The 230,686-nt window shown below is 61.8% G+C and carries 204 protein-coding genes, 1 tRNA gene and 4 pseudogenes (2 of these 209 cut by a window edge); 100 read left to right on the plus strand and 109 right to left on the minus strand.

Annotation, left to right across the window (positions count from 1 at the left end; genetic code table 11):
• Window positions 1–386: the beginning of an ornithine/lysine decarboxylase gene (gene odc2, locus EJ076_RS30285; RefSeq protein WP_126070329.1), read on the minus strand. 748 nt of this gene lie to the left of the window's left edge; 386 of the gene's 1,134 nt are visible here — the first part of the coding sequence; the start codon lies at window positions 384–386; the stop codon falls past the left edge of the window.
• Window positions 387–926: 540 nt separating this feature from the next.
• Between odc2 and EJ076_RS30290 the strand changes: the two genes are divergently transcribed.
• The 4 genes from EJ076_RS30290 (at window position 927) to EJ076_RS30305 (ending at window position 5,057) form a co-directional block, all read left to right on the plus strand.
• Window positions 927–2,123, plus strand: coding sequence for an amidase (locus EJ076_RS30290; RefSeq protein ID WP_126070330.1), 1,197 nt, complete (start codon window positions 927–929; stop codon window positions 2,121–2,123).
• Window positions 2,124–2,125: 2 nt separating this feature from the next.
• Window positions 2,126–3,025 carry a LysR family transcriptional regulator gene (locus tag EJ076_RS30295; protein ID WP_109659329.1) on the plus strand — a complete coding sequence of 300 codons (900 nt, stop codon included), beginning with the start codon at window positions 2,126–2,128 and terminating at the stop codon, window positions 3,023–3,025.
• Between the two features lie 176 nt (window positions 3,026–3,201).
• On the plus strand, window positions 3,202–3,870 hold the full coding sequence (locus tag EJ076_RS30300) for a DUF1007 family protein (protein WP_109659327.1): 669 nt from the start codon (window positions 3,202–3,204) through the stop codon (window positions 3,868–3,870).
• Entirely contained in the window at window positions 3,867–5,057 is a 1,191-nt protein-coding gene (locus tag EJ076_RS30305) for a nickel/cobalt transporter (protein WP_109659325.1), read from the plus strand. The genes EJ076_RS30300 and EJ076_RS30305 overlap by 4 nt, the downstream gene beginning before the upstream one ends.
• Window positions 5,058–5,082: 25 nt before the next feature.
• Here EJ076_RS30305 and denD read toward each other — a convergent pair whose 3' ends face one another.
• The 4 genes from denD to EJ076_RS30325 all read right to left on the minus strand — a co-directional run bounded on the left by denD (window position 5,083) and on the right by EJ076_RS30325 (window position 8,072).
• Window positions 5,083–6,060, minus strand: a complete 978-nt coding sequence (gene denD / locus EJ076_RS30310; protein WP_126070331.1) for a D-erythronate dehydrogenase — start codon at window positions 6,058–6,060, stop codon at window positions 5,083–5,085.
• 16 nt (window positions 6,061–6,076) lie between these two features.
• Window positions 6,077–6,289: a hypothetical protein gene (locus EJ076_RS30315; RefSeq protein ID WP_126071175.1), complete on the minus strand. Its 213-nt coding sequence runs from the start codon at window positions 6,287–6,289 to the stop codon at window positions 6,077–6,079.
• Between the two features lie 89 nt (window positions 6,290–6,378).
• Window positions 6,379–7,359, minus strand: coding sequence for a cation diffusion facilitator family transporter (locus EJ076_RS30320; protein ID WP_126070332.1), 981 nt, complete (start codon window positions 7,357–7,359; stop codon window positions 6,379–6,381).
• 26 nt (window positions 7,360–7,385) lie between these two features.
• Entirely contained in the window at window positions 7,386–8,072 is a 687-nt protein-coding gene (locus EJ076_RS30325; protein WP_126070333.1) for a GNAT family protein, read from the minus strand.
• Between the two features lie 83 nt (window positions 8,073–8,155).
• On the opposite strand from EJ076_RS30325, the gene EJ076_RS30330 reads away from it, so the two are divergent.
• Together EJ076_RS30330 and EJ076_RS30335 are read left to right on the plus strand one after the other, a co-directional pair.
• Entirely contained in the window at window positions 8,156–9,340 is a 1,185-nt protein-coding gene (locus tag EJ076_RS30330) for a pyridoxal phosphate-dependent aminotransferase (protein WP_126070334.1), read from the plus strand.
• A 152-nt stretch (window positions 9,341–9,492) separates the two neighbouring features.
• Window positions 9,493–9,867: a YciI family protein gene (locus tag EJ076_RS30335; RefSeq protein ID WP_126070335.1), complete on the plus strand. Its 375-nt coding sequence runs from the start codon at window positions 9,493–9,495 to the stop codon at window positions 9,865–9,867.
• 101 nt (window positions 9,868–9,968) lie between these two features.
• On the opposite strand, the gene EJ076_RS30340 is transcribed toward EJ076_RS30335, so the two are convergent.
• The 3 genes from EJ076_RS30340 to EJ076_RS30350 form a co-directional block, all read right to left on the minus strand.
• Window positions 9,969–10,724, minus strand: a complete 756-nt coding sequence (locus EJ076_RS30340; protein WP_109659315.1) for an SDR family oxidoreductase — start codon at window positions 10,722–10,724, stop codon at window positions 9,969–9,971.
• 254 nt (window positions 10,725–10,978) lie between these two features.
• Window positions 10,979–11,716: a tellurite resistance TerB family protein gene (locus EJ076_RS30345; RefSeq protein ID WP_126070336.1), complete on the minus strand. Its 738-nt coding sequence runs from the start codon at window positions 11,714–11,716 to the stop codon at window positions 10,979–10,981.
• Window positions 11,717–11,829: 113 nt separating this feature from the next.
• Window positions 11,830–12,759, minus strand: a complete 930-nt coding sequence (locus EJ076_RS30350) for a rhodanese-related sulfurtransferase (protein WP_126070337.1) — start codon at window positions 12,757–12,759, stop codon at window positions 11,830–11,832.
• A 188-nt stretch (window positions 12,760–12,947) separates the two neighbouring features.
• On the opposite strand from EJ076_RS30350, the gene EJ076_RS30355 reads away from it, so the two are divergent.
• Complete coding sequence (locus EJ076_RS30355) at window positions 12,948–13,586, plus strand: 2-dehydro-3-deoxy-phosphogluconate aldolase (protein WP_126070338.1); 639 nt, start codon at window positions 12,948–12,950, stop codon at window positions 13,584–13,586.
• A gap of 86 nt (window positions 13,587–13,672) precedes the next feature.
• On the opposite strand, the gene EJ076_RS30360 is transcribed toward EJ076_RS30355, so the two are convergent.
• From EJ076_RS30360 to EJ076_RS30370, 3 genes are all read right to left on the minus strand, one after another.
• Entirely contained in the window at window positions 13,673–13,864 is a 192-nt protein-coding gene (locus tag EJ076_RS30360; protein WP_126070339.1) for a hypothetical protein, read from the minus strand.
• Window positions 13,865–14,031: 167 nt separating this feature from the next.
• Entirely contained in the window at window positions 14,032–15,876 is a 1,845-nt protein-coding gene (locus EJ076_RS30365) for a DUF882 domain-containing protein (RefSeq protein ID WP_126070340.1), read from the minus strand.
• Between the two features lie 584 nt (window positions 15,877–16,460).
• The gene (locus tag EJ076_RS30370) at window positions 16,461–17,993 is read right to left on the minus strand and encodes a sigma-54 dependent transcriptional regulator (protein ID WP_109659304.1); all 1,533 of its coding nucleotides are present in this window, start codon (window positions 17,991–17,993) and stop codon (window positions 16,461–16,463) included.
• A gap of 175 nt (window positions 17,994–18,168) precedes the next feature.
• On the opposite strand from EJ076_RS30370, the gene EJ076_RS30375 reads away from it, so the two are divergent.
• From EJ076_RS30375 to EJ076_RS30435, 13 genes are all read left to right on the plus strand, one after another.
• Window positions 18,169–20,001, plus strand: a complete 1,833-nt coding sequence (locus EJ076_RS30375) for a M3 family oligoendopeptidase (RefSeq protein WP_109659302.1) — start codon at window positions 18,169–18,171, stop codon at window positions 19,999–20,001.
• Window positions 20,002–20,372: 371 nt separating this feature from the next.
• Window positions 20,373–21,107 (plus strand): proton-conducting membrane transporter, encoded by a 735-nt coding sequence (locus EJ076_RS30380; RefSeq protein WP_126070341.1) that lies wholly within the window; start codon window positions 20,373–20,375, stop codon window positions 21,105–21,107.
• 204 nt (window positions 21,108–21,311) lie between these two features.
• The gene (locus tag EJ076_RS30385; protein WP_126070342.1) at window positions 21,312–22,457 is read left to right on the plus strand and encodes an aminodeoxychorismate synthase component I; all 1,146 of its coding nucleotides are present in this window, start codon (window positions 21,312–21,314) and stop codon (window positions 22,455–22,457) included.
• The gene (locus EJ076_RS30390; RefSeq protein ID WP_126070343.1) at window positions 22,406–23,068 is read left to right on the plus strand and encodes an aminotransferase class IV family protein; all 663 of its coding nucleotides are present in this window, start codon (window positions 22,406–22,408) and stop codon (window positions 23,066–23,068) included. The genes EJ076_RS30385 and EJ076_RS30390 overlap by 52 nt, the downstream gene beginning before the upstream one ends.
• Window positions 23,069–23,082: 14 nt before the next feature.
• Window positions 23,083–23,370: a YciI family protein gene (locus EJ076_RS30395; RefSeq protein WP_126070344.1), complete on the plus strand. Its 288-nt coding sequence runs from the start codon at window positions 23,083–23,085 to the stop codon at window positions 23,368–23,370.
• On the plus strand, window positions 23,367–24,302 hold the full coding sequence (locus tag EJ076_RS30400; protein WP_126070345.1) for a DUF3445 domain-containing protein: 936 nt from the start codon (window positions 23,367–23,369) through the stop codon (window positions 24,300–24,302). The genes EJ076_RS30395 and EJ076_RS30400 overlap by 4 nt, the downstream gene beginning before the upstream one ends.
• Before the next feature lie 128 nt (window positions 24,303–24,430).
• The gene (locus tag EJ076_RS30405) at window positions 24,431–25,876 is read left to right on the plus strand and encodes a homospermidine synthase (RefSeq protein ID WP_126070346.1); all 1,446 of its coding nucleotides are present in this window, start codon (window positions 24,431–24,433) and stop codon (window positions 25,874–25,876) included.
• Between the two features lie 85 nt (window positions 25,877–25,961).
• Window positions 25,962–26,342, plus strand: a complete 381-nt coding sequence (locus tag EJ076_RS30410; RefSeq protein ID WP_126070347.1) for a hypothetical protein — start codon at window positions 25,962–25,964, stop codon at window positions 26,340–26,342.
• A 188-nt stretch (window positions 26,343–26,530) separates the two neighbouring features.
• Window positions 26,531–28,585 carry a bifunctional UDP-sugar hydrolase/5'-nucleotidase gene (locus EJ076_RS30415; protein WP_126070348.1) on the plus strand — a complete coding sequence of 685 codons (2,055 nt, stop codon included), beginning with the start codon at window positions 26,531–26,533 and terminating at the stop codon, window positions 28,583–28,585.
• A gap of 136 nt (window positions 28,586–28,721) precedes the next feature.
• Entirely contained in the window at window positions 28,722–29,786 is a 1,065-nt protein-coding gene (hemH, locus tag EJ076_RS30420) for a ferrochelatase (RefSeq protein WP_126070349.1), read from the plus strand.
• Between the two features lie 152 nt (window positions 29,787–29,938).
• Window positions 29,939–31,150, plus strand: a complete 1,212-nt coding sequence (locus EJ076_RS30425; RefSeq protein ID WP_126070350.1) for an FAD-binding oxidoreductase — start codon at window positions 29,939–29,941, stop codon at window positions 31,148–31,150.
• A 121-nt stretch (window positions 31,151–31,271) separates the two neighbouring features.
• Complete coding sequence (locus tag EJ076_RS30430; RefSeq protein ID WP_126070351.1) at window positions 31,272–32,222, plus strand: SPFH domain-containing protein; 951 nt, start codon at window positions 31,272–31,274, stop codon at window positions 32,220–32,222.
• 11 nt (window positions 32,223–32,233) lie between these two features.
• Window positions 32,234–32,698, plus strand: a complete 465-nt coding sequence (locus tag EJ076_RS30435) for an NfeD family protein (RefSeq protein ID WP_109659278.1) — start codon at window positions 32,234–32,236, stop codon at window positions 32,696–32,698.
• A gap of 64 nt (window positions 32,699–32,762) precedes the next feature.
• On the opposite strand, the gene EJ076_RS30440 is transcribed toward EJ076_RS30435, so the two are convergent.
• Complete coding sequence (locus EJ076_RS30440; RefSeq protein WP_109661233.1) at window positions 32,763–33,764, minus strand: KpsF/GutQ family sugar-phosphate isomerase; 1,002 nt, start codon at window positions 33,762–33,764, stop codon at window positions 32,763–32,765.
• 248 nt (window positions 33,765–34,012) lie between these two features.
• On the opposite strand from EJ076_RS30440, the gene EJ076_RS30445 reads away from it, so the two are divergent.
• Window positions 34,013–35,803 (plus strand): outer membrane beta-barrel protein, encoded by a 1,791-nt coding sequence (locus EJ076_RS30445; protein ID WP_164548771.1) that lies wholly within the window; start codon window positions 34,013–34,015, stop codon window positions 35,801–35,803.
• Window positions 35,804–35,851: 48 nt separating this feature from the next.
• On the opposite strand, the gene galU is transcribed toward EJ076_RS30445, so the two are convergent.
• The gene (gene galU, locus EJ076_RS30450; protein ID WP_109659274.1) at window positions 35,852–36,754 is read right to left on the minus strand and encodes a UTP--glucose-1-phosphate uridylyltransferase GalU; all 903 of its coding nucleotides are present in this window, start codon (window positions 36,752–36,754) and stop codon (window positions 35,852–35,854) included.
• A 209-nt stretch (window positions 36,755–36,963) separates the two neighbouring features.
• Here galU and EJ076_RS30455 point away from each other — a divergent pair, with 209 nt between their 5' ends.
• The gene (locus EJ076_RS30455; protein ID WP_126070352.1) at window positions 36,964–38,184 is read left to right on the plus strand and encodes a lytic murein transglycosylase; all 1,221 of its coding nucleotides are present in this window, start codon (window positions 36,964–36,966) and stop codon (window positions 38,182–38,184) included.
• Window positions 38,185–38,315: 131 nt separating this feature from the next.
• Window positions 38,316–39,533, plus strand: coding sequence for a DUF459 domain-containing protein (locus tag EJ076_RS30460; protein ID WP_126070353.1), 1,218 nt, complete (start codon window positions 38,316–38,318; stop codon window positions 39,531–39,533).
• A 6-nt stretch (window positions 39,534–39,539) separates the two neighbouring features.
• On the opposite strand, the gene EJ076_RS30465 is transcribed toward EJ076_RS30460, so the two are convergent.
• Window positions 39,540–40,994 carry a glutamate synthase subunit beta gene (locus EJ076_RS30465; RefSeq protein ID WP_126070354.1) on the minus strand — a complete coding sequence of 485 codons (1,455 nt, stop codon included), beginning with the start codon at window positions 40,992–40,994 and terminating at the stop codon, window positions 39,540–39,542.
• Between the two features lie 142 nt (window positions 40,995–41,136).
• Window positions 41,137–45,873, minus strand: coding sequence for a glutamate synthase large subunit (gene gltB, locus EJ076_RS30470; RefSeq protein ID WP_126071177.1), 4,737 nt, complete (start codon window positions 45,871–45,873; stop codon window positions 41,137–41,139).
• Window positions 45,874–46,378: 505 nt separating this feature from the next.
• On the opposite strand from gltB, the gene EJ076_RS30475 reads away from it, so the two are divergent.
• Together EJ076_RS30475 and EJ076_RS30480 are read left to right on the plus strand one after the other, a co-directional pair.
• Entirely contained in the window at window positions 46,379–47,428 is a 1,050-nt protein-coding gene (locus EJ076_RS30475; RefSeq protein ID WP_126070355.1) for a low specificity L-threonine aldolase, read from the plus strand.
• Window positions 47,429–47,440: 12 nt separating this feature from the next.
• Window positions 47,441–48,457, plus strand: a complete 1,017-nt coding sequence (locus EJ076_RS30480; RefSeq protein ID WP_109659266.1) for a spore coat protein U domain-containing protein — start codon at window positions 47,441–47,443, stop codon at window positions 48,455–48,457.
• A gap of 25 nt (window positions 48,458–48,482) precedes the next feature.
• On the opposite strand, the gene EJ076_RS30485 is transcribed toward EJ076_RS30480, so the two are convergent.
• From EJ076_RS30485 to EJ076_RS30500, 4 genes are all read right to left on the minus strand, one after another.
• The gene (locus tag EJ076_RS30485; protein WP_126070356.1) at window positions 48,483–50,846 is read right to left on the minus strand and encodes a fimbria/pilus outer membrane usher protein; all 2,364 of its coding nucleotides are present in this window, start codon (window positions 50,844–50,846) and stop codon (window positions 48,483–48,485) included.
• A 20-nt stretch (window positions 50,847–50,866) separates the two neighbouring features.
• Window positions 50,867–51,598: a molecular chaperone gene (locus EJ076_RS30490; RefSeq protein WP_206438748.1), complete on the minus strand. Its 732-nt coding sequence runs from the start codon at window positions 51,596–51,598 to the stop codon at window positions 50,867–50,869.
• Window positions 51,599–51,641: 43 nt separating this feature from the next.
• The gene (locus EJ076_RS30495; RefSeq protein ID WP_109659262.1) at window positions 51,642–52,127 is read right to left on the minus strand and encodes a spore coat U domain-containing protein; all 486 of its coding nucleotides are present in this window, start codon (window positions 52,125–52,127) and stop codon (window positions 51,642–51,644) included.
• Between the two features lie 326 nt (window positions 52,128–52,453).
• A complete protein-coding gene (locus EJ076_RS30500; protein ID WP_126070357.1) occupies window positions 52,454–52,921 on the minus strand; it encodes an Hsp20 family protein in 468 nt (155 codons plus the stop codon).
• A gap of 479 nt (window positions 52,922–53,400) precedes the next feature.
• On the opposite strand from EJ076_RS30500, the gene EJ076_RS30505 reads away from it, so the two are divergent.
• Window positions 53,401–54,378 carry an alpha/beta hydrolase gene (locus tag EJ076_RS30505; RefSeq protein WP_109661225.1) on the plus strand — a complete coding sequence of 326 codons (978 nt, stop codon included), beginning with the start codon at window positions 53,401–53,403 and terminating at the stop codon, window positions 54,376–54,378.
• Window positions 54,379–54,396: 18 nt separating this feature from the next.
• Here EJ076_RS30505 and EJ076_RS30510 read toward each other — a convergent pair whose 3' ends face one another.
• Window positions 54,397–54,909 carry a DUF1579 domain-containing protein gene (locus EJ076_RS30510; protein WP_126070358.1) on the minus strand — a complete coding sequence of 171 codons (513 nt, stop codon included), beginning with the start codon at window positions 54,907–54,909 and terminating at the stop codon, window positions 54,397–54,399.
• A 177-nt stretch (window positions 54,910–55,086) separates the two neighbouring features.
• Here EJ076_RS30510 and EJ076_RS35355 point away from each other — a divergent pair, with 177 nt between their 5' ends.
• The 3 genes from EJ076_RS35355 to EJ076_RS30520 all read left to right on the plus strand — a co-directional run bounded on the left by EJ076_RS35355 (window position 55,087) and on the right by EJ076_RS30520 (window position 56,442).
• Entirely contained in the window at window positions 55,087–55,242 is a 156-nt protein-coding gene (locus EJ076_RS35355; RefSeq protein ID WP_164548773.1) for a hypothetical protein, read from the plus strand.
• A gap of 3 nt (window positions 55,243–55,245) precedes the next feature.
• Window positions 55,246–55,500 (plus strand): DUF1127 domain-containing protein, encoded by a 255-nt coding sequence (locus EJ076_RS30515; RefSeq protein WP_126070359.1) that lies wholly within the window; start codon window positions 55,246–55,248, stop codon window positions 55,498–55,500.
• Between the two features lie 108 nt (window positions 55,501–55,608).
• The gene (locus EJ076_RS30520) at window positions 55,609–56,442 is read left to right on the plus strand and encodes an AraC family transcriptional regulator (RefSeq protein WP_126070360.1); all 834 of its coding nucleotides are present in this window, start codon (window positions 55,609–55,611) and stop codon (window positions 56,440–56,442) included.
• A gap of 12 nt (window positions 56,443–56,454) precedes the next feature.
• Here EJ076_RS30520 and hisN read toward each other — a convergent pair whose 3' ends face one another.
• Both hisN and EJ076_RS30530 read right to left on the minus strand, forming a co-directional pair.
• Complete coding sequence (gene hisN / locus EJ076_RS30525) at window positions 56,455–57,228, minus strand: histidinol-phosphatase (RefSeq protein ID WP_126070361.1); 774 nt, start codon at window positions 57,226–57,228, stop codon at window positions 56,455–56,457.
• Window positions 57,229–57,535: 307 nt separating this feature from the next.
• On the minus strand, window positions 57,536–58,477 hold the full coding sequence (locus tag EJ076_RS30530) for an N-formylglutamate amidohydrolase (protein ID WP_126070362.1): 942 nt from the start codon (window positions 58,475–58,477) through the stop codon (window positions 57,536–57,538).
• A gap of 162 nt (window positions 58,478–58,639) precedes the next feature.
• Here EJ076_RS30530 and EJ076_RS30535 point away from each other — a divergent pair, with 162 nt between their 5' ends.
• From EJ076_RS30535 to EJ076_RS30550, 4 genes are all read left to right on the plus strand, one after another.
• Complete coding sequence (locus EJ076_RS30535) at window positions 58,640–59,002, plus strand: response regulator (protein ID WP_006199474.1); 363 nt, start codon at window positions 58,640–58,642, stop codon at window positions 59,000–59,002.
• Window positions 59,003–59,122: 120 nt separating this feature from the next.
• Window positions 59,123–59,473 (plus strand): transposase, encoded by a 351-nt coding sequence (locus tag EJ076_RS30540; RefSeq protein WP_126068667.1) that lies wholly within the window; start codon window positions 59,123–59,125, stop codon window positions 59,471–59,473.
• A complete protein-coding gene (locus EJ076_RS30545; protein WP_245463093.1) occupies window positions 59,452–60,270 on the plus strand; it encodes an IS3 family transposase in 819 nt (272 codons plus the stop codon). Before EJ076_RS30540 ends, EJ076_RS30545 begins: the two co-directional genes overlap by 22 nt.
• A gap of 183 nt (window positions 60,271–60,453) precedes the next feature.
• A tRNA-Val gene (locus tag EJ076_RS30550) sits at window positions 60,454–60,528 on the plus strand.
• Between the two features lie 153 nt (window positions 60,529–60,681).
• Here the strand turns inward: EJ076_RS30550 and EJ076_RS30555 are convergent.
• Window positions 60,682–60,891, minus strand: a complete 210-nt coding sequence (locus EJ076_RS30555; protein WP_109661218.1) for a hypothetical protein — start codon at window positions 60,889–60,891, stop codon at window positions 60,682–60,684.
• Between the two features lie 15 nt (window positions 60,892–60,906).
• Here EJ076_RS30555 and EJ076_RS35360 point away from each other — a divergent pair, with 15 nt between their 5' ends.
• Both EJ076_RS35360 and EJ076_RS30560 read left to right on the plus strand, forming a co-directional pair.
• A complete protein-coding gene (locus EJ076_RS35360; protein WP_164548774.1) occupies window positions 60,907–61,065 on the plus strand; it encodes a hypothetical protein in 159 nt (52 codons plus the stop codon).
• Between the two features lie 123 nt (window positions 61,066–61,188).
• A complete protein-coding gene (locus EJ076_RS30560) occupies window positions 61,189–63,582 on the plus strand; it encodes an alginate lyase family protein (protein ID WP_245462918.1) in 2,394 nt (797 codons plus the stop codon).
• A gap of 38 nt (window positions 63,583–63,620) precedes the next feature.
• Here EJ076_RS30560 and EJ076_RS30565 read toward each other — a convergent pair whose 3' ends face one another.
• A complete protein-coding gene (locus EJ076_RS30565; protein ID WP_126070363.1) occupies window positions 63,621–64,775 on the minus strand; it encodes a dihydrodipicolinate synthase family protein in 1,155 nt (384 codons plus the stop codon).
• A 241-nt stretch (window positions 64,776–65,016) separates the two neighbouring features.
• Here EJ076_RS30565 and EJ076_RS30570 point away from each other — a divergent pair, with 241 nt between their 5' ends.
• The 14 genes from EJ076_RS30570 to EJ076_RS30635 all read left to right on the plus strand — a co-directional run bounded on the left by EJ076_RS30570 (window position 65,017) and on the right by EJ076_RS30635 (window position 80,971).
• On the plus strand, window positions 65,017–66,075 hold the full coding sequence (locus tag EJ076_RS30570; RefSeq protein ID WP_126070364.1) for a LacI family DNA-binding transcriptional regulator: 1,059 nt from the start codon (window positions 65,017–65,019) through the stop codon (window positions 66,073–66,075).
• Window positions 66,072–67,088, plus strand: coding sequence for a Gfo/Idh/MocA family oxidoreductase (locus EJ076_RS30575; RefSeq protein ID WP_126070365.1), 1,017 nt, complete (start codon window positions 66,072–66,074; stop codon window positions 67,086–67,088). Before EJ076_RS30570 ends, EJ076_RS30575 begins: the two co-directional genes overlap by 4 nt.
• Complete coding sequence (locus EJ076_RS30580) at window positions 67,085–68,689, plus strand: acyl CoA:acetate/3-ketoacid CoA transferase (RefSeq protein ID WP_126070366.1); 1,605 nt, start codon at window positions 67,085–67,087, stop codon at window positions 68,687–68,689. Before EJ076_RS30575 ends, EJ076_RS30580 begins: the two co-directional genes overlap by 4 nt.
• The gene (locus EJ076_RS30585; RefSeq protein WP_126070367.1) at window positions 68,682–69,458 is read left to right on the plus strand and encodes an enoyl-CoA hydratase/isomerase family protein; all 777 of its coding nucleotides are present in this window, start codon (window positions 68,682–68,684) and stop codon (window positions 69,456–69,458) included. The genes EJ076_RS30580 and EJ076_RS30585 overlap by 8 nt, the downstream gene beginning before the upstream one ends.
• A 9-nt stretch (window positions 69,459–69,467) precedes the next feature.
• Window positions 69,468–70,979: an aldehyde dehydrogenase family protein gene (locus EJ076_RS30590; protein WP_126070368.1), complete on the plus strand. Its 1,512-nt coding sequence runs from the start codon at window positions 69,468–69,470 to the stop codon at window positions 70,977–70,979.
• 59 nt (window positions 70,980–71,038) lie between these two features.
• The gene (locus EJ076_RS30595) at window positions 71,039–72,292 is read left to right on the plus strand and encodes an ABC transporter substrate-binding protein (RefSeq protein WP_032938068.1); all 1,254 of its coding nucleotides are present in this window, start codon (window positions 71,039–71,041) and stop codon (window positions 72,290–72,292) included.
• 104 nt (window positions 72,293–72,396) lie between these two features.
• Window positions 72,397–73,347, plus strand: coding sequence for a sugar ABC transporter permease (locus EJ076_RS30600; protein ID WP_109659236.1), 951 nt, complete (start codon window positions 72,397–72,399; stop codon window positions 73,345–73,347).
• Entirely contained in the window at window positions 73,344–74,288 is a 945-nt protein-coding gene (locus EJ076_RS30605; protein WP_109659234.1) for a carbohydrate ABC transporter permease, read from the plus strand. Before EJ076_RS30600 ends, EJ076_RS30605 begins: the two co-directional genes overlap by 4 nt.
• 4 nt (window positions 74,289–74,292) lie before the next feature.
• Entirely contained in the window at window positions 74,293–75,408 is a 1,116-nt protein-coding gene (locus EJ076_RS30610; RefSeq protein ID WP_126070369.1) for an ABC transporter ATP-binding protein, read from the plus strand.
• Between the two features lie 5 nt (window positions 75,409–75,413).
• Entirely contained in the window at window positions 75,414–76,931 is a 1,518-nt protein-coding gene (locus EJ076_RS30615; RefSeq protein ID WP_126070370.1) for a GMC family oxidoreductase, read from the plus strand.
• Window positions 76,928–77,686, plus strand: coding sequence for a 3-ketoacyl-ACP reductase (locus EJ076_RS30620; RefSeq protein ID WP_126070371.1), 759 nt, complete (start codon window positions 76,928–76,930; stop codon window positions 77,684–77,686). Before EJ076_RS30615 ends, EJ076_RS30620 begins: the two co-directional genes overlap by 4 nt.
• Before the next feature lie 9 nt (window positions 77,687–77,695).
• A complete protein-coding gene (locus tag EJ076_RS30625) occupies window positions 77,696–79,327 on the plus strand; it encodes a choline dehydrogenase (RefSeq protein ID WP_206438834.1) in 1,632 nt (543 codons plus the stop codon).
• Between the two features lie 17 nt (window positions 79,328–79,344).
• Window positions 79,345–79,662, plus strand: a complete 318-nt coding sequence (locus tag EJ076_RS30630) for a Dabb family protein (protein ID WP_126070373.1) — start codon at window positions 79,345–79,347, stop codon at window positions 79,660–79,662.
• Window positions 79,663–79,753: 91 nt separating this feature from the next.
• Window positions 79,754–80,971, plus strand: a complete 1,218-nt coding sequence (locus EJ076_RS30635; protein WP_126070374.1) for an MFS transporter — start codon at window positions 79,754–79,756, stop codon at window positions 80,969–80,971.
• A gap of 6 nt (window positions 80,972–80,977) precedes the next feature.
• Here EJ076_RS30635 and EJ076_RS30640 read toward each other — a convergent pair whose 3' ends face one another.
• The 3 genes from EJ076_RS30640 to EJ076_RS30650 all read right to left on the minus strand — a co-directional run bounded on the left by EJ076_RS30640 (window position 80,978) and on the right by EJ076_RS30650 (window position 84,375).
• Window positions 80,978–81,823 carry an EamA family transporter gene (locus tag EJ076_RS30640; RefSeq protein ID WP_126070375.1) on the minus strand — a complete coding sequence of 282 codons (846 nt, stop codon included), beginning with the start codon at window positions 81,821–81,823 and terminating at the stop codon, window positions 80,978–80,980.
• Window positions 81,824–81,830: 7 nt separating this feature from the next.
• Window positions 81,831–82,733 carry an endonuclease/exonuclease/phosphatase family protein gene (locus EJ076_RS30645; RefSeq protein ID WP_126070376.1) on the minus strand — a complete coding sequence of 301 codons (903 nt, stop codon included), beginning with the start codon at window positions 82,731–82,733 and terminating at the stop codon, window positions 81,831–81,833.
• Between the two features lie 88 nt (window positions 82,734–82,821).
• Window positions 82,822–84,375 (minus strand): sodium:proton antiporter, encoded by a 1,554-nt coding sequence (locus tag EJ076_RS30650; RefSeq protein WP_126070377.1) that lies wholly within the window; start codon window positions 84,373–84,375, stop codon window positions 82,822–82,824.
• A 125-nt stretch (window positions 84,376–84,500) separates the two neighbouring features.
• Between EJ076_RS30650 and EJ076_RS30655 the strand changes: the two genes are divergently transcribed.
• Window positions 84,501–85,127 carry a glutathione S-transferase family protein gene (locus EJ076_RS30655; protein WP_126070378.1) on the plus strand — a complete coding sequence of 209 codons (627 nt, stop codon included), beginning with the start codon at window positions 84,501–84,503 and terminating at the stop codon, window positions 85,125–85,127.
• A gap of 17 nt (window positions 85,128–85,144) precedes the next feature.
• Here EJ076_RS30655 and EJ076_RS30660 read toward each other — a convergent pair whose 3' ends face one another.
• The 9 genes from EJ076_RS30660 to EJ076_RS30700 form a co-directional block, all read right to left on the minus strand.
• Window positions 85,145–86,209: an ABC transporter ATP-binding protein gene (locus EJ076_RS30660; RefSeq protein ID WP_023810097.1), complete on the minus strand. Its 1,065-nt coding sequence runs from the start codon at window positions 86,207–86,209 to the stop codon at window positions 85,145–85,147.
• 30 nt (window positions 86,210–86,239) lie between these two features.
• Window positions 86,240–87,031, minus strand: coding sequence for an ABC transporter permease (locus EJ076_RS30665; protein WP_126070379.1), 792 nt, complete (start codon window positions 87,029–87,031; stop codon window positions 86,240–86,242).
• Window positions 87,028–87,927 carry an ABC transporter permease subunit gene (locus EJ076_RS30670; protein ID WP_181956539.1) on the minus strand — a complete coding sequence of 300 codons (900 nt, stop codon included), beginning with the start codon at window positions 87,925–87,927 and terminating at the stop codon, window positions 87,028–87,030. Before EJ076_RS30670 ends, EJ076_RS30665 begins: the two co-directional genes overlap by 4 nt.
• A 78-nt stretch (window positions 87,928–88,005) precedes the next feature.
• Entirely contained in the window at window positions 88,006–89,112 is a 1,107-nt protein-coding gene (locus tag EJ076_RS30675) for an ABC transporter substrate-binding protein (protein WP_126070381.1), read from the minus strand.
• A 242-nt stretch (window positions 89,113–89,354) separates the two neighbouring features.
• The gene (locus EJ076_RS30680; protein ID WP_056595147.1) at window positions 89,355–90,527 is read right to left on the minus strand and encodes an iron-containing alcohol dehydrogenase; all 1,173 of its coding nucleotides are present in this window, start codon (window positions 90,525–90,527) and stop codon (window positions 89,355–89,357) included.
• An 18-nt stretch (window positions 90,528–90,545) separates the two neighbouring features.
• Entirely contained in the window at window positions 90,546–91,934 is a 1,389-nt protein-coding gene (locus EJ076_RS30685) for an aldehyde dehydrogenase family protein (RefSeq protein WP_126070382.1), read from the minus strand.
• A gap of 136 nt (window positions 91,935–92,070) precedes the next feature.
• On the minus strand, window positions 92,071–93,441 hold the full coding sequence (locus tag EJ076_RS30690) for a glutamine synthetase family protein (RefSeq protein WP_126070383.1): 1,371 nt from the start codon (window positions 93,439–93,441) through the stop codon (window positions 92,071–92,073).
• 97 nt (window positions 93,442–93,538) lie between these two features.
• Window positions 93,539–95,152, minus strand: a complete 1,614-nt coding sequence (locus EJ076_RS30695) for an amino acid permease (protein WP_126070384.1) — start codon at window positions 95,150–95,152, stop codon at window positions 93,539–93,541.
• A 19-nt stretch (window positions 95,153–95,171) separates the two neighbouring features.
• Window positions 95,172–95,996: an N-formylglutamate amidohydrolase gene (locus tag EJ076_RS30700; protein WP_126070385.1), complete on the minus strand. Its 825-nt coding sequence runs from the start codon at window positions 95,994–95,996 to the stop codon at window positions 95,172–95,174.
• Between the two features lie 144 nt (window positions 95,997–96,140).
• Between EJ076_RS30700 and EJ076_RS30705 the strand changes: the two genes are divergently transcribed.
• The 3 genes from EJ076_RS30705 to EJ076_RS30715 all read left to right on the plus strand — a co-directional run bounded on the left by EJ076_RS30705 (window position 96,141) and on the right by EJ076_RS30715 (window position 101,418).
• Window positions 96,141–96,968, plus strand: a complete 828-nt coding sequence (locus EJ076_RS30705; protein WP_109661214.1) for a MurR/RpiR family transcriptional regulator — start codon at window positions 96,141–96,143, stop codon at window positions 96,966–96,968.
• A gap of 158 nt (window positions 96,969–97,126) precedes the next feature.
• Entirely contained in the window at window positions 97,127–98,290 is a 1,164-nt protein-coding gene (locus EJ076_RS30710) for an efflux RND transporter periplasmic adaptor subunit (RefSeq protein ID WP_126070386.1), read from the plus strand.
• A complete protein-coding gene (locus EJ076_RS30715) occupies window positions 98,287–101,418 on the plus strand; it encodes an efflux RND transporter permease subunit (protein WP_126070387.1) in 3,132 nt (1,043 codons plus the stop codon). Before EJ076_RS30710 ends, EJ076_RS30715 begins: the two co-directional genes overlap by 4 nt.
• Before the next feature lie 36 nt (window positions 101,419–101,454).
• Here the strand turns inward: EJ076_RS30715 and EJ076_RS30720 are convergent, their stop codons facing one another.
• From EJ076_RS30720 to EJ076_RS30750, 7 genes are all read right to left on the minus strand, one after another.
• Complete coding sequence (locus EJ076_RS30720) at window positions 101,455–101,865, minus strand: GtrA family protein (RefSeq protein ID WP_109659191.1); 411 nt, start codon at window positions 101,863–101,865, stop codon at window positions 101,455–101,457.
• The gene (locus EJ076_RS30725) at window positions 101,862–102,683 is read right to left on the minus strand and encodes a ChbG/HpnK family deacetylase (RefSeq protein ID WP_126070388.1); all 822 of its coding nucleotides are present in this window, start codon (window positions 102,681–102,683) and stop codon (window positions 101,862–101,864) included. Before EJ076_RS30725 ends, EJ076_RS30720 begins: the two co-directional genes overlap by 4 nt.
• Window positions 102,680–103,669 carry a glycosyltransferase family 2 protein gene (locus EJ076_RS30730; RefSeq protein ID WP_126070389.1) on the minus strand — a complete coding sequence of 330 codons (990 nt, stop codon included), beginning with the start codon at window positions 103,667–103,669 and terminating at the stop codon, window positions 102,680–102,682. The genes EJ076_RS30725 and EJ076_RS30730 overlap by 4 nt, the downstream gene beginning before the upstream one ends.
• On the minus strand, window positions 103,662–104,825 hold the full coding sequence (locus EJ076_RS30735) for a glycosyltransferase family 87 protein (RefSeq protein ID WP_126070390.1): 1,164 nt from the start codon (window positions 104,823–104,825) through the stop codon (window positions 103,662–103,664). The genes EJ076_RS30730 and EJ076_RS30735 overlap by 8 nt, the downstream gene beginning before the upstream one ends.
• 185 nt (window positions 104,826–105,010) lie before the next feature.
• Window positions 105,011–105,565: a hypothetical protein gene (locus tag EJ076_RS30740; RefSeq protein ID WP_164548775.1), complete on the minus strand. Its 555-nt coding sequence runs from the start codon at window positions 105,563–105,565 to the stop codon at window positions 105,011–105,013.
• Window positions 105,562–106,599, minus strand: coding sequence for a zinc-binding dehydrogenase (locus tag EJ076_RS30745; RefSeq protein ID WP_126070391.1), 1,038 nt, complete (start codon window positions 106,597–106,599; stop codon window positions 105,562–105,564). Before EJ076_RS30745 ends, EJ076_RS30740 begins: the two co-directional genes overlap by 4 nt.
• Window positions 106,600–106,652: 53 nt before the next feature.
• Window positions 106,653–107,894: an acyl-CoA dehydrogenase family protein gene (locus tag EJ076_RS30750; RefSeq protein WP_126070392.1), complete on the minus strand. Its 1,242-nt coding sequence runs from the start codon at window positions 107,892–107,894 to the stop codon at window positions 106,653–106,655.
• Window positions 107,895–108,010: 116 nt separating this feature from the next.
• On the opposite strand from EJ076_RS30750, the gene EJ076_RS30755 reads away from it, so the two are divergent.
• From EJ076_RS30755 to EJ076_RS30780, 6 genes are all read left to right on the plus strand, one after another.
• The gene (locus EJ076_RS30755) at window positions 108,011–108,826 is read left to right on the plus strand and encodes an SDR family oxidoreductase (RefSeq protein WP_126070393.1); all 816 of its coding nucleotides are present in this window, start codon (window positions 108,011–108,013) and stop codon (window positions 108,824–108,826) included.
• Window positions 108,827–108,865: 39 nt separating this feature from the next.
• Window positions 108,866–109,351, plus strand: a complete 486-nt coding sequence (locus EJ076_RS30760) for a MaoC family dehydratase (protein ID WP_281036730.1) — start codon at window positions 108,866–108,868, stop codon at window positions 109,349–109,351.
• Entirely contained in the window at window positions 109,348–110,382 is a 1,035-nt protein-coding gene (locus EJ076_RS30765; RefSeq protein WP_126070395.1) for a phosphotransferase, read from the plus strand. Before EJ076_RS30760 ends, EJ076_RS30765 begins: the two co-directional genes overlap by 4 nt.
• Window positions 110,382–111,158 carry an SDR family oxidoreductase gene (locus tag EJ076_RS30770; RefSeq protein WP_126070396.1) on the plus strand — a complete coding sequence of 259 codons (777 nt, stop codon included), beginning with the start codon at window positions 110,382–110,384 and terminating at the stop codon, window positions 111,156–111,158. Before EJ076_RS30765 ends, EJ076_RS30770 begins: the two co-directional genes overlap by 1 nt.
• Window positions 111,159–111,250: 92 nt before the next feature.
• Window positions 111,251–111,895: a TetR/AcrR family transcriptional regulator gene (locus tag EJ076_RS30775; RefSeq protein ID WP_126070397.1), complete on the plus strand. Its 645-nt coding sequence runs from the start codon at window positions 111,251–111,253 to the stop codon at window positions 111,893–111,895.
• Window positions 111,896–112,080: 185 nt separating this feature from the next.
• Window positions 112,081–112,329: a DUF680 domain-containing protein gene (locus EJ076_RS30780; protein WP_126070398.1), complete on the plus strand. Its 249-nt coding sequence runs from the start codon at window positions 112,081–112,083 to the stop codon at window positions 112,327–112,329.
• On the opposite strand, the gene EJ076_RS30785 is transcribed toward EJ076_RS30780, so the two are convergent.
• Window positions 112,298–113,293: an AraC family transcriptional regulator gene (locus EJ076_RS30785; protein ID WP_245462919.1), complete on the minus strand. Its 996-nt coding sequence runs from the start codon at window positions 113,291–113,293 to the stop codon at window positions 112,298–112,300. The genes EJ076_RS30780 and EJ076_RS30785 overlap by 32 nt on opposite strands.
• 94 nt (window positions 113,294–113,387) lie before the next feature.
• Here EJ076_RS30785 and EJ076_RS30790 point away from each other — a divergent pair, with 94 nt between their 5' ends.
• Window positions 113,388–114,236, plus strand: a complete 849-nt coding sequence (locus EJ076_RS30790) for an SDR family oxidoreductase (RefSeq protein WP_126070399.1) — start codon at window positions 113,388–113,390, stop codon at window positions 114,234–114,236.
• A 43-nt stretch (window positions 114,237–114,279) separates the two neighbouring features.
• Here the strand turns inward: EJ076_RS30790 and EJ076_RS30795 are convergent, their stop codons facing one another.
• The 8 genes from EJ076_RS30795 to EJ076_RS30830 all read right to left on the minus strand — a co-directional run bounded on the left by EJ076_RS30795 (window position 114,280) and on the right by EJ076_RS30830 (window position 122,230).
• On the minus strand, window positions 114,280–115,329 hold the full coding sequence (locus EJ076_RS30795) for a Gfo/Idh/MocA family oxidoreductase (protein ID WP_126070400.1): 1,050 nt from the start codon (window positions 115,327–115,329) through the stop codon (window positions 114,280–114,282).
• A 49-nt stretch (window positions 115,330–115,378) separates the two neighbouring features.
• Window positions 115,379–116,164, minus strand: a complete 786-nt coding sequence (locus tag EJ076_RS30800) for a ThuA domain-containing protein (RefSeq protein ID WP_109661207.1) — start codon at window positions 116,162–116,164, stop codon at window positions 115,379–115,381.
• Window positions 116,165–116,369: 205 nt separating this feature from the next.
• A complete protein-coding gene (locus tag EJ076_RS30805; RefSeq protein ID WP_109661205.1) occupies window positions 116,370–116,600 on the minus strand; it encodes a hypothetical protein in 231 nt (76 codons plus the stop codon).
• A gap of 60 nt (window positions 116,601–116,660) precedes the next feature.
• Window positions 116,661–117,245, minus strand: a complete 585-nt coding sequence (locus tag EJ076_RS30810; RefSeq protein WP_109659164.1) for a sarcosine oxidase subunit gamma — start codon at window positions 117,243–117,245, stop codon at window positions 116,661–116,663.
• Complete coding sequence (locus tag EJ076_RS30815) at window positions 117,238–120,231, minus strand: sarcosine oxidase subunit alpha (RefSeq protein ID WP_109659162.1); 2,994 nt, start codon at window positions 120,229–120,231, stop codon at window positions 117,238–117,240. Before EJ076_RS30815 ends, EJ076_RS30810 begins: the two co-directional genes overlap by 8 nt.
• Window positions 120,228–120,524 (minus strand): sarcosine oxidase subunit delta, encoded by a 297-nt coding sequence (locus EJ076_RS30820; RefSeq protein WP_109659161.1) that lies wholly within the window; start codon window positions 120,522–120,524, stop codon window positions 120,228–120,230. Before EJ076_RS30820 ends, EJ076_RS30815 begins: the two co-directional genes overlap by 4 nt.
• Before the next feature lie 12 nt (window positions 120,525–120,536).
• Window positions 120,537–120,977: a hypothetical protein gene (locus EJ076_RS30825; RefSeq protein ID WP_126070401.1), complete on the minus strand. Its 441-nt coding sequence runs from the start codon at window positions 120,975–120,977 to the stop codon at window positions 120,537–120,539.
• Complete coding sequence (locus EJ076_RS30830; RefSeq protein WP_109659157.1) at window positions 120,977–122,230, minus strand: sarcosine oxidase subunit beta; 1,254 nt, start codon at window positions 122,228–122,230, stop codon at window positions 120,977–120,979. The genes EJ076_RS30825 and EJ076_RS30830 overlap by 1 nt, the downstream gene beginning before the upstream one ends.
• A gap of 201 nt (window positions 122,231–122,431) precedes the next feature.
• Between EJ076_RS30830 and EJ076_RS30835 the strand changes: the two genes are divergently transcribed.
• The 8 genes from EJ076_RS30835 (at window position 122,432) to EJ076_RS30870 (ending at window position 128,539) form a co-directional block, all read left to right on the plus strand.
• Window positions 122,432–122,800, plus strand: a complete 369-nt coding sequence (locus tag EJ076_RS30835) for a DUF2568 domain-containing protein (protein ID WP_109659155.1) — start codon at window positions 122,432–122,434, stop codon at window positions 122,798–122,800.
• A 106-nt stretch (window positions 122,801–122,906) separates the two neighbouring features.
• Entirely contained in the window at window positions 122,907–123,665 is a 759-nt protein-coding gene (locus EJ076_RS30840) for an SDR family oxidoreductase (protein ID WP_126070402.1), read from the plus strand.
• 128 nt (window positions 123,666–123,793) lie between these two features.
• Window positions 123,794–124,180: an SET domain-containing protein-lysine N-methyltransferase gene (locus EJ076_RS30845; RefSeq protein ID WP_109661202.1), complete on the plus strand. Its 387-nt coding sequence runs from the start codon at window positions 123,794–123,796 to the stop codon at window positions 124,178–124,180.
• A gap of 177 nt (window positions 124,181–124,357) precedes the next feature.
• Window positions 124,358–124,636 carry a 30S ribosomal protein S21 gene (gene rpsU, locus EJ076_RS30850; protein ID WP_023671138.1) on the plus strand — a complete coding sequence of 93 codons (279 nt, stop codon included), beginning with the start codon at window positions 124,358–124,360 and terminating at the stop codon, window positions 124,634–124,636.
• 141 nt (window positions 124,637–124,777) lie between these two features.
• Entirely contained in the window at window positions 124,778–125,620 is an 843-nt protein-coding gene (locus tag EJ076_RS30855; RefSeq protein ID WP_109659153.1) for a tetratricopeptide repeat protein, read from the plus strand.
• A 204-nt stretch (window positions 125,621–125,824) separates the two neighbouring features.
• The gene (locus EJ076_RS30860) at window positions 125,825–126,301 is read left to right on the plus strand and encodes a DUF992 domain-containing protein (RefSeq protein WP_109659151.1); all 477 of its coding nucleotides are present in this window, start codon (window positions 125,825–125,827) and stop codon (window positions 126,299–126,301) included.
• Between the two features lie 95 nt (window positions 126,302–126,396).
• The gene (locus tag EJ076_RS30865) at window positions 126,397–126,879 is read left to right on the plus strand and encodes a DUF992 domain-containing protein (protein ID WP_109659149.1); all 483 of its coding nucleotides are present in this window, start codon (window positions 126,397–126,399) and stop codon (window positions 126,877–126,879) included.
• Window positions 126,880–127,102: 223 nt separating this feature from the next.
• Window positions 127,103–128,539, plus strand: coding sequence for an MFS transporter (locus EJ076_RS30870; RefSeq protein ID WP_126070403.1), 1,437 nt, complete (start codon window positions 127,103–127,105; stop codon window positions 128,537–128,539).
• Between the two features lie 12 nt (window positions 128,540–128,551).
• On the opposite strand, the gene EJ076_RS30875 is transcribed toward EJ076_RS30870, so the two are convergent.
• The 7 genes from EJ076_RS30875 to EJ076_RS30905 are packed head-to-tail and all read right to left on the minus strand — an operon-like array spanning window position 128,552 to window position 136,737.
• Window positions 128,552–129,244 (minus strand): response regulator transcription factor, encoded by a 693-nt coding sequence (locus EJ076_RS30875; RefSeq protein ID WP_126070404.1) that lies wholly within the window; start codon window positions 129,242–129,244, stop codon window positions 128,552–128,554.
• Window positions 129,241–131,970, minus strand: coding sequence for a sensor histidine kinase KdpD (locus tag EJ076_RS30880; RefSeq protein ID WP_126070405.1), 2,730 nt, complete (start codon window positions 131,968–131,970; stop codon window positions 129,241–129,243). The genes EJ076_RS30875 and EJ076_RS30880 overlap by 4 nt, the downstream gene beginning before the upstream one ends.
• Before the next feature lie 57 nt (window positions 131,971–132,027).
• Window positions 132,028–132,591 carry a potassium-transporting ATPase subunit KdpC gene (kdpC, locus tag EJ076_RS30885; RefSeq protein WP_109659141.1) on the minus strand — a complete coding sequence of 188 codons (564 nt, stop codon included), beginning with the start codon at window positions 132,589–132,591 and terminating at the stop codon, window positions 132,028–132,030.
• Window positions 132,592–132,602: 11 nt separating this feature from the next.
• Window positions 132,603–134,696 carry a potassium-transporting ATPase subunit KdpB gene (gene kdpB, locus EJ076_RS30890; RefSeq protein WP_126070406.1) on the minus strand — a complete coding sequence of 698 codons (2,094 nt, stop codon included), beginning with the start codon at window positions 134,694–134,696 and terminating at the stop codon, window positions 132,603–132,605.
• The gene (locus EJ076_RS30895) at window positions 134,693–134,902 is read right to left on the minus strand and encodes a hypothetical protein (protein ID WP_126070407.1); all 210 of its coding nucleotides are present in this window, start codon (window positions 134,900–134,902) and stop codon (window positions 134,693–134,695) included. The genes kdpB and EJ076_RS30895 overlap by 4 nt, the downstream gene beginning before the upstream one ends.
• 7 nt (window positions 134,903–134,909) lie before the next feature.
• The gene (kdpA, locus tag EJ076_RS30900) at window positions 134,910–136,613 is read right to left on the minus strand and encodes a potassium-transporting ATPase subunit KdpA (RefSeq protein WP_126070408.1); all 1,704 of its coding nucleotides are present in this window, start codon (window positions 136,611–136,613) and stop codon (window positions 134,910–134,912) included.
• A 34-nt stretch (window positions 136,614–136,647) separates the two neighbouring features.
• Window positions 136,648–136,737, minus strand: coding sequence for a K(+)-transporting ATPase subunit F (locus EJ076_RS30905; RefSeq protein ID WP_023669708.1), 90 nt, complete (start codon window positions 136,735–136,737; stop codon window positions 136,648–136,650).
• A gap of 361 nt (window positions 136,738–137,098) precedes the next feature.
• Between EJ076_RS30905 and EJ076_RS30910 the strand changes: the two genes are divergently transcribed.
• Window positions 137,099–137,596: a ferritin-like domain-containing protein gene (locus EJ076_RS30910; RefSeq protein ID WP_164548776.1), complete on the plus strand. Its 498-nt coding sequence runs from the start codon at window positions 137,099–137,101 to the stop codon at window positions 137,594–137,596.
• A 268-nt stretch (window positions 137,597–137,864) separates the two neighbouring features.
• Here the strand turns inward: EJ076_RS30910 and EJ076_RS30915 are convergent, their stop codons facing one another.
• Both EJ076_RS30915 and EJ076_RS30920 read right to left on the minus strand, forming a co-directional pair.
• Complete coding sequence (locus EJ076_RS30915) at window positions 137,865–138,167, minus strand: DUF982 domain-containing protein (protein ID WP_109659131.1); 303 nt, start codon at window positions 138,165–138,167, stop codon at window positions 137,865–137,867.
• A 262-nt stretch (window positions 138,168–138,429) separates the two neighbouring features.
• Entirely contained in the window at window positions 138,430–138,726 is a 297-nt protein-coding gene (locus EJ076_RS30920; protein ID WP_109659129.1) for a hypothetical protein, read from the minus strand.
• A gap of 451 nt (window positions 138,727–139,177) precedes the next feature.
• Between EJ076_RS30920 and EJ076_RS30925 the strand changes: the two genes are divergently transcribed.
• A complete protein-coding gene (locus EJ076_RS30925; protein WP_126070410.1) occupies window positions 139,178–140,470 on the plus strand; it encodes a site-specific integrase in 1,293 nt (430 codons plus the stop codon).
• A gap of 140 nt (window positions 140,471–140,610) precedes the next feature.
• On the opposite strand, the gene EJ076_RS30930 is transcribed toward EJ076_RS30925, so the two are convergent.
• A complete protein-coding gene (locus EJ076_RS30930; protein ID WP_224689369.1) occupies window positions 140,611–140,907 on the minus strand; it encodes a helix-turn-helix transcriptional regulator in 297 nt (98 codons plus the stop codon).
• 107 nt (window positions 140,908–141,014) lie between these two features.
• Between EJ076_RS30930 and EJ076_RS30935 the strand changes: the two genes are divergently transcribed.
• Complete coding sequence (locus EJ076_RS30935; protein WP_109659124.1) at window positions 141,015–141,683, plus strand: hypothetical protein; 669 nt, start codon at window positions 141,015–141,017, stop codon at window positions 141,681–141,683.
• Window positions 141,684–141,938: 255 nt separating this feature from the next.
• On the opposite strand, the gene EJ076_RS30940 is transcribed toward EJ076_RS30935, so the two are convergent.
• Window positions 141,939–142,154: an AlpA family phage regulatory protein gene (locus EJ076_RS30940; protein ID WP_109659122.1), complete on the minus strand. Its 216-nt coding sequence runs from the start codon at window positions 142,152–142,154 to the stop codon at window positions 141,939–141,941.
• Window positions 142,155–142,282: 128 nt separating this feature from the next.
• Window positions 142,283–145,279 carry a Ti-type conjugative transfer relaxase TraA gene (gene traA, locus EJ076_RS30945; protein ID WP_126070411.1) on the minus strand — a complete coding sequence of 999 codons (2,997 nt, stop codon included), beginning with the start codon at window positions 145,277–145,279 and terminating at the stop codon, window positions 142,283–142,285.
• Between the two features lie 172 nt (window positions 145,280–145,451).
• Between traA and EJ076_RS30950 the strand changes: the two genes are divergently transcribed.
• The 4 genes and pseudogenes from EJ076_RS30950 to EJ076_RS30965 all read left to right on the plus strand — a co-directional run.
• Window positions 145,452–145,778 (plus strand): conjugal transfer protein TraD, encoded by a 327-nt coding sequence (locus tag EJ076_RS30950; RefSeq protein ID WP_109659117.1) that lies wholly within the window; start codon window positions 145,452–145,454, stop codon window positions 145,776–145,778.
• Complete coding sequence (locus tag EJ076_RS30955) at window positions 145,765–146,028, plus strand: conjugal transfer protein TraD (protein ID WP_245462920.1); 264 nt, start codon at window positions 145,765–145,767, stop codon at window positions 146,026–146,028. The genes EJ076_RS30950 and EJ076_RS30955 overlap by 14 nt, the downstream gene beginning before the upstream one ends.
• Before the next feature lie 209 nt (window positions 146,029–146,237).
• Window positions 146,238–146,570 (plus strand): hypothetical protein, encoded by a 333-nt coding sequence (locus EJ076_RS30960; RefSeq protein WP_126070412.1) that lies wholly within the window; start codon window positions 146,238–146,240, stop codon window positions 146,568–146,570.
• Window positions 146,567–146,968 (plus strand): annotated as a pseudogene (locus EJ076_RS30965) (MucR family transcriptional regulator); the annotation flags it as partial. The gene EJ076_RS30960 and the pseudogene EJ076_RS30965, both read left to right, overlap by 4 nt.
• Window positions 146,969–147,181: 213 nt before the next feature.
• On the opposite strand, the gene EJ076_RS30970 reads toward EJ076_RS30965, so the two are convergent.
• The 5 genes and pseudogenes from EJ076_RS30970 to hpaR form a co-directional block, all read right to left on the minus strand.
• On the minus strand, window positions 147,182–147,493 hold the full coding sequence (locus EJ076_RS30970) for a DUF736 family protein (RefSeq protein WP_109659107.1): 312 nt from the start codon (window positions 147,491–147,493) through the stop codon (window positions 147,182–147,184).
• 271 nt (window positions 147,494–147,764) lie between these two features.
• A pseudogene (locus EJ076_RS30975) lies at window positions 147,765–148,264 on the minus strand (ArdC-like ssDNA-binding domain-containing protein); the annotation flags it as partial.
• A 162-nt stretch (window positions 148,265–148,426) separates the two neighbouring features.
• The gene (gene ligD / locus EJ076_RS30980) at window positions 148,427–150,505 is read right to left on the minus strand and encodes a DNA ligase D (RefSeq protein WP_245462921.1); all 2,079 of its coding nucleotides are present in this window, start codon (window positions 150,503–150,505) and stop codon (window positions 148,427–148,429) included.
• Between the two features lie 289 nt (window positions 150,506–150,794).
• Window positions 150,795–151,256: a hypothetical protein gene (locus EJ076_RS30985; protein WP_126070413.1), complete on the minus strand. Its 462-nt coding sequence runs from the start codon at window positions 151,254–151,256 to the stop codon at window positions 150,795–150,797.
• A 218-nt stretch (window positions 151,257–151,474) separates the two neighbouring features.
• Window positions 151,475–151,930 carry a homoprotocatechuate degradation operon regulator HpaR gene (gene hpaR, locus EJ076_RS30990; protein WP_126070414.1) on the minus strand — a complete coding sequence of 152 codons (456 nt, stop codon included), beginning with the start codon at window positions 151,928–151,930 and terminating at the stop codon, window positions 151,475–151,477.
• A 159-nt stretch (window positions 151,931–152,089) separates the two neighbouring features.
• Between hpaR and EJ076_RS30995 the strand changes: the two genes are divergently transcribed.
• From EJ076_RS30995 to hpaH, 5 genes are read left to right on the plus strand one after another with little or no spacing between them, the layout of a single operon-like run.
• On the plus strand, window positions 152,090–152,476 hold the full coding sequence (locus tag EJ076_RS30995) for a 5-carboxymethyl-2-hydroxymuconate Delta-isomerase (protein ID WP_126071183.1): 387 nt from the start codon (window positions 152,090–152,092) through the stop codon (window positions 152,474–152,476).
• 30 nt (window positions 152,477–152,506) lie between these two features.
• The gene (gene hpaE / locus EJ076_RS31000) at window positions 152,507–154,021 is read left to right on the plus strand and encodes a 5-carboxymethyl-2-hydroxymuconate semialdehyde dehydrogenase (RefSeq protein WP_126070415.1); all 1,515 of its coding nucleotides are present in this window, start codon (window positions 152,507–152,509) and stop codon (window positions 154,019–154,021) included.
• Window positions 154,022–154,035: 14 nt separating this feature from the next.
• On the plus strand, window positions 154,036–155,016 hold the full coding sequence (gene hpaD / locus EJ076_RS31005) for a 3,4-dihydroxyphenylacetate 2,3-dioxygenase (protein WP_126070416.1): 981 nt from the start codon (window positions 154,036–154,038) through the stop codon (window positions 155,014–155,016).
• 34 nt (window positions 155,017–155,050) lie between these two features.
• Window positions 155,051–155,929, plus strand: coding sequence for a fumarylacetoacetate hydrolase family protein (locus tag EJ076_RS31010; protein ID WP_126070417.1), 879 nt, complete (start codon window positions 155,051–155,053; stop codon window positions 155,927–155,929).
• Window positions 155,926–156,729 carry a 2-oxo-hept-4-ene-1,7-dioate hydratase gene (gene hpaH / locus EJ076_RS31015; protein WP_126070418.1) on the plus strand — a complete coding sequence of 268 codons (804 nt, stop codon included), beginning with the start codon at window positions 155,926–155,928 and terminating at the stop codon, window positions 156,727–156,729. The genes EJ076_RS31010 and hpaH overlap by 4 nt, the downstream gene beginning before the upstream one ends.
• 530 nt (window positions 156,730–157,259) lie before the next feature.
• Here the strand turns inward: hpaH and EJ076_RS31020 are convergent.
• The 9 genes from EJ076_RS31020 to EJ076_RS31060 are packed head-to-tail and all read right to left on the minus strand — an operon-like array spanning window position 157,260 to window position 169,326.
• Entirely contained in the window at window positions 157,260–158,381 is a 1,122-nt protein-coding gene (locus EJ076_RS31020) for an ABC transporter ATP-binding protein (protein WP_348639803.1), read from the minus strand.
• Window positions 158,378–159,844: an NAD-dependent succinate-semialdehyde dehydrogenase gene (locus tag EJ076_RS31025; protein WP_126070419.1), complete on the minus strand. Its 1,467-nt coding sequence runs from the start codon at window positions 159,842–159,844 to the stop codon at window positions 158,378–158,380. The genes EJ076_RS31020 and EJ076_RS31025 overlap by 4 nt, the downstream gene beginning before the upstream one ends.
• Complete coding sequence (locus EJ076_RS31030; RefSeq protein ID WP_126070420.1) at window positions 159,841–161,505, minus strand: FAD-dependent oxidoreductase; 1,665 nt, start codon at window positions 161,503–161,505, stop codon at window positions 159,841–159,843. Before EJ076_RS31030 ends, EJ076_RS31025 begins: the two co-directional genes overlap by 4 nt.
• Before the next feature lie 30 nt (window positions 161,506–161,535).
• Window positions 161,536–162,471, minus strand: coding sequence for an ABC transporter permease (locus EJ076_RS31035; protein ID WP_348630910.1), 936 nt, complete (start codon window positions 162,469–162,471; stop codon window positions 161,536–161,538).
• Complete coding sequence (locus EJ076_RS31040; RefSeq protein ID WP_126070421.1) at window positions 162,366–163,577, minus strand: ABC transporter permease; 1,212 nt, start codon at window positions 163,575–163,577, stop codon at window positions 162,366–162,368. Before EJ076_RS31040 ends, EJ076_RS31035 begins: the two co-directional genes overlap by 106 nt.
• Window positions 163,578–163,637: 60 nt before the next feature.
• Window positions 163,638–164,687, minus strand: coding sequence for an ABC transporter substrate-binding protein (locus EJ076_RS31045; protein WP_126070422.1), 1,050 nt, complete (start codon window positions 164,685–164,687; stop codon window positions 163,638–163,640).
• 42 nt (window positions 164,688–164,729) lie between these two features.
• Entirely contained in the window at window positions 164,730–166,415 is a 1,686-nt protein-coding gene (locus EJ076_RS31050) for a thiamine pyrophosphate-requiring protein (RefSeq protein ID WP_126070423.1), read from the minus strand.
• Entirely contained in the window at window positions 166,412–167,941 is a 1,530-nt protein-coding gene (locus tag EJ076_RS31055) for an aldehyde dehydrogenase family protein (protein WP_126070424.1), read from the minus strand. Before EJ076_RS31055 ends, EJ076_RS31050 begins: the two co-directional genes overlap by 4 nt.
• Complete coding sequence (locus EJ076_RS31060; protein WP_126070425.1) at window positions 167,941–169,326, minus strand: aminotransferase class III-fold pyridoxal phosphate-dependent enzyme; 1,386 nt, start codon at window positions 169,324–169,326, stop codon at window positions 167,941–167,943. Before EJ076_RS31060 ends, EJ076_RS31055 begins: the two co-directional genes overlap by 1 nt.
• Window positions 169,327–169,750: 424 nt before the next feature.
• Here EJ076_RS31060 and EJ076_RS31065 point away from each other — a divergent pair, with 424 nt between their 5' ends.
• Entirely contained in the window at window positions 169,751–170,542 is a 792-nt protein-coding gene (locus EJ076_RS31065; protein WP_126070426.1) for an SDR family oxidoreductase, read from the plus strand.
• A 10-nt stretch (window positions 170,543–170,552) separates the two neighbouring features.
• Here EJ076_RS31065 and EJ076_RS31070 read toward each other — a convergent pair whose 3' ends face one another.
• The 5 genes from EJ076_RS31070 to EJ076_RS31090 all read right to left on the minus strand — a co-directional run bounded on the left by EJ076_RS31070 (window position 170,553) and on the right by EJ076_RS31090 (window position 177,326).
• On the minus strand, window positions 170,553–171,332 hold the full coding sequence (locus EJ076_RS31070) for an IclR family transcriptional regulator (protein ID WP_126070427.1): 780 nt from the start codon (window positions 171,330–171,332) through the stop codon (window positions 170,553–170,555).
• A 178-nt stretch (window positions 171,333–171,510) separates the two neighbouring features.
• Window positions 171,511–172,530: a phosphotransferase gene (locus EJ076_RS31075; RefSeq protein WP_126070428.1), complete on the minus strand. Its 1,020-nt coding sequence runs from the start codon at window positions 172,528–172,530 to the stop codon at window positions 171,511–171,513.
• Window positions 172,530–173,816, minus strand: a complete 1,287-nt coding sequence (locus EJ076_RS31080) for an aminotransferase class III-fold pyridoxal phosphate-dependent enzyme (RefSeq protein WP_126070429.1) — start codon at window positions 173,814–173,816, stop codon at window positions 172,530–172,532. Before EJ076_RS31080 ends, EJ076_RS31075 begins: the two co-directional genes overlap by 1 nt.
• Window positions 173,817–173,820: 4 nt before the next feature.
• Window positions 173,821–174,882, minus strand: a complete 1,062-nt coding sequence (locus EJ076_RS31085) for an NAD(P)-dependent oxidoreductase (RefSeq protein WP_126070430.1) — start codon at window positions 174,880–174,882, stop codon at window positions 173,821–173,823.
• A complete protein-coding gene (locus EJ076_RS31090; RefSeq protein ID WP_126070431.1) occupies window positions 174,879–177,326 on the minus strand; it encodes an FAD-dependent oxidoreductase in 2,448 nt (815 codons plus the stop codon). Before EJ076_RS31090 ends, EJ076_RS31085 begins: the two co-directional genes overlap by 4 nt.
• Between EJ076_RS31090 and EJ076_RS31095 the strand changes: the two genes are divergently transcribed.
• The gene (locus tag EJ076_RS31095; RefSeq protein ID WP_126070432.1) at window positions 177,319–177,591 is read left to right on the plus strand and encodes a hypothetical protein; all 273 of its coding nucleotides are present in this window, start codon (window positions 177,319–177,321) and stop codon (window positions 177,589–177,591) included. The genes EJ076_RS31090 and EJ076_RS31095 overlap by 8 nt on opposite strands.
• A gap of 349 nt (window positions 177,592–177,940) precedes the next feature.
• Here EJ076_RS31095 and maiA read toward each other — a convergent pair whose 3' ends face one another.
• The 7 genes from maiA to EJ076_RS31130 all read right to left on the minus strand — a co-directional run bounded on the left by maiA (window position 177,941) and on the right by EJ076_RS31130 (window position 185,458).
• Complete coding sequence (gene maiA, locus EJ076_RS31100) at window positions 177,941–178,576, minus strand: maleylacetoacetate isomerase (RefSeq protein ID WP_126070433.1); 636 nt, start codon at window positions 178,574–178,576, stop codon at window positions 177,941–177,943.
• Window positions 178,573–178,776: a DUF2783 domain-containing protein gene (locus EJ076_RS31105; RefSeq protein ID WP_126070434.1), complete on the minus strand. Its 204-nt coding sequence runs from the start codon at window positions 178,774–178,776 to the stop codon at window positions 178,573–178,575. Before EJ076_RS31105 ends, maiA begins: the two co-directional genes overlap by 4 nt.
• A complete protein-coding gene (locus EJ076_RS31110; RefSeq protein WP_126071186.1) occupies window positions 178,773–180,392 on the minus strand; it encodes an FAD-dependent oxidoreductase in 1,620 nt (539 codons plus the stop codon). The genes EJ076_RS31105 and EJ076_RS31110 overlap by 4 nt, the downstream gene beginning before the upstream one ends.
• Before the next feature lie 32 nt (window positions 180,393–180,424).
• The gene (locus EJ076_RS31115; protein ID WP_126070435.1) at window positions 180,425–181,375 is read right to left on the minus strand and encodes an MBL fold metallo-hydrolase; all 951 of its coding nucleotides are present in this window, start codon (window positions 181,373–181,375) and stop codon (window positions 180,425–180,427) included.
• 59 nt (window positions 181,376–181,434) lie between these two features.
• Window positions 181,435–182,451: a fumarylacetoacetate hydrolase family protein gene (locus tag EJ076_RS31120; protein WP_126070436.1), complete on the minus strand. Its 1,017-nt coding sequence runs from the start codon at window positions 182,449–182,451 to the stop codon at window positions 181,435–181,437.
• Window positions 182,452–182,516: 65 nt separating this feature from the next.
• Entirely contained in the window at window positions 182,517–183,857 is a 1,341-nt protein-coding gene (gene hmgA / locus EJ076_RS31125) for a homogentisate 1,2-dioxygenase (RefSeq protein WP_126070437.1), read from the minus strand.
• 161 nt (window positions 183,858–184,018) lie between these two features.
• Complete coding sequence (locus EJ076_RS31130) at window positions 184,019–185,458, minus strand: APC family permease (protein WP_126070438.1); 1,440 nt, start codon at window positions 185,456–185,458, stop codon at window positions 184,019–184,021.
• 212 nt (window positions 185,459–185,670) lie between these two features.
• Between EJ076_RS31130 and EJ076_RS31135 the strand changes: the two genes are divergently transcribed.
• Genes EJ076_RS31135 through EJ076_RS31145 form a run of 3 tightly spaced genes read left to right on the plus strand, consistent with a single transcriptional unit; the run spans window position 185,671 to window position 188,818 of the window.
• The gene (locus tag EJ076_RS31135) at window positions 185,671–186,954 is read left to right on the plus strand and encodes an aspartate aminotransferase family protein (RefSeq protein ID WP_126071187.1); all 1,284 of its coding nucleotides are present in this window, start codon (window positions 185,671–185,673) and stop codon (window positions 186,952–186,954) included.
• Between the two features lie 11 nt (window positions 186,955–186,965).
• Window positions 186,966–187,973, plus strand: coding sequence for a phosphotransferase (locus EJ076_RS31140; protein ID WP_126070439.1), 1,008 nt, complete (start codon window positions 186,966–186,968; stop codon window positions 187,971–187,973).
• Between the two features lie 53 nt (window positions 187,974–188,026).
• Window positions 188,027–188,818 carry an SDR family oxidoreductase gene (locus EJ076_RS31145; protein WP_126070440.1) on the plus strand — a complete coding sequence of 264 codons (792 nt, stop codon included), beginning with the start codon at window positions 188,027–188,029 and terminating at the stop codon, window positions 188,816–188,818.
• A gap of 30 nt (window positions 188,819–188,848) precedes the next feature.
• Here EJ076_RS31145 and folD read toward each other — a convergent pair whose 3' ends face one another.
• The 7 genes from folD to EJ076_RS31180 form a co-directional block, all read right to left on the minus strand.
• Entirely contained in the window at window positions 188,849–189,730 is an 882-nt protein-coding gene (gene folD / locus EJ076_RS31150) for a bifunctional methylenetetrahydrofolate dehydrogenase/methenyltetrahydrofolate cyclohydrolase FolD (protein WP_126070441.1), read from the minus strand.
• A 10-nt stretch (window positions 189,731–189,740) separates the two neighbouring features.
• Window positions 189,741–190,592, minus strand: a complete 852-nt coding sequence (gene purU / locus EJ076_RS31155) for a formyltetrahydrofolate deformylase (protein WP_126070442.1) — start codon at window positions 190,590–190,592, stop codon at window positions 189,741–189,743.
• An 18-nt stretch (window positions 190,593–190,610) separates the two neighbouring features.
• Window positions 190,611–191,537, minus strand: coding sequence for an FAD-binding protein (locus tag EJ076_RS31160; RefSeq protein WP_126070443.1), 927 nt, complete (start codon window positions 191,535–191,537; stop codon window positions 190,611–190,613).
• A 24-nt stretch (window positions 191,538–191,561) separates the two neighbouring features.
• Window positions 191,562–192,311 carry an electron transfer flavoprotein subunit beta/FixA family protein gene (locus EJ076_RS31165; protein ID WP_126070444.1) on the minus strand — a complete coding sequence of 250 codons (750 nt, stop codon included), beginning with the start codon at window positions 192,309–192,311 and terminating at the stop codon, window positions 191,562–191,564.
• A 78-nt stretch (window positions 192,312–192,389) separates the two neighbouring features.
• Window positions 192,390–193,745: an aspartate aminotransferase family protein gene (locus EJ076_RS31170; protein ID WP_126070445.1), complete on the minus strand. Its 1,356-nt coding sequence runs from the start codon at window positions 193,743–193,745 to the stop codon at window positions 192,390–192,392.
• 12 nt (window positions 193,746–193,757) lie between these two features.
• Window positions 193,758–194,411, minus strand: coding sequence for an HAD-IA family hydrolase (locus EJ076_RS31175; protein WP_126070446.1), 654 nt, complete (start codon window positions 194,409–194,411; stop codon window positions 193,758–193,760).
• On the minus strand, window positions 194,404–195,198 hold the full coding sequence (locus tag EJ076_RS31180; protein ID WP_224673600.1) for an IclR family transcriptional regulator: 795 nt from the start codon (window positions 195,196–195,198) through the stop codon (window positions 194,404–194,406). Before EJ076_RS31180 ends, EJ076_RS31175 begins: the two co-directional genes overlap by 8 nt.
• A gap of 275 nt (window positions 195,199–195,473) precedes the next feature.
• On the opposite strand from EJ076_RS31180, the gene EJ076_RS31185 reads away from it, so the two are divergent.
• The 7 genes and pseudogenes from EJ076_RS31185 to EJ076_RS31220 all read left to right on the plus strand — a co-directional run bounded on the left by EJ076_RS31185 (window position 195,474) and on the right by EJ076_RS31220 (window position 207,564).
• Window positions 195,474–196,958, plus strand: a complete 1,485-nt coding sequence (locus tag EJ076_RS31185; RefSeq protein ID WP_126070447.1) for an aldehyde dehydrogenase — start codon at window positions 195,474–195,476, stop codon at window positions 196,956–196,958.
• Window positions 196,958–199,432, plus strand: a complete 2,475-nt coding sequence (locus tag EJ076_RS31190; RefSeq protein ID WP_126070448.1) for an FAD-dependent oxidoreductase — start codon at window positions 196,958–196,960, stop codon at window positions 199,430–199,432. Before EJ076_RS31185 ends, EJ076_RS31190 begins: the two co-directional genes overlap by 1 nt.
• A 37-nt stretch (window positions 199,433–199,469) precedes the next feature.
• On the plus strand, window positions 199,470–200,720 hold the full coding sequence (locus EJ076_RS31195; RefSeq protein WP_126070449.1) for a Tm-1-like ATP-binding domain-containing protein: 1,251 nt from the start codon (window positions 199,470–199,472) through the stop codon (window positions 200,718–200,720).
• Complete coding sequence (locus tag EJ076_RS31200) at window positions 200,717–202,774, plus strand: FAD-dependent oxidoreductase (RefSeq protein ID WP_126070450.1); 2,058 nt, start codon at window positions 200,717–200,719, stop codon at window positions 202,772–202,774. Before EJ076_RS31195 ends, EJ076_RS31200 begins: the two co-directional genes overlap by 4 nt.
• 165 nt (window positions 202,775–202,939) lie before the next feature.
• Window positions 202,940–204,895 carry an acetoacetate--CoA ligase gene (locus tag EJ076_RS31205; RefSeq protein ID WP_126070451.1) on the plus strand — a complete coding sequence of 652 codons (1,956 nt, stop codon included), beginning with the start codon at window positions 202,940–202,942 and terminating at the stop codon, window positions 204,893–204,895.
• Window positions 204,896–205,516: 621 nt separating this feature from the next.
• A pseudogene (locus tag EJ076_RS31215) lies at window positions 205,517–206,415 on the plus strand (tyrosine-type recombinase/integrase).
• A 3-nt stretch (window positions 206,416–206,418) separates the two neighbouring features.
• A pseudogene (locus tag EJ076_RS31220) lies at window positions 206,419–207,564 on the plus strand (IS91 family transposase).
• A 524-nt stretch (window positions 207,565–208,088) separates the two neighbouring features.
• Here EJ076_RS31220 and EJ076_RS31230 read toward each other — a convergent pair.
• Genes EJ076_RS31230 through EJ076_RS31240 form a run of 3 tightly spaced genes read right to left on the minus strand, consistent with a single transcriptional unit; the run spans window position 208,089 to window position 210,359 of the window.
• Entirely contained in the window at window positions 208,089–208,829 is a 741-nt protein-coding gene (locus EJ076_RS31230; RefSeq protein WP_126070453.1) for an MBL fold metallo-hydrolase, read from the minus strand.
• Window positions 208,829–209,506 (minus strand): amino acid ABC transporter permease, encoded by a 678-nt coding sequence (locus tag EJ076_RS31235; RefSeq protein WP_126070454.1) that lies wholly within the window; start codon window positions 209,504–209,506, stop codon window positions 208,829–208,831. The genes EJ076_RS31230 and EJ076_RS31235 overlap by 1 nt, the downstream gene beginning before the upstream one ends.
• 13 nt (window positions 209,507–209,519) lie before the next feature.
• On the minus strand, window positions 209,520–210,359 hold the full coding sequence (locus tag EJ076_RS31240; protein WP_126070455.1) for an ABC transporter substrate-binding protein: 840 nt from the start codon (window positions 210,357–210,359) through the stop codon (window positions 209,520–209,522).
• 128 nt (window positions 210,360–210,487) lie between these two features.
• Between EJ076_RS31240 and EJ076_RS31245 the strand changes: the two genes are divergently transcribed.
• Entirely contained in the window at window positions 210,488–211,384 is an 897-nt protein-coding gene (locus EJ076_RS31245) for a LysR substrate-binding domain-containing protein (RefSeq protein ID WP_126070456.1), read from the plus strand.
• 315 nt (window positions 211,385–211,699) lie between these two features.
• Here EJ076_RS31245 and EJ076_RS31250 read toward each other — a convergent pair whose 3' ends face one another.
• The 4 genes from EJ076_RS31250 to EJ076_RS31265 form a co-directional block, all read right to left on the minus strand.
• Window positions 211,700–213,130: an aldehyde dehydrogenase family protein gene (locus EJ076_RS31250; protein ID WP_126070457.1), complete on the minus strand. Its 1,431-nt coding sequence runs from the start codon at window positions 213,128–213,130 to the stop codon at window positions 211,700–211,702.
• A gap of 42 nt (window positions 213,131–213,172) precedes the next feature.
• Window positions 213,173–214,213: an agmatinase gene (gene speB, locus EJ076_RS31255; protein WP_126071189.1), complete on the minus strand. Its 1,041-nt coding sequence runs from the start codon at window positions 214,211–214,213 to the stop codon at window positions 213,173–213,175.
• Window positions 214,214–214,369: 156 nt separating this feature from the next.
• Window positions 214,370–216,400 carry an ABC transporter permease subunit gene (locus EJ076_RS31260; protein ID WP_126070458.1) on the minus strand — a complete coding sequence of 677 codons (2,031 nt, stop codon included), beginning with the start codon at window positions 216,398–216,400 and terminating at the stop codon, window positions 214,370–214,372.
• The gene (locus tag EJ076_RS31265) at window positions 216,379–217,338 is read right to left on the minus strand and encodes an ABC transporter substrate-binding protein (RefSeq protein ID WP_126070459.1); all 960 of its coding nucleotides are present in this window, start codon (window positions 217,336–217,338) and stop codon (window positions 216,379–216,381) included. The genes EJ076_RS31260 and EJ076_RS31265 overlap by 22 nt, the downstream gene beginning before the upstream one ends.
• Before the next feature lie 155 nt (window positions 217,339–217,493).
• On the opposite strand from EJ076_RS31265, the gene EJ076_RS31270 reads away from it, so the two are divergent.
• The 7 genes from EJ076_RS31270 to EJ076_RS31300 all read left to right on the plus strand — a co-directional run bounded on the left by EJ076_RS31270 (window position 217,494) and on the right by EJ076_RS31300 (window position 224,619).
• Window positions 217,494–218,216 (plus strand): GntR family transcriptional regulator, encoded by a 723-nt coding sequence (locus EJ076_RS31270; protein ID WP_164548777.1) that lies wholly within the window; start codon window positions 217,494–217,496, stop codon window positions 218,214–218,216.
• Window positions 218,200–218,964 carry an SDR family oxidoreductase gene (locus EJ076_RS31275; RefSeq protein WP_126070461.1) on the plus strand — a complete coding sequence of 255 codons (765 nt, stop codon included), beginning with the start codon at window positions 218,200–218,202 and terminating at the stop codon, window positions 218,962–218,964. The genes EJ076_RS31270 and EJ076_RS31275 overlap by 17 nt, the downstream gene beginning before the upstream one ends.
• 18 nt (window positions 218,965–218,982) lie before the next feature.
• Window positions 218,983–219,996: an ATP-binding cassette domain-containing protein gene (locus EJ076_RS31280; RefSeq protein ID WP_126070462.1), complete on the plus strand. Its 1,014-nt coding sequence runs from the start codon at window positions 218,983–218,985 to the stop codon at window positions 219,994–219,996.
• A 36-nt stretch (window positions 219,997–220,032) separates the two neighbouring features.
• Window positions 220,033–222,453: an aminotransferase class III-fold pyridoxal phosphate-dependent enzyme gene (locus EJ076_RS31285; RefSeq protein ID WP_126070463.1), complete on the plus strand. Its 2,421-nt coding sequence runs from the start codon at window positions 220,033–220,035 to the stop codon at window positions 222,451–222,453.
• A 19-nt stretch (window positions 222,454–222,472) separates the two neighbouring features.
• The gene (locus EJ076_RS31290) at window positions 222,473–223,495 is read left to right on the plus strand and encodes a histone deacetylase family protein (RefSeq protein WP_164548778.1); all 1,023 of its coding nucleotides are present in this window, start codon (window positions 222,473–222,475) and stop codon (window positions 223,493–223,495) included.
• Between the two features lie 177 nt (window positions 223,496–223,672).
• Window positions 223,673–224,167: a VOC family protein gene (locus EJ076_RS31295; RefSeq protein WP_126070465.1), complete on the plus strand. Its 495-nt coding sequence runs from the start codon at window positions 223,673–223,675 to the stop codon at window positions 224,165–224,167.
• An 86-nt stretch (window positions 224,168–224,253) separates the two neighbouring features.
• Window positions 224,254–224,619 (plus strand): hypothetical protein, encoded by a 366-nt coding sequence (locus EJ076_RS31300; RefSeq protein ID WP_126070466.1) that lies wholly within the window; start codon window positions 224,254–224,256, stop codon window positions 224,617–224,619.
• Window positions 224,620–224,737: 118 nt separating this feature from the next.
• On the opposite strand, the gene EJ076_RS31305 is transcribed toward EJ076_RS31300, so the two are convergent.
• From EJ076_RS31305 to EJ076_RS31325, 5 genes are all read right to left on the minus strand, one after another.
• Complete coding sequence (locus EJ076_RS31305; RefSeq protein ID WP_126070467.1) at window positions 224,738–225,715, minus strand: 2-dehydropantoate 2-reductase; 978 nt, start codon at window positions 225,713–225,715, stop codon at window positions 224,738–224,740.
• A gap of 114 nt (window positions 225,716–225,829) precedes the next feature.
• Window positions 225,830–227,413, minus strand: coding sequence for a gamma-glutamyltransferase (gene ggt / locus EJ076_RS31310; RefSeq protein ID WP_126070468.1), 1,584 nt, complete (start codon window positions 227,411–227,413; stop codon window positions 225,830–225,832).
• A gap of 195 nt (window positions 227,414–227,608) precedes the next feature.
• A complete protein-coding gene (locus EJ076_RS31315; protein ID WP_126070469.1) occupies window positions 227,609–229,117 on the minus strand; it encodes an acyl--CoA ligase in 1,509 nt (502 codons plus the stop codon).
• 11 nt (window positions 229,118–229,128) lie between these two features.
• Window positions 229,129–229,923 carry an amino acid ABC transporter ATP-binding protein gene (locus EJ076_RS31320; RefSeq protein ID WP_126070470.1) on the minus strand — a complete coding sequence of 265 codons (795 nt, stop codon included), beginning with the start codon at window positions 229,921–229,923 and terminating at the stop codon, window positions 229,129–229,131.
• Window positions 229,920–230,686: the 3' portion of an amino acid ABC transporter permease gene (locus EJ076_RS31325; protein ID WP_126070471.1), read on the minus strand. Its footprint extends 13 nt past the window's final position; only the last 767 of its 780 coding nucleotides appear in the window; the start codon falls outside the window, past its right edge; it ends in the stop codon at window positions 229,920–229,922. The genes EJ076_RS31320 and EJ076_RS31325 overlap by 4 nt, the downstream gene beginning before the upstream one ends.

Here is a 230,686-nt window from a genome sequence, read left to right on the forward strand (position 1 = left end):
CGCGCGCCTGGAGCGACGCGGGCGATCTTCTCGACCTCTTCGACGCAATCGACAGCGAACAGGCGGATGCCGAGCTGGTAGGCGCGTGCGATGTCACGCTCCTTCTTGATGGTGTTGCCGAAGGAGATGCGGTCCGCCGGCGCACCGGCGTCCATCGCCATCTCGACTTCGGCAACGGAAGCGGTGTCGAAGGACGAGCCCATCGCAGCAAGCAGGCGCAGGATTTCCGGCGCCGGGTTTGCTTTCACCGCATAGTAGATCTTCGAATCGGGTAGCGCCTTCTCGAAGGCGCGGAAATTGCCGCGCACGACGTCGAGGTCGACGACGAGGCAGGGGCCGGTCGGACGTCGGGTGGCGAGAAAGTCAAGGATGCGCTGGGTAGCCATCGGGGTCTCTCCATCAGCGCCTTTCGGCGCGCAATAAGGCTGCGGAACGCGGGCTGTCAGCCTCGCGAACACGCGGTGGACAAAGGCGGGACGGAAATCCATGGAACCAGCCGGTGGAGACCCCGGAACCATGAAGCGCCGTCTCGCGGCGGTGAACCTTGGCCTTGCCCGGCCTCGGTTCGCTTTGTCTGCCTTGGCTTGGATGGGAGACCCGTCCGCACTGCCGGCAATGAAGGTGTGCCTCTTCAGTAACCCCGGTTTTTGGACAACCGGCAGAACACCAGAAAGGCCCGCACCGTCGTTGCTTCAAGGTGTCCTCGGGCTGGCGGTTGGCCGCTAGACCGACTGGAGGGGTTGGCTCCAGTTACCTTACCGATTTCCCTCACCATTCGAGGATCGGCGGACACCCACAGGCACGTGCGACTTTGGGCAAGCGCGATATATGGCTGGTTGCCGTCACAATCAATAAAAATCGTATCCCAGGTTGTAAAATTTCTGGCATCGAACGATGTTGCGGCAACCGTATCCGGATATCGAACGATGACAGGCACGCACGGCCCTCTCAACGCCTTTCTCGATCTTCGCCAGATGCCGGTGGCACATGCCGAACTCGGGCCCCTGGCCGGCCTGCGGCTGGCCGTCAAGGACATCTACGACGTCGCCGGCTACCGCACCGGCTGCGGCAATTCCAGGAAATTCGCCGAAAGCCCCGCCGCTTCGCGCACGGCACCCGCCGTGCAGATGATTCTCGATGCCGGCGCACGCTTCGTCGGCAAGACGCAGACCGACGAGCTTGCCTTCGCGCTGTTCGGCCAGAATGCGCATTTCTCGTTTCCGGTGAACCCGGCAGCGCCCGACCGCGTCACCGGCGGCTCGTCATCGGGATCGGCGGCGGCAGTGGCGGGCAGGCTGGCCGATATCGCCACCGGCTCCGACACCGGCGGCTCGATCCGCGCGCCGGCGAGCTTCTGCGGATTGATCGGGCTGCGCACCACACATGGCCGCATTTCGCTCGATGGCACGATGAAGCTGGCCCCGAGCTTCGACACGTTCGGCTGGTTCGCCGACGATATCGAGACCTATGAGACCGTCGGCAAGCTGCTGCTCGGCCGCGACCCGCACCAGCACACGCTCGACCGGCCGCTGGCGCTGGAATGGCTGGATGGGATGGTCGCCCGCCCAGCGATAGCCGAATATGCAGGAATGAAGGCGCTGGCGAGCGCAGTCTTCGGCCCGCCTGTGACGCAGGCAATCCGCTTCACCTCATCCGCGGATGAACTCTACTGGTGCTTTCGCCGGCTGCAGGCCAGGGAGGCCTGGGCGGTGCATGGCGAATGGATCACAAGCGGTGAGCGCGACCTCGGCCCCGGCGTTGAAGAGCGCTTCGGCTTTGGCCGTGCCGTCGACGACAAGACAGCCCAGGCTGAAAAGGTGCGCCGGCTGACCTTTCGCGGCGAACTGAGCGCCCTGCTCGGCAAGGACGGCTTCCTTGTCCTGCCGACGGTGCCGGGCCCAGCGCCCTACGTCGACAGCACGCCGGAGCAGTTCCAGGCCTATCGCGAACGGGCGCTCCAGCTTCTGTGCCTGGCCGGCCTGTCCGGCTTCCCGCAAATCACCCTGCCCATCGGCTCGGTCGCCGGCGCCCCGTTCGGCCTATCGCTGCTTGGGCCTTCCGGCAGCGACATTGCCCTGATACGGCTCGGCCGGAAACTCCTCGACGCGGCACGAAAGGCCTGACCATGGACACACTGACCCGCATGCGTGCCTTCATCGACGTGGTCGAAGCCGAGGGCTTTTCGGCGGCGGCGCGCAAGATCGGCCGTTCCAAGGCCCTTTTGTCGAAATATGTGCGCGAGCTGGAGGACGAACTCGGCGCGCTGCTCCTCAACCGCACCACGCGCCAGTTCTCGATGACCGAGGCCGGCCACACCTATTACCGGCGCGCCTCGGAAATCGTGCGCGAGGTCGACAGCCTGGCCGACGCCGTGCGCGAATCCTCCGGCGACGTGCGCGGCCGGATCAAGCTGTCGGCGCCGCGCACCTTCGCCGACGCGCCGATCGGCCAGTCGCTGATCGATTTCGCCAAGCAGCATCCCGACATTGTGCTCGACATCCAGCTCGACGACCGCTTCGTCGATTTGGTCGAGGAAGGCTTCGATCTTGCGGTGCGCATCTCGCGGCTGGAGAACTCGTCGCTGATCGCCAGGCGCCTGGCGCCATTTTCGATAAAGCTCTGCGCCTCTCCCGAACTGATCGCCAAGCATGGCACGCCGACACGGCCGCAGGATCTCAGCCGAATGCCCTGCATCGTCGACACCAATGGCCGCGGGCTGAACAACTGGCCGTTCAAGGGCGACAATGGCGATCCGGTGAGCGTTTCGGTGTCGGGCCCGATCGAGGTCAACAGCCCGATGACGGCGAGAGCCGCGGCCGTGGCGGGGCTCGGATTTTCCGTCCTGCCGGATTTCATTGCCGCTCCCGACCTCGCGAGCGGCCAACTGGTGTCGGTGATGGATGACCGCATCCTGTCGGGCGGCGGCATCTTCGCCGTCTACCCGCATCGCCGCTATTTGCCGGCCAAGGTCCGCGTTTTCGTCGACTTCCTGGTGCAGTGGTTCAGGACGCGCGAAGCCGCTTGACTGGTTTCAGCCGTCAAAGCGCGTTGCGCCACGAACGCGCCTTGAGTTTTTGTTGTGCGTGTCGTCGTCCTAAAACCGCTGCGCACTTTTGGGCGACACGCAGCAGCGGTCCCAATTTCGCCCCCTTTCTGGTAACTCTCGACATCTCTCCGAGGCCGATGGAATCGCGACCGAGAATGCACCTGAAACGGCACGCTATCATGCTGGCTTCGGCCTTGGCGGCGACCTTCGCCGCCACTGGACCAGCTGAGGTGCACCCGCACGTCTTCGCCGAGGCCCGCCTTGACGTGATCCTCTCCCCGGATCACCAAAGTGTGAAAGCGCTGCGTCACCTCTGGCGCTTCGACGATCTGTTTTCCTCGACGGTGATGATGGAGTTCGACAAGAACTCCGACCTGAAGCTCGACGACAAGGAGCTGAAGGAGGTCGCCGACACCGTCCATGCCTCGCTGGCCGAGTTCAATTACTTCCAGCTCGTCACCGTTGACGGCAAGGACGTGGCGATGACGCCGCCGCCGCATCTGATGGCCAATTTCGACAACGACCAGTTGATCATCCTGTTCGAATCCGAGCCGAAGGTGCCGATCAAGCTCAACGGCAAGATCGACATCGGTGTCTACGACCCGACATTCTACACCGCGATCGACTTCACCGAGGATTCCAACATCACGGTTGAAGGCCTGCCGTCGAATTGCACCAGCAAGGTGATCCGTCCGGACCCGGACGAGGCGATCAAGGAAAACCAGAAGACCCTCACCGATGCCTTCTTCAACGATCCGACCGGCACCGACATGAGCAAGATCTTCGCCACCAAGCTCGAACTGACCTGTCAGCCAGAAGGATGAAGCCGGTGACGAAACCGTCCCTGCGTTTGGCATTCGGCCTGTTGGCCGTCACCGTTGTCATGATGCATTTTGCCAACGGCGCCCATGCCCAGAGTTCGCTCGGCATCGGCGTCAATGACGGTATGGCGCCCACCACCGGCCCGTTTGCCCACATCCTGATGTGGATCAATCTCAGGCAGCAGGAATTCTATCGAGCGCTGGCAACGGCGATGAAGGCGATGCGCCAGGACGGCAGCAAGATCTGGATACTCGTCGGGCTGTCCTTCGCCTACGGCATTTTCCATGCCGCCGGCCCCGGCCACGGCAAGGCGGTGATCTCGTCCTACATGGTGGCCAACGAAGTGGCCCTGCGCCGCGGTATCCTGCTGTCCTTCGTCTCGGCACTGCTGCAGGGCCTGACCGCGATCGCGGTGATGGGGGTGGCCTATTTCGTCCTGCGCGGCACCTCCGTCTCGATGACCGACGCGGCCTGGTTCATGGAGATCATGAGCTTTGTCTTCGTCACCCTGTTCGGCGCCTGGCTGCTGTGGCGCAAGCTCGGCCCCGCCGTCCTGCGTCTGTTCGGAAGAGGCCCGGCCTACAGCCTGTCGGCGGCTCATGCCGGTCATTCTCATGGTGGCCATTCGCATGGTCACTCGCATGCAGGTCATTCGCATGCCGCTCACAGCCATTCGGCGCATGCCCATTCGCATGCGCTGCAGGTGCATGACGATCACGACCACGCGCATAGCCATTCCCACGATCATCACGACCATGATCACGCCACACACGATCATGCTCATCACGATCACGCGGTGGGTGAGGTCTGCGACACCTGCGGTCATTCGCACGCACCCGACCCGGCACTGCTGTCTGGCGACCGCTTCGACTGGCGCACGGCCTGGTCGGCGGTGGCGGCGGTCGGCATCCGCCCCTGCTCCGGTGCGCTGATCGTGCTCAGCTTCGCCTTGCTCAACGGACTTTGGCTGGGTGGCCTGCTGTCAGTGCTGGCAATGTCGCTGGGAACCGCGATCACCGTTTCAGCCCTGGCCACACTTGCGGTGACCGCCAAGAACTGGGCGGTGTATTTCGCCGGCGACGGCCGCATGGGCAACCGCATCCACTCGATCGTCGAGATCGGCGGCGCGGCCTTCGTGTTCCTGTTCGGACTGTTGCTGCTGTCGGCAAGCCTGGCGACCGGCGGATGATGCCCAGCGCCGCGAGGCTCGGAGTTTAACCCGCGACCTTGCCGCCGAGCTCATCCTCGATATGCGCGCGGATGATCTCGTCAAAACTCTTTTCGGCGCTGAACCCAAGTTCCCTCGAGCGCCGCGCCTCGAACCGCGTCGGCCAGCCCTTGACGATCGCCCAGATCGTCGCGTCCGGCTCCTCGCGGATCAGTTTCACCACCTTTGGGCCGGCGATGCGTTCCAGCGCCTCGATCTGCTCGCCAACACTAACGGCGACGCCAGGCATCGTCAGGTTGCGGCGCGGCCCGACGGCGCTGCCGTCGATTCCTGCCGCATGGATCAGGAAATTGACCGCCGAACGCGGACTGGCATGGGTGTGCACGACCGAGCGCGGCACCGGCAGGATCGCCTCGTGGCCGCTCAAGGGCTCGCGGATGATGCCGGAGAAGAAGCCCGAGGCCGCCTTGTTCGGCTTGCCGGGTCGCACGCAGATGGTCGGCAGCCTGATGCCGATGCCGTCGAAGAAGCCGCGCCGCGTGTAATCAGCCAAGAGCGCTTCGCTCATCTGCTTCTGCGTGCCGTAGGAGGTCAGCGGCGTCGGATGGAATTCGTCCGGTATGACATCCGGGAACGGCGCGCCGAACACCGCGATCGACGAGGTGAAAACGACACGCGGCGCAAAGCCGGCCAGCCGGATGGCGTCGAACAGCGCTCGCGTGCCGTCGAGATTGACGCGGTAGCCTAGATTGAAATTGGCTTCCGCCTCGCCCGACACGATGCCGGCGAGATGGAAGACAACATCGGGACGCGACGCGACCAGGCGCTCGGCAGCACCCGCCTCGGCGAGGTCCCCGGTGTGGAGGGTGACGCTGACGCCGTCCATGCCAGGTGCCTGCGGCGGCACGATGTCATGTAGGTCGAGCGCGATGATCTTGCCGTCGCGCAGCGTGCCGTCCTTGGCCAGCCGGGCGATGAGCTTGCGGCCGACCATGCCCGCGGCGCCAGTGATCAGAATGCGCATGTCGAAAATCCCTTGCCTACTTACCCTGGTTTTTGCGCTGGTTGCGGGCCCGCAGCCAGAACACCGAGAAGAACGCCAGCACGAAGACGATGCCAAACGCGCCGGCCAGCACGGTCGAAAGGCTGCCGAGCGCCAACATTACGGTCGGCAGATAGTAGGCGCCGATGCCGAACAGAAGCATGATCCACACCGCGGCGATAAGAGCATTCCTGGTGTCGCGGTCCATCACGCCGCACCAGGGCAGCGGGTGTTCATCAAGCTGGTTTTCAAGGTCTTGCAACTCCTGAGGCAGGACCAATCGACATCAATCGATCGGTCCTAGTGATGGTGGTCGTGGTGCGCGGCCTCGTCATGCTCGCGCCCGTGGTCGTGGTCGTGCTCGTGGTCATCGCCATCGTCGGCGCACTGTCCGAATTCCGGTTCCACGGTGGCATGGCTGATGCCGTGCTCGCTGGCAAGCCGCTTCTTGACGGCGCTGACCGCCTGATGCGCATCGACACCCTCGTTGAGGCAGGCATGCAGCGTCGCCATGTTGCTGGTCCCGTCGAGCGACCAGACATGCATATGGTGCACTTCGCGCACGCCTTGGACCGTCGCCTCGATGTCCCTGGCGATCAGATCGCGGTCGAGGGTCGGCGGCACGCCCTCGAGCAGGACATGGGCTGCTTCACGCATCAGCGACCACGCCGTGTACAGGATCAGCAGCGAGACCAGAACCGACAGGATCGGGTCGATCGGCGTCCAGCCGGTCGCCAGGATGACCAGCGCCGCAACGATGGCCGCGGCCGAGCCGAGCAGGTCGCCAAGCACATGCAGGATGGCGCCGCGCATGTTCAGGCTCTCGCGGTCGCCGCCATGCAGCACGAAGAACGAGCCGATATTGATCAGCAGGCCGAGGATCGCCACCGCCAGCATCGGCCCGCCAAGCACCGGCGTCGGCGCCTGCAGGCGCCCCCACGCTTCATAGACGATCCACAGCGCGATGACGAAGATGGCAATGCCGTTGGTATAGGCCACCAGCGTCTTGACCCGACCGAAGCCGTAGGTGAGGCGGCCGGTCGCCGGACGCCCCGCAAGATGAAACGCATACCAGGCAAGGCCGAGCGCGATCGAATCGGCGAGCATGTGGCCGGCATCGGCCAGCAGCGCCAGCGACCCGGTGAGGATGCCGCCGAGCGCTTCGGCAACCATGAAGCCGCCGGTCAGGCAGGCTGCGATCAGAACGCGTTTCTTGTCGGTCGAGCCATGCACATGGCCAGCACCGTGATCATGCCCGCCGTGATCGTGGGTATGTGCCAATGGCAACTCCCGTTACCCGCCTGATCTCACGCCCCGAACTGCGCGCGAAAATCCTCGAGCCGTCGCTTCTGCTGGCCGTCGCCATCGAAATTGGTCGGATCGAGCCACGCCTCATAGGCACTGCGCAGCGCCGGCCACTCCTTGTCGATGATCGAATACCATGCCGTATCACGGTTTTCACCCTTGACGATGAGATGCTGGCGGAAAATGCCTTCGAATTTGAAGCCGAACCGTTCGGCCGCCCGCTTCGATGGCTCGTTGCGGTTGTTGCACTTCCATTCGTAGCGGCGATAGCCAAGCTCGTCGAAGATGTATTTCATGAACAGGAACTGCGCTTCGGTCGCTCCCGGCTTGCGCGAGATGAGTGGCCCCCAATAGATGTTGCCGATCTCGATGACGCCGTAGGCTGGATCGATGCGCATCAGCGTCTGGCGTCCGGCGACCTTGCCGCTGGCCTTGTCGATGACGGTGAAGAACAGCGGATCCTCGCTGGCCTCGACCTTGTCCAGCCATGGCTGGAAGGCGGCGCGGGTCTCCGGCGGATAGTCGGGCAGCCAGGCGAAGCGCCCATCCACATCGGATACGGAGGACGCTTCGTAGAGGCCGTCGCCGTGTTTTGCGGCATTCAGCGGCTCGAGCCGGACATAGCTTCCGTCGATGGCCTTGCGCTCCGGCCGCGGACGCGGTTGCCAATCCTTGAGATTTTCCGACACCGAAAGCTCCAATCCGTTTGACTTTTGCGGCCCGAGGCTCACAAAAACGCGACCCAACAGCAAGAACCACACGGACGGGAAAAATGCTCCACACGATTTCGGCCTTCGACCGTCTCGGCGAGGAAAACGCCTTTGCCGTGCTCGCGAGGGCCACGGCGCTGGCCCAACAAGGCCGCGACATCGTCAATCTCGGCATCGGCCAGCCCGACTTCAAGACGCCGCAGCACATCGTCGAGGCGGCGATCAAGGCGCTGCGCGACGGTCACCACGGCTACACGCCGGCCAATGGCCTGCTGGCGACGCGCGAGGCGGTGGTGCGCCGCACGCTGACCACCACCGGTGTCGAAATATCGCCTGAAACGGTGATGATCCTGCCCGGCGGCAAGCCGACCATGTTCGCCGCGATCCTGATGTTCGGCGAGCCTGGCGCCGAGATCCTCTATCCCGATCCGGGCTTCCCCATCTACCGCTCGATGATCGAGTTCACTGGCGCCGCGCCTATTCCCGTGCCGATGCGAGAGGAGAACGGCTTTGCCTTCTCCGCCGAGGAGACGCTGGCGCTGATCACCTCGAAGACCAGGCTGTTGATCCTCAACTCGCCCGCCAATCCGACCGGCGGCGTCACGCCCCGTGCCGAGATCGAGAAACTGGTCAAGGGGCTGGAGGCGCATCCGCAGGTCGCCATCCTTTCCGACGAGATCTACGACGTCATGACCTATGACGGCGAAACGCATTGCTCGCTGCTTGGCTTTCCCGAGATCCGCGACCGGCTGATCGTGCTCAATGGCTGGTCGAAGACCTGGGCGATGACCGGCTGGCGCATGGGCTGGTCGATCTGGCCGAATGGCGACAAGGGCGCCCATCTCTACGACAAGGTGCGCAAGCTGGCGGTCAATTGCTGGTCTTGCGTCAACGCGCCGAGCCAGTTTGCCGGCATCGCGGCCATCGACGGCCCGCAGGACGACGTCGACAAGATGATGCGTGCCTTCGACCGCCGCCGGAAGATCGTTGTCGAGGGATTGAACGCCCTGCCTGACATTTCCTGCATCACGCCCAAGGGCGCGTTCTACGCCTTCCCCAACGTCTCGAAGACCGGCTGGAAGGCGAAGAAGCTTGCTTCGGCGCTGCTCGACGAGGCCGGCGTGGCGCTGATCGGCGGCCCCGATTTCGGCATTCTCGGCGAAGGCTATATCAGGCTCTCCTACGCCAACTCCGAGGAGAACATCTTGCGCGCGCTGGACAGGATCGGAACGTTCCTGGCGAAGTGAGCTTCAAAGCGGGCCGCTGGCCTCTTTCCGGGCGGTTGCGACTGGCGACAATGATGGTGTCATGATCCGTCCGGAGACGCACGGCCAGGGGCTGGGCGTGTGTGTTGGGAACAGCTACGCTCCCTGGATCAGGATCGAAGCAGGTGCCTCAGATGTTCTATGCAATCCTTGCCTATCACGTGGAAGATGCGATCAAGGCGCTGACGCCGCAGGAAGACGCGGCGCTGATGGCCGACCTGCTGAAGATCAACACCCGGCTTCATGAGGCAGGCACGCTTGGACCGTCCGCGCGTCTGGGGGCGACAAACGATGCTTGCACGCTGCGCGGCGCGGGCGACGGCATAATCATCGACGGCCCTTTCGCAGAAACCAAGGAACAGTTGCTCGGCCTCTATGTGGTCGACTGCACCACGAGAGACGACGCCATCGCGATCGCCCGCGACCTTCGCCGCGTCAATCCTACCGCCGTTTACGAGATCAGGCCCATTCTGCTCTTCAAGCCCGGCGTGCCGCTGGCAGGGAAATAAAACCATCCGGCTGGGTCCCCGCTGCTTCGCAGCGTCCCAGCGTTCGCCGGCCTTTCATCGTGCCACTGGCACGATGAATTCGCTTACGCGAACCGGGCTGCTCACCCACGCCCGACAAACGGCATCTTGGTCGCCATCACCGTCATGAACAGCACATTGGCGTCGAGCGGCAGGCTGGCCATGTGGACGACGGCGTCGGCCACGCGCTGAACATCCATAACCGCTTCGGCTGATATCGAGCCGTTGGCCTGCGGAACGCCGACCGTCATTGGCTGCGCCATGTCGGTCAGCGCATTGCCGATGTCGATCTGGCCGCAGGCAATGTCATAGGGCCGGCCATCGAGCGCCAGCGTCTTGGTCAGTCCGGTGATGGCATGCTTGGTCGCTGTGTAGGGGACCGAACCCGGACGTGGCGCATAGGCCGACACCGAACCGTTGTTGATGATGCGGCCACCCATCGGCCTCTGCTTGCGCATGGCGCCGAAGGCGGCGCGGGCGCACAGGAACGAACCGGTGAGGTTGACCCCGACGATATCGTTCCACACCTCGACAGGGATCTCGTCGATCGGCGTCGATTTGTAGCCCATGCCGGCATTGTTGAAGAGCAGGTCGACACGACCAAAGGCCTCAGCCACCGTCTCGAACAGATCGTCGACCTGTTCAGCCTTGGAGATGTCGCAGGCAACCGCCAATGCCTTGGCATCGGTGCGGCCGGCCTCGGCCACCGCTGCATCCAGCACGGATTTGCGGCGTCCGCAGAACACCGTGTTCCAGCCGGCCTTGAGCAGTGCCGTGGCGACGCTCTTGCCGATGCCCGTGCCGGCGCCGGTGACGATGGCGGTTCTTTGCTCGGTCATGGCTGTTGTCCTCCGGCAGCGCTGCGCTTGCTCGACTGATTTTCGGGGTTTGGCTCGAGAAAAGAAGGCATCGCAAATGACGGCGGCGATGGCAAGCGAGTCCACCTAGGTCTCGACAAAAAGGGCGGTCATTGGCGACCGCCCTGATCTGAACCGGGCTTGGGAGGAGGAAAGCCGATCCGACTGTGTAGAATGATGCGCTTGCTGAGTTAACGAAAGGTTAACTCGACAAAGGCGGCCTGTGCCGTTTTGGCCTACCAGCGCGGATTGGGTGAGGTCCCCGCCTTGGCTGGCACCTTGGCCGCCGAAACCGTCGCCTCGACATGGTCGACCAGCGCGTCCGGCAGGCCAAGCCGGCCGGCAAGGAGGTCGAGATAGCCGCGCTCGGCGCGTGTGTCCGGATCAATGGTCAGGCGCGACGCTGTATAGAGTTCGAGCTTCTGTGCATCGGTCTTGGCGCCGGCCACCAGCGTGTCGAGGTCGAGCGGGCTTGCCAGCTCCGCCATCAGGAACTTTTCGGCATCGGGGCCTATGCCGGCCACGCTGAGCTTGCCGGCGATCTTCTGGCGCTCGTCATCGTCGATATGGCCGTCGGCCTTCGCCGCCGAGATCATCGCCCGCACCAGGGTCAGGGTGAATTCGTCCTCGCCCTGTGGTGCCTGCGACGGGTGGAAGGCGGTGTCCTTGGGCGGCGGCAGCAATTCCGGTTCGCCGGCCGCCGGCGCCTCGGCCGGTGCATTGCCGGCCTTGTAGTTCTGGTAGGCCTTGTAGGCGAGGCCGCCGATAGCGGCCAATCCACCAAGCTTCACCGCAGCGCCCGTCACCCCACGACCGGCACCGGTTCCGAGCAGCACCGCGGCCAGTGCACCGGCGGCCAGCGGATTGTCCTTGGCCATCTGTACGGCCTGTCCGGCCTTGTCGCGGACGGTGCCGCTGGTGCCGGGGATTTGCGAGCCGAGCAGATCGTCGAGAAGCTTCTTGGGATCGAACATTCAATGCCTCCAGGATTTGCCCGGCCGAACGGGCAGGTTTCGAACGTCGCAGAGGTAAGTCCCGTACCCCGGCATTACAATGACAAACCGTCGCTTTGCCTCGACCCTCGGGCCTAAGATCCGATATGCCGGCCCTTGCCCCGTGCTGCGGCGAGTTCGACCTGCCGCTGGCGTTCGGCATAACGCTGGCGATCGTCGTCCGAACGCGCATCGAAGCAATGCGGGCACGAAACACCGGCGGCAAATTTCGGCGACGATCGCTCGCTTTCGGTCAGCGGATGGCGGCAGGCGCGGCACAGTTCCGCCTCGCCCTCGGCGAGGCCGTGCGACACCGAAACCCGCTCGTCGAAGACGAAGCACTCGCCTTGCCAGAGGCTCTGTTCGGCCGGAACCTCTTCCAAATATTTGAGGATGCCGCCCTTGAGATGAAACACATCCTCGAAGCCGAGCGATCTGACATAGGCGGTCGCCTTTTCGCATCGAATACCGCCGGTGCAGAACATCGCGACCTTGCGGCCTTCGAGCTCCGCCCGGTGCGCCTCCACCCAGGCCGGAAACTCGCGAAAGCTTGCGGTGGCGGGGTCGATCGCCCCCCTGAAAGTGCCGATCGACACCTCGTAGGCGTTGCGCGTGTCGATGATAACAGTATCGGGCTCGGAAATCAGCGCGTTCCAATCGGCCGGCGCGACATAGGTGCCGGCGCTTTTCGAAGGGTCGATATCATCGACACCCATGGTGACGATCTCGCGCTTCAGCCGCACCTTCATACGGTGGAACGGCATTTCCGCAGCCACGCTGTACTTGACCTCCAAGCCCGCGAGCCCTTCGATGGCTTCGAGATACAAGATCAGTTCGGCAATCGCCGTTTCGCCGCCGGCAACTGTGCCGTTTATGCCTTCATGCGCCAGAAGCAGCGTGCCCTTGATGCCGCGCCCGCAACAGAAGGCAGCGAGCGGCGCGCGCAGCTCTTCGAAGGCGTCGAGCCGGGCAAATCGGTAGAGTGCGGCGACGCGAAGGGGCTGGGATGGATTGGACGGTGTCATTGCCAGAGCAACTAGACGCTCGTAAAAGCCGATTCAAGGCAAAACGGCTCCGGATCCTGTCATGGCCCTGTCGGGGAAGAGCCCGTAAGCTGTCCGACGGCGCGTGACATCGCGACGCGATCGGTTTCATGGACAGGCAAACACCTGTCTGCTAATCGGTTGAAATTCCCAAGGATACGGAGAGACAGATGCCCAGCAAGACCGAAAAACTCCTGTCGCTCCTCAAGGGCCAGCCGGTCATCCCGGTGCTGAAGATCTCTGATGTCGCCAATGCCGTGCCGCTGGCCCGTGCTCTGGCACGCGGCGGCCTGCCGGCGATCGAGATTACGCTGAGGACCGCCGACGCGCTTGAAGCGATCCGGCGGGTAGCTGGTGAAGTCGAGGAAGCCATCGTCGGCGCCGGCACCATTCTCGATAGCAGACAGTTCGAAGAGGCAGCCAGCGCCGGCTCGCGCTTCATCGTCAGCCCCGGCATAACCCGCGAGCTTCTGGCGGCAGCCGCCGACAGCGATGTTCCGCTGTTGCCGGGTGCCATCACGCCTGGCGAGATCATGGCGGCGCGGGAAGCCGGCTTGCGCTTTCTCAAATTCTTCCCGGCCGAGCAGTCGGGCGGCATCGCTTCGCTGAAGGCCTTCGCCTCACCGCTCGCCGATGTGAAATTCTGCCCGACCGGCGGCATCTCGGCCAAGAACGCGGCCGACTATCTCAGCCTGCCCAACGTCGTCTGCGTCGGCGGCTCCTGGGTTGCGCCGGACGATTTGGTCAAGGCCGGCAAATGGGACGAGATCGAAGCCTTGGCGCGCGCGGCGAGCAAGCTCGCAAAATAAGGCTTTCATCACGGCATGAAAAAACCCGGACGACTTGCGCCGACCGGGTTTTTGCCAGATGTTTTTAGGTCTACTTTGGGCTGGGATCAGTTGCAGACCCTGACTTCCCTGACCACCTTGTGGTGGTGCTTCCAGGTCGTGACCAGCTTGGTCCTGCAGTGCTTCTTCATATGCATATGGTCGTTGGTCTTGACGACAACGGTCGCGGCCTGCGTGGGAGCGATGGCCGCTGAAGCGGTTGCCAACGCGATGACCGATGCCAATAGAATGCTCTTCATGGATATCCCCGGGTTTGAACGAACACCGGAGAAACCCTTGAAGAACCAGGCAGTTCCACGATCACGGCAATGTCAGACCGGCGTGATTGGACCAGCGGCTAGCAGTGCGGCCGCGCAACAGAAAGCCGCGCAGGTTGCCCGGCGCGGCTTTGTCGATCGATTGGTCGTCACTTGGTCTGGAAGCGGGCGACCGACATGAACTTGACGGCGTTGCCGGTGAAGCGGTTGGCATCGGCCACCTGGTTGCTCGGCTGGAAGCCGGCAGTATAGACCTCGCTCGGCGGCGTGTGCACGATGCTGTACGCGTAGCCCGGCGCCGTCGTCGAGCTTGAAACGGCGGCGACATGCTCGCCGCTGGTCAGCGCCCAGCGGGCGGCCTGCGGCGCGGCGGCGACCACCATGGCCTTGGGACCTGGCTTCAGGTCGCGGGCCGTGGCTCTCGATTCCTTGCGGGTCGTCTTGACGCCGGCGCCGATCGCGGCGGCCGGATCGGAGCCGGCCGGGCGGGCAGCGACAGCCTCGCGCGGCGTTGCGGCGTCAGTGCCCGACGGATCGTTGAAGGCCGAACGCGGCTCGGATTGGGACAAGGAGGCGACCTGGTATGCGTCGGCCGCGCCGACCTGGGCATTGGCCTCGTCGAGCACGGCCTTGACCGCATCCGGCCTGACCATCTCGGGGCGCGCCGTCGGCAGCACCGAGAACGCATCGGTCGCGGTCTTGCCGTGATCAGCCGTCTCGGCCAGCGCCATCAGCACATCCTTGCTGGGCGGCGGAGCCAGAGCGGCCGGCAGCGAAGTGTCGGGACGCCATGTCGGCAACGGAATGTTGTTGACTGCGACCTGGGCCGGATCAGCCGAAGCCGATGCATCGGCAGCCGTTGCATCGGCCATGCCGAAAGGAACGTTCGCCGGCGCGTGTGCGGTCGCCACGGCTTGCTCTGTGGTGGCTGTCGCATCGGCCATGGCAAAAGGAACATTCTCAGGCGGCTGGGCGCCGACGTCGGCCTTTGGCCGCGGTGCGAAATCAGGCAGCGGAATGCTGCGTGCCGGCAGCGCCGCGATGATCGTCTCCGGCGTATCCTGTTCCGGCTCCGGAGCTTGCTCCTCCGCAATTTGCGGAATTTCAGCGCGCTGCGCATTCTCCGGCGCCACGATGGCGATGCCCGGGAGGTTGCTGGTCTTGGCTGCCGCAGCCGGCTTCACGTTTCTGGCCTTGGGTGGGGGCGCAGCCGAAGCGGTCTCGACATCGGCGCTGTCGTCGGCCTCGTCGTCGCCACCGCCAAAGAAAGCCGACAGGAACCCACCTGATTTCTTGCTGCTGCCACCGGCGCTGGCCAACTCGATGGCCGGAGCGCCCGAACCCTTGCGCGCCTTGTAGGAGGCGAGCGCCTGCTCAAAGCCGGGCAGCGGCCTGCCGTCGCTCGGCACATGCAGCGTCTTGCCATTGGGGAACAGGCTGACCAGTTCCTGGCGGCTGATACCGGGCCAATGACGCACATTGCCGACATCCATATGGACGAACGGCGAACCGGATGACGGATAGTAACCGACGCCACCGCCCTGCATCTTGAGACCGATGTTGCGCAGCTTCTTCAGCGGTACGCCGGGAATGTAGAAATCCATCGCCTTGCCGAGCATGTGCTGGCTCTTCTCGGCGACGCCCCTGCTGCGGCTGCGCAGCATCGAGTTCGTCGACGGCGAGCGATAGCCGCAGACGACCTGGATGTAGTCAGTGGCGCCGCTTTCCCGATACGCCTCCCAGACCAGATCCAGCAGACGCGGATCCATCTTGGTCGGCTCGTTGCGGCGCCAGTCGCGCAGAATGATGTTGATCTTCCTGAGACCCTCGGGAACGTAGCGGCCGTTGCGCTTGTAGACGATCTCGGCCTTCTCGTGGGTGTGGAGGTGATAGAGCTTCAGCGAACGTGTTTCGGCGCTGGCTCCGGTCGCAGCCGCGGCAACAAAACCAAAAGCGACAATCAACACCGCCAGCCATTTCGGCCAGACGCTCAAATGATGGTGCCGCCCGTTTGTGTGTCGTTCGATTCTGTTCAAATCAAAAGGCCCTGCAGGCTGCCGTTTGTCCCCGGATTTGTCCAAACGGATGTGTCGTCCTCACATCCGAATATCGATCCTAATGGTTAATCATCGCTTATTGAAGCCGAAATGCGGTAACACCGTGGCGATATCCCGTCAAAAATCGTTCACAGGATTTCTTGGTAAACCGCTGGTTTAGATCAGATTTCCGCCTTCGCCCCAAACACGATCTGTTACCGTTAGCCTTAATGCGTGAACAGAGCTGTCCATAGGACTGCCACAATCCCGCCGAAAGGCCGATACAGGGCCTGTTGTGGCATTGCAAGCTGGCGCCGGCCTTGTGGCCGAAGCCTGATCCGGAGCGAAGGCAGCGCAGCAGAGAGCGGGAACGCGGTTTTCGGAAAGATCCTGCGCTTCAAGGCGTGTTGAGATTCAGGTCAGGCCGAGTCGAGAACGATGGGTTCCGAGAACCGGAGCGGAGCGTACATTTGGGTACGTGAGCACCGGAAGCGCAGGAAACTATCGTTCGCAGGCCGGCATCACCTGAATATCGGCACACCTTAGGAAGCGAGCCGGTCGACACGGCCGGTCTCCGGGTCGATGCCGTATTCCTTGAGCTTGCGGTAGAGCGTAGAGCGACCTATCCCGAGTCGGCGGGCGACTTCGCTCATCTGGCCGTTGTAATGATCGATGGCGAGCTTGATCATTTCGAGTTCGACATCGGCCAGCGCACGCACATTGCCGCGTTCGTCGAGCGCCCGCAACGTGCCGAAGCGAGGCTGCAGCCTGGCCGGCGGATCGGACGCGGTCGCCGGGCCACCCTCACCGGGCAAGGCTTCCTCGTCGCGCTCCTCCAGAGGCAGGGACGACGGCGCATCGCCGTGCGCATCGAGGTTGACGGTGCCTTCCACCTGCGCCCGAATCTGCGGGAAGTCGCCCGTGGTCAGCACATCGCCTTCGCAAAGCACCGAGGCCCGGAAGACGGCATTTTCGAGCTGCCGGATGTTTCCGGGCCAGTCATAGGCCTGCAGCACGGCAAGTGCTGCCGCCGAAATGCCTTGCAGGCGATGACGCGGATCGGCCGGCGCCACCTTGTCCATGAAATGGGTGACCAGATAGGGGATGTCGTCGCGGCGGTCGCGCAGCGGCGGCACGAAGATCGGGTAGACGTTCAGCCGGTAGAACAGATCCTCGCGGAACTTGCCGTCCTTGACCTGCTGCAGGAGGTTGCGGTGCGTCGCCGAAATCAACCTGATGTCGACCCTGACGGTTGAGCGTCCGCCGACCGGATCGACCTCACCGTCCTGCACGGCGCGCAACAGCTTGACCTGGACGTCGAGCGGCAAGTCGCCGATCTCGTCGAGAAACAGCGTGCCCGAATGCGCTTCGACGAATTTTCCAGTGTGCTTGTCGGTGGCGCCGGTGAACGAGCCCTTCTCGTGGCCGAACAGGATCGATTCGACCAGATTGTCTGGAATGGCGCCGCAATTGACGGTCACGAAGGGTTTCGAGCGGCGGTCGCCGCTGCCCTGGATGGCGCGCGCCACCAGCTCCTTGCCGACGCCGGACTCGCCCTCGATCAGGATCGGGATGTTGGATACCGCAGCCTTCTGGCCAAGGCGGATCACCCTGTCCATGGCGGGGCTGTGCGTGATCATGTCCTTGAAGGTCAGAAGGCCGCCACGCCGGCGCGACGTGCGCTTGACCTCGCCCTCGACGGCCTCGACCTTGAGCGCATTGCCGATCGACGCTTGCAGCCTGTCGGGAGACGCCGGCTTGACGACGAAATCGAAGGCGCCATGGCGCATCGCCGAAACCACGGTCTCGATGCCGCCCTGCGAAGTCTGCACGATGGCCGGGATATTTATGTCGCGCTCACGCATCGCCTTCAGCACGCCGATACCGTCGAGACCGGGCATGACCAGATCGAGGATCACCACCGAAACCTCGCGGGCGCTAGGCCCGTCGAGAATATCGAGAGCGGCCGCGCCGCCATCCACGACAATTGCCGTGTAGCCGAACCGCGTCACCGCCGCCTCGAGCAGCCGGCGCTGCACGGGATCGTCATCGACTATGAGTATGGAACCTGTCATGACTGGTGTGACTGCCCGCCCGAGGAATTCTGCCCTGTGGACCATCTTGGCACAGGGTTCTAAATAAGGTTTCAAAAAACCCGGTGAATGAATTCCTTAGGATTTGACCGGCTTCTCGTTTCCCCTTGAACCTCGGCCACGGAAGGTGTCGGCAATGCACATGGTCTCTGGGCACATGGTTTCTGCTCGGCAGCTTGCGGCGCCAGCGTCCGGTCAGGGCTCGGCCGAGCTTGGCGACCTGCCGGAATGGAACCTTGCCGATCTCTATGCCGGCATGGACGCGCCGGAGCTGAAGCGCGACATCGCCAAGGCCGCCATTGATGCAATCAGCTTCGAGGGCCGCTGGAAAGGCACGCTGGCCGCCGAGGCCGCTCGCGGCAGCGCCGGCAGGCTGGGCGAGGCGCTGGTCGCCTACGAGGCGCTGGAGGAACTGATCGGCCGCATCGTCTCCTATGCGGGTCTGGTCTATGCCGGCAACACCGCCGACCCGCAGCGCGCCAAACTCTATGGCGACATCCAGGAGAAGATGACCGACGCCAGCGCGCACCTTCTGTTCTTCGCGCTCGAACTCAACCTGATCGACGATGCCGCCATCGAAGGCGCGCTCGCCGGCGATCCCGCGTTCGGCCACTACCGGCCATGGGTGCTCGATCTGCGCAAGGACAAACCCTACCAGCTCGAGGATCGCGTCGAGCAGCTCTTCCACGAAAAATCGATCACCGGGCGCGGCGCCTGGAACCGCTTGTTCGACGAGACGATGACAGACCTTCGCTTCGACATCGACGGCGAGGAACTGACGCTGGAGCCGGCGTTGAACCGCTTGCAGGACGCCGATGGCGAGGTGCGCCGCCGGGCGTCCGAGGCGCTGGCCACGACCTTCCGCAAAAATTTGCGCACCTTCACGTTGATCACCAACACGCTGGCCAAGGACAAGGAAATATCCGACCGCTGGCGCGGCTTCGAGGACATCGCCGATTCACGCCATCTCGCCAACCGCGTCGAGCGCAGCGTGGTGGATGCCCTGGCCTCCGCCGTGCGCGATGCCTATCCACGCCTGTCGCACCGCTACTACGCGATGAAGGCGCGCTGGCTTGGCATGGAAGTGATGAACCACTGGGACCGCAACGCCCCGTTGCCGGATACGCCCCAGGCGATCATCGGCTGGGACGAGGCCAGGAACACCGTGCTGTCGGCCTATCAGCGCTTTTCGCCCGATATGGCGGAGATCGCGCGAACCTTCTTCGACCGCAACTGGATCGACGCGCCGGTGCGGCCTGGCAAGTCACCCGGCGCCTTCGCGCATCCGACCGTGCCGTCGGCGCATCCCTATGTCCTGCTCAACTACATGGGCAAGCCGCGCGATGTGATGACGCTGGCGCATGAGCTTGGCCATGGCGTGCATCAGGTGCTGGCCAGCGGCCAGGGTGCGCTGATGGCTTCGACGCCGCTGACGCTGGCTGAGACGGCGTCGGTCTTCGGCGAGATGCTGACCTTCCGCTCGCTGCTCGACCAGACCACCGACAGGCGCGAGCGCAAGGCCATGCTCGCCCAGAAGGTGGAGGACATGATCAACACGGTCGTGCGCCAGATCGCCTTCTACGAATTCGAGCGCAAGGTGCATGCCGAGCGCAAGAACGGCGAACTGACCTCCGACAGGCTCGGACAGTTCTGGCTCGAAGTGCAGGCCGAAAGCCTCGGGCCGGCGATCAAGTTGCGCGAAGGCTACGAGGTATTCTGGACCTACATTCCGCACTTCATCCATTCGCCCTTCTACGTCTATGCCTATGCTTTCGGCGACTGCCTGGTGAACTCGCTCTACGCGGTCTACCAGAACGCCGAGCGCGGCTTCCAGGACAAGTATTTCGAGATGCTGCGCGCCGGCGGCACCAAGCATCACTCCGAGCTTCTGGCGCCCTTCGGCCTCGACGCCACCGATCCCGCCTTCTGGCAGATAGGGCTTGGCGTCATCAGTGGCCTGATCGACGAGCTGGAAGCGCTCGACGTTTGAAACACGTCCTGCAAGCGTCGCCCGCTCGCAGAACAGTTTAGCCGGAATGCATGTTGGGATGGCTTTATTATTGGCCTAAATATCTGTTCTTGAAGTACTCTCCACCGAAGTTTTCCGATAGCTTTCCACAAGCTCTATGATAGCCTTCGCTCCAAGCTCAGCCGGAGCGCATGCGGATCGGCGAGGAAAAATCTCAGCCGGCCGTGACGCTCAGGCGAACGCGACAACGGCCGTTGGCCATGGGCAAGCAAAGCCGATCGCCGACAGCTCGAACCGAAGCCGGCTGTTCTGCGAACCGCGGAATCACCATCGAGTAGTCCTTCGCCGAAGGTCATGACCCCACGGCAGACGGATCTGACTGGAGAGAGACAATGGGCACTTTTTTCTACATGCTCCTGGCGTTCCTGGTAGGCGTGTTGGTGGGCTGGTTCCTCTGGGGCCGTCTGCGCGGTGAACTCGACAGCTTGCGCGGCGACCTCGACCGTACGCGCAGCGAGCGCGACAGGTTGCGCGCCGACAGCGACCGGCTGACCAGTGAACTCGATGCATGTGGCAAGACCCGCGCCGACCTCGAGCGCCGGCTGCGCGAGGCGCAGGCCGCACCTGCCGCCGGGAGCAGCGCGGCAAAGCCGGCAGGCCAGGCGTCTGCAGCCCTGATGTCGACTCCCGCGGCGGCCAAATCTGCCGCCACAAAACCCGCGCCGGCTAAACCGGCTGCTGCGAAAGCGGTTCCTGCCAAGCCGGCGGCGAAACCGGCCGCCGCCAAAGCCTCGGCTCCAGCCAAATCCGCGACGAGTAAGCCCGCACCAGCCAAGAAATCTGCACCGCCACCGGCGAAGCCCGTATCCGGCAAGCCCGACAATCTGCGCCGGCTGATCGGCATTGGTCCGGTCAACGAGAAGCTGCTCAAGGCGCAAGGTGTCACCAGCTTCGCCCAGATCGCCGGCTGGACAGCCGCCGATATCAAGCGGATCGAGGACGTGATGAATTTCGACGGCCGCATCGCGCGCGAGCGCTGGATCGAGCAGGCGAAGCTGCTCGCCGCCGGCAACGAGAAGGAATTCGCCAAGCAGTTTCCGACGGCGGGAACCACCAGCAACACCTGATCGCCAGGCAAGAGCTGAAGACTGCAAACGGCGGCGCCAATATGGCGCCGCCGTTTGCCTTTGGCCCCTGGGTTGGCCCGGAGTCGACCTAAAGGTCGGCCCAAGGTCGGCTTTGAGTGGCAGCATGCCGTTCCCTCGATTGCGCGCGAGCGGCCCCCCATATAGAGCGGTCAACGGCTTCATTGACCGCAGCATCCGGTGCCCATGTCCCTGCCCGCCGCCATTTTCCGCAACGACGAAAGCGCGCGCCAGCTCGTTTTCGACCAGCCGGCCGATGTCATCGTGGCGCATGAGGCAAAGGATTTCCTGCCGGCGCTGGAGGCGGCGCAAGCCGCGCACGATGCAGGCAAATGGCTTGCCGGCTATTTCTCCTATGAGGCGGGTTATCTGCTCGAACCGAAGCTCGTCCCCTTGCTGCCGGACGGGCGCCGCGCCCCGCTCGTCTGCCTTGGGGTTTTCGATGCGCCGGCCGAAGAGGCGGTGCCGCCGCGCAATATAGCGGCGACCAATGGTCCGATCTTCGACGCCCGCGCGGCGTGGTCGCCCAAGGACTATGAGAAGCGGTTCTCGCGGCTGCATCAGCACATCAGGCAGGGCGATTGTTACCAGGGCAATTTGACCTTTCCGGTGCATGCGCAATGGTCGGGAGACCCGCTGGCCGCCTTCGATGCGCTGACCGAACGCCAGCCGGTGAAATATGGCGCGTTGGTCGCGCTCGGCGAACCCATCGTGCTGTCGCGCTCGCCCGAACTCTTCTTCGAGATCGACGCCGGGGGCATGATCGAGACGCATCCGATGAAGGGCACGGCGCCGCGCGGCGCGACCAAGGCCGAAGACGAGCGGCAGAAGATCTTCCTGCGCAACGACGAGAAGAACCAGGCCGAAAACCGCATGATCGTCGACCTCCTGCGCAACGACATCTCGCTGATCAGCGAGGTCGGCACGCTGGACGTGCCCGCGCTGTTCCGCATCGAGACCTATCCGACGGTCCACCAGATGGTGAGCGACGTCAGGGCAAAACTGCTGCCGGGGCTTTCGATCCGCCAGATCTTCGCGGCGCTGTTTCCGTGCGGCTCGATCACCGGTGCGCCAAAAATCCGCGCCATGGAAATCCTGCGCGATCTGGAAGGCACGCCGCGCGACGCCTATTGCGGGGCCATCGGCTGGATCGCGCCCGGCGGCACGATGCGCTTTTCCGTGGCGATCCGCACCATCTCGCTCTTTTCCGGCGGCGAGGCCGTCTACAATGTCGGTGGCGGCGTCGTCTTCGATTCGACGGCGCAGGAGGAGTATCAGGAGTGTCTGCTGAAAGCGCGCTTCGCGACGGGAACACCGCCGATTTCCAGCTGATCGAGACCATGCGCTGGGAACCTGGCTCGGGCTTCCTGCGCTTCGATCGCCATCTCGCGCGCCTCTATGGCTCGGCGGCGGAGCTCGGCTTCCGCTGTGATCCGGGCAAGGTCGGCGAGGTCCTGAGCAGCGCGGTCAGCGGTTCCGGCATTGCCATGCGCGCGCGCCTCGTTTTGTCGCATGACGGCGAGGTGACCGCCGCGGCGCAACCCTATGAACCGCTCGCCGTCGACAAGGTCTGGCTGCTGCGGCTGGCACGGACGAGGCTCGATTCTCGCAACACGCTGCTGCGCCACAAGACCAGCCGGCGACAGGTCTATACGCATGCCCGTGCCGAATATCTCATCACCCAGGCCGACGAGGTGATCCTGGCCAATGAGCGCGGCGAGGTCTGTGAAGGCACGATCACCAACATCTTCGCCGATCTCGGCGACGGCATGCTGGCGACGCCCCGGCTCGACTGCGGCCTGCTGCCTGGCGTATTGCGCGCCGAGCTTCTGGATGAAGGCCGCGCCCGTGAAGCAATCTACAGCTTGGACGATTTGAAATCCGCCAGGGCCCTGTTCCTCGGCAATTCGCTGCGCGGACTGATCCCGGCCAAACTGACCTGAGAGAAGCCAAGACAATGTTCGTCGTTCCACTGAACTACAAAGTACCGCTGATCGAGATTGACCAACTACAGGCGGCGCACGTCGAGTGGCTGAAGAGCTGCTATGCGGACGGCATCTTCGTCGCCTCCGGGCCGAAGAAACCGCGAATCGGCGGCATCATCATCGCGCAATGCCCGCGCGACGTGCTCGACGCCAGGCTGGCCTCCGACCCTTTCGCCAAGGCAGGCGCGGCCGACTATGATGTCACCGAATTCCTGGCGCGGATGACCGCCGCCGGACTCGATACGTTTAGGGAAGCATGAGCTTGGCCGAGGCGCTGCCCACCCACACGCCCTATGACGGCTCGTCGAAACTCTTCAGCATCGGCCTGAAGCCGCTCGATCCGGCGGACTGGATCGAGGTCGACGATCATCTGCTGCCGTATCTCGCCGAGAAGCACCGGCTCTATGACGAAATCCCCGAGCGGGTTTTCGTCGAGGAGGACGGCACGCGGGACGCGCAGCAGGAAGTGCTCGACTTGCTCGGCGCGCATCTGCTGGAGAGGTTCCCCAAGACCTATCGGCGCACCGGATCAGGTGTCAAGGTGGTGGGCGCGGCGGGCCGCCTGCCTGCTTCCCTCGCTGATGCGCCGCTGGCCAAGGCCTCACAGCTCATCCAGGAAGACCTGATCCTGATGCGCCGTGGCGACAGCGGCGGCTGGCGGCTGGTCGCCGGCTCGCTTTGCTTTCCCTCGTCCTGGTCGCTTCTGGAAAAATTCGGCAGGCCGCTGCAGGACATCCACGCGCCGGTGCCGGGTTTCGGTCCGGGCACGCGTCCGGCCGAACTGATCAACCGGATGTTCGATGGCCTCCAGGGGCAGGCCGTCGAGCGTTACAACTGGTCTATCCAGTCCGACAGCGCGCTCTACCATCCGCTCTCCGACCTGCAGCGCATCGATCGCGCCACCAACCGGCCGTCGCGCTTTCCCGATGGCGACATCGACGCCCATGCCTTCATCCGCGTCGAGCGGCAAACTATGCGGAAACTGCCTGTTACATGCGATATCCTGTTCACCATCCGCATCCATCTCGACCCGCTCGCGGTACTCGCCCGGCACCCGGATCGGGCAACGCTGGCGGTGTCTTTCGCCGCCCAGCTCGAAGCGCTCGATCTCGCCCAGCTCGACTACAAGGGCCTGACCGCAGACCGCGACCGGCTGATGTCGGTCCTTAACCACATGGCCAATGACGGCTGACCGCTGGTTGGCGCTTTTCGCTGGTTTGTGACAATGATCTGTGATGTAGCGCATGGCCGCCGGGCAAGAATCCCCGGTTTTGCGCGTGTTTTCCCAGTTTCCTGGGTTTTGAAGGAGTGCTCGATAAAATGGTGACTGAAAACTGGCCCGTTTACGGTGAAATCACCGGCCCTGTCGTGATGATCGGCTTCGGTTCGATCGGTCGGGGAACGCTGCCGCTGATCGAGCGCCATTTCAAGTTCGACAAGTCGCGCATGACGGTCATCGACCCGCGCGACACCGACCGCAAGCTGCTCGACGAGCGCGGCATCGCCTTCGTCCAGGAAGCGGTGACCGAGAAGAACTACAAGAAGCTCTTGACGCCGCTTCTGACCAATGGCGGCGGCCAGGGCTTTTGCATCAACCTGTCGGTCGATACCGGTTCGGTGGACCTGATGCGGCTCTGCCGCAAGCTCGGCGTGCTCTACATCGACACCGTGGTCGAGCCGTGGCTCGGCTTCTATTTCGACGCCAAGGCCGACAACGCCAGCCGCACCAACTACGCGCTGCGCGAGTCGCTGCTCAAGGAAAAGCACGACAAGCCCGGCGGTGCGACGGCAATCTCCACCTGCGGCGCTAACCCCGGCATGGTCTCGTGGTTCGTCAAGCAGGCGCTGGTCAATCTCGCCACCGACCTTGGCCTCGAGTTTTCAGAGCCCGCGCAGGGCGACCGCGAGGGCTGGGCCAAGCTGATGAAGAAGGCCGGCGTCAGGGGCATCCATATCGCCGAGCGCGACACCCAGCGCGCCAAGAAGCCGAAGCCGATGGACGTGTTCTGGAACACCTGGTCGGTCGAGGGCTTCATCTCCGAGGGTCTGCAGCCAGCCGAGCTCGGCTGGGGCACACATGAGACGTGGATGCCGAAGAACGCCAAGAAGCACAAGCACGGCTCGAAGGCCGCCATCTATCTGGAGCAGCCCGGCGCCAACACGCGCGTGCGCTCATGGTGCCCGACGCCCGGCGCCCAGTACGGCTTTCTGGTGACGCACAACGAGGCGATCTCGATCGCCGATTTCTTTACCGTACGCTCCAAGAAGGGCAAGGTGCACTACCGCCCGACCTGCCACTATGCCTATCATCCCTGCAACGACGCGCTGCTGTCGCTGGACGAGATGTTCGGCGCTGCCGGCAAGCCTCAGCCGGAGCACCACGTGCTCGACGAGAACGAGCTGGTCGACGGCGTCGACGAACTCGGCGTGCTGCTCTACGGCCATGACAAGAATGCCTACTGGTACGGCTCGCAGCTGTCGCTCGCCGAGGCGCGCAAGCTGGCGCCCTACCAGAACGCCACCGGCATGCAGGTCACCTCGGCGGTGCTCTCGGGCATGGTCTGGGCGCTGGAGAATCCCGAGGCCGGTATCGTCGAAGCCGACGAGATGGATTACAGGCGCTGCCTGGAAGTGCAGTCCCAGTATCTCGGACCGGTCAAGGGCTACTACACCGACTGGACGCCGCTCGATAACCGCCCCGGCCTGTTCCCGGAAGACCTCGACCGCAACGACCCGTGGCAGTTCCGCAACATCCTCGTTCGATAGCGGCCTGCCCGGGATATTCCATTGCCTTGCAATCGCCCGGAAATCGGGCGATTGAAGGGATGCGGACTGAGGAGAGGATTTTCATATGAACAACATTGCGCGCAAAGTTCTTTCGATGAGCGTAGCGGCGGCAGCCTTGGCCGGGCTTGCTGCTTGTACGACCAGTGGCCCCAATGAGCCGCCGATGGCAGCGGCGCCGAAAGGCGTCGAGGGCTCCTGGATCGACGCCAAGGGAACCGGCCTGTCGACCTTCGCCGGCGGCACCTTCACGACCGTCGCCACCGACACCGGTCAGAAGCTTGCCGATGGCAGCTACACGATGACCGGCGCCACGTCGGTGCAGATCAACGGCACGTCGCTGATCCGCCAGACCGCAGTCAGCTTCAACTGCCTGATGGTTTCGACAAGCCAGCTCAACTGCACCAGCTCCAGCGGCCAGAATTTCGTGCTGACACGGCGCGCCTGAACCAGCGAGCATTCGCTCCCCAAGGACGGCGGCCGATTGGCCGTCGTCCTTTTTTATGCCGGCAAAGGTTCCCGGATTTCCGCTTGCGTCATCCGGAACGCGATGGGAACATGGCCAAAGCGCCGACTGTTATGTTCCAGTCAAGCAAGAGCGTTAAAGGCCTCTGATCAGCTTTCCGGGAGACGAAGATGAAGAAGCTTGCTGCCATTGCCGCCCTGTCCGCCTCAGCGCTCGGCCTGTCGGCCGGCGCATCCTTTGCCGACTACACGCTGAACATCCTGCACATCAACGACTGGCACAGCCGCATCGAAGGCAACAACAAATATGAATCGACCTGCTCGGCTGATGAGGAGACCAAGGGCGAATGCATCGGCGGCGCGGGCCGGCTGATCACCGCGATCGCCCAGGAGCGCAAGAAGCTGGAAGGCCAGAACGTGCTGCTGCTCAGCGCCGGAGACAATTTCCAGGGATCGCTGTTCTACACGACCTACAAGGGCAAGGTCGAAGGCGAATTCCTCAACGAGATGAAGTTCGACGCCATGGCGCTCGGTAACCATGAATTCGACGACGGCGAAGTGGCCTTGGCGCCGTTCCTCGACATGATCAAGTTCCCGGTGCTGGGCGCCAATGTGAAGGCCAACGCGCAATCCAAGCTCGGCGACCGCGTCAAGCCGTCGATCGTCGTCGAGGTCGGCGGCCAGAAGATCGGCATCATCGGCGCGATCACCAACGACACGCCGGAACTCGCCTCCCCCGGCCCCAACGTCACTATCGAGGACGACGTCAAGTCGATCACCGCCGAGGTCGAGAAGCTGAAGGGAGAGGGCGTCAACAAGATCATCGCCGTGACCCATATCGGCTACAAGCGCGAGCGCGACGTCATTGCCAAGATCCCGGGCATCGACGTCGTCGTCGGCGGCCACAGCCATTCGCTGCTGTCGAACACCGACCCCAAGGCGGAAGGCCCCTATCCGACGATGGTCGACAACCCGGACGGTTACAAGGTGCCGGTCGTGCAGGCGGCGTCCTATTCGAAATATCTCGGCGAGTTCAAGGTGGTGTTCGACGACAATGGCGTCGTCAAATCGGCCAGCGGCGACCCGATCTATCTCGACAAGTCGATCGCGCCCGACCCGGCCGTGCTCGCCCGCATCAAGGAGCTTGGCGCGCCGATCGAGGCGCTGAAGAACAAGGAAGTGGCGGAGACCTCCGACGTGATCGACGGCAGCCGCGAGAGCTGCCGCACCCGCGAATGCGCGATGGGCAACCTAGTCTCCGACGCCATCCTCGACCGCGTCAAGGGACAGGGCGTCGAGATCGTCATCTCCAATGGCGGCGGCCTGCGCGCCTCGATCGACAAGGGCACCGTGACCATGGGCGAGGTGCTGACCGTGCTGCCGTTCCAGAACACGCTGGCAACCTTCCAGATTTCCGGCAAGGACCTGGTGGCCGGCCTCGAGAATGGCCTCAGCCAGATCGAGGACGGCGCCGGACGTTTCCCGCAGGTCGCTGGCCTGAAATATTCCTTCGACAAATCCGTCGCGCCCAATGCCGGCCGCGTCAAGTCGGTGGAGGTCATGGAAGGCGGCGCCTGGACGCCGCTCAACCCGGACAAGGACTATCTGGTCGCCACCAACAATTATGTCCGCCAGGGCGGCGACGGCTACAAGGTCTTCGCCGACAAGGCCAAGAATGCCTACGATTACGGTCCGGGTCTTGAACAGGTGGTTGCCGACTATCTCGGCGCCCATCGGCCCTACACGCCGAAGCTCGACGGTCGTATCACTGAAATCGCAGCGACCGTCGCGGCGGCGCCTGCTGCCAAGCCGGCCGAAGCAGCTCCGGCGACCCCGGCGCCCGCACCCGCTGAAGCCGCCAAGCCAGCTGGTGCGGCGCCGGCAATGCCTGAACTGCCTGCCAACTCGGGTGATATCGCCAACACACCGCCGGCCATATCGACAGAGACAGCGCCAGCCCCGCCGGCCGCACCGGCACCGGCTGAACCTGCAAAACCAGCCGAAGCAGCCCCGGCTCCGGCGCCAGCACCTGCCGAACCGGCAAAGCCTGCCGAGGCCGCCCCAGCCGAAGCCAGCCATGTCATCGTTGCCGGCGATACCTATTGGGATCTGGCCAAGAAGGCTTATGGGGACGCGACGAAGTGGAAACTAATCTATGAGGCCAACAAGCGTCAAAGGCCCCACCAGCTTAAGCTTGGCGCCACGCTGACCATCCCGGCGAAGTAAGGTCGCTTCACCTTTTCAAGAATGACACCCGCCCGGGAAACCGGGCGGGTTTCCTGTTTTCGAGCTAAGGTGCGGCCAGACGCTGCATTGAAAGCGCGCGCAAGAAGTTTAGGTTCGCGTCTCCCGGAGAACCCTTATGACGCTTTCCACCCCTGTCGATGCCAAAACCGCAAAGGCGCTCGGCCCTCTGCCGGCGGGACATCCGCCGGTCAAGGCGGGCAAGATCGGCGTCATGCTGGTCAACCTCGGCACGCCGGATGGTACCGACTTCAAGCCGATGTGGCGCTATCTGCGTGAATTCCTGTCCGATCCACGCGTCATCGAGCTCAACAGGGCGATCTGGTATCCGATCCTCTACGGCCTAGTGCTCACCACACGGCCGAGGAAGTCGGGCGCCAACTACGCCCGCATCTGGAACCGGGAGAGGAACGAGTCGCCTTTGCGCACCTACACCCGCGCCCAGGGCGAAAAGCTGGCCGAGGCGCTGCGCGACCTGCCCAATGTCGTCGTCGACTGGGCGATGCGCTATGGCAACCCTTCGACCGAAAGCATCGCCAAAAGCCTGGTCGAACAGGGTTGCGATCGCATTCTTTCGTTCCCGCTCTATCCGCAATATTCGGCGACCACCACCGCCACCGCCAACGATCAGCTTTTTCGCGCCTTGATGAAGATGCGCCGCGCACCGGCTATCCGCAGCGTGCCGCCCTACTATGACGAACCCGTCTACATCGAAGCGCTGGCCCGCTCGATCGAGCAGAATCTCGCGACGCTGGATTTCGAACCGGAAGTGGTCATCACCTCCTATCACGGCGTTCCAAAGCCCTATTTCGAGAAGGGCGATCCCTATCATTGCCACTGCCAGAAGACGACGCGGCTGTTGCGCGAACGGCTCGGCTGGGATGACAAGAAACTGATCATCACCTTCCAGTCGCGCTTCGGCGCGCAGGAATGGCTGCAGCCCTATACCGACAAGACGGTCGAGAAACTCGCGCAGGACGGCGTGAAATCGATCGCCATCGTTAATCCAGGTTTTTCCGTAGACTGCATCGAGACGCTGGACGAGATCGGCCGCGAGGCGGCCGAAACCTTCCATCATGCCGGCGGCAAGAACTTCGCCCACATCCCTTGCCTCAACGACAGCGCCGAGGGCATGGCGGTGATCGAGGCGATGGTGCGGCGCGAACTGTCCGGCTGGGTCTAGAGCAATTCCAGGAAAAGTGTGAAACGGTTTTCCGTCCGGAATTGCTTCAAACAAGAGTCAGAGCGGCTCGCCGCTTCCGTGAAGCGATGAGCCGCTCTGAACCGGAACAACGCCCGCTCCGGGGCGTTGAGGCGCGCCCTCCGGAGAATTCGATGCCCCGCAAACTCGACCTCAGAACTGGCCGGCCCGTCTGGTCCGCCTATCGCGCGCCCGCGGTGCCGACGGACAATCTGACGAGGAACGTCAAGACGGATGTGCTCATCATCGGCATGGGCATCAGCGGCGCCATGATGGCCGAGGCGCTGACGGCGAACGGCCATGCGGTGATCTGCATCGACCGCCGCGGCCCGCTGGAAGGATCCACGTCGGCCACCACCGCGCTGGTGCAATTCGAAATCGACCAGCCGCTTTCGACGCTCTCGAAGATGATTGGCAAAGTGGCGGCGGAACAGGCCTGGCGGCGCTCGCGGCTCGCCGTCTCCAACCTCGCCGCCCGCATTGCCGAACTCGGCATAAAATGTGGCTCGAGCCGCACCCCGTCGCTCTATCTGGCCGGCACGATGCTCGGTCCGTCGGAACTGCGCGACGAGGCCGAGGCGCGTCGGCTAGCCGGCATCGGCGCGACCTATCTCACACCAGCGCCGCTGGCGGAGACATTCGGCATCGACCGCGACGGCGGCATTCTCAGCCATGGCAACATCGCACTCGACCCACGCAAGCTGACGGCCGGCCTGTTGCTCAAGACCCTTGACCGCAAGGCACGCTTCTACGCCCCCCTCGAAGCCACAGCGATCGAGGACAGCGCCGACGAGGTTGTCGTCGCGACCAGGGATGGACCGACCATAACCGCGCAACACGTTGTTCTGGCCACCGGCTACGAGTTGGTCGACATCGTGCCGGCCGCGGCCCACCGGATCATCTCGACATGGGCGATTGCGACACGCCCGCAATCGCGAAATATCTGGCCACAGGCGGCCTTCATCTGGGAGGCGTCGGACCCCTATCTCTATATGCGCGCGACAGCCGACGGCAGGGTCGTCTGCGGCGGCGAGGACGAGGATTTTGTCGACGAGGCGCAGCGCGACGCGCTGATCGGCGACAAGAGCGCGCGCATCGCCGAGAAGCTCGGCCAGCTATTTCCGCATCTCGACACCTGGCCTGAATTCGCCTGGACCGGTTCGTTCGGCACCACGACCACCGGGCTGCCCTATATCGGCGCCATTCCCCGCCACCCGCGCATCCATGCGGTGATGGGCTATGGCGGCAACGGAATCACCTTCTCGCAGATCGCTTCCGAGATTGTCTCGGCCTCGATCGACGAGCGAGACGACACGGATGCAAGGCTGTTTGCCTTCAACCGCTGAGTGCAAAACCACAAACAATCCATCATCACCTGATTGTAACGCATCTGAAACACACTTAAGTCTTTGGTGAAGTCGGCCGCGCGAGAATGGCTTGTGCGGCCTTCGTCTGAGGGAGAGCCAAATGGATTTCAGTGGTTTCGATATTGCGGTTGGTGCACTTGCCCTTCTGGTATTGGTGCTTCTGATCAAAGGCATCAGGACAATCCCGCAAGGCTACAACTATACGGTGGAGCGCTTTGGCCGTTACACCAAGACACTGAGCCCAGGCCTCAATTTCATTTTCCCGTTCGTCGACCGCATCGGCGCCAAGATGAACATGATGGAGCAAGTGCTCGACGTTCCGAGCCAGGAAATCATCACCCGCGACAACGCCATTGTCGGTGTCGACGGCATCGCCTTTTTCCAGATCCTCAACGCGGCGCAGGCTGCCTACCAGGTCGCCGGCCTGCAGAACGCCATCCTCAACCTGACGATGACCAACATCCGTACCGTCATGGGTTCGATGGACCTCGACGAGCTGTTGTCGAACCGCGACGCCATCAACGAGCGCCTGCTGCGCGTCGTCGATGAAGCGGCGCATCCGTGGGGCATCAAGATCACCCGCGTCGAGATCAAGGACATCAACCCGCCGGCCAACCTCATCGAATCGATGGGCCGGCAGATGACGGCAGAGCGCAACAAGCGCGCGCAGATCCTCGCCGCCGAAGGCCTCAAGCAGTCGCAGATCCTCGAGGCCGAGGGCCGCAAGGAAGCCGCCTTCCGCGACGCCGAGGCGCGCGAACGTTCGGCCGAGGCGGAAGCCCGCGCCACCCAGGTGGTGTCGGAAGCAATCTCCAAGGGCGACGTGCAGGCGCTGAACTACTTCGTGGCGCTGAAATACACCGAAGCGCTTGGCAGGATCGGCACGGCCACCAACAGCAAGATCGTGCTGATGCCCTTCGAGGCATCGTCGCTGATCGGCTCGCTCGGCGGCATTGGCGAGATCGCCAAGGAAGTCTTCCGCAGCGAAGGCACCACCGGCTCGCAGAGGCAGGTCGCACGCCCGCCGGTCGTGCGCCCGAGCGACAACTGAGATCATAAGCCATGATCGACCGCATCATTTCCGAACTCGGACCGTGGAACTGGATGGTTCTCGGCTTCGTCCTGCTGGTGATGGAAATCATCGCGCCGGGTATCTTCATGCTGTGGATCGGCATCGCCGCCCTGATCATCGGCGCGGTGTCACTGCTGATCTGGGACGCCGGCTTCTGGACCTGGCAGGTTCAGGTCCTCGCCTTCCTGGCGCTATCGCTGGTCTCGGCCTATGTCGGCAAGAAACTGGTCGGCAGTCGCAACGACCCAACCGACCAGCCGCTGCTCAACCGGCGCGGCGCGCAGATGGTCGGCCGCATGGCGACACTTGCCGAACCGATCCGGGACGGCCGTGGCCGCATCAAGCTGGGCGACACGCTGTGGCGTGTCTCCGGCCCGGACCTGCCGGCCGGCACGCAGGTGCGCGTGACGGGTGCGGCCGACACGGATCTGGAACTGACCGTCGAGGCGGTCTGAGCGTACGCCGTTGAGGATGTGTGAGATTCAGGTCAGGCCGGCATCAGCCTAATATCAGCCCACCTCAGGCGGCGCCGATACGCAAGAGATCATGCAGATGGATGAGGCCGACTGGTTTCCGGCCCTCCACCACCATCAGACTGGTGATGGCTGAATTGTTGATCGTCTGCAGGGCCGTTGCCACCAGCGTGTCCGGTGTCGCCGTCTTCGGTCCTCTTGTCATCACCTGATCCACCGTCATCGCTAGCAGATTGCTGCCGATGTGACGGCGGATGTCACCATCGGTGATGATGCCGACTAGCGCACCGTCGGCGTCGGTGATCGCCACGCAGCCAAATCCCTTGCGCGACAGTTCCAGGATCGCGTCCTGCATGCCGGTGCCCGTGACCACCAGCGGCAGCCTGTCACCGACATGCATGATCTCGCGGATCTGCGTCAGGTTGGCGCCGAGCTGGCCGCCCGGGTGAAAGGTGCGGAAATGGTCCGGCGTGAAACCGCGCGCTTCGAGCAGCGCAATCGCCAGCGCGTCACCCATCACCAGTTGCAGCAGCGTCGATGTCGTCGGCGCCAGGCCGTGCGGACAGGCCTCCGGCGCGCGCGGCAGCAGCAGCACGACGTCGGCGGCCCGCGCCAGTGCCGATGTCTCTCCGGCGGTTATGGCGATCAGCGGAATGGAGAAGCGCCTGGAATAGGCAACGATGCCCATCAGTTCCTTGCTCTCGCCCGACCACGACATGGCGATGATGGCGTCGTCCCTGGCGATCATGCCGAGATCGCCGTGATTGGCTTCGGCGGGATGGACAAAGAAAGCCGGCGTGCCGGTCGAGGCCAGCGTCGCCGCGATCTTCGAACCGATATGGCCGCTTTTACCGACGCCGGTGACGATGAGCCGCCCTTCAATCCTCGAGATCATGTCGACGGCCTGGGCAAAAGGCCCGGCCAATCCATTCTCGAGGGCCTCGGCAAGGGCCGCAACCCCCGCCTGTTCGGTTGCCACCGTCCTCAGCGCCGAAGCGATAGAGGCTTGCCTGTCCAAAGGCTTCTTATCCAGGGATCCCGCATGCATGGCTGATGCGATTAGCGCTTTGCCGGCGCGCTGTCCAACAGAAATGGCCTCAGGCATGTCGTCCGAACGTGTGCGGTGGTTTGCGACAACGACAGGCGTGAAAACAAAAGCTTAACGCGCGCGGCATGAATCCCTTTGGAAATCAGCGCTTCAAGCGGCTGACGGGCCCCGCCTCAACCCTCCGTTAACCATCCCCATTTACGGTTCGGTAAGTATGGCGCGCGTGCGCCGCGCAAGCAGTGGTGGCGATGTCCGGGGTCCAGCCAGAAAAATCGAGTGGACGAAAGGGCAAGGCGGTCTGCGCCTTGCTGCTGGCGACCAGCATGTTTGCCCTGCTGCGCCCAACGGCGCTCCATGCGCAGGAAACGGAACTGCGCGGCGAAGTTTCGGAATCGGCGATCCTGTCCGACCAGCAGCGCAAGGCGAGACAACTCGCTTTGGCAGCGCAAGGTCAGGCGCCGACCAATGCGGCGCAAGACAATGCGCCGGCCCGTACCTATCTGCCGGCCAGCGCCGGCGCCGTGCCTGACGACACGGACACCGGTGACGCAACTGCCGCCGGCAGCGTTTTCGACCCGCCGGCAGCCACCGACGACACCTCCGCCGACACTCCGGCACCGCCCAAGCCTCGCCGCCGCTCATCGACCGCCGGGCAGAACGCGGCTGACCAGGCCAAGGACAAGGCTGCGGACAAGTCGAAAAAGAAGAAGAAGCCGACGGCGGCAGACACCGACACCACTGCTTCAACGACCGCCTCCACGACGGACGCCACCGATGGTGCAGATACCGATCAGGAGACGGCCAACCGCCGCGCCCTCACCATCGACAGCGCCGACAAGCAGAAGCTCGACCCAGGCGCAGAGCGCACGGACGCCATCGAAGGCCAGAAAAAGAAGCCGGAGGATGATCCGTTCGCCGCCACCGGCGTCAAATGGGGCTCCTTCGTCATCCGGCCGACGATCGAACAGGGCCTGACCGCCACGTCGAACGGCGATTCGAGCAGTGCCGGCAAGTCGGCACTGTTGTCCGAGACGGCGCTGCGTTTTTCCGCCGCCTCCGACTGGCGCGAGAACTCCGCCACGATCGACGGCTATGGCCTGTTTCGCGAGACCGTCTCCGGTTACCCGGTTCACAACGAGCAAGGGCGCATCGAAGGCCAGCTCAATGTCGACCTCGATAATGAATTGCGCGCCATCGCCAAGCTCGGCTACGAGGCGGTGCCGGAATCGGCGTCGGCGCCGGACGCCATTGCAGGTGTCAGCAAGCAGCCGCTGCGGCAGACCGTCGACGGCAGCCTGGCCGTCGAAAAACACGTCGGCAAGATGCAGTACACGTTGACCGGCGCGGTCTCGCACGACTTCTATGGCGACGCCAAGCTTTCAAACGGCACCTCGCTGTCGCAGAAGGATCAAGACTCCACGCTCTACACCGCGACCTTGCGGACCGGCTACGAGATCTCCCCCGCCATAACCCCCTTCACCGAAATCGAGGTCGGCCGCCGGGCCTATGACCAACGCATCGACAACGAAGGCTTCGAGCGCTCGTCGACGCTGCTCGGCGCCCGCGCCGGTCTTGCGCTCGACATGGGTGAGAAGCTGTCGGGTGAATTCTCGGCTGGCTGGCTCAGGGAAGCGATCGACGACAAAAACCTGGAGGCGATTTCGGGTGCGACCGTCAATGCCGACCTCAAATGGTCGCCGGAGCGCGGCACGACGATCGGCCTGACCGGCAAGACCACAGTCGAGCCCACGACCACCGCTAACGAAAGCGGCGACATCCTCTATTCCGGCCGCCTGACGGGCGAACGCCAGATTCGTGCCAACCTCACCGGCAATGCTGCGTTGGGCCTCGACTGGCGTGACTATATTGGCATCGACGGCCACGACATGACCTTGAGCGCCGAGGCCGGACTGACATGGTGGCTGAACCGCTATGCCGGCCTGACCACAAGGGTGAGGACCGAAAAGCTGACCAGCAATTTGCCGGGTCGCGACTACACCGCCAACAGCATCTTCCTGCGCGTGAAAGTCCAGAGGTAGGAATCTAGCCAAGCAGACATGTCAGGCCGTGTCTCCAGCGTGCCTGCCTTAGGCCGCGCCGCGCCGCGCCGATGGTTTTATCTCATCGAGAAGCGTGCGGATCACGCTGGCCATGTTCTCGTTCATGTCACTGCGCCACAGCGCGAAGGCGACATTGGCCTCGACAAAGCCTTCCGGCGATCCGCAATCGAAGGTGCGGCCCTGATAATGGTAGCCATAGAAGGGCTGCTGCTTCTCCAGCTTCAGCATGGCGTCGGTGAGCTGGATCTCGTTGCCGGCGCCCTTCTCCTGGCCTTCGAGGATCTTGAAGATCTCGGGCTGCAGGATGTAGCGGCCGTTGATGTAGAGATTGGATGGCGCGGTGCCGGTCTTCGGCTTTTCCACCATCTCGGTGATGCGGAAGCCGTGATGCGTGTCCTCGCCGCGGCCGACGATGCCATATTTGTGAGCTTCGGCGGGATCGCATTCCTGCACGGCGATGATGTTGTTGCCGGTCTCTTCGTAGAGCTCGACCATTGCCTTCATGCAGCTCTTCTCCGACTGCATGATCATGTCGGGCAGCAAAAGCGCGAAGGGCTCGTCGCCGACGAGCTCGCGCGCGCACCAGACGGCATGGCCGAGCCCCATCGGCACCTGCTGGCGTGTGAAGCTGGTCTGCCCCGGCGCCGGCTGCAGCCGTTGCAAGCGAGCGAGCTGGTCGTCCTTGCCGCGCTGGGCCAGCGTGTCGTAGAGCTCGAACTGGATGTCGAAATGATCCTCGATGACGGCCTTGTTGCGGCCGGTGACGAAGATGAAATGCTCGATGCCGGCCTCGCGCGCTTCATCCACGACATACTGGATCACTGGCCGGTCGACGACGGTCAGCATTTCCTTGGGGACGGCCTTGGTGGCCGGGAGAAACCGTGTGCCGAGACCGGCGACCGGGAAGACTGCCTTGCGAACTCTCTTCATGCTGTCAATTATCCGTTTGATGGCCAGCTCCGCAATCCCCGTTTCAAGACATTTTCACGCCGGAATTGAGGACTATTGGGCGACTGAGGGGAACGTTCACCGGTAAAGCTTCGAGGCGTCTTTTCGTTCCCGGTGGCACCTATGGTAAACTAATTCCTAACCTGGTTCGGCGATGAATGGTCTTTCCTGAGACAGAGAAGGAGGAAAAGATGTCCGTTCGCAATGCCGCAAAACGTTTTACCAGCATTGTAGCGGCAGCCAGCCTCTCGCTCGCTCTGCTGATGCCTGGCCCCGCTTTCGCCGATGCCGGTTTCCGGCAATGGGTCGCCGGCTTCCGCGCCACCGCCGTGCAGAGCGGTGTTTCCGGCGCCCTCTACGACCAGGCCTTCAGGGACATCAGGGATATTGACCCGGTGGTGCTGGAAAAGGCGCGCACGCAGCCTGAATTCACGGCTCCTGCCTGGGACTATTTCGACAACCGCGTCCATGACCAGTCGGTCTCCGTCGGCCAGCAGATGGCCAGGAAATGGAAGCCGTGGCTGGACCGGATCGAGGCCAGGTTCGGCGTCGACCGCTACATCCTGCTGGCCATCTGGTCGATGGAATCGAACTATGGCGAGATCCTCAAGCGCGACGACATCATGCGCAATGTCGTGCGCTCGCTGGCGACCTTGGCCTATGCCGATCCGAAGCGCGCGAAATTCGCCCGCACCCAGCTGATCGCCGCGCTGAAGATCCTGCAGACCGGCGATATCGACGAAAGCCATCTGAGCGGATCCTGGGCCGGCGCCATGGGCCACACCCAGTTCATCCCGACCAGCTATCTGCATTATGCCGTCGACATGGACGGCAACGGCAAGCGCGACATCTGGAATTCGATCCCCGATGCGTTGGCGACCTCCGCCAACCTGTTGAAGAAGAATGGCTGGCAGGCCGGCAAGACCTGGGGCTATGAGGTCGCCTTGCCTGCCGGCAAGCTTCCCGGCGGTTCCAAGACGCTGTCGCAATGGCAGGCGCTCGGCGTCGTCAGGGCCAACGGCAAGCCGTTCAAGAACGGCTCCGACAAGGCGACGTTGAAGGTGCCGGACGGCCGCGGCGGGCCGGCCTTCCTGATGATCAAGAACTTCACGGTCATCAAAGCCTACAACAACGCCGACAAATATGCGCTTGCCGTCGGTCTTCTTGCCGACGAAATCGCAGGCTCCAGCGGTCTCGTGCAGGACTGGAAGCGGCCTTTCACCAAGCTCACTTTCGAGGAAAGGCAGGAACTGCAGAAGCGGCTTTCCCAGCATGGCCTTTACGACGGCAAGTTCGACGGCAAGATCGGCGACGGCTCGAAGACTGCCATCATGGCCTTCCAGGCCAAGGCCGGCTTGACCCAGGATGGCTATCCGAGCATGGAAGTGCTGAAGTGGCTCCGGCAGAAATAGAGCCACCTGCGGTGTCACGCAGCCTTCCGGGCGCGCAAAGGACACTGTAGTAATCAGGTTTGGCGCAAGGTTCTTCGCGAAAAAATCGCTGCGATTTTTCGCGGGAGCGCGCCAAGGGATGGAGGAAACGGTTGGCTTCGGCTGCGCGCATCGCAAGGCTTGTTCGTCGCGTGCCGGTGCTTGTCCTGGCCATCGTCGTGCTCGCCGTCTGTGTGGCTGGCGCCTTCCACGCGCCGGCCATGGCGCAGGAGCAGCAGCAAAATCGTGGCTGGTCGTTGCGCGACCTTCTGTTTCCGCGCCGCAGCGAGCGGATCGAGCCACCGCTTGACATCCAGCAGGCGAAACCGAGACCCAAGGCCAAGAAACCCCGCGCCCCTCGCCCGCCAGCCGAGCCGGAAACCCCGGTGGTAGACAAGGCGCCGGACGCCCGCGTCGTCCTGGTGGTCGGCGACTTCATGGCGGCGGGCCTCGCCGAAGGCCTGGACACCGCCTTTGCCGAGAATCCCGGCGTCAGGATCGTTGCTCGCTCCAATGGTTCGTCCGGCTTCGTGCGTGATGATTTCTACAACTGGCCCGAACAGATCAAATCGCTGATCGAGACCGAAAACCCGACCGCCGTGGTCGTCATGCTGGGTTCCAACGACCGTCAGCAGATGAAGGTGGGGGATGTGCGCGAGCAGCCTCGGTCCGAGAATTGGACCAAGGAATATGAGCGTCGCACCGATGCACTCGGCAAGGTCATCGCCACTGCCAAAGTGCCTTTCCTGTGGGTCGGCATGCCAGCGTTCCGGGTGCCGAAGATGACCTCCGACATGCTGGCCTTCAACGACATCTACCATAAGGCGGCCGAAAGCCATGGCGGCGAATTCGTCGACGTCTGGGACGGGTTCGTCGACGAGAACGGCGCCTTCATCACCAGCGGCCCCGACATGAACGGCCAACCGGTGCGGCTGCGCGCCGATGACGGCATCAATGTCTCGAAGGCAGGCAAGCGCAAGCTCGCCTTCTATACCGAAAAACCACTGTTGAAGATCCTCGGCCTGTCCGCGCCGGGAAGCGTGGTTACGGCTTCCGCGCCAGCGGGCGCTCCGGTGGAGACGCCGGCGCCGGCCGCAGCCCCCATCGTCATCGACCGCACCGCGCCAATGCTGCTCAGCGATCCGGCGCTCGACGGCGGCTCCGAGTTGCTTGGCGCGGCACCACTGGCGAAGGCCAATCCGGACCTGCCCGGCGAAAGGCTGGTGGTGGAGGGCAAGGCACCCGAGGCTTCGCCCGGCCGCGCCGACGATTTCTCCTGGCCACCCAGGGCTGCAGCCGCGACCGACACCACGACGGCAATCAATCGCTAAAAACACTCAGCGCGGGAGAACGCTCGCCCCCATCAACGCCTCGTCGATCGAGCGTGCCGCCTGGCGGCCCTCGCGGATCGCCCAGACGACCAGCGACTGGCCACGACGCACGTCGCCGGCCGCATAGAGCCTGTCGACGCTGGTCCTGTAGTCGCGGTCATTTGCCTCGACATTCCTGGAGCGGCGGCTGTCGGTGGCGATCTTCATCTCACCCTCCAATTCCCCAGCCACTCCGGCCGCAGCCGGCCCGGCAAAGCCGATGGCGATGAAGGCGAGATCGGCGCGGATGACGAATTCGGTGCCGGCGATCGGCTTGCGCTTGTCGTCGACCTCGCAGCATTTGACGCCGGTCAACTGGCCTTCCTCGCCGATGAATTCGAGTGTCGCCACCTGGAATTCACGCTCCGCGCCTTCGGCCTGCGAGGACGAAGTGCGCATCTTGGTCGCCCAGTAGGGCCAGACCGAAAGCTTGTCTTCCTTCTCCGGCGGCTGTGGGCGGATGTCGAGCTGGGTGACGCGCACCGCACCTTGGCGAAAGGCGGTGCCGACACAATCGGACGCGGTATCACCGCCACCGACGACGACGACATGCTGGCCGCCGGCGATAATTGGATGCGACGGCCACGCCACCGACTGGATAGGTTCGCCGCCGACCCGGCGGTTCTGCTGCACCAGATAGGGCATCGCGTCATGCACGCCGCCGAGATCATCGCCGGGGATACCGGCCGCGCGCGGTGTTTCCGAACCGCCACAATAAAGCACGGCATCATGTTCGGCGAGCAGCTCGGCAACCGGCTTGTCGACGCCGACATTGACGCCGCAATGGAAGGTCACGCCCTCGCCCTGCATCTGCTCGATGCGCCGGTCGATATAGTGCTTCTCGATCTTGAAGTCGGGAATGCCGTAACGCATCAGCCCGCCAGGCCGGCTCTCGCGCTCGTAGACATGGACGTCGTGGCCAGCGCGGCCAAGCTGCTGGGCAGCCGCCATGCCGGCCGGGCCGGAGCCGATGACGGCGACCCGCTTGCCGGTCTTCTTCTCCGGCGGATAGGGCCTGATGTGGCCGGTTTCATAGGCCTTGTCGGCAATCGCCTGCTCGACCGTCTTGATGGCGACGGGAATGTCCTCGAGGTTCAGCGTGCAGGCTTCCTCGCAGGGTGCGGGGCAGATGCGGCCGGTGAACTCCGGGAAATTGTTGGTCGAATGCAAGTTGCGGATCGCGTTGTCCCAGTCGCCATTGTAGACGAGGTCGTTCCAGTCCGGAATCTGGTTGTGGATCGGGCAGCCCGTCGGCCCGTGGCAGAACGGAATGCCGCAATCCATGCAGCGCGCGGCCTGTTTCTCAACCTCCTTGTCCGACATCGGCAGCGTGAATTCACGGAAATGCCGGATGCGATCGGAGGCCGGCTGGTACTTATGCACCTGCCGGTCGATTTCGAGAAAGCCTGTTACCTTGCCCATAGTCCAGTTCCTGCTGTCCAGATGGTGCGGTTTTCGCCGCACCCGTTAACCTCTTGAGGCAGCCATGGCAACCTTGCGCCCGAGGTCAAACTGTCGATGAAGATAGGCCGGGAAGCCTGGGCACCCCGGCAATTGCAAAAGCCTATTCCGCCGCGACGCCCATGCGCATGCGTTCCATCTCGATCAAAGCGCGGCGGTATTCGACCGGCATGATCTTGCGGAACTTCGGCCGGAACGTCGTCCAGTCGTCGAGAATCTCGCGACCACGTACCGATCCGGTGTAATGCACATGGTTCGAGATCAGCTGGTAGAGCCGCTCCTCGTCATGGCTGGTCATGTCGCCGGAGACGTCGACGCGGCCCTTGTGGTCGAGGTCGCCGCCATGGTGCAACAATCTCTCCATCAAATCGTCTTCTTCCGGAACCGGTTCCAGCTCGACCATCGCCATGTTGCAGCGCTCGGCGAAATCGCCCGCCTCGTCGAGTACATAGGCCACGCCGCCCGACATGCCGGCGGCGAAGTTACGGCCGGTCTTGCCGATGACGACGACGATGCCGCCGGTCATGTACTCGCAGCCATGATCGCCAACGCCTTCGACGACGGCGGCCACGCCCGAGTTGCGCACGGCGAAACGTTCGCCGGCGACGCCGGCGAAGTAGGCCTCACCCTCGGTCGCGCCATAGAGCACCGTATTGCCGACGATGATGGACTCCGCCGCGACGATCTTGGCCTCTTCCGGCGGCCGGATGACGATGCGCCCGCCCGACAGGCCCTTGCCTACATAGTCGTTGCCAGCGCCGACAAGCTCGAACGAGATGCCGCGCGCCAGGAACGCACCAAAGGACTGGCCGGCGGTGCCGGTCAACTTCACCGAGATCGTATCCTCGCGCAGGCCCTTGTGCTTGAAGCGCTTGGCCACTTCGCCCGACAGCATGGCGCCGGTGGAGCGGTCGACATTGCGGATGTCGACCTCGATCTTGACCGGTTGCTTGCTTTCGAGCGCCGGCTTTGCCAGTTCGATCAGCTTGCGGTCGAGCACGTCGTCGATCGGGTGCTTCTGCCGCTCGGTCCAGTGCACCGCTTCATGCGGCGCATCCGGCTTGAAGAACATCTTGGAGAAATCGAGCCCGCGCGCCTTCCAGTGCACGATCAGGTCGCGCTTTTCCAAGAGATCGGTGTCGCCGATGATCTGGTCGATATGGGTGTAACCCATCTCGGCAAGCAGACCGCGAACCTCTTCCGCCACGTAGAAGAAGAAGTTGATGACATGCTCGGGCGTACCCTTGAAGCGCTTGCGCAGCACCGGATCCTGCGTCGCAACGCCGACCGGGCAGGTGTTGAGATGGCACTTGCGCATCATGATGCAGCCGGCCGCGATCAGCGGCGCGGTCGAGAAGCCGAACTCGTCGGCGCCGAGCAGCGCACCTATGATGACGTCGCGGCCGGTGCGCAAGCCGCCATCGACCTGCAGCGCAACGCGCGACCGCAAGCCGTTCAGCACCAGCGTCTGGTGCGTCTCGGCAAGTCCCATTTCCCACGGGCTGCCGGCATGCTTGAGCGAGGTCAGCGGCGAGGCACCGGTGCCGCCATCATAGCCCGAGATGGTGATGTGGTCGGCGCGTGCCTTGGCGACGCCCGCCGCAACCGTGCCGACACCGACTTCCGACACCAGCTTGACCGACACGTCGGCCGCCGGATTGACGTTCTTCAAATCGTAGATCAGCTGTGCCAGATCCTCGATCGAATAGATGTCGTGATGCGGCGGCGGCGAGATCAGGCCGACGCCCGGCGTCGAATGCCGGACCTTGGCGATGGTCGCGTCGACCTTGTGGCCGGGCAGCTGTCCGCCCTCGCCGGGCTTGGCACCCTGCGCCACCTTGATCTGCATCATGTCGGAATTGACGAGGTATTCGGCCGTGACGCCAAACCGCCCCGAGGCGATCTGCTTGATCGCCGAGCGTTCCGGGTTCTTGCCGCCGCCGGGCAGAGGCAGATAGCGGTCGGCCTCTTCGCCGCCCTCGCCGGTGTTCGACTTGCCGCCAATCTGGTTCATCGCGCGCGCCAGTGTGGTGTGCGCTTCGCGTGAGATCGAGCCGAACGACATCGCCCCGGTCGAGAACCGCTTGACGATGTCGGCCGCCGACATGACGTCGTCGAGCGCGACCTTCTCGCGGCCGGTTTCCTCGGCCAGCTTGAGCCTGAACAGGCCACGAATGGTCTGGGCGCGGGCCGTCTCGCTGTCGATCTGGGCGGAATAGTCCTTGAACGTTTCCCACGATCCCTGGCGCACGGCGTGCTGCAAGGTGGCGACCGCATCGGGCGACCAGATATGCGCCTCGCCGCGCATGCGGAACATGTATTCGCCGCCGACCTCCAGGCTGTTGCGCAGCACGGGGTCGTTGCCGAAACCGTCATTGTGGCGGCTGAGCGTCTCGGCCGCGATCTCGTCCAGCCCGACGCCTTCGATCAGCGTCGCGGTGCCGGTGAAATATTGCTGCACGAAATCGGTCTTCAGCCCGATGGCATCGAAAATCTGCGCACCGCAATAGGACTGGTAGGTCGAGATGCCCATCTTGGACATCACCTTGAGAATGCCCTTGCCGATCGACTTGATGTAGCGTGAGACGACTTCGTAGGCGTCCACTTCCTTCGGCAGTTCGCCGCGCTTGTGCATGTCGAGCAGCGTGTCGAAGGCGAGGTAAGGGTTGATCGCCTCGGCGCCATAGCCGGCAAGGCAGCAGAAATGATGCACTTCACGCGGCTCGCCGGATTCGACGACGAGGCCGACCGAGGTGCGCAGCCCCTTGCGGATCAGGTGATGATGCACCGCCGCCGTCGCGAGCAGCGCCGGGATGGCGATGCGGTCCGGCCCAACCTGGCGGTCGGACAGGATGATGATGTTGTAACCGCCGGCGACCGCCGCCTCCGCCCGCTCGCACAGGCGGTCGATGGCGCCCTGCATGCCTGCGGCCCCTTCGGCGGAGCCATAGGTGATGTCGATCGTCTTGGTGTCGAAACGGTCCTCGGTGTGGCCGATGGAACGTATCTTTTCGAGATCGCCATTGGTCAGGATCGGCTGGCGGACCTCGAGCCGCTTGCGGCGCGAATTGCCGACCAGGTCGAAGATATTCGGCCGCGGTCCGATGAAGGACACCAGGCTCATCACCAGCTCCTCGCGGATCGGATCGATCGGCGGGTTGGTGACCTGGGCGAAGTTCTGCTTGAAATAGGTGTAGAGCAGCTTCGACTTGTCCGACATCGCCGAGATCGGCGTGTCGGTGCCCATCGAGCCCACCGCTTCCTGGCCCGTCGTCGCCATCGGCGACATCAGGAGCTTGGTGTCTTCCTGGCTGTAGCCGAACGCCTGCTGGCGATCGAGCAGGCTGACATCCTTGCGCAGCGCGCGTGGTTCGACCGGCTTCAGATCTTCTAGGATGAGCTGCGTGTTGGCGAGCCAGGTCTTGTAGGGATGCTTGGTCGCGATCTCCGACTTGAGCTCCTCGTCGGAGACGATGCGCCCCTTCTCCAGGTCGATCAGAAGCATCCGGCCGGGCTGCAGCCGCCACTTCTTGACGATCTTCTCCTCCGGCACCGGCAGCACGCCGGCCTCCGAGGCCATGATGACGCGGTCGTCGTCGGTGACGATATAGCGCGCCGGGCGCAGTCCGTTGCGGTCCAGCGTGGCGCCGATCTGGCGGCCATCAGTGAAGACCACCGCCGCCGGTCCATCCCACGGCTCCATAAGTGCTGCATGGTATTCGTAGAAGGCCTTGCGATCGGCATCCATGAGCTTGTTGCCGGCCCAGGCTTCCGGGATCAGCATCATCATGGCGTGGCTGAGGCTGTACCCGCCCTGGAACAGGAACTCGAGCGCATTGTCGAAGCAGGCGGTGTCGGACTGACCGTCGTAGGAAATTGGCCAAAGCTTCGAGATGTTGTTGCCGAACAATTCGGAATCGACCGAAGCCTGCCGCGCCGCCATCCAGTTGTTGTTGCCGCGCACGGTGTTGATCTCGCCATTGTGCGCGACCATGCGGTAGGGATGCGCCAGCTTCCACGATGGGAAAGTGTTGGTCGAGAAGCGCTGGTGGACGAGGATCAGCGCCGTCTCGAAGCGCGGATCGGTCAGGTCCTTGTAATAGGCACCGACCTGGTAGGCCAGGAACATGCCCTTGTAGACGATGGTGCGCGCCGACAGCGACACGCAATAGGCGCCGATGTCCTTGTTGTCGTTCTCGGCATAGATGCGACCCGATATGACCTTGCGGAGCAGATAGAGCCTGGCCTCGTACTCCTCGTCATCGGTAATGTCTGGCGTGCGGCCGATGAATATCTGCCGATGGGACGGCTCGGATGCCACGATGTCAGGCGCCTTCGACAGCGACGAATTGTCGACGGGCACGTCACGGAAACCGATGAGCGGAAGCCCCTCGGATTGCGCCGATTCAGCAATGATATCCTCGATATGGGCGCGGAGCGCCGCGTCCTGCGGCATGAACCAGTGTCCGACGCCGTACTGACCCACCGGCGGCAGGTCGATGCCCTGGGCTGCCATCTCTTCGCGGAAGAAACGGTCGGGAAGCTGCACCAGCACGCCGGCGCCATCGCCGACCAGCGGGTCGGCGCCGACGGCGCCGCGATGCGTCAGGTTTTCGAGCACGGCCAGCCCGTCCTTGACGATCTGATGCGACTTCACGCCCTTCATGTTGACGATGAAGCCGACGCCGCAGGCGTCATGCTCGTTGCGCGGATCGTAAAGGCCCTGGGCGGAAAAGCCGTTGGCGGTTCGGCCGATATTGGATCGCAAGGTGTTTTTGACGGTTGCCGCTTTCGTCTGCGCGGCCTGGCCGTTCGTCGCAGAGTGCGTCATGTCCGTCATCTCCTGTCCTCCATTCCAGCCCTTCGGGCGCTGGTTTGCCTCGGCAAGCACTTGGCTCACCCTGATCCTTGCGGCACGTCTTGCGAAATCCTTGCCGAACCAGGCGACTTTCCGCATGGTTCGTATTCGTACAGGCCAGAGTTACTCCTACTGGCAACAGTCTGGCCGTCCACCTGTCGCTCGCGGCAACAGCCGGAGAGGCCCAAATGATACGCCAATCCAGCTTGTTTTGTGCGACAAAATAAGACAGCACTACTGTCCTAAATTTTTATGACAGAAATCCCGGACGCACACAAGACCGATTCACAAAAAACTTAGGCCTTTCGCGACAGAAAATGTCGTGAAGTTGAGGAAGAACGTAAGCTTCAGTCGCAGGCCTCTTCCCTGCCGGCTGGCTGGCTTTACCGATTTTCCTGCGCCTGCCCCTTGCGATCAGCACGTGAAACCGGTCAACTTCCGGCTGATTTCCCCAGAACCCCGATTTCCCAAGACATAGGCAGAATGCATGTTCTTCGCTTCCGACAACTGGGCAGGCGCCCATCCCGATATCGTTGCCGGCCTGTCGGCCGCGGCCGGCGGCTTTTCCACTGCCTATGGCGACGGTGCGCTCGACCAGGCCGTCTATCAGCGCTTCAGCGAGATTTTCGAACGCGAGGTCGCGGTGTTCTTCGTCGCCACCGGCACGGCCGCCAACTCGCTGGCGCTGACCACTTACAACAAGCCGGGCGGCATTTCCTTCGCCCACCGCGAATCGCATGTCATCGAGGATGAATGCGGCGCGCCAGTGTACTTTTCCGGCGGCTCGCGCCTGCATGACATCGATGGCCCGCTGGGCAAGATCGACCCGCACAATCTGGAAAGGACCATTGGCCGTTTCGCGCCCGAAATCGTCCATTGGGGACGGCCGATGGCTGTTTCGATAACCCAGTCGACCGAGGTCGGCACCATCTACGGGCTGAATGAGATCGAGACGATCTCGGCGATTGCCAAGAAGTATTCGGTGCCCCTGCACATGGACGGCGCCCGCTTTGCCAACGCGCTGGTCGCGCTTGAGACCACACCGGCCGAAATGACCTGGAAACGCGGCGTCGACATCCTCTCCTTCGGCGGCACCAAGAACGGCTGCTGGTGCGCCGAAGCGATCGTGCTGTTCGATCTCGACCGCGCCAAGGAGCTGGCCTTTCTGCGCAAGCGCGCCGCCCAGCTGTTTTCGAAATCGCGTTTCGTCGCGGCGCAGTTCGAGGCCTATTTCAAGGACGGATTGTGGCTGGATACCGCCCGCCACGCCAACGCCATGGCCGCGCGCCTTGCCGCGGCGATCGAGGATTCGGCCACGGCAAAGCTGGCCTGGCTGCCGCAAGCAAACGAGGTGTTCGCGGTGATCAAGAAGGCCGAAGCCGAAAAGCTGCAGGCAGCCGGTGCCGCCTTCTACGACTGGCACAAGCCGCATGGCTTTGACGGTCATATCGGCGAGGACGAGTTGCTCTATCGCTTCGTCACCAGCTTTGCGACGACGGCCGAAGATGTCGACCGCTTTGGCCAGCTGATTGCCTGATAGACCGGGACAATGGAACACAGCGGATCAGGTTTGAGGACACATCGGCGGTTTTGCCGTTCGCTTCACTGGACGGCTCAGTTGCGGGCGGTGCTGGTCACGATACTGCTCGCTTCCAGCCTGCAAGGCGCTTGGTCCCAGACCTGTTCGATGACGGCCGCCAACGGATCGTATGGCGTGGTGGACATCCTGAGCGGTGCGGCTGACGATACGACGACAACCTTCTCGATCAATTGCACCGGGACGGCCAACCAGACGGTGCGCCTGTGCGTCGAACTGTCACCCGGTCAGACGAACGCCGCCGGCAATCGCCGGCTGGCGTCCGGCTCGGAGCGGCTGGTGCATGAACTCTACAGCAATGCGACGCGAACGACGATATGGGGATCGTGGGGCCTGGCGACGACAGCCTACGGCCTCTATCCCATCGGGACGACCTACGATCTCGGCCTCGGTTCCTCTGGCAGCGCCAATGCTACGCTGACGGTTTACGGCAGGGTATTCTCCAACCAGACCACCTCGGGACCTGGATCATATACCTGGACCATGACCACCGCGCCCGCCGCCGCCTATGACTACAGGACTGCCGCGGCGTGCCCGACAGGCAGCCGGCAAGCCACCTCCAGCGGCTCCACCTGGACCGCGACAATCAACGCGAACTGCAACGTTTCGGCCACCAACGTGAATTTTGGCTCGGTCGGCGTGCTGGCATCGAATGCCGATTCGACGGGTTCGGTCACGGTTCAATGCACGGACGCGACCCCCTACAACATCGGGCTCGGCGCCGGAACCGGATCCGGCGCCACGGTCGCCAGCAGGAAGATGACGAGCGGCATCAGGACTGTGACCTATTCGCTCTACAGCGACACCGGTAGGACCACCGTCTGGGGAAACACGATCGGCACCAACACCGCTAGCGGCACCGGCACCGGGCTGGACCAGGCATACACCGTATACGCCCGCGCCCCTGCGCAGACCACGCCTGCGCCTGGAACGTACACCGATACAATCGTCGTCACGGTCACCTACTGACAGGTCACAGGCGGCGGCCCCTATGTCAGCGGCAGGCGACCGGAATGACCAATTGCCCGTTTGCTTTCGGCGTGTAGCCGAACGCTGCCTGGCACGACCCCTTGGCGGTTTCGGCGGCGACGATGTTCTCGCGTGCCAGTCCCTTCACATAGGCGCGCCCGTCATAGCCGATGACGAAGTCCTGATTGCCATTGATCGTGCCATGCGACCCGGCCTCGAGCGGCTGTCCATCAGGCCCCGACAGGATGAGGACGGCCGCGTCCACATTCGTGCGAACCCGGAAATCGACCCGAACTCCAGCCCGGTCGGCTGGCGCGATGACGTCCTGCGTTGTCGCGACGTCGGCGTCGACGGGCAGGTTGGTCGTGTCGATGGCGATCTTGTTTCTCTGATAGGAGCGCAGGCGCGGCAGCAGCAGCCGGCCCTTTGCATCGGTGACGCCCGACGGTCGGTTTTCGTAGAGCACGCCGACATTCGGCAAGCCTGTTTCGATGACGGCGAAACTGTCGTCGATCCGGTCTGTCAGGAAGATGCCGGATCCCATCGTTGCGATCGCCCCGTCGAACTGGGCTGTCGCCGTGGTGCCGGAGTTCGAACGGGCGACGTCGGCGTCGGCACGCCCGTGGGAAGAACGATAAGAGACCGCCGCGGAGCCCTCCGCGGATCGGCCTTGGGTGACGCTGGCCCGCCAGCCAAGGCTTCCCGGTTCCTCGCCGAGCGGCTTGCTCACGTCGGCGATCACGTCGAACCTGCCCCTGGCGGCGGAAATGGCCGTCGATGCCATTGTATCGCCGCCGATCGGGATCGACAGCCCGGCGAAGAGGCCGGCGTTGCGTCGCCCGCCAAGTTCGGCGAACGCGGTGGCATTGAGATAGCCGAAAGGCAGCGTTCGCGAATAGGAGGCGGTGAGTATCCTGGAGCTTTCGCCGCAGGCCGGTGTCAGATCGATGTAGCTTGCGCTGATGCTGCCGCGGTCGAAAGACAACGGGGTTCCGGCGGAAATGCTGTTGACCATCTTCGGCGGCCTGGATCGGGACGAAGCATCAGCGGCGCCTGGATCGAATGACAGCAGATTGAGGAAGGCGTGACCGGCCGTTCCGCCGTCCTGAAGCCGATCGGTCACCGAGGCGAGATCGTCATAAGAACCGAAGGTCATCTGCGAACTGGCATTGATGCTGAGGGTCCGGACCCTGATCTCGAATGAGGCATAGGACTGCAGGCCATTGCCCGCTTCGCTGCGGCTGCCAGCCAGCGCGAACGAGGCGATGCCTAGCGAGCCGGTGCGCACCGCCATGCCGAGCCCGCCATTGACCAGATCCTTGCCGGCCTCCGCGTGGCTTTCCAGCGTCAGCCAGTCGTAGATACCCTTTCTCAGGCTTGCCGATATGACAGGCTGATTGGCGGCATAGGCATCCGACGTCGTCGCATAGCCGTGCCTGGGCAGGCCGGCCTCCAGCGAGAAGTCGAAGAGGCCTGGCTTTAGCAGGCTGGGCGAGGCGTAGAACGGTACGCTCGTGCGCGTCTCATGGCCGGCCGCATCGCGCAGCACGACAAGTGCCTCGCCGCCAGCCGTGGTGACTGGAATGTCGGTGATCTGGAACGGACCCGTATCAACCGTGTGCGAATAGGTCTTCAGGTCGTTGACATAGACGTCGACCGTCGACGGCACTGCCGCGCTGCCACTCACCGAGGCAAGCGGCTGCGTGATGAGGTCCGCTCGAAGCCCGAAATTGCGGCGCGCCTGAAGCCCGCCAATGCGTATCGGCCGGGTCCAGGCAAAGCCACCGGAAATCGCATCGCCAGCCTGATATGTCGTCAGCGTCGCCGGGTCCGAATAGGTATAGGCGGTGTCGAGCCTCAATGCATCGGTGCGTCCATTGTCCGCCAGCCGCAGGATCGCCGACTGGCCGAACGTGCCAACCGGCGAAAAGGCCCTCGCGTCGAGGGTTGTGGAAACACCGCTGAAGGAGAAGCCGCTTGCGCCGGGCTCCTGCCGCGACGCCGCGAACAGATTGTAGTTGAGGACACCGCCGAACCCTGCCTGAATATCCGGCGATGCCTCGTGATCCGGCGCCGCGTCATATGACATTGTCCCGCGCAAGCCATTGCCGATGGTCAGGAAAATGCGCTGCTCCGCCACCTCGTAGCGGTAAGCCAACCCCTTGATATTGTCGAGCATGATGGTTGCGGCGTTGGATCGGCCCTTGCCCGGATCCAGTCCCAAGTCCCGCAACTCATCCGGCTTTGCGCCCAGATGCCGCCCGTCGGTAGATACGAATGCCGCGATCTGATTGGTTGGAGCGCCGTTGATGAAGACTTCGAGCTGAAGCTGCTGGACCGCCCCCGAAGCCTGATTGGATAGTGTCAGCGCGGCGGCCAGTGTCGACATTGCCAGCAGGCAAGCCGCATTCACGGTGCAGCGACAACCGGCGCAACGGCGTTGATCGTGCCATCATTGCCTTGGCCGGAGATCGAGACCGATCCCTTGGCGGCAAATTTGCGCCCGCCGGCTGGTGCCGTCCAATGCATTGCCGACTGGCCGAGCGCATATCCGACGAGCCCGCCCCCGAATGAGATCTTGTGTCCACCTGCGTCACGCAGCGAAAGTGCGGAGATGCGCAGGCGCATACCGCCCTTGTTTCGGGCCGAAACGATCAGCCGCCCGGCCTGCCTCGAGACAGTCCAGTCGACGGCCGGCGGCGTTTTTTGTGGAGAGCTGAAAAAGACCGGAATAGAGTGGCGAATCAGCAGTCTCACGGTGCCGGTCCTTGTGCGGTTGGCATCAGGAAGTTCGTCCACCAGAAGACGATAGGCTTCCTCGGCCGCTATGGGCCGCTTCGTCACGCGCACGATGCGTACGACATAGCCGGCGCCAGGCACGAGCGTGACGGCGGGAGGCGAGGCAACGACATCCTCCGTCGGCGTCAGGGATTCGTTGCCATTCACTTGCGTCCAGCGAAAAACACGAATCTGCACATTGGTCGGCGTCGGTCCTTCGTTGCGAAGCGTGATGGTCGACGATGCACCGGGAGCCACGACGTCGACGAGGGCGGGTTGCACCTGGAGGGACTCCGCCCATACCGGCGCACCGCTGAAAAGCAGTGCTCCCGCCAAAATCCAAGCCAGCTTTGTCCAGCTCATTTCCCGCTCCCCCAAATGCCGACCGCCAAGTGACAGCCTAATCCTAATAGGTCACTGTGACCGTTACCGTGTCTGTATAGGCTGCTGGCGCAGGCGTGGACTGCGTCGGCACGCGTCCATATACGGTAAAGCTCTGGGCAGAACCGGTGCCCGTCGCCGAAACCGTGTTGGTTCCGATTGTGCTGCCCCAAACGGTCGTTCTGCCGCTGTCGCTGTAGAGTGAATAGGTGATCGTCGAGGCGCCATTGGTCATCTTGCGCGCCGCAACCGTCGCGCCCGAACCGGTGCCGGCGTCCAGACCAATGTTGTACGGGGTGGTGTTCGTGCACTGAACCTGGACCGTCGACGTCTGGTCGACATTGGCCGCAATGACGCCCGATGAACCGAAGTTCAGCGTCGAAGCGCTGCTGATCGTGCAGGATGCGGTGATGGTCATCTGCACGGTCATGTTTGTTGTCGTCGTCGTAGCGCTTGCCTCACCGCTGAAAAGCGCTGAGATGGCCAGGCACGCTGCTGTTTTGCGCCACATTCGAAGAGGGTCCTTTTCCAGTGTTTCAGTGAGAAGGCGAGGCGGGGTTGGACGCTGCGAAGCCGTGAATGAGCCGAACTGGAATATGTTCGAGCATGGTTAATAAGTAATTGATTATTTAGAACAAGCTAAAGAAAGATAGAGGAGCCGCTGATGGGCAGCAGAGGCAGAGCGGACCTTGCGTATCGACGGCATTCACGCAACGCCGGGTTCGGATGGCAAACCGGAATCAAAAACCCCTCGTTTTCGACCGCAGCCAAAATCGAGGGGTTGGAACCAGTCAGGCGGCGCCTTTCGGCGCCGCCTTGCGTTGGGAGGCTATTGGTTTAGTTGGCGGTCTTGGCCTCGATCTGCTTGGCTTTGGCCGAAGACGCCGTAATGGCGATCTTGCGCGGCTTCAGTTCCTCAGGGATGTTGCGCTTGAGATCGACGAAGAGCAGGCCGTTCTTCAGCGAAGCACCGACGACTTCGACGTGGTCGGCAAGCTGGAAGCGACGTTCAAAAGCCCTCGAGGCAATGCCGCGATAGAGCAGTTCGGACCCTTCGCCGGTACCCTCGTCCTTGCGCTCACCTTTCACGGTCAGCACGTTGGGATGGGCTTCGATCGAGATCTCCTCGTCCGAGAAGCCGGCAACCGCCATCGAGATGCGGTAGGAATCCTCGCCGGTGCGCTCGATGTTGTAGGGCGGATAGGTCTGCGCGCCATCCGGCTGCGCAAGCGAATCCAGCATCGTGAAGAGACGGTCGAAGCCGACGGTCGAGCGATAAAGCGGGGAAAAATCAACGTGACGCATGAGGTGTTCTCCTGTTGAGCAACATGGTTTGCGTATGGCCGGTGCGAAACCCTTGAGCGGCGTTTCGGCTGGACCAGCGGCCCCGACATTGGCGACCGCATGAGACATTTGGGGAGCGCTCGAAAGCATTTCAAGATTTCACCTTGCGGTAAAAGGCGTGGGGCCGGTCCCTTGATGAACGGCAGATGAACCGGTGCTTCGGCGCGCGTTCAGACAGCCGGCGCTAGAGTGCATTCCAGGATCAAGGATTGGCGGCGCCGATTGCACAACAAGCGCCGCAACGAGGCCGAACCGGGTGTAACGTCCCTTCCTCCCGGATCGACAGAGGCCGGAAGCACGCTTTCAAGCGGCTTCCGGCCTTCCCCGTTGCAGCCTCCCGTCACCGGGAATTCCTTGGCTTTTGGCGCATGGGCGTCTATCACCTTAGCGGAGCCGGCCAGCGCAGGCGGGCATGCGAGACGCCGAGCACGAAGCGCCGAATGACGGATCTTTTCACCGAGAACTCCCTTTTTCACGAAATTGAGGGCAATCCGCGGCCGGAAAACGCCACCGGCGGCTTCTTCACGACGCGTGACCGCAAGAATATCCGCTACGGCCTGTTCGGCGCGGTCGCTCGCCCGATGAAGGGCACCGTGGTGCTCCTGTCGGGCCGCAACGAGTGCATCGAGAAATATTTCGAAACCATCCGCAACCTTGCCGATCGCGGCTTCGGCGTCGCCACCCTCGACTGGCGCGGCCAGGGCGATTCCGACCGGCTGATCCGCGATCGCCAGCGCGGCTATGTCAGGAGCTTCCGCGACTATACGGCAGACCTCGAACAATTTTTCGAGGAGATTGTGCTGCCCGATTGCCGCGGCCCGTACTACATCCTCGCCCACTCTGCCGGCGCCACGATCACGCTGCTTGCCGCGCCGTCCATGGTGAACCGCGTGCGGCGCATGGTGCTGATCGCGCCATTCCTGACGCTGCCCGATCTGCCGGTCTCGATATCGACGGTTCGCCGCGTCTGCTCGTTGTTCTGCGCTCTCGGCCTCGGCCGGCTCTATGCCGCCTGGGGTCCGCGGCCGAAGGTGACGGCCCCCTTCGAGACCAACAAGCTGACGTCTGACCCGGTACGCTATCGGCGCAACACGCGGCTCTACGAAGAACATCCGCAACTAGCGCTTGGCGGTCCGACGATCCGCTGGCTGCGGGAAGCCGCGAAAGCCTCCGAAGCCGTCAGCGATCCCGACTTCATGGCAAGAATTCAGGTTCCCATGCTGATCATCGCCGCCGGCGCCGATCAGGTCGTCTCGACCAAGGCCGTGGAGGCCTACGCCAGGCGTCTGCGGCTGGGCTCGCTGCTGATGATCGACGGCGCACGTCATGAAATCCTGCAGGAAGCCGACATCTACCGCGAGCAGTTGCTCGCCGCCTTCGACGCCTTCATTCCCGGCAGCGACGACCCGACTGCCTGATAGGCGCCGGTCGCCGGTTCATGGCCGGCGGGCAAACTCCATGATCCAGTTGGTCTCCCAGGTCGCGCCGCCATCCTGCGAAAAGGCCTGCTCCCAGCGCGCCGTGTTTTGCGCGATCTCCGACCAGAGGAAACGAACCTGGATCGGCCGGCCGTCGAAGACGTCCTCACACAGGAACGTGCCGACGCCGTCGACGAACGCGCCGCGCACCGGCACGTCGATGGTCAGGGGGATGCGGCCATCGATCCACCAGATCGACCATTGCCGTGTCGCCGGATCGAAGGTCCGCACCGTTGCGGCACGATAGGCGCCATCCGGCAGCTCGATCACATTGTCGTCGACATTGCCGAGGCCGCCGAGCAGCGGGCGCACCTCGCATGTGCCGCCGAATACGTCCCAGTTGATGTCGCCCGCCAGGCGTCTTTGCAGCCTTCGATGGCTGACATCCCAATTGCCGAAGAAGAAGTCGAAATCGCTGCGGCCGTCCGCCGGAATGTCATGGGCGCGGCTGGCTGTTGAGTGCGTCGGCATGTCTGGTTCTCCCTCTGGCAATGACCCTTCCATAGCCGGTGCCTACTGACACCCTGTTGTCAGTTGCGTGAGCCAGCCAGCGCCCGCGGCGCGCAAAGTGCTAAAGATTCTGACAGCCCGCATCGCCCCGAACTGCTCATCTGCCCGCGTCGAACTGAACGCCATGGAGATGAGATCATGACCGAGAACACCTGCGCTGCCTGCGATTGCCAGCTGGACGCCAACCCGATCCGCGTCAAGGTCGGCGGCAAGACCGTCGAAGTCTGTTGCGAGGAATGCGCGCAAGCGCTGAACGAAGCCGGCGCCTCGGCAGCCGGCACCAGGGAGGACTGAGCGATGCGCCCCGATCAGATCACTGCGACGCAATACCTGGCCGGCCCTGCCCCGGCACGGGCACCGACAATCCGCACCGCGACCATGCGGCAGTCCCTGGGTGCACACTTCGTTGCGGCGGCCAGCTGGATCGGCCGCCAGATGGAAAGGCGCCGAAGCCGCCGCGCTCTGCTCGAAATGACCGACGACCAGCTCAAGGACATCGGCCTGTCGCGCGGCGAAGCCTATTCTGAATCCGTCCGCCGGTTGTGGGATTGAGGAGCGGCCTGTCGGCAAGTCTCCTGACAGGAATGGGCGGACCGATTGCGTAGAATGCCCTGCAATGCCGGAACCATGTTCCGGCGCAAGGGAAAGAGCGCAACGGCCATGTCGCAATTCACGGTGCAGCCGCTTCTCGACACCGGCACCGTCAGGGTGCGCGACGTTGTCTGCAGCGGCGAATGCCGGCACCGGAGCGAAGAAGAGTGCACGTCGGCCACGCACCTGGTGTTTCCCTACCGCGGCGTTTTCGTGCGCCATGTCGGTCGCAATGAGGCCGTCGCGGAGGCCAACCAGCTGCTGTTCTTCAACGAGGCCGAAGGTTACCAGATCAGCCATCCTGTCGAGGGCGGCGATTCCTGCCTCGATCTTGTCATCGAGGAGGCTCAGCTGCTTGAACTGACGCCGAAGGAACAGTTGCGCACCGGCGGTGCCGCTCCAGCCTTTCGCCGCCAGCGCCGGCGCATCGACCCGCGGGCACAGGCTTTGGTGGCTTTGCTGCGCCACAGCCTGAGCCGCAAAATCGCCGAAAAGCTTGAGGCCGAAACCCTGGCGCTGACGCTGGTGCGGCGCTCTCTTGGCGAGCGGACCTCGCATGTCGCCGGCGCCAGCCCGGGACGGCAGAAGCTGGTCGACCGCGCCAAGCTTGTGCTGTCTTCGGATCTGTCACGACGCTGGACGCTGGCCGAAATCGCCACCGAGGTTGGCGTCTCGCCGGTCTATCTCACGCAGGTGTTCCAGCAGGTCGAGGCCATGCCGCTCTATCGCTACCATCTGCGGCTGCGGCTGGCGCGCGCGCTCGACCTGCTGGGCAGCTACGACAATCTGACCACGCTTGGCATGGACCTGGGCTTCTCCAGCCACAGCCATTTCAGTTCCGCCTTCAGACAGGTTTACGGCCGCACGCCAGCGGAATTCCAGCGTTCGATCAAGCCGCGCTGAAATATGATGATCTCAGCCCCGCAAGGCAACCATGGCTGCTGCGTGAAGCTCCGGGGTTGCTGCGGCGAGTACGTCGCCGCCCTTCTCCGCCGGCCCGCCATCGAATGTGGTGACGATACCACCGGCCTTCTCGATGATCGGGATCAGCGCCACGATGTCGTAGGGCTTCAATCCGGGATCGGCGACGATGTCGACACTTCCTGAGGCGATCATGGCGAAGGCATAACAATCGGCGCCGTAACGGGCGAGCTGGACCTGCTTCTCAAACTGGTCGTAACGCTCGCGCGCCGCCCCCTTGAACAGCGCCGGCGTGGTGGTAAACAGCGTGGCTTCAGCGAGATTGGTCGTCTTGCGCGTCGAAAGCTTGCGTGGCCCGCCCGGCCCTTCATAGTGGGAACCCGAGGCGTTGGCGTAGAACAGCTCACCGGTGAAGGGCTGCGCCATCATGCCGGCAACAGCGTCGCCATCGACCGTCAGCCCGACCAGAGTTCCCCACACCGGCAGTCCGGAAATGAAGGCGCGCGTGCCGTCGATCGGGTCGATCACCCAGACATGCCGGCTCGAAATGTTCTCGCTGCCATGCTCCTCGCCCAGAATGCCATGGTCGGGATACTCGGCCGATATCAGCGCGCGGATAGCGCGCTCGGCCTCGCGATCGGCCTCGGTGACCGGGTCGAAACTGCCCTTCTCCTTGTTGGCAACCGCACCCTGGCTGCGAAAGCGCGGCAAGGTCTCCGCCGCCGCCGCCTGCGCGATGCGACGCATGAAATCGATGCTGACGTCCAACTGATTCTCCTGCATTGCAGCATGCCCGAGCCGGGCTTTGCCGCCACTTCCGTCCCAAAACAAGGGTGTTTATCGATTTATCCGCTGCGTTAGATGTTGCCAAAATGACACGACAGCATCATCGAAACGCAATTTCCACATCAGAGTGAATTAAAAAAGCCTGAAGGTCGCTTGACATTTGTGCAGCGCACAATACCCTCGACCTCGGACAGGTTCTCCTGTCCATGCCCTCCTTGGGCGTTTCCTCCCTAGACTTCGACCGTATCGTGCAAACGATGCGGTCTTTTTTTACGCCGCGATTCCGAGCTCACTCCGCTGCCAGCGGCAGATCGACGAAATGATGGTCGGGCATCGACATCAGGTCGGCTGAAAATCGCGTCAGATCGTCGGCCAGCGCGTCGAAGCCGGTGGCCTTCTCGAATGTGCGCTCGTTCATGTAGAGCCCGCGATTGACCTCGATCTGCAGCGCATGCAGATGGCGCGCCGGGCGACCATAGTGTTCGGTGATGAAGCCGCCGGCATAGGGTTTGTTGTGGGCAACCGTATAGCCCATGGCGGTGAGCAGGCCGATCGCGGTGTCGGTCAGGGCGGCGGTGGCCGAGATGCCGAAACGGTCGCCGATGATGAAGTCGGGCCGCAGGCCGCTGTCGCCGACACGGATGCTCGCCGGCATCGAATGACAGTCGATCAGCACGGCAAAGCCGAAACGCGCATGGGTTCTGGTCAAAAGCCGTTTCAGCGTCTCGTGATAGGGTTTGTAGACGGCCTCGATGCGGGCGACCGCTTCGGCCAGCGGCAGGCGGCCGGAATAGATGTCGAGCCCCTCGCCGACCAGCTTCGGCACCGTGCCAAGCCCGCCCGCCACCCGCGCCGAGCGAATGTTGCAGAAGGACGGCACCGGCTCGGCGAACATGCGCGGATCGAGTTCCCACGGCTCGCGGTTGACGTCGAGATAGGCCCTCGGGAAATTCGCCGCCAGCAGCGGCGCGCCGAGCGCCACGGCGCCGCCGAACAGTTCATCTACATAACAGTCCTCAGACCGGCGGATGGCGTTGCGGTCCAGCCTTGCCATGGCAAGGAAGCGTTCGGGATAGTAGCGGCCGCTATGCGGTGAGTTGAAGAGGAAGGGGACGCGTTGCTCGGCGCCCGACCGGATTTCGAAGGGTGGAAAGACCGAAAAATCCTCGGCTGCCGTCTTCAATTTGAGCGAACCCGAAAACACCAGTGCATCATGATGTGAAAGTGCCACCTTGCTGGCCGCGTGTCCAGCATTTCAGCGGCCACGCCGCCGGGCAAATATGGATCATCGCCGTCCGCGTTCACTTGATGTTTACCCTCACCTCCTCATATACAGGATGGTTAACGGGCTTGCCCAACGGCAATCTCGGGCGGGTGATTCGGACGGGATATCATGGCACGCATTCTTCTGGCGGAAGACGACGACGATATGCGTCGGTTCCTCGTCAAGGCGCTGGAGCGCGCCGGTTACCAGGTCAGCGATTTCGACAATGGCGCCAGCGCCTATGAGCGGCTGCGCGAGGAGCCGTTCTCGCTGCTGTTGACCGACATCGTCATGCCGGAGATGGACGGCATCGAACTGGCGCGGCGCGCCACCGAGATCGATCCTGATTTGAAAGTCATGTTCATCACCGGTTTCGCCGCCGTTGCGCTGAACCCGGATTCCAAGGCGCCGAAAGACGCCAAGGTGCTGTCGAAGCCGTTCCATCTGCGCGACCTCGTCAACGAGGTCGAGAAGATGCTGCAGGCGGCCTGAGCCGCTTTCCAAGCCAATACATGTCGCCCAAAAGTGGTCCCGGTTTGGAGTGCGCCCCTAGGGGTGGACAGATCGTCCTGAGGAATTGACCATGGCTGTCGGGTTTTCGGAGAGAGAACCATGGCAAGACATCGTAGTTACAGCATCACGTTCAAGCGTCAGGTGGTGCAGGAATATCTGTCGGGCGAGACGCTGCACAGTTTGGCGAAACGGCATGACGTCACCCGCACCCTGATCCGTGTCTGGATTGGCAAGTATGAGGCAGGCGGCTTCGATGAAGATACGGCTTCTGCCACTCTGATCACGGAATATGAGGCGCGGATCGCCGCGCTTGAGCGGCTGGTCGGCAAGCAGGCTCTGGAGCTGGAGTTTCTAAAGGGGGCTCTGAAGAATGCTCCGCGGCCGAAAAGCGGGATTACATCCGCCATCATCGGCCCCCCGGCCTCTCTATCGCCGAAGGATGCCGGCTGATGGATCTGGCGCGTTCGACCTTTTATGACCGTCCGCAATGGCCGGCCGATGACACCGCTATCGTCGAGACGATGTTCGCGATCTGCGACGAATTCGAGTTTTATGGCTATCGCCGCGTGGGCGCGGCCTTGCGCCAGCAAGGCTTTGTGGTGAACCACAAGAAGATCCGCCGCCTGATGCGCGATCACGGCCTGCAACCGAAGGTCAGACGCCGGTTCGTCGCCACGACCGACAGCAATCACAACAGTCCGATCTTCCCCAATCTGGCAAAGGACATCGTCCCGACCGGTCCGAACCAACTCTGGGTCGGCGACATCACCTATGTCGCGCTGCCGGTCCGCTTCGTCTACGTCGCCATCATTCTCGATGTCTGGTCGCGCATGATCGTCGGCTACGCCATCAGCCGCGCCATCGATGCCCGCCTGACGGGCGCCGCCTTGCGCGCCGCAATCGAGCGCAGAAAGCCACCGCCAGGCTGCGTTCACCATTCCGATCGCGGCTCCCAATATGCCGCCGAGACTTACCGGCAGCTTCTCACCGGCCACGGTCTGGCCGGCTCGATGGGCCGCAAGGGCAATCCTTATGACAATGCCAAAGCGGAGAGCTTCATGAAGACCCTGAAGCTCGAGGCGGTTTATCCGATGGCGCTTGAAACCTTCGAGGAGGTTGCCGAGCACCTTCCCCACTTCATCGACCAAGTCTACAACAAACGCAGGCTCCATTCGGCGCTGGGATATCTCAGCCCGCAACAGTTCGAGGATCAACACATCCGGCAGACGGGCAAAACTGCAGCCTGATCAGTGTCCATCCCAAGGGGCGCACTCCAGTTTTGGGAAAACGACATGCATGAAACAAAGACCTGAAGCGCGGCGCGCTTTAGGCATCGGCGCCCGTCCGCCGCTGCGGCGAGACGACGCCTTCTTTCCTTTTTCCTGCTATTGACGCGCTGGATCAAAAATGGTGTATGCGCGGCTTCGGATGGGCGTGTAGCTCAGCGGGAGAGCACTGCATTGACATTGCAGGGGTCACAGGTTCAATCCCTGTCACGCCCACCATCCAATCCCAGACGACCAGATTTCAATCGGCATTCTGGCTGGCTCACCAGAATTGGACGATTTCGTTCGTTCCCTAGGAAAACTGGCATTGTCAGTTTTCGGAGCTCAACGCGCCCGTCCCGGCACTGACCGGAACGGGCCACGGTCAACAGATCATTGCGGCTCTGGATCGGGTGTATTTCCCGGCCTGTCCGGCGTGCCGCCCTTGCCTTCGCGACAAGGCTCGCCGATACCGCAGCATTTGCCGTTGTAGGTCACTCCAGGCTTCAGCTTGTCGCATTCCCTGGGAGCGGTTGTCTTGCAGCCGGCCAGCACCGAAACGGCGATGGCGGCCAAAAGGACGTTTCTTGAAACAGTAAACATGAGACGTTCTCCTGGATGGACCATGTTTGGACACACCGCTTGGTCGCGCCTCGGGAGAAATTGGTTCAAAAGAAAATTGCGATCAGCCGTGAAAATCTTTGCGAGCTTGCCTTCGCCATAAGGCACATCGCCGATGCTGCGGCATTTGCCATGCTATGTGGTTTTCGGATTTGATTTATCGCATTGTCTTGTCGGCGTTGCCTGGCAAACCTGCCGTCATCGATGCCGTGAAACCGTAAGCAGGACATTCGCAACGTTGCATGCGAGAGAATTTTCCATGATTGATCGCGTTGGACTATGCAGGGCTCGGTCACCTCACCATCAGAAATGGTCCAGCACCGAAATCGGAATGGTTGGCGAAATTGCGCGCGTCCCCAAGGCGGCGATCGGGACCTGGGCTCCCGACATGCTGCCATGACTTCACGGCCTGGAAAGGCAAAGCTGTCGCCCTGGCCGAAGATCTATCGCGAACTGAAACGCGTGCGCACCCAATTGCAATCACCGTGGTCGACATTGAGCAGCGCGCTCATTTCGGCAAAGCAGAACGTTGAATACCGACGCGGCCTCGGCAAGCGGATCGAGGCAGCCCGCGAGGCTTACACGGCTTTGCCGATCTCGCAGACTGCCGACACCTTCATGCTCGTCCGGATCATCGGCAACGATCTGGAACCGCGACACCGCAAGGGCCAGTCATTCGACAACGTGCTGTTCATTCTGGACAACGAACCGGCCTTCGCCGCGTGCGAGAAATTCTGGATCATCAACCGGATAGTCGACACCGACGAGGAAGCCCGGATCATCAGCCTGCTCGAAAGCCGCCGCCAGAATTTTCACACAATCCCCTTCGAACTCGATGCGTACCGGAAGATATCCTGGGACGTCGATCAGCTTGCTGCCGGCGACCTCAGATTCTCGGAGAAAGGCAGGGCGAGCGGACCACAGTCCGCGCGTTATGAAACGCACATCCGTCGCAGCAAGAACCTCTATGTGATGAACAACAATGGGGCTCGCAACGCCGCGCTCGCGATTGCCCGCGACAGGGCAAAATGGCTGATGCCCTGGGACGGGAACTGCTACCTGACAGGGTCTGCGTTCCAGCAGATACGGTCCGCGATCGAGAAAAACCCGCACCTTCCATACGCTGTGGTGCCCATGGCGCGCATTGTCGACAACGCGCTTCTGCTGGACCAGGGTTTCCAGCCGCCGGCCGAGGAAGAGCCGCAGATCATATTTCGAGCCGATACCACGCAGCTGTTCGACGAAAACTATGGCTACGGAAGGCGCCCGAAAATCGAGACGCTATGGAGGTTGGGAGTTCCCGGCTCCTGGGATCGCTACCGCGACGACGCCTGGGATTTTCCGCGCCCGGCCCGGGCAGCGGATGCCGGGCTGTTCCAGAAAGCGGGCTGGGTGGCGCGTCTGGATTCAGGGCGCTCGCATCTGGAGATCGGCAAGGCCGGCTTCGTCGCGCGCCTGGTCAGCCGCGACCAGGCTATCGTCGACATGGTCGATCAATGCAACGCCAGGGCGATCGCCGCGCGGCTTGATGCTTCCCGCCTGGCTTTTTATGACGAAGATGCCCTGGATGCTGCCCACGCGGTGAAGGATGCGGCCATCCTTGGGTATCTCGAAGCCGCGGCCGGCCAGGCGCTCACCCGCGGTCCGTTCAGCGTGCTCGACAAGACTGGCCTGGCCCCGAGCGGAGACCCCCAGGACTATTTTCACCCAGCGCCCTATTGGTGGCCCGACCCCGACAGACCTGATGGCCTGCCCTATATCCAGCGCGATGGCGAACGCGTGCCCGGCACGGCATTGTATAAAGCAGGAAGCGAGGCCTACGATCGCACGCGCTTGCAGCGCGTGTTCGACGACACAACCGTGCTTGCGCTGGCCGCAACCGTGCTTGGTGGACATCACTATGCCGTCCACGCGGCAGAGCTGATCCGCACCTGGTTTGTCGATCCCAGGACAAGAATGAATCCGCATTTGCGCTATGCGCAGGTACGGTCGGGCCACGACAACAATGAAGGGTCTGGTTACGGCATCATCGAACTGAAGGATTTCTATTTCTTCCTGGATGCTGTGCGCCTGATCGAGCGAACAGGAGTGCTGGGCGACGAGGATCGCAGGGCGTTCAGAGCCTGGCTCGGTTCCTACTGCGAATGGCTGGACATCGCGCCGACAGCCGCAACCGCCTTCTACAGCAGCAGCAATCAAGGGACGTTCTACGATTTGCAGCGGGCATCGATCGCCACATTTCTTGGCGACAGCGCCATGCTGGCCAAGATCGGCCTTTATGCTCGGGAGAGACTCGCGGCCCAGGTCGCGGCCGACGGTTCATTGCCCAGGGAACTGTCCCGAACGCGCCCCAGGCACTACGCCATGTTTACCCTGCAAGGCTGGACGTCATTGGCCCGTATCCTGTCTTCGGTCGGCGACAATCTCTGGCAGCACCAGACCGCCGAGGGGCTGGGGCTGGTTCAGGCGCTGCGCTGGCTTGTTGCCCACGAGAACAAGCCACACACCATGTCGGCCGAAACTGTCGATCCGGATCGGCTTGGGCCGCTGCTTCTCGACCTGGCGAACCATGATCCTGTGGGGATGCCACCTGCCGACCTGGGAAGGTCGACCAAGCCCATTTTTCATCCAGATGAGGCGATCGCGCCTTTTTGGCTGTGGCGACGGCGTTAGAAGCCAGGACGTCATATCCGCGAGGGAATCCTCCCGGCTCAAACGCCCGCCACGGCGCAAAGGCTCTTCATTCTGGCAACCGCCAGCTCCGGATCGGCCAGCAATCCTGCCTGGTCAGCAAGGCGGAAAACATCGGCATAATGAACAATGCCGCGCGCCGACTGCATGCCGCCGACCATCGCAAAATGGTCCTGATGGCCATTCAGCCAGGCCATGAAGACGATGCCGGCCTTGTAGTACTCGGTCGGCGCCTCGAAGATTTTTCGCGATAGCGGCACGGTCGGCGCCATCAATGCGTCATAGCCGGCTCGGTCCCTCTCCGCCAGCTTCGCCAGTGCTGCGTTGGCGACTGGCGCGATGGCGTCGAAAATGCCGAGCAGCGCATGCGAATGTCTTTTCTCGTCGCCGGCGATCAGTTCGGGATAGTTGAAGTCGTCGCCGGTGAACATGACGACGCCGTCCGGCAGCCGGTTCCTGAGCGCAACCTCCTTGCCGGCATCGAGCAGCGAGATTTTTATCCCTTCGACCTTGCCGGCGTGGCGTTCGATAATGGCAACCACCGTATCGAGCGCGGTCTCGAAATCGCTGCTGCCCCAATAGCCCCTGAGCGCCGGATCGAACATGTCGCCCAGCCAATGCAGGATGACCTTGCCGGAGGCCTGGGACAGGACGCGGTCATAGACGCTGATATAGTCGTCCGGACCTTTGGCCACCGCTGCCAACGCCCGGCTGGCCATCATGATTGCCTTGCCACCGAGCCCTTCGATGAAGGCAAACTGCTCTTCATAGGCCTTGATGACGTCGTCGATTGTTTTGGCGGCGCTCGGCGCCAGATGGTCGGTCCCGGCGCCCGAAGCGAGATCGGCGCCGGCAACGGTGCGCGCCTCGGCGATCGAGCGGCGGATCAGTTGCTGTGCATTTGCCCAGTCGAAACCCATGCCGCGCTGCGACGTGTCCATCGCCTCGGCGATGCGGAAGCCGAGCCGCCACAGATGGCGCCGGAACGCCATCGTCCTGTCCCAGTCGACCACCGGCCTGGACCACGGATCGGTCATCGCAAGCGGATCGGCAACGACGTGTGCTGCGGCATAGGCGATGCGCGAAAACCGCGCCCCGATCACCGGCTGCACGGGTTTGCCGACCAGCGTGTAGCGGTCGCTGCCGCCACCCTCACCAGGCAAGGAAATGTCCATCGATCTCTCCCTTTGCCGCGCCTATAAATGGAACGTTCCAATAAATCAAGAACCTTTAAGATTCAGAGCTCATTCACAGGCAAATGCTGCATCGCAACAGGGAAAGCCTTGCAGGCTATGTCATTTTAGTACGTACCATCGATCTTCCAGGCTGAGAGAAAATCCTGATTGACTCAGGATCGAACCGATGATTAGAACGTTCCAATAGATTTTGATCATGAAGCTGGGAGGATGCATCTGGATGGCCAGCCGAGCCAAGGCGACGATATTCGACATCGCCCGTGAAGCAGGCGTGTCCAAATCGACGGTATCGCTTGTGCTCCAGGGCAGCGGGCTGATCCGGCCTGAGACGACAAGCAAGGTTCGCAAGGCGATCGAGGATGTCGGGTACGTCTACAATCGCGGCGCCGCCAATCTGCGCAAGGCTCATTCGAACGTCATCGGCATGGTCATCAACGATCTCACCAATCCTTTTTTCGCGGAACTGGCGGTCGGCATGGAACGCGTCTTCCAGTCGGCCGGCATCGTGCCGTTCATCGCCAACACGGCGGAAAATCCGGTGCGCCAGGAAGAAGTGCTGAAATCGCTGATGGAGCAAGGCGTCGCCGGCCTCATCGTGTCACCGGCACGCGGCACGACGCCGGGCGCCTTCCGGCGGATCGAGACGGCGGGCGTGCCGGTCGTCTTCGCCATGCGCCGGCTGCCGGAAAGCCGCATCCCGGTGATCGCGCCCGACAATCATCGCGGCGCCTATCTTGCCGCCGCCCATCTCATCGGCAAGGGGCATCGCCGGCTGGCCTTCTTCGGCGGCTCGTCCGACCTCGTGGTCTATCACGAACGGCTGGGTGGCTTTCGTGAGGCCTGCGAGACGCTTGGCATCGCCGCCCGCGACATACTGATCTTCGAGGGCGAGACCAGCCGCAAAGGTGGCATTGCGTGCCTGGAAACCGCTCTCGCAATGGCTGAACCGCCGACCGCGGCCCTGTGCTTCAACGACGCGGTTGCCTTTGGCGCCATGCTGGCGCTGCGCAAGCGCGGGCTTGAGCCGGGAGCTGATTTCGCCGTCGTCGGCTTCGACGATGTGGTCGAGGCCGAGCACTACATGCCGGCTCTGACCAGCGTCGCGGTGGACTCGGCGGGCCTTGGCGAACGCGCTGCGCATGTCATGCTGAAAATGATCCAGTCGCGCACCACGCGGGCCGAGGATCATATCGGCGCGGTCAATCTCGTGGTCAGGGAAAGCTGTGGCCCGGATCGCCGCACCCGAAACAGGCCTGCAGGTTCGGGGGGCGCGGCATGAGCGTCAGATGGGGGTTGATCGGCGCCAGCACGATCGCCAGACAGTTCATGATCGACGCCATCCGCGCGCAAGGCAATGGCGAGATCGCCGCGGTGATGAGCTCCAGCCCGGAGCGCGCCACCGCCTATGCCGGGGAAAACAACATTCCGCTTGCCGTCTCGACGCTTGATGCCCTGCTCGGCGCCGACATCGACGCCGTCTACATCTCGACCACCAACGAATTGCACCTCGAGCAGGCGCTCGCTGCCATCAAGACTGGAAAGCACGTGCTGTGCGAAAAGCCGCTGGCGCTGACCAGTGCCGATGCCCGAAAGATGGTTGCCGCCGCCAGGGCTGCCGGCATCGTGCTCGGCACCAACCATCATCTGCGCAACGCCGGCGCGCACCGCGCCATGCGCGACGCCATCGCCGCCGGCCGCATCGGCAAGCCGATCGCCGCGCGCGTCTTCCATTCCGTCTATCTGCCTGAAAACCTGCAGGGTTGGCGCATCACCAGGCCCGAGGCGGGCGGCGGCGTGGTGCTCGACATCACCGTGCATGACGCCGACACGCTGCGCTTCGTGCTCGGCGACGACCCGGTCGAGGTGTCCTGCTTCACGCAGTCGGCCGGCATGGCCGGCAGCGGCCTGGAGGATGGCGCCATGTGCATCTGGCGCTTCAAATCGGGCGTCATCGCCCAGTCGCATGAGGGCTTCACCACCAAATTCGCCGGCACCGGCTTCGAGGTGCACGGTTCGGAAGGCTCGCTGATCGCCAGCAATGTGATGACCCAGAAGCCGGTCGGTTCGGTGATGCTGCGCACTGCCAGGGGCGAGGAGCAACTGAGCTTCGACCACGATGATCTCTACACAAGATCCATGCACCAGTTCCATGCCGCGATCCGTGGCGAAGGCCAGCCCTCCGCCACCGGAGACGACGGCATCTGGTCGCTGGCATCAGCCGAGGCAGCACTTCAATCGGCCAGCTCCGGCAAGGCCGTCAAGATCGACCCGAAACTCGGGAGCATGAATTGAGCAAGGTCGTTTCGGCAGCGCAGGCAGCGGGCCTGATCAAGGACGACATGGTCGTATCCGTGTCGTCGTCGAGCGGCCTCGGCTGCCCTGACGCCGTGCTGGCCGCGATCGGCGAGCGCTTCGACGCGGAAGGCCATCCGAAGAACATCACCACGCTGCATCCGATCGCCGCCGGCGACATGTATGGCATCAGGGGCATCGACCATCTGGCCAAGCCCGGCCTGCTGAAGCGCACTTTGTGCGGCTCCTATCCGTCCGGCCCCTCCTCTTCCGAACCGCCGCAAATCTGGAAGATGATCGGCGACAATTCGGTCGCCGCCTACAACGTGCCGTCTGGCATCCTGTTCGACATGCATCGCGAGGCCGCCGCCAAGCGGCCGGGCGTGCTGACCAAGGTCGGCCTCGACACCTTCGCCGACCCGCGCCACCAGGGCTGCGCCATGAACGCCGCCGCCAGCGAACCGATCGTCTCGGTGCAGCAGTTCGACGGCGAGGAATGGCTCTATTTCCGTTCCATCGTCCCGCAGGTCTCGATCATCCGCGCCACGTCGGCTGACGAGCGCGGCAACCTCACCTATGAGCATGAGGGCGCCTATCTCGGCGGCCTCGAACAGGCGCTCGCCGCCCGCAACAATGGCGGTGTCGTCATCGCGCAGGTCAAGCGCGTCGTCGAGAACGGCACGCTGAAACCGCATGACGTGCGCGTGCCCGGCGTCCTGGTCGACCACATCGTCGTCGCGCCCGACCAATTGCAGACGACGCTGACATCCTACGACCCGGCGATCTCCGGAGAAATCTTCCGGCCGCTGTCGAGCTTCCGCAACGCCGAGATGAACGTCCAGAAGGTGATCGCGCGCCGCGTCGCCATGGAGTTGCGCGACGGCATGGCCGTCAACATCGGCTTCGGCATCTCGGCCAATGTGCCGCGCATCCTTCTCGAGGAAGGCCAGCACGGCAAGGTCACCTGGGTGATCGAACAGGGCGCGGTCGGCGGCGTGCCGCTGCTCGACTTCAAATTCGGCTGTTCGTCGAACGCCGACGCCTTCATGCCCTCGCCGCACCAGTTCATCTATTTCCAGGCCGGCGGTTTCGATGCTTCGCTGCTGTCCTTCCTGCAGATCGACCGCCATGGCTCGGTCAACGTCTCGAAACTTTCGGCGCGGCCGCATGTCACGGCCGGCGCCGGCGGCTTTGTCGACATCACCGCACGAGCGAAGAAGATCGTCTTCTCCGGCTTCTTCAACGCCGGGGCAAAACTCTCATTGGCCGATGGCGGCATCCGCATCGACCAGGAGGGCAAGATCAAGAAGGTGGTCGCCGAGGTCGAGCACATCTCGTTTTCGGGCAAGCGGGCGGTCGCGCAGGGACAGGACATCACCTATGTCACCGAGCGCTGCGTGATGAAGCTGACACCGGAGGGCCTGGTCGTCACAGAACTCGCACCCGGCATTGACCTGCAGCGCGACGTGCTGGCGCAATCGGAAATTCCGTTGGGCGTCGCCAAGGATCTCAAGACAACGCCAGAGGCGCTTTATCGCGATCAACCGATAGGCCTGTCGCTGAATGGCGGCGCCTCGCTCGGAGGCGCGCATTATGGTTGAGCCTCTCGTCACCTTCGAGCAGGATGGCGTCATCGGCATCGTCACGCTGCGCCGGCCGGAGAAATTCAACGCGCTCGACATCCCGATGCTGCGCGCGCTGGAGACAGCGCTCGACGCGGCCGAGGGCGCGGACGGCGTGCGTGTCGTGCTGCTGCGCGGCGAAGGAAAGGGCTTTTGCGCCGGCGGCGATGTCGAGGCGTGGGCGCAGATGAGTGCCGCCGATTTCCAGGTGCAATGGGTGCGCTACGGCCACCGCGTCTTCGACCGGCTGGCGCGGCTCAGGCAACCGACCATCGCCGTTCTGTCCGGTCATGCATTGGGCGGCGGCCTGGAACTCGCTGTGGCTTGTGATTTCCGCGTGGCGGAGACACAGGTGAAATTGGGCTCCCCCGAAACCTCGATCGGCGTCGTTCCGGGCTGGTCCGGCACGCAGCGCGCCGTGCGCCGCTTCGGCGCGCAGACGGTGCGGCGCATGGCGCTGGGCGGCGAGATCTTACTCGCGCCCGAAGCGCTGGCCCTGGGCGTGGTCGATCGAGTCGTCGAGACCGGCAAGGGACTCGCCGAGGCCAAGGCCTGGGCCGAAAAGATCGCCGAGCGCGGACCGCTGGCGACGGAAGCCGCCAAATTGATGATCGCGGTCGCCGAAGGCGAGGAAAGTGCCGCCGCCACGGAAGCGCTGGCCAGCGGCTTCATCGCCATGACCGGCGACCTCAAGGCCGGCGTCGGTGCCTTCAAGGCCAAGCAGAAGCCGGCCTTTTCGAGATCCTAGAGGAAACACATGAACGCACCCCTCAAGATTTCCATGCCGGCCGAAGCGTCCGCGGCGCCGAAGGCGTACAGGCTGCTGATCGACGGCAAGCATGTCGATGCCCGTGACGGCCGCACGCTTGCGCGCCAGAGCCCCGGCCACGGCTTCACCGTTTCGCACTATGCGCAGGCCGGCGAGGCCGAAGTGGTAGCGGCAGTGCAGGCCGCGCACAGGGCTTTCGAGACCGGTCCATGGCCGCGCATGAAGGCCGCCGAACGTGCCGCGATCCTGCTCAAGGCGGCCGACCTGATCGAGGCGCGGCAGGAGGAGATCGCCCGGCTCGACGCGCTGGAATCCGGCAAGCCGATCGCCCAGGCGCGCGGCGAGATCGGCGGCGCCGTAGACATCTGGCGCTATGCCGCCTCGCTGGCCCGCACGCTGCATGGCGAATCTTACGCCAATCTCGGCGACACCATGCTGGGCGTCGTGCTGCGCGAGCCGATCGGCGTCGTCTCGATCATCACGCCGTGGAATTTCCCGTTCCTGATCGTCAGCCAGAAGCTGCCCTTCGCGCTCGCCGCCGGCTGCACGGCGGTGGTCAAGCCGAGCGAAATGACCTCGGCCTCGACCTTCGTGCTCGGCGACATCCTGATGCAGGCCGGCTTGCCCGCCGGCGTCGTCAACATCCTCGCCGGTCTGGGCGCCGATGTCGGTGCGCCGATGGTCAGCCATCCCCTGGTCGAGATGGTGTCATTCACCGGCTCCACCCGGGTCGGCAAGATGACCATGGCCTCGGCTGCGCAATCGCTGAAGAAAGTCTCGATGGAGCTCGGCGGCAAGAACGGCCAGATCGTCTTCCCCGACGCCGACCTCGAAGCGGCCGCCGACGCGGCGGTGTTCGGCGGCTTCTTCAACGCCGGCGAATGCTGCAATGCCGGCAGCAGGCTGATCGTGCATGAGGCGATCGCCGATGATTTTCTCAGCGCCGTCAAGGCGCTCACCGCCAGGGTCACGGTCGGCGATCCGCTCGATGACCAAACCAAGGTTGGCGCGATGATCTCATCCGACCACCTGGCCAAGGTGGCAGATTACGTGGCGTCAGCCGCGACCGAGGGAAGCAGCGTCTACAGCGGCGGCAAGCAGCTGGCCTCCAATGCCGGCCAATACCTCGATCCCACCATCATCCGCGGCGTCACCGAGGATATGGCCATAGCGCGCGAGGAAGTATTCGGCCCGGTGCTCTCGGTGTTGACTTTTGAATCGATTGAAAAGGCGTTGCACATCGCCAACAACACGCCCTATGGTTTGTCGGCGGGCGTGTGGAGCGCCAGCATCGACACTTGCATGTCGGTGGCGCGTGGGGTGCGTTCGGGGACCGTCTGGGTGAACACATTCATGGAAGGTTATCCCGAGCTGCCTTTCGGAGGCTACAAGCAGTCCGGTCTCGGACGCGAACTCGGCAAGCGTGCCGTCGAGGATTATACCGAGGAAAAGACAATCCAGTTTCATCGCGGCCAGCGCACCGGATGGTGGGTCGGCTGAGTTGAGAAGAACCCGGCGGGCATCCGCCGGTCGTGTAGATGCAACAAGGGAGGAAGTACATGTTGCGCAAACTGCTTATCGGAACGGCGCTCGCATCGGGTCTGGCTTTCGCGGCCCATGCCGAGGACGTCAAGGAAGTCCAGATGCTGCATTGGTGGACGTCGGGCGGCGAAGCGGCTGCTCTCAACGTCCTCAAGGGTGATCTGGCCAAGGAAGGCTACGCCTGGAAAGACGTGCCGGTGGCCGGCGGTGGCGGCGACGCTGCCATGACCGCGCTGAAGGCGATGGTTGCCGCTGGCAACTATCCGACCGCCTCGCAGATGCTCGGCTACACCGTGCTCGACTATGCCGCCGCCGGCGTCATGGGCGACCTGACCGAGACGGCGAAGAAGGAAGGCTGGGACAAGTCCGTTCCGGCAGCCCTGCAGAAGTTCTCTGTCTATGAAGGCAAGTGGGTCGCGGCTCCGGTCAACGTCCACTCGGTCAACTGGCTGTGGATCAACAAGGCCGTCATGGACAAGATCGGCGGCACCGAGCCGAAGACCTTCGACGACTTCGTTGCCCTGCTCGACAAGGCCAAGGCGGCAGGCGTGATCCCGCTCGCTCTCGGTGGCCAGAACTGGCAGGAAGCCACCATGTTCGACTCGGTCGTGCTGTCGACTGGCGGACCTGAGTTCTACAAGAAGGCCTTCAACGACCTCGACGACGCTTCGCTCAAATCCGACACGATGAAGAAGTCGTTCGACAACCTCGCCAAGCTCGTCACCTATGTCGACCCGAACTTCTCGGGCCGTGACTGGAACCTTGCCACAGCCATGGTCATCAAGGGCGATGCCCTAGTGCAGGTCATGGGCGACTGGGCCAAGGGTGAGTTCCACGCCGCCAAGAAGACCCCGGGCACGGACTTCCTGTGCTATCGCTTCCCGGGCACCGACGGCTCGGTGATCTACAACTCCGACATGTTTGGCATGTTCAATGTTCCGGATGACCGCAAGGCCGCCCAGATCGCATTGGCCACCGCCACCTTGTCGAAGAGCTTCCAGTCGGCCTTCAACGTCGTCAAGGGTTCGGTTCCGGCCCGTACCGACGTTCCGGACACCGACTTCGACGCTTGCGGCAAGAAGGGCATCGCCGACCTGAAGGCAGCCAATGACGGCGGCACGCTGTTCGGCTCGCTGGCCCAGGGTTATGGCGCGCCTCCGGCGGTCGCCAATGCCTACAAGGATGTCGTCTCCAAGTTCGTCCATGGTCAGATCAAGACCTCGGACGAGGCCGTGACCGAGCTGGTCAAGGCGATCGACGACGCCAAGTAAGCGCCACACACCCAAAACGCCTTCCCCGCTCCGGCGGGGAAGGCCCAAATCCGCGAACTAATATCCGCGAACCTGGTTGGCCTCGCGTCGACGGGAGGAGCCCCATGAGCACGGTAGCAACAAGCCAGATCAAGCTGACGCCGGAGCGGCACCGCGCCTCGGTGCGCTCGCGCTTGCAGGACGCCCTGCCGAAGATCGTTCTGGCGCCGAGCTTCGCCATCACCATCGTCTTCGTCTACGGCTTCATCCTGTGGACGATCTATCTATCCTTCACCAATTCCAAGACCTTCCCGTCCTATGTCATCACCGGCTCGCGCGCCTATCAGCGGCTGTGGGGCTGGACCTTCGACACCGACCCGCCGTCAAGCTGGTACACGTCGATCACCAATATGGGCATTTTCGGTTTCCTCTACATCTTCATCTGCCTGGCGCTCGGCCTGTTCCTGGCCATCCTGCTCGACCAGAAGATCCGCGGCGAAGGCGTATTGAGGCCGATCTATCTGTACCCGATGGCGCTATCCTTCATCGTCACCGGCGTCGCCTGGAAATGGTTTCTCGATCCCGGCCTCGGCCTCGAGCAGACCTTGCATCAATGGGGCTGGACGAGCTTCCATTTCGACTGGATCAAGAACAAGGATTTCGTCATCTACACGGTGGTCATCGCCGGCGTCTGGCAGGCTTCCGGCTTCATCATGGCGATGTTCCTGGCCGGCCTGCGCGGCATCGATGGCGAGATCATGAAGGCGGCGCAGATCGACGGCGCCACCACCTTCCAGCTCTACCGCCGCATCGTCATCCCGCTGCTTCGGCCGATCTTCCTGTCGGCCTTCATCGTGCTCGCGCACCTCGCCATCAAATCCTACGATCTGGTCGTGGCGCTAACCAGCGGCGGGCCGGGCGGCTCGGCCTGGCTGCCCTCCAACTTCATGTATGAATACACGTTCAAGCGCAACGAGATGGCCGTCGGCTCGGCAAGTGCGGTGATCATGCTGATGACCATCGTCGCCATCATCGTGCCATATCTCTATTCGGAACTGCGGGAGAAGCCGCGATGAGCGCTGTCACCACTCCCGCCCGCCAGGCCTCTGGCGGCGTCAACGTCAAGATCATCAACCGCATCGTTATCTATGGGCTGCTGGCGCTGTTTGCGCTGTTCTACCTGATGCCGCTGTTCGTCATGCTGGTGACCTCGTTCAAGACCATGGACGAGATCCAGAACGGCAACATGCTGGCATTGCCCAAGGCGCCGACCTTCGACCCATGGCTGAAGGCCTGGGGCGAGACCTGCGTCGGTCTCACCTGCGCCGGCATCAAGGGTTATTTCTGGAACTCCATCAAGATGGTGGTTCCAGCCGTGCTGATCTCGACGATGCTCGGGGCGCTGAACGGCTACGTGTTGACCAAATGGCGCTTCCGCGGCGCAACGCTGGTGTTCGGGCTGATGCTGTTCGCCTGCTTCATCCCGTTCCAGTCGGTGCTGCTGCCGATGGCGACCATCCTCGGCAGCTTGGGCCGCTTCGGCGTCACGCTGCAGAACTCGGTTGGAACGAGCTTTGGCCTCGGCAACCCGACGGTCAACCTCGTCTTCGTCCACGTCGTCTACGGCATCGGCTTCACCACGCTGTTCTTCCGCAATTACTACGAGGCGTTCCCGACCGAACTGGTCAAGGCGGCGCAGGTCGATGGCGCCTCCTTCTTCCAGATCTTCCGCCGCATCATGCTACCGAATTCGATGCCGATCTTCGTCGTCACCGTCATCTACCAGTTCACCAACATCTGGAACGACTTCCTGTTCGCCTCGGCTTACGCCGGCACCGGCGACGCGATGCCGATGACGGTGGCGCTCAATAACGTCGTCAACACCTCGACCGGCGTCGTCGAGTACAACGTCAACATGGCCGCCGCGATGATCGCGGCACTGCCCACCCTTCTCGTCTATGTGCTCGCCGGCCGCTACTTCGTGCGCGGTCTCATGGCTGGCGCCGTCAAAGGATAATCTGATGGCTTTTCTGGAAATTGATGGTCTGAGAAAGCGCTTCGGCCAGGTCGAGATCCTGAAAGGGATCGATGTCGAACTCGAGAAAGGCGGCTTCCTGGTGCTGGTCGGCCCATCCGGCTGCGGCAAGTCGACCTTGCTCAACACCATCGCCGGACTGGAGACGATCACCTCGGGCGAAATCCGCGTCGACGGCCGCGCCATCAACGATCTGCATCCCTCCAAGCGAGACATCGCCATGGTGTTCCAGAGCTATGCGCTCTACCCGAACATGACGGTGGCCGGAAACATCTCCTTCGGCATGGAGATGCGTGGCGTGCCGGCGGCGGAGCGCCAGAAGGCGATCGACAAGGTGGCCAAGGTGCTGCAGATCGGTCACCTGCTGCAGCGCAAGCCGAGCCAGTTGTCCGGCGGCCAGCGCCAGCGCGTCGCCATGGGCCGGGCGCTGGTGCGCGACCCCAAATTGTTCCTGTTCGACGAGCCGCTCTCCAACCTAGACGCCAAGTTGCGCGTCGACATGCGCATCGAGATCAAGCGCCTGCATGCCACCACCGGCACAACAATCGTCTACGTCACCCACGACCAGATCGAGGCGATGACGCTGGCGACCAAGATCGCCGTCATGCGCGACGGCGAGGTCCAGCAGTTCGGCACCCCGGCCGAGATCTACAACAACCCGACAAATCTCTTCGTCGCCGATTTCATGGGCTCGCCGGCGATGAACCTAATCCCGGCGACGATTGGCACCAACGGCAACGCGCTGTCCGTCGTGCTGCAGCGCGAGACGCGCGAGCCGATCAACCTGCCGATGGCCAATGCACCGGCAGGCCTGTCGGCATTCCAGGGCAAGCCGATCATCTTCGGCGTCCGCCCTGAAGCGCTGACCGATCCGGAAGGTGCCGAGCGCAACGCGTCGAACATCGCCACCGCCGACTGCCATATCGAGGTCGTCGAACCGGCAGGCTCGGACACCTTCGCCGTCACCAATCTCGGCGGCAAGGGCGTGGTGGCGCGGCTGCGCGCCGACGCCAACATCCAGCCGGGCACCAGCACGCCACTCGCCTTCAATCTGACCAAGGCGGTGTTCTTCGATCCGGCGACCGAAAACCGCATTCGCTGACGGCTATGACAAATCCGGACATCGTCATCATCGGCTCCGGCATTGGCGGTGCAACGATCGCCTCCGGCCTTGCCGGCAGCGGCGCCTCGATCCTTATGCTGGAACGAGGCGAGCCGCTGCCGACGACGCCGCACGCACGCGACACGCGCTCGATCTTCGTCGACAGCCACTACCGGCCTAAGGAGATGTGGCGCGAAGCCGGCGGGGCCGCCTTCAACCCCGGCAATTACTACTATGTCGGCGGCAATTCGAAATTCTATGGCGCGGTGCTGATCCGCTACCGTAAGGAAGACTTTGCCGCCATGGAGCATTTCGGCGGCGTCTCGCCGGCCTGGCCGTTTTCCTATGACGAATTCGAGCCCTGGTATTCGCAAGCTGAGCAGCTGTTTCGCGTGCGCGGCACGCTGGGCGAAGACCCGACCGAGCCGTTCCATTCGGTCCCCTATGCCTACAAGCCGGTGCCCGACGAAGCCCCCATCGCTCGCGCCCGCGCCGAGCTGAAAAACCTCGGCCTGCATCCGGCCTCGCTTCCGCTCGGCGTCGATATCGACACCTGGCTGAAAGAGGGCAAGACCGGCTGGGATGCCTTCCCGAACACCGGCCAAGGCAAGGTCGACGCGCAGACGGGACCGCTGACGGCTGCCCTGACCGACCAGAACATCAAGCTTGAGACTGGAGCCTATGTCGAATATCTCGAAGTATCGCCCGACGGCAAAACCATATCAGCCATTCACTACCGGCAGAATGGCGCGCTGAAGAAGGTATCGCCGAAGCTGGTCATCCTCTCGGCCGGCGCGGTCAATTCCGCCGTCATCCTGCTGCGCTCGCCCTCACCCAGCAACGGCAAGGGAGGTGGCAAGGGCCTCGCCAACCGCTCCGACCAGGTCGGTCGCAATTTCATGAACCACAATTCCAGCGCCATGCTGGCGATCGATCCGCGCCGCCGCAACGATTCCGTCTACCAGAAGACGCTGATGCTGAACGACTATTATCTGTCCGACGGCAAGGGCGGCAAGCCGCTCGGCAATGTCCAGTTGCTCGGCAAGATCGACGGCAACATGCTGAAGGCCAATGTGAAGTACACGCCGAAATTCGCGCTCGATTTCATGGCCGGCCATGCCGTCGACTGGTACCTGATGTGCGAGGACCTGCCCGATCCGGAAAGCCGCATCATGGTCGACGGCAAGGACATCGTCATGCGGTGGCGGCGCTCCAACATGCAGTCGCTCGATGGGCTGACCAAGGTGATGCGCGAAAACTTCCGCGCCTGCGGTTATCCCCTCGTGCTGTCGCGCCCCTTCGACAAGCGCACGCCCTCGCATCAGTGCGGCACGGTCAAGATGGGCGACGATCCGGCCACCGCGCCGCTCGATCCCTTCTGCCGCTCGTTCGACCACCGAAACCTGTTCGTCGTCGACGGCGGCTTCCTGCCCAATTCGGCCGCCGTCAACCCGGCCCTGTCGATCGCCGCACAGGCGCTGCGGGTTGCTGATCATATCCGCAAGACGGACCTCGCCGCATGACCCGTCCGGCGGCCATCGTCACCGGCGGTGCACGCGGCATTGGCCTTGCCTGCGCCCAGGCACTCGCCGATGCCGGCTTCGATATTCTGGTCGCCGACCTTGCCGAAACAGCCGCTGACGGACTTGCCAGCGACATCGCCGGGCGCGGCGCGAAATTCGCTTATGTCCCTTGCGACATTGCCGATCTCGCCAGCCACACCGCACTTGTCGATGCGGCGATGCGCGCCTTCGGCCGCATCGATTGCCTGGTCAACAATGCCGGCGTCGGCGCCGTGGTGCGCGGTGATCTGCTGGACCTCCAGCCGGAGAATTTCGACCGTACGCTCAGCATCAATCTGCGCGGCACCGTCTTCCTCAGCCAGGCCGTGGCCAAGGCGATGCTGGCCACATCGGGCGATCAGAGATCAATCATAACCATCACCTCGGTCAGCGCCGAAATGGCGTCGCCGGAGCGGCCGGACTACTGCATCTCGAAAACCGGGCTTTCGATGTGGGTGAAGAACCTGGCGCTGCGGTTGGCGCCTGAAAACATCGGTGTGTTCGAGGTGCGGCCCGGCATCATCCGCACCGACATGACGGCAGGCGTCACCGCCAAATACGACGCCCTCATCGACGGTGGACTGGTGCCGGCAAAGCGCTGGGGCGAAGCGTCAGATATCGGAGCGGTGGTGGCGACCCTCGCCGGCGGCAAGCTCGGCTTTTCGACCGGCTCGATCATCAATGTCGACGGCGCGCTCTCCGTGCCGCGACTGTAAGTGGACAGTATCATGACCGACTACATCATCGTGGGCGCCGGTCCTGCCGGCTGCGTTCTGGCCAACCGGCTGAGCGAGGATCCGGCCAATTCGGTTCTGCTGCTAGAAGCCGGCGGCAAGGACTGGCATCCCTATATCCACATGCCGGCGGGCTTCGCCAAGATGACCAAAGGCATCGCCTCCTGGGGCTGGTCGACGGTGCCGCAGAAGCACATGAAGGACCGCGTTTTCTGGTACACTCAGGCCAAGGTGGTCGGCGGCGGCTCGTCCATCAACGCCCAGATCTACACGCGCGGCAATGCCCGCGACTATGATGCCTGGGAGAAGGAAGAGGGTCTCACCGGCTGGGGCTATCGCGACGTGCTGCCTTACTTCAAACGCGCCGAAAACAACCAGCGCTACGCCAACGACTTTCATGGCGACCAGGGCCCGCTCGGCGTGTCCAACCCGATTTCGCCACTGCCGATCTGCGAGGCCTATTTCCGTGCCGGCCAGGAGATGGGCATCCCCTTCAATCCGGACTTCAACGGCGCCAGCCAGGAAGGCGTCGGCTATTACCAGCTGACTCAGAAAGACGCCCGGCGCTCCTCCGCTTCGGTCGCCTACCTCAGACCGATCCGCGCCCGCAAGAACCTGACCGTCAGGATCGATGTGCTGGTGACGCGCATCGTCGTCGAAAAGGGCCGTGCCATCGGCGTCGAGGTGGTCGACAGGCCAGGCGGCGAGAAGAAAATCCTGCGCGCCGAGCGCGAGGTGATCGTCTCGTCCGGCGCCATCGGCTCGCCGAAACTCTTGATGCAGTCGGGCATCGGCCCGGCCGACCATCTGAAAGCGGTCGGCGTCACACCGGTGCACGACCTGCCCGGCGTCGGCTCCAACATGCAGGACCATCTAGACCTATTCGTCATCGCCGAATGCACCGGCGACCACACCTACGACAACTACGCCAAGCTGCACCGCACGGCCTGGGCCGGTCTGCAATATCTGCTTTTAAAGAAGGGGCCAGTGGCCTCCAGCCTGTTCGAGACCGGCGGCTTCTGGTACGCCGACCCGACCGCCGCCTCGCCCGACATCCAGTTCCATCTCGGCCTAGGCTCCGGCATCGAGGCCGGCGTCGAGAAGCTGAAAAACCCCGGCGTCACGCTGAACTCGGCCTTCCTGCGGCCGCGCTCGCGCGGCACGGTGAGGCTGAAGAGTGCCGATCCCGCCGACCACCCGCTGATCGATCCGAACTACTGGTCCGATCCCTATGATCGCGCCATGTCGATCAAGGGGCTGAGACTGGCGCGCGAGATCATGCGGCAGAAGGCGCTTGCCCCTTACGTGCTGCGCGAAGTCCTGCCCGGCCCGTCGCTCGCCAGCGACGACGAGTTGTTCGACTATGCCTGCCGCAGTTCCAAGACCGACCATCATCCCGTCGGCACCTGCCGCATGGGCCATGACGATATGGCCGTCGTGACGCCGGATCTGCGGCTGCGCGGCATCGAGGGCCTGCGCGTCTGCGACGCCTCGGTGATGCCGCGCGTGCCCTCCTCCAACACCAATGCGCCGACCATCATGGTCGGAGAAAAGGGCGCCGACCTGGTCCTCGGCCGCGAGCCACTGCCGCCGGCGGTGTTTTCCGGAAACCGGGCGGCTTAGCCACTCAGGAGCAAAATATGATCAGGCACTGTGTTTTCGCTAGATTCCGCAATGATGTTGGCGACGGCGAGCGCAAGGCGATCCATGCCGACCTCGAGGCGCTACGACAGGTGATCGATGGCATGGACACGGTCCAGTTCAGCGCCAATGTCAGCCCGGAGCCATTTGCCCGCGGCTTCAGCCATGGCTTCACCATCGATTTCCGCGATGCCGCCGCGCGCGACGCCTATCTGGTGCATGAGGCGCATCAGCGCGCCGGCGCGCGGCTGGTCGCGGCTCTCGAAGGCGGCACGGACGGACTGATGGTCTTCGATCTCGATCTTACGAAAAAGTGACCGCCGGCTTTTCGAAAGCCAGCTGATCGCTGTTCTCTTTTGCCAATCGGGCGACATATCGTTGCTCAGGGGGTGGCAAAGGAGGAAGGTCTTGACCCTCAATTCGCAGCAGAAAAAGACTGTTCTGGCCTCATTCCTGGGCTGGACGCTGGACGCATTTGATTTCTTCCTTCTGACATTCCTGCTCACCGATATTGCGACCGAATTCCACGCTGACGTCCCGGCGGTCTCCAAGGCGCTGTTCCTGACGCTGGCAACGCGCTTCATCGGCGCGTTCTTCTTCGGCATGCTTGCCGACAAATACGGGCGCAAGCCCATCCTCATGCTCAACATCGTCAGCTACTCGGTGATTGGCGCGCTGGCCGCCTTCTCGCCCAATCTCGGTATCTTCCTGGCGCTGCGCGCTCTGTTCGGCATCGCCATGGGTGGCGAATGGGGGCTTGGCAGTTCGCTGGCCATGGAATCCATCCCGCCCAGTGCCCGCGGCATGGTTTCGGGCATCCTGCAGTGCGGCTATCCGGCCGGTTATCTCCTGGCGGCGGTGGTCTATGGCCTGCTCTATCAGCAGACAATCGGCGGCTACACGATCGGCTGGCGTGCCATGTTCCTGCTCAGCTTCGTGCCTGCCCTGATTGTCCTGTTCATCCGCTCGCATGTGCCGGAATCGCCGGCCTTCGTCGAAGCGCAGAAGACCGCGAGACCAGGCCTTCTGGAAACGCTACAGAAACACTGGGGCGTCGCGCTCTATGCCGTCGTGCTGATGATGTTCTTCAATTTCTTCAGCCATGGCACGCAGGATCTCTACCCGACCTTCCTGAAGAAGCAGCACGGCTTCGATCCGCATACGGTGAGTTGGATCACCATCGTCGCCAACATCGGCGCCATCGTCGGTGGCCTGGCATTCGGCGCGCTGTCGGAGAAGATCGGCCGCGTCAACGCCATCACGCTGGCCTGCCTGATCGCCTTGCCGTCGATCCCGCTGTGGGCCTACTCGACCACGCCCTTCATGCTCGCCATCGGCGCCTTCATCATGCAGGTCGCGGTGCAGGGCGCCTGGGGCGTCATCCCGGTGCACCTCAATGAGCTTTCGCCCGGCGCGGTGCGGGCGACCCTGCCGGGCTTCATCTATCAGGCGGGTAATCTCGCGGCATCCTATGGCGGCCCCTATCAGGCTGGAATCGCTGAAAGCGCCGGGGGCAGCTATGGCTATGCGCTGGCGCTGTTCGCGGGCGTGGTCGCCGTTTGCATCATCGTCGTCATCCGTTTCAGTCCGGAACGACGTGGCCAGGTGATGACCGTGCTGAGTTGACAGCAGTCAACCAAGCCTAAGTGCGACGACACCGGCGACGATGCTGAGCGCGGCGGCACCGCGCCAGCCCGTCATCTTTTCGCCGAGCGCGAAGACCGAGATCATCATGGCAAACAGGATCGAGCTTTCGCGCAGCGATGCCACCGAGGCGATCGGCGCCTTGGTCATCGCCCACATCACGATCCAGTAGGCCGCACCACTGAGCACGCCGGTGAACAGCCCCGTCTTCCAGTCGCGCGCCAGCACCGGCAGCGCCTTCGGCCCACGGAAGATGAGGCAAAGCACCAAGGCGCCAAAAGCATCGCAGATGAACAGCCAGGCGGCATAGCTCTGCGCCGTGGCGGCCAGCCGCGCGCCGCTGCCGTCGGACAGCGTGTAGCTGGCGATGAAGATCGAGGTGCCGAGCGCAAAGCCTACCGCGCGCAGGTTGAGTTTCTCCAGATGCGCGCCGCCGCGAAACGACATCACCAGCGTGCCGGCCGACAACAAAAAGATGCCGAGAATGGCGAACGGGCCGGGAATCTCGGCAACGACGAACATGCCGCCAAAGGCCGCCAGCAGTGGTGCGGTGCCGCGCGCCAGCGGATAGGTCTGGGCGAAATCGCCGGCCTTGTAGGCGCCGATCAGGAAGGTCCGGTAGCCCATGTGGAAAACGACGGAGGCGATGATGTAGGGCCACACTTCCGCCTTCGGCACTTCGACGAAGGGCAGCACGACGAGTGCTGCGGCGCCCATGCCGAGCGTCATCAGCGTGATCGACAGGAAGCGGTCGAGATGGACCTTGACCAGCGCGTTCCAGATCGCGTGCATGACGGCGGCGGCAAGCACTGCGAAGAAGACGAAAAGTGTCATGCGCGGCTCATGGGGCGATGCCGGGCGTTTCCAGGTCGATGTCGACCCGCAGCGGGAAATGATCCGATGCAACCTCGCCGATGTCGGCGCTGACCGAGCGCACGCGCCCGGCGAACATGCCGCCGACGAAGCAATGATCGAGCCGGCGCTTTGCCACTTTGCCGTCGATGGTCTTCACATGGGTGTGGAAGTCCTGAGCCGGCTCGCTGGCGACAGCGGCGGCGTCGACAAAGCCGTCGAGATAAGCAGCCCCGCGATGGTAGGGTGTGCTGCCGACGATACGGCTATATTCGGCGCTGCCCGGCTCCATGTTGAAATCGCCCATCCAGATCGCCGCCAGCGGGTTTTCCGGCTCCGCTTCACCACTGGTCCAATTGCGCGTGGGCTCATCGTCGACGCCGCTCCACGGCCCGCCATCGGACGGTGCCCGGCGATGCTCGGCCATGAGATAGTCGATCTGCTCCAACCGCTCCTCGACCGCGATATGAGCGAGATGCAGCGACAACAGGCGCACCGGGCCGGCCGGCGTGCGGATCATGCATTCGAGCGCCGCATTGCGCGTGTTGAGCGGCAGCAAGGTGCGGCGCATCGGCAGCGCATGCAGCCGCGACCAGACGATCGGCAACTTAGACAGCACCATGGTGCCGAATTGCCGGCGCCGGTTGACAAGGCGACCGTCGCGCTGCTCGCTGGCATCCATGTCGAAGGCCGGGCCATAGACCCAGTGATAGTCCGGCAGCAGGCGAGAAAGCAGTTCCGGCTGGTCGTCGTGATCGCTGCGCTGCCAGTGCCGCTCGACCTCCTGCAAGGCGATGATATCGGCGCCGGCAACGATGCGCGCGGCGCGCGAAAGATCATAGCGGCCGTCGCTGCCGAACCCGTACTGGATGTTGTAGCTGACCAGCTTCATTGCTTATCCGGCTCAATTTTGTGATGGCAGTAGCCGTTCGGCGCTAGCGTTGCAATGTGCCGAGCGAGCGACGGGGCTGGGCCAGCGGTCAGGTCGTCGTCAGTGGCTGGAAACTTCCAGCCGGCGATGCCGCCAGTTCCGACCAGTCGATTTCCTCTTCAAGCCGATGGTAGGCCTCGTCACCGATCGTACCGTTACGGCGCAATTCCTCCAGCGTGTCGCGCTGGCGGTTGATGGCATAAAGGCGTAGCCGATCGTATTCGGTCGCGGCCTGTGCGTCCTCCGGATTTTCCGCAATCAGGCGCTGAGCCTCATACTGCTCGCGCACAACGGCGGCCGCGGCCGATGTCTTGCGGCTCAACACGTCGAGTGCGGCCTGCATGATGGCAACGCGCGCCTGCGCCACTTCGTTGTCGACGGTTCTGTCCGGGTCGAAGTTGAGTATCCGCAGCAAAGGCTTCAGGCTCATGCCTTGCAGCACCAGGGTGCCCAGAACCACTGCGAAGGCGGCAAGCACAATCGGATCACGGCCGGGAAAATTGGCCGGCAGGGCAATCGCCACCACCAGCGTCACCAGCCCCCGCATGCCGCACCAACCAACGAGCACCGCGCCGCCAAACGTCGGCACATCTCGCCTTGTTTCTTCGCTGCGGAAGCGGGCAAACCATCGTATGATCGCAACATAACTCGCCACCCAGACGAGGCGCGCCACGATGACGACGGCCAGCACCGTTGCGGCGAAGAGAAATGCTTCGCCCTGTCCTTCGCCGGAGAGCCGGCCGACGATCGACCGCGCCTGCAGGCCCATCAGCACGAAAGCCAGAACATTGAGCACAAACACCGCCGACTCCCAGACAGAATAGGTGCTGACGCGGCGTCTCGCCGACATGCGGCGCGGCGCCCTGCGCGCGATGGTCATGGCGTAGACGACGATGGTGATGATGGCCGAAAGACCGAGCCTGTCAGCGAGGATCCAGACCCCGAAAGTTCCGGCGAATTGCACCACCGTGCTGCTCGCCGCATCCTCGATCCGGGTGAGCGTCATGAGCGAGAAGCGGCCAAGCAGATAACCCGCGACGAGGCTGCCTATCGTTGATAGCAAGATCGTCGGAATGGCGTTGCTCAGCATAATCGAGCCGAGCGCTGCCGAAACCGCCAGCCGGTAGATCAGCAGTGCCGTGGCATCGTTGAGCAGGCTCTCGCCCTGCAGGATTGCGGTGATGCGGTGCGGCACCTTGAATTGTCCGAGCACGGCAGATGCCGCCACCGCATCCGGTGGTGCGACGATGGCGCCGAGCGCGATCGCCGCGGCGATCGGCAGCCCGGCCATCTTCCAGCCGACGAAGGCAACGACCGCGGTGGTGAAGACGACAGCGCCAAGCGCCAGCAGAGCCAGCGATAGCCGGTAGCGCTTCAGGTCGCGCAATGAGGTGTCATAGGCGGCGTCGAGAAGCACCGGAGCGATGAACAGGGCAAGCGCCAGTTCCGGATCGATCTCGATCATTGGCGCACCCGGCACGAAGGCAATCCCGACCCCGGCCAAAGCCAGTAGGGACGGATAGGGAATCTCCAACCGTCGCGATAACGCCGTCAATGCAACGGCAGTCAAAAGCAGGACAAGGGTGAGTTCGAAAAGAGCCATGGGCTGTTACTTCAGTGAGACGGGACTGCCGGCGCAGATATACCAGCAGGATGCGGTCGATTGGCCATCAAACTCAAGCCCTCTGGCTGTAGGCCTCTAACCGCCTCCTGCCGTACAAGACCGATATGATCCTCATCGGCCAATATGACTCCCCCTTCGTTCGCCGCGTCGGCATCGCGCTGACGCTCTACGGGATATCCTACGAGCATCATCCCTGGTCGGCCTTCGGCGATGCCGACAAGATCCGGTCTTACAATCCATTGACGCGGGTGCCGACGCTGGTGCTCGACAATGGCGAAGTGCTGATCGAAAGCCATTTGATGCTCGACTATCTCGACAGCCTCGTCCCAGCCGACCGACGGATGTTTCCGACGACCGAACCGGCCCGCCATCAGGCGTTGAAGGTCTCGGCCCTGGCCACCGGGCTCGGCGACAAGGCGGTCAGCCTGTTCTACGAGATGCGATTGCACGAGAAGGTCTCCGACCTCTGGGCTGGGCGCTGCCGCACACAGATAGAGACTGTCCTTGCCGTGCTGGAAGCCGATCTCAAGGAAAGGTCGACGCTCTACTGGTTCGGCGACCGCATCGGTCACGCCGATATCGCAGTTGCCGCGGTGTTTCGCTTCATCGGCGAGGCGCATCCAGGGCTGGTTTCGCCGGCTGACTTCCCAGCGCTCGGCGCACATGCCGAGCGAATGGAAGCACTGCCTGTCTTTCAAACGGTCTCACAACCGTTCATCGCGCCCGCCTAGGCAAGCGCTGGCGCAGCCTAGTGCAGCACCAGCATATCGCTCGACGAGAACGAGATCTCGGCCTTCTCACCGACCGCAGGCGGCGGCGTTGCCGGGCTGTTGAAGGTGTCGAGCGAGACCGTGTTGCCACCGATACCGACACGAACCCGGATCACCGAGCCGAGGAAATGCACTTCGGAGATTTCTCCCGACAGGCTGGAGTCGCGACCGGGCTGGCGGCCGAGCGAAATCGCTTCCGGACGCAACGCCAGCGACAGCGTGTCGCCCGACTTGGAGCCATTGAGCTTGCCCTTGAGCGAAACCTGTTCGGAATTGACCCGCACCGTGCCTGCCGCAGCGTCGGTGACAGTGCCTTCGAGCACGTTCAGCGTGCCGACGAAATTGGCGACGAACTTGGTTGCCGGGCGGTTGTATATCTCGAACGGCGTGCCGACCTGCTCGGCCTTGCCGCCATACATGACGGCGATGCGGTCGGAGATCGACAGCGCCTCCTCCTGGTCGTGCGTGACAAAGATGGTGGTGATGCCGAGCTTCTTCTGGATCGAGCGGATTTCCTCGCGCAGCGACACGCGCACCTTGGCGTCGAGCGCCGACAGCGGTTCGTCGAGCAGCAGCAGCTTCGGCTTCGGCGCGATGGCGCGCGCCAGCGCGATGCGCTGCTGTTGACCACCAGAAAGCTGGTAGGGATACCGATCCGCCATCTGCGGCAGCTTGATGATGCCGAGCATCTCCGCGACACGGGCGTCGATATCGGCCCTGGGCATGCCGGCGACCTTCAAGCCGAAGCCGATATTCTGCGCCACGGTCAGATTTGGAAACAGCGCATAGGCCTGGAACACCATGCCGACATTGCGCTGGTTGGGCTTCAGCCTCGTAATGTCCTTGCCGCCGACGACGATGGTTCCTGCGCTCGGCTCCTCGAAGCCCGCCACCATGCGCAGCACGGTGGTCTTGCCGCAGCCGGACGGGCCGAGGAACGAGACGAATTCGCCGCGCTCGACGTCGAGATTGAAATCCTCGACCACCGTGGTGGCGCCGAAGGATTTTCGAACGTGCTGGATGGAGAGGAACGGATCGGCCATGGTGTTGTTCTTTCGATCAGTACTTTTCGATCAATTGGGGCGGTTCGCCGATCTCGGCGCGAAGCGGGACAGGATCTGGATCAGCGACATGCAGCCCCAGGTGATGGCGAAGGCGATGATGGCAAGCGCCGCCGGCTCATAGGCACGGTTGGCGCCGATATTCTGCAGATACGGGCCGAAGGCCGGCCGGTTGAGCAGGCTGGCCATGGTGAATTCTCCGATGACGATAGCGAAGGTGAGGAAGGCACCCGAGAGCACCGCGATCAGCACGTTGGGCAGGATGACACGGGTGATGATCGTCCCCCAACCAGCGCCAAGGATCTGTGCTGCTTCCGTCAAGGTACGCACGTCGATTGTGCGTAGCCCGGTGTCGACGGCGCGATACATATAGGGCAGCGCCAGTGTCGCATAGCCGATGACCAGCAAGGCATTGGTGCCTGTATCGGTCGCCAGGAACGGCAGCGGCGAATTCGACCCGTACATTCTGATGTAGCCGAAGACGATGACGATGGCAGGGATGACCAGCGGCAGCAGCGTAATAAACTCGACGATCGGCCTCAACTGTGGCAGCCGGAGCCGGATCCAGTAGGCAGCCGGCACCACGATCAGCACACCGAGAATGATGGTGAAGACGGCGGCAAGCACCGAATAGCCGAACGTCGCCTGGAAACGTGCATCGCCGAGCACGACCTTGTAGGCGTCGAAGGAGTACTCGCCACGCCGCATGCGCATGGAAAACTCCACGGTCGCAATCAGCGGAATGAAGAAATAGGCCGCGCCAAGCGCGAACACGACCCAAGCCCAGAACCTTCCCGACTTCATTTCAGCCACCTCTCGGAACGGGTCCGGAACCAGATGTAGAAGACATTGGCTAGGCCGGTGATGAAGATCATGCCGAAGGCTATGGCATAGCCGAGATGGGCATTGTGCAGCACGTCACCGCGGATCTGCGCATAGAGCAGGATCGGCACGATGTTGAGCGACGAACCGGTCAACGCATAGGCAGTGGCAATGGCGCCGAAGGCATTGGCGAACAAGAGGATGACGGTGCCGAGGAAGCTCGGCCAGATCACCGGGATGACCACCATGCGCCAGTATTGCGCCATGGTTGCACCAAGCGTTGCGGCGGCCTCGCCCCATTCCTTCTTCAGACCATCGATTGCCGGCACGATGATCACCACCATCAACGGAATCTGGAAGTAGACATAGGTCAGCGTCAGCCCCCAGAACGACAGGATGTTGAAGCCGTGTGCGTAGATGTTGAGGCCAAACAAGGTGTTCAGGATCACCGTGGCAAGGCCCAGCCTGCCGAGCGTGGCGATGAAGGCGAAGGCAAGCGGGACACCGGCAAAATTGGAAGCAACGCCGGAGAAGGTCAGCGTCGCCGAGCGTATCCACTCCGGCAGGCCACCGCGCACAATGGCGATGGCGATGGCGAGGCCCGCGAAGGCGCCGATCAGCGATGACGCGAGGCTGACCTTGATCGAAATCCAGTAGGCGGCAACGATCGACGGCTGCGCCAGTGCGGCGATATTTTCGAAGGTGAATTCACCCGCATCATTCTGGAATGCGCCCAGCATCAGATAGAGCGTGGGCAGGATCAGGAACATGATGGCGAAGATGAAGAAAGGCGCGACACCAAGCCATTGCGTCGGCAGCCGCATGCTGCGTGCCTCGGCGGGAGGCGCGGTCTTCCCGGTAACAGCGTGGTCGGACATTGAGAGATCGGTCATGCGCCGGCTACCGTCTTCGAGAGAAGGACCGGGCGGCCTCGAGGCCGCCCGGTATGGTGTGAGTTACTTGACGTTGGCGCCGACGACGGCATCCCAGTTCTTGGTGATGGCTTCCTTGGACTTACCCTGCTCGTCGAGTGTCGGGAACACGGCGGACGCATAGGCTTCGGCCGGCGGCAGCTTGGCCAGCACGTCGGCCGGGATCTTGCCGTTCTTGGCGAGATCGTTGAAGCGGATCGGGTGGCAATAGCCTTTCAGCCAGCCGATCTGGCCTTCGTCCGAGTAGAGGTATTCGAGCCAGAGCTTGGCTGCATTCGGATGCGGCGCGTAAGCGCTGATCGCCTGCACGTAGACACCGGCGACAACACCGGTCTTCGGCACGACGACGTCAACGGGCGGGTTGCCCTTCAGCGTGTCGCGGCCAGCAAGCGCATTGTAGTCCCAGGTGATCAGGATCGGGGTCTGGCCCTGGGCGAGCGTGGCTGCCTTGCCGATGACCGGCACGAAATTGCCGGCGGCATTGAGCTTCTTGAAGAAGTCGAGGCCAGCGGTGCCGGCAGCCTCACCAGCGGCGGCGCCCGTCGACAGGCCGGCGGCATAGACACCCTGGATGGCCTGGTTCGAAGCGCGCGGGTCACCGGCGAGTGCGACCGTGTTGGCGAATTCCGGCTTCAGAAGATCGGCCCAGTCGGCCGGAGCTTCCTTGACGATGTCCTTGTTAACCTGGAAGGACAACACGCCGTAATAGTCACCGGTCCAGTAGCCTTCCGCGTCCTTGGCGCTGTCGGGGATCGTGTCCCAGGTCGACACCTTGTAGGGCTGGATCAGGCCATCCTTCTTGGCGGTCGGGCCGAAGGACAGTCCGACGTCGATGACGTCAGGCGCCTGCGGGCCCTTGTTGTCCTTGTTGGCCTTGATCGCCTCGACCTCGTCGCCGGAGCCGGCATCGGGGTTGAGTTCGTTGACGGTGATTTCCGGATATTTCGCCTTGAAGCCGGCGATAACGTCGCCGTAGCCGCACCAGTCATGCGGCAATGCGATGGTCGTGAGCTGGCCTTCCGCCTTGGCGGCCTTGACGAGATCGTCCAGCGACGCCGCGGACGAAATCACCGACGACACCATCAGTGTCGCGGCCGAAAGGGAAAGCACTTTCCCCGTGAATTTGAACATGTGTTCTCTCCGTTGAACTGACGCCGTTGGACGCCTGCGATGCGGTATCGTTTTCATGTGACAGCCAGATGAAAGCTTTGTGAAACCGACTGCTCGCAGTGTGAAAAAGTAAACTCTTTTTAACCGGTTGTAGCAATCGCTTCGCGATTCTTTTTCCGGCTAACTAGTTTGTGCCTTGCCCGTCACCCCTCCCCTTGTTCCTGTAGCCCCTTTTCAGATCAATTCCCTGCGCGGAAAACGCCTCAGATCGTGCCGGCGATGGCGTTTTCGAGCAAGGTCAGCGCCGCCTTCTTGGTCAGCTTGACGGGGTTGCCGCCAGCGGTCGGATCGACCACCGCCATGTCGGCGATCAGCGCCTTGCGCTTCTTGTCCATGTCGAGCCCCTTGATCAGGCCCGGCAGCGCGTGCGGCACCTTCAATTCCTTGCGCAGCTTGATAATTGCCTTGGCGAACCCGTCGAAGCCGCCCTTGATGCCGCAATAAGCGGCGAGCCGGGCAATACGCTCCTCGATGGAGTCACGGTTGAAGGCAAGCACATAAGGCATGAACACCGCATTGGTCATGCCGTGATGGGTGTCGTAGAGCGCACCGACCGGATGCGACAGCGAATGGATGGCGCCGAGCCCCTTCTGGAAGGCGGTGGCGCCCATCGCGGCGGCGCTCATCATATGGGCGCGCGCGACGAGATCCTTGCCGTTGGCATAGGCCTTCGGCAGGTTCTCGAAGACCAGCCTCACGCCTTCGACAGCGATGCCGTCGGCCATCGGATGATAGCCCGGCGCGCAATAGGCTTCGAGACAGTGGGCGAGCGCATCCATGCCGGTGCCGGCGGTGATGAAACCGGGCATGCCGACCGACAGTTCCGGATCGGCGATGACGATGGCCGGCAACAATTTGGGATGGAAGATGACCTTCTTGGTGTGCGTCGCCTCATTGGTGATGACGCCGGCGCGGCCAACCTCCGATCCGGTTCCGGCGGTGGTCGGCACGGCGATGATCGGCGCGATGGCATCCGAATTGGCGCGCGTCCACCAGTCGTCGACATCCTCGAAGTCCCACACCGGCCGCGTCTGCCCGGCCTGGAAGGCGATCAGCTTGCCGAGATCGAGCGCCGAGCCGCCGCCGAAGGCGATGACGCCGTCATGCTTGCCCTTCTTGAACACGGCGATGCCGGCGGTCAGGTTGGACTCGACCGGGTTCGGCCTGACCTCGGAGAAGACGCCGTAGGGGACCTTGGCATCGTCGAGGATCTTCAGTGTCGAGGCGACGACCGGCAGTTTCGCCAAGCCCGGATCGGTGACGAACAGCGGCCGCTTGATACCGGTGGCCGCCAACACCTCAGGCAATTCCTTGATGCGCCCGGCGCCGAAGCGGACGGTGGTGGGGTAGTTCCATTTGGAGATCAGCTTGGACATTTGTGTCTTTCAATAAAATCAGATGGCTTCGCGCAGATGGAATGATTTCGGCCTGGTCAGATTGTCATAGCCGATGGCCGACAAGCCCGCACCCTTGCCGGTGTCCTTGACGCCGGTCCAGACCAGGGCCGGATCGAGATAGTCGCAGCGGTTCATGAACACCGTGCCGGTCTCGACGCGGTTGCCGATCGCCACGGCATGCTCGGTATCGCGCGTCCAGATCGAAGCGGTCAGTCCGTAGGGGCTGTCATTCATCAGCGCGATTGCCTCTTCGTCGTTGCGCACCTTCATGATGCCGACGATCGGGCCAAAGCTTTCCTCGCGCATGACGCTCATCTGATGATCGACATCCGTCAGCACTTCCGGTGCCAGATAGGGCGAACCGGCCTTGTCGTTAGCCACCTTCATGTTGATGTGCGCCTTGGCACCCTTGCGCAGTGCCTCGGCCTTCTGTTCGCGGATCAGGTCGGCGAAACGAGCCTGCGCCATCGGTCCCATCGTCGTCGCCTGATCGAGCGGATTGCCGACGACATAGTTTTTCGTCTCGGCGATGAAGCCCTCGACGAATTCGTCATAGACCTTTTCGTGCACATAGACGCGTTCGATGCCGCAGCAGCACTGGCCGGAATTGTAGAAGGCGCCGTCGACCAGATTGGCGACGGCATGGTCCATCTTGGCGTCAGGCAGCACATATGCCGGATCCTTGCCGCCAAGCTCGAGCCCGAGCGTCATGAAGGTGCCGGCCGCCGCCTTTTCGATTGCGCGGCCGCCGCGGACCGAGCCGGTAAAATTGACATGGTCAATCTTGCCCGAGCCGAGCAGCCTTTCGGTCTGCGCATGGTTGAGCACGACATTCTGGAACACGCCCTTGGGCAGGCCGACCTTGTCGAAAGCCTGCTGGAAGCGCTCGCCGACCAGCAGCGTCTGCGCCGCATGCTTGAGGATGACAGTGTTGCCGGCCATCAGCGCCGGCACGATGGTGTTGACGGCGGTGAGGTAAGGATAATTCCACGGTGCGATCACCATGACCACGCCAAGCGGATCCTTCTTCACATAGCGGCGGAAGCCGTCCTTCGGGTTGGAGGCCGGCACCGACTTGAGCGCCTGCTCGGCGATCTCGACCATGTAGTTGGTGCGTTCCTTGACCCCGCCGAACTCGCCGCCATAGCGCACCGGACGCCCCATCTGCCAGGCGATCTCCGGCACGATCTCGTCGGTCATCGCCACCAGCGCTTCCAGCATGGCGAGCATGTACTTGCCGCGCTCGACGATCGATGTCTCAGCCCATTTTGCTTGCGCCGCCTTGGCGCGTTCCACCGCGGCATTGATCGCCTGATCTGTCGCGATCGGCCGCTCGGCGTAGATCGAGCCATCGACGGGGGTAATGAGTTTGACCGTCTCGGTCATTTTGTAAGTCCTCGTATTCTACAACAAAAATCGTATGGCCTGGCGCTGCCCCTCATCCACCTGCCGACACCCTCTCCCCATTCTTCACGGGGGAAAGGGCAAGGGTGAGGGAGCGGCGCCGACGAACGGTCGATACCTAGTACCGCTCGAACCCTCTATGCAGTTCCCAATCCGTGATGCGGCGGTCGTATTCGAACTGCTCCCATTTTGCGGTGTGGACATAGTGTTCGAGCACATCCTCGCCGAGCGCCTGCTTGAGCATCTTCGACTTCGCCAGCGTCTCGGTGGCATCGCGCAGCGTCTTCGGGATCTCCGGCAGGCGCGACGCCTGATAGGCATCGCCGACAAACGGCTTCTGCAATTCCAACTTCTCGTCGATGCCGGCAAGGCCGGCGGCGATCAGCGCTGCGAAAGCAAGATACGGGTTCAAGTCGGCGCCGCCGATGCGGCATTCCATGCGGATGCCCTTGGTGCCCTCGCCACACAGGCGGAAGCCGGCGGTGCGGTTGTCCTCGCTCCACATGATCTTGGTCGGCGCGAAGGTGCCGGCCTGGAAGCGCTTGTAGGAGTTGATGTAGGGCGCCAGGAACCAGGTGAATTCCTTGGCGTATTTGAGCTGGCCGGCGGCCCATTGCTGGCCAAGCGCCGACAGCGTCCAGTCGGCTCTTTTGTCAAAGAAAAGCGGCGTCTTACCGTCGGCGCTCCACAGCGAATTGTGGATGTGGCTGGAATTGCCGGCGAGCCCGTAATTGTACTTGGACATGAAGGAAATCGCCTTGCCCTCGGACTCGGCGATTTCCTTGGCGCCGTTCTTCAAGATGACGTGGCGGTCGGCCATGTCGAGCGCCTCGGCATAGCGCACATTGATCTCTTCCTGGCCCGGACCCCACTCGCCCTTGGAGTTCTCGATCGGAATGCCGGCCGCTTCCATCTCGTTGCGAAGCCGGCGCATGACGCCTTCTTCCTTGGTGGTAATGCCGATCTGGTAGTCGCCGATGTAAGGCGATGCGGTGTCGAGACCCTGCCAGTGCTTCTTGCGCGCGGAATCATAGGTCTCGTTGAACAGATAGAATTCAAGCTCGGAAGCGAAATAGCCGATATAGCCGCGCTCCGTCAGCCGCTTGACCTGCTTCTTGAGGATGGCGCGCGGTGAGTGCGGCAGGTCGTCATGGGTGTGGTGGTCGAGCACGTCGCAGATCACGAGTGCGGTCTTTTCCAGCCAGGGAATGCGCCGCAGGGTGGCGAGATCCGGCTTCATGACGAAATCGCCATAGCCCTTCGACCAGCTCGCCGCCTTGTAGCCGGGCACCGGCTCCATATCGATGTCGGCGGCCAGCAGATAGTTGCAGCCATGTGTTTCGTCATGCGCGGAATCGACGAAGTACTGCGCCAGGAACCGTTTTCCCGCCAGCCGGCCCTGCATGTCGACGATGCAGGCCAGCACGGTGTCGATCTCGCCGCTGGAGACCGCTTTCTTCAACTGATCGAACGAGAAATTTCCGGCCATTCCTTTGGCACTCCAGCGCTTGTCGTTTCGGGCTTGTCACATTGAACGGGAACAAAAAACCGTGGCGAGCGAACCCGCCACGGCTTTGATTTTTTGCCTATGCAGCTTCGCCGACAGCCTTTTCAGCCGCAGCGATGATCGCCTTGCGTTTGGCAATTGCCGCCTCGCCGATGGGCGGGCCCTGAAAGCGGCGGTTTTCAATGGCGAACCAAAGAATTGCCAGGATGATCGCAAAGCCAACCGAATAGTACCAAAGACCCGGCACAAAGTCGGTGGCAGCGACAGGCGGATTGGCGGCAGCGTCGCCCGGCGTGCTGGGAATGGACACGACGAAGGCATGGCCGCCAATCGTTACCAGTACCGTGCCGATCATGACTATGACCGCGAAGACTTTCGACAGGCCGCCAAGGCGGAAACTGCCAAAGGTTGTCCAGGTTTTTCCTTCGGCGAAGAAACCTGCGATGATCGGCATGGCGTAGGAAATGTAGAGATACATGGCGCAGCCGGTGGAGAGGGCGGCGAAGGCGTTGAGCGGCGTTGTCACCGCAGTCAGCACGACTGCCATAATGGCTGAGAACCAGATGGCAGCCACCGGAGTGCGGTATTTGGGGCTGACCGAGCTCAGCAGGCCTGAGAATGGCAAGCCGCCATCGCGCGCAAAAGCATAGATCATTCGCGACGTGGACGTCACGGCCGCCAATGCACAAAGGAAGTTGGAGATGATCACGCCGATCAGCATCAACTTGCCGATGAACGACGTCATGATGGCTGCGATGAAGAGATTGTTGAAGGAACTCCAGCCCGAGGCGGCGGCGGCATTCAGATCCGGGATTGCCATGATCATGACAACGATCAGCACGAAACCGAATACGCCGGACCAGAAGACCGAATGCAACATGCCTTTGTGCACGGTGTCACGGGCATTGACCGTTTCTTCCGCTGTGTGCGCGGAAGCGTCAAAGCCGGTGATGGTGAACAGCGGATAGAGAAGGCCGATGATGATCGCCATCAACGGACCCGTTTGCGGCGAAACGCCGCCTCCGGGCGCGCCCGTGTTGTTCACAAAGGTAAATGCCTTGCTGATATCGAAGCTCGGCGCCGCCATCAGAAACATGACGATGAGGATCACAGTGACGGCGAGGATCAGGTAACCGGAAAAATCCGTCAATATGGTCGTCAGCCTGATGCCGAAATGGTTAAGCAAGGCTTGCGCCGCGGTGATAACAGCGACCGAAACAATTTGCGTGCCCATCCCCCAGCCGGAAACGTCCCAGCCGAGCACCGAACCGAAGAACAAATCCCGTGTGATTAGATAGAGAAACACGTTCACCGCCGGGATGACGAAAAGCAGCCCGAGCAGATTGACATAGGCCGTTGCCCAACCCCAGAATCGGCCGCCGAGGATTGACGACCAATGATACAGGCTGCCTGCCGTCGGGTAGGCGGATGCAATCTGGCCAAGACTGGCGGCAACGATAAGTGCATACACGCTGCCAATGATCCAGCCAATGGTCAATGAGAATGGGCCGCCCGTCGAAAGCGCGATCGGAAATGATCCGAATCCGCCGGACAAAATACAGATGATCGAGAACGAGATGGCAAAGCTCTGGAACGCCCCCATGCGCCGGGATAGTTCCTGGGCGTAGCCCATGCTGTGAAGTATCTTTACGTCCTCCGACTTGTCGACGTCTATTTGACCTGGTGCTGCCATTTGAAGTCCCCTGTTGTTTTTAGCTGGCCGATTGTGCTGACTTTCCGACTGCGCTTGGTCGAGAGCCTTTGGCCTCCTCTGGCTCCAGATCCGAAAAAATGCCCGTGAGCATATCCGCCCATTTCCGCTGCCCGGTCTCGCCGGCGATTTCGTCGTTGCGGATTTCGATCATAGCGCAGGGCAACCCGCGCGAACGTGCGTGGCGTTCCAACGTGAAATAGACGCGGTCGGCCGGCGAATAGGGCTCGTTGACGCCAACGGTGACGCCGGCAAGCCGCTTCAGCGCTGATATCAGCGGCGCCGCCAGCCGGCGATCCTCGTCATGGATGATGCCGATATGCCAGGGCCGGTTCTTCCCCTTGAAGACCGGGGTGAAGGAGTGAATCGAGACCAGTCGTGTCTCCAGCCCCGCCGCCAACCGATCCTCGATGGTCTTCTCGATCGTGTCATGGAACGGGCGCCATGCAAGCGCGATACGCGCCTCCCGCTCGTCGACAGAGAGTCCCTGGTTCGCCGGGACAACGGTTCTCTCACTGACGCTGACACTCAATATGAGGTCAGGCGCATCGAGCGGACGGTTGCAGTCGATCACCAGCCGCGAAACGCAGGTCTCGACCAGCGTCGCGTCGAGCGCCTGCGCCATGCGGCGGGCAACCGGCAGCGCGCCTGGATCCCAGGCGATGTGACGGGACAGGTCCTCGGCGGCAAGGCCGAGCGTACCGAATTCGGCGGGCAGGAAGTTCGAGGCGTGATCGCAGGTCAGCATGAAAGGGCTTGACCCGCCGGGGTTCGTCACCCTCACGGTATCAGACGATGCAAGGCTGGCGGGCCGTGCTTTCTCCATAGTCTGCCGTCCCCGGGGAGCGCTGTATCTTATGTTACGTATTTTGCCTCATTGCGTCCCTGTGGATGATTTCATACAGTTTGTCCGGCTTTGTCAAATGCGATTTCGGAAAAGACCATCGACCGAGCCAGGGGTGGGGAAAAGATGATTTCCAACATTGCCGAACTGATCGCCGACCGCATCGGCACGATGCCGGCCAGCGAACGGCGCGCGGCCCAGACGCTGATCGCTTCCTATCCAATGATCGGCCTGAAGACGGTGGCCGAATTCTCGGCCGCGTCCGGCGTTTCCTCGCCGACGATCCTGCGTTTCGTTGCCCGGCTGGGCTTCCAGAACTATCCGGAATTCCAGTCGAGCCTGCAGGACGAACTGGCGGCGCAACTGCAATCGCCGGCGACAAGGACGCTCAATCCGCCCTCGCCCGGCGGCGGCACGGTGTCGCCGATGCTGGAAGCAACGCTCGACAATATGCGCGAGACGTTCAGGCACCTGTCCGATAAGCAGCTTGCCGACATCGCCGCCCGGCTCGCCGACCGGCGCGGCAAGACCTTCCTGATCGGCGGCCGCTTCACCGATCCGCTGGCGCGTTACATGGCCGCCCACCTCGCCATCATTCAGCCTGATGTCTTTCACCTCGCCGGCCAGGAAAGCATGTGGCGCGACCGGCTGATCGACATGGGCAAACGCGATGTGCTGGTGATCTTCGACATCAGGCGCTACCAGGACAGCCTCGTCCGCTTCGCCGAGAAGGCGCATCAGCGCGGCGTTCAGATCGTGCTGTTCACCGACCAGTGGCTGTCGCCAATCGCGCGTTTCGCTCGCCATGTCATCGCCGGACGAACCGCGGTGCCGTCGGCATGGGACTCTTCGGCCGCCCTGTTCGTCGTTGCGGAAACGCTGATCGGCGCCGTTACTCGCCAGCTGGAAGCAGAGGGCGCCAAACGCATCCGCGAGATGGAAAGTCTGCGTTAGGCTTCAAACGTTACGTATATTTAATGTGCGCAGTTACTGGAGAGTTGTCATAAGGACGCGATATCGGGGTGGCTTCTTGCCTTATAATAGCCTCGCTGCGTCTGCTTCTTTTCGGGAAACCGGTAGACGGAGGGATTGTTTTACCAACCGGAGTGCCGATGGCCGCCTGGAAACAGATACTTGTCGCGCTGGTGGTGCTGGTTGTGGCGGCAGCCGCCTGGCTGCGCTTTTATCCAGGCGCGCCGGATGTGCTGGTACACTGGGGAATAGACTGGGTTTATGCGGCAGCGCCCCCGGCTGAGACCGGCGCCGCCAATGCCAAGCAGGCAAACGGCCGCAATGGCGGCAACCAGCGGGTGAACGTGGTCGCCCTGGCGGCCACTTCGGCTGTTATCAACGACCGCCTGCAGGCGATCGGCACCGGCCGTGCCAACGCCTCGGTGACCGTCAATCCCTACAGTTCCGGCCGCCTCGCCGAACTGCTGGTCGAATCCGGCAGCCATGTCGACAAGGGGCAGATCCTCGCCACCCTCGATTCCGAGACCGAAGTGATCTCTCAGGATCGGGCCAAGCTCGCCTTGCAGGATGCGCAATCCAAGCTCGACCGCGTCAAGTCGCTGCGTGCCTCCAACGCCGCGACACCGGTCGCGGTTGCCGACGCCGAAGTGGTGTTGGCGGGCGCCAAGCTGGCGCTTCAGGATGCCGAACTTGCACTGCAGCGCCGGTCAATTCTGGCGCCGATCGCCGGCACCGTCGGCATCCTGCCGATCTCCGCCGGCAACTATGTCACCAACCAGTCGGCGATCGCCACGCTTGACGATCGCTCTAGCATTCTGGTCGATTTCCTGGTGCCGGAGCGTTTCGCCGCCGCCGTCAAGGTTGGCGCGCAATTGACGGCGACGCCGATCGCCAACCCCAGCAATGCCTATACCGGCACGGTTTCGGCCATCGACAACCACATCGATGAAAAGAGCCGCACCCTTCTGGTCAAGGCCAAGATCGCCAATCCGGCCGATTCGCTGCGCGCCGGCATGTCGTTCGGCATCACGATGAAATTCCCGGGACAAACCTATCCGGCCGTCAGCCCGCTGGCGATCCTGTGGGGTTCGGACGGCGCCTATGTCTGGCAGATCGAGAATGGCAAGGCGAGGCGAGTCCCGGTGCGCATCATCCAGCGCAACACCGAGACGGTGCTGATCGACGCCGAGATCGACAGCGGCGACATGGTGGTCACCGAAGGCACCCAGAGCGTCAGCGAGGGCGGCGCGGTCCGCCTCGCAGGCGAAGAGCAGAGCGCCGCGGGCGCGGCCAAAGGCTCATGACCGGAACCATCAACGCCGCCAGCGATACCGGCTTCACCGCGCTGTTCATCCGCAGGCCGGTGATGGCCTTCGTGCTGAACACCCTCATTGCCGTTGCCGGCCTCGCCGCCTTCTACGGCGTCGAAATCCGCGAACTGCCTGACGTCGATCGTGCGGTCGTCACTGTTTCCACCGCCTTCGAAGGAGCGGCTGCCGAAACCGTCGACCGCGAACTGACCGACACGATCGAGGGCGCCGTCGCCCGGGTCTCCGGCGTCAAGTCGATTTCGTCTTCTTCTTCATTCGGCTCGAGCCGAGTCACCATCGAGTTCAACGATGGTGTCGACCTCAATGTCGCCGCCTCGGACGTGCGTGATGCCGTCGGCCGCGTCGCCAACCAGATGCCGGACACCGCCGATCCGCCGCGCATCGTCAAGGCCGATGCCAATTCCGACGCAGTGATGCGATTGGCAGTGACCGCCGACAACATGTCGATCCAGGACATGACCGTGGTGGTACAGGACCAGATCGAGGACGAGCTGGCCGCCGTGCCTGGCGTTGCCGACGTCCAGGTCTACGGCGACCGCGACAAGATCTTCCGCATCGATGTCGACCAGAACAAGCTGGCCAGCCTTGGTTTTACGGTTGCCGATCTCAGGGCGGCGCTTGCCTCTGTTGCCTTCGATTCACCGGCCGGTTCGATCACCACGACCAATCAGGATCTGATCGTTCGCACGACCGCCGACGTGACCACACCGGAAGAATTCGAAAACATCATCGTCGGCGGCACGACGCGGATCCGCGACGTCGCCACCGTCACGCTCGGCCCCGATGTCGGCCAGACCACGCTGCGTTCGGATGGCAAGACCGGCATTGGCATCGGCATCATCCGCCAGGCGGAATCGAACACGCTGGACATCTCGACCGGTGTCCAGGCCGCCGTCGCCAAGTTGCAGGAAAACCTGCCCAAGGGCATGTCGATCAAGATCACCAGCGACGACGCCGTCTTCGTCAAGGGTGCGGTGCACGAGGTCGAGATCGCGCTTGGCCTGTCCGTGACCATGGTGCTGATCGTCATCTATGTGTTTCTGCTCGACTGGCGCGCGACGCTGATCCCCGGCCTGTCGATGCCGGTCGCCATGATCGGCACCATCGCCGCCATCTATCTGGCCGGCTTCTCGGTCAACATCCTGACCCTGCTCGCTCTGGTGCTGGCGACGGGACTGGTTGTCGACGATGCCATCGTTGTGCTCGAAAACATCGTGCGACGACGCAACGAAGGCATGGGACCACGCGCGGCCGCCGTGCTCGGCGCCCAGGAGGTATTCTTCGCCGTCATTGCCACCACGCTCACGCTGGTCGCCGTCTTCGTGCCGATCTCGTTCCTGCCCGGCCAGACCGGCGGGCTGTTCCGCGAATTCGGCTTCGTGCTTGCCATGTCGGTGCTTTTGTCCTGCGTGGTGGCACTCACACTTTGTCCGATGCTCGCTTCGCGCATGCTGACCAGCGCATCGCTCCACCACGAAGGCGGCCACGGCATCGGCGCCCGCATCGGCGGCGCGCTGAATGCAGCCTACAGACGCGGCCTGCACGCTTGCCTCGATGCGCCGTGGATCGTGCTCCTAGTCGCGGTGCTGTTTGCCGGCACCGCCTTCACGCTGTTCGGCACCATCCGCCAGGAACTGACGCCGACCGAGGACCGCGCCGCCGTGCTGTTGCGCATCAGCGCCCCGCAAGGCGTCAGCCTCGACTACACCACCCAGCAGATGCAGAAGATCGAGAAGCTGATCCAGCCGATGCGCGATTCCGGCGAAATCCGCAGCACCTTCGAGAACGCCGGCCAGAACGGTTCCTACAACTCCGGCTTCATGGTGATGACGCTGGCGCCGTGGAACGAGCGCAGCCGCAGCCAGCAGGAGATCATGGCCGAGATCAGCCGGCTGACCAGGCAGGTGCCGAGCGTGCGCATCTTCCCGGTGCAGCCCAACAGCCTCGGTATCCGCGGTGCCGGCAACGGCCTGCAATTCGCGCTGGTCGGCAACGACCGCAAGGCGCTCGGCGACGCGGCGGTGAAGATCATCGCCGAGATGCAGAAGGACCCGCGCTTCCAGACCCCGCGCCTGTCCATCGACCCGACGCAGCCGCAGCTGGCGGTGGCCATCGACCGCGAGCGCGCCTCCGACCTCGGCATCGACATCACCGGGCTGGCCAACACCTTGCAGGCCATGCTCGACGGCAACGACGTCGTCGACGTCTACATCGCCGACCGCAGCTATGGCGTGAAGCTTGTCTCGACCACCAATCCGATCAACGACCCGACCGATCTGGAAAACATCTTCTTGAAAACGGCCGATGGCCGCTTCGTGCCGATGTCGACCATCGCCACGCTGACCGAACGTGCCGTGCCGCCATCGCTGTCGCGCGAACAGCAACAACCGTCGGTGGCCATCACATCCAACCTCAACGGCGACTTCGCGCTCGGCGATGCGCTGACCCGTGCCGAAGAAATCGCCACACCGCTGCTGCCTGCGGGCAGCCGCATCCTGCCATTGGCCGAGGCAGCGACGCTGGGCGAGACCAACAGCGCCATGATCACCATCTTCGGCTTCGCGCTGGTCATCATTCTATTGGTGCTGGCCGCCCAGTTCGAAAGCTTCGTCAGCGCAGTCATCATCATGGCGACGGTGCCGCTTGGCCTCGCCTGCGCGATCTTTGCGCTGCTCCTCAGCGGCACCAGTCTCAACGCCTACAGCCAGATCGGCCTGGTGCTGCTGGTCGGCGTCATGGCCAAGAACGGCATCCTCATCGTCGAATTCGCCAACCAGCTGCGCGATCGCGGGCTTGGCGTGCGCGAAGCGATCGAGCAGGCCTCGATCATCCGCGTGCGGCCGGTAATGATGACGATGATCTGCACCGTGCTCGGCGGCTTGCCACTGGTTCTGGCGAGCGGCGCCGGTGCCGAGGCGCGCGTCGCACTTGGCTGGGTCATCGTTGGCGGATTGGGGCTGGCCACCGTCTCGACGCTGTTCCTGACGCCGGTCGCCTATCTCCTGCTTGGCCGCTTCGTCACGCCGAAAACCCATGAGGAAGCGCGGCTGAAGCGCGAGCTCGAGGAAGCCGCCTACACCAATGTAGAGCCCGCGGAATAGAGACATTCCAGGAAAGTGTGTGGCGGTTTTCCGCCGCTACTTCAGCAATCGGCCTTCGATCGACCAGCGCGCGGCGAGGAAATTCAGCACCGCCGCCACCACGACACCGCCGATCTTTGCCGGCCACACCCCGGCGATGCCGGCGAACAGCGCGATCGAAAGGCTGGAGACGCCGAGCGAAATCAGCCCCCCAAGCGAGGCGAAGCGAAGGAACGCGTCATGCAGCCGGATGGCTCGATTGCGCTCGAACGACCAGAAGCCATTCGCCGCGAACGAGAAGGTGACGGCGATGAACCAGGCAGCGATGTTGGCGGGCAGCGGCGAAACCCCGAGCTTGAGCAGTAGGAAGAAGCTGGCAAGGTCGATGGCTGTGTTGGCAAGCCCGACAATGGCAAAGCGGACGATCTTGTTGCCGGTCGAACGCGGGGGCCGCTCGGCGTCGCTCATCCCTTGCCATCCATGATTGTGACATCGGCGCGGGCCAGGCTGGCGCCGAACGCGTCCGATGCCAGAACCGCGAATTCGACCTCGCGCACGCTTTGCATCGTGTCGCGCGCGCGCAGCGTCTCGTCGACATGGCCGGGGTGGCACATGAACAGCCCGCGTTCCGGCAATGCCTCGACTGCGGCCTGCAGCACGGAAGCGAAATTTTCGGGTTGCCGCCAGTCATAGATGCCGGTGAGCGGCTCGAAAAGGGTGAAGCCGGCGCGCCGCATCGACCGGTTGAAGCCGGCGGCGAGCGCAGCAATAGCAGCTACTTTCGGCACCGAGGCGAATTGGCCCGCCAGTGCCGGGGCGCCGCGCAGCGCCGGCCTGTCGCTTCCTTCGCCAAGGCGCGCGCGCAGCCATGTGCGCACGACGGGAAGGAAATGCACATGCTGATGCCCGTCGACGAAATCGGGGCGGCGCCCGAGCGCCTCGACGAAGCGGCTGTACTGGGCTTCGAGCTCGGCATGGACATCGCGATCGTCGATGCGGCCGCGCAGAACAGGCAAGGCCAGCGCGCGGAGCGGCGGCAGCCGACCTTCCGGCGCCAGGCTCGACCGGCCGGTGACCGCCGGCTGGTCGGTCAACGTGAGATGCAGCCCGACCGCGACACGGCCGCACAGAGGTTTGATGCGCGCCGCCTCTCCCGCCCACTCCGGAAAGCCGGTCATGCAGCTGGTGCCGGTCAGGCGGCCGCGATCGAGCAGGTCGAGAATCCCGGCGGAAACGCCGGACGCCAGGCCATAGTCGTCGGCGATCAGGCGGATACGCCGCGTCATCTGTCGGAAGCGCCCGGCTCCGGCCTGTCGGCGGAGACCTCGCTGCGCACGACATCGCGCACGAGATAGACCGGTCGATCCTTGCTCTCGCTGAGCGTGACCCAGACATATTCGCCGATCAGGCCAAGCAGGGTTAGGTTGAGGCCGCCGAGCAGGACGACGGCGACCAGCAGGCTGGGGTAGCCCGGAACGGCAATTCCGTAGAAGATCACCTCGAAGAACACCTTGGCGCCGTAGATCCCGCCGGCCAACGCCGCGAGCAGCCCGCTAAGGCTGATCAGGCGCAGCGGAATGACGGAAAACGAGGTGAAACCCTCCAGCGAGAAGGCGATCAGGTTAAGCCGGCTCCACTTCGACGTGCCGCTGGCACGGCCTTCCGGTGAATAGGGCAACGCCTTCTGGCGAAAGCCCGCCCAGGCGAACAGGCCCTTGTTGAAGCGCCGCTTGTCACGCAGGCTGGTCAGCGCGCGCGCGACAGCGCCGCGCATGACGCGAAAGTCGCCGGCATTTTCGGGAATGTCGAAACGCTGGCTCGAGTTGATGAGGCTGTAGAAAAGCCGGGCCAGTTGGCTGCGCCGCCAGCTCGCCTCGCGACGGTCGTTCTGCGCATAGACGACGTCGATGTCCGGATGGCCCACCAGCTCGGCGATAAGCTTCAGGCTGATGTCCAGGGAATGCTGGAGGTCGGCGTCCATGATCAGCACCATGTCGCCGCGCGACTGGTCGAGGCCGGCGAGTACAGCGACTTCCTTGCCGAAATTACGGCTGAGGCGCACGATCTCCCACGACCCAGTCAGTGCCTGCGAGAACCGTCCGGCGCCGTCGTCACGGCTGCCGTCGTCGACCAGTATCTTGTGCACCGTCATGCCGAAGCGCGGTGTCACGGCCGCTTCGAGCTCGCCGAGCAGGCGCGCGAAGGCCGATGCCGATGGCGCCTCGTTGAAGAACGGCGCGACGATGTCGAGTGTCGGCCGCAAATCAGCCATTAGCGATCCCCGCATTCACCACCTTGTCCCTTGCCTTGGCCCAGAACCACCAGATCAGCGAACCGGCAATGAGAGTGACCGCGATAGGCCGGAACCAGGGGAAGAGGAAATCGTGCACATGGCGCTCGACGCCGCTCAGCCCGGTCAGGAACAACACCGTGGACAGCACTGAGGCGAGAGCGCCCCCTCGTTCTTCGCGCCACAACAGCGCGATGGCGAGACCGGCGGGTACGGCGATCATCGCATAGGTGTTGGGCTCGACGCGCGGGTTGAAGACGCACATGTAGAAAGTGGCCGTCAGGAAGATCGCCAGCCCCGCCGGTCCGCGTTCGAGCTTGCGGTCGAACCAGATGACCGCCGAGAGCGTAAATAGGGCCATGATGATGCGCACGATCGTGGCACCGAATTCCGGAATCGGCAGCCCCATTCTGGTGAATGGCGCCGTGAAATCGGTGGGCACGAAATGGCTGGTGTTGTCGACGGCCATAGAGGTCAGCATCTGGGCGAAGACACGATACTGATCGTTGAGATAGGCGGCGGGAGCGAAAGCGTAAGGCAGCGCCAGCACGAACAGCACCGCCAGCACCAGCACCGGTATCAACCGGAGCCGAAGGGCTCCTACCAACAACACCATTATGATCGCGGTCGGCTTGGCGATGATGGCAAGCGAGGCCCAGAAGAACGTCTCCGCCCGCCGCCCTTCCAGCGCCGACAATGTGAGAAGCCAACAGGCGCCGGTCAAAAGGATCGTTGCCTGCCCGTTGCGGATCGCCCCCGCCGCCATCGGCAAAGCGAGGAAAAGGCCGAAAGAAAGCAGCCACATCAATTCGCCGCCGCCAAGCTTGCGCACCTGCCGCATCGCGGCGTAGGTCAGCACCGCGAAGCCAAGGGTGTGCCACACCACGCCGCCCAGATGCGGACCGAGTTTGACGATTGGAATATAGAGCGCTGCAAAGGCCGGCGCGTACAGATACCCCATCTCGGATTGGGTGTCGTAGAGGGGCAGACCGGCCAGAAGCGCCTCGCTGCCGCCTATATAGGCCTTCCATACCGTCCGTGTGTGGGGCGACCACAGAACCAAGACAAGAACGACTAGAAACGCTCCGATCCACAGGCCAAAACCCAAACGGTCAAAAACCGGCTTGGAAATCGTCATCAAGGCACCCCACACCACCCCGGAACAAGTTCAGTCCAACCCTGTCCCGGCAATCGATGGCGGCGGCATATCACGGACAAAGCGGCGTGGCATAGGGGGCTTGATGAACGCAAAAGGCCACACCTCATTCGCCGCGAACGCCAGATTCCACCTTCGCGATCGCCGCCGCGAGGCAGACGACCCGATCAATCGCCGGTGAATTCAGGCAGACGAAAATAGGGGTTGCGTGGATCATAGGGATATTTTGGCTCGCCTTCGCCCACTGAAACAGCGCCGGCGATCAGCACCCCTTTCGGACCAAATTGATAGTCGATGCCGGCACAAAGGTAGGCGAGATCCTGATAGTTGAACCTGCGCAGCGCACTACCACCCTCGAATGCGGCCGCTTTGAGTTGCTCAGGCGTCAGCGGGCCGATCATCCTGTCGCGATAGGCTTTGATCTTGGCCTTGTTGAGTCTAGAGGACTGACATGCGGCGCCGGTGACCCGCGCCAGCATGATGTTCCTGACCGCGGTCCCGGCAGGATCATCCAGAGGGGTGGAATATTTCTTGAGAAAGTAATTCGTATTCGGATCGTTCGTCATCGCCTTGCGCCAAAACGGCGGGAACTTTTCGGCGGCTTGTGCACCAATGGTACAGGCCATCGACATCAGCACGATCGGGACAAACCACCATTTTCTCACAAGCAGCCCCTTTTTTGCAGATACCGGACTTCCTCTCGCCCAGCCATTCTCGTTCAAGGCCGGATGAACACCTTGCCGTTGGGCTTGGCCAGTTCGGCCGGCAGCCGCGCCATGGCTTCGGCAAGCGGCACCACCGCTGTCACGTCGGTCGACCAGCGCCCGTCGGAGAACCGCTTTTGCGCTTCCAGGATCGCCGGGCCACGGCGATCGCGGAACTGGCGCATCCACTCGCTCAGCCAAAAACCTTCGATATGCTTGTGCTGGAAGATCAGTTGGCCGGGCTCGCGGATAACAGTGGCTTCGGGATCGAGCCGCCCGTAGATGATCCAGCGCGAACGCTTGGGCATGGCGTCGAAGATGGCGGAGGCCAACGGCCCGGTCACCGCGTCAAGGAAGATGCGCGGCTGTTCGGTCTTCATCACCTCGCGCAAAGCCGTCTTGAAATCCGGCGCCTTTTCGTTGAGGACGTGCGCCGCGCCAAGCGCTTTCAACGTCGCGATCTGATCGTCGCGGCGCACGGTGACGATTGGCTGGAACCCCTCTTCCCTGGCCAGGCCGATGATCAGCTTGCAGAGCTGGCTGGCGCCCGCGGTCATGACGAAAGCCTTTTCGCCTTCCTGTTTGACGATGTCGAACATCGCGAGCGCGGTGAGCGGGTTGACGATCATCGCCGCGCCATCCTCGTCGCGGACCGTGTCGAGCAACGGGATGCAGGCAGCAGCCTCGGCGACGGCATAGTCGGCCCATGAGCCCCAGTTGCTGACGCCGGTGGCAAAAGCAACGCGCTTGCCGATCAGGCTTTTGGGATAGGGCTCGTCACCGCTGGCGACGACGGTGCCGACACCCTCGAAACCGGCCGGCTGGCCCTTGGCGCGCGGCTGGCCGTACTGGCCCTTGATGAAGGCGATATCGGACGGGTTGATCGAGGCGAGGCTGACCTTGATCAGCACCTGCGTCGGCCCGGGTGTCGGCACCGCGATGTTGCCCGGCTCGAGATAGGGCTCCATCGCCTCCAGCACACTGCCGCTCGGCGTCCTGGTGTAGCCATCGCCGACCAGCAACAGCGCCTTCATTTCGGAGGGGACGGTCATTGGAACACTCCTTGCTTGGACCTGTCGGCATCGCCTGATGACGATGCCGGCGCTCAGACCTTTTCCTGCGTATATTTTTTCAGCTCGGTGCGCGCCACCTGCCGGCGATGCACGGCGTCAGGCCCGTCGGCAAGGCGCAATGTGCGCAGATGCGTCCACGACCGCGCCAGCGGCGTGTCCTGGCTGATGCCTTGCGCGCCGAACATCTGCACTGCCTCGTCGGTGACCTTGAGCGCAACGCGGGGTGCGATCACCTTGATCTGGCTGATCCAGGGAGCCGCGGCGCGCGCATCGCCCTGGTCGATCATCCACGCCGCCTTGAGGCAGAGCAGGCGGGCCATCTCGATCTCCATGCGGCATTCGGCGATGATGTCGAAATTGGCGCCGAGCTTTGCCAGGGGCTGACTGAAGGCCTCGCGGCGCACGGAACGCTGGCACAGCATCTCCAGCGCCATCTCGGCCTGGCCAATGGCTCGCATGCAGTGATGGATGCGGCCGGGACCGAGCCGCCCTTGCGCGATCTCGAACCCCCTGCCCTCGCCGAGAATCAGGTTCGACGCCGGTATCCGCACATTGTCGAAGCGAAGGTGCATATGGCCATGCGGCGCATCGTCATCGCCATAGACCTGCATCGCTCGCACCTTGGTCACGCCTTTGGTGTCTGATGGCACCAGGATCATCGAATGACGACGGTGCTGCGGCTCTTCATCGCCGCCGGTCCGGACCATGACGATGTAGATGGCGCAGCGTGGATCGCCGGCCCCTGAGGCCCACCATTTCTCGCCGTTGAGCACATAGTCGTCGCCCTGGCGTTCGCAGCGCATGGCGATGTTCGTGGCGTCGGACGAGGCGACGTCCGGCTCGGTCATCAGATAGGCCGAGCGTATCTTGCCGTCGAGCAGCGGCTCCAGCCATTCTTTCTTGTGGTCGGCCGAGCCGTACCGCTCCAGCACCTCCATATTGCCGGTGTCGGGCGCCGAGCAGTTGAAGGTCTCGGCGCCGAGATGCGCCTTGCCCATCTCCTCGGCCAGATAGGCATATTCGACGGTGGAAAGGCCGTAGCCGCGTTCAGAACCGGTCAGCCAGAAATTCCATAGGCCGCGCTCTCTTGCGGTCTTCTTCAGCCCTTCGAGGATCTCGCTCTGGCGCGCACTATAGACCCAGCGGTCGCCTTCCTTGCCCACTTCGCCCAGAAACTCCTTGTCGAGCGGCATGATTTCGTCGCGCACCATGGCGGCGACGCGCGCGTGGATCGGCTTCAGCCGCTCGGTCATGCCGAGATTCATCTCCGTCATCGGTCGCTAACCCTTCATACACGCCAGGCATTTTGTCAGTGGCAAGGATGACCGTACTTCGGATAGCCTTGTCAACGCGAACTGTTTTGCCCGCATGCCGAGCACTGAGGATTGTGATGAGCTATCTGGACGAGCTGTTTTCGGTGGCCGGCAAAACCGCGCTGGTGACGGGTGCCGCGACCGGTATCGGCCGCATGGCGGCGACCGCGTTGGTGCAGGCCGGCGCCAGTGTGATGATCGCGTCGCGCAAGGGCGATGACTGCATCAAGGTCGCTGCCGAGTTGAACGAACTTGGTGCACCGGGCCGGGCGGAAGGCTTTGCCGGCGATGTCTCCAGCGAAGCCGGCATTGCCGCACTCGTCGCCGAGGTCAAGGCGCGGACCGGGAAACTCAATATTCTCGTCAACAACGCCGGCGTCTCCTGGGGCGCGCCATTGGAGAGCTTTCCCTATTCAGCATGGGCCAAGGTGCTCGGTGTCAACGTCACCGCGGTCTTCCATCTGACGCGCGAATTGCTGCCGCTGCTCGATGCCGCCGCCAGCGACGCCGATCCGGCCAGGGTGATCAACCTCGGTTCGGTGATGGGCACACAGCCGCTGGCCGACGACGCCTACTCCTACACCGCCTCGAAGGCCGCGGTTCATCATCTGACGCGCACACTGGCGCTCGAGTTCGCCGCCCGCCGCATCACCGTCAACGCTTTCGCCCCCGGCCCCTTCCAGAGCCGCATGACGGCGTTTGCCACCGGCACGCAAGAACAGGCCAGACATGTCGGCAGCCATGTTCCGATCGGCCGTATCGGGGCGCCGGATGACATTGCCGGCGCAACGCTCTATTTGTGCAGCCGTGCAGGCAGCTATGTCACCGGAGCCATCCTGCCGATCGACGGCGGACAGTCGGTGCAGCATGGGCTGACGCTGTTCAAGGAATGACATTTTCCGGCCACAGAAGCCGGAGGTGAACTGGAGGACATGAGCGTGGAACCGATCAGTCTCGATGTGCTTCTGGCCAATGTTGGCAAGGAGGTTGGCGTGTCGCCGTGGCGGGTGGTCACGCAACGCATGATCGACCAGTTCGCCGACGCCACCGACGACCACCAGTTCATCCACTGCGACCCGGAGCGGGCGATGCGCGAGACGCCGTTCGGCGGCACCATCGCGCACGGCTTCCTGTCGCTGTCGCTGTTGTCCGCCATGACCTTCGAGACGATGCCGCCACTGGAAAACAGCAAGATGGGCGTCAACCATGGCTTCGATTCGCTGCGCTTCCTGGCGCCGGTGAAGACCGGCGCGCGCATCCGCACCCGTTTCGTGCTGGCCGACGTCAAGGTCAGGCCGTCGGGCTGGGTGCAGACGTCGCATGATGTGACGATCGAGATCGAGGGTTCGAAGAAACCGGCGCTGACCGCGCGCTGGCTGACGCTGACCCTGATCGAACGCCAGCCCGAGACGGCATGAGCGATCCGAACGTTCTCGACCAGGCAGCGCTTGCGCCTTACCTCGAGGCGAACATACCGGGCTTTTCCGGGCTTGCTGCAATCGAAAAATTCAAATCCGGCCAATCGAACCCGACCTATCTCATGACGGCGGCAAGCGGCCGCTACGTGCTGCGCGCCAAGCCGCCGGGGCAGTTGTTGAAATCGGCGCATCAGGTCGACCGCGAATTCAGAGTGATGGGCGCACTTGCCGGCACCGCCGTACCTGTGCCGCAGATGCTGCATCTTTCCGACGAAGCTTCGCCGATCGGCCGCATGTTCTACGTGATGGATTTCCTCGACGGCCGCATTTTCTGGGATCCGGCGCTGCCGGAGGCAGGCGGCAACGAAGAACGCGCCGCCATCTACGATGCCATGAACGACACTCTCGCCGCGCTGCACGATGTCGATGTCGAGGCCGTGGGGCTCGGCGATTTCGGCCGGCCGGGCAATTATTTCGAGCGCCAGCTGGCGCGCTGGACCAGCCAGTACCGCGCCTCGGAAACCGGCACTGTCGCCGACATGGACCGGCTGATCGCCTGGCTGGAAACGCATATGCCCGCAGATGACGGCCGTGTCTCGTTGGTGCATGGCGACTACCGGCTGGACAATCTGATCTTCGCTTCCGATCGGCCCCAGGTTCTGGCGGTGCTCGACTGGGAACTGTCGACGCTTGGCCACCCCTTCGCAGATATCGCCTATCAGTGCATGCAATGGCGGCTGCCGCACGCGTCGGATTTTCGCGGCCTGGGCGGTGTCGACCGTTCCGCACTCGGCCTGCCTTCCGAGGAGGACTACGTCGCCAGCTACTGCCGGCGGCGCGGGCTCACCGGGATCGGCAACTGGACGTTCTTCCTCGCCTTTTCCTTCTTCCGGCTGGCTGCGATCTGCCAGGGCGTCTTCAAGCGGGCGCTGGACGGTAACGCCTCCAATCCGGAAAAAGCCAGGACCTATGGCGAGGCAGTAAAGCTGCTTTCGCATCTTGCCGCCAAACTGATCGACAAGGAGGCGTGATGGGCCGCTTCGACGGAGCAACGGTGCTGATCACGGGTGCTGCCGGCGGGCTCGGCCGAGGTGCGGCGAAAGGCTTTGCCGCTGAAGGCGCAAAGCTGGTGCTATCGGACATCGACGAAAAGGCACTCGCCGATCTTGCAGGCACGCTGCAGGTCGAGACGGCGATCCTCGCCGGCAACATAGCGGACGAAGGCTTGTCGGAGGATCTGGTCAGGCTGGCGGTCGAAAAATTCGGCCGGCTGGACATCGCCGTCAACAATGCCGGCATCGTCCAGAGCTTCGTGCGTCTGCCGCAGGTCGAATCGGACGAGGCCCGCCGCGTCCTGGAGATCGACCTGCTCGGCGTGTTCTATGCCATGAAGCACCAGATTCCGCAGATGGAACGGCAGTTCAAGGCGAACGGCAAGGGCGGCGCCATCGTCAACATCGCCTCGGTCGCCGGGCTGGTCGGCGCGCCAAAACTTTCGGTCTATGCGGCCGCCAAGCATGGCGTCGTCGGGCTGACAAAATCGGCGGCGGCCGAATACGCAACCAAGGGTGTGCGGATCAACGCGATCTGCCCCGCCCACACCAGGACGGCGATGGTGGACGGCTTCGTGCGCGTCTCCGGCGTGCCGGAAGAAGAGGCGTTGGCCGAGCTGACGCGCGGCGTGCCGATGAAGCGGGTGGCCGAAGTCGACGAAATCACCACCGCCATCCTGTTCGCCGCCGACCCCGCAAACTCCTTCATGACCGGCCATGCACTGGCCGTCGACGGCGGCGTCGGCGCGATCTGACACCTGCCGTTTGGGAACTTCCCGCGCCCTTGTTCGTTTTCGTACAGCGTATATAATTTAGCCACGCACCATCCCAACGAAGGCACGAGATCTTGCCGCCGAGCGTCCAGACCCGCCGCGAGAAACAAAAGGCAGAACAGCGCTCCGAGCTGGTCGCAGCCGCCCATAAGCTCGTCCAGGAAGAAGGCTATGAAGGGCTGACCATCCGCAAACTGGCCAAGCGGGTCGGCTATGCCCCGATGTCGGTCTATTCCTATTTCGCCGACAAGCAGGACATCCTGTTCGCGCTCGCCGAGGATGCGTTCGAGACGCTTGCCCGACGCATCGAGGAGCATTCGTCCGACGATCCGATCGAGGCCTTGCAGGCAGTGATGACGGAATATGCCGCCTTCGGGCTTGGCAATCCCAACGAATACCGGACTGTCTTCATGACCGAAAAGACCAAGCTGCCGGAAGGCAGAAGCTACGAGGACATGGAAGAGGGCAACCCGGCGATGAAAGCGCTGATCAGCCGGGTCGAGGCCTGCGTCGCCGCCGGCAAGTTGCAAGGCGATCCGCGCGCCATCGCCACCATGCTTTGGGCGGTCGGCCACGGCACGATCTCGCTGCTCATCACCTTTCCGTTCTACCCCTTCGGCGATCCGCAGGCTTTCGTGAAGCGGATGTGCGATTTCACGCTTGCCACGCTCAGCACGCAAGACGTGCCACCGCTGACTGAGACACCGGTCAACTGCTGAACGCCAGTTCCTTTCGTTTCCATGTTTTCTCTCTACCCCAGCCAAATTGGGGCGAATTTCTTGGTTAACAAAGAATTTACCGTACGCGTACGGTTTCGACTTGAACTTCGCGGCCGGCGGACGTATCTGTACGAAGTATCGTACATGTACGAGAAAAATTCACCCGTTGAAAACGGAGACTGACAATGAAAAAGACCCTTCTCACCCTCGCCGCCGTGCTGGCACTGTCCGGTTCGGCCTTTGCCGCCAACACCACCCACCCTGTCAAGCATGCGCCGACTGCAACCTGCATCGACACCAAGACCAACGTGAAGCTCGATTGCGCTTCGACCGGCTCGGTCGAGAAGAAGGGCGCCACGGAAAACACCGCCGAAGGCAAGGGCCCGCGCCTCGGCATCAGCGTCAACCCGTGGATTGTGCCGAGCGCATTCTGAGGTTTGATTGCATACCCGCCCGGGTTTCCCCGGGCATGGTCTCGCCCCGGCTTCGAGCGGCATACTGGGTTGGTGCGCAACCGACCTTGCCGCTGAAGGCGGTGCTGAAAGCACTTGGCGATTGATAGCCGACATCGGCAGCGATCTGGCTGAGCGGCTTCTGACTGTGCAGCAGTGCGTCTTTGGCCAGCGCCATGCGCCATGACAGCAAATATTCGACCGGTGCCGCCCCGACGACATCGACGAAGCGTCGGGCAAATCGCGAGCGCGACATTCCGGCGGTTTTCGCCAACTCGGCAATCGTCCACGCCCTGCCGACATTCGAATGGATGTGGGTCAGTGCCTTGGCCAATTGCGGATCGGCGAGGCCGCCAAGCAGGCCCTGAGGCTGGGATGCGCGTTGCGCGCCATCGCGACGCAGCGTTTCGATCAGCATCACCTCGATCAACCGTGACAGCACCATGTCCCTGGCCGGCCTGGCAGCATGCGTTTCATCGACGATGATACGCATCAGGCCTGCGAGCCGTTCACCGACATCTTCCGCCGCACGGATATGAGTGAAGCGCGGCAGCAGGCCGAACAGCAGGTCGGCATTGGCCGGATCGCAGATGATCAGGCCGCCAAGTATGCGCGTCGTCGGGCCCTCTGTCCTGCTGCCGACCCGGACTTCGTTGTCGATCGTATTGCGTTCCTTGAACTCGGCGTCGGAGAGAACGAGCTTCGCGCCGATATGGCTGACGAAACACGCGGAACACGGCTGCGCCGCCAGCAGGTAATCCCCCGCGCACAGCCGCACGGCATCGGCATTCTCGGCCTGGAACCAGCATTCACCTTCGGTCACCAGATAGAAGGTGGGATCGGTCTGGTAGGGCGAGCGGATGCCCCACTCACCGGTTGCCGCAAGATTGCCGAGCAGCAGCGTCTTTGGGCGCAACAGGGCGATAATATCGGTCAAAGGGTCCAAATGAGACGATCCGTAATGTAATTGGCACTCCTCGTTATAGATCAGCCAGAGCGCTTTACATAGATCAGCCGCATAACCTCAAGGAGTTATGTGAATGACCAATACCGTCCTCATCACCGGCTGTTCGTCCGGGCTCGGCAAGACCACGGCGAGGCACTTCGCCACCCAAGGCTGGAACGTTATCGCGACAATGCGAAAGCCGGACCAGAGTCTCGCCGCCGACCATGCCGATCAAATGCTTGTGCTGCCGCTCGATGTCACCGATCCCGCAAGCATCGAGGCCGCGATTGCCGCTGGCATCGAGCGCTTCGGACATATCAACGCCGTCGTCAACAATGCCGGCATCAGTGTCGTCTCGATCTTCGAGGCCACCGCGAAGGAGACGATCCGCGGCATCTTCGAGACCAACGTCTTTGGAATGATGAATGTCATGCAGGCGGCGATCCCGCATTTGCGTGACCAGGGCGGCGGCACCATCATCAACATCACCTCGGGCGTCGGGTTGGCCGCCGTACCGCTGCTGGCGCTATACACCGCGACCAAGCATGCCGTGGAAGGCCTGTCGGAATCGCTGTCCTACGAGCTTGAATCGCAGAACATCCTCGTCAAGCTCGTCGAACCCGGAGCCATGCGCACCACCAGCTTCACCTCCAACACCATGACGGCGTCAGAGGCCGTTTCGGTCCCGGCAACGTACAAGCCCTACTTCGACCACATGATGCAGTCGATGATGAACTACCCGTTCCCGGATGCGGACGAACAGCAGGTGGTTGCGACGATCTTTGCGGCAGCGACCGATCCGTCGCACCGACTGCGCTATCTCGCCGGTCCGGATACCGAGGAAATGGCAAGGCTGCGCTGGTCGACCTCGGAAGACGAGTACCTTTCCGCCATGAACCGGCTGATGGGCCAGACCGCCTGGCGCGATGGCAATGCCAGCTGACCGCTTCACAGCAGACCGCCCGGGTTAAGGCCACGACAGGATATCAGGCAATCGAGATCGGCAGCTTCGCCGCTGAACTCTCGAAGGCCGCGTCGATCAGCTTCTGCATGTCTGCGGCGCGCCGGAACGATGGTTCGCCGTTCCGGCCTGAATCCAGCGCGTCGGCAAAGCGCCGGGCATTGCGCTTGACACTGGGCAGCGCCAGCATCTGCCAGCGCTGAAGATCGACATCCCCATCCAGGCAGGCGGACAGGTTCGATACCTTGCCGTCGGTCTCGACCTTGATGGCGCCCCTGGTGCCGTGCAGGGCCAGCGACAGATCGTTGGCGTGGCCGGTCATGTAGCGGCTCGCCACGATCGTGGCGAGCGCGCCGGAATTGAGCCGCGCTGTCATCGCCACGCTGTCATTGGCATCCAGCACATAGTCGCCGATGCGATCGCCCTCGGCCTTCGGAAACGTCACCAGATCGGCATGCAGACTGACGATATCCTGGTCGGCCCCATAGGTGGCGAAGTCCAGGATATGAATGCCGACATCGCCGAGCACGCCGGTCGAGCCGTGCCGGCTCGACAAGCGCCACAACCATTTGTCCTCGACCCGCCAGTCGCCCCACGATTGGCTGACCAGCCAGCTTTGCCGGTAGCTCGCCTCGACATGGCGCAGCTCGCCGATCTCGCCGGCCTGAACCATGCGCCGTGCCTCCTGGATCGCCGGTGAGTTGCGGTAGGTGAGGTTGACCATGTTGACTACCCCGGCTGCCTCGGCCGCTTCGGTCATCGCAAGCGCGTCGGCGTGGTTCGGCGCCAGCGGCTTTTCGCAAAACACATGCTTTCCCTGAGCAAGCAGCGCCAGCGTCGTCGCCATGTGCGCCCCATCCGGCGTCGCGTTGATGGCGGCATCGAACTGACCCCAGGCGATCGCCGCTTCCAGGCTCTCGAAGAAATCGTCGATCTTGCTGACGGCGGCGAACGCCGCCGCACGGCCGGGCACCTGGTCGACGCAAGCGACGATGCTGCAGCCCGGAATTCCGGCAAACTCCTCGACATGATGCCCGGCGATGCCGCCGGTGCCGAGCAGAAGAATTCGATGCATCAACCCAAGCCCCCGCTTAACTCAAGCCCCCAATCAGCTCAGGCCCCAATCAGCTCAGGCCCTTGTCGCCATCGGCATGCAGGCGCAGCCCCTTCTGGACGATCTTCTCCTTGGCCGCATCCGTCGGCACGTTCGGCGCATTGGTGATGCCGGACCATGCCGGCGCCGGGTTGTGCGCCCAGTGCACCGCGTTGCGCAGCACCTGCTGCACGCCCTCATTGTGATAGATCGGATAGGTCTCGTGGCCGGGCGAGAAGTAGAAGATCCTGCCTGCGCCGCGCTGGTAGGTCAGCCCTGACCGGAACACCTCGCCGCCCTCGTACCAGGAGACGAACACCGTCTCGAGCGGCTCCGGCACGGCGAAGGGTTCGCCATACATTTCGGTCTCGCCGATCTCCAGGCACTCGCCGATGCCTTGCGCGATCGGGTGGCCGCGGTTGATCGCCCAGACGCGCTCGCGCTCGCCCGCCTCGCGCCATTTCAGCGAACAGGGCGTGCCCATCAGCCGCTTGAAAATCTTCGAGTAGTGGCCGGAATGGAGCACGATCAGGCCCATGCCTTCCCACACCCGCTTCTGCACCCGCTCGACGATCTCGTCCTTGACGTCGCCATGCGCCGCATGGCCCCACCACAAAAGCACGTCGGTGGCCGCCAGGCGCTTCTCGCTCAGGCCATGTTCGGGCTCCTGCAAGGTGGCGGTGGTCGCCTCGATGCCCTTGTCCTGGTTGAGTGCCGCGGCAATGGTGCCATGCATCCCCAAGGGATAGAGGTCGCGCACCGCGGCATTGGTCTGCTCGTGGACATTCTCGCCCCAAACGATCGCTTTTGTCGGCATTTTCATCTCCCAAAGCGCTTTAAATAGCATGTCCAATGGGATTGAGAAGGTCCGATGCAGCCTGGCCCGATGGAAAAATTGAGCAATTCCAGGAAAAGTGTGAAGCGGTTTTCCCGGGAAAAGCGCCATTGCGCTTCCCCTTGGGAATTGCGCCAAAACAGACGAGATAGAGCGGTTCGGCGTTTCCGCGAAACGATGAACCGCTCTACGTCTTGCGCTTCTTGCGCCCGGGCACGGTCTTGGCCTTGCCGGGTTTCGCGGGCGCGCCGGGAATGGACGTGCTGGTGATCGATATCGGATCGCTGGCCGGGAACGTGTCTTCGAGACCTTCCTCGAGTTCCTCTTCGGCGCTCGGCGCTTCGTGCCGCTCATGTTCGAGCGAGCGGACGGCCGATGTCTTCTTGACCGGCGACTTCGGCGCGGAATTCGACGGCATCGGCATTCTCCCTCGGCGTGCGGATGCAGAAACGAGCGTGCCCTGCAAAACGTTCCGAGTTCAGACCGCTGCGTCGCGCGATCCCTCGGACAGGAAAGTAAAAACATAGTCCGAGAAGGAACGCCAGCATTCAACCCGGAAGGTGTCGGCGGCTGTGCGCAGCAGCACGATCTCCGTCTTGCCCAGGATGGTGCGCGACGCTGCTCCCACCGGGAAGACGTCGAGCGATAGATCCTGCGGACAACCCGCATTGATCGTCGCTGCTGCCCCGGCGCCCGTCACGGCGATAGCAATGTTGCGATGCGAGATGCCGACCGCCGAGTGCAGCACGGAAACCTTGGCGCAATCGGCGAGCGGATCGCTACCGGCCTCGTCGATAACAAGCCATTCGTCGGGGCCGAGCCACAAGGCGGTTCGCCCACCCTTCGAGGCAGACGTCTTCGGCTTGTTCGGCAAGGTCACGCCGAGCGCTTTCGAAAGCGCTGCAACCGAAGCCTCCGGCGCACGCAATGACATGCGCTCAGCCGGCGGCAGCACCTCGACCTTGACGCTGGTCGCCGAAGTGCTGCGTCCAGCCAGCGCCGGACGGCGTTCTACCGAAGGCGATGCAGCCGGAGCCGTCTTTCTTGCAGCGGCCTTAGCCATTGAGGCGCCCTCCCGTCTCGTCGAAGAACACCATGCCGGCAACCTCCACTTCGATCACCCCGTTCGGCATCGGCACATAGAGCGTGTCGCCCATGCGGTCGCGGCCGCCGGCGACCAGCGCCAACGCGATCGAACGGCCGCAATTTTCAGACCAGTAGCTCGAAGTGACATGGCCGATCATCTTCATCGGGATCGGCTGCTTCGGATCCTCGACGATCTGCGCGCCTTCTTCCAGCACCACCTTGGGGTCCTTGGTCTTGAGGCCGACCAGCTGCTTGCGGCCCTTGGCGACCAGATCCGGCCGCGCCATGCCGCGGATGCCGACGAAATCGGCCTTCTTCTTGCCGACCGCCCAGTCGAGGCCGGCATCGTTCGGCGTCACCGTGCCGTCGGTGTCCTGCCCGACGATGATGTAGCCCTTTTCGGCGCGCAGCACATGCATGGCCTCGGTGCCATAGGCGGCCGCACCGTGCTTCTGCCCTTCAGCCCACAGCGCTTCCCATACGGCTTGGCCATAGTCGGCAGGCACGTTGACCTCGAAGCCGCGCTCACCGGTGAACGACATGCGGAACAGCCTGGTCGGCACGCCGCAGATCTTGCCTTCGCGCACCGACATATGCGGCAGCGCCTCATCCGACATGTCGATGCCTTCAACCAGCGGCGCGATGATGTCACGCGACTTGGGGCCTTGCACGGCAATGACGGCCCATTGCTCGGTGATCGAGGTCAGCCAGACATTGAGATGCGGGAACTCGGTCTGGAGATAGTCCTCCATGTGGTTCATGACGCGCGGCGCCCCGCCGGTCGTCGTCGTCACATGGAAACGGTCCGGCGCCAGCCTGCCGACGACACCGTCATCATAGATGAAACCGTCCTCGCGCAGCATGATGCCATAGCGGCAGCGGCCCGGCTCCAGCTTCTCCCACGGATTGGTGTAGAGCAGTTCCATGAATTTCGCCGCGTCAGGACCGACCACTTCGATCTTGCCCAGCGTCGAGGCGTCGAACAGGCCGGCCGTCTTGCGCACCGCGACGCATTCGCGGTCGACGGCAGCGTGCATGTCTTCCCCCGCATTGGGGAAATACCAGGCGCGCTTCCACTGACCGACATCCTCAAACACCGCCCCTTGCGCCTCGGCCCAGGGATGGATCGCCGTCTTGCGTGTCGGGTCGAACAATGGACCGCGCGCATGGCTGACGATCGCGCCAAAGGTCACCGGCGTATAGGGCGCCCGGAACGTGGTCAGGCCGACTTCCGGGATCGGCTTGCCCAGCGTCTCGGCGGCGATCGCCAGGCCATGCATGTTGGAGGTCTTGCCCTGGTCGGTCGCCATGCCGTTGGTGGTGAAGCGCTTGACGTGTTCGATCGAGCGCATGCCCTCGTGCACTGCCTGGCGGATATCCTTGGCAGTGACGTCGTTCTGGAAATCGACGAAAGCTTTCACCGTCGTGTCCGGCCCGGCGCCGGGAGCCGCACCCAGCATGCCGCGCGACCAGCTCTCCGAGGCATCGACCTTCGGCTTGGTACCCTTGGCGGTTTTCGCGCCCGCATCCTTGGCCGCCTTGGCGCCAGCCGCATAGGCCTCGTCCACCGTCGCAGACAGCCCGTCTGTGCCATTGCAGGCGCCAACCGAGACGCAGTCCTGCGCATAAGTGCCCGGCACGAAGCGCTTGGTCTCGTCGTTGAAGGCAACCTTGCCGCGCGACTGCGAGAACAGATGCACTGACGGCGTCCAGCCGGCCGACATCAGGATCGCGTCGACCGGGATGGTGCGCTCGCCACCACCATTCTTCGGCTGCACCGTCATCGAGGAAACGCGCAACTTGCCGCCGGCGCGGATCACCGCGCGGCCGAAATTGACCTCGATGCCGAGCGCCCTCGCCTCGTCGATCACCGGACCGGTCGGATTGTCACGCAAATCGACGATCGCCGCCACGTTGACGCCGGCCTTCTTCAGGTCGATCGCCGCCGCGTAAGCGGAATCATTGGCGGTGTAGATGCCGACATTTTTGCCGACCGCGACGCCATAGTGGTTCAGATAGGTGCGCGCGGCACCCGCCAGCATGATGCCCGGCCGGTCGTTGTCGGCGAACACCATGTGGCGCTCGATCGCCCCGGAGGCCAGCACCACGCGCTTGGCGCGAACTTGCCACAGCCGCTCGCGCGCCAGATCGTGGCCGGGAGCCGAGAGATGATCGCTGACACGCTCGACCAGCCCGACGAAATTCTGCGCGTAGTAGCCGAACGCCGTCGTGCGCGAGAGCACGCGGACATTGTCCATCGCGCTCAGTCGGGCGATTGCCGCCTGTGCCCAGGCAAAACCGTCCTGGCCGTCGATCTTCGCACCGGTCTCGAAACGCAGGCTGCCGCCGAACTCGGCCTGCTCGTCGGCGAGGATGACCCGCACGCCCGTTTCAGCCGCTGCCAATGCTGCCGCAATGCCGGCGGCACCGCCACCCAGCACCAGCACGTCGCAATGCGCATAGCGCGATGAATAATGGTCGGAATCCGGCTGGTCCGGGGAAACGCCAAGGCCGGCCGCGGCGCGGATCTTGGGTTCGTAGAGGCTCTTCCACGCCGCCTTCGGCCACATGAAGGTCTTGTAGTAGAAGCCGGCCGAAAACAGCGGCGAGGCGATGTCGTTGACCGCACCGACGTCGAAGGACAGCGACGGCCAGCGGTTCTGCGACTGCGCATCGAGCCCGTCATAAAGCTCCTGCACGGTCGCCCGCACATTTGGCGTCTTGCGCGCCGCATCGCGCTTGATCTCGACCAGCGCGTTGGGCTCCTCGGCGCCCGCCGACAAGATGCCGCGCGGACGGTGATACTTGAACGAGCGGCCGACGAGATGGACGCCATTGGCAAGCAGCGCCGAGGCTAGCGTGTCGCCCTCGATACCGGCATAGGACTGGCCGTCGAAGCTGAAGCGCGCGGTCTTGGCTTGGCTGAAGCGGCCGGCGCCGGGAATGCGGAACGCGCCGCTCATTTGGCAACTCCCGGGAGCTTGGACGGTTTCGGCTCGCCGGCCTTGTAGGTCATGACGAACTTGTCGGTGACGGTGTCGCGCACGGCATTGAAGAAGCGCGCGCAGCCGTGCATGTGCCGCCAGCGCTCATAAATGATGCCCTTGGGATTCGAGCGGATGAAGAAGAATTTTTCGAAATCGTCGTCGGTCTCGCCAGCAATGTTGGCCGAGCGTGCGATATGCGCCTCGCCGGCGTTGCGGAACTCGAGTTCCGGGCGCTCTTCCTCGCAATAGGGGCAGCGGATGAGAAGCATTTTGGTTCGTTCCTACAATTCGCCGTGGCCGACGCGGGCGCCCGCCGGTTGATCGCAAAGCTTCTGTCCCAGCGTCGCGAACGGCGCGACGAGCCGGATGCGCTCCTCCACGCTTGCGGCTGGGCGAAAAAGGTCGCGATACGCCATATTGCCGAGGGTAAGCTGCATCGGATCGGTGGTGACGATCACCTGACGTGGCTGGAATGTCTCGTCCACGCCTAAATCGGAAGGTCTGTTCTCGAAGAAGACAACCACCCTCTGGCCGCCGCTCCAGACGCAGGCCAGCATGCCCTCGTCGACCGAAAACGGCCAGTTGGCTTCGTTCCCGGCACGGCTGATCGGCTGCGTACGGACTTCGTCCGCCGACGGAAAATGGAACATGCCCCGTTCCCCCGCCAGCACTTGTTCCCCCGCCAGCATCAGCGGCATCGCCACAGCCATCTGCGCCATCATCAGTGCGCCACCGCCGCCGCCGCCGCCTCGTCGATGAGGCGGCCGGTGCGGAAGCGCTCGATGGTGAAAGGCGCGTTGATCGGGTGCGGATCGTCTTTGGCAATCGTATGGGCAAAGACATGGCCGGAGCCCGGCGTCGCCTTGAAGCCGCCCGTGCCCCAGCCGCAATTGACATAGAGGCCGGGCACCGGCGTCTTGGCCAGGATCGGCGATCGATCCGGCGTGACGTCGACGATGCCCCCCCACGAGCGCAGCATCTTCATGCGCGTAAAGATCGGGAACATCTCGCAGATGGCGTCCAGCGTATGCTGCAATATGTGCAGGCCGCCGGTCTGCGAATAGGAGACATACTGGTCGGTGCCGGCGCCGATCACCAGCTCGCCCTTGTCGGACTGCGAGATATAGGCGTGCACCGTGTTCGACATCACCACGCAGGGCACCACCGGCTTGACCGGCTCCGACACCAGCGCCTGCAGCGGATAGCTTTCCAGCGGCATGCGCACGCCGGCCATGTTCATGATGACCGAGGAATGGCCGGCGGCAACGACGCCGACCTTCTTGGCGCCGATGAAGCCGCGCGTCGTATCGACGCCCATGACCGCACCGTTGGCGGCCCGCTTGACGCCTGTGACCTCGCAATTCTGGATGATGTGCACGCCGCGCGCCGAAGCGCCGCGCGCATAGCCCCAGGCAACCGCATCGTGGCGCGCCGTACCGCCACGGCGCTGCAGCGCAGCCCCGACCACCGGATAGCGCGCGTCTTTGGAGGTGTTGAGCGGCGGGCAGAATTCCTTTGCCTGCTCCGGCGACAACCATTCATTGTCGATGCCGTTCAGGCGGTTGGCGTGGACGTGGCGCTTCAGCACCTGGATGTCGTGCACATTGTGGGCGAGCATCATGACGCCGCGTGCCGAATACATGACGTTGTAGTTGAGCTCCTGGCTGAGCCCATCCCACAGCTTCAGCGCGTGGTCGTAGATGCCGGCGCTCTCGTCATAGAGATAGTTGGAGCGGATGATGGTGGTGTTGCGGCCGGTGTTGCCGCCGCCGAGCCAGCCTTTTTCCAGCACCGCGACATTGGTGATGCCGTGCACCGTGGCAAGGTAGTAGGCGGTGGCCAGGCCATGGCCGCCGGCGCCAACGATGATGACGTCGTATTCCTTCTTCGGCTCAGGCGAGGACCATTGTTCCTCCCAGCCCTTGTGGCCGCGCATGGCCTCGCGGGCGATGGCGAATACCGAATATTTCTTCAACGTCCTGGCCTCGCAAATAGCGGCTGGGCATTCATTCGGTCCCGGCGCGCGAGGTGTATCACTAGCGAAACAGCGCTTCCACCCTTGCGCTGTTTGCGACGGCGCTTGCCGTTTTGCGCCACGACGAAAAAGACGCATGCGATCTGGCTGCCATCGCTGCGTTCAGTCACACTGCCTGCCGCGAGACTTGGGAGGACGAATATGGGCAACGCCTGGTGGAATATGACGTTGCGCTTTCTGCTGGAGCTTGCCGCCTTGCTCGGCCTCGGCATCGCCGGCTGGAGCCTCTCCGACGGATGGTGGCGCTGGGTCCTCGCCTTGGCCTTGCCGCTCATTGCGGCTGTGCTGTGGGGGACCTTCGCGGTACTCAACGACCCAAGCCGGTCGGGCCGCGCACCGGTACCTGTGCCCGGCGCGGTGCGGCTGGTGCTCGAACTGGTCATCCTGTTTGGCGGTGCTGCCGGATTCTATGTCGCCGGTTACACGATCACGGGCATCATCGTCGCCCTGCTCATCGTCATCAGCTACGCATTCTCGCTCGATCGGCTCGGTTGGCTGCTGAGGCAGTAGCTAGGGCGACGCGGCCTTTGCAGGTATCGGGTGGCTCCGACTCGCCCCATTTGCGACCAAGTATCCAATTGCCGGCTAGACCGGCGCGACGACAAGGATGCAGAAAATGTTCGCACTCGCCAACAAGGTCGCCATCGTCACCGGCGCCAGTTCCGGCATCGGCCGCGCCACTGCAAAACTCTTTGCCGAGGAAGGCGCCAAGATCATCGTCGCCGCCCGCCGCCAGGCCGAGCTCGATGCACTTGTCGCCGAGATCGCGGACGCCGATGGCATGGCTGTCGCGCTTGCCGGCGATGTCCGCGACGAAGCCTATGCAAAAGCCCTTGTCGATGCGGCGGTCGAAAAGTTCGGTGGGCTCGACATCGCGTTCAACAATGCCGGCGCCGTCGGCCTGATGGGACCGATAGCCGAACTGTCGCTGGAAGGCTGGCGCGAGACGCTCGACACCAATCTCACCAGCGCGTTTCTCGGCGCCAAATACCAGGTGCCGGCGATGGTCGAGCGTGGTGGCGGTTCGCTGATCTTCACCTCCACCTTCGTTGGCCACACCATCGGCATGCCTGGCATGACCAGCTATGCCGCCAGCAAGGCCGGCCTGATCGGGCTGACGCAGGTGCTTGCCGCCGAATACGGGCCGAAAGGCGTGCGGGTCAACGCACTGCTGCCCGGCGGCACCGACACGCCGGCGGCAACCTTCAAGACTCCGGAATCGCGGGCCTTCGTCGAGGGTTTGCATGCACTGAAGCGTGTCGCGGTGCCGGAGGAGATCGCCCGCTCGGCGCTCTATCTGGCGTCCGACGCCTCGAGCTTCACCACAGGAACGGCGTTACTGGCCGATGGCGGCGTGTCGATCAACCGGACGTGATGGGTTTTTCGCGGCGAATAGGCATGTTCATAGCCGCCAGGCAGACGGCGGTCTTGCTTTTTCGCCGCGATTTGGCGATGCCGTTTCCTGTCGAAACGGGTCTTCTTGCCAAAACCGGTCCTGCAAACATGATGCTGATCAGAACCTATGTGGCTGCGAGCGCAATCGAGGGCGTCGGCGTCTTCGCTGCCGAGCCCATCAGGAAAGGCGCTTCGATCTGGCGGCTCGATCCCGATTTCGACCGGCTGATCCCGATGGACAAATACGAGGCAGCGCCCTCGCATCTTAGGGAATTGCTCGACCGCTATGCCTATCCGAGCCCGGACCGGCCGGGTTTCATGGTCTATGAAGTCGACAATGGGCGCTTCATGAACCATGCCGGCAATCCAAACACGGATTTTTCACAGTATGGCGGAGCCACCGCGACCCGCGATATCGCCGCGGGCGAGGAGATCACCTGCGACTACGGCGAGTTCTTCGAGGATTTCGAGCGGCTTCACCTTGCCACGGCCTAGTCGGTCCCTTGATCCTGGGGCAAACCGGCTACGGTTGGCCTCCAAGTGCATTTCGGCTGTGGACAGCGCGGCATGATTCTGCTATCAGCCGCCCCAATTCGTGGTGTAAACCGCCGCGGAGGCTAGTGGCTATGGCCGCTTGCCTGTTGATATCAAACCCGAAAGACAGGATTGCCCGTGCAGGTACTCGTCCGCGACAATAACGTTGATCAGGCGCTTCGCGCTCTCAAGAAGAAGATGCAGCGCGAAGGCATTTTCCGCGAAATGAAGATGCGCGGTCACTACGAGAAGCCGTCCGAGAAGCGCGCCCGTGAAAAGGCTGAAGCCGTCCGCCGCGCCCGCAAGCTGGCCCGCAAGCGCGCCCAGCGCGAAGGCCTGCTGCCGATGACGCCGCGCCCGGTTGCTGCCGGCGCCGCCGGTGGTCCAGGTGGTGCTCCGCGTCCGCCGCGGTTCTAACGCCAATTTTTCGTCCTTTTCGAAGGATATCAGAGGTGGCGCGATGCGGAATCGCCGCCACCTTTTTGTTTTGATTGCGACCCGGCCCGGAGGGGGGAACCGGACCTGAGCGACGCGGCTTGAAGTGAGGACAGGGCAGACATGAACGCAACAAGCGTGGAGCGCGGGACCGCATTGCGTGGTTTCGCCCTGACAGCGGCTCTGCTCTCCGGACTGGCGCTTGCCGGTTGCCAAACGGCCGGCCCGACCGGTGAATTCAACAACATCGACAAGGCGCAAGGGTCTAGCGAGAACATCTCCTCGCTGTCGGCGGTCATCCAGCGCAATCCCCAGGATCCCGAAGGCTACAATGTGCGCGGCTCGGCCTATGGCCGTGGCGGCCAGTACCAGGCGGCGCTCAAGGATTTCAACCAGGCCATCCAGCTCAACCCGAATTTCTTCCAGGCCTATTCGAACCGCGCGCTTATCCAGCGCTTCCTCGGCAATCAGACCGCCGCGCTCGAGGACTACAACCGTTCGATCCAGATCAACGGCAATTATGACGCCGCCTATATCGGCCGTGGCAATCTCTATCGCAAGGCGGGTCGCACCCAGGACGCCTTCAACGACTTCCAGAAGGCGATCCAGCTCGACACGACCGACGCGCGCGCCTACCATAATCGTGGCCTGATCTATCAGAGCCAGGGCCAGCACAAATTCGCCATCGAGGACTTCTCGACGGCCATCTCGCTGGCGCCGGACGCCGCCGAACCCTATAACGGCCGCGGTCTCTCCTATCTGGCGACCAACGACGAAGACAATGCCTTTTCGGACTTCAACATGGCGATCAAGCTCGACGGCAAGAATGCCGAGGCCTGGGCCAACCAGGCGCTGATCTACGAGCGGCGCGGCGACAAGGCCAAGGCGGCGAAATCCTATCGCGAAGCCGTTCACCTTGATCCGACCTACCAGCCGGCCAAGGATGGCCTCGCCCGCGTCAGCTGATATCGATTTCAGCCGGCTTCGCGCCAATCAAGGTGCTTGTCCTTCGCGTCCGAAAGGAGGCGTGGCGCTGACCCGTCAATCCGGCAACCGCGCATTAACCCCGGCAGCAAGCTGTTGGCTCCTGCCTTGATCGCGCCAAGTTTTCAGCGGAACGGTCTACCCACCCAATCCGTTGTTAAGAAGTGATTTGCGAAAGGACCTCCCATGATCAAGAAACTCGCCTGCGCCGCTGCCCTCGCCACGACGGTCTTCGCCGTTGCCCCTGCCAGCGCCGGCAAGCTGCAACTCGGCACGCTCGACTGCACCATTGATGGCGGCACCGGCTACATCGTCGCGTCCAACAAGGGCGTCTCCTGCGTCTTCCGCCCCCACCATCACGGACCGTCGGAGATTTACACGGGCGTCATCTCCAAGATCGGCGTCGATGTCGGCCAGACGCATCAGGGCCAGCTGGTCTGGGCCGTGCTGGCTGCGACCCGCGATCGCGACGGTGGCGATCTCGCCGGCAGCTACTACGGCGTCAACGCCGAGGCGAGCGTCGTGACCGGCGGCGGCGCCAACCTGCTGGTTGGTGGCCTGGACAGCGCCTTCATGCTGGAGCCGCTCAGCGTCCAGGCGCAGACCGGCGTCAACCTTGCCGTGGCTGTGACCTCGCTCCAGCTGATCCACTCGTTCAAGTGAATGCATGGAGCCATGCGCTCCATGACCCCTCACCCTGCGGCGCGGAACCAGATAGGATGGTTCCGCGCCGTTTGTTTGATTTTGAGGGGACCGCCATGCCGAAGACAGCCATTGCCGCTGCCGTGATCGCCACCGTGTTTGCCGGGGCGGCGCAAGCCCAGGACCAGGGCATAGAGCTCGGCACGCTCGATTGCGCCATAGGCGGCGGCACCGGCTTCATTTTCGGCTCGAGCAAGGATTTGAGCTGCACCTTCAACCCCGCCGACAAGAGCTTCGCGCCGGAAGCCTATTTCGGCGCCGTCAACAAATACGGCCTCGACATCGGCACGACGAAGCAGACGGTCATGCAGTGGATCGTGCTGACGCCGCTGAAGAACATCTATGCGCCGGGCGCGTTGGCCGGCGACTATATCGGCGCCAGCGCGGAGGTGACGGCGGCCGTCGGCGCCGGCGCCAATCTTCTGGTCGGCGGCTCCTCGCAGGCCTTCACCTTGCAGCCACTCAGCCTGCAGACGCAGACCGGCATGAACCTCGCGATCGGCGTCAGCCAGTTCCAGTTGCGCAGCACCGCGAACTGATGCTGCAACAAAGGCCGCCGATCGAAAAGACGGCCGCGCGAACCATCCTCGAGAAACCGCTTGAGCTCAATCGCGGTTGAGGTTTTACAAGCCTGCCCCGAACGCAACAACGCCTCGATGCGGCGCGCAATCCGGCGCTGTCGATGTGCATGGTCCTGCCGGAAACCCGCACTGGCTTCTGGCGTCCTGCGCTGGCGTCGAGATATGGAAGGCAAGGGTGGAAATGACCAAAATCAGCACAAACAGGGTCGACTGGCGCGCATTGTGGGCAAGCGGCGACCTGGCGCGCTTCTGCTTCATCAGCCTCGGCATCCTGTTGCACGCCACCAACGAAACGATGGTGGCGACGGTGATGCCGGCCATGGTCGGCGAATTGGCGGGCGTGCAGCTCGTCGGCTGGTCGCTGGCCATCTATGAACTCGGTGCCATTGTTGCCGGCGCAGCGGCCGGACGACTGGTGAGCTATGTTGCCCTGCGCACCAACATGGTGGTCGCCGCGCTGCTTTACGCGGCTGGGGCGCTGATCTGCGCCACCTCGCCTTCGATGCAATTGTTCCTTGCCGGCCGCCTGATCGAAGGGCTTGGCGGCGGTGCGCTGGTGTCGCTGGCCTTCGTCTCGGTCGAGCGGCTGTTCTCGCGCGCCATCTGGCCGCAGCTTTTCGGCATCATGTCGGCGATCTGGGGCGTCGCCGCCTTCAGCGGACCGTTGCTCGGCGCGATCATGACCGAGTTGTTGTCATGGCGCTGGGCCTTCGGCATCTTCACCCTCGGCGGCACCGCCATGGCGCTGGCAAGCTTCATCGTGCTCGACACGCCGGAAGCGACGAAACCCAGGACGAGCACCGGCAAGGCGGCGCCCTTCCCGTTCGCGGCCCTTGGCTGTCTTGCCGTCGCCGTGGTGCTGATCGCCTCGGCCGGCGTCGACATCGCCTTGCTGCGCTCCTCGCTGCTGATGGCCCTCGGCCTCATTGGCCTGGTGCTGTTCTTTTACATCGACGCGCTGAAGCCGCGCTCGCGGCTGTTCCCGGCGCGGCTGTTCTCATGGCGCACGCCTGTCGGCGCCGGCATGACCATGGTTGCCGCCTTTTCTGTGGCGACCTGTTCCTTCGGTGTCTACGGGCCGCTGCTGCTGACCAGCCTGCACGACATTCCGCTGCTGACCACCGGCTACATCATTGCCGCCGAATCGATCGCCTGGTCGATCCTGTCGATCCTGGTCGCCAACGCGCCGCCGCAGCGCGAGCGGCTGATCATCATCGGCGGCGCGGTGATGATCGCGGCCGGCATCGCCGGCTTCGCCTATACGATACCCCTGGGCTCCATCCCGCTGATCCTGATCTGTGCCTTGTTGCAAGGCGGCGGCTTCGGCATCGCCTGGCCGTTCCTGACGCGCGTCATCGTCGCCTCCGCCCCGGAGGGCGAGCAGACCATCGCCTCGGCGGCGGTGCCGACCATGCAGCGCATCGGCTATGCCGTGGGTGCCGCACTTGCCGGCATCGTCGCCAATGCCAGCGGTTTTTCGCAAGGTCTGAACCACGACGCAGCGGCGAATGTCGCGTCCTGGCTGTTTCTTGCCTTTGTGCCGCTCGGCATTGTCGGCTGCCTGGCGGCCTTGCGAGTATCCATGCCCCTTGGTCAGCCGCGGGAAGCTATCGGCTAAAACCTGACCTGCTCACTCGACCTCGCGCAGGCGATAGCCGACGCCGGTATCGGTGGTGATGTAACGCGGCTGGTCGGGGCTCTTCTCGATCTTTTGCCTGAGCTGCCGGACATAGACCCTGAGATACTGCACGTCGGTTGAATCGCCCCAGACCTGCTTCAACAGGAAATGGTGGGTCAGCACCTTGCCGGCGTGCTGCACCAGGATGCGCAGGATATCATATTCCTTCGGCGAGAGTTTTACGTCCTTGCCCTCGACCTTGACGATGCGCTTGACCAGATCGACGCTAAGGTCACCGGTGTGGAACACCGGTTTTTCACCCTGCTGCTGGAACTTGTGCCGCAACGCCACGCGGATGCGTGCGACCAACTCGTTCATACCGAAGGGTTTGGTGACATAGTCGTCGGCGCCAAGTTCCAGAGCCTGGACGATGCCGGCCTCGTCGGTGCGGCTGGACAGAATGACCACCGGAATGTCGAGACCGTCGTCGCGCCATTTGCGCAGCAGCTCATGGCCGCTCATGCCGGGCAGGCCGAGGTCGAGCAGGACGAGGTCCGGCTTCTCCGCCTCCATCAGTTCGATCGCCACCTTGGCGTTCGGCGCCTCGCTGATCACGTAGCCCTGGCTGCCGAGCCCGACGCGAAGCAGCTTGCGGATCGGCGGCTCGTCATCGACGACCAGTATCCTGACGTTCGAGTTTGTCATGCCAAGTCACCCAGATCGTCCGTATTCGAGGCGTCGAAATTGGGCGGGTTCGCCGGCTTCGGCATCTTGATAGTGAAGACCGCGCCCGAACGATCGGTTCGGTTTGCCGCCGTGATCGTGCCACCCATCGCCTCGATGAAGCCACGGCAGATCGACAGCCCGAGCCCGGTGCCGGCACGGACCTGATCGCGCTTGCGCACCCGGTAAAAGGTGTCGAAAATCCGCTCCAGATCTCCAGGGGGAATGCCCGGCCCTTCATCCATGATCTGCAGGAGGACGGAGCCGTTGTCGGTCCAGCCCTGCACGCGGATCGTCGAACCGGCCGGCGCATATTTCGCCGCATTGTCGAGGAGATTGAACAGCGCCTGCTCGAACAGGACGGGGTCGACCTTCAGCATCGGCAAATCTGATGGGATGTCGGTCTCGGTCTTGTGCTCGGCAATGATTTTCCTGGCTCTCTGCAAGGCAGAGCCGACGATGTCACCGACATAGTGGAAGGCGTAGTTCGGCTCCATTGCGCCGGACTCTATCTTGGTCATGTCGAGCAGATTGGCGATGAAGCGGTTCAATCGCTCGGATTCATCGAGCACGGTCGTCAGCAGTTCTGCCCGGTCATGTTCGGGAAGTGCCGGTGCGAATTCCCTCAGCGTGCCGGCCGCGCCCATGATGGCGGCGAGCGGCGTCTTCAAATCATGCGAGATGGAGGTAAGCAGCGCCGAGCGCAGCCGGTCCGCCTCGGCTGCGAGCTTGGCGCGGTCGACGTCGGCGACCAGTTGAATACGCTCGATGGCGACCGCTGCCTGGTCGGCCAGCGCATCGAGCAGGCGCTGCTGCTCGGGCGTCAGCAGCGGCCCCTGCTTGTCATTGTCGAGGCCGACGACACCGATTGCCGTACGCCCCGTCCGCAAGGGCAAATAGAGCCGCTTGGCGCCGGGAAGCGTGTCGGCGCCGCGACCCGCGGCACGGTTGTGTTCCCAGGCCCAGCGGGCGGCGGCGATGTCGGCCTCGGCTAGCGTGTCGTCGGGCGGATAGCCGGCCTTGACGGTGATCGTTCCGTCTTCCGGCAGAAGCAGCACCACCCGCAGCTTCAGCATCGAGGCGATCTGGAAGGCGGTGGCCCAGAGGACGTCGTCGAGCGTGCCGGCACCGGCTAGCTTCTTTGAAAAAAGGTAGATGTCCTCGGTCGCCCGCGCCCGTGAGCGGGCAGCGACAGCCTGCCGCTGCACGCGCGCCGTCAGATTGCTGGCAATCACCGCAACGACGAGGAACACGCCAAGTGCAACAATGCTTTCCGGATCCCGGATGGTCAGCGTGTAGCGCGGCTCCAGGAAGAAATAGTTGAACGCAAGGGCGCTGACGAAACAGGCATACAGAGCCGGCCAGAGCCCGCCAGTCACCGCCGATGCCAGCACCGCGATGAGAAAGATGATCGCCAGATTGCGGACGTCGAGAAACTGATCGAGAAGGACGGCAAAGGCGAGCGAGCCCATGAGATAGGCCGTGGCCAGAAGATAAGGCCAGATTTGGAACTGCCACTGCTCGTCCGCCGTCCTGACGCTCTTCAACGCCGTCTCTGTGTTGCGTTCGGTTCCCGAAATGACATGGACGCTGATGTCGCCGGCATTGCGAATGAGATCATAGGTGAGCGAGCCTTCGATCAATTCGCGCCAGCGCGACCGGGTCGGCCTGCCGACCACGATATGGGTGAAATTGTTCGCCGTCGCATAACGCACGATGTCCTGCGCCACATTCTGACCCGGAATGGTGGTCACCTCGGCACCAAGCTGTTGGGCAAGGCGCAGGTTCGTCGCCAGCCGGTCCTTGTCGTCCTCGGGCATGCTGGCCGAACGAGTGCTATCGACGTGCAGCGCCGTCCACGGCGCACGCAGCCGGTCGGCCAGCCTGCGTGCATAGCGCACGCGGGCCGCTCCGCCCGGGCGCGCGTCCAGGCAGACCAGAACCCTTTCCCCCGCTGCCCACGGTCCGGGAATGGCGTGCGCCTGCATGTGGATCAGCAGTTGGTCATCGACGCGCTGCGCGGTGCGGCGCAGCGCCAGCTCCCTGAGCGCCGTCAGATTGCCCGGCGAGAAATAGTTCTCGATCGCGCGCTGGGCGGTGTTGGGAAAATAGACCTTGCCTTCCTCGAGCCGCTTGATCAGGTCGTCGGGGGTGAGATCGATGATCTCGACATCGTCGGCCTGGTCGATGATGGAATCGGGAACCGTCTCGCGGACCCTGACCTTGGTGATCTGGGCGACGACATCGTTCAGGCTTTCGACATGCTGGATGTTGAGCGTCGTGTAGACGTCGATGCCTTGCGTCAGGATTTCCTGGACGTCGAGATAGCGCTTGGGGTGGCGGCTGCCAGGGGCATTGGTATGGGCGAGCTCGTCGACGAGAACCAGCGCCGGGCGCCGGGCAATGATGGCGTCGATATCCATCTCGTCGAGGATACGCCCCTTGTAGTCGACCTTGCGGCGGGGAATGACCTCATATCCCTCGACCAGAGCCAGTGTTTCCTTGCGGCCATGCGTCTCGACGACACCGATCACCACATCCACGCCGTCGGCCAACCTGGCGCGGCCCGACATCAGCATCTCGTAGGTCTTGCCGACGCCCGGTGCTGCGCCCAGGAATATGCGCAGGCGGCCTCGCGCCTCCCGCTCGGCATGATCAAGCAGTGCGTCGGGAGAAGGTCTGGTGTCGTTGCTTCTGTCGTCCGGCATCGGGATCGATCATGGATGGCGCCGGGGATACTGTCGATCCCCGGCCCGCACCATTCACTATTTCGCGGCGTCCAGCGCAAGGTTGAGACCGAGCACATTGACCACCGGCTCGCCCATGAAGCCGAGCTCCCTGCCCTCGACCTGGCTATCGACAAGCGCCTTGATCTTGGCCTCGTCGATACCCCTGGCTTTGGCCACCCGGGCGACCTGGAAATAGGCGGCTTCCGGGCTGATATCAGGATCGAGGCCGCTGCCGGAGGTCGTCACCAGGTCCATCGGAACAGGCTGGTTCGGGTTTTCCGCTTTCAACTTCTCGGCGTCCCCCTTGATGCGATCGATCAGCTTGGGATTGGTTGGGCCGAGGTTGCTGCCGCTCGAGGCGGCGGCGTTGTAGCCGTCGCCGGCAGCCGAGGGGCGACCATGGAAATAACGGTCGCTGGCAAAGCCCTGGCCGATCAGTTCGGAGCCGATGACCTTGCCGTCCTTCTCGATCAAGCTGCCATTGGCCTGACGCGGGAACAGGGCCTGGGCGATGCCGGTCATGCCGATCGGATAGATCAGGCCGGTCAGCACCGTGAAGAAGACGATCATGATGATCGCGGGTCTTATCTGGGTGAGCATGGACGTGTTCCTTAAGCGAGGCCGAGGGCGGTGACGATCATGTCGATCGCCTTGATGCCGACGAAGGGGACGATGATGCCGCCGAGGCCGTAGACGAGCAGGTTGCGGCGGAGCAGCGCGCCGGCGCCGATGGCACGATATTTGACACCTTTCAGCGACAGCGGGATCAGCGCGATGATGATCAGTGCGTTGAAGATGATGGCTGACAGGATGGCGCTCTGCGGCGTCGCCAGATGCATGATGTTGAGCGCCTGCAACGGGCCGGTGGTCTGTCCCGGCGCGACGTAGAAGACGGCGAACATCGCCGGGATGATGGCGAAATACTTGGCCACGTCGTTGGCGATCGAGAAGGTGGTCAGCGAGCCGCGCGTCATCAGCAGCGCCTTGCCGATTTCGACGATCTCGATCAGCTTGGTTGGATCGCTGTCGAGGTCGATCATGTTGCCGGCCTCGCGGGCTGCCACCGTGCCGGTGTTCATGGCGACACCGACATCGGCCTGGGCAAGAGCCGGCGCATCGTTGGTTCCGTCGCCGCACATGGCGACCAGCTTACCCTTGGCCTGCTCGTCGCGGATCAGCTTCAGCTTGTCCTCCGGCGTCGCCTGGGCGAGGAAGTCGTCAACGCCGGCTTCCGCGGCAATGGCTGCCGCCGTCATCGGGTTATCGCCGGTGATCATCACTGTGCGGATGCCCATGCGGCGCAGTTCGGTGAAGCGTTCGCTGATGCCGCCCTTGACGATGTCCTTGAGGTGGATGACGCCGAGCAGGCGCCCGTCGCGTTCGACCGCCAGCGGCGTGCCGCCGGACTTGGCGATCTCGTCGGCGATGGCCTGGAGGTCGCGGACGGCTTCACTGCTTGGGCGCGTGCCATGAGAGGCGGTTGTTGACTGGTTGACATGGGCGAGCACCGAATCGACGGCGCCCTTGCGCACCGATGAACCATCGATATCGACGCCGCTCATGCGGGTTTGCGCGGTGAAGGGCACGAAAGTGGCGTGCAGCGTTGCCATGTCGCGGGCGCGGATGGCGTATTTCTCCTTGGCCAGAACGACGATCGAACGGCCTTCCGGCGTTTCGTCGGCGAGCGAGGCAAGCTGGGCGGCGTCGGCCAGTTCCTGCTCGGTGACACCCTTGACCGGGCGAAACTGCGTCGCCTGGCGATTGCCGAGCGTGATTGTGCCGGTCTTGTCGAGCAGCAGCGTGTCGACGTCGCCGGCCGCTTCGACGGCGCGGCCGGACATCGCTAGCACGTTGAAGCGCACCAGGCGGTCCATGCCGGCGATGCCGATAGCCGACAGCAGCGCACCGATCGTCGTCGGGATCAGGGTCACGAACAGGGCGACCAGCACGGTCACCGAGATATAGCCGCCCGAATAGGAGGCGAAGCTTGGAATGGTTGCGGTGGCCAGCACGAAGATCAGCGTCATGCCGACGAGCAGGATGTTGAGCGCGATCTCGTTCGGCGTCTTCTGGCGTTCGGCGCCTTCGACCAGCGAAATCATGCGGTCGAGGAAGGTGTGGCCGGAAGCCGCGGTGATGCGCACGCGGATCCAGTCGGACAGCACTTGGGTGCCGCCGGTGACCGCCGAACGGTCGCCGCCGGATTCGCGGATGACCGGCGCGGATTCGCCTGTGATAGCCGCTTCGTTGACCGAGGCAACGCCTTCGATCACTTCGCCGTCGGACGGAATGATGTCGCCGGCTTCGACCAGCACGGCGTCGCCGACCTTGAGGCTGGTGCCGGGCACGAGTTTGTATTTGGTGCGGTCATCACCCGTCAAAAGCTTGGCCTGGGTCTCGGTGCGTGCCTTGCGCAGCGAGTCGGCCTGCGCCTTGCCGCGCCCTTCAGCGACAGCTTCGGCGAAGTTGGCGAACAGCACGGTGAACCACAGCCAGATGATGATCTGCAGCGTGAATTTGAAATCGCCGCCGCCGGTGATCAGATCCCTGACGAACAGGACGGTCGTCAGCGCCGAGACGACGGCGACGACGAACATCACCGGATTCTTGATCAGGGTACGCGGGTTCAATTTCTTGAAGGCGCCGCCGATGGCGGGCCACAAGATGCTAGCATCCATGATGCTGGCGGATTTGGACTGGCTCATTTGATGGCTCCAGTATCGGAGTTGGTGGATGGCACCGATCGATCGGATGCCGAAAAGGGCGGGCCGTAGGCCAGCAGCCAGATCACGATCATGACTGCCGCGATGCCCAGGAATGTGGATACGCTCGGGAAGGGAGGAGGATCCGCCTCCCCCTCATTGTCGGCCTTGGGCCTAGCCTTGCGACGCATGGTGTTGAACCAGGACATGGCGGTATCAGAAGGTCTGCCCATGGATCATCGCCAGATGTTCGACGATCGGTCCGATCGCCAATGCCGGGAAGAAGGTCAGGCCGACGACGATGAGGATGACACCAACCAGCAGACCGACGAACAGCGGGCCATCGGTCGGGAAGGTGCCGGCGGAGGCCGGAACCGTCTTCTTCGCCACCAGCGAGCCGGCGATGGCCAGCGCCGGAATGATGACCAGGAAGCGACCCATCAGCATGGTGATGCCGAGCGTTATGTTGTACCAGGGCGTGTTGCCGCTGAGGCCGCCAAAGGCCGAGCCGTTGTTCGCCGCCGCCGAGGTGTAGGCGTAGAGTACCTCGGAGAAGCCATGCGGCCCGCCATTGGCGATCGACGCCACAGCGCTTGGCAGAACCACCGCAATGGCCGTGAATGTCAGCATCGCCAGCGGCAGGCACAGGATTGCCAGCATTGCCATCTTGACCTCCTTGGCCTCGATCTTCTTGCCAAGATATTCGGGTGTGCGGCCAACCATCAGGCCGGCAACGAAGACCGCGACCACGATGAACATCAGGATGCCGTAGAAACCGGCGCCGACGCCGCCGACGATGACTTCGCCGAGTTGCATGTTGATCATCGGGATGAAGCCGCCGAGTGCCGTGAAGCTGTCATGCATGGCGTTGACCGCGCCGCAGGACGCGGCGGTGGTGACGACCGCGAACAGTGCCGACATGGCGACCCCGAAGCGGCTCTCCTTGCCTTCCATATTGCCGCCGTCGATGCCAAGCGCGTGCACCAGCGGATTGCCGGCGGCTTCCGCCCAGTAACAGACGGCGACACCGGCGATGAACAAAACACCCATGGTGGCCAGGATCGCCCAGCCCTGGCGCTGGTTGCCGACCATGCGGCCGAAGACATTGGTCAGCGCCGCGCCGAGCGCGAAGATCGACACCATCTGGATCAGGTTGGAGATCGCGTCGGGGTTCTCGAACGGATGCGCGGCGTTGGCGTTGAAGAAGCCGCCGCCATTGGTGCCAAGCATCTTGATGGCGATCTGCGACGCGACGGGGCCGACCGCTATCGTCTGCTGGGCGCCTTCCAGTGTCGTGGCGTTGACATACGGGCCGAGCGTCTGCGGCATGCCGAGCCAGACATAGACAAGGGTCAGGATGATGCAGAGCGGCAGCAGCACATAGAGCGTGCATCGGGTCATATCGACCCAGAAATTGCCGATGGACTTGACCGACGCGCGGGCAAAGCCACGGATCAGCGCGACCGCGATAGCGATACCAACCGCCGCCGACATGAAGTTCTGTACGGTGAGGCCGGCCATCTGCACGAGGTAGGACATCGTGCTTTCGCCGCCATAGTTCTGCCAGTTGGTGTTGGTCACGAAGCTGGCAGCGGTGTTGAAGGCAAGATTCTGTTCGACTGCAGTCATGCCGGCCGGATTGTAAGGCAAGACGCCTTGCAGCCGCTGCAGGAAATAAAGCACCAAGAAGCTGGCAACGCTGAAGAACATGATGCCTGCCGCATAGGCGGTCCAGTGTTGTTCCTCGCGCTCGCTGGTTCCCGCGATGCGATAGAGCCCGCGTTCAATCGGGCCTAGAACCGGCGAAAGAAATGTCCGGTCGCCGTTGAAGACGCGATACATGTAGCCGCCAAGCGGCTTCACCAGCAAAACGACGATCCCGCAGTAGACGAGGATCTGTAGCCATCCGTTGAGAGTCATGGTTGTAGCTTTCCGTGCCTTGCGCCAGTTGCGGTCAGAAGCGTTCTGGGCGAACGAGGGCGTATGTCAGGTAGACGAGCAGGAACAGTGTCACGCCGCCACCGAGAATATAGTCGACGAGCATTTTGCGGTCCTCGCGTTAAAGAATGTCACAGGCTTTGATGTAGGCGAAGGAAAGGGTGAAAAACAAAATCCCGATCCCGAGAACGACGATATCCATCGTGTTTGTTCCTTGTGTTTGCTTTTGTACTTTGTGCCCTTGATGGAAAGGTTCGCAATACCCTGAAACGGCCCGTCGCATTGAGGCGGCGGTACCGGATGTGTTTTCTCAAGGTGGAATATGGACCCGATCGCCATAAAGGTTCGAGACGGGGCGGAGCAAAAAGAAATAGGAATTTTATAAAGATTTCCGTTCGAAGCGGCCGGAACGAATCCCGGGACGGGAGATTGTCAACTTGAGGGCTCAAGCACTAAAGGACATGACAATGGCAAAGCAGAAAATGCTCGACGACCTGTTTCACGACACGCTGAAAGACATCTATTTCGCCGAAAAGAAGATACTGGCGACGTTGCCGAAAATGGCCAAGGCCGCGCAAAGTGCCGACCTGAAAGCCGCCTTCGAAAAGCACCGGACCGAGACCGAAGGACATGTCGCAAGATTGGAGAAGGTCTTTGGCGTCATCGGCAAGAAGCCGGCCGGCAAGACCTGTGCGGCCATCATGGGCATCACCGAGGAAGGCGCCGAGATCATGGAGGAGTACAAGGGATCTCCCGCGCTCGACGCCGGCCTGCTGGCTGCCGCGCAAGCGGTCGAACACTACGAGATCTCACGCTATGGCACGCTGAGGACCTGGGCCGGAGAACTCGGCCTGAATGAGGCCGCGACGTTGCTTGAAGCGACGCTGAAGGAAGAAAAGGCCACCGACGAAGCGCTGACGCAGCTCGCGGAGTCGGCCGTGAACGTCGCCGCGGAAGCCGCGTAGATCCGTAAAAGAATGATCGTTGGGCCGCGCCTAAACGATCTAGCGCGGCTCCCGCATCATGCCGATATAGGTTGATCGAACTCGGCGATTTCCTGCAGCCGGTGCGACGCACAGGTTCGACAAGTTAATTGCCACGGAAGGCGCAACGTCGTCAGGCTCAGCTGCAGGGTCGCAGGAAAAGAGAAAGCCCGGCTGGGAGGGCCAAGCCGGGCTTTCTGTTGTGGCTTATGTGGCTTTGGCCACCACGATGGAAGGGTGGCATCGATCTTCAGGCGGCATAACCACCATAACCACGGGCAACGGCGTGCACGCCCGCGACCGGCTCGAGGTCAGGCCACAGGATGCCGGTAGCCTGCGCGAATTCGAGCAGCGCCCGGCGTGCCTGCTCGATGGTCACATAGCCCGGAATGGCGAGGTCACACGCCTTGACCGCATTGCGGTAAAGCGGGCCGCGTCGGGAGGTCGTCCAGTCGGTCAGAAAATCGTGCATTTCGGCCAGCGAGGCGATCTCGCGCTTGAAGCCGAGGCCGACGGACAGTGCGACCGGTGAATGAAACAGCTTGTCGTGCATGAAGCGGGCTCCTGATTTTATCGCAGCCCTTGGAGAAATATCCGGGCGGGTCCACGAACGGGACGCCAAGAAACGCGCAACGAGGCAGGAGGTTCCAAGCTTGGGCCTGGACGTTTTTGGGATGTGCCCGGCTGCTGTCGAAGCGGTTGTTTCGAAGGCTGAGCGGCCTCAGGAAATGTGTCCAGGGCCTTGCGTCGGATACCCGATTAGCCGGTGATGTCGGACGGGCATATGCGCTTGGCGATCTGCGCGTGCCACGGTTTCATTGCTGAATGGATTTGGCCGGCATCCCAATATCGTTCTGAATTCCTATGGCATCCGCGGCCCATTCCCGCATTTCCGGGGACGCATCGCTGGACTTGAGGATCGACACTGCCAGTGCTGCTATATCGGCCGGCGGTTTTTGGTTGGCGGCCATATAGGCAAAGTAGCCAACTGTGATGGCACACCCTATCGAAATAACAGGGGGGACAAACTGTGCTGTCTTCAGAGCCATTGTTCGCCAGCGTTTGGATGGGCTGGGTTTTAGGACGTCATCCTCGTCATCCAGGTCAGTCATTCCACTCTGCCCCCGCGAGTCGATACCACACCATCTAGTAGGATGAGCTTCATTAGTTAAAATGCGAATAAGACTTTATGGGCTTGTTCGCATAACAACGCCGCGAGTATACGGCCTGCGCGATCGACCGAAGGACCTAGCCAGACAGGATGGGCCCGGACGATGTGCTGCTACCAGTCTGACAGTTGTCACATGGTAACGATAGAATCCGCCTCGTGCGGGTTTTCATGTTCCGCCAAGGCATGACAGCCCTAAAATAAGAGTAACCTATTGATTTTGCTATGGAAACTGGCGGAGAGAGCGACAGCCATATTGCTGTCTCATGTCGTCTCAATCAATGAAAATCATAAGGCAATATCAATGCTTTAATCTAAAATGGCTGTCTCGCGCCGTTGCACTCCGCATCATCCAATGCCATTATTTTTGGCGGGTAAGATGATGGGATAGAGAAATGCCGAAGATCGCGAAGGAACTTTCAGCACTAGCCGTCAAGAACTTGAAACACCCCGGATCGACCACACCGGGCAACGCTGTGTTTGCTGTCGGCGGTGTTGCCGGGCTCATGCTCCAAATCACGCCGGGCAGCGGCCGGTCATGGCTATTGCGCACAACAAACGTCAATGGCCGGCGTTGCGAAATGGGTCTTGGCGGGCATGACGTATCATTGGGCGAAGCCCGCGAGCGGGCGAGGGCGACCAAAGACAAAATCCGCAACGGCATCAATCCGCTTCAAGAGAAGCGCGAGCGTCGCAAAGCCGCGATCGAAGCCGCAAAGCGCCATCTCACATTCCGCGATGCCGTTGACAAATTCCTTGTCGACACGCTGGCGGAATTCAGGAACGAAAAGCATCGGAAGCAATGGCAATCCACGCTGGACAAGTATGCAATGCCCGTCATCGGCAATCTTGCCGTTTCCGAAGTCACCAAACATCACATGGTCGAAATCCTTAAGCCGATCTGGACGACCAAGACGGAGACGGCCACGCGTTTGCGGCAACGTTGCGAACGCGTGCTTGATTGGGCAAAGGCACACGGACACCGCGAGGGCGACAATCCGGCACAGTGGAAGGGCAATCTCAATGCCATGTTGTCCAAGCCAAGCAAGGTTGCGACAGTCGATAATCAGCCCGCCGTTCAGTTGAAAGACGCGCCCACGTGGTTCGCAGCATTGCGCAAACGCGAAGGCACGGGTGCACGGGCATTGGAATTCGCGACACTGACCGCTGCGCGATCAGGTGAAGTGCGCGGTTTGGAATGGTCGGAAATCGATTGGAACGACAAATTGTGGACAGTGCCGGCGTCGCGAATGAAAATGAAGCGCCCGCACGTTGTGGCGCTATCCGATGCGGCAATGACAATCCTAACTGCCATGAAAGAGGCCGCGACCGCCGACACAAAATATGTGTTTCCGGCGATCCGCGGCGGCATGCTCTCCGACATGACGTTGAGTGCGACCATGCGACGGATGCACGAAAACGAGATCGAGGCGGGCCGCACGGGCTGGCTCGACAAGAACTCGAAGCGTCCAGCCGTGCCCCATGGGCTGCGGTCAACGTTTTCGGATTGGGCAGGGGAGTTGTCAGATTATCCAAGAGACATGCGGGAATTTGCGCTCGCCCATGCCATCAACAGCGACGTTGAGGCCGCATATCGGCGTGAAACCATGATTGAGAAGCGCCGCGCCATGATGAGCGATTGGACCGCATTTTTGCAGGGCGGGAAAACGCCAAGCTCTATGACGTGAGCTTTGGCAACGCGGTTCGCAAAGCCGTAATCGGCGACGCAGCCGAATTGGTTGATTTGCTGCATTCGGATAGCAAACGTGCGCTGTTAGGCGATCTAGTTGAAGAACTCGCGTCACGTCCACAGGTCAAGAACGTACTCCTACGTACTTTCGGAACGCCGTGACAAGCGCACACCGACACCACCGCCATTTTCAGGGATGAACTCGATGCCGGCATTCTCAAGCGTTTTTTGGAGGAGGTATCGCGTTCCAGTTTGAGGAACAGAACGGTCGTTCTCGAAATTGCGAATGGTAACAGCACTCGCGCCGGAGCGGGCGGCGAGATCCTCTTGCGTCCATTTCAACAGCGCTCGTGCGGCGCGACATTGAGAAGAATCCATTCCGCAAACTGGTGATAACTCCCGAAAATCGCAAGCCTTTTCGGAAAACGTTGACATCTTCTTTCTAAAAACCAATAATCCTTTCGTTTTTAGAAAGCGGCCGCACCGAATGCGCGAACACTCGACGCGGCCTCACCACAACCCAGCTGTTAGGAGCTCGGATCATGGCTGATTCCGACAATAGCATGAGTGCGTTTTTCGTCACCCGGCGGCGCTTGCTGGCGGGCACGGCCACGGCCGCGGCGGCATGGCCCTTCCATGGAAAGTCTCGGGCCGCCGAACTGACGGACGGTAGCAGCGCGGCCGATCCTGCTCTTCGTCTGTGTGGGAACTGGCAAAAGATCCACGATGAGACACTGTCGTTGTGCCGCGAACAGCAGCGGTTGGAGACACACCTCGCCAGGACGATCGGCTTTCCCTGCGCCAAGGTGCGGCTTGCCGATGGTAGGGACGTGACGCTCCATTCCATCGAGAGCCTGAACGTTGCCTACTCTCCTGGGAACGAAGTCGAATGGGGCAGGGCGCTTGCGGATTTCGCGGCACACCAGGCGCGCTGGGACGCTGCTGATGCTGAGATCGGCTATACGAGAGCAGACGAACTTATCCGGCAATCGGAAACAGCCGAGAGCGCGCTTCTGGATGATCTACCGCAGACAGCGGCCACGTCCATAGAAGGCATTTTGGCCAAGCTCAAGGTCATCCTGCGTGACGGTGAGCACTGGGAACATCCAGACGATTTCCCCTGGCCGCATATCCGATCTGTGCTGGATGACCTCGCCCGCCACCATAAATATCGATCCGGCGATGATCTCGATCGATCGGGCAATCGTTAGCCGACGGACCTTATAGGCGGTGAGGATGCAGCCTGCTTCGAAGAAAGCCGGATCGGAGGCAGCCCGTCACGGCCGCTTCGCTCCAAAGTTGCCCTGCTTGAGCAAGCCATCTTGATGAGCGCGAGGCCGACCATCGTTTCTGGTTTGCCGTTTTCGCTCGCCTCGGCGCCGCTCCTGACGGACATGGCAGTAACCCTGCCGCCGTGACCGCTGCGTCTCGATGAGGGCCAGGTTTCCGCGCAGTGTGCATCACCCTCATCCAAACTTGTCATCCTCGTCTTGCGGACGCCACGAAACAGGATTGGTGATCCAGCGACTGATGTCGGATTCATGCCAGCCTGCACCGTGGATACTGATCTGGATCTGGCGTGGGAACGTGCCGTCGGCGATCTTGCGATAGATGGTGGACCGGGACAGACCTGTCCGGGAGACGACGGTTTTCAAGCGGATGATACGGTCTGGTTCGCGCATGGACGCACTGCCTCCTGCTGGTTGTTTTTGACTGCTCCTAATCAAGAGAGGGCAGACATTTGCGAGCGCGCAAGAGGGTTTTCCGCGTCATCGTACCCCGGCATAGAGACGGCGGCAGATAGGACTGTCTAGAGTCCAATGCCCCGGCCCCGCCCGAGGTCGATGCCGTGGGTGAATGCGAGTTCCGCACCAAGGCGCCGACCAGAGTCGACGCTGATGCCAAGGTCGTGCTTGCGGTTCGCGAGGATGGATTCAAGCTGCGGATCGCGCTCGAGGCTTTTGGCCATGTCACCCATCGCCGATCGCGTGGCCTTGTAGCCGGACATGTCACCCGCCTGATACTGGTGCTGGCTGGTCCGGTCGAGTTTGTGCCAACGCTCCACGAAATGGTCTGCGCGGCGGCCCGGATCGTTGTCCAGTCCGGTGCGGATTTCAGTTTCAAGCTGGAGGGCGCGGATGGCGCGGTTGATCCGTCCGCCGGCGGCCTCGGCGACAAGTTCCGGGCTTTTGACATAAGCCGCCTCGGCATCGCGCCAGCCATGGGGCCGCACCTCGTCGAAGGCTTTTCGGGCGTCAGCCAATTCGCGCAACCGCATCGGGCTGGCCTTGTTTCCTGCGCCCTCGTCGCTGAATATCGCGTCCATGGCGCGGGCATGACGCACGAGCGCATCGGTTCGGGCTTTCCGCAACGCCGCTTGCCCGTCCTCGGCGATCTCTCTGGCGGGCGCTGCGGGTTCGAGGCGCACTTCCTCTCTTTCCGGCCTGCGCATGGCGTCGAAGTCGGGCGCGCCATCTGCCGAAGGGCGCCGGCCGTCGAACATGTTGCGTAGCCTTTCAGGCACGACCTTGCGCACGATCTCTGCGACACGCTCGCGGAAGGTGATGCCGCGCCGCTCGGCATAGCTCCGCGCCGGGTCGATCCGCTCGTAATCCGACGCCATGTCCTTGGCGCGCTCCCGTGACAGCGTACGGACCAGCCGCTCCCGCGTACTGAAGTCGTCGCCGCCATAATGCAGATCCATCCCGTCTCGATGCCGCGACAGTGCGACGTAACTGCCATGCGCATCCATGCCCGGCGTGGCGAGCACATGGGCCCGGTCGACGGTCATGCCCTGCGCCTTGTGGATGGTCGCGGCATAGCCGTGGTCGATGTGCGCGAAGTCTTTCAGGTCGAAGCGAACCGACCTCCCATCGTCGACGCGAATCATCATGCTTTGTGTGCTGACTTCCTCCACGATGCCGAGCGTGCCGTTCTTGACGCCAAGCCCGCGCTCGTTGCGCAGGAACATGACCCGGTCGCCGCTGGCGAAGGCCCTTGCACCGCGTTCGACGTTCACATGAACCTCGTCGCCGAGATCGCCGGCAATGCGCATGCGCTCGCGCGCCGCCTGGTTGAGTACGCTCACTTCGTCGTTTGTGTGGGTGAGGATGATCCGGCTTGCCTCTGGATGCGCCTGCCTGTCGCGATCCCAGCGCTCGACGAGTTCACCTCGCGCTTCGTCGCGCGTTGCGGCGTGATGCACCATGCCTTCGGCCTCGTAGGCGCTGATCGCAGCGGCGATCCTGCCGGTTGCCAGATCGCGCGTGGCATCGCGTTGCCAGTTCTGGCGCTGCCGACGCACCTGGCCGATTTCGACGCCGCCATGACGCTCGTGAATGGAGCGGAATGCAGCGCCGGCCTCGATTGCCTGCAACTGCTGCGGATCGCCAACCAGCACGACTTTTGCGCCAGCGTCCGCCGCATGGGAGAGCACGCGCTCCAACTGGCGCGTGCCGACCATGCCGGCCTCATCGATCACCAGGACATCGCGCGCGGTGAGCAGATCCCTGCCCTGTCCCCAGCTATGCTCCATACTGGCGATGGTGCGTGACGGGATGCCTGATCCGCCTTCCAGATTCTCGGCGGCAATGCCCGAGAGTGCTGCACCTCGAACCTCGTAGCCCGCCGCTGCCCACGCCTGGCGCGCAACGCCCAGCATGGCGCTCTTACCCGTTCCGGCAAAGCCGACCACGACACCAAGACCACGACCGTCGGTGATGTGCGCAAGCGCATCGGTCTGCTCGCCTGACAGGATAAGCCCGCGTTGCGCAGCCCGCGCCAGTGCTGCCTCGCGATGTGCGTTGCTCACCGCATGACGCTCGTCCAAATCGATACGCTGCGCAGCGCGGTGAAGGCGCTGTTCAGTGTCGATCATCTGCCGGGTGGTGAAGCGATCTTCGCCGCGTCCGTCCTTGCCGAGTTCGACCAGATCAGGCGCGTTGCTGATGGCGGCCACCACCTCGTTGAACTGCTCCATTCCGTCGCTGTGGCGATGCGAGAACTTCGCAATGTCCTTTCGGGTGAAGGTCGATTGCTGATGGGTGATGGCATCCAGCGCCAGAGATGGATCGGCAATGATGCGCGCGCCATTGTTGCGTGATATCTCGCGATGCAGTTCGGCGCGATCGGCTTCACTGTCGCCAGCAGCAAGGCCACTGCCCTCAATGCGTTGAGCCGGTGCACCAATCTGGGTTTGCGGCTCCAGGGCGATGCCCTGCACTTCCAGACTGCGATGATCGATGCGCGCGTCGATGTCGAGTTCGGCCAGACGCTCATTGGCCAGCTCCGCCCATCGCTCGCGCCAGCGCTCAACCATCTGGGTAGCATTCCAGTCTCGAACCTTGGCGCCAAAGCCACTCTCGCCCACGGACCGCATGGTGAGCATGACATGAGCATGCGGCTTGGGGCTGCCATCCTCGGCCCTGTCCCAATGCACATTGAGATCGGCGACCATACCCTTGCCGACAAACTCGACTTGTACAAAGTCCCGCGCCAGTTCGATGCCTTGCGCCTGGGACAATTCACTCGGGAGCGCAAACTCGACTTCGCGGGCAAGCTGGGCATCCTTGCGTACCTCGAACGCCTCGATATCGTTCCACAGCCTCTCGCGGTCCCGCCAGGCCTCCGGCGCATGCTCCGGCAACATCACCTCGGAATGGACGACGCCGCGCTTGGCGGAGAAGTCATGAGTGCGTTCGATCCGTTCGTCGCGTAGTCGCGAAGCCGAACGGTAGGCCGCAGAAGCCAACGCGCTGCTGCCAGCCTTGCGGCCAATGACCTTGACGTGAAGATGAAAGATCGCCATCGCGACGGGATCATTTGCACGTCAAAGCGTACGTCGGCACGACGTATAAGCGCGCCCTCCCTCGAAAAATTCTCGGGATGGACCAGCCCGTCCCGGGCTGTCTCGGCAACCCTGAAGCCTTCCGGCAGGTGCTCGCCTATCATCCAGAGATCGACAACCGAAGGAGATAGCCATGCGCAAACCACGGGACTTCGACGCAGAACTTCACGCCCTGGAAGACAAAGCGCGAGAACTCAAAACGCGAAAGGTGCAGCAACTTGGCGAGCTGGTGATCGCCACCGGCGCCGATCAGCTCAGCAGTGACGAACTGGCCGGTGCATTGGTGGCAATCGCCGAAACGGTCGACACTGCAAAGCGCGAGGCTTGGGCCAAGCGTGGGGTGACGTTTTTCGAAAGCAGGTCCCGGCGAACTGCTTCGGCATCTCAGCGCAACCCACGCGGCGCTTCGGCGCAACCGGGCGGCCCACAATCGCCGGCAAGCGGCAATGGCTCGCAATGACATGAGGACCTGGCAGGTCGAGCGTCGCAAGCGCACACGGCAGCTCATCGAACTTGGCGGTCTCGTCCTCAAGGCAGGCATTGTCGAGCTCACCAATGACGATCGCGCTACCATCTACGGCGCGCTCCTTTGGATCGCCGCCAAGCTGCAGAGCGATGAAGCCGAACGTCCGCGAGACCTATGGGCCTCGAAGGGCAGGCATGCGTTCGATGCTGAACGGCGTGAAGAGCGGATGGGCCGGCGAACCTAGCCACAGTTGGCGCGAACAGCGGCTGGCGCGAGCCCGAACAGCAGACTTCCGCCGGTGCGCCAGCGCCGACTCCGCAGTCAAGCGCATGCGCAGGAAGCTTTCGCGATCTTCGTCGCTACCAGCGACAATCTTATGTCGCGCGAGCCTTGATTCAGATGATGAAGGCGCAAGGCTTGAATAGGCAAAGCCGTCAAAGCAGGCGTTACCCGATGAGCAAATTTCAAATGCCAGATCGTGTTCCCCTCGAAACCTCCCACGCCCGCGCATGCGATCATGCGCACTGCGTGTTGATACTCTATAGCCAGGCCAGCGGCATTGCTCTGCACAGCCGGAACTGGCGAAAAAGCGACGGAACGCTCCTCGCTTTAAATGAGATCGGGAAGGGCAATCCAGCCGATGGCACGACAGACGCGAAACTTACTCTTGTCATGTTGCGCAAGAGAGGTGGATTCTACGAAGAAACGTACTATTTGCGTCGTGGGCAGGGCAGAAAAATCAAACGTCGCTCAATTCATCCGATACAAAAAAGGGAAATCATATGACCACTGCTCTCGAGCAAGGCAACAAACTAGATACCGTGTCGATAACGGCTGACATTGTCGCGGCCTATGTATCGAACAATCCAGTACCGGTTGGCGAGTTGCCGAAACTGATCGGCGACATCCATGCCGCCCTGAATGGCATCGGCACGCCGGCGGTAGAACCTGTCGTAAAACAGGAGCCGGCAGTTTCGATCAAGAAATCGGTGACGCCCGACTTCATCATCTGTCTGGAAGACGGAAAGAAATTCAAATCGCTCAAGCGGCATCTCCAGCATTTTGGTCTGACCCCCGACCAATATCGGCAGAAGTGGAACCTGCCGTCCGACTATCCGATGGTCGCGCCGAACTACGCGGCCACCCGGTCGGCCCTGGCGAAATCAATTGGGCTCGGGCGCAAAGCGCCAGCGCCCACATCCGCCGCGGCAGAAAAACGGAAACCGGTCGCGCGTTCGGCGGCAGCGAGAACAACTGCGGCTGCAATCAAGTCGCCGGTGAAGAAGGTGCGCAAGACGACTGCCAAGGCTTGACCTGGGACATCTGACGAGAGGTGGGCGCCGGGAGCTGAATATAACGAAGCCCCGTGTTTGCGGTCGGGCTTCGTGCTTGTTGGATTACTCTGCGGTGCGGCGTGACCAGATGAGCGAGAAGTCGCCCTCGGTGTCGGTCTCGACCAGACTCGCATAAGTCGGAACGGGACAGCTGGAATCATCGAGCTTGACGGAATGGTAGTCGCGGTCCTCGCGCAAGCTCGTCTTCCATGCCGCGCCCCGAACTCGGTGGCACCAGCAAGCCGCATTGGGCCGGCCGCTACCGGCACAGTGAAGCCAGAACCTGGCAATCAGACGGCGTGCTACGCTCTTCCTCTTCTGTGGCTGACGGCCGTGGGTGCCTGCAGCACTTATTCGCAAGCGTGGGTCGCGCATTGAGCGAGTTGAAGGGGTGCCGCGGTACTTATGGAATCCGAGGGCGTCTATTGCATGCCGCACAAGTGAGTGCGCCGGGAGGGGAGGCGAGCGAAGGCCCGTCTCACCTGAGACGCCGGTAAGCCATGCTGTTGGAACAATGAGAGTGTTATTCTATAATGACCAAAAAAGATTTGCAAAATGAGCCATTATTGCAGTCATATAATCAAGAAATACTAACATCTACTGCTGAAAGTCGCGTAATCTATCTTATGGAACTTGCTAAGCGATAGGCCTCGACTGCCGGCTCGATCAGCCCGGGCTCTGGTGCAGGCGGAGCCACGGCCAGATCGTCGGGCAGATTTTCACATTGCGCCACGTGAACACGATGAAGCGCTTCAGGAACGGTATGGCCTGTGCCGCCTCGCCGGTTTCCCGCGCGCGATTCTTCGCGTCGTCAGGGATGAAGCGGTCAGCATAGACGACGGTGGTGCCGTGTTCGCCCTTGCGGACATGGCCGCCCAGCAATAGCGCCTGGCGGAAAGTCAGCCAGCCCTGGATGGGAAAGCCATGCTCGACGACCGCACCCCACAGGATCAGCACGTTGATCCCGGAATAGGCGCGGCCTGTCGCGGCATTGGCCGGCATAGCAAGGGGCGCTTGCGCCGCCGCCGTGCCCCAGGGCTGCACCCAGGGAAAGCGCCCTGCTTCCAGTTCGGCGATGATCTTGCTGGTGATATCGTCATAGAGGCTTGACCGGTCAGCGCCGGCGCGAGCGTAATGTCTGGACATCGCGGTTCTCCGCGACGGGCGCCGGAGGCCTCTCCTCCAGCTCTCAACCCGTCACGGCAAACTGGTCCGTACTCTCACTATAGACGGCGTTGCGGGGGCCTCCCGCAGAAGAGGGACGCTCTCGAATTTTGGGCAAAGGCGGTCCGCGCCAAATGCTTATTCCTACCGGACTGCGTGGCGGATGCGCTCGGTAAGCGTTTGTTCGACGTCGAAATAGCCTTCCCAGGCTTCCGGCAGCTGAGCCCGCGCGGCGGCGGCGAAAACATCGAAACCGTTGGCGCTTTCGCAGGAGGGCAACTCCTCCCAGCTGACGGGCACCGCACACCCCGCCCCCTCGCGTGCCCGAGTGGACCAGGGACAGATTGCAGTGGATCCCTGGCCGTTGCGTAGGTAATCGAGAAACATCCGGCCCTTGCGCTTGGCCTTGCTCATGTTGGCGACGAAGCGCGACGGATCTGTACGGGCCAGCAGTTCGGCGAAGTCTTGGCAGAAGCTCTTGACCTCGTCCCAGTCTGCCTCCGGGACGAGCGGCACGACCACATGAACGCCCTTGCCGCCGGACAGCAACGGCCACGACTGCAGTCCAAGCGCTTCCAGGATGCCCCGAACGTCGAGGGCTGCCTGCTTGACGGCAGTGAAGCCCAAGCCCTCGTCGGGGTCGATGTCGAAGATCATGCGGTGTGGCAGATCCGGCTGCTGGCGCAGGCTTCCCCAGATGTGGAATTCGAGCACGTTCATCTGGACGCCTGCGATCAGCCCAGCCAGGTCATCGATCCACAAGATCCGGCTTTCCTTCCCAGACATCTTCTCCAACTGGCCGTCATGGATGGCCTTGGGCATGCCTGGCAGTCTGTGTTTCTGAAAAAAGGTCTGTTGCAGGTCGCCGTCGGTATCGCGCACCAGCGACAGCGGCCGATCCTGTATGTGCGGCAGCATCTTCTCGGCGACCACGGCGTAGTAGGCGGCAAGCGTGGCCTTGGTCACCTTGGTCCCGGGATACATGACCTTGTCCGGATGCGTCAGCTTGACGCCGACAGCAACGGCGATCTCCTTGCCGATTCCCGGATCGAGATTGGGGGAGCCAAGAGTTGCCGGCGCCTTCGGCATTTCCATCACTACCTGGTCGGCTCGCTTATCTTCGCGCATGCCCTCAAAGCTTGGATGTCGCAAGCTGCCGTCCGGTGTCACTTCGGCATAGGTGACTTCGGCGACAAGCTCGGGCTTCACCCACCGGGCACGGCGGGCAATGTCTCTCGGAACGGAGGCGAAAGCCGGTTTCTCAAGATGGCGTTTCTCGAGCTTCGCGAGGATGTCCTTGCGCATAGCTGCGGTGAACCCAGTGCCGACGCGGCCGCGATAGATGAGCTTGCCATTGTCGTAAGTGCCGAGGATCAGCGAGGCCATGCCATGTCCTGTGTCACTTGGGCGATAGCCGCCGACAACGAATTCCTGTCGCTTCGTGCACTTGATCTTGAGCCAACTCCCGGTGCGGTCGCCGACGTAGGAGCTGTCGGCGCGCTTGGCGATAACGCCTTCGTGGCCGCCCGCGCACATGGCGTCGAACACCCTTTTGCCCTGGTCGAGGATGTGGCTGGAGAATTGCAGGCTGTCTTCAGGGCGGCGCGACCCTAGCAGGGACTCAAGTCGCTCCTTGCGCTCAAGGAGCGGCTGGTTCGACAGATCTTCGCCATCGAATTCAAGCAGATCAAAGGCATAGAATTTGAGCGGCATACCCGCGGCAATGCCGGTTTTCAGCATGGAGAAGTTCGTGCGGCCCTGGCTGTCGATGGCGACGATCTCACCGTCGATCAGCACCGCGCCCTTGGTCAGTCTCCGAAGCGGCGGCAGGATGACCTTGAACTGTCGGGTCCAGTCGTGGCCATTGCGGGTATAGACGACGACGTTCGAGCCGGAGATGGCGACTTGGGCACGATAGCCGTCGAACTTCATCTCGAAGAGCCAATCCCCGCCGACCGGTATGTGGTCTGTCAATGTGCAGAGCTGGAAGGACCGAAATCCCGGCAGCGGATATCTAGGGATAGATTCCGAGTCTCGGTGCCGTGTGCGCCTTTTGCTTATGCCGAGGGTGCCATCTACAGCCGACATGCGGAACTCGGATACATAGTCCGATTCAATACCCTGCCTGGGATTCGGTTCCATGTCCAAGCATCTCCGCGCCGGCGACCGTCGGCGCTCTAAGGAAGAACGGCGTATACGCCGCAGTCCTGCGCGCGTCCGCACCGCGGATCATTGTCGCACGTAGGACGGAGGAAATTCGCCCCCGCCGCGGGCGGTGAACGGGCCAGCCGTAGGAGCGTCAGCATAGCGCCGGCCGCAGGACGGGATGCGGGACCGACTGTCCCCGCCCGCGGTGGTCCGCATGTTTTGCGTCGAAGCCGACCGGCGGAGACCGCTCGCATTCCCGGTTCTCGACAGTCCGGCCGCTGATCGGCGACGATGCGATAGGATTGTCCAACCAGTGCCGAGTGGGCCTGGACGAATTCGATGAGGTCTTGCATCCGTTCGCCCCTCAATTGCGTGGCAGCTTGTGAATTTCCAGCCTGACAGGCCCTCCCCTGTCACAACTCGTGCAGAAGAGCGCTCGCTCGACCGAACTGAACAGAGCGCCTTTTCCATAGCGTTCGATGAGCCCGGCAGGCTTTACCGTCGCATGGTGCGAACAGGATCTGCACCAGGCCCGCAACACATGCCATTCGCGAAGATCGCCGAGCGCCACGTCGAGGCCCGCATGAACGCTACCATCAATGATGGCCTGCGGTGGGATCTTGACCTCGCCTGGTGTCAGGATTTTCTCCATCACATGCCGACTGTTGTAGTGGATCAGCAACATGCCTGGCCGGCGCCGGATGGCAGCTTGCCAGGCTGCCTGACTCACCGTTGAATCGGGGGAACGCGAAATGGTTTCGGATAGGGCCTGCTCCTCTCGATCCCATACCTCGATCCGAAAATTGTCTTCCGCTGTTTTTGCCATAGCTTCGCCGGCCAGCGCGATTGACGCCGAGCCATGGTCCTTTTCTGCTTCAGATCACGCTGAAATAAGGAACATATTCCTCCCCCGTCAAGGGGCATGCTTGACTCTTTGTTCTCTTTTTGTTCACTATTGGCGGAAATGGCCATAGGAGGCAGAGGCGGCATTGCTCTATGTCAGTCGCAACTGCTTGCTGCCGACTGCACTGGTAGCTTCGGTGGTTAAGAGGATTCCGATTGGATCAGGCTTTCTAGCAGATCAAGCAGCCGGTCCTGCTGCTGGGCACCGTAGCGTTGCTCGATCGCCTCATAGATCGCGGCACGCTCAGGCGACAGGTCCTCGATCAGTGCCAGCCCGGCCGGACTGATGGCGATCAGTGCCCGACGCCCATCATCCTTTACCCTGTTGCGGGTGATGAACTGCCGCTCCTCCATCGCCTTGATGATGCGGGTCAAGCTAGGCGGCAAGATCGAGGCTCGATTGGCGAGTTCGGTTGCTTCGAGCGGCCCGGTTTCGGCAAGCACCCGCAGCACGCGCCATTGCTGCTCGGTGATGTCGTGTCGGGCAAGCATCGGTCGAAAGTGCGCCATGATCACTTCACGGGCACGAAGCAGGGCCATTGGCAGGGAGCGTTTGGTTTCCGTTATTCGCAAGGAAGACTCCACGAAGGCGCGCATGAGCCCATTGGCAATCACCCGCGAACTCACAGCCAAGTTAGGATGTCGAGCGCACGGGAAAGGATGTTGACCCAACTGCAAAGCAATTGACAATACATCAACAAAATGTAATACGCACGTTAATTAAAGACAGCGTATATGTCCGACTGGAGCGACAGCTTGCCGCACATGGTGATCGACTATTCGGCGAATCTCGACGCCAGGGTCGACATGACGGAGCTCTGCGCTTTGGTCTCGCGGACAATCCTCGAAACCGGTCTGTTCGAGCCGGGCGCGGTCAGGGTGCGCGCCTTTCGCGCTGATGCTTATGCCATCGCCGACCGTCTGCCCGAGAACGGTTTCATCGACCTGAACTTCCGCATCGGCAAGGGCCGCACTGACGAAGAGAAGAAACGCACCGGCGAAGCGATCTTCGCGGCAGTGTCCGAGCATCTCGCTTCATTGTTCACGACGCCGCATTTCGCGCTGTCGCTGGAGATCCGCGAGATCGACGCCGAACTGAGCTGGAAGAAGAATGCCATCCACCCGCGCCTGCGAGGCAAGTGACAGGGCGTGGCAAGTGACAGGAAAGACCTCATGGCTCTAGACGACAATCTGAAGAAGGCCGAGGCCTATCTCGACCGCTTCAAAAAGGGCGGCGTGCTCAACCAGATCGGCGGCGAGGCGGTACCCGCTGCCGACGGCTCGATCTATGAGACGATCTCGCCGATCGACCTGAAGCCGATCGCCACCGTTGCGCGCGGCAAGGCAGCCGATATCGACCGCGCCGCCAAGGCGGCGAAGGCGGCCTTTCGCGACTGGGCGGCGCTTGCCGGCGACGCCCGCAAGAAACTCCTGCACAAGATTGCCGACGCCATCGTCGCACGCGCCGAGGAGATCGCCTTTGTCGAGTGCATGGACACCGGCCAGTCGCTGAAGTTCATGGCCAAGGCAGCGTTGCGTGGTGCCGAGAACTTCCGCTTCTACGCAGATCGCGCGCCCGAAGCGCGCGATGGCCGCACGATCCGCGCGCCGAACCAGGTCAACATGACCACGCGCGTGCCGATCGGCCCGGTCGGCGTCATCACGCCATGGAATACGCCCTTCATGCTTTCGACGTGGAAGATCGCGCCGGCACTCGCCGCTGGCTGCACCATCGTCCACAAGCCGGCGGAACTGTCACCACTGACGGCGCGGCTGCTGGTCGAGATCGCCGAGCAAGCCGGCCTGCCCAAGGGCGTCTGGAACCTCGTCAACGGTTTTGGCGAGGATGCCGGCAAGGCGCTGACCGAACACCCTGACATCAAGGCGATCGGCTTCGTCGGCGAAAGCCGCACCGGCTCGATGATCATGAAGCAAGGCGCCGATACGCTGAAGCGCGTGCATTTCGAGCTTGGCGGCAAGAACCCGGTCATCGTCTTTGCCGACGCCGATCTGGAGCGCGCCGCCGACGCCGCCGTCTTCATGATCTACTCGCTGAACGGCGAGCGCTGCACCTCGTCTTCGCGCCTGCTGGTCGAGGAAAGCGTCTATGACAAGTTCACCGCGCTGGTGGCGGAGAAGGCAAGGCGCATCAAGATAGGCCATCCGCTCGACCCGGAAACCGTGGTCGGTCCGCTGATCCATCCGGTGCATGAGGAAAAGGTGTTGTCCTATATCGAGATCGGCAAGTCGGAAGGCGCCATCGTCGCTGCCGGCGGCGGCAAGTTCGATGGTCCTGGCGGCGGCTGCTATGTCAGCCCGACGCTGTTCACCGGCGCCAACAACCGCATGCGTATCGCCCAGGAAGAGATTTTTGGACCGGTGCTGACCGCCATCCCGTTCAAGGACGAGGCCGAGGCGCTGGCGCTGGCCAACGACACGCAGTACGGCCTGACCGGCTATCTCTGGACCTCGGACGTCACCCGCGCCTTCCGCTTCACCGACGCGCTCGACGCCGGCATGATCTGGGTCAACTCAGAAAATGTGCGCCATCTGCCGACGCCGTTCGGCGGCGTCAAGAGTTCGGGCATCGGTCGCGACGGCGGTGACTGGTCGTTCGATTTCTACATGGAAACCAAGAACATCGCGTTCGCGACCGCGCCACACTCGATCCAGAAGCTCGGCGGCTGACCGGAGACATCAAGATGCCCTTGCCCACACCCAACCTCTACCCGGCCTTCAACATCGTGCGGCTGAGCCATGTCGAACTGGCAGTGACCGACCTCGCAAAATCACGCGCCTTCTATGTCGACACGCTCGGCCTGCAGGTGACCGACGAGAGCAAGGACGCGATCTATCTGCGCGCGCTGGAAGAGCGCGGCCACCATTGCATCGTGCTGCGGAAGGCTGCCAAGCCGGAAGCCCGCGACCTCGGCTTCAAGCTGTTCTCCGACGAGGATCTCGACAAGGCCGAGCACTTCTTGAGAGGCAAAGGCCTGCCGGTGGAATGGGTCGAGCGGCCGTACCAGTCACGGACCTTCCGCACCCGCGACCCGCACGGCATTCCGCTGGAGTTCTACTCGAAGATGGAGCGGCTGCCGCCGATTCACCAGAAATACGCGCTCTACAAGGGCGTCAAGCCGTTGCGCATCGACCACTTCAACTGCTTCTCGCCCAACGTCGATGAATCGGTGGCGTTCTACAACGAGCTCGGCTTTCGTGTCACCGAGTACACCGAGGATGCCAGCAGTGGAAAACTGTGGGCGGCGTGGACGCACCGCAAGGGTGGCGTCCACGACATCGCCTTCACCAACGGTGTCGGACCGCGCCTGCACCACCTCGCCTTCTGGGTGCCGACCCCGCTCAACATCATCGATCTGCTCGACCTGATGGCGACGACCGGCTACCTCGCAAACATCGAGCGCGGTCCCGGCCGGCACGGCATTTCCAACGCCTTCTTCCTCTACATCCGCGATCCCGACAATCACCGCATCGAGATCTATTGTTCGGACTACCAGACGGTCGATCCCGATCTGGAGCCGATCAAGTGGGACCTCAAGGATCCGCAGCGGCAGACGCTGTGGGGCGCTCCGGCGCCCAAAAGCTGGTTCGAGGAAGGCAGCGTCTTTGCCGGTATCGAGCCGCGCCAGCCCGATCTCTCTGCCTCGCCGATCATCGCGCCATGACGATGGCTGGAACAGGCGTGATGGGGAAATCAGCATGACGGCACAGGCACGGCTCGCCACCTTCACCGTCGGCGGCAAGAAGCGCTACGGCGCGATCACCGGCAAGGGCGTCGTCGACCTGTCGGCGCGCCACAGCCAGTGGCCGACGCTACGCGAAGTGATAGAGGCCGGCGCCTTGCAGCATCTGGCGGAAGAGGCGGAAGCCTTTGCTGCCGACTTTTCCCTCGACGACATCGCCTACGACATTCCGGTCCCCTCCCCGGAAAAGATCATCTGCGTCGGCGTCAATTTTCCCGACCGCAACGAAGAGTACAAGGACGGCCAGGCAGCCCCCTCCAACCCGTCGCTGTTCATCCGCTTCCCGCGCTCCTTCGTCGGCCATGGCGCGCCGTTGGTACGGCCGCCAGAATCGCCGCAGCTCGATTATGAGGGTGAGATCGTCATCGTCATCGGCAAGGCCGGACGGCGGATCGCCGAGACGGAAGCGCTGAACCACATCGCGGCGCTGTCGTTGTGCAATGAAGGCACCATCCGCGACTGGGTCCGCCACGCCAAGTTCAATGTCACCCAGGGCAAGAATTTCGACCGCACCGGCGCCATTGGCCCCTGGCTGGTGCCATACACCGACGAGGCGCAGATCGCCGACATCGCGCTGACCACCCGCGTCAATGGCGAGTTGCGGCAGCAGGACCGCACCAGCCGCATGATCTTTTCGTTCCGCAAGATCATCAACTACGTCTCGACCTTCACCACGCTGGTGCCCGGCGACGTCATCGTCACCGGCACGCCGACCGGTGCCGGCGCCCGTTTCGAGCCGCCGATCTGGCTGAAGCCGGGCGATGTCATCGAGGTCGAGGCCGACGGCATTGGCCTGCTGCGCAACGGCGTCGTCGACGAAGGGACAGCGCAATGATCCCCGAGCAAGTCGAGGACGCCGCCACGCGGCTGTACGAGGCCGAACGCAACCGTCGCCAGATCAGGCTGCTCAGCCTCGATTTTCCCGATGCGACGATGGATGACGCCTACCTGGTGCAGGCAGCACTGGTGAAGCGGAAGGTCGCGTCAGGCCTGACAATCAAAGGCTGGAAGATCGGCCTGACCTCCAAGGCCATGCAATCGGCGCTCGCCATCGACATTCCCGATTCCGGCGTGCTGTTCGACGACATGTTCTTCGACGACGGCGGCATCGTTCCCGGCGACCGCTTCATCCAGCCGCGCATCGAGGCCGAGATCGCCTTCGTTATGAAGGCGCCGCTGGCAGGCCCTGACGTATCGATCGACGACGTGTTCGACGCCACCGACTACATCACGCCTGCCCTTGAAATCCTCGACACCCGCATCGAGCGCATCAACAAGGAGACCGGCAAGGTCAGGACCTTCTTCGACACCATCTCCGACAATGCCGCCAATGCCGGCATCGTCATTGGCGGCCGCGCAGCCGGGCCGCGCGAAGCCGATTTGCGCTGGATCGGTGCCATCGTCTCGCGCAATGGCGAGGTCGAGGAAACCGGCCTTGGCGCCGGCGTGCTCGATCATCCGGCCAAAGGCATCGTCTGGCTGGCCAACCGGCTGCACCAATACGGCATGCAGATCGCTGCTGGACAGGTCGTGCTGTCAGGCTCGTTCGTGCGCCCGGTCGAAGCCCGCCACGGCGACAGCATCGTCGCCGATTTCGGCCCTCATGGAACAATCCGCATCGCGTTCGCCCGCTAGAGCGGCGCTTGAAACAGACTCGCTGTGCCTCGTCACTTCAGCCTATGAGCAAGCTTCAGTCGGTCGAACTCGTCCGCACCGGCCGCATTAGCAAGGCCAAAGCCGAGATGGTGCGGACCGCCCTCACCTTAAGAAGTGGCAAACGACATATGAGACGAATGGTCGATGGTCCGCGCGTCTGGGCCGTGAGGCCGCCAATCGGCAAAAGCCAAGATCGCACTCGCCCGAAAGCTCGCGGTCATCCTTCGTCGCATCTGGGCGACCACGTCAGGCAGAATGGCTCCGAATGACGCGTATTTGCCGCCAATCGCCGCATGAACGGACGGAGATCGTTCGGAGTCCCAGCACCTGGACTTGAATATGGCCGATCGTGAACGAGCGAGAGAAATTGAAGCCCGGACAAAGTGCGGACTTCCTGGGCGCACGCCTTGCATCCGATACGCGTGTCTCTACCCGTGCTTTGATTAAATGCTGGGGAGACATTGCTGTTAGTCGAAGCGAAGAACGACGGTAGCTTGCTGACAGAGACCTCACCGAAAGGCGCGGCAGTCTTTTGGGTCCCAGCCTATCTTCACATCAACGCCAGGCCGCAGTGGCAGGTCGGATCTTGCGTTGACTGTCTTAATGATGAAGTTCTCCGAGCCCGCCGCGTGAACTTTCACCCGAATATGGTCGCCGTGATAAATCGTATCGAGCACCTTGCCATCGAATTGGTTCATCGGGTCTGGAAAGTCATGGCCCAATAGACAGCGTTCCGGGCGGACCGAAATTATCACGCCATCGCCTGGCGCGAGAGACTCATCGGCGACTGCACGCACAACGCCACCGCCTGACAAGGCAACATCGTACAGTCCGTCCTTGCCGGACTTGGCGACCTTCCCTGTCAGTGTATTGTTCTCACCAATGAACCGGGCGACGAACGCGTTGGCGGGACGTTCATAGAGGTCCTGCGGTGTCGAAAGCTGCTGGATGATGCCATCGTTGAACACGGCTATCCGGTCCGACATGGTCAGGGCTTCGGATTGGTCGTGGGTCACGTAGATCATTGTGATGCCGAGACGGTCATGCAGCGCCTTGATTTCGTATTGCATCTGCTCTCGCAAATGCTTGTCCAACGCGCCCAGCGGTTCATCCATCAGAACCACTGTCGGCTCGAAGATGAGTGCCCGCGCTAGCGCGACGCGCTGCTGCTGGCCGCCGGAAAGCTGCGAGGGGCGTCGCCCTGCGAAATTGGGCAGCTCAACCATATCGAGCGCGCGTTTGACCCGGTTGGCGATGTCGGCCTTGGCGACGCGGCGCACCTCAAGGGGAAAGGCGAGATTCTGTGCCACGGTCATGTGCGGGAACAGTGCATAGCTCTGGAACACCATGCCGATGCCGCGCTCATGCGGCGGCGTCTGGGTCACTGGCCGTCCGTCCAGCAGGATTTCTCCTGAGGTGGCATCCTGAAAGCCAGCAAGCATCATCAGGGTGGTCGTCTTGCCGGAGCCCGACGGGCCGAGCAAGGTGAGGAATTCGCCCCTGAGTACGTCGAGGTTGAGGTTTTTGACGACGAGGCCAAGGCCTCCATACGATTTCTGTACATTGATGAACCGGACCAGTGCGGTCTCGTCATGGGCTCGCGCGGGATTTGCCGACAAGTCGCTCATCATATCTGGCTCACGAATTTGCTGACGAGACAGGTCTCAAGGCCTTCGACACCGTTTTCGGCCCCGTGTCCGCTGTCCTTAATGCCCAGAAACGGCGTCTCGGGAAAGGAAATGGTAAAGCTGTTGATCCCGACCATCCCCGTTTCGAGCCCGCTGGAAAATGCCTTCGCCGCGTCTGCGGTCGCGCCGAAACCATAGCTGGCCAGACCGTAGGGAAGCCGATTGGCCTGCTTGATTCCACTTTCGATCGAGTCGATCGGATTGATCAGAGCCACGGGGCCAAACGGTTCCTCATTCATGACACGCGCATGTTCTGATACATCGCACAACACCGTCGGTGAAAAGAAGTAACCGGGGCTGTTACGCCGATGGCCGCCGGCACGCAGGTTAGCGCCGTGCTTTTCGGCATCGGCCACGAGTTCATCCAGCGCAGACCCGCGTCTCGAATGGGCAAGAGGTCCCATGGCCGTATCTTCCAGGAAGCCATCGCCGACCACAACGCCATCCGCAATGGCAGCGAAGCGTTCGACAAACTCAACATAGATCGCCTTGTGGACATAAAAGCGGGTCGGCGACACGCACACTTGGCCGGCATTGCGATATTTCGCCATCGCTGAAAGCCGCACGACGGCATCGATGTCGACATCACGGTCGACAATGACCGAACCGTGGCCGCCGAGTTCCATCGTTGTCCGCTTCATGCCTGCGGCGCAGAGCGCCATCAGATGTTTTCCGACGGGCACCGAACCGGTGAACGATACCTTGCGTATGATCGGGGAGGCGATCAGATACGATGAAATCTCGGCAGGTATACCGAACAGCATGGATATCACGCCCTTGGGAATCCCTGCATCGTCGAGCGCCTGGACGATCGACATGGCACTGGCTGGCGCTTCTTCGGGTGGTTTGAGAATGCACGAGCAACCCGCGGCCAATGCCGCGCCGAGCTTTCTGGCCGGATTAACGGCTGGAAAATTCCAGGGCGCGATCGCCAGCACCGGGCCGACTGGTTCCTTGACCACGAATTGCTGCATCCCTTCGATGCGCGAGGGTATGATCCTGCCGTAAGCCCGGCGCCCCTCCTCGGCAAACCATTCCAGAGTCTGCGCAGCGGCTTCCGCCTCGATACGGGCCTCGGCCAGAGGTTTGCCTTCTTCGAGCGTGATCAGACGCGCGATGCTCTCACCCCTTTCCCGAACGATTGCGGCCGCGCGGCGGATGATATCGGAACGGTCAAGGGGCGAACGTCTCCGCCATAGCTCGAAGCCGGTTGCCGCCGCCGCTAGAGCGGCGTCCATGTCGTCCTGAGTTGCCACGGGCAGGTTGCCAAGAACGGCCTCGGTCGCGGGATTGAAGACCGGTATTGACTCACGATCGCCTCGCTCATGCCATTCGCCGCCGATCAGCAAGCGCAGATCGGGATAGGATTGAACCGCTGAAACGGTCCTCTGAGGGTTGTTGGTCATGCTGCCTCGTGCTGTATGGCCATTCCGCAAATAAGCTGGATAAGACCGAGCGGATCAGTCGGTGCGGTATCACCCCGCCAGGCGACATGCTGGTCGGGCCGCGAGAGGACCAAGGCCTTGTCGTAGACGCCAGCAGCGTCCTCCGCCGTGACATCGAGCAACCGGACAGGAACAGCGATCGCGTCCGCTGCGGCCAAGAATGTGGTCACGTCAATCGAAGGATCAAAGCGAAGCAGCGTGTAATCGGGACCCATCGCGTCGTAGAGCGAGCGGCCATCGTCGAGCCAGACGTGAGGGGTCCGGCAGCCCGGAACCGTGGACGGTGTGAAGTCGGCCATGCCGTAGGCAGGTGGTTTTTCTCCGTCATAGGCGATGATGGGGGATTGGTCATAAAAATAGCCAAAGTTCAGCCCGCCGCAGCAATATTGCTGAACGTTGAGGTCATAGGCGAGTTTGCCAAGCGCGGCTCTTGCTCGCTGGCCCTCGGCGTCGTCATCATCGATGTTGTCAGGAACGTCGCCGCGTTGCTTCGACAACGCCAGCGCATGGTTCATCGCAAAATGCGACACCTGCTCGGTGATGGGCAGCCGCTCTTTCTCATGGGCGTCGACAATGGATGCCGGCGCCCAGCCGTTCAGGTGAGCGGCGAGCAGCCAGGCGAGGTTTGCAGCGTCGGCGATGCCGGCATTCATGCCGTACCCGGCCATCGGCACCCATAGATGGGCCGCGTCGCCGCAGATAAAGACGCGCCTGTCGCGGAACTTGTCGGCTACCAGGCGCCGACCGATCCAGTCTTCCTTGCTAAGAATTTCGTAAGCGAAATCAGGACCGACGCCGAGGATGGTTCGCAACGCCCAGTCGCGGTCGATGGCTTCAAAGTCTTCCTCGCCCGGCCTGAGATAGTTGTGAACCAGCCACTTCTCCTTGCCGTCGATCGCATAGACATTGCCGGAACGCTGCGGGTTGAGGGAGAATGTCGCCCAAGCGGGCTTCAGGTTGCTGAGCGACAGCAGCGACGGCGCTCTGATATAAGTGGACTGGACGCGCTGCACGACCGCCGTACCGGAAAGCTTGGCGCCAATCGCCTTACGCACGCCGGAACGCGAGCCATCGCAGCCAACCATATAGCGAGCGCGAATGGAGATGGTCTCGCCCGTATCGAGCAGCCGCCCCGTTGCCTGAACGCCATCGTCATCCTGGGTGAAATCATTGATCTGGACACGGTTGAGCAAGGAGAGATTCGGCATCGCCGCGGCATGGGCGAACAGCACCGGTTCGATATAGATTTGGTTGATCCGGTGCGGCGGCTCCGGCGTCGGCCACCATGTGTCAGGGCCGCCGGTCGCCGTATAGCGGTCCTTCCGGCACGGAATTTCGATGCGCGACAATTCCTTGCCGGCGAAGCTCACTCGGTAGGAAATGTCGTTGGAATAGTCGGCCGGCAAGCCGGTTTGCCGCAGCTTTCCGGCAACGCCCAAGCGGCGGAAAATCTCCATCGAACGAGCTGCTATGTGATTGCATTTGACACTCGGCGGCTCCCCCTCATGCCGCATTTCCACCAACAGCGTCTCCACCCCGCGCGACGCGAGATCCATGCCGAGGGTGAGGCCGACCGGGCCGCCGCCGACGACAAGCACCTGTGTTTCTATCGTTCGTGTCATTGCGAATGAATACCTATGGGATTGAAGTGATCAGGCGATCTTCGCCGCCAGACGCTGGCTGCGGCGCTGCAGCATCAGGATCACAGCCATTAAAGCGACCGAAATCAGGATCATCAGCGAGGCAGCCGCCGTGATCGTAAGGCGAAAGCCGTCGACACTGGCGGTGAGCATCTGGCGCGGCAGGGTGCGCTGTTCGGGTCCGGCCATGAACAGCGCGATGACGACGTCATCGAACGAAGCGGAAAATGCAAACAGTGCGCCGCTGACCACGCCCGGAAGAATGAGTGGCAAGGTGATCCTGCGGAAGATGAGCAGGGGCGGCGCGCCGAGGCTGGCACCGGCACGCAGATAATCCGGATTGAATCCAGAAAGACTGGCCGAGACCGTCACGATGACGAAGGGCACCGCGATCGCCGTATGCGCCAGAATGAGGCCGATGTAGGTGTTGTTGAGCAGGAACGGTGCCGACGCGTAGTAGACAGAAACGCCGGTGATGATGACCGGCACCATCATGGGCGAGATCAGCAGTCCGACCAGCAGGCTCTTGCCGCGGAATGTCGCTTTCCACAGGCCGAAGGCCGCTGGCACGCCCAGAGCCATGGCAAGCGCCGTCGCACACGCGCCGACCAGCAATGAGTTGAAAAGAGAGCGTATCCAGAAGGGTGAGGTGAACAGATCCTGATACCAGCGCAAGCTCAACCCATCGAGGGGGAAGCGAAAGAAGCTGCCGGAGTTGAAGGACAGCGGCAGGAAAATCAGGATCGGGGCGACAAGAAATATGCAGGCGAGCGTGGCTACGACAGGAACTCCCCATCGGCAGGCAATCTGCAGTGGCGTGGCCCGGATGCCGTGTGCCATGGTCAGACCACCCCGACTGTTTTGCCGCCAGCAATCGAGCGATAGACGCTGGACAGCAGCACGATTGCTACAAGGAGTATCAGCGAGAGAGCTGCAGCCAGCCCCCAATTGGAACTCTTCGTCACGTAAAAGGCGATGATCGGCGCGATCGTCTGGTCGTTCGGATTGCCGAGCAGCACCGGCGTAATATAGGCGCCGAGAGCCTGGATGAAGACGAGAAGGCAGCCGGACACCACGCCAGGCATAACCAGGGGCAGGTAGACGCGGCGAAACACCGTGAACGGCTTGGCACCCAGCGAGGATGCCGCCCTCAGATAGCCGTCGGGGAACGCTTTCATGACGCTGAAGATGGCAAGGACCATGAACGGCAGCAGAATGTGCGTCATTCCGACATAGACTGCCATACGGTTAAACATGAGGTCGAACGGCGCGCCACCTGCACCGAGCCCCGCAAGCACGGCGTTGACGATGCCCTCGCGTTGCAGGAGGACGGTCCAGGACAGGGTTCGCACGAGTATGGATGTCCACAGCGGCAGGAGAATAAAGATCATCAGAAATCCGGCCCGCCGTGGCGGTGAGCTGGCTATGAAATAGGCGAGCGGGAAGCCGACGATCAGGCAGATGAGTGTCACCCAGGCGGCCATGACCACCGTACGGACAAGCATGCCGGCGAAAAGCGCCTTGTCAGGCGCCACCTTGGCGATAGCGCCCTGATCGGTGCGCTTCAAGTCGAGCGCGGCAAGTAGGTTGGCGTCCGTCAGCGGACCGCCGGCGCGCTTGATTGCCGCCCACGTCGCGATCTGGCCCCACCGCGCGTCGATGGCGACGAAGTCCGGCCCCGTCAGCGTAGCGGGCTCGGCCGACACGGCGGTGACCGTCTTGAACAGAAGTGACCGGAAACCCGGCAGATCCGAATTGATGCGGACGGCTGCCTTGGCCAGTGTTTCCGGAGCGGTGGTTTTTAGGTCGTGCTGCAAGCCGGCGAATGCTGGGCTGTCCGGCAGCGAACTTCCGTCGAACTCGCCAAGAGCGGCAATCGTGCGCGGAAGTGCCTGCCGGGCCAGCGGATCCGAAACGCTCTGCCACAGCGTCGCCGCTATCGGCACGAAGAACGTGACGAGCAGGAAAAGGAACAGCGGCGCGACCAGGATAAGGGCCTGCGCGTTCCCGAGCCGCCTGAGAGGGGCCGCTATCTTTGCGAGGTTGGTAAACATGAAACCGAACATGCACACAGTATGGGCACCCTGTGGAGGCGCCCATACTGTGTCATTCTATCATTGGCCGATGAGGGTCGTCATGCGCTGGTTCAGCGCATCGTAATTGTCCAGCCAGAAGCTTGCATTGGACTGGATCGCCGTCTTGATGTTGTCAGGATTGGCCGACAACAACGGCAGCACTTCCGGCTTGACCAAGGGCAGAGCATCGGTGTTCGGAACCGAGATCCCCATCTTGGATGCCAGTTGCGCCTGTCTCTCCGCTTCGGTCGCGAAATTCAGGAAGCTATAGGCCGTATCGAGATTCTTCGCCCCCTTCGGGATCGCCCAGTAGTCGATGTGGCGGATCGAATTGTTGTTGACGACCTTGTTCTTAAGCCCTTCGCCGAGATTGGTGGCGTTGATACCGCTGTCGTAGGTGGCAATGAACACCGCCTCGCCGCTTGCCAGAAACTGCCGCGACTGTCCCGGATTGGTCCACCAGATGATGTTGGGCATCAGTTCCTTGACCTTGGCGAAGGCGCGATCTTGGCCTTCCGGCGTGGCGAGCGTCTTGTAGACGTCGGCCGGCGCAACTCCATCGGCAAGCAGCGCTGCCTCCAGCGTATCGCGTGGGTCGCGATAGAGAGATCTCTTGCCAGGCCATTTTTTGACGTTCCAGAAGTCGGCCCAATTTTGAGGTGCTTCTGAGGTCTTGGCGGGATCGTAGGCGATCGACATGTTGTAGAGGACCTCACCAAGGCCGCAATCGAGCTTGGCATCCGGGATCAGCTTGGCGGCTTCCTTGATCTTGCTATAGTCGATTTTTTCGAAGAGCCCTTCCTGGCATCCCTGGATCACCTCGACATCTTCCGCGGCAACAACGTCCCACGTGTTGTTGCCCCCTTCGATGCGGGTGCGGATGACGCCGATGCCATAGTCACGGCTGTCTTCCACCAGCTTCACGCCAGTGGCCGCGAAGGGGCTGAAATAGAGCTCCCGGACCATGTCCTGAACGAGACCGCCGAAGTTGGCGACGGTGATCTGCTTTTCTTGAGCACTGACACTTAGGGCGGTGGCTGTGACCAGAGCGGCGCCGAGACACAGTGCCTTGATGTGAGATTTGAACATTTTTTAGTCCTCCGTTTTGTTGAGTATTCCCCGGTTTTATGTTCAGGCAACCAACACGTTGAGGACGGCCTGACGTCCCTCCTGCTCTACGGCATGCAGGGCACGGCGAAGCGCTGCCGGCAGGTCTTTCGCCTGCTCGACCCGCTCGCCGTAGCCGCCGGATGCTTCGACGATCTTTTCATATTCGGGACTTGGCTCGAGATACGTGAAGACCGCATTTCTGTTCAATCTGGTTTCGCTGTCCGGGTAGACGGACAGCGTGGCGCGCCGAACTGCTGCCCACATGCTGTTGTTCATTATGATGGTCAGCGTCGGCAATTGATTTGCCCGGGAAACGAAATGGGCAGGGGTCGGGTTGCCAAACATGTAGGCGCCGTCGCCAACCAGGCTGATGACGCGTCTTTCCGGCGCGGTCAGTTTTATTCCGAGAGCCGCGCCGAGTGCCCAGCCAAGACCGCCGGAGCTTGGCGCGCCAAAATAGCCCCCACCGCCATCGAGTGCGAGAAGCTCAGTCGGGAATGCCGTCTCGGCGAGAATGGTGTCGCCTTCCCCCGACACGTCGGCCAGGCAACGTGCCACTTGAGCATAGCTTGGCAGTTCGACGTCGGCTACGGCTCGTTCTCTCAGGGTCCTGAACGCAGTCCGCTTGGTATCGAGCCAGGCAATCCTTTCCTCGACCACATCTGCCTCGGCGTGGCTTGCGGCCTGGATCAAACGCATGGCTGTGGCGACATCGCCATCGATCGCCAGGTCGGCCTGAAATCCACGCACGGGATACCGCGAGAAGTTCGGATCGAAGGCCAGGTGGATCACGCGCGTCCTGGCACCAGGACTGTGATGCAGGGGAATCCACGGCACGTCGCAGGACGCAACGATGATCAGGTCGGCTTCCTCAACCAAGGGCCCGGGTTCGAAACCAACGAAGCTTGCATTATCAATATCAAGCGGCATGAAGCGCGGGCGGTGCGCCGCCACCGCAATCGAGTGGGCTCCGGCAAAGGCCGCCAATGCTTGGCGTTCGCGCGCCTCACGACCAAGCGCGCCGGTCACGATGAGTGGACGCCTCGCTTCAGCCAGCCATTTTGCAGCAATGTTGATGGCGTTCTCGTCAGGAGCGGGCGGCGCCACCTGTGGTGAAGTCCGTGCCGGTTCAACAGACACGGGTTCGCCAAAGGTCTCGCGCGGCAAGGTGAGATAGACCGGACCACGTGGATGGGCCGTGGCAATGCTTATCGCCCGGTCGACGACAAGGTCGGTTTGATCTGCCCGACGTAGCTCATAGTCCCATTTGACGACCTCGCGAACCATGGCGCCCTGGTCGAACATCTCCTGAGCCCAGTGGATGAAAGCGTTGCGCGATGCCAGGGAACCCGTTTCGGTGATCGGGTTGCGGCCGGCACAAAGGATGAGCGGCACCTGTTCGCGAGAGGCGTTGATGAGCCCGCAGATTGCGTTAGCCGTCCCGACATTGACGTGCACCATGACCGCTTGCGGATTGCCAGTGGCAAGATAGGCGCCGTGCGCCATGGCCACCGCAAGATTTTCGTGCGGCACGGTGATCGGTCGAGGAAGGGCGGATGGCTGGGGATGCGTCGCATAGGCCTCGATGATCGCGGCAAAATCCGTTCCTGCATTGCCGAACAGGTAGTCGACTCCACGCCGCTTCAATGCTTCGAGAAAGGCCGTGGCTGCAGTCGTCGCTTTCACCGGTTGCGTGGCGACGATCATACGACGGCTCCGACAGCGCGGGCAGAACGGCGAATGAGCGTCGCCTTGATATCCGTGAACTTGTCGAAGGCGTGCAGCGAGCGATCGCGACCGAAGCCGGACTCCTTGAAGCCACCGAACGGCATTTCGATGTTCACGCCTCCGGCGGCGTTGACGAAGACGCTGCCGGCATGCAGGCGCTCGCTGGCGTGGAGTGCCTTGTCTATGTCACGTGTCCAGACAGCGGCACCAAGGCCGTAGCGTGTGCCATTGGCGATCGCGATGGCTTCATCGAGCGACGTGAAAGACATTACGGCGAGCACCGGCCCGAACACTTCCTCCTGCGCCAGCTTCGAGGCGGGTTCGACACCGACGGCAATCGTCGGTCCAATAAAGCAGCCCTCGGAAGGCCGTTGCGCCTTGCGTCCATCAAGCATCAGGCTCACGCCCTCCTGTCCCTCGGCAACAGCGATTGCCCGGGTAATGCCATCGAGCTGCCGAGCGTTGACCACCGGGCCGAGATCATTGCCTAGATGAAGCGGGGATCCGGTCTTCAGCGTTGCGGCGATTTCCGTGATGCGCTTGACGAAGTCATCGTGAATGGCGGCATCAACCAGGAGGCGGGACGGTGCATTGCAGATTTGTCCCTGGTTGCGAAAGATAGCGCGAGCGGCGGTCTGGGCGGCCTCTTCCAGATCCGGTGCGTCGGCCAGCACGATGTTGGCGGTCTTGCCGCCACATTCGAGACTGACCCGCTTGAGATTGCTTTCGCCTGCGTAGCGTAGAATCCGTCCGCCCACCCGGCCCGACCCGGTGAAAGCGATCGCGTCGACGTCGGGATGGAGTGCAAGCGCGCGACCTGCTTTGTCGCCGCGCCCGGTCACTACATTGAAAACGCCGTCCGGTACCCCTGCTTCACTGGCAAGTTCGGCGAGCCGGATGATCGCCAGCGAGGCGTCTTCGGCTGGTTTCAGGACTACGGAATTGCCACTGGCCAGCGCCGGACCCAACTTCCAGGCTGCGATCATCAACGGGAAGTTCCATGGAACGATGACGCCGACGACTCCGAGCGCGATCTTGGCGACGAGCCCGGTCTCGCGATCCGAGATCGGCAGCATCTCATCGCTGAGCTTGTCGAGCGCCTCGGCATACCAGCGGATGGTGCCGGCAGCTTCGCCGGCATCCATATGGATGGCCATCCCGACCGGCATGCCCATGTCTCTGGATTGCAGAACACCCAGTTCGAATTGATGCTGGGCGATCAGATCGGCGAACCCCAGGAGGATTTTCTTGCGTTCGCGCCGACCGAGCCCGACCCAGCGCCGGCCCGCGAAGGCCCGCCGCGCCGACTCAACCGCGACATCGATATCGGCCGCGTCGCCTTCGGGAAAATCGGTAAGTCTCAGTCCGTCGATTGGCGAAATGCTGTCCATGCGCTGGCCGCTAATGGCCTCACAGGACTTTCCGTCCACGAATGACATGGCCGGCGAAAGGGACTTGGCGGCTTCCGCATTGATGCGTTGTTGAAAATCGGGGTTCGTGTTCATCAAGCGGCTTTCTGGACCCGCTCTACGGCGGCAACTGCCTGACCGATCGTCTCGACGATAGTCGTGACCTGCTCGGCGTTGATCGTCAGTGGCGGCGACAGGATAACCTTGCTGGCCATGACCCGAACGATGACGCCCTTGGTGAGGCAGGTCTCGGCAAAAACCCTCATCTCTGGATCAGCAGGCCCGAAAGACTTCTTGGTATCCTTGTCGCGCGCCAGTTCCACGCCCACCATCAACCCGCGGCCGCGCACATCACCGATGATCGTCGACTGCTCTGCAACGGCCTTGAGCCCGTCCATGAGCTCAACTCCCCGCGCGGCTGCGTTTTCAGAAAGCTTTTCACGCACCACGATGTCCAGCACCGCGGTCGCCGTCGCACAGGCCAGCGCGTGGCCAGAATAGGTATAGCCATGCATGATCGGTGCGGGATTGGCCGGGTTATCCCACGCCGCCGCGACTTTGGCGCTGACCATTGTTGCGCCCAGGGGAATGTAGCCTGCCGTGATGCCCTTGGCGAAACACATGATGTCGGGCTTTACGCCCCAGAGCCGACATCCGAACATCTCGCCAGTGCGACCGAAGCCGGTGACGATCTCGTCGGCGATCAAAAGCACACCATGACGATCGCAGATATCGCGCAGCAACGGCCAGTAGTTCTCTGGGGGGACAATTACGCCCCCGGCACCTTGGATCGGTTCGGCGATCACGGCCGCCACGGTATGGGCGCCCTGATAGACGATTTCACGCTCCAACTGCTCTGCACAGATCCGTCCCAGTTCCTGCGGGTCGGTCGTCCACTGGTTGCGGTACAGGAATGGACTGTCGACCTGAAAGAAACCAGGCATCAGCGGCTCGAAAGCCTGCCGGAACGGCGGATTGCCGCCGGCCGACAATCCGCCGAAATGGACGCCGTGATAGCCGTATTTCAACGAGAAGAACTTCGTGCGTTCCGGCTGCCCGGTCAGCTTATGATATTGGCGCGCGAGCTTGAGCGCGGTCTCGACTGCGTCCGAGCCGCCGGATGAAAATAACACCTTGGCCATTTGCTCGGCCGCGAGCATTTCACTCAGACGCGTCGACAGTTCGATCTGCGGCGGGTTCGAGGTCTTGCCGAAGGTTGTGTAGTAGGCGATGCGGTCGAGTTGCTCGACGATTGCGTGTTTCACTTCCTCACGCCCATGGCCGATGTTGACGTTCCAGAGACCGCCGACCGCATCGAGATAGGACCGTCCGTCGATGTCCTCGACGAACACGCCCTTGCCCTTGCTGATGATTAACGGCGCCGACCTGGCCGTCTCCTGAGGCGAAATCATCGGATGCAGAATGTGCCGCGCGTTGTTGGCCTTGATGAAGGCAGCATAGTTTTTGAAATCCGGGCTCATCGCATTCTGTCTCGTTTCAAATAAATCAACACCGGTGTCGATATCGATACGCTATGGTCAAAAGCAGTTCGTGTCAACAAAGCTGGCGGGGGATCGAGCCCACTTTGTCGGGCGCGTTGCCACGGGCTCGGCTTAGGGGCTGCGCTGTTATCTGGCGAAATCCCAAACCGTCATGCGAACGGCGTTCGTGCCGGCTGAACGCCTGAAGTTTTCCCTAAACAATTGCATGATTTACATTCTGCGCGCGAGACGTCATTGATAATAAGTCAACGCTGTATCAACAGGAGTTCACACCATCACCGGCGTAGTGCGCCAACGCATCGGCGGCCGCGAGCATTCTCTCGCGAAATCAACGCCAGGAGTGCCGCACCAGCAAAGCTGGTTCGGGTGGTTCGAGCGACAGAACTAAAATCGGAGGAACTCTTTGGGATATCTCAATCCACCGCCACTTGAGACTTGCTACACGCGACTGCAAGACAAGGTCATTTTCATAACGGGCGCTTCGAGCGGCATTGGCGCAGCAGCGGCTGAGCTCTTCGCTCGGGAAGGCGCCAAAGTCGTAGCAGCGGCCCGACGTACCGAACGTGTTGAAGACGCTATGTCCAAATTGCGTGCCGAGGGGTTGCAGGCTGCCGCGGTCGCCTGTGACGTATGTAATGAAGTGTCCGTGGAGAACGCCGTACGCTTCGCATCAGAACATTTCGGTCGTCTGGATGGCGCTTTCAACTGTGCAGGAGTGAGCGGCGCGCGGCTGCCAATTCACATGGCACAAGTGGAGGAATTCGATCGGGTCATGCAAACCAACCTGCGTGGCGTATTCCTTTGCTTGAAACACGAGGCCGCAACTATGCTTCAATCGGGAGGTGGGTCGATCGTCAATGCCTCGTCCATTGCTGGCATGATCAGCGCCGCCGGCAACAGCATCTACGCTACCAGCAAGTGGGGCTTGACCGCGCTAACGCGTTGCGCCGCGCTTGACTATGCCCGTGATGGAATTCGCGTCAACGCCATCGCACCTGGCCCGACGCGGTCGGAAATGTTCGATGCTTGGAAGCCATCTGAAGAGGACCGCGAGCAACTCGCAGAGGCATTCCCGATGAATTATGTAGCGCACCCTCAGGACATGGCTCGCGCAGCGCTATTCCTGTTGTCGGATGAATCGCGCTGGACGACGGGCGCTATTTTACCTTGCGAAGGCGGTAGAAGCGCTGTCTAGAAAGCCTTGACTAGGACGTCTGCACCGCGTTCGCCGCCAACACCTCCATTCCGACTGGAATTTTGCGACCAATTCTCCGGGCCGTTTCAGTTAACACTGATCGGTGCTTGAGCAGTTCCACTGTCGAGAGCCGGCTGGCCGGTGCAACTATGCTAAGCGTGGCAACCAGCGAACCATCCCCATCGCGAATAGGAACCGCAATTCCCCGCACGCCTTTCTGGTAACTTTGGTCGGCAACTGACAGCTGCTCTTGCCGTACCTTGGCCAGCTTCTCCGAAAAATCGTTGATGTCTGGCGCGGGAAATGCCGGATATGCGCGGGCTGCCTCCTCGACCACGCTCGCCGAATCTTGCGCCGACATCTCCGCGAGACTGATGAGCCCTGTAGCCGTGACGTGGACCGGTGATCGCTCACCCAAAGTGAAACGAACAGTCAGCGGGTGTGACGCTTCGTTATAGTGTACGCAAACCATATCGCGGCCATCTCGTACATGTAGGCCAACGCTTTCACCAACCTCTTCGCGAAGGCTGCGCATCTCGCCTGCGGCGAGCTCAACAAAGCCAAGCGCCTGAAGACGCGAAGCCGCCAAATCCAAAATCGCCAACCCTAGGCGGTACCTCTTGGTCGCCAAATTCTGCTCAATAATGCCTTCTTCGCACAGCGATCGCAGGAGTCGATGTATTGTTGCCTTGTCGAGCACCAGCCGGCGGGCGAGTTCGCTGACCCCGAGTTCGGGATGCTGAACACTAAATTCTCGAAGCAATCGGATCGTAAGCTTTGCCGTTTTCATAGCGCCCTGACTTAAATGCTCCTCGTGACTAGTCCCCTCGCAACCTCTCGGTCAAGTAGCTGCAATGGTGCGATGGGACCAGGAGCGCGCGGTTGGAAAGAGCAGGCTTTGAAAAAGGCACGGTGCGGACGGAGCCGCACAAACCAATATGACCGCGATGCGAACCAACCTGTCGTTTCTATTCATGATCCAAATACCAAGTTGCCGTTTCGGCCGCTTTCTTTGACATTCTGGCTCCGGTCTCACGCGCCGCATCGCTGTCGGCTCGACTTTGCATCCACCCTATCATTGCAAAAGCGCGTAAGGCGGTGAACAATGGCAGTGCCTTGATGTCACGCGCTGTCAACGTCCTTTCGGAGGCATACCCCTCCAGCAATGCGCATTCGATGACGTCAAAGAGCGGATCCTCTCGATTCTGATAGAGGCTCACCGCAACGTCGTACATACGCCATCCGAAGCCGCAATCATCGAAATCGATGACTTGGGCCGAGTGGTCCTCGCTCATCAAAATATTTTCGCGCACAAGGTCTGCATGTATCAATCCGAAAGTCCTGGCGCTTTTCTCGAAACCCACTAAAGCACCCATCGCCTTTTCCCGAGATTTCGATACGAGGTCACGCAAGGCATGATCGAGCAGAGGCGAGTTGGTAAAAGGCCCCCACAATAGATTTTCGGAGAAGAAAGCTCCGAAGTCCCATGCGTGCCTTTCAAAATCACAGGGAAGAGGCCACGCCTCAGTCAGATTGTGCATCCGCGCGATCGTGCGTCCCAAGGCTGAGAAAGAACGCTTCGCTTCGTCACCTGACATGTTTAGCGGGACGCCACTCTGGCCAAGCGGCCGCCCCTCCACCCAGGACATGCAGTCAACTTGCCGCGACTGAGAGGAAGCCTCCGTCCGAGCATGCACGAACAACTCACCCGACAAAGCTGCAATCGGCCGGGGCGTCGGGATGCCACTGGCTTGCAGGTAGTTCATCCACTGCAACTCCGATCGCAACGCGGCGTCGGAATGGTAGCCAAACCGGTGGATACGCAATGCCGCAGGCAGGCCACTTGGCATGACGACACGAAAAACGACGTTCTCCCGGTATTTGAGCAATACTGGATCGCTGTCTTCGACCCCCCAGGCTATCAGCGCCTGACGAGCCAGATTCTTCATCGCGACGGCTTCATCGGCGTTGTTCTGATGCCCGGTCATCAGAGCGCCTCGCAGGCAAGGTCGGCAAGAACCTCATCAAGGATACCAACGAGGAATGTCGCATTCTCAATGCCAAAAGGCATTGGTGGTCTTATTTTTAGAACGTTGCCGTGAATGCCGGTCTTGCCTATCAGAACGCCACGTTCGCGCATTTCATCGACGACGGCGGTCGCCAAGTCAGGCGCTGGGTCGCGGATAGCGCGGTTACGGACCAGTTCCAGCCCGAAAAACAGCCCCGTACCTCGGATATCACCGACGCACTTATGACTCTCGGTCAAGGGGCGCATCAGTGCCAGCGACGCTTCACCTACTCGCTGTGCGTTGTCGATGAGGTTCTCGCCCTCTAGCACGTCCAGCACCGCGTTGGCTGCCGCACACGACACTGGATTGCCGCCGAAAGTGTTGAAGTAGCGGAAGGCCTCGCGAAACGATGCCAAAATCGCTTCTGATGTCGCGACGCCGGCAACGGGGTGGCCATTACCCATCGGCTTGCCCATGGTTACGATATCGGGCAGGAAGCCGACGCGCTGGTGGCCCCAGAAATGCGTGCCTGTGCGACCAAATCCAGGTTGCACCTCGTCGGCGATCACCAGTCCACCAGCCAAGCGCACGGCTTCGATGGCGCCATCGAAGAAGCCGTTGACCAAACTTGGAAATCCCTCATTGGCCAGCATCGGACACACGATCAAGGCCGACATGCCTATTCCAGCGGCCTGCAGCGACCCGATAGCTTCGCGGACGTCGGCAGCGAACCGCTCACCTTCCTGCCCATCCCCTGGCCTAAGGCTATCCGGTGCCGGTACGAGCCGAATATGTTGAGCATGGCCGCCGATCGGCGGCATGCGCGTGCTTAGCTGTGAGACCGCGGCGGTGTTTCCATGATACGTCGCGTCCGTAGCGATAACGCCCAGGCGCCCGGTAATAGCTTGCGCCATTCGTAGCGCGATATCATTCGCCTCGCTGCCGGTACACACAAGAACCGCTGTCGAAATCGGCGGAGCGAACGTCGCTGTCAAACGTTCGACATAGTCGAGAATGGTCGTGTGCAGATAGCGAGTGTGGGTGTTGAGCAGCGACGCCTGTCGATGCATCGCCTCTACGACATGCGGATGACAATGGCCGACATGGGCCACATTGTTATAAGCGTCAAGATAGCGCCTGCCGTCCGAGTCGAAAAGCCAAACACCCTCCCCACGCACGAGGTGGATCGGATTGGCGTAAAAGAGCTGAGACTTGGCCCCCAAAAGTTTGGCGCGTCGCGCCACCAGATCGGATTGCTGGGCCATGTTCTTATCTGTCAACGGTCGTATGCAGTTTGGGCGCTGCCGAGCCGAAGCGCCCTTGCCAATTGGCAGCGACTTCTTGATTGTACAAATGGCGCGGAGGGTTACCGGCCAGCAAGTCGTGCAGATTGTCGATCAAGGACTCCGTAAGTGCGCGCATCAGTTCAACGGTGTGACCCGCATTATGCGGCGTGAGGATTGCGTTGGCACAATGACGCAGCCGGCTTTCGGCTGGCAGGGGTTCGATTGCGAAGACGTCAACTGCCGCCCCGCCGAGGCGACCTGCCTGTAGCGCGTCTGCCAGCGCATCTTCGTCGATCAACGCGCCTCGTGACGTGTTGACGATCACGGCGCCTGGTTTCATCAGAGCAAGTTCATCTCTCCCAATCAAGCTACGACTGGCACCGGTCAACGTCATGTGGAGCGATACGACATCGCTCTCACGAAGGAGATTTGTTAGAGGCACTGCGGTCGCGTCCAGGTCTGCATCCGTCACTGCGGGGTCGGCGACAAGGATTCTCACCTGCCACGGCGCCAAAAGCTCAGCCACCGCTCGACCGATGCGGCCAAATCCGACCAGCCCTACTGTCTTTCCTCGTAGCATACGGCCAAGCACCAACGGCTCGCGCCAACTTCCATTCATCAACACCGTTTGCTTTTCTGCAACACGGTGCATCAAGCTCGCAATGAGCATCACCGTTGCTTCCGCCATGCTGTAGACACTCTCAGCCGGTGCTCCATGGCCGACCGCTATGCCGGCGAGCGTTGCCGTCTTGACGTCGAGTGGATCGACGCCGATCGTCGGAAAAACAATGCTTCTTAACCTCCCTGCCTTCTTCATCAAGGCGACCGGGAAACGACCCCGCGGCGTCAGCACCAGAATGTCGATGCGGGTGGTGAGGTCTCCCCACTCTTCCGGTGGCAATCGTGGTGAAACCACTTCGTGGCCGGCGGATTTCACCATCGCTCGAGCATGATCGAGTGCATCGCGCAGAATCGCGCTCTCCGGCACTGCGACCACAAATCGCGACGGTTCTATCTTACTCGAACGTGGCATCTGGGGGTTCACATACGTGTCCGTTCGCCAGTCGGATCGTAGAATGGAGCCAATTGAGCCACGGCAGGAAATTTCGCACCTGCCACCTCGATCTCGAAGCTTCCCTGTTTCAGCCAATCAGCAGAAGCACCGCCGGGGGCGAATACGTAACCCATGCCGAGCGATCGGTCGATGCGAAAGCCCCAGCCACCAGAGGTGATGGTGCCCACCCGATCGCCGTTGCGCCAGATGATCTCGTTGCCGATCAGGATCGGTGCGTCGTCGCCTTCCAAGGCGAACTGAACGAGCCGAGATTCTGGGGGGCGCCCCCGCTGCGCCTCGACCCTTTCCCGGCCGATAAAGTCGCCCACCTTGTGCCAGCCCACCGCGAAGCCGAGACCGGCCTCAACCGGTGTTTCGTCGGCAGTGATGTCCAAGCCCATCAGGCGATATCCGCGCTCCAGGCGACACGCCGCTACCGCATAGAGTCCAGCATAGCGCAATCCGAAGCCGGCACCTGCTCCAACGATCAGGTCGTGGAGATAGCCACACATCTCGGTAGGCACCAGGATTTCATACCCGAGTTCACCTACAAAGGTCACGCGAGAAGCGCGAACTGTTACATGTCCCAGGTTGATTTCGTCGGAATACCCAAAATTGAGGGCATCGTTCGAAAGGTCAGAATCGCTCAGACTCTGTAGCAACTGCCGGCTCTTGGGGCCCATTATAGCCAAGAGACCAAAAGAACTTGTGACATCCTGAACGACAGTCGCCGCGCCTTTCGGCAATTTAGCATCCAACCACGCGAGATCGATCCTCTGATCGGCGAAACCAGAAATGACCAGGAAGCGATCCTCGGCCAATCTTGTGACCGTGAGATCCGCCTCGAACCCACCCTTCTCGTTCAACCAAGCTGTGTAAACCACTTTTCCGACCGGTGCGTCGATTTCGTTTGCGCAGAGCCTGTTGAGATCGCGGAGTGCATCCGGACCGGAGATGACGAATTTGGCATAGGCCGATTGGTCAATCAGCGCGACATTGTCGCGGACAGCCAGGCTTTCTTCGCGCGCAAACGGATACCAATCCTGCCGCCCCAATCTGTATCGGAACTCGCTGGAATCCTTGGGTGCGTACCAAAGCGGAATTTCCCAGCCGACGCGCTCACCAAAGTGCGCACCAGCCGCTTTCAGTTCATGGTGCAATGGCATCCGACGCACATCGCGAGCGCTCTTCATTTGCTTGCCGGGCCAAGGCATGTTTGACCAGATGCCAATCGACTCGGTCACTCGTTCGGCCATAAAGTGGCGATTGGCTTGGAATGGCATTGTGCGGGTAAGGGCGAACGCATGCATATCGACCGGGCTGTTGCCTGAGGCAACCCATTCCGCCACGACTTTGCCCATGCCGCCTGATGACATAATGCCGCTGGAATTGAAGCCAGCTGATACAAATAATCCGCTGACCTCGGGGGCCGGCCCTATGAGATAGCGGCCGTCTGCGGTAAAACTCTCCGGCCCGACGAAAAGGGTCTGCACACCAGCGCTTTCTAGACGCGGCACGCGCTTTGTTGCCATGGCAAGTTCGTTTTCGTAGTGCTCGTAGTTCCCCGGCAGACTATCGAACTCGAATTCCTCCGGAATGCCGTGCGTGGCCCATGCCTTGCCACGCTCCTCGAAAATTCCGACAAGCAACTTGCCTGCGTCCTCCTTGTAGTAAGATCGTTCTTCCGAAATCACCAGAATGGGCGTTTTTGAGTCGAGCTGGGCGATCGGTTCCGTAACCATATAGAAGTGTTCGGCCGCGTGAAGCGGCACAGCCACGCCGACCTTGCGCGCCAGTTCCCTAGTCCACATGCCGCAGGCCAGAACAACCGTGTTCGCCTCGATCTGCCCGTCTTCAGTCTCGACGCCGACGATCCTATCGCCGCGTTTGAGGAGTCTAGTGACATTTGTATCCTCGAAGATGCTGACGCCACCTTGGCGAGCGCCCTTGGCCAGGGCCATGGTATAGTCCACAGGATTGACCTGACCATTTTCGGGAATATGAAGCGCCCCTAGGATGCCATCAATGTTCAGAAGCGGCCACGCCTCTTGAAGTTCTTCTGGCGTCACCATGGGGGCCAGAACGCCAATATATTGGGCATAGGAAGAGGAGCGCCTCAGGAGTTCCAGCCGATTTTCGTCGAGGGCGATCATAAAGCCGCCATTCTGCTTGAATCCTGTGGACTGCCCGGTTTCTTCTTCGAGGCGGCGCAGAAGATCTATCGAATATTTCGCTAAATCAGCCATTGATCGCGACGGCCTCAGTCGACCGACAATGCCGGCCGCGTGCCACGTCGTTCCGGATGTCAGTTTCTTGCGCTCCAGCAAGACGACGTCACGTTTTCCGAACTTCGGCAGATGGTAGGCAATCGAGGTTCCGACGATTCCACCCCCGACAATTACGACATCGGCGCGTGCGGGAATTTGCTTGGACACTGACTTTCTCCCCTCAAAAAGCGGCTTCCAAGCCGATCTGGATAAGCTCGAACAAGATGGAAAAGTGATCGCCTTCAGGCATCAGCCCTCCGCGTTTGTCTTGCCGCCTATCGGTCCATACGCGACGCTTGTTCGATACGATCGTGAATCGTTGATTATATCGCAACGCCGTTTCATTACTATTTCCGGCGCAAACGCGAGTGTCAATGCCCGTCCAGCAGTGAAGGAGTCGATTGAAGGCTGGACCGTCGTGCAAAGCCGTTGACCCAGAGCGCCTCTGCACGGCCTCGGTTATCAGGCTCGTCAGCCTGCGGCCGGCGGTGACGTCCGATAGAACTCGGCGCAAGCGAAGTCAGACCAGCAATGCGATGTCGGTTCGGTGTTTACGCGAAGAATTGCAAAGCGCAGGATTGCCGACGCCGAAACCGGCGAAGCAGGCCAAATCGGACGCACCGGTCCGGAGAAGTTTTTGGTGAGGCTCAGTTCTGGCCCTGTGACAGCGCGCCCGCGACCGACGCGGCACCGGCCTTCATGGGAAGGCTATCGGGCTGCTTTTTATGTCGTGAGCTGGCGTTCAAGTGGTCGCCCTAGGTGCACGGGGCGCACTTTCGCAATCATGTCTTTACCGCTTCCGGATGGGCCGCGCGAAAGGCTGGCAGTTCCGCACAAGTGGAATCGATGGCCCGAATGCGGGGCATGTCCTTGAGATCGACACCCCATCGCTCAGCATTGTAGACCTGCGGCACAAGGCAGAAATCTGCCATAGTCGGGCTGTCTCCATGACAGAATCTGCCAGTTGACGGATGCGTGAGCAGGGTTTCAAACGCGCGAAGCCCCTCCCCGATAAACTTACGCATCCAAGCAGTGCGGACTGCGTCGCCGCCTCCAGTGAGTTCCATGACATGGGCGCAGACGCCCATGTTACACACAGGATGAATATCCATGGCGATCGCGTGGGAGAGAGCCCTAACGCGCTGGCGGCCGGGCGGATCTTTCGGCAGCAATGTGGCCTCGCGGGTTTCGCAGAGATATTCGATGATCGACAGCGACTGGGTCAGCACCACGCCGTCGATGTCGAGCACGGGTACGAGACCTTGCGGATTGCGTGCCAGATGGTCCCGCGATTTATGGGTCTTGTCCAGGAGGTTTACGGGGACTGCTCGATAAGCGAGGCCGATGTTGTTGAGCGCGATGCGCACACGGTAGCTCGCAGACGAGCGCCAGTAATCATAGAGAACGATCTCGCTCACGTCGGTTTGCCGCAGTGTAACGCGGTTTTGAGCGCTTCACTCAGCACCATTCGGTTACCGATATGGTTGGCGAGCAGCAGGATAAGACGGGCGTTCAAAGCATCGCTTTCAGCCTTGCTCAACCCCTCATGAGCGTCGAGCAGTTCCGCATAGAAATCATCGGGTCGAGCTATGTTGGGCATGGTTGTCAGTGCCGTCATCGCAATCTCCCGATGGCTTTCAGCAACGCCCTCCGCACCGCTGTCTCGTCGAATGCGTGCCAGCGGGCAGCGACGTGCTGATCTGGACGAAGCAGGTAAACGGCGCTCGTGGCGGTCCCGAGCCAACATGCGCGAAAAGCCTCGGTGTCGTCGCCGGTCGCGGCCACGACGACGCGTTCGATCGGAATGCCGTCGATGTCCAGCATCTCAGGCGCCCCGGCATTGATGGTAAGAAGCTGGAAGCCGCCACCAAGGTGGTCGAGTAGCCAGCCTCCGCCCACAGGCGCATCCACAGCCGGCGAACCTGGCCGGGTTTGCATCGGCAAACCGTCACAATCGGGCCCGTTCAGCGGAGAGCCCTCATAGGTCGATGGAACCGAAAGGCGGCCTGAGTTGACCATGGGGCGCGTGGCTGGAAGGTGCTCTGAAAGATCGAGCACGGCGTCGCGGAAGAGGCGGCTGGTCTCGGACTTCGGCGTGATGAAGTCTGTCGAGCGCGACGAATTGAGGATATTTTCATCAGCTGCCTGCACCCGCTCGGCGTCATAGCTGTCCAGCAGGCTCGCAGGCGCTTTGCCGTCGATCACCAGCTTGAGCTTCCAGGCAAGATTGTCAGTGTCTTGCAGGCCCGAATTGGCGCCGCGGGCGCCGAAGGGCGAGACCTGATGCGCGCTATCGCCGGCAAAGATCACCGGACCATGGCGGAATTTTTCCATGCGCCGGCATTGGAACGTGTAGATCGAGACCCAGTCGAGTTCGAACTGCGCGTGCTCGCCGAGAAACGCCTTTAAGCGCGGGACCACCTTTGCCGGCGTCGATTCCGCTTGCTTGTCGATGTTCCAGCCAAGCTGCAGGTCGACCCGCCAGACATTGTCAGGCTGCTTGTGCAAAAGCGCGGACTGGCCGCGGTTGAAGGGCGGATCAAACCAGAAGCGGCGCTCAACCGGAAAAGCAGGACTGTCTTCCATAACGATGTCGGCGATGAGGAAGTTGTCCTCGAAGATCCTGCCGATGAAATCGAGGCCGAGTGCCTTACGCACGGGGGAACCTGCGCCATCGCAGGCGATCAACCAGTCGGCGATCAGATCATACGGGCCATCCGGCGTATCGACGGAGACACGGACACCGTTTCCGGTATCATTGACGCCTGTCACGCGATTCTTGCCGCGCAGTTCGATCGGTCGCCCTTCCGCCTCCAGCGTGCAGGCACGGTCAACCAGATACTGCTCGAGGTAGTATTGTTGGAGATTGATGAAAGCCGGCTGTTTGTGACCACCTTCGGGTAACAGGTTGAATTCGAAGACCTGTCGTTCATCGAAATACACCTTGCCGACGCTCCACTGCACGCCCTTCTCCACCATCGGAGCCGCGCAGCCGAGCCTATCCAGGATTTCCAGCGAGCGCTTGGCAAAGCAGATGGCACGCGAACCGAAGCTCACCTTGTCATTCTCGTCGAGTACAACGACGGCAATGCCCTGACTGGCCAGGTCGATCGCCAAAGCAAGGCCCACAGGCCCCGCCCCGACGATGGCGACAGGGCGGCGCACGGGTCTCTCGGCGTCCTGGTCAGACGATCGCCGGTAGGGATAGAGCGGTGTTTCGAAGATCTTGGTGATGTGTGCCTCCCAATCGAACCTTTCGACAGCATTTATCGCTGCAGGGCGTCCCACATCTGGCGGTCGCGTTCGGCGGTCCAGATCCGTGGAGTGTCGATGCCGAGCGCTTCGTCGTAGGCGCGTGCGACGTTGAATGGCAGGCAGTGTTCGTAGATCGCGTAGGCGGCAAATTTCGGGTCGCACTCGGCTCGGCAGGCGTCCCACGCTTCCTTCAGCGTGCCGCCGCCCTGGGCAACGCGGGCGATCGGTCGATAGGTCGAGCGCACGAAGTCGACAGTGTTGTCGAGAGCCTTTTTCACCAGCTCCTTGCTGGTCAGCGCGTCGCCGCGCCCCGGCGCGATCGCGTCGACGTCAAATGCACGGATCGCCTCGATCGTTGCCGGCCAGTCGCTGAAGTGACCATCGCCGCAGTAGCAAGCAGAGTGATATTCGATGATGTCACCGGTGAACATGACGTTCTGGTCGGGGACATAGGCTACGATGTCACCCGCGGTGTGAGCGCGACCAAGATGCATCAGGTCGACCCGGCGCTTGCCCATATAGACCGTCATGCGTTCCTTGAAGGTCATGGTTGGCCAGGTCAGGCCCGGAATGCTTTCGTGTCCCTGGAATAGGCGCGGGAAGCGCTGGAACTCCGAATCCCAATCTTCCTTGCCGCGCTCGGCGACCATGCCGCGCGCCTTTTCCGACATGAATATCTGCTCCGCATTGTAGGCGGAGGCACCGAGAACCCGGACAGCATGATAGTGCGAGAGCACGACATATTTGATCGGCTTGTCGGTGACGCGGCGGATATTCTCGACAACCTTGCCGGCGAGCCGTGGGGTGGCCTGCGCATCGACGATCATCACGGCGTCGTCGCCGATAATCACGCCGGTGTTCGGATCGCCCTCGGCCGTAAACGCCCAGAGGTCCTTACCGACTTCGGTGAAGGAAATCTTCTTTTCCGCAAGGTCGCCCTGCGAAGCAAATGCTTTTGCCATAGTCAAAATTCCTTGTTTTTGCTCGTAGAGAGCTGGTGGAGGAAGGCGGTAACCTCGCCTCAGGTTTGAACTCGTTTCTGAACGCTCTGCTTGATCGCACCGAAGATCGACTGTCCTGCCATGTCCTTCATCTCGATACGCACCGTGTCGCCAAACTTCATGAAGGGGGTTTTCGGGGCGCCACTCTGAATAGTCTCGATAGTGCGGATCTCTGCGATGCAGGAATACCCCATGCCGCCCTCGGACACAGGCTTGCCGGGGCCGCCGTCCAGCTTGTTGGACACGGTCCCCGAGCCGATGATCGTTCCTGCGGCGAGCGGCCGGGTCTTGGCGGCATGGGCGATCAGTTGAGGAAAGTCGAAGGTCATGTCGATGCCCGCGTTGGCTTTGCCGAACGGTTCGCCATTCAAGGCAACAAGCAAGGGGAGGTGTAGTTTCCCATCCCTCCAGGCGCTCCCGAGTTCATCGAGCGTCACGGCTACTGGCGAGAAAGCGGACGAGGGTTTTGAGTGGAAAAAGCCGAAGCCCTTGGCCAACTCCGCGGGAATGAGACCACGCAAAGAGACGTCATTGACCAGCATTACAAGGCGGATGGCTTCACCGGCCTGATCGACGGACACGCCCATTGGGACGTCATCCACAATCACGGCCACCTCACCTTCCATGTCGATCCCGTAAGCTTCGTCGGCCATGACGATGGGATCGCGAGGGCCAAGAAAGCTGTCAGAGCCACCCTGATACATCAGAGGATCGCTCCAGAAGCTCTCCGGCATCTCGGCGTTGCGGGCCTTTCGCACCAACTCGACGTGATTGACGTAAGCCGAGCCGTCAGCCCATTGGTAAGCACGCGGAAGTGGCGAGCAGACGTCACCTTCATAAAACGGCGTAGAGGGTTGCGAACCTGCCTCGAGGCCTTCGGCGATCTCTCGAAGTCGGGGAGCAGCATTTCGCCAGTCATCGAGGGCTGCCTGAACAGTGCGCGCGATATGACCGACCTCGCAACAGCGGCTTAGATCCCTTGAGACGACGACAAGCCTTCCGTCCCTGGTTGTGTCTTTGATCGTTGCGAGTTTCATTCCGCCAAACCGTCCTTCTTCACCACGTGGCATCAGGATTCATGAATTGATGCGTAGTTGAGGCATCATTTGATGCCTGGGGTTCCGTCAAATTTCCGGTCCAGATGATCCCAGCATTCAAGGTAGTCATCCTGCAGAGTCTCGAGCTCGGCGGCGTAGCGAGTCAGTTGCTGCGGATACCGGGTCTCGAACATGAAGGCCAAGGTGTGGTCTAGCTTCACCGGCTTCAGTTCCACGCTGGATGCCTTCTCGAAGCCCATGGCATCCGGGCCATGCGGCAGCATCATATTGTGCAGACTCATGCCGCCCGGTACGAAGCCTTCTTCCTTGGCGTCGTATTGGCCCTCGATGAGGCCCATGAATTCGCTCATGATATTGCGATGGTACCAAGGTGGGCGGAACGTGTGCTCGGCCACCAACCAGCGAGGCGGGAAGATGACGAAATCGACATTCGCCGTTCCCGATTCCTCGGTTGGCGCCGTGAGCACCGTGAAGATCGATGGATCGGGATGGTCGAACAGGATCGCGCCGACCGGCGAGAAGGTGCGCAGGTCGTATTTGAACGGCGCGTAATTACCATGCCAGGCAACAACGTCGAGCGGCGAATGCCCGATTTCGCTGACATAGAATTTGCCGCACCATTTCACATGCACGCGGCATGGCGTTTCCTTGTCCTCATAGGCAGCGACCGGCGTCTTGAAGTCGCGCGGGTTTGCGAGGCAGTTTGCGCCGATAGGGCCGCGATCCGGCAGGGTGAACTTGGCACCGTAGTTTTCGCAGACATAGCCGCGCCAATCGGAGCCCTCGCCGAGCCGTGAGACCTTGAACATCATGCCTCGCGGGATCAGGCAGATCTCGGAAGGCTCAACATCAATGATGCCCATTTCGGTGATAACGCGAATAGCGCCGACTTGCGGCACAACCAACAGTTCGGCGTCGGCATTGAAAAAATAATCGTCGACCATGTCGTCATTGAAAACATAGACATGCGCCGCCATGCCGACCTGGGTCATGACGTCGCCGGCCGTCGTCATGGTGCGAATGCCGGCAAGAAAGTTGAGTTTTTCCGTTGGGGCCGGGATCGGGTCCCAGCGCAATTGGCCGAGCGGCAGGGAATGATCATCGAGGCACGGCGCCGATTTCCAGAACGGGTAGCTGGCGTTGGAAAACCGGCGCGTGTGCCGCACACTGGGGCGGATGCGGTAGAGCCAGGATCGCTCATTCGTGCCACGGGGTGCGGTAAAGGGCGAGCCTGACAACTGCTCGGCATACAGTCCGAAGTTGCACTTTTGCGGACTATTCTGGCCCTGCGGCAGCGCGCCCGGAAGAGACTCCGTCTCGAAGTCGTTACCGAAGCCCGGCATGTATTTTGGAGTGTTTGCGCGGTGTATCCGTGCCTGGGCCATTTTCGAAATCTCCGTTCCGCGAAAATTCTAATCTGGTAGCGTTGCCAACCGTCACGTTTGGAACCAATCAGGGCTCGGTCGCACCTGGGCTGGCAGCCGGCGCGATTGAGGTCGAAAGGGCCAGCCGATTAGGCGAGCCCTCTCGTCTTGTCTTGAAGTTGTTACACTCTGTCGGCGTTTAACCGAGCGACGGCTCCAGGCCGCATCATTGCCCTCACCGCCCCAATGACGGCAGCCACCAGGATCGTGGACGGCAGCGCGACAGCCAACGGGCCCGGAGTGCCCGTGAGGATGTCGAAACCGCTAATGCCGAAGTATGCCACGGCAGCAAAGCCTACAGCAGCAAGAGCAGGCATGATCTTCGTCTTGATCGGCTGGTTCGGTTCCAGTTCCGGGTTCTTGTTGAAGAATGCTATGACTGCGAGGCAGACCGCGAGCATCAGAAGGATGATGCATATGACGGCCACGTTCGCGATCCATGCGAACAGGGTAAGTAGCGGATCGAGGCCTGCGATGGCGAAGACCGAGATCACCGCGAGTGCGATAACCGTCTGCACGATCGTGGCGCGATGAGGACTCTGATAGGTGTCATGAGTGCGGCCGAGCCAGGCCGGCACAAGACCTTCTTTGCCGAGGAAGTAGAAATACCGGGCGACATGATTGTGGAAGGCCAGCAGGCAAGCGAAAACACTGGTCACGAACAACACGCGCATCAACACAGCCAGCCAGTTGCCGACATATTGATTTGCGATGTTGAACACGAACTGGATCGGGTCGCCGATGTTCTGCAGCTGGGTGACAATCGTTGACGTGCCCGCAGCCTCGACGATCCAGATGGTCGAGATGGAATAGAAAACGCCGATCAGGAGGACTGCCGCGTATGTGGCGAGCGGAATGGTCCGCTTCGGATCTTTCGCCTCATCACTGTAGAGGGTTGTGGCTTCAATGCCGATGTAGCAGCCGAAGGCAAACACGAATGTGACACCCAGTGCGGACGTGCTTGGCATACCCGACAGCGAAAGCGGGGCGAGATTGAACCCACCAGGAACGCCTTTGTAGACGATCATCAGGTCAAGGATCAAAACCACCGCGAATTCGGCGATGACGAGAATACCGAGCACCTTCGCGGAAAGGTCTATGCGTCGATAGGCAAGGATCCCGATCAGAGCCGACGCGCAAAGACTGAATGCCCACCACGGCACCGTGACACCGGTGAATGTCTTGACCAGATCGGTGCAGACAGGGCCGAACATCCCCGACATGCCGATCTGCATGCAATTGTAGCCGAGAAGCGCCACAATGGCGGCCGCTCCGCCGGCGGTCTTTCCTAGTCCTCTTGTAATCAGGGTGTAGAACGAAGCCGCATTGTGCACGTGGCGGGCCATCGTCACGTAGCCCACCGAGAAAATCAGTACCAGTATCATCATCAGCATGAAGGCCGGGACGATCGCCGTGCCGTTGCCGAAGAGAATGGCGACGGGCAAGACGCCCGCCATATTGGTGAGCGGGGCTACGGCAGACACCACCATCAACGTGATGGCCGCTGCTCCCAGTGTCCCTGCCCGCAGCCCACGATCAGCTGAGGTTTGTTCCTTTGACATCCAAATTCCCCTTCTAGAGTTCATCGGCGTCATTGGTTCATTATTATCACCGATGGTTCTTTATCATGTGATTTTTTTTGGAAATGTCAACCGGCCTGCAGCAACGCTATTTTGCGATGGCATACTTGACATCGATCAAGCCTCGGACCGATAATCTATCTGATGGATACAATAATGAACCGATGGTCAAACAAACCACAACAGGCTGGATGATGGACGACACGCAGGCTCTGCTCGCCAGGCGCGAGAAATTGCTCGGAAAGAACACCTCGATCTTCTACGAGAATCCTGTGCATCTCGTCCGCGGAGAGGGTGTCTGGCTGTGGGACGCGGACGGCAAGCGTTATCTAGACTGCTACAACAACGTGCCCCATGTCGGCCATTGCCACCCGTATGTAGTGGATGCGATCTGCCGACAGGCTTCAACGCTGAACACACACACCCGGTATCTCCACGAAGGCATCCTGAACTACGTAGAACGACTTTTGGGTTACTTCGACGATTCGCTGGATGCCGCCATCCTGACCTGTACCGGTAGCGAGGCGAACGACATCGCTCTTCGGATGGCACAAGCCGTCACAGGAAAGACGGGGGTGATCGCAACAGACTTCACCTACCACGGAAACACGACGGCCGTTTCCCAGCTGTCGACACGTATGCCACCTGTCGGAGGCTATGGCGGCCATGTCCGTCATGTATCGGCACCCGACAGCTACCGGCCACTGGGTGGGGTTGCGGGCGAACCGTTTGCAGCTGCTTTCACCGCTGAGGTAGAGAAGGCGATCCGTTCGCTTGACGAGAGCGGACACGGGTTCTCGGCTTTGATCGTCGACCCGTTCTTCGCGAACGAGGGCTTCCCCGATTTGCCCAAGGGATTCTTGACGGGAGCGGCCGAAGCGGTGCGAAAGGCTGGGGGTCTTCTAATTGCCGACGAAGTCCAACCTGGGTTTGGCAGGACTGGCGACAACATGTGGGGACATCAGCACGCCGGCATCGTTCCCGATGTCGTCACGCTGGGCAAGCCGATGGGAAACGGACATCCCATTGCTGGCGTCGTGGCGGGATCGGAGACCCTGAACGCATTCCGCAAGGCGTTTCGATATTTCAACACCTTTGGCGGCAATCCGGTTTCCTGTGCTGCGGGCATGGCCGTACTCGACGTGCTGGAAGACGAGAAACTGGTCGAAAACGCAAAAAACGTCGGCAAATATGCCAAGGACGGCCTCGTGCGGTTGGCGCAAAAGCATTCCGTCATCGGCGACGTGCGTGGCAACGGACTGTTTTTCGGGGCGGAACTTGTGCTCGACAGGGCGGAGAAGACGCCCGCGCCTGAACTCGCAACGCGGCTCATCAACGAAATGCGCAAGCGCGGGGTTTTGATGGGCAAGCTCGGCATCCACCAGTGCGCGACGAAAATCCGCCCGCCGATGCCCTTCACTACGGAAAATGCCGACCTGTTGATCGGCACCCTCGATGACGTGCTGACAGCGCTCTAGGGAGATTTGTCGTGGGAGACATTTCCGAGGCGCTATCTGCACGTCTTTCACTCAGAGCCAAGGAAGCACTCGCTCACTGGGGACTCTCGCCCCAGCAGCCGGAGCTTCTGAAGTACCGTGAGAATGCAGTCTTCAGGATTGCACTTTCGGACGGGCGCCCCGCGGTCCTGAGGCTCCACCGTCCTGGATACCACAGCGCCGCGGCCCTTGGTTCGGAGCTGCAGTGGATGAAGGTGCTGAGGCAAGGCGGAATCGAGGTCCCGACGCCTCTCCCCACTCTCAACGGCGGCGACTATATAGCGCTGCCGTCGAGCGTGGACTTTCCCGAACAGAACGCCGACATCGTGTCTTGGCTCTCCGGAGCGCCGCTGGGCCAGTCGGGCGTGATGCTTGAGCACGAACCGCAAGATCTCGTTCGCCTGTTCAGCGCCCTCGGCAACAAGATGGCCGATCTCCACAACATCAGCGACGCCTGGGTATGCGGCGGTGCTTTCGACCGTCCATCCTGGGACAAGGACGGTTTGCTCGGGGAGACCCCTCTATGGGGACGTTTCTGGGATTTCGACGCTCTGTCGGTGGCAGACCAAAACAAACTCGGTAGGCTTCGCGGTATCTTGTCGTCCAAACTCGAGGGCGTCCAGAACCTTGATTTCGGCCTGATCCATGCAGACCTCGTCAGGGAGAACGTCCTGGTGACGCCAAGCTCCGTCCAGTTCATAGATTTCGATGACTCCGGTTACGGGTGGCGTGTCTTCGATATCGCAACGACGCTATTGCGCAACCGCAAGGAGCCCCACTACCCGGCAATCAAGAAGGCGGTTCTCGATGGCTATAGGCAAAGCAGGGAACTGTCTGAACGTTCCGAATCGCTGCTGCCGCTCTTCCTGCTTCTGCGTAGTCTTACTTACATTGGATGGATCGGAGAACGCCCGGAATTGGCCGACAATGGCGCACGCTTGTCACGCTACCTCGACGATTCATACGGTCTTGCGGACGACTATCTTGGCACAGGCTGGTGATCTTGAACGCGGTTCCTTCTGCAATTTGGTGGCTTAGGAAAGGGTAATCGGAGATGCCTTCGGCAGTCGACGAAAGCAGGCCTGTAGCCCTGATAACAGGCGGAGGCACCGGGATCGGTGCAGCCATCGCATTGAAATTGGCGTCCACGCATTTCGTCGCAATCTGCGGGCGAAGAGAGGCAATCCTGCAAACCGTCGCCAACCAGACGGGCGGACTGGCGATTGCGGCTGATATAAGCGTGCCCGCTGACGCGGCAGCCGTAGTTGAAAAGGTCGTTGCCCATTTCGGTCGCCTGGATTCGCTGGTCCTGAACGCAGGCACTGTCATCGCCGCATCCGTCTCGGAGATGTCCATTGTCGACTGGCAAACCCAAATCGACGTCAATCTGACCGCGCCGTTTGTAATGGCGAAAGCTGCAATTCCGCATCTGCTGCGGACAAAAGGAGCGATCGTCACCATCTCGTCCGTTGCGGGCGCAACGGCCGGTGCCGGGCTGGCCGCCTACAGTGCGTCGAAAGCCGGTGTGACGCTCCTAACCCAGACGATAGCCCTTGAATACGCTCGCCATGGTCTTCGCGCCAACGTGATTGCCCCGGGCTGGGTGCGAACGGAGATGGCCGATATGGAAATGAGCATGCTGACCGAAGGCGGGGACCCAGAGCCGGGATATCGCCGTGTCACGCGGCTCGTGCCGCAACGGCGGGCAGCTGACGCGAGCGAAATAGCAAATGTCGCCGCGTTTCTCCTTTCGCCGGAAGCCTCGTATGTCAACGGCGCCCTGATCAACGTCGACGGAGGCAGCAGCGTGGTCAATCGAGGACTCGTGGAATTCGACCAAGGCTGAGGCAATGATTGGTCGCTGCTAGAGTCTTCTTCACCGAGCGCTGCGCTGGGCGGCCTTAAGGGTGTTGGCCATGAGCATCGCGATCGTCATCGGCCCGACGCCGCCGGGCACGGGAGTGATTGCCCCGGCAATTCGACAAGCGTCCTCGAAATCAACGTCGCCGACTAAACGTCCCTTTCCGGTGCCATCGGCTGCGGGTAGTCGGTTAATACCGATGTCGATAACCGTGGCACCCGGTTTGATCCAGTCTCCCTTCACGAAGTCCGGCTTGCCGACAGCGGCGACCAGGATGTCGGCCCCTCGGCAGATCTGTTCGATTTCCGCTGTTCGGCTGTGCGCGATCGTTACGGTCGCGTTCGACGCGAGCAGCAGATTGGCCATCGGTTTGCCGACGATGTTGGACCGCCCGATGACCACCGCCGTCAAACCTGACAGGTCCTTGCCCCGGACCGACTCAATCAGCAGCATCGCCCCTGCTGGCGTACACGGGACGAGCGCGCCCTCGAGTTCGCCAGTTCCCAGCATACCCACATTGACATAATGGAACCCATCAACGTCCTTGTCAGGCGATATCGCCTGAATAATCTTTCCTGCATCCAGATGTTTTGGCAAAGGCAACTGCAGAAGGAGTCCATGAATTTTCGGGTCTTCGTTCAATGTGTGCACCAGGCCAAGAAGTTCTTTCTCGGACGTGATTTCGGGCAATTCATACTTTCGTGAGAGGAAGCCGCACTCTTCGGCCTTCCGCCCCTTCGAGGAGACGTAAACCTGGCTGGCTGGATCACTTCCGACGATAACCACGGCAAGACCAGGATTGATGCCGGAACTCTTCAAGGCCTCAGTTTCGAGTTTTACTCGTTCGAGTATTGAAGCCGCCACGATTGCTCCAGAGATGATGACTGGTTCTCTCATCTGGCCCTGGTCACGCGAAAACGATTGTCTTGTGGCCATTGAGCATGACCCGACGCTCCAGGTGCATCTTCACCGCCCTGGCCAGCACCCTGCTTTCTATATCCCGGCCCGTGGCGACGAAATCGTCGGCGGTCATCGTATGCGTCACACGCTCCGTTTCCTGCTCGATGATCGGCCCTTCGTCGAGATCAGGCGTCACATAGTGGGCTGTCGCGCCAATCAGCTTCACGCCGCGTTCGAAGGCCTGATGATAAGGCTTTGCTCCCTTGAACGACGGAAGGAACGAGTGATGGATGTTGATGACTTTTCCGAACAGCCGGGTGGAGAGGTTGTCCGAGAACACCTGCATGTATCGGGCTAACACCACGAGATCTGCCTCCGTCTCCCGGACGAGATCGAGCAGCACCTTCTCCTTTTCCGCCTTGTTGTCCTTGGTGATGTTGAAGACGTGATAGGGGATACCCTCTATCTCTGCGGTTCGGCGGCTGTCCTCGTGGTTCGACACGATAGCTACAACCTCGACCTGCAGCCATCCCACACGGATTTGGTAGAGCAGATGCAACATTGCGTGGTCGAACCTGGAAACCATGATGATGATCTTCAGCTTGCGGCCGGCGTCGACGACATCGGCCTTCATGCCGAAGCGGTCCAACACGGGCTTCACGGCGTGTTCGACCTGTTCCTTGGTTGTGGGCTGCCTGAATTCGACGGCGATGCGCATGAAGAAGCGGTTGGAAAGGCGGTCCCAGAACTGGTTGCTCTCGGTTATATTGGCGCCCAGGGCGGAAAGTTCCGTCGCGACCGCCGCGACGATGCCGGGTTGGTCGTCGCAGGACAGGGTAATCGTGTAGGATTGCGGCACGTTTTCATTCCCCTCGTGTCAAATTTTGGCAAGTTCGGGAAGGACATCAAAAAGGTCGGCGACGAGACCGTAGTCGGCTACCTGGAAGATCGGCGCCTCCTCGTCCTTGTTGATGGCGACGATGACCTTGGAATCCTTCATGCCGGCGAGGTGCTGGATGGCGCCGGAGATGCCCACCGCGATGTAGAGATCGGGAGCCACCACCTTGCCGGTCTGGCCGACCTGCCAGTCGTTCGGCGCATAGCCGGCATCGACCGCGGCGCGCGAAGCGCCAACAGCCGCACCGAGCTTGTCGGCGACCGGCAGGATGACCTCCTTGAATTTTTCCGCCGAACCCAGCGCACGGCCGCCCGAGATGATGATCTTGGCCGAGGTTAGTTCCGGACGGTCGGTGTCGGAAAGCTTGTTCTCAATGAAAATGGAGAGCCTCGGGTCGGCTGCCGGCGAGGCAAGCTCGACGGCAGCCGCATTGCCTTGGGAGGCGCTCGAATATGATGCGGTGCGCACGGTGATCACTTTCTTGGCGTCGGTTGACTGCACCGTCTGGATGGCATTGCCGGCGTAGATCGGCCGCTTGAAGGTGTCGGGCGACACGATCTCGATGATCTCGGAGACCTGCGCGACATCGAGCAGGGCGGCGACGCGCGGCGCGACGTTCTTGCCCGACGAGGTCGCAGGCGCGATGATGGTGTCGTAAGCGCCGGCCAGCGAGACGACCAGCGCCGCCAGCGGTTCGGCGAGACGCTCGGTCAGTTCATCGGCATCGGCCAGCAGCACCTTGGTGACGCCCTTGAGCTTGGCTGCGGCATCCGCCGCCGGCTTGGCGCCCTTGCCGGCGACCAGCAAATGCACGTCCGAACCGATCTGCAGGGCCGCGGAAAGCGCCTTGGCGGTCTGGTCGGAAAGGGTTGCGTTGTCGTGTTCGGCAATCAGAAGAATAGCCATGTTGTTGTCTCCTTTTCCGATCGCTTACAGCACGCCGGCTTCGTTCTTGAGCTTGTCGATCAATTCGGCCACCGACTTGACCTTGACGCCCGCCTTGCGGCCGCTGGGCTCCTCGGTCTTGAGCACCTTCAGCCGCCGCTTGACGTCGGCGCCGTAGTCGGCCGGGCTCTTTTCGTCGAGCTGCTTCTTCTTGGCCTTCATGATGTTGGGCAAGGAGGCATAGCGCGGCTGGTTGAGGCGAAGGTCGGCGGTGATGATCGCCGGCATCTTCAGTTCCACCGTCTGCAGGCCGCCGTCGACTTCGCGCGTCACCTTGGCCTTGTCGCCGTCGATGACAACCTTGGAGGCGAAAGTGCCCTGCGCCCAGCCGAGAAGGGCTGCCAGCATCTGGCCGGTCTGGTTGGAATCGTCGTCGATCGCCTGCTTGCCGAGGATGACGAGGCCAGGCTGTTCGGCGTCGACGACGCCCTTCAGCACCTTGGCGACACCGAGCGGCTCGGTCTGCTCATCGGTCTTGACCAGGATGGCGCGGTCGGCGCCCATGGCGAGCGCGGTGCGCAAGGTTTCCTGCGCCTGCTGCGGTCCGATAGAGACGACGATGATCTCTTCCGCCTTGCCGGCTTCCTTCAGCCGGAGCGCCTCTTCGACCGCGATCTCGTCAAACGGGTTCATCGCCATCTTGACGTTGGCGAGTTCTACAGCCGAACCGTCAGCCTTGACGCGAACCTTGACGTTCGCATCCACAACTCGCTTCACGGGTACAAGGATTTTCACTTGATTGTGCCCTTATTTTCGGGGTGAGTTTCCCTATTCCGGGACCACATGGCCCAGGCAATATTCCATCTCAATCAATTATCGCCCGGCTTGCGCGAGGCCCACATCGAGTGCGGCGACGATCCGCTTCACATCTGCCGCCGTGATGACGAGCGGGGGTGAGATGATGACGTTGGCACCGGAAGTGCGGACCATTACGCTTTCTTCGTATGCGGTGTCGAAAACCTTCTGCACGACGTCTTTGGCCGCTGCCGATTTCGTCTTGCGGTCCGACACCAGTTCAAGCGCGCACATCAGACCGAGACCCCGCACGTCCCCTACCAGCTCATGCTTCTCCTTGAGGCCTTCAAGGCCCACAAGCAACTCCGCTCCCCGGGCCTTTGCATTCGCGGCGACGTTGAGACGTTTTGTTTCGGCGAGCGTCGCGAGCGCTGCGGCGGCTCCAACTGGGTGACCTGAATAGGTGTAGCCGTGGCCGATCGAGCCAATGGCGCCCTTGGAGGCCTCAAATACCGTTGCCACCTTTTGGCAGATCATCACCGCGCCGAACGGAAAGTATCCGTTGCTGATTGCCTTGGCCGTGCACATGAAGTCCGGTTTGACACCCCAGCCACGCGAGCCGGTCCAGGCGCCCGTGCGTCCAAACGCTGTGATCACCTCGTCGGCGATCAGCAAAATGCCGTGCTTGTCGCAAATGGCACGCATCAATGGCATGAAGGTTTCATGCGGCACGATAACGCCACCCGACCCCAGCACCGGTTCCATGATCATGGCAGCGATCGTATCGGCCCCCTGGAAGGCGATCTCATCCTCGAACTGGCGAGCGATCGCCTGGGCAATCTCCGCCGGATCAGAGGTGCCGAAGGGATTGCGGTAGGCATAAGGTGCGGCGAGATGAAAAACCCCAGGTAGCAACGGCTCGTAGTTGCGGCGGAAGTTGGCATTGCCATTGACCGATGCGCCACCGAAATGCGTGCCATGGTAGCCCTTCTTGAGGGCAACAAACTTGGTGCGCTCGGGTTGGCCATTGATCTTGTGATACTGACGCGCCAGACGCAAAGCGGTCTCGACCGAATCCGAACCGCCCGACGTGAAGAACGCACGCACGAGGCCGTCTTCCTTGAACCATTCCGCCAGCTCGTATGAGAGCTCGATCGCCGGCGACGGCGATGTGCCGCGGAACGCGGAATAATAGGGAAGCTGGTCCAGTTGATCGCGGATCGCCTTTTTCACCGGCTCGCAAGAATAGCCGAGGTTGACATTCCAAAGGCCGCCGACGGCATCGAGCAGCTTCCTGCCGTGGATATCGGTGACCTCAACCCCCTCGGCCGCATTGATGATGTGCGGCGGGTTCGCTTGCATCTCGGCGGGATGCGCCATGGGATGCCACATGTGGCGGGCGTTGTTCTCAACAAGGAAATTCGTCTCTCGCACCCTCTGTTCCTCTCAAATTCCCAGCATCTTGATTGCCTGGGCATAGCTTTCGCCTGGCCCGGTAACATCGAAGTGCACGATGTGCATCCCGACGTCCGACGCTCCTTTGACGTTCTTGGCCTGGTCGTCCACGAACACGCAATCCGAAGGGGCAAGGCCAAGCCCGTCGAAGACGAACCCGTAAGCGCGCGGGTCGGGTTTCAGGATTTTTGTGTACGTCGCGTCGACGATCAGGTCGAACATCTGAAGGAATGGAAGCTTGGACCGAAATCCCGCGCCATAGAACAGATCGAGCTCATTCGACAGGATGGCAAGCTTCTTACCCGCGTCCTTGGCAACCTCAATCGCGCGCAACGCCTCTGGTCTGATCATCAGCTGCGGATCATCACCCCGGATGCGCTGGAGGAACACGGGGAGTTCATCCCAGGTCTCACCGAGGAGCTTGCCGGTCTCGCGTGCCCGCGTGTACCAGTAGTCCCGTTCGGTGATTGCCCCGGACTGCATCTGTTGCCACAACGCGTCGCCATCGGTGTCGAAGGGGCCCATCCAGTCAAGGGTGCCTGCAGGCAGTCCCAAGGCGGCCTCGTTCAGGCGCTGGGTTTCAAAGACCGTTTTCGAGATCACACCGCCGAAATCGAGGACAAGCGCACTACGGCGTTCAGGCATCAAGAAGATCCTTCGTTGCACGCAGGATGCTCGGATGAGGTTCAGCGCCGATTGCGCGAGATATTTCCACCGAAGCCCCGACTACGAGCCGTGCGGCTTTCAACTGCCTGTCCTTCATCATTCGAGATGCGACACCGGCGATCGCCACCGATCCAAAAGCGTCGCCACTGCTGGAAAAGATCGGCGCGGCCACACCGCTCGATTCCACTTCAAAAGACCCAGGCGCAAAGGCGAAGCCGCGATTCCTGATTTGGTCCAATTGCGCCCGCAGTTCCTCTTCGTCGACCACGGTATTTTTCGTGTACCTGACCAATTCTCCCTCGGCAAAAACCCCGTCGCGGACCTCAGGCGCGGCGAACGCCAGAAACGCCAGACCAGATGCGGTCGCGTGAAAAGGCAGCAATTGCGACGGGTTCACCCAGACACGGGTCGATCTCTTCGGCTCCGTCACCGCAACCGTGATCATTGCGGTCTCGGCCGCCAGTGTGGCGTGCGCGGTTTCTTCCATCTCCTCGGCAAGCCTGTCGAGCACGGGATTGATGAATGACAGGAGCGGGAAACTAGCTTCTCTAACCCGAGCCAGCCTGAGTACGGCAATCCCCAGGCGGTATTTCTTGGTTTCCGCATGCTGTTCCACAAAGCCGTTGCGAATAAGCGCAACAAGGATCCGAAGAGTCGTTGCTTTGTCGACTTTGGACTTTCGGGCGAGGTCGCTCAGGCCCCATTCCGGTTCCTGCACGGTAAAATATGAAAGTAGATAAAGCGCCCTATCGACGCTTTTCATCATTGGAACTGTTTCCCCAGGTCCGGATTTCGGCACGATTTCCTCTCCTCGATGAGTGCTACTTGACAGAACTTCAAACCTAATGCAAGCTTTTTAAACTGATGGTGACAATAATGAACCGCGAATCGACGGTCAAGCCATAATGGGAAATCCGAATGAATTTGCCTCAAAACGCTCGTCCCGCTGGCTCGGTCTATCTGACCGCTGAAGGCAGCCCGCGACACCATTCCGATTTAGCGTGACTGAGAACGACTCGGAACCGACCGTAAGGACAACCAATGGATCAAATCCAGATCGACCAGCTTCGGGGGCTTTCAGTTCCGGAGCAAGGGCTTTTCATCGACGGAAAAGCGCGCAAGGCCCTGAAAGGCGGGACGCGCGAGGTGATATCGCCGCTTGATGGGTCAATCCTTACGCGCCTCGCTGAAGCCGAAGAAGGCGATATCGACCTGGCGGTGGCGAGTGCCAGGGCGAGTTTCGACCGTGGATTATGGTCGAGGGCTGCGCCGGCCGAACGCAAGAAGGTGATGCACCGCATCGCCGAACTCATCGAAAAGAATGCGCTGGAACTGGCCGTGCTCGGAGTCCGCGACAACGGCACCGAAATCTCGATGGCGATAAAGGCGGAGCCTGGAAGCGCGGCCAACACGTTCCGCTACTACGGCGAGTTGATCGACAAGGTCTACGGCGAGATCGCACCGACGGCCGCTTCGGTTCTCGGCCTGGTTCATCATGACCCCGTCGGCGTTGTTGGCGTGATTGTTCCGTGGAACTTCCCGATGATGATCGGAGCATGGAAAATCGCTCCCGCGCTGGCGGCCGGAAATTCGGTTGTCGTAAAACCGGCGGAGGTCGCATCACTTACCTTGCTGCGTTTGGCGGAGATCTGTTCGGAGGCTGGCCTGCCGGCCGGCGTCTTCAATGTGGTCACCGGGCAGGGTTCCGTCGTCGGTGCCGCACTCGGACTCCACAATGACGTCGATGTGCTGGCTTTCACGGGCTCCGGTCCCGTAGGGCGGAGGCTTCTCGAATATTCCGCCCGATCTAATCTCAAGCGCGTCTATCTCGAACTCGGAGGTAAGTCGCCGAACGTAGTGTTCGCGGACGCACCGGATCTCGATCAGGCAGCCAAGGTCGCGGCCTATGGCATATTCCGCAACTCCGGTCAGGTTTGCGTAGCCGGCTCCCGGCTCTTGGTAGAGCGCTCGATTCACGCTGATTTTGCGCAAAAAGTGGCCGAATTTGCTTCACAGATGCGGTTGGGCGATCCCCTTGATGTCAGAACCGAGGCTGGCGCAATTGCAAGCGCCGACCAACTTTTCAAGAACCTGGAATTTGTGGCCCGGGCCACAGCCGATGGCGCCTCGCTGCTTACCGGCGGTACCCGAATCCGCGAGGAAACAGGGGGATTCTTCATGGCGCCGACGGTGTTTGACCAAGTCGCTCCAGACGCCGCCCTTGCCCAGGAAGAAGTGTTCGGCCCGGTGCTTGCGATCACGCCCTTTGACGACGAGGCCGCCGCGGTTCGGATCGCAAACTCGACGATTTACGGGCTGGCATCCGGCGTCTGGACGTCCAACCTCTCGCGCGCCCATCGCATGGTAAGGGCGATCAGGGCCGGCGTCGTCCACGTCAACACATATGGAGGGCCGGACATCACCGTGCCGCTCGGTGGCGTCGGACAGTCTGGCAACGGTCACGACAAGTCGCCGCATGCCCTCGATAAATTCCTCAATCTCAAGACAGCGTGGATTCAACTCTGATGACCGAAAACAGATCCCCAAGGTCACTCCCAGAACGGGCTCCTGCAGTCGTCATCGGCGGCGGCATCATCGGCATATCGTCCCTCTACCATCTTGCGAAACGCGGAATGGCGGGTGCGGTGCTCTTGGAGCGTAAACAGCTTGCAAGTGGGACGACATGGCACGCGGCAGGAATCGTCGGGCAACTGCGTGAGTCTGGCTCGCAGACAGCGCTCTCGAAATACACCGCACGGCTCTTTATGGAACTCGAAAGTGAGACGGGACAGGCAACGGGCTACAAGCAGAACGGCACGCTGCATCTCGCATTGTCGGATATCCGGATGGACCAGTTGCTGCGCAACCATGACCATGCCGGACGAATGGAAATCGAAAGCCACATACTCTCGATCCCGGAGCTGAAAGAAATCTGGCCCCTGGTGGACTATGGGGGCGTCCAAGGCGGCTTCTTCGTTCCCTCCAACGGTCAGGTCAATCCCCTGGACGTCACCCAGGCGATGGCCCGCGGCGCTCGCAACAACGGGGCGCTGATTTTTGAGAACACTTCGGCCACAAGAATTCTGACGAAGAACGGCCGGGTGATTGGTGTCGAAACCGATCAGGGTGTGATCGCCACCGAAAAAGTCATTCTCGCCGGCGGGATGTGGACAAGCCGCTTTGCCAAGGCACATGGGGTGACTGTGCCCCTTCATGCAGCGGAGCATTTCTACATCGTCACCGAAGCGATTGCCGGCCTCCCGCGCACCCTGCCCTGCCTTGTCGTCGGCGAAGAACGGACCTACTGGAAGGAGGACGCGGGCAAGCTGTTGATCGGTGGTTTCGAAGCCTTGGGCAAGGCTTGGGGCAAAGAGGGCATTCCAGACGGTTTCGAGTTCGACGAACTTCCATTCGACATGGAACATACCGAACCGATGCTTGAGACGATCTTCGCCCGCATGCCAGCGCTTGCCGAGATGGGGATCAAGACGTTTTTCAACGGCCCCGAGAGTTTCACACCGGACGGTCGGCCCTACCTCGGCCCCGCGCCGGAAATGCCAGGCCTGTTCATTGCCGCCGGCATGAATTCCAACGGCATCCTGAACTCCGGCGGCGTCGGCTTAACGATGGCGGAGTGGCTGATCGACGGATATCCGAGCCGCAGCATGAACTCCATGCTGGCTTCTCGCGCCCATCCCTTTCAATCCAACTCGACATACAATGCCGACAGGGTCGGTGAGTCCGTCGGATTCCATTACGGCATCCACTGGGCGGGCCGCCAGATCGAAACGGCACGCGGGGTACGTCGGGTACCACTGCACGACAGGCTGAAATCGCAAAACGCTGTTTTCGCCGAGCGCATCGGCTGGGAAATTCCAATGTATTACGACCCGTCCGGCTTGGGATGGCAGGACAAACCTTCGGTCGGCGAGCAATACTGGTCTTCCCTGGTGGCCGACGAATGTGCCGCCGCCCGGGATGCGGCGGTGCTCCTTGACCAGTCCATGTACGCCAAACTCCTGGTGCAGGGACCGGATGCCGTCGAAATGTTGAACAGGGTCTGCGGTGCCCAGATGGACGTGGCGGTCGGAACCTCCGTCTACACCCAATTCCTCAATCAACGCGGCGGCATCGAGGCCGACGTGACGGTCACGCGGATCGGCCCACAGAAATTCCTCGTGGTTACGGGGCACCCCAGCCAGGTTCGCGACCGCGCCTGGCTTGAAATGCATGCGGACCCGGAGTGGCGGTTCGAAATCTTCGACGCCACGTCGTCCTACGCGCTGCTGACGATCCATGGGCCGAAGTCTCGCGAGATACTTTCCGCCCTGACGATAGACGACCTCAGCAACGAGAAATTTCCGTTCGGTGCCGCGCGGGAAATCGACCTTGCCCATGCACGGGTCTGGGCCATCAGAAGATCGTTCGTAGGCGAACTTGGCTACGAGCTGCTGATTTCGACGGAGTTCACGCACGGTGTCTACGAGAACATCCTGACGGTCGGAACGCCACTCGGCCTGCGGCATATGGGAATGTTTGCCATGGGAAGTTGCCGCCTTGAAAAGGCTTTCAAGCACTTCGGGCATGACATCACCGAGGAGGACACACCTTACGAAACCGGCCTAGGATTTGCTGTTGATCTCAACAAGAGCGAGTTCATCGGCAAAGGCCCTCTCGCAAGGCAGAAGGCAGGCGGTGCAGCCACGCTCTTCAGGACGGTATCGGTCTCCGTCAACGGCCTCGGAAGAACAGGTCCTTATCTCGCGCACAATGAACCGATCTGGAAAGGCGATGACCTTGTGGGCCACGTCACCTCCGGAGGATGGGGCTACCGCGTTGGCAAAATGCTGGGGCTTGCAAGCCTGCATCGTGAGGATGGCGTCTCGAAGGCATGGCTCGAAGAGGGTGATTTCGAGGTCCAGATCGCCGGCAAACGCTATCCGATCCAGGTCCAGCTTCAGCCCCTCTACGACCCGCAGGGAGAGCGGATGCGTGGCTGAGACCGACTAACCAAAAAACAAAAAATGAGTGGGAACCATGACGACGAAAGAAACGAAGACGATCCTTGTTATCGGTACATTCGATACGAAGTCGGACGAACTGATCTATCTCGCTGACAGGATTGTCGCACAGGGCGGCCGAGCGCTCACGATGGACGTAAGCGTTCTCGGTGGTCCCATGCGGCCGACCGACATCAGCAAGCACGATGTCGCCGAGGCTGGCGGGTCGTCGATCCAGACGGCGATCGCGTCCGGCGACGAGAACACCGCGATGCAGATCATGGCGCGCGGCGCGTCAATCCTGACAGCGAGGCTGCACGCGGAAGGCAAGATCGACGGCATGATTGCCATGGGCGGCACCATGGGCACGGACCTGGCTCTCGACTGCGCTCGTGCCTTGCCACTCGGCGTACCGAAATATGTGATTTCTACAGTCGCGTATTCCCCCCTCGTCCCCGCGGACAGACTAGCGCCCGACATCCAGATGATCCTGTGGGCGGGAGGCCTCTTCGGATTGAACTCCATATGCAAGTCGTCTTTAAGCCAGGCTGCGGGCGCGGTTTTGGGGTCCGCGCAATCGGTCGAAACGCCGAAGCGGGATCGTCCCATCATTGGCATGATGAGCCTTGGCAGCTCGTGCCTTTCCTACATGAGACTACTCAAGGGCCCCTTGGAAGAGCGAGGGTTCGAACTTGCGGTGTTTCATGCGACTGGCATGGGCGGAATGGCTTTTGAAAATCTGGCCGCGCAAGGATATTTCTGCGCCGTCATGGATTTCGCGCTTCCCGAGCTCGGGAACCTTCTGGTTGGCTCTATCGTCAACGGTGGCAAGGACCGACTTGTGTCAGCCGGACAGAACAAGGTCCCACAACTCGTCGCTCCGGGCTGCGTCGACTTGATAGACTTTCCCAGTTGGCAAGATATCCCCGCCCGCTTCGCCGGCAGACCCTGCCACGCGCACAATCGTTTGATCTCCTCCGCCGCGTTGAACGCGCAAGAGCGGCGCGAGACCGCCCGCGAGATCGGCCATCGGTTGGCCAAAGCCTTGGCTCCCGTGCATGTGATCCTGCCTATTCAAGGTATCGAGGAATGGGACCGGGAGGGGCAACCTGCCCATGACCCGGCTGGACTAGCAGCGTTCCTCGATGAAATGCGCTCAGCGATACGGCATCCGGTGGAATTGACCGAGATCGACGCGCACATAAACGACGCGCTGTTTGCTGAAACGGTGCTTGGAATATTCGACGATTGGGTCGATCGAGGCATCGTCAAGAAGGCACTACAATGACGATACACGCCACCCCGATCGACGCTCGCTATGCGGTTCTGTTTGAACCCGTCAAGATCGGGCCGAAGGTGGCGCCAAATCGATTCTTCGCTGTGCCGCACGCGACGGGCCACTCTCCCCTCATGCCCAACGGCTCCATCGGCATGAGGGCGATGAAGGCGGAAGGCGGTTGGGGCACCGTCTGTATGCAGCTTTCCGAGATCGATCCGTCATCCGATATCTCCAACCTGCCGATCGAGAAATTTTGGGATGAGGTCGACGTCAGGAGCCATGCACGGCTGACCGAGAGGATCCGCGAGCATGGCGCGCTTTCGGCCATCGAGATCGGCCACAGCGGCATGCGTTCGCGGGGCCTGGCAAATGGCTATCCGGTTCTCGGCCCATCCAGTCTCCCCGTTCTCAAGCCTGAGGTCCCGGTCCAAAGCAAAGCCATGGACAAAAGCGACATCAAGTTGCTACGCGAGAACTATCGCGCCGCGGTTCGACGGGCGAAACAGGCGAACTACGACATCGTCTATGTCTACGCCGCTCACGACGCGTCGATCCTGTGGCACTTCCTGACCCCGGCCTATAATCACCGAACGGATGAATATGGCGGCAGCTTCGCCAACCGGGTTCGGCTGCTACGCGAGGTCCTGGAGGAGGCCAAGGAAGAGGCCAGCGACGATATAGCCGTAGCCATTCGTTTTGCGGTGCATGAACTCACCGGGCCCAAAGCTATATCGAGTAGCGGCGAAGGGCGCGACGTGGTCGAGCTCCTGGCGGAAATCCCGGATCTTTGGGACGTCAATGTCTCGGGTTGGAGCCGCGACTCCGGAACCTCCCGCTTTGACCCCGAGGGCGCGCAGGAAGAATTTACAAGCTTCGTGAAAACAGTGACGACAAAGCCGGTCGTCGGGGTCGGCCGCTTCACATCCCCCGACGCAATGGTGAGCCAGATCCGCCGTGGCGTCCTCGATCTGATCGGTGGCGCGCGGCCGTCTATCGCCGATCCGTTCCTGCCCCAAAAAATCCGCGAAGGACGGGTGGACGAGATCAGGGAGTGCATAGGCTGCAACATCTGCGTGGCCTCCGACGCGTACTCGATCCCGCTGCGCTGCACACAAAACCCGACGATGAGTGAAGAATGGCGGCGCGGCTGGCATCCTGAACGCGTTCCCAAAGCTCAGACCAACAAGAACCTCCTTGTCGTCGGCGGCGGACCTGCCGGGCTGGACTGCGCCCTCACCCTGGCGCGGGCAGGCCACCAGGTGACAATCGCCGAAAAGTCGGAAGTGATGGGTGGACGCGTCACCAAGGAAAGCAGGCTGAAGGGCTTGTCAGCCTGGAACCGGGTCCGCGACTACCGTCTCTACCAGATGCAGCAGATGCCGAATGTCGAGCTTTTCCTAGGCAGCGAAATCACACCCGAGATTGCCTGCGAGTTTGGCGCCGACCACATATTCGTGGCCACTGGATCGCGCTGGAGGGATGACGGACTTGGCCGCACCCGGTACACGCCGATCCCCGGTTTCTCCGGTTGCGCTTTCACGCCCGACAGCATCCTGGACGGCGAGAGCCTGTCCGGTCCGATCGTGATCTATGACGACGATCATTACTACATGGCTAATGTCCTTGCAGAACATCTCGCGGCGAAAGGCCACGAGGTTCACCTCGTCTGTCCTCAGCCCGCGATTGCGGGCTGGATGGGCTACACGCTGGAACAGCCTCGTGTCCTCAGCGCCCTGATGGCGGCCGGCGTCAAGATGTATCCGAACACGACGGCCGTGGAGTGGAAGGACGGTGCGCTGCATATCAATCGGTCGGACACTTACGAACCGTTGCCGGCTATCCCCGCAGCGGCCTTGCTGAGTGTTACGTCAAGACTTCCACAAGACGATCTGTCCTCCTGGCTTTGCGAGGCCGGTGTTCCGCACACAACAATCGGCGACGCGGTCGCGCCGGGGATCATTCAAGCGGCGGTGTTTTCTGGACACAAGGCTGCCAGGGAGTATTTGGGAACTGAGCCGGCAGACCGCATCTTCAAGCGCGAGGTCCCGACCTTGTTCATCTGAATCGAAGCCTCCAGTAGCAAAACAAGGAGCGTCGGCCTGGCTGGGCCCTCTTCTCTCGTCTCAAGTCCGACGCGGGCCCGCCAGCAGGAGCACCGACTATGAGATCTCGCGCGCAGTCGACATGAACCAGCTGCCCTGATCGCGACAGTTTTGGGAGGAACAATTATGGCCGCAGACACACCCTTGTGGACCGCGACGCGGGACCGGATCGACGCCGCGCCGATGACGGCTTTTCTGAAAGCCGCTGCGGCGCAGGCGGATGCATCCTTCGCCTCCTATGCCGAACTTCACCGCTGGTCGGTCGAGGATCGCGAGAGCTTCTGGAGCCTCGTCTGGGACTTCTGCGGCATCGTTGGCGACAAGGGCGAGCGCGTACTCGTCGATGGCGACAAGATGCCCGGCGCCTCATTCTTTCCCGACGCCACCCTGAACTTCGCCGAGAACCTGCTGAAGAAGACCGGCTCGGGCGACGCAATCGTCTTTCATGGCGAAGACAAGGTCGAGCGTCGGCTGTCCTGGAACGAACTGCATGCGCTGACGTCGCGCCTGCAGCAGCTTTTCCTGTCGCTCGGCGTCAAAAAGGGCGACCGCATCGCCGCCATGATACCCAACATGCCGGAAGCCATCGCCGCCATGCTGGCGACCGCTTCGATCGGCGCCGTCTGGTCGTCATGCTCTCCCGATTTTGGCGAGCAGGGCGTTCTCGACCGCTTTGGCCAGATCGAACCGGTCGTCTTCATTGCGCCGGACGGCTACTGGTACAATGGCAAGGCCATCGAAGTCGCCGACAAGATCGCCGCGGTCGCGACGAAACTTGCCACCGTCCGCAAGATCCTGATCGTCGACTATCTCGGCACCTCAGCCGACGTAGCCGAAACCGTCGACAAGGCTGCGGCGCTCGAAGACGCGCTGGCGCCCTTCGCTGCAAAACCCGTGACCTTCGAACGATTGCCGTTCGCGCACCCGCTCTACATTCTGTTCTCGTCAGGCACGACCGGCATTCCCAAATGCATCGTCCATTCGGCCGGTGGAACGCTGATCCAGCATGTCAAGGAACACCGGCTGCATGCTGGATTGCTCGATGGCGACCGCTTCTTCTACTTCACCACTTGCGGCTGGATGATGTGGAACTGGCTGGTGTCGGGTCTGGCGTCAGGCGCGACACTGCTACTCTATGACGGCTCGCCCTTCTATCCCGACGGCAATGTGCTGTTCAGTTTCGCCGATGCCGAGAAGATGACCTTCTTCGGCACCTCGGCCAAATTCATCGATTCCGTGCGCAAGGCCGGCCTCAAGCCGATCGGCACGCATGATCTACAGAGCGTGCGGGCGATCTCCTCCACCGGCTCGCCACTCTCGCCCGAGGATTTCCGCTTCGTCTATGACGGCATCAAAAAGGATGTGCACCTGGCCTCGGTCTCCGGCGGCACCGACATCGTCTCCTGCTTCGTGCTCGGCGTGCCGATCGAACCGGTGTGGACCGGCGAGATCCAGGGGCCGGGCCTCGGCCTTGCCGTCGATGTCTGGGACGATGACGGCAAGCCTATCAGGCAGGAGAAGGGCGAACTGGTCTGCACCAGGGCTTTTCCGGCGATGCCGATCGGCTTCTGGAACGACCCCGAGAGCAAGAAATTCCAGGCGGCCTATTTCGAGCGCTTCGACAATGTCTGGTGCCATGGCGACTTTGCCGAATGGACCGTGCATGGCGGCCTGATCATTCATGGCCGCTCCGACGCGACGCTCAATCCGGGCGGCGTGCGCATTGGTACGGCGGAGATCTACAACCAGGTCGAACAGATGCCCGAGATTCTGGAGGCGCTGTGCATCGGCCAGGATTTCGACAATGACGTCCGGGTCGTGCTGTTCGTGCGGTTGGCCGCCGGCGTGCAGCTGGATGCCGATCTGGAAAAGCGCATCCGGTCGAAAATACGCACCGGGGCGAGCCCCCGCCACGTGCCGGCAAAGATCGTCGCCGTGTCAGACATTCCACGCACCAAATCGGGCAAGATCACCGAACTCGCGGTGCGCGACGTCGTGCACGGCCGCGCCATCAAGAACAAGGAAGCGCTCGCCAATCCAGAAGCGCTGGAGTTGTTCAGGAACCTGCCGGAGTTAGGTTGATCGACTCGGCAAACAACCTCCCAGCATGGATCATCGGGCGCAAACGTGAGCGCCGACACATGGTGTGGCGCCAGGGGATCTCGTGGACATCGGGAGATAGAGAGGCGTGACGGAGGAGAGCGACATGAGCCATGGCGGCCAGCAGTCGGACATAATCTTTCTCACGAATGGCGCGTCGGTCGTGGGTCAAGGGATGAGCCGATTGCAGAGGATTGAGCCCTCAGCGGGCGCGGTGAGTGGAGGCTCTCTTCGCTCAGCCGTAAGCGAAGCTTAAACTGGCAGTTCGATGCGCGGGGGGAAAGACGGTAGCGCGATACCGACTCGAACCCCACAGTGGTTGAATCAAGGTTGCATCACAGCGATCCAGGGACCCTAACCTCCTTCAGAAGCGCGCATTTCGACTGGAGGCGCAAGACAGCAAGTTCGAAAAGCTTCCAGGAACCCCAGTCGATGGTCAATTGTAGACCGTCTGACGTCCACAATAGGGCCGATGAACGAACCCGCTGCGCGGGAGGGGTGCCTGCGGTTGAGGTAGAGATCAAGAACCGGTCGTCGCGCTCGCGTTGAGCGTCGTTCGGCTGGAGCAGAGCATGGCGGGCTTCTTCAACAAGGAGCCTGACCATGCACCATCCCGTTCTCGATGCACCCGTCAGCCCGCTGCGCCAGCGGCTGATCGACGACATGAACATGCGGCGCTTCTCACGCGAGACGCAGCGCAACTATCTCCGCGACATCGGACGCCTGGCGACATTTCTCGGGCGTTCACCAGACACAGCGACCGCCGATGACCTGCGCCGGTTCCAGATCAACCAGCAGGAAGACGGCGTTCCCGTGCCGACGATGAACAGCATCGTGTCGGCGCTACGGTTCTTCCTCACCCAAACGCTTAACCGCCCGGACCTGGCGCGCCGGCTCGTCCGGCTGTCGCATCCGCGCAACCTGCCCGTGGTGCTCAGTCGCGACGAGGTCGCCCGGCTGCTCAACGCCACCACCTGCCTCAAGCACCAGGCCGCACTGTCGATTGCCTATGGCGCGGGCCTGCGCGTCGCCGAGGTGTCGATGCTGAAGGTTGCCGACGTCGACAGCGAGCGCATGCTGCTGCGCGTCGAGCGTGGCAAGGGCGGGCGGTATCGCAACGCCATGCTCTCGCAGGACCTGCTCGCGCTTCTGCGTGAGTGGTGGAAGGTCGGACGTCAGCAGGGCGTGATGCACCGCGACGGCTGGCTGTTTCCCGGACAGCACGCGATGAAGCCGATCAGCACGCGGCAGCTCTATCACATCGTCGTCGAGGCGGCGCAGGCCGCGCCGACATCGCCAAGCGGGTCGAGCCGCACACGCTGCGCCACAGCTTCGCCACCCACCTGCTGGAAGACGGCACCGACATCCGGATCATCCAAGTCCTACTCGGGCATGCCAAGCTCAACAACACCGCCCTTTACGCGAAGGTGGCGACCCGGACGGTGCGTGCCGTGACGAGCCCGCTCGACAAGCTCGGCCTGTTCAAGTCGCCCGACATCTGAGCCGTGCGCGCCTCGATCGAGGTCGCCGACATCTTCCGTGCTGCCGGACCCGCTTTCCGGGCCGCCCATGCAGGTCACCTGAGCCTCGCCCAGCTCAAGGTCATGTCGGCGATCGAGTATTGCCGCACCGCAGCCCTTGGCGGTCACGTCGAGGCTTGCGAGGACTGCGGCCAATGGCGGATCGCCTACAACTCCTGCCGCAACCGGCACTGCCCGAAGTGCCAGGGCGCGGCCGCACGGACGTGGTTGGCCGAGCGCGAGGCCGACCTGCTGCCGGTCGGCTACTTCCATGTCGTGTTCACGCTGCCGGCCGAGGTCGCCGACATCGCGTTCCAGAACAAGGCGCTCGTCTACGACCTGCTGTTCAAGGCGGCAGCGGAGACGATGCTGACTATCGCCGCCGACCCGAAGCACCTCGGCGCCAGGATCGGCATCACCGCGGTGCTGCACACCTGGGGATCGGCGATGACACCATCCGCATGCCCACATGATCGTGCCGGGCGGCGGCACCGCGCCGGACGGAAGCCGCTGGATATCGTCGCGCCCGGCCTTCCTGCTCCCGGTGAGGGTTCTCGGCAAGCTGTTCCGAAGGCTCTTCCTCACCCGGCTGGTCGCGCTGCACGACGCAGGACGGCTCGCCTTCTTCGGATCTATGGCGCACCTGTCCGCGCGGCAGGCATTCGTGCGGCACCTGTCGCCGGTCCGCAAGAAGCGCTGGGTGGTGTACGCCAAGGCGCCGTTCGCCGGGCCGGAGGCGGTGCTCGCCTATCTGTCGCGCTACACCCACCGGGTGGCGATCTCGAACCGCCGCCTGATCGCGTTCGACCACGACGGCGTCACCTTCCTTTACAAGGACTATCGCCCCTTTACAAGGACTATCGCCGCGACGGCGTTGATCGGCAGCAGGTCATGACGCTGGCGGCTGACGAGTTCATCCGCCGCTTCCTGCTCCATGTCCTGCTGCGCGGCTTCCATCGCATCCGGCACTACGGCCTGCTCGCCGGCTCCGCCCGCAAGGCCAGCCAAGACTTCCGCCCGCCATGCCCTTGCTGCGGCGGACGCATGATCATCATCGAGACGTTCGAGCGCCGGAGGCAGCCACGCGGTCCGCCCGATGCAACCGCGACGAACCGGGAGACAACTCCATGACCCGGCATGGCATGGTCGAACCTTCACCCGCAGGCGCCCCGCCTCTGGCAACGGCCCCACGCGTGTCCATCATCAATATCGCCGCCCACAGCGTCGCAACGAGCCTCGTGCGGGATCGGCTAAACCGCGCGGAGGCACAACGAAGCGGCCTCCCCGCATCCATCCCCACCCTTCCCAGCAGCGGTCGCGCCGTCGCCGACACCAGCCGCAAATCGAAATCCCCATAGCCATCGCCTGTGGCCCACGGGTTCCTTCCTCGGGGACTTTCGTACGCCTGCCGGCGCCCGAAACTCTTCACGCTACCGGACGGTCCGCTATCGGGGCGAGGTCGACGGAAAGCTGCCATTCGGCAGATGACCTCTGAAGCCGAGGTTGAGGCGGGTTGACCCTAAGGAGCGGTTCTCAATGAGTGTGGTTGCGAGGCAGAGCTTTGCCAGATGGGGCACTGGAGCAGCATCCAGCTTGGCGGATGGCCAGATCGCGGGACCTGCACTGCCACGGCTAGAATGCGCGGCCCGTAACGTTCAGCTCGCTAAATAACTTCTTGCAATCGATCGCAGTTCATTCTCGTCGATTATCTCACCGTGTCCGCAGTATGCCCTGTTGAACTCTATCTCCAAAAGACGCAGCATTGTCTTTCGATAGACGTGCACGTCCGAACCTGGAAGATCATCGACCAATCGTCCGCGATAAATCGCATCGCCGGCTAAAAAATCGCCGTTGCGTTCATCAAGAAGACCGAGCGACCCTGGCGAATGACCAGGGAGGTGAAGGACCAGAAATGACCTGTCTCCGGTCTCAATGGTGCAGCCTTCGTCGAGAATTCGGGACAGTGGCGCCGATTTGATCTGGAAATGCAGCAGCGACCATGCCTCATGCGGAGGCTTGCTGACGGCGTCGCGCTGCGCGCGAAAGAGATGAGCCAATGTGTGTTCATCCGCCATGTCGTCGAAAAACGAAGACTCCTCGCGATGGCCAAGTCTCATCTCGAACTCGCTTAATGCGCCGACGTGATCGACATGGATGTGCGTTGCAACGGCTACTACCGGCTTGCCAGGTGGCAGGTTCAGCACGGGTCTGAGAGGCACTAGCCCCATGCCCCCATCGACGACAAGATCGACGTCGCGCCCGCGAACATGATAGACGTTGCTTCTGAAATAGGGATGAACGTGCGGCTCCCATATCCGCGTGATTCCCCTACCCAGAGTTTCGCGTGAGAACCAGTCGGCAGCACGATGCACTTCGCCAGTTGGGGTGAGCGGCATCAACGATGTCCTCGCGCAAGCAGACGCTCGAGCTTGATCTGAACGACAGTCAGAACCGAAACCATCGACATGTAGTAGATCAGCGCCGCGCCATACCATTCCAAGAACCGAAAGCTGGTGGCGATGGCGAACTGGGTGACGGTCATGAGCTCTTTCAAGGAGATGACCGTCGCCAGCGAGGTTGCCTTCAGCAAGGAAATGAATTCGTTGACCAGGGCCGGTAGCGCGACGCGAAGCGCCTGGGGCAGGATGATCAGGAAGAATATCTGACCCCGGTGCAGGCCAAGGGCCGCCGCACCCTCGGATTGCCCCTTGCCGATCGATGCATAGGAGCTGCGCAGGATCTCGGTCAGATAGGCAATCTGAATCAGGGTCAGGGCGAGAAACGCCGCGACGAACGGACTGAACCAGTCCGAGCGGAACACCGCCGAGATCTGCGGCAGTCCATTCCAGACGAACAGCAGCACGAGCAGCGCGGGTGCGCCGCGAAAAAGCCAGACAAACGCGGCGATCGACAGGCGGATCCAGCGCCGCTTCGACGTGGCCAGTGCTGCTGTTGCCAGCGATATCGCCAGGGCAACGGTCATCACCAGAAGCGAAAGCACGAGGGTCAGCAAAGCCCCCTTGGCGAGGGGCCAGCCGAACAGGGCCGTCAGGAAGAGCTTGCTGTCGAACACCTCGGCACGTCCCTTAATTGGTCGCGTGCTTGACGTCTGCGGCGGCCTCGGGAAGGTTCCATTTCTGCAACAGCGCCTTCATCTCGCCGCTGGCCTGCAAGGTCTCGATGGCATTGACCAGGGCCTCGCGGTTGTCGCCGCCCTTTCTCAGATAGATCCCGTAAGTTTCACCATCGCCATAGTTGTATGGCACCTGCAGCCGCCCTGGCATTTGCTTGATGCGGAATGCAGCCGTCGTGTCCTGGGTGATCGTCGCCGCAGCCCGGCCGACTAGGATCTGCTCGATGACGGCGGAGGCGGACGGATAGGTCTGTATCTGCGCGGGCGCCTTGCCGGCTTTTGTCAGCTCGGCGTTCAGCTCCGCAGCTGTCTTCTCGTAGGTGGTGCCCGCCTCGATCGCCAGCACCTTGCCGCTGAGGTCGAGCGGCGATTTGGTCTCTGAATCCGAAGCCGATGTCACCAGCACCACATTGGAGACGAAGTAGGGAACGGCGTCATAGGCCTGCAGGCGCTCCTTGGTCACCATGATGCCGCTGGCGACGAGATCGCATCGCTCGGCGCCGAGCGATGGCAACAGCCCCTTGAAGTCGCCGACCACATATTTGGTGGTGCCGCCCCATTGCTTTGCGATGGCATCCACGACATCGACTTCGAAACCGACAAGCTTCTCGTCGCCTGGATTCTCATAATATTGCATGGGCGGAAAATCGCCGCCGGTGCAGACGCTGAGCACGCCGTTATGGACAAGATCCGCACCTCCGGCCTGCGCCGCCGGCGCGGTGGCGACAAGGGTGGCGACGACCAGTCCGCCAAAGGCGATTTTCGCTGCGAAGGCAGTGCGTTCGTGAAGCATATCCAGTTCCCCATTTTATTTTTGCGATGCCGTTTTGTGGCTGCCGAGGACCATATGTTGCAATTACTATGAGACAAGCTAAATCTTTAGCATTTAGTTAGAGCAGTTTTTCTAAACTAAGGTGATACGTGGCCGTTCCGTCCCTTCATTCTCTGCGAGCCTTCGAAAGCGTATCGCGGCTCGGCAATGTCGCGGCCGCGGCTGCCGAATTGCATGTGACGCCAGGCGCCATAAGCCAGCAGCTGCGTGCCTTGCAGCTTTCGCTTGGCATCGACCTGTTCAGGAAAAGCGGCCGCCGCCTCGTGCTGACTGAACGGGGCGCGACGCTGCAGAAAAGCGTCGGCACGGCCATGCATCAGATTGCGGATTCGATCCGCGACATATCGGCCAATGCCTACGCCACGTCAGACAGGGCGGAGCTGCGCGTATCGGCGCCTTCAGTCTTTGGAACGACCTGGCTCACGGCCAGGATCTTTCGGTTTCTCGATGCAAACCCCGATCTTCGCATGCAGATGCACACAGCAGTGGACTTCGAGGAAGTGGACTGGCGAAAAGTCGATGTCGCCATCGTCTATGGGAATCCACCTTGGGCTGGATTCTGGTGGCGGATGCTGCACAGCATCTACGCGTCACCAGTGTGCAGCCCACAATTGCTGCGAGGTCCAAATGCAATTCGCGAGCCTCACGATGTGCTCAAACATCGCTTGCTCCATGAAGACGACGGCGACCAATGGCGGCGTTGGCTAACGGAAGCACGCGTACCCCATTCCGTGGAGTCCGATATCTATTTCGACAACTTTGCCATGGTGCTTCAGGCCGCGCGCGATGGTCATGGTGTCGCCCTGACAAACGACATCATTTCCTTCAGGGACCTGGATGAGGGCAGACTGGTTCAACCCTTGACGCTCAGTGTTGCGGCATCCCGAAGCTATTACTGCATATGCCATGAGGAAGGCTTGGCTAATCCAGCGATCGGCCGGTTCGTCGACTGGTTGGTCGACCAGGCATCGCGACCGTCAGGCTGACGGCACGGTGGCACCGTGCCTCGATGCAGATCTGTTTTGAAAAACGGTGGTCGGGTGAACGATGCATAAGTTTCGTGCGATCTGAGCGCCCGTTCGAACTCGAGGGGCACCTTCGGGATCCGAGATCGGCCCGCCCAGCAAGGATATGCTTCGCCGATCTGGTCATAGCTCCCGAACTTAATCGGACATTCAAAGCGATCTTCGTGGATGATCGCCACCACCTTTGTGCAAGTCATGGCCGCGTTATGGTTGGCTTCTCGGTGCCCATCGACGGTAGCAGCGTCGACCTGGCAGCTGCGAAAGGCCTAAGGGACGTTAGGCTACGTCAGGTTTGTGAATTGCTTTTACTTCCTGAAAGTCTTCAAGGCCAAACCTTCCGCCCTCGCGGCCATTACCGGATTGTTTGTAGCCGCCAAATGGACTTCCATAGCGGTGCGGCGCTCCGTTGATATGCACCATGCCGGCCCGCAGACGCGAAGCCACCCTTTCTGCTCTCTTCGGATCACCGGTTTGCACAAAGGCGGCAAGGCCGTATGTCGTGTCATTCGCCAGGGTGATGGCCTCTTCCTCGCTGTCAAAAGGAATGATCGCAAGAACCGGCCCGAAAACCTCTTCCCGTGCGATGCGCATCTCGTTGTCGACGTCGATAAAGATAGTTGGCCTTACGAAATAACCAGCTTCAAAACCCTTCGGTTTGCCGGGGCCGCCAACGAGCAACTGCGCACCTTCATCAATCGCAGCATTAATCAAGGTTTGTACACGAGCGAACTGAATTTCGCTCACCAGAGGCCCAATGTGCGCGCCTTCCTTCATTGGGTCCCCTACTTCGGCGGCCATGCCAGCGCGACGCGCTACCTCGACTGCCCTTTGATAGACAGAGCGCTGCACGAGCAGCCGCGTCGGTGCATCGCAGGACTGGCCAGAGTTATTGAAGCATTCGGCAACACTGGCGGAAACCCGCTCATCGAGATCTGCATCTTCAAAAACGATGTTCGGAGATTTGCCACCAAGCTCCAGGGTTACCCTTTTCACAGTGTCGGCAGCATCTTTGCTAACTGCGATCCCGGCCCTCGTAGAGCCTGTGAAGGACATCATGTCGACGTCCCTATGTCTGGAAAGCGCCGCGCCGCAGTCAGCGCCACCATTGACCAAATTGAAGACACCTGGGGGAAACCCCGCCTCATCAATCATCTCAGCATACAACATGGCGTTGAGGGGCGTGAATTCGCTAGGCTTCAAGATGCATGTGCAACCCGTCGCGAGGGCCGGCACCACCTTCAGTGCGATCTGATTGATCGGCCAATTCCAAGGTGTAATTAGACCGCAGACGCCGATAGGTTCGCGCAGAATGATATCGCCATTCGGCAATTCCTCGCGAGCTTTCAGATCACGCAGCGCATCGATGAACCCCTGCAGATGGCCAACACCGACATCGGCCTGCTGCTGCCGGCTCATGGTGATCGGGGCGCCAAGTTCCAACGTTATTGTTTCAGCCATCTCGTCGTAGCGACGCTTGTAAATGGCCAGAAATCTTTCGAGCAGCCGGAGGCGCTCTTCAAGAGTGGTTCGGCTGTAGGAAGCGAAGGCATTTTCTGCCGCTACGACAGCCTTGGCGATATCCTCTGGCGTACCCATGGAAATGACGGCAATCGGCTTTTCGGTTGCAGGGTTCAGAACTTCCAGATCCTGCCCGGCGATTGGCGATACCCACTCGCCGCCGATATAGAACTTCCGCTTATCGAGCATAACGATGCTCCTTCCCAATTCGGATAAGGCTCACACCCTCGCTCATGCGAGCGAAGGGCTAAACGTCAGCAGGCCCAGAATTTCAAAGAGCACCTGTGCGCCGACCTGCGCTGTGTTGGTTGTCGCGTCGTATTGCGGAGCCACTTCGACGACGTCTGCGCCCACAAGATTGACGCCCTTCAGTCCCCTGATGAGCTCCAACACCTCGCGCGTCGTGAGCCCGCCAATCTCTGGAGTGCCTGTCCCCGGTGCGAAGGCCGGATCGACGCTGTCGACATCAAAAGAAAGGTAGGTCGGGCCGTCGCCTACAATCGCCCTCGCCTTGCGGATCACGGCTTCGATTCCAAGGCCCGAAATTTCTTCGGCGTGGATGACCGTCATGCCCGAGGCGTAGGAGAATTCCCACAAATACTCCGACGAGCCGCGAATTCCGATCTGGATTGTCCGAGCGGGATCGAGCACGCCGTCCAAGACCGCGTTACGCATCGGGCCGCCGTGATGGAACTTCGTCTGATCGAAAGGGCCGCCCGTGTCGCAATGCGCATCGATATGGATCAACCCGACCGGACGATCGCGGCCGACGGCCTTGAGGATAGGATGAGTGATCGAGTGATCACCTCCAACCGAGACGGGAATTACGCCCGCAGCGACGACCGCCGCAATCGCCGCCTGGATATCATCGTGACTTTGCTCCAGGCGGTAGCGGCTTGCGAAAGGAATATCGCCTATGTCGGCGATCCTAAGATCGAACGCAGGCGCGCATTCGAGGACGTGATTGTACGGCCCAATCCGCTCAATTGCCCGTATCGCACGTGGCCCGAAACGCGATCCAGGTCGGTTGCTTACACCAAGGTCCATTGGCACGCCGACTACCGCTACCTGGAGATCGCCGAAGTCGGGTGCTTTGAAATCGATTGTCTTCAATGGCAAGCCGGCAAAGGTTGAGATGCCGGAATACGGCGCCAGACGGGTTCCGCCGCTAAATATCTTCTCACCAACCTTGCGAAATTTCGGATCATGAAACTCGAGACTGTCGGCGAACTTCGCCCGCAGCGCTGCAAGGCGCTCATTAAAGTCAACCATTGCGAAACCCTCTCCTTGTGTCGCGTTGTTCCTGGAATCAGAAGACATGGAATTGGCCGACGGCGCGTCCCGCCGCCGAGGCCCTGAATGACTTCAACGTGCCACCCTCAATGTTCACAATTCCGCAGCCGTAGCGGGCAGCCGGAACATAGATGATCATGATGATTTGGCGCGGGGCGAGCCGGGGGCGTTCAATTTCTCCGCGACCGCGCCTACATAGCGGTCCAGAATGATTGCCAGTGCGGAAATCGCAAGGCCTGCAAGCAATCCTCTGCCGGCCTCGACACGAGCGATGGCATCCACGGTCTCCAGTTCAAGCCCCTGTGAGCCAACAAGCGCCGTTATGACCACCATCCCAACACACATGAGGATCGTTTGGTTGAGACCCAGCATCAGACCAGGTCGGGCAAGAGGCAGACGAACCTTCCAGAACGTTTGAAGTGGGGTGGCCCCGAACGCCACCGCGGCTTCGATCGTGGTTGGATCGACATTGCGGATGGCATGGTCCGTGTATCGCACCGTCGTCGCCACGGAGTAGAGCGCAATGGCGATCACCGCGGTTGCATCTCCGGGACCCAGAAGCATGACAACGGGCACCAGGTATACGAAGGAAGGCAACGTCTGCAGGGTCGTGACGACAACCTCCGACACCGCGTGCACGCGGCGCGAAGATCCGGCCCATACTCCCAAGGGCGCTCCGACAAAAAGGGAGAGCAGCGTTCCGACCGTCACCAGATTGAAGGTGATCAGCAACTTGTCCCAATAGCCAATGGCAGCGATCAGGATGAGCGTGGCGCAAGACAGGACAGCAAGAGAAGGCCGCCGCAGCGCGAAGCCGAAACACAGCATGGAAGCAACAATCGACGCCCAGCCGAGATCTCTCAGTATCGTCAACAAGGGCCGAATGACGCCGAGCGTGATGGTCAGCCGGGCGGTTTCGAAACCATCGCCCCAGTTGCCGTTCAGCCAACTGATGATGCGTGACCAGAAATCAGCGGTCGAGATCGTCAACTCGACCGGATATTGCGCCAGAGGTGCGATTGCGACTCCCCCGACTGTGGGAATGACGAGGATGGCGGCCAGGATTGCGAGGTGCCTTATCGGTTGCGGTCGAGACAGATGAGAAGGTCGACGCACGGCGATCGAATGTCCGTAGCCGTAAAGCAGTACGGCCAGCAGTGTTATCGCAATCCCCGCCTCCAACCCGCGACCGATCTTGAGGGATTGGATCGCGCGAAGCACTTCCGCTCCCAGACCACCTGCGCCGATCATGGAAGCCAGAATGACCATAGCCAGCGCCATCATCACCAGTTGATTGACGCCCAAAAGGAGGTCGTCCCTCGCGCTTGGCAAAAGGATCTTCGATGTGCCCTGCCAGCGGGAGGCACCGGTCATGCTGGACAGTTCGAACGTATGGTCCGGCAACCGACGCAGGCCATACACCACCGCTCGCGCCATCGGCGGCAAGGCGAAGATCAGTGTTGCCACCAACGCCGCGACGGGACCGAACCCGAAGAGGATCAGGACTGGCACCAGATAGCTAAATGGCGGAATCGTTTGCATGACGTCGAAGACGGGGTTCAATACGGTTTCGAGCCAACGCCAACGAAACAGCATCACGCCAAGCACCAGGCCAAAGATCACGCCGACGACGATCGCAAACGCCACGGAAGCGAGCGTCAATGTCGCTTGAGCCCAAAGATTGAAAACAAGAAAGTACGCAAAAGTTGCAAACGCCAGGACAGCCAGGCGGCGCCCACCGGCGAGCCAACCCATGTAGGTTGCAGCAAGAACGACCGACACCCACGACAATGGCGGCAGAGTAACCGTTTCGGCTGCAGTGCGACCCGGAAAGGACCAGCCGGTGGTCAGAAGGTTCTGCAGGCCCCGCATCGGAAGGCCGACTGCCTCCCCACCCGCACGCGTCCAGACCCGGAGAGGCTCGCCAAAAATTTCGGATCGGCGAAGCAACTGGTTGAGCACATCGTTGGACATCTTAAGCAACGGCAGCAGCCATTGCTTCGGCCAGACGTACAACCCTTCGGGCAGCACCTCCCGCCCAACATAGGCAGCGACGAGCAAAATGAGGCCGAATGTCACCCACAAACGGCTGCTCAGCAGCCATTTGTGGCGGATGAGCGGCGCCACAGATGTCGCGCCGAAGGTTATTGAAGCCACGGTGACCACTTTTTCTCGTTGGTGGAAATCCACTCAGCCGCGGCAGCTTCGGGCGTAAGTCCGCCCTTATCCTGCTTGAGGATGCCCCAGGCAACATCGTCATTGGTCAGAACAAACTTCTTCAAGAGATCCGTTACATTGGGCTCGCGCTTGGCGAAATCATTGTTGATCAATTCGATGATATCTCCCGTGGGTAAAGCGCAGTCACCCACGAGATCGGGGGTGACGCCCCAGGCGGGGTCGCTGCGGCACGCGTCCTCATAGGGCGGGAAATCGACAAAGGTGCCCACGCCGGAGCCGTACAGCCAGTGAGGCACGAAACCAAATCCGATGATCGGCTTTTTCCTCTCGATTGCGCCCTGCATCGTGGCGACCATGGCCGCCATGGTACCCGGCAACGTTATGTGGACGTCGAGGCCTAGCGCCGCGATGCGGCGCTCGTCGTCGGCATCAAAGTCTGCCGGTGTTCCGAGATAATTGATCTTTCCGTCCGTCTCCGGGTTGGACAGCGCTTTGATGCAGGCAGGATTCTTGAGCGCCTTCCAGTCCGGCAATCCCGGACATAGCTCAGCGACATAGTTGGGGTACCACCAGGTTTCCCTGATCTTGACGCCGACCGACCCCACCTTCGTCACAGAGCCGGACGCGAGCGCAGCTGCGATCAGTTCGGGAGAAGACGACCAAATTGCGGGACTGATCTCGAGGTCGCCGAGCTCTATGGCCGTGAACTGCGCCGTGTAGTCGGTATGCACGTACTGGATGTTGTATCCGGCCTTTTTGAGCAAGGTCCCGAACACGTTCGTGATGAAGTCCGCGTCAGGCGCACTAACGACCGCCAGCCGCACCGGATCCTGGGATTGCGCGGCGGCGAGCGCCTCGCCGGAAGAAATGCACAGACTGGCGCAGAGCACAGACGCCAACGTGACTGACGAGAGTGGAAACCGCATCGCGAAACACCCTTTCAAAATGACCTATGAGCCAAAGTAGGGCGCACTTCTTATCACATGTCAATCACAAAAATAGAAAAAGAAGTTGCATTGCTCGGGAATGTCGGGTTGAATACAGCATAATATGGACGCTAGATATCACAAATGAGTCACAAATGACAACGAAGGACGAGCAGAGCACGACCGCTTCGGACCGCGTGTACAAGCTTGTCCGTCAGGATATCCTTGAGTGCCGCTGGCGGGCCGGACAGCGCCTGAAGATCCGCGATATCGCCGCCGAACTGGGCGTCAGCCCGATGCCGGTCCGTACGGCGTTCCGGCGCCTAGGCGAAGAGGGTATTCTTATCGTCGAGGAAAACCGATCGGCGCGTGTCCCCTTCGTTTCCCGGCAGAGCTTCAACGAATACCTTGAGATCTCGGTGAGCCTCGAATGCCTTGCCCTGGAGAGGGCCGCGGGGCGTCTATCGAGTGAAACGATCCAGGCGCTCCGAAGCGAAGCCGAGTGCATGCAGCGCGACATCGAGGCTGGCGACACCGTTGGATACGCCCCTCGGTTCAACGGCCTTCTGATGAAGATCTATGTGCGAGGGGAATCTCAAGCGCTCATCGAGATGATCGAAAGCGTCTGGATCAAGACAGCTCCGCCGGCGCGCGAGGCCTTCGAGGAAAAGGGCATCGTCACGAGACTGAATGCGGCCCTGGTTGCGATCATCGACGCCTTGGAGGCGGCCGACGCGGCCAGTGCCAAGGAAATTCTGACCTCTGCCCTGCAGTATGCCTGCAAAGGCGTGAACCTGTTCCTTGAAATGGATCAAGATCAGAAACTGAGACCAAAAGCCAAAAAGAGGATCGAGGAACAATATGTCGAATCCAAGTGAAGCTCCGATTGCGCTGGTCACCGGCGCGTCCCGCGGTATTGGGCGAGCGACTGCGGAGATGTTGCTCCGGGATGGCTACGATGTGCATGCCACCTACATCAGCGATGCGACAGCGGCAGAGGGCCTGGTTTCGTATGGCGACGACTTGGGGCGAAAAGTCACGCTTCACCATTTCGATGCCGGCGCGCGCGAGAGTCAGGACGAGTTGATGCGGCGCCTGCAGGGTGTCCAGCTTCGGGGCATCGTCCACAATGCGGGAATCGTCAAATTCGAGCGATTTACTGAATATGACATCTCGATCTGGGACCGCACCTTCGAAGTAAATCTGAATGCAGCGTTGCGGCTGACTCTTGGACTGCAGAAGCAGATCGTGTCGGGAGGATCGGTGGTTTTGGTAGCCTCCACCGACGCATTCTTCGGCTCCTACGCAAGCATGGCTTACGCGGCGTCCAAGGCGGCGATGATCAATCTGGCCAAGAGCCTCGCATGCAATTTCGGTTCCCGAAACATCCGCGCCAACGCCGTTTCGCCGGGATGGATCCAAACCGACATGACAACTGGGGCGTCCTCAGGGTCAGCGTCAATCACGCCTCTTGGGCGGGACGGAAGGCCGGAGGAGGTCGCTGGCGTGGTCGCATTCCTCTTGTCCGACAGGGCCAGCTTTGTCTCGGGTACGAGCATCGCTGTCGATGGCGGCTACACCTCCTCCGACGCGATCATGTTGAACGAAGCCAGGGAATTAGGCTGAGGATTGTCGGGGATAGCCATGTTGAGTTGCAAGAACCTTTGGAAGATTTACGGACCGGCCAAGGCGCATAGTATCGATCCCGAATTGCCGCTGAGTGAGAACATCTCCTCTGTGGAGCAGCGCGGCGGTTTCGTCGCGTTGGCCGGCGTCGATCTCTCCGTGGCCAAGGGCGAGATCCTGGTCATCATGGGACTGTCGGGGTCCGGAAAGTCCACTCTGCTGAGATGCTTGACGCGCCTGGTGGAGCCATCGGAAGGAGCGTTGTGCTTCGAGGGTCAGGACTTACGCGCCGTGCCTGAAAAGAGCCTGCAACTGCTCCGCCGTACGCACATGAGCATGGTGTTCCAGAATTTTGCGCTGCTTCCCCACCGTACCGTGGTCGGCAATGTGGAGTTGCCACTGGAGATTCAAGGTGTGCGCGCAGCTGCGCGAAAGCAGAAGGCGCTCGATATGATTGGGCTTGTCGGGTTGTCCGGCAAAGAGGATCATTATCCTTATGAGCTCTCCGGAGGCCAACAGCAGCGCGTCGGCATTGCTCGCAGCCTCTCAACCAATCCGAGCCTTTGGCTGCTGGACGAGCCCTTTTCAGCGCTCGATCCACTCATTCGCGAAGAGATGCAGGACGAAATTCTCAGGCTGCAGAAAACGCTCTCCAAGACAGCCGTGTTCGTGACCCATGACTTCAATGAGGCCGCACGCGTTGGAGATCGCATCGCCCTTTTGCGCAAGGGCCAACTGGTCCAGACCGGCAGCGCGGCGGAACTGATCCTGAATCCTGCGGATTCCTATGTGAGGGCATTCACCGCGAGCGCGGAACGCAGTCGAATACTGACGGCGGAAAATTTCATGCAGCATGGAGAGCCGGGCGCTTTCGACGTGCAACTCGAGGCTGAGGTTACACTCCGAAAAGTCGCGGAAACATTTCAGGGCGGGGCCAGCGTGATCGCCTTCGGCAATTCCACGGGCAGAACGGTAGGGTACATGAGACGCCAGGATCTGGGCGACGCCCTCACGTCCGCCATGACGGCGTAGCTGGCCGGGCGTCGAAATCGAGGTACCAGTTCGGCCATGCAAACGAAGATCACCGAGACTGAAGCGCGTGCGCTCCTGCGCAGCATCAAGGCGCCGCAACTGGACCTGAAGCCGGTCGCAGACCATGTGCTCGAGCACTACGGGCTGGCAGGCGAATGGCATCAGCTGGGAGGGGAAAGAGAACAGAACTATCGTCTTGTCACTGCCGCCGGCGAGAGGTTTGTCGTCAAGATCGCATCTCTCGAAGAGGATGAGGAAAGTATCATCTTTCAGGCGAAAGCGCTTGAACATATCGAAAGGGTCGATCCGGCGCTCCAGGTCCCGCGAGTGCGCAGGACCCTTGGAAGCGACCTGCTTTCCAGCATTTCGGATGGAGAGGGTAGAGAACACCGTTTACGCGCTCTCTCGTTCGTCTCCGGTACGACTGTCATGGACCAGTTGGGTCAACGAGGGTTCAAGCTCTCCACCGACGAACTTTTGACTCTCGGGGCGGCGCACGGCCGCCTGGCCAGGGCGCTGCAAGGGTTCAATCATCGCGGTGCCGTTCGACCGATGCCGTGGGACCTGGCAAATGGCCTGCTCCTTGGTGATTGGCTGCGGGACTATATCCCAGAAGAAATCCGCCAAGACGTCGACCGGGCATTGGAGCACTTCGCCGGATCAACCCTTGCGGCGCTGCCCCGCCTCCGATCCCAGGTCATCTACAATGATTTCCACGAGAGCAACGTTCTGGTCCGGGCCGAGCCTTTGCTCGAAGTTGTGGGGGTTATCGACTTTGGCGACATGGTCTATGGGACGGTCGCGCAGGACCTCGCCGTCGCTGTAGCGTCTTTCATCCATTGGAGCCCGGAACCCGTGGCTGCTGCATCAGCAATTGTGCGCGGCTACCAGAGATATATGCCACTGGAGGCCGCCGATCTGGCGGTGCTCAAGGATCTGGTGCTTGCCCGGCTGATCCTGCAGGTCGGGCTCGTCCGCTACCAGGCTGCAGTCAACGGCCGGCACGACCAGCACCTCGACGAACTGCAAACCCTGTATTCGGCTGCCGTATCACGCCTCGCCAACATCGATGGCAACGCGTTCGTCGCCTCGATGACCCCCTCCGTGGTGCCCACGCCGATTTCATCGCCCGTGGTGGAACAGACTACGACCGATATCCAAGCCCTGATGTTCCGCAGGCAATCGGTCTTGGGCGAGGCCTACACCTTCTACAACGAGCCGCTGGAGCTCGTGCGTGGTCGCGGCACAAAACTCTTCGACGCCTCCGGGACGGAGTACCTGGATTGTTACAACAACGTCGCCAATGTGGGGCATTGCCATCCCTATGTGGTGCAGGCGCTCGCCCAGCAGGCGGCCACGCTCAACACCAACTCCCGCTATCTTCACAGCGAGATCCTGCGGCTGGGAGAGCGGCTGACTGCGACCCTCCCCGAAGGCCTGGATACCTGGATCTTTGTCTGTACCGGCTCGGAAGCCAACGACCTGGCGGTTCGCATTGCCCGGTCGGTTACCGGCAACGAAGGCGTGATCATCACAGAAAACAGCTATCATGGCAACACATCGGTGGTCGCGCCGCTTTCGTTGCTGGAATACGACATCAAGGACAAGCCGAGCTGGGTCGAGGCGGTGCCGCCCCCTAATGTCTACCGGGGCATCCATCGAGGCGACCAGGCCGATTTGGGGGAACGCTACGCCGATCACGTGACCGAAGCAGCGGTCCGCCTTGGAGCAAGGGGATCGGGCGCTGCAGCGCTGCTGATTGACTCGATCTTTGACGGCAACGGCGCCTTGGTCCCGCCGGGCGACTACATGCGCCTTGCCTTCGAGAAAGCGAGCCGTTCAGGAGCGTTGTGCATCGCCGACGAAGTCCAAATGGGCTTCGGAAGATCGGGCACGCATATGTGGGGCTTCGAGGCATTCGATGTTCGTCCCGACATAGTCACCATGGGAAAGCCGATGGGCAACGGGCACCCCATCGCCGCGCTCGTGACGCGTCGCGAAATCGCCCTGGAGTTCCAGCGTCGCACTGGCTATTTCAACACCTTCGGCGGCAACACGGTCTCGACGGTTGTCGCCAACGCCACCTTGGACGTGCTGCAGGGCGAGAACCTGCAAGGCAACGCCGAGCGTGTCGGCGCGCATCTCAAGGCATCTCTCGACGGTTTGATCGGCACGCACGAGCTTGTCGGCCACATCCATGGGCGCGGCCTTTTCTACGGAGCCGAGCTTGTCCTCGACCGGACCTCGCGCGCTCCCGCGAAACTCGCGGCCCGCTGGGTGCGTGAACGGATGAAGAGCCTCGGTGTCCTGGTTGCCTCGACCGGTCCCTTCGGAAACATCATCAAGATAAGGCCGCCATTGGCCTTCAGCACCGCCGACGCCGACCGGTGCTTTGAAGCCCTTCACACCGCGCTGACAGATGTGCCACCCGATCTTCGGATCGCAAATAGCGCCTGAGCCAACCGGGGATCAGCAGATGAAGATCTACAAGTGCGATGCTCATCTGGAGCATCAATCCAAAGTCGAGCTCACCCCTGGGAGGTTCATCCCAACGCTGGACGTGGCGGAGCGCACCAGCGCTGTTCTGGATGTCTTACGGCAGGCGGGCCACACCGATGTCTTGGACTGTGCACCCGCATCGAAGGTAGATCTGCGCACCATTCATTCCGCAGACTACCTGGATTTCCTCGCCACGGCCTGGGATGAATGGTCTAGCTCATTCGGAACCGAACTCGACGGCGTCGGCTTCGTCTGGCCGCACCGCAACCGGCCGCCGCGATGCCCAAGCGCGATAGAAGGCAAGATCGCCTACTACATGTTCGACGGGGTGAGCACGATCACGCCGGCGATGTGGCCTGCAACCTTGGGCGCAGCAGGGGCTTCACTTCAGGCTGCCGGGGACCTTCGCGTCGCTGGATTGCCGGGCCTGGTCCTGGCTCGTCCTCCGGGGCATCATGCCTGCTGGAACATGGGTGGAGGTACGAGTTACACCAACCATACCGCGCTGGCCGCACAGGAACTGACGCGAGATGGCGCTCGGGTCGCGATCCTGGACATTGACGCTCACCATGGCAACGGTTCTCAAGACATCTTCTGGACCAGGTCCGATGTCCTTTCCATCTCTCTCCATGCCGATCCCGCGGTGGATTATCCCTATTTCTCCGGGTACGCCGACGAGATCGGCGCCGACGCCGGCGAAGGCTTCAATTTGAACCTGCCACTCCAACCCGGCACCGACTGGTCGGGCTACAGCGAAGGTTTGACGACCGCGCTCGAGAGGCTGCACGACTATTCTCCAGACTACATGGTGGTGGCGCTTGGCGTGGATAGCTATGCCAAGGATCCCGCAGGACGTCTGGCCTTGGAGTTGGCTGATTTCAACCGGATTGGCGAAGCCGTTGCATCCTTGGGCCGCCCCCACATGTTTGTGCTCGAAGGGGGATACTGCCTCGATGCGATTGGTCGCTGCGTCCTCAATGTTGTCGCGCCGGGAGGTTAGATGCGCCTGTGCCTCGCCGGATGTTTTGGCCGACCCGGCCTAAGGGAGGGGATTGACCTCAAGGAGCGAGTTGCCGCTTGCGTCGACAGCCACGACTAATTGGTTGCCCGCGCTTTGACGACTGATCTTGTCAGTATCTCGTACTTTTGTTTGGCGAAACCATCGGAGGAATTAGCTATGGAAAATCAAAACAGGGAAGAAGGCTTTGAGGGCCGAATGATGCGCCTGGTTAAAAAATGCGATCAGGAACAGAGGCTCATCATGAACCACGTCTGCATTCGGGTTGAGGATATCGGTCGCACGGAAAGGTTGCTGTCTGAGTCTTTTGGTATCGGCAAAGGAGGTTTTACTCGCGTTGAAGGAAATTTATTCAAGGGGGAAGCTTTTGTCAGCGGTGCGTGGGTGAACGACGATTTCTATCTTGAACTAATGGAGCCGCTCGAAAAACAACGGCTGGGATACGATACCGGGTGCGGTGCACCAATTGGGCACTTGAGTGAAATTGGCTTCCTCACCCCTAATATGGACGCAGAATTGGACCGGCTATCAAAGCTGGGGTGGAAGGTGACTGACACGCTTTCATCTGAATTCTCTAGAGAGGTAAAGATGGACATGGAGCCGTCCATTGGATTTCCCATAGAGCTGATGGAAGTAAAAATCAGAGATAAATAACGCATATTAGCCGACTACATCACTGGGTTAATTCTTATATTTAACAATCGCGAACAGAGCACGAAATTAAGAGGGCTTATAGTCAAATGGCGTACATTGAAATTTTCCCTAAATCCACTGAAACACAGCAACGCTTGGCCGACCACAGCGCCCCGATGATGGACATCCTTTACCAGGCCACAAAAAGGATTCTCAACGTTCCTGATCACGATATCATCATCGAGTTAAATCAGTGTACAGCAATAGAATTTAATTCCTTGGCAGTGCAGTCTTCCGCAGTTCCAGATGTCGTAATAAAGATTTCAACCAGTGACCATGATTTACAGCAAAAGTTTCAATCTCTATGCGATCTCATCGTGAGAAAATGGAGCGCACAATTCGGGAATACACTCAAATTAGAAATTTGGATAAACTTGATTGATACGTGGGGCTGCAACATAGACCTCAATTAGAATGAAGCAACGCTCCGTGCGTTGCGCTTGCGCGCCGATCGGGCTTTCATCCCGGACAGTGATCCGGGCGGCGGCAGCAACAATGAGCGCCGATCAAATGGCGTGAAGGGGGTGGTCGTCAAAGACAGCCGGCGAGTTTGGCACGTTGCCGAATGAGCGCCTCGACGATATCGATCGTCGGGGTCGCATGGCGGGTGAGACGGCCTAGCTCCTGGACCGCCGACACCAGAGCATCGATCTCCATCGGCCGGCCAAGTTCCAGATCCTGCAGCATTGATGTCTTGTGCTTGCCGACCGCGGCCGCGCCGGCAATCCGTCGATCGACATCGACCCCGAAATTTGCCCCCAGCGCCTCGCCGATCGTCTGAGCTTCGACCATCATTGCCAGAATGATCGCCCGCGTGCCTGGATCGGCGCAGATTTCATCGAGCTTTCCGCCGGTCAGAGCGGAAACTGGGTTGAACGAGAGATTGCCCCACAGCTTCACCCAGATCTCATTGCGGATTTGCGTGCGGATTGGCGCCCTGAATCCAGCCGACGCGAGGAGAGCGGCCAGATTGGCGGTGCGCTCGGTCCTCTCGCCTGAAGGCTCGCCGATCGGTAGGCGATCGCCTTCGATATGTCGAATGACGCCGGGAGACTCGATTTCGGCGGCCGGATGCACGACACAGCCGATCACGCGCTGAGGTCCGATCGTCTCCCACAGCACCCCCTTCGGATCGACGGACTCGATGCGGCGGCCTTCGTGCACGCCGCCATGCTTGTAAAAGTACCACCAGGGCACGCCATTCTGCGCCGTGACCACCGCCGTTTCAGGGCCCAGAAGCGGCTTCAGGTTTTCAATGATGCCGGGAAGCGAATGGGCCTTGAGCGCCAGGAAGACATAATCCTGGGGGCCGAGATCGGCGGCCTGGTCTGTCGCGCGCACGGTGACGGTGGTCTCGCTATCTTCCGACTTAAGCGTCAAACCCGTTTCGCGAATAACGGCAAGGTGGGCACCTCTGGCAACGAGACTCACCTCGGCGTCGCCTTGTGCGGCAAGCCTGGCACCGACGAGACCGCCGATCGCTCCCGCGCCAAACACGCAGATCCGCATCAGCCAATCGCCTGTTGCATTGTCGACCAGTACACCCGCACCCGATCCACCCCGCGCGACGAGGCTCCAACTGACGGCAGTAAAGGAGCCGATGGCGTATGGTGGGTCGGGGACCTAGTAGCCAAGGGCGCAGCCGTCCATGCGAGCATCCGAACCTCCGATGAGCACCCCTTCCGACCAGTCGATCTTGATCATTTGTCCGCCGCCAAGCGGCTCGGTTGCCTCGACGAGCCGATGGCCGAGCTTTCTGAGCCCCTCGACCGTGCCGATCGGAACGCCACGCTCGACCTGAGTGTCGCCCAGCGAATAGAAGACGCGGGGCTGGTCGATTGCCTCCTGTGGATCGAGTCCGAAGTCCACGATACCGGTCAATACGTGCGTATGTCCGAAAGGTTGATAGTCGCCCCCCATGACCCCATAGCAAAGGAATGGCCGACCATCCTTCAAGGCGAGCCCGGGCATGATCGTGTGGAGGGGGCGCTTGCCCGGTCCTATCGCATTGGGGTGAGCAGGATCGAGCGAAAAACCCATGCCGCGATTTTGAAGCGTGATGCCATAGGTCGGCGAGACTCGCGTTGAGCCAAAGCCCCAATAGACCGAATTGATGAAGCTGACGCAGTTGCGATCGCGATCGACGACCGTCAGGTAAACAGTATCCGATTTGCGCATGAGCGGCGGCGGCAGATGGTCTGCCACACGGTCGCGACGGATTTCATTGCGAAGGCGTGCGGCATAGTCCTTGGAGAGGATTTCATTCACCGGAAAAGCCGCATGGCGGGTGTCGCAGACGAATGCATCACGATCCCTGTAGGCCAGCCTGCCGGCTTCGATTTCAAGATGCAGGCGCTCAGCCCCCAAAGGTTCGAGCGCGGCGAGATCAAAACCCTCGAGGATGTTGAGCATGAGGAGCGCGGTGATGCCCTGGTTGTTGGGCGGGATCTGGCAGACCTCCATACCACGGTAGTTTGTACGCACGGGCTCGACATATTCGCCTGCGGCGATCTCGAAATCATCAAGAGTGTGATAGCCACCGAGGCTGCGAAGGTAGCTCACGATATCCTCAGCCACAGGTCCCTTGTAGAAACCATCTCTCCCTTTGGCGGCGATCAGGCTAAGCGCGTCAGCCAGACCGGGGTTGCGAAAGATCTCACCGGCCCGAGCGGCCCGGCCACGCGGAAGGAAAACGCGGGTTGCATTGGGGTCGCGCCGCAACCGCGCTTCATCCACAGCCCAATCTTGCGCCACTCGAGGGTGAACCGGAAATCCATTCCGCGCAAAAGCGATTGCGGGGGCAAGAAGCTCGCCGATCTCCTTGCGTCCATGATCCGCCACGAGCCGGGTCCACGCATCAATAGCGCCCGGGATGGTAACGGCATGCGGGCTTGAATCTTCAAGCTGAGATTCGCCAACGGCAAGTCCGCTGGCCGGAAGTCTGGACGGGGCTCGCCCGGAGCCATTATAGGCAACAATCTGATCGGTGCCGTTCTTGGCCATGATGACAAAGCAGTCGCCGCCGATTCCGGTTTGCTGCGGTTCCACGACTGCAAGCACCGCGGCTGCGGCAACTGCTGCATCGATTGCCGCGCCTCCACTTTGCAGCACCTCAATGGCAACTCGCGCCGCATGCGGGTTGTGGGTGGCGGCCATGCCGTTCATGGCCATTGCCGGAGAGCGGCCAGGTAGTTGGAAGTCGCGCACAGTGTACTCCTATTGGCACGGACAGAATGAAAACGGCGAGCCTTGAGACGCGCCACCCATTTGCTTGTCAGTTACGATTGCAAAATGTCGCGACAGCTCCGGGGTTCGCGTCCGATCGCGCTCGCTTTCGCTTCCCTGAAGCGGGCGAGCACCGCTGCGGAATCAATCTTGGCGCGTGATGCGGTGTTGACCATCCTATGCGAGCCCAAGTTTTGCCGCGAGGCCAATGCGCTGCATCTTGCCCGTGGCGCCCTTCGGGATCTCCGGCACAAAGACTACAAGTCGTGGCACTTTGAAGTCGGCCAGCCGACCCGCCGCGAACTCCCGAATATCACGCTCGCCTACCTGGGCTCCCTCCCTCAGCACAATGGCCGCGGCAACGTCCTCACCAAGCTTGTCATGCGGTATGGCGAAGGTCACAGCCTGGTGAACCGCAGGGTGGGCCATCAAGACTTCATCGACCTCAAGTGGGGCGATTTTCTCGCCACCGCGGTTGATGATCTCCTTCAGCCGGCCCGTAAGGCGAAGAAAACCGTCATCGTCCATCACACCCTGATCGCCGGTGCGAAACCAGCCGTGAGCAAATGCCTCGGCGTTCGCTTTCGGGTTGTTCTCGTAGCCACGCGTGACGTTTGCGCCGCGTGTGACGATTTCTCCTTCCTGTCCGGGAGCAAGCAATCGTCCGTCCGCGGCCATGATGGCAACCTCGGGTCCCGCAGCGACGCCGACACTTCCTGGCTTGCGCTGGCCTGGCGGCAACTGATTGGACGTCATCTGATGGGCGTTCTCAGTCATCGAGTAGGCTTCGATAACCGGGCACGCAAAAACGCGCTCCATTTCGGCGAAGACGGGTGATGGCAATGATGCCGAGCTCGAACGGATGAACCGCAACCGGTTGGCGGCAATAAGCTCCGCATTGCCACTGCTGCGCGCCAGAATCGCCTGGTGCATCGTCGGCACGGCCGTATACCAGGTCGATTTGGCCTCGTTCATCCAGCTGACGAACTTCAGCGCATTGAAGCCGGGCGTACAGAAGACACTGCCGCCAGCCGACAGGCTTGCCAGCACGGCCGCCACCAGACCGTGAATATGAAAGAGTGGCATGATGTTGAGGCAACGGTCCGACGGCCCGAGCTTGAGCGTCCCTACGATATTTGCCGCTGAAGTCAGCAGGTTCGTATGACTAAGCGGCACTATCTTGGGTTTGGAGGTCGTACCCGAAGTATGGAGGACCAGGGCGATATCCTCAGATTCCGCCGGTCCAGGCGTGGTGGCCACCGACGGTGTGCCCGACATATCGAAGAGACCAGCCGGACCCTCTTCTCGTGCGTGCAGGTGAATTATCGGTATCCCGACACGAGCGGCTGCAGCGAGCGCTGGGCTCTTGCTACCGGCCGCAACGAGAAGCGCCTTCGCCTTGAGATCATCCAGGTAAAAGAAAAACTCGTCCTCGCGGTAGGCTGGATTGAGTGGAGCTGTAGTACAGGTGGTTGCGCAGGCTAGGAAGGCGGCGACCATCTCGGGGCCGTTGACAAGGACGATGGCTAGTTTGTCACCCCTCCCAATGCCAAGATTGTTGAGAGATATGACCGTTCGATCGACAAGAGCCAGCAGTTCTCCCGAGGTGACGTCCGAGCGCGCGGGAGCCCCAATTGCTCGAGCACTCGAGGGCGCTGAACTTAGGATATCGCGGATCGTGTTCATGCGTACCGCCCTCAATCTCGCTTGCCAATGACTCGAGATAGAAATGCCGCGGTCCGTTCATGGGCAGGCGCGGTGAAGAATTGCTCCGGAGGCGCATCCTCTATTATCTGGCCGCCGTGCATCATGATGACGCGGTTTGCCACTTCGCGCGCGAAGCCCATCTCGTGGCTCACCACGATCATGGTCATGCCCTCGCGGGCGAGTTCCTTCATGACGTCCAGGACTTCGCCAATCATCTCAGGGTCGAGCGCACTGGTCGGCTCGTCGAACAGCATAAGGGCAGGACGCATGGCCAGCGCACGGGCAATGGCCACACGCTGTTGCTGACCACCAGACAGTTGCGCGGGGTAAGTGTTCTCTTTTTCGGCCAAGCCAACGCGGGCGAGCAATGCGCGGCCCGTTCGGAGCGCTTCCTCACGCGGAATCTTGCGCACGTGAATCGGCGCTTCGATAATGTTTTCGAGGGCCGTCAGGTGGGGAAAAAGATTGAACAGCTGAAAGACCATTCCAATCTCGCAGCGTTGACGAGCGATGTTGCGCTCGCTGTCTTCAACAAGCAGACCATTGCGTTCGCGATAGCCGATCAGATGGCCGTTGACCTCGATCCGACCCTTCTGAATTTTCTCAAGGTGATTGATGCAGCGTATGAACGTGGTCTTGCCCGACCCCGACGCACCAACGATGACGACCACCTCTCCCTTGCGGACGGTAAGATCGATTCCCTTGAGAACCTGAAGGTCTCCGAAGCGTTTTTCCACTCCGCGCGCGGTGACAATCGCAGGCTCCGCCACCGGATCATCGCTCATCGCGGTTCTCCAATTTGTCCAAAACCGAACAGGCGCCGGTATCCCTTTGATGCAAGTTTGCGGGAAGCTGCCGCGGCAGGATCGCCAAACCGTGACTCGAGCCGCTGCTGGACAAAGCCCCAGAGCGTGGTGAGGGTCAGATAGTAGCAGGCGACCACCATATACAGCTCAAAAACACGAAAGGTTACGGAGGTAACCATCTGCGTTGCGAGCAGAAGTTCGGGGACGCCAATCACGCTCAGCAGTGTCGTGTTTTTCAGCATGCTGTTGAATTCGTTGCCCAGCGGCGGGACAACTACGCGCGCTGCTTGCGGCAGTATGATGCGGCGCATGTAGAGGCCATATGTCATTCCCAGGGACTTTGACGCTTCCGTCTGGCCTAGGTTGACGGAATTGATCCCGGCTCGAATGATCTCCGCCATGTAGGCTGCTTCATTCAGCGTCAATGCAAGAAGTCCTGCCTGCAGATTGCCGGGAAGCGTCGCGAAGCCGAGATTGATGTCCTCGAAGCGAAAAATGTTCGCGGCCGCCAAGCCGGTGTAAATAAAAACGATCTGCACCAGCAATGGCGTGCCGCGAAAACCCCACACGAAGATTCGCGCGGGCACTTGCAGAAGGCGATGCTTCGAAATCCGGGCCAAGGCTATGAACAGCCCCAGAACGGTTCCGAAGCCCTGAGCGACCACGCTAATGCTTAGGGTCAGCCAGAGACCGTGCAAATAGACCGAACTTGGCCAGAACAGGTACTCCCAGAAAACGCCCC

The organism is Mesorhizobium sp. M7D.F.Ca.US.005.01.1.1, from assembly GCF_003952545.1.
GTDB lineage: Bacteria > Pseudomonadota > Alphaproteobacteria > Rhizobiales > Rhizobiaceae > Mesorhizobium > Mesorhizobium loti.

What these genes read in the sequence shown, in the direction of transcription:
- EJ076_RS30290 (WP_126070330.1), top strand. Translation starts at nt 927, where the DNA reads ATGACAGGCACGCACGGCCCTCTCAACGCCTTTCTCGATCTTCGCCAG.
- EJ076_RS30295 (WP_109659329.1), top strand. Translation starts at nt 2,126, where the DNA reads ATGGACACACTGACCCGCATGCGTGCCTTCATCGACGTGGTCGAAGCC.
- EJ076_RS30300 (WP_109659327.1), top strand. Translation starts at nt 3,202, where the DNA reads ATGCACCTGAAACGGCACGCTATCATGCTGGCTTCGGCCTTGGCGGCG.
- EJ076_RS30305 (WP_109659325.1), top strand. Translation starts at nt 3,867, where the DNA reads ATGAAGCCGGTGACGAAACCGTCCCTGCGTTTGGCATTCGGCCTGTTG.
- denD (WP_126070331.1), bottom strand. Translation starts at nt 6,060, where the DNA reads ATGCGCATTCTGATCACTGGCGCCGCGGGCATGGTCGGCCGCAAGCTC.
- EJ076_RS30330 (WP_126070334.1), top strand. Translation starts at nt 8,156, where the DNA reads ATGCTCCACACGATTTCGGCCTTCGACCGTCTCGGCGAGGAAAACGCC.
- EJ076_RS30335 (WP_126070335.1), top strand. Translation starts at nt 9,493, where the DNA reads ATGTTCTATGCAATCCTTGCCTATCACGTGGAAGATGCGATCAAGGCG.
- EJ076_RS30340 (WP_109659315.1), bottom strand. Translation starts at nt 10,724, where the DNA reads ATGACCGAGCAAAGAACCGCCATCGTCACCGGCGCCGGCACGGGCATC.
- EJ076_RS30345 (WP_126070336.1), bottom strand. Translation starts at nt 11,716, where the DNA reads ATGTTCGATCCCAAGAAGCTTCTCGACGATCTGCTCGGCTCGCAAATC.
- EJ076_RS30350 (WP_126070337.1), bottom strand. Translation starts at nt 12,759, where the DNA reads ATGACACCGTCCAATCCATCCCAGCCCCTTCGCGTCGCCGCACTCTAC.
- EJ076_RS30355 (WP_126070338.1), top strand. Translation starts at nt 12,948, where the DNA reads ATGCCCAGCAAGACCGAAAAACTCCTGTCGCTCCTCAAGGGCCAGCCG.
- EJ076_RS30360 (WP_126070339.1), bottom strand. Translation starts at nt 13,864, where the DNA reads ATGAAGAGCATTCTATTGGCATCGGTCATCGCGTTGGCAACCGCTTCA.
- EJ076_RS30370 (WP_109659304.1), bottom strand. Translation starts at nt 17,993, where the DNA reads ATGACAGGTTCCATACTCATAGTCGATGACGATCCCGTGCAGCGCCGG.
- EJ076_RS30375 (WP_109659302.1), top strand. Translation starts at nt 18,169, where the DNA reads ATGGTTTCTGCTCGGCAGCTTGCGGCGCCAGCGTCCGGTCAGGGCTCG.
- EJ076_RS30380 (WP_126070341.1), top strand. Translation starts at nt 20,373, where the DNA reads ATGGGCACTTTTTTCTACATGCTCCTGGCGTTCCTGGTAGGCGTGTTG.
- EJ076_RS30385 (WP_126070342.1), top strand. Translation starts at nt 21,312, where the DNA reads ATGTCCCTGCCCGCCGCCATTTTCCGCAACGACGAAAGCGCGCGCCAG.
- EJ076_RS30395 (WP_126070344.1), top strand. Translation starts at nt 23,083, where the DNA reads ATGTTCGTCGTTCCACTGAACTACAAAGTACCGCTGATCGAGATTGAC.
- EJ076_RS30400 (WP_126070345.1), top strand. Translation starts at nt 23,367, where the DNA reads ATGAGCTTGGCCGAGGCGCTGCCCACCCACACGCCCTATGACGGCTCG.
- EJ076_RS30405 (WP_126070346.1), top strand. Translation starts at nt 24,431, where the DNA reads ATGGTGACTGAAAACTGGCCCGTTTACGGTGAAATCACCGGCCCTGTC.
- EJ076_RS30410 (WP_126070347.1), top strand. Translation starts at nt 25,962, where the DNA reads ATGAACAACATTGCGCGCAAAGTTCTTTCGATGAGCGTAGCGGCGGCA.
- EJ076_RS30415 (WP_126070348.1), top strand. Translation starts at nt 26,531, where the DNA reads ATGAAGAAGCTTGCTGCCATTGCCGCCCTGTCCGCCTCAGCGCTCGGC.
- hemH (WP_126070349.1), top strand. Translation starts at nt 28,722, where the DNA reads ATGACGCTTTCCACCCCTGTCGATGCCAAAACCGCAAAGGCGCTCGGC.
- EJ076_RS30425 (WP_126070350.1), top strand. Translation starts at nt 29,939, where the DNA reads ATGCCCCGCAAACTCGACCTCAGAACTGGCCGGCCCGTCTGGTCCGCC.
- EJ076_RS30430 (WP_126070351.1), top strand. Translation starts at nt 31,272, where the DNA reads ATGGATTTCAGTGGTTTCGATATTGCGGTTGGTGCACTTGCCCTTCTG.
- EJ076_RS30435 (WP_109659278.1), top strand. Translation starts at nt 32,234, where the DNA reads ATGATCGACCGCATCATTTCCGAACTCGGACCGTGGAACTGGATGGTT.
- EJ076_RS30440 (WP_109661233.1), bottom strand. Translation starts at nt 33,764, where the DNA reads ATGCATGCGGGATCCCTGGATAAGAAGCCTTTGGACAGGCAAGCCTCT.
- EJ076_RS30445 (WP_164548771.1), top strand. Translation starts at nt 34,013, where the DNA reads ATGTCCGGGGTCCAGCCAGAAAAATCGAGTGGACGAAAGGGCAAGGCG.
- galU (WP_109659274.1), bottom strand. Translation starts at nt 36,754, where the DNA reads ATGAAGAGAGTTCGCAAGGCAGTCTTCCCGGTCGCCGGTCTCGGCACA.
- EJ076_RS30455 (WP_126070352.1), top strand. Translation starts at nt 36,964, where the DNA reads ATGTCCGTTCGCAATGCCGCAAAACGTTTTACCAGCATTGTAGCGGCA.
- EJ076_RS30465 (WP_126070354.1), bottom strand. Translation starts at nt 40,994, where the DNA reads ATGGGCAAGGTAACAGGCTTTCTCGAAATCGACCGGCAGGTGCATAAG.
- gltB (WP_126071177.1), bottom strand. Translation starts at nt 45,873, where the DNA reads ATGACGGACATGACGCACTCTGCGACGAACGGCCAGGCCGCGCAGACG.
- EJ076_RS30475 (WP_126070355.1), top strand. Translation starts at nt 46,379, where the DNA reads ATGTTCTTCGCTTCCGACAACTGGGCAGGCGCCCATCCCGATATCGTT.
- EJ076_RS30480 (WP_109659266.1), top strand. Translation starts at nt 47,441, where the DNA reads ATGGAACACAGCGGATCAGGTTTGAGGACACATCGGCGGTTTTGCCGT.
- EJ076_RS30485 (WP_126070356.1), bottom strand. Translation starts at nt 50,846, where the DNA reads ATGTCGACACTGGCCGCCGCGCTGACACTATCCAATCAGGCTTCGGGG.
- EJ076_RS30490 (WP_206438748.1), bottom strand. Translation starts at nt 51,598, where the DNA reads ATGAGCTGGACAAAGCTGGCTTGGATTTTGGCGGGAGCACTGCTTTTC.
- EJ076_RS30495 (WP_109659262.1), bottom strand. Translation starts at nt 52,127, where the DNA reads ATGTGGCGCAAAACAGCAGCGTGCCTGGCCATCTCAGCGCTTTTCAGC.
- EJ076_RS30500 (WP_126070357.1), bottom strand. Translation starts at nt 52,921, where the DNA reads ATGCGTCACGTTGATTTTTCCCCGCTTTATCGCTCGACCGTCGGCTTC.
- EJ076_RS30505 (WP_109661225.1), top strand. Translation starts at nt 53,401, where the DNA reads ATGACGGATCTTTTCACCGAGAACTCCCTTTTTCACGAAATTGAGGGC.
- EJ076_RS30510 (WP_126070358.1), bottom strand. Translation starts at nt 54,909, where the DNA reads ATGCCGACGCACTCAACAGCCAGCCGCGCCCATGACATTCCGGCGGAC.
- EJ076_RS35355 (WP_164548773.1), top strand. Translation starts at nt 55,087, where the DNA reads ATGACCGAGAACACCTGCGCTGCCTGCGATTGCCAGCTGGACGCCAAC.
- EJ076_RS30515 (WP_126070359.1), top strand. Translation starts at nt 55,246, where the DNA reads ATGCGCCCCGATCAGATCACTGCGACGCAATACCTGGCCGGCCCTGCC.
- EJ076_RS30520 (WP_126070360.1), top strand. Translation starts at nt 55,609, where the DNA reads ATGTCGCAATTCACGGTGCAGCCGCTTCTCGACACCGGCACCGTCAGG.
- EJ076_RS30535 (WP_006199474.1), top strand. Translation starts at nt 58,640, where the DNA reads ATGGCACGCATTCTTCTGGCGGAAGACGACGACGATATGCGTCGGTTC.
- EJ076_RS30540 (WP_126068667.1), top strand. Translation starts at nt 59,123, where the DNA reads ATGGCAAGACATCGTAGTTACAGCATCACGTTCAAGCGTCAGGTGGTG.
- EJ076_RS30555 (WP_109661218.1), bottom strand. Translation starts at nt 60,891, where the DNA reads ATGTTTACTGTTTCAAGAAACGTCCTTTTGGCCGCCATCGCCGTTTCG.
- EJ076_RS35360 (WP_164548774.1), top strand. Translation starts at nt 60,907, where the DNA reads ATGGACCATGTTTGGACACACCGCTTGGTCGCGCCTCGGGAGAAATTG.
- EJ076_RS30560 (WP_245462918.1), top strand. Translation starts at nt 61,189, where the DNA reads ATGCAGGGCTCGGTCACCTCACCATCAGAAATGGTCCAGCACCGAAAT.
- EJ076_RS30565 (WP_126070363.1), bottom strand. Translation starts at nt 64,775, where the DNA reads ATGGACATTTCCTTGCCTGGTGAGGGTGGCGGCAGCGACCGCTACACG.
- EJ076_RS30570 (WP_126070364.1), top strand. Translation starts at nt 65,017, where the DNA reads ATGGCCAGCCGAGCCAAGGCGACGATATTCGACATCGCCCGTGAAGCA.
- EJ076_RS30575 (WP_126070365.1), top strand. Translation starts at nt 66,072, where the DNA reads ATGAGCGTCAGATGGGGGTTGATCGGCGCCAGCACGATCGCCAGACAG.
- EJ076_RS30585 (WP_126070367.1), top strand. Translation starts at nt 68,682, where the DNA reads ATGGTTGAGCCTCTCGTCACCTTCGAGCAGGATGGCGTCATCGGCATC.
- EJ076_RS30590 (WP_126070368.1), top strand. Translation starts at nt 69,468, where the DNA reads ATGAACGCACCCCTCAAGATTTCCATGCCGGCCGAAGCGTCCGCGGCG.
- EJ076_RS30595 (WP_032938068.1), top strand. Translation starts at nt 71,039, where the DNA reads ATGTTGCGCAAACTGCTTATCGGAACGGCGCTCGCATCGGGTCTGGCT.
- EJ076_RS30600 (WP_109659236.1), top strand. Translation starts at nt 72,397, where the DNA reads ATGAGCACGGTAGCAACAAGCCAGATCAAGCTGACGCCGGAGCGGCAC.
- EJ076_RS30605 (WP_109659234.1), top strand. Translation starts at nt 73,344, where the DNA reads ATGAGCGCTGTCACCACTCCCGCCCGCCAGGCCTCTGGCGGCGTCAAC.
- EJ076_RS30610 (WP_126070369.1), top strand. Translation starts at nt 74,293, where the DNA reads ATGGCTTTTCTGGAAATTGATGGTCTGAGAAAGCGCTTCGGCCAGGTC.
- EJ076_RS30615 (WP_126070370.1), top strand. Translation starts at nt 75,414, where the DNA reads ATGACAAATCCGGACATCGTCATCATCGGCTCCGGCATTGGCGGTGCA.
- EJ076_RS30620 (WP_126070371.1), top strand. Translation starts at nt 76,928, where the DNA reads ATGACCCGTCCGGCGGCCATCGTCACCGGCGGTGCACGCGGCATTGGC.
- EJ076_RS30630 (WP_126070373.1), top strand. Translation starts at nt 79,345, where the DNA reads ATGATCAGGCACTGTGTTTTCGCTAGATTCCGCAATGATGTTGGCGAC.
- EJ076_RS30640 (WP_126070375.1), bottom strand. Translation starts at nt 81,823, where the DNA reads ATGACACTTTTCGTCTTCTTCGCAGTGCTTGCCGCCGCCGTCATGCAC.
- EJ076_RS30645 (WP_126070376.1), bottom strand. Translation starts at nt 82,733, where the DNA reads ATGAAGCTGGTCAGCTACAACATCCAGTACGGGTTCGGCAGCGACGGC.
- EJ076_RS30650 (WP_126070377.1), bottom strand. Translation starts at nt 84,375, where the DNA reads ATGGCTCTTTTCGAACTCACCCTTGTCCTGCTTTTGACTGCCGTTGCA.
- EJ076_RS30655 (WP_126070378.1), top strand. Translation starts at nt 84,501, where the DNA reads ATGATCCTCATCGGCCAATATGACTCCCCCTTCGTTCGCCGCGTCGGC.
- EJ076_RS30660 (WP_023810097.1), bottom strand. Translation starts at nt 86,209, where the DNA reads ATGGCCGATCCGTTCCTCTCCATCCAGCACGTTCGAAAATCCTTCGGC.
- EJ076_RS30665 (WP_126070379.1), bottom strand. Translation starts at nt 87,031, where the DNA reads ATGAAGTCGGGAAGGTTCTGGGCTTGGGTCGTGTTCGCGCTTGGCGCG.
- EJ076_RS30670 (WP_181956539.1), bottom strand. Translation starts at nt 87,927, where the DNA reads ATGTCCGACCACGCTGTTACCGGGAAGACCGCGCCTCCCGCCGAGGCA.
- EJ076_RS30675 (WP_126070381.1), bottom strand. Translation starts at nt 89,112, where the DNA reads ATGTTCAAATTCACGGGGAAAGTGCTTTCCCTTTCGGCCGCGACACTG.
- EJ076_RS30680 (WP_056595147.1), bottom strand. Translation starts at nt 90,527, where the DNA reads ATGTCCAAGCTGATCTCCAAATGGAACTACCCCACCACCGTCCGCTTC.
- EJ076_RS30685 (WP_126070382.1), bottom strand. Translation starts at nt 91,934, where the DNA reads ATGACCGAGACGGTCAAACTCATTACCCCCGTCGATGGCTCGATCTAC.
- EJ076_RS30690 (WP_126070383.1), bottom strand. Translation starts at nt 93,441, where the DNA reads ATGGCCGGAAATTTCTCGTTCGATCAGTTGAAGAAAGCGGTCTCCAGC.
- EJ076_RS30695 (WP_126070384.1), bottom strand. Translation starts at nt 95,152, where the DNA reads ATGGCAGCACCAGGTCAAATAGACGTCGACAAGTCGGAGGACGTAAAG.
- EJ076_RS30700 (WP_126070385.1), bottom strand. Translation starts at nt 95,996, where the DNA reads ATGGAGAAAGCACGGCCCGCCAGCCTTGCATCGTCTGATACCGTGAGG.
- EJ076_RS30705 (WP_109661214.1), top strand. Translation starts at nt 96,141, where the DNA reads ATGATTTCCAACATTGCCGAACTGATCGCCGACCGCATCGGCACGATG.
- EJ076_RS30710 (WP_126070386.1), top strand. Translation starts at nt 97,127, where the DNA reads ATGGCCGCCTGGAAACAGATACTTGTCGCGCTGGTGGTGCTGGTTGTG.
- EJ076_RS30715 (WP_126070387.1), top strand. Translation starts at nt 98,287, where the DNA reads ATGACCGGAACCATCAACGCCGCCAGCGATACCGGCTTCACCGCGCTG.
- EJ076_RS30720 (WP_109659191.1), bottom strand. Translation starts at nt 101,865, where the DNA reads ATGAGCGACGCCGAGCGGCCCCCGCGTTCGACCGGCAACAAGATCGTC.
- EJ076_RS30725 (WP_126070388.1), bottom strand. Translation starts at nt 102,683, where the DNA reads ATGACGCGGCGTATCCGCCTGATCGCCGACGACTATGGCCTGGCGTCC.
- EJ076_RS30730 (WP_126070389.1), bottom strand. Translation starts at nt 103,669, where the DNA reads ATGGCTGATTTGCGGCCGACACTCGACATCGTCGCGCCGTTCTTCAAC.
- EJ076_RS30735 (WP_126070390.1), bottom strand. Translation starts at nt 104,825, where the DNA reads ATGACGATTTCCAAGCCGGTTTTTGACCGTTTGGGTTTTGGCCTGTGG.
- EJ076_RS30745 (WP_126070391.1), bottom strand. Translation starts at nt 106,599, where the DNA reads ATGACCGTCCCCTCCGAAATGAAGGCGCTGTTGCTGGTCGGCGATGGC.
- EJ076_RS30750 (WP_126070392.1), bottom strand. Translation starts at nt 107,894, where the DNA reads ATGACGGAGATGAATCTCGGCATGACCGAGCGGCTGAAGCCGATCCAC.
- EJ076_RS30755 (WP_126070393.1), top strand. Translation starts at nt 108,011, where the DNA reads ATGAGCTATCTGGACGAGCTGTTTTCGGTGGCCGGCAAAACCGCGCTG.
- EJ076_RS30760 (WP_281036730.1), top strand. Translation starts at nt 108,866, where the DNA reads ATGAGCGTGGAACCGATCAGTCTCGATGTGCTTCTGGCCAATGTTGGC.
- EJ076_RS30765 (WP_126070395.1), top strand. Translation starts at nt 109,348, where the DNA reads ATGAGCGATCCGAACGTTCTCGACCAGGCAGCGCTTGCGCCTTACCTC.
- EJ076_RS30770 (WP_126070396.1), top strand. Translation starts at nt 110,382, where the DNA reads ATGGGCCGCTTCGACGGAGCAACGGTGCTGATCACGGGTGCTGCCGGC.
- EJ076_RS30780 (WP_126070398.1), top strand. Translation starts at nt 112,081, where the DNA reads ATGAAAAAGACCCTTCTCACCCTCGCCGCCGTGCTGGCACTGTCCGGT.
- EJ076_RS30790 (WP_126070399.1), top strand. Translation starts at nt 113,388, where the DNA reads ATGACCAATACCGTCCTCATCACCGGCTGTTCGTCCGGGCTCGGCAAG.
- EJ076_RS30795 (WP_126070400.1), bottom strand. Translation starts at nt 115,329, where the DNA reads ATGCATCGAATTCTTCTGCTCGGCACCGGCGGCATCGCCGGGCATCAT.
- EJ076_RS30800 (WP_109661207.1), bottom strand. Translation starts at nt 116,164, where the DNA reads ATGCCGACAAAAGCGATCGTTTGGGGCGAGAATGTCCACGAGCAGACC.
- EJ076_RS30805 (WP_109661205.1), bottom strand. Translation starts at nt 116,600, where the DNA reads ATGCCGTCGAATTCCGCGCCGAAGTCGCCGGTCAAGAAGACATCGGCC.
- EJ076_RS30810 (WP_109659164.1), bottom strand. Translation starts at nt 117,245, where the DNA reads ATGGCTAAGGCCGCTGCAAGAAAGACGGCTCCGGCTGCATCGCCTTCG.
- EJ076_RS30815 (WP_109659162.1), bottom strand. Translation starts at nt 120,231, where the DNA reads ATGAGCGGCGCGTTCCGCATTCCCGGCGCCGGCCGCTTCAGCCAAGCC.
- EJ076_RS30820 (WP_109659161.1), bottom strand. Translation starts at nt 120,524, where the DNA reads ATGCTTCTCATCCGCTGCCCCTATTGCGAGGAAGAGCGCCCGGAACTC.
- EJ076_RS30825 (WP_126070401.1), bottom strand. Translation starts at nt 120,977, where the DNA reads ATGATGGCGCAGATGGCTGTGGCGATGCCGCTGATGCTGGCGGGGGAA.
- EJ076_RS30835 (WP_109659155.1), top strand. Translation starts at nt 122,432, where the DNA reads ATGGGCAACGCCTGGTGGAATATGACGTTGCGCTTTCTGCTGGAGCTT.
- EJ076_RS30840 (WP_126070402.1), top strand. Translation starts at nt 122,907, where the DNA reads ATGTTCGCACTCGCCAACAAGGTCGCCATCGTCACCGGCGCCAGTTCC.
- EJ076_RS30845 (WP_109661202.1), top strand. Translation starts at nt 123,794, where the DNA reads ATGATGCTGATCAGAACCTATGTGGCTGCGAGCGCAATCGAGGGCGTC.
- EJ076_RS30855 (WP_109659153.1), top strand. Translation starts at nt 124,778, where the DNA reads ATGAACGCAACAAGCGTGGAGCGCGGGACCGCATTGCGTGGTTTCGCC.
- EJ076_RS30860 (WP_109659151.1), top strand. Translation starts at nt 125,825, where the DNA reads ATGATCAAGAAACTCGCCTGCGCCGCTGCCCTCGCCACGACGGTCTTC.
- EJ076_RS30865 (WP_109659149.1), top strand. Translation starts at nt 126,397, where the DNA reads ATGCCGAAGACAGCCATTGCCGCTGCCGTGATCGCCACCGTGTTTGCC.
- EJ076_RS30870 (WP_126070403.1), top strand. Translation starts at nt 127,103, where the DNA reads ATGACCAAAATCAGCACAAACAGGGTCGACTGGCGCGCATTGTGGGCA.
- EJ076_RS30875 (WP_126070404.1), bottom strand. Translation starts at nt 129,244, where the DNA reads ATGACAAACTCGAACGTCAGGATACTGGTCGTCGATGACGAGCCGCCG.
- EJ076_RS30880 (WP_126070405.1), bottom strand. Translation starts at nt 131,970, where the DNA reads ATGCCGGACGACAGAAGCAACGACACCAGACCTTCTCCCGACGCACTG.
- kdpC (WP_109659141.1), bottom strand. Translation starts at nt 132,591, where the DNA reads ATGCTCACCCAGATAAGACCCGCGATCATCATGATCGTCTTCTTCACG.
- kdpB (WP_126070406.1), bottom strand. Translation starts at nt 134,696, where the DNA reads ATGAGCCAGTCCAAATCCGCCAGCATCATGGATGCTAGCATCTTGTGG.
- EJ076_RS30895 (WP_126070407.1), bottom strand. Translation starts at nt 134,902, where the DNA reads ATGTCCTGGTTCAACACCATGCGTCGCAAGGCTAGGCCCAAGGCCGAC.
- kdpA (WP_126070408.1), bottom strand. Translation starts at nt 136,613, where the DNA reads ATGACTCTCAACGGATGGCTACAGATCCTCGTCTACTGCGGGATCGTC.
- EJ076_RS30905 (WP_023669708.1), bottom strand. Translation starts at nt 136,737, where the DNA reads ATGCTCGTCGACTATATTCTCGGTGGCGGCGTGACACTGTTCCTGCTC.
- EJ076_RS30910 (WP_164548776.1), top strand. Translation starts at nt 137,099, where the DNA reads ATGGCAAAGCAGAAAATGCTCGACGACCTGTTTCACGACACGCTGAAA.
- EJ076_RS30915 (WP_109659131.1), bottom strand. Translation starts at nt 138,167, where the DNA reads ATGCACGACAAGCTGTTTCATTCACCGGTCGCACTGTCCGTCGGCCTC.
- EJ076_RS30920 (WP_109659129.1), bottom strand. Translation starts at nt 138,726, where the DNA reads ATGACTGACCTGGATGACGAGGATGACGTCCTAAAACCCAGCCCATCC.
- EJ076_RS30925 (WP_126070410.1), top strand. Translation starts at nt 139,178, where the DNA reads ATGCCGAAGATCGCGAAGGAACTTTCAGCACTAGCCGTCAAGAACTTG.
- EJ076_RS30930 (WP_224689369.1), bottom strand. Translation starts at nt 140,907, where the DNA reads ATGTCAACGTTTTCCGAAAAGGCTTGCGATTTTCGGGAGTTATCACCA.
- EJ076_RS30935 (WP_109659124.1), top strand. Translation starts at nt 141,015, where the DNA reads ATGGCTGATTCCGACAATAGCATGAGTGCGTTTTTCGTCACCCGGCGG.
- EJ076_RS30940 (WP_109659122.1), bottom strand. Translation starts at nt 142,154, where the DNA reads ATGCGCGAACCAGACCGTATCATCCGCTTGAAAACCGTCGTCTCCCGG.
- traA (WP_126070411.1), bottom strand. Translation starts at nt 145,279, where the DNA reads ATGGCGATCTTTCATCTTCACGTCAAGGTCATTGGCCGCAAGGCTGGC.
- EJ076_RS30950 (WP_109659117.1), top strand. Translation starts at nt 145,452, where the DNA reads ATGCGCAAACCACGGGACTTCGACGCAGAACTTCACGCCCTGGAAGAC.
- EJ076_RS30955 (WP_245462920.1), top strand. Translation starts at nt 145,765, where the DNA reads ATGGCTCGCAATGACATGAGGACCTGGCAGGTCGAGCGTCGCAAGCGC.
- EJ076_RS30960 (WP_126070412.1), top strand. Translation starts at nt 146,238, where the DNA reads ATGAGCAAATTTCAAATGCCAGATCGTGTTCCCCTCGAAACCTCCCAC.
- EJ076_RS30970 (WP_109659107.1), bottom strand. Translation starts at nt 147,493, where the DNA reads ATGCGCGACCCACGCTTGCGAATAAGTGCTGCAGGCACCCACGGCCGT.
- EJ076_RS30985 (WP_126070413.1), bottom strand. Translation starts at nt 151,256, where the DNA reads ATGGCAAAAACAGCGGAAGACAATTTTCGGATCGAGGTATGGGATCGA.
- hpaR (WP_126070414.1), bottom strand. Translation starts at nt 151,930, where the DNA reads ATGCGCGCCTTCGTGGAGTCTTCCTTGCGAATAACGGAAACCAAACGC.
- hpaE (WP_126070415.1), top strand. Translation starts at nt 152,507, where the DNA reads ATGGCTCTAGACGACAATCTGAAGAAGGCCGAGGCCTATCTCGACCGC.
- hpaD (WP_126070416.1), top strand. Translation starts at nt 154,036, where the DNA reads ATGCCCTTGCCCACACCCAACCTCTACCCGGCCTTCAACATCGTGCGG.
- EJ076_RS31010 (WP_126070417.1), top strand. Translation starts at nt 155,051, where the DNA reads ATGACGGCACAGGCACGGCTCGCCACCTTCACCGTCGGCGGCAAGAAG.
- hpaH (WP_126070418.1), top strand. Translation starts at nt 155,926, where the DNA reads ATGATCCCCGAGCAAGTCGAGGACGCCGCCACGCGGCTGTACGAGGCC.
- EJ076_RS31020 (WP_348639803.1), bottom strand. Translation starts at nt 158,381, where the DNA reads ATGATGAGCGACTTGTCGGCAAATCCCGCGCGAGCCCATGACGAGACC.
- EJ076_RS31025 (WP_126070419.1), bottom strand. Translation starts at nt 159,844, where the DNA reads ATGACCAACAACCCTCAGAGGACCGTTTCAGCGGTTCAATCCTATCCC.
- EJ076_RS31030 (WP_126070420.1), bottom strand. Translation starts at nt 161,505, where the DNA reads ATGACACGAACGATAGAAACACAGGTGCTTGTCGTCGGCGGCGGCCCG.
- EJ076_RS31040 (WP_126070421.1), bottom strand. Translation starts at nt 163,577, where the DNA reads ATGTTTACCAACCTCGCAAAGATAGCGGCCCCTCTCAGGCGGCTCGGG.
- EJ076_RS31045 (WP_126070422.1), bottom strand. Translation starts at nt 164,687, where the DNA reads ATGTTCAAATCTCACATCAAGGCACTGTGTCTCGGCGCCGCTCTGGTC.
- EJ076_RS31050 (WP_126070423.1), bottom strand. Translation starts at nt 166,415, where the DNA reads ATGATCGTCGCCACGCAACCGGTGAAAGCGACGACTGCAGCCACGGCC.
- EJ076_RS31055 (WP_126070424.1), bottom strand. Translation starts at nt 167,941, where the DNA reads ATGAACACGAACCCCGATTTTCAACAACGCATCAATGCGGAAGCCGCC.
- EJ076_RS31060 (WP_126070425.1), bottom strand. Translation starts at nt 169,326, where the DNA reads ATGAGCCCGGATTTCAAAAACTATGCTGCCTTCATCAAGGCCAACAAC.
- EJ076_RS31070 (WP_126070427.1), bottom strand. Translation starts at nt 171,332, where the DNA reads ATGAAAACGGCAAAGCTTACGATCCGATTGCTTCGAGAATTTAGTGTT.
- EJ076_RS31075 (WP_126070428.1), bottom strand. Translation starts at nt 172,530, where the DNA reads ATGACCGGGCATCAGAACAACGCCGATGAAGCCGTCGCGATGAAGAAT.
- EJ076_RS31080 (WP_126070429.1), bottom strand. Translation starts at nt 173,816, where the DNA reads ATGGCCCAGCAATCCGATCTGGTGGCGCGACGCGCCAAACTTTTGGGG.
- EJ076_RS31105 (WP_126070434.1), bottom strand. Translation starts at nt 178,776, where the DNA reads ATGACGGCACTGACAACCATGCCCAACATAGCTCGACCCGATGATTTC.
- EJ076_RS31115 (WP_126070435.1), bottom strand. Translation starts at nt 181,375, where the DNA reads ATGGCAAAAGCATTTGCTTCGCAGGGCGACCTTGCGGAAAAGAAGATT.
- EJ076_RS31120 (WP_126070436.1), bottom strand. Translation starts at nt 182,451, where the DNA reads ATGAAACTCGCAACGATCAAAGACACAACCAGGGACGGAAGGCTTGTC.
- hmgA (WP_126070437.1), bottom strand. Translation starts at nt 183,857, where the DNA reads ATGGCCCAGGCACGGATACACCGCGCAAACACTCCAAAATACATGCCG.
- EJ076_RS31130 (WP_126070438.1), bottom strand. Translation starts at nt 185,458, where the DNA reads ATGTCAAAGGAACAAACCTCAGCTGATCGTGGGCTGCGGGCAGGGACA.
- EJ076_RS31135 (WP_126071187.1), top strand. Translation starts at nt 185,671, where the DNA reads ATGGACGACACGCAGGCTCTGCTCGCCAGGCGCGAGAAATTGCTCGGA.
- EJ076_RS31145 (WP_126070440.1), top strand. Translation starts at nt 188,027, where the DNA reads ATGCCTTCGGCAGTCGACGAAAGCAGGCCTGTAGCCCTGATAACAGGC.
- folD (WP_126070441.1), bottom strand. Translation starts at nt 189,730, where the DNA reads ATGAGAGAACCAGTCATCATCTCTGGAGCAATCGTGGCGGCTTCAATA.
- EJ076_RS31160 (WP_126070443.1), bottom strand. Translation starts at nt 191,537, where the DNA reads ATGGCTATTCTTCTGATTGCCGAACACGACAACGCAACCCTTTCCGAC.
- EJ076_RS31175 (WP_126070446.1), bottom strand. Translation starts at nt 194,411, where the DNA reads ATGCCTGAACGCCGTAGTGCGCTTGTCCTCGATTTCGGCGGTGTGATC.
- EJ076_RS31180 (WP_224673600.1), bottom strand. Translation starts at nt 195,198, where the DNA reads ATGATGAAAAGCGTCGATAGGGCGCTTTATCTACTTTCATATTTTACC.
- EJ076_RS31185 (WP_126070447.1), top strand. Translation starts at nt 195,474, where the DNA reads ATGGATCAAATCCAGATCGACCAGCTTCGGGGGCTTTCAGTTCCGGAG.
- EJ076_RS31190 (WP_126070448.1), top strand. Translation starts at nt 196,958, where the DNA reads ATGACCGAAAACAGATCCCCAAGGTCACTCCCAGAACGGGCTCCTGCA.
- EJ076_RS31195 (WP_126070449.1), top strand. Translation starts at nt 199,470, where the DNA reads ATGACGACGAAAGAAACGAAGACGATCCTTGTTATCGGTACATTCGAT.
- EJ076_RS31200 (WP_126070450.1), top strand. Translation starts at nt 200,717, where the DNA reads ATGACGATACACGCCACCCCGATCGACGCTCGCTATGCGGTTCTGTTT.
- EJ076_RS31205 (WP_126070451.1), top strand. Translation starts at nt 202,940, where the DNA reads ATGGCCGCAGACACACCCTTGTGGACCGCGACGCGGGACCGGATCGAC.
- EJ076_RS31230 (WP_126070453.1), bottom strand. Translation starts at nt 208,829, where the DNA reads ATGCCGCTCACCCCAACTGGCGAAGTGCATCGTGCTGCCGACTGGTTC.
- EJ076_RS31240 (WP_126070455.1), bottom strand. Translation starts at nt 210,359, where the DNA reads ATGCTTCACGAACGCACTGCCTTCGCAGCGAAAATCGCCTTTGGCGGA.
- EJ076_RS31250 (WP_126070457.1), bottom strand. Translation starts at nt 213,130, where the DNA reads ATGCTCGATAAGCGGAAGTTCTATATCGGCGGCGAGTGGGTATCGCCA.
- speB (WP_126071189.1), bottom strand. Translation starts at nt 214,213, where the DNA reads ATGGTTGACTTTAATGAGCGCCTTGCAGCGCTGCGGGCGAAGTTCGCC.
- EJ076_RS31265 (WP_126070459.1), bottom strand. Translation starts at nt 217,338, where the DNA reads ATGCGGTTTCCACTCTCGTCAGTCACGTTGGCGTCTGTGCTCTGCGCC.
- EJ076_RS31270 (WP_164548777.1), top strand. Translation starts at nt 217,494, where the DNA reads ATGACAACGAAGGACGAGCAGAGCACGACCGCTTCGGACCGCGTGTAC.
- EJ076_RS31275 (WP_126070461.1), top strand. Translation starts at nt 218,200, where the DNA reads ATGTCGAATCCAAGTGAAGCTCCGATTGCGCTGGTCACCGGCGCGTCC.
- EJ076_RS31280 (WP_126070462.1), top strand. Translation starts at nt 218,983, where the DNA reads ATGTTGAGTTGCAAGAACCTTTGGAAGATTTACGGACCGGCCAAGGCG.
- EJ076_RS31285 (WP_126070463.1), top strand. Translation starts at nt 220,033, where the DNA reads ATGCAAACGAAGATCACCGAGACTGAAGCGCGTGCGCTCCTGCGCAGC.
- EJ076_RS31290 (WP_164548778.1), top strand. Translation starts at nt 222,473, where the DNA reads ATGAAGATCTACAAGTGCGATGCTCATCTGGAGCATCAATCCAAAGTC.
- EJ076_RS31295 (WP_126070465.1), top strand. Translation starts at nt 223,673, where the DNA reads ATGGAAAATCAAAACAGGGAAGAAGGCTTTGAGGGCCGAATGATGCGC.
- EJ076_RS31300 (WP_126070466.1), top strand. Translation starts at nt 224,254, where the DNA reads ATGGCGTACATTGAAATTTTCCCTAAATCCACTGAAACACAGCAACGC.
- EJ076_RS31305 (WP_126070467.1), bottom strand. Translation starts at nt 225,715, where the DNA reads ATGCGGATCTGCGTGTTTGGCGCGGGAGCGATCGGCGGTCTCGTCGGT.
- EJ076_RS31315 (WP_126070469.1), bottom strand. Translation starts at nt 229,117, where the DNA reads ATGAACACGATCCGCGATATCCTAAGTTCAGCGCCCTCGAGTGCTCGA.
- EJ076_RS31320 (WP_126070470.1), bottom strand. Translation starts at nt 229,923, where the DNA reads ATGAGCGATGATCCGGTGGCGGAGCCTGCGATTGTCACCGCGCGCGGA.